150 protein-coding genes and 6 tRNA genes (1 of these 156 cut by a window edge) are annotated in these 168,729 nt (G+C 33.8%); 91 read left to right on the top strand and 65 right to left on the bottom strand.

The window, feature by feature from the left end; translation table 11 throughout:
* Positions 1-17 precede the first annotated feature (17 nt).
* The 9 genes from AC1EUU_RS15370 to AC1EUU_RS15330 all read left to right on the top strand — a co-directional run bounded on the left by AC1EUU_RS15370 (position 18) and on the right by AC1EUU_RS15330 (position 13,871).
* The gene (locus AC1EUU_RS15370; protein WP_480202330.1) at positions 18-1,679 is read left to right on the top strand and encodes an OmpA family protein; all 1,662 of its coding nucleotides are present in this window, start codon (positions 18-20) and stop codon (positions 1,677-1,679) included.
* Positions 1,680-1,781: 102 nt separating this feature from the next.
* A complete protein-coding gene (locus AC1EUU_RS15365) occupies positions 1,782-2,723 on the top strand; it encodes an OmpA family protein (protein ID WP_480202329.1) in 942 nt (313 codons plus the stop codon).
* Between the two features lie 101 nt (positions 2,724-2,824).
* Positions 2,825-4,390: an OmpA family protein gene (locus AC1EUU_RS15360; protein ID WP_480202328.1), complete on the top strand. Its 1,566-nt coding sequence runs from the start codon at positions 2,825-2,827 to the stop codon at positions 4,388-4,390.
* 120 nt (positions 4,391-4,510) lie between these two features.
* Positions 4,511-7,915: an isoleucine--tRNA ligase gene (gene ileS, locus AC1EUU_RS15355; RefSeq protein ID WP_480202327.1), complete on the top strand. Its 3,405-nt coding sequence runs from the start codon at positions 4,511-4,513 to the stop codon at positions 7,913-7,915.
* Positions 7,916-7,919: 4 nt separating this feature from the next.
* Positions 7,920-8,300, top strand: coding sequence for a TraR/DksA family transcriptional regulator (locus AC1EUU_RS15350; protein ID WP_480202326.1), 381 nt, complete (start codon positions 7,920-7,922; stop codon positions 8,298-8,300).
* 47 nt (positions 8,301-8,347) lie between these two features.
* Positions 8,348-9,016, top strand: a complete 669-nt coding sequence (locus tag AC1EUU_RS15345) for a hypothetical protein (RefSeq protein WP_480202325.1) — start codon at positions 8,348-8,350, stop codon at positions 9,014-9,016.
* Between the two features lie 36 nt (positions 9,017-9,052).
* Positions 9,053-9,784 carry a lipoprotein signal peptidase gene (locus AC1EUU_RS15340; protein ID WP_480202324.1) on the top strand — a complete coding sequence of 244 codons (732 nt, stop codon included), beginning with the start codon at positions 9,053-9,055 and terminating at the stop codon, positions 9,782-9,784.
* Between the two features lie 36 nt (positions 9,785-9,820).
* Positions 9,821-11,614, top strand: coding sequence for an excinuclease ABC subunit UvrC (gene uvrC, locus AC1EUU_RS15335; protein ID WP_480202323.1), 1,794 nt, complete (start codon positions 9,821-9,823; stop codon positions 11,612-11,614).
* 28 nt (positions 11,615-11,642) lie between these two features.
* Positions 11,643-13,871 carry a patatin-like phospholipase family protein gene (locus AC1EUU_RS15330; protein WP_480202322.1) on the top strand — a complete coding sequence of 743 codons (2,229 nt, stop codon included), beginning with the start codon at positions 11,643-11,645 and terminating at the stop codon, positions 13,869-13,871.
* A 42-nt stretch (positions 13,872-13,913) separates the two neighbouring features.
* Here the strand turns inward: AC1EUU_RS15330 and AC1EUU_RS15325 are convergent, their stop codons facing one another.
* Genes AC1EUU_RS15325 through AC1EUU_RS15310 form a run of 4 tightly spaced genes read right to left on the bottom strand, consistent with a single transcriptional unit; the run spans position 13,914 to position 20,550 of the window.
* Positions 13,914-17,426, bottom strand: a complete 3,513-nt coding sequence (locus AC1EUU_RS15325) for an efflux RND transporter permease subunit (RefSeq protein ID WP_480202321.1) — start codon at positions 17,424-17,426, stop codon at positions 13,914-13,916.
* A gap of 6 nt (positions 17,427-17,432) precedes the next feature.
* The gene (locus AC1EUU_RS15320) at positions 17,433-18,614 is read right to left on the bottom strand and encodes an efflux RND transporter periplasmic adaptor subunit (RefSeq protein ID WP_480202320.1); all 1,182 of its coding nucleotides are present in this window, start codon (positions 18,612-18,614) and stop codon (positions 17,433-17,435) included.
* 8 nt (positions 18,615-18,622) lie between these two features.
* Positions 18,623-19,942 carry a TolC family protein gene (locus tag AC1EUU_RS15315; protein ID WP_480202319.1) on the bottom strand — a complete coding sequence of 440 codons (1,320 nt, stop codon included), beginning with the start codon at positions 19,940-19,942 and terminating at the stop codon, positions 18,623-18,625.
* Positions 19,942-20,550, bottom strand: a complete 609-nt coding sequence (locus AC1EUU_RS15310) for a TetR/AcrR family transcriptional regulator (protein ID WP_480202318.1) — start codon at positions 20,548-20,550, stop codon at positions 19,942-19,944. The genes AC1EUU_RS15315 and AC1EUU_RS15310 overlap by 1 nt, the downstream gene beginning before the upstream one ends.
* A gap of 77 nt (positions 20,551-20,627) precedes the next feature.
* Between AC1EUU_RS15310 and AC1EUU_RS15305 the strand changes: the two genes are divergently transcribed.
* The 3 genes from AC1EUU_RS15305 to AC1EUU_RS15295 all read left to right on the top strand — a co-directional run bounded on the left by AC1EUU_RS15305 (position 20,628) and on the right by AC1EUU_RS15295 (position 22,241).
* The gene (locus AC1EUU_RS15305) at positions 20,628-21,644 is read left to right on the top strand and encodes a polyprenyl synthetase family protein (RefSeq protein ID WP_480202317.1); all 1,017 of its coding nucleotides are present in this window, start codon (positions 20,628-20,630) and stop codon (positions 21,642-21,644) included.
* Between the two features lie 61 nt (positions 21,645-21,705).
* Positions 21,706-21,779, top strand: a tRNA-Ile gene (locus tag AC1EUU_RS15300).
* Positions 21,780-21,992: 213 nt separating this feature from the next.
* Complete coding sequence (locus AC1EUU_RS15295) at positions 21,993-22,241, top strand: PID-CTERM protein-sorting domain-containing protein (RefSeq protein WP_480202316.1); 249 nt, start codon at positions 21,993-21,995, stop codon at positions 22,239-22,241.
* A gap of 5 nt (positions 22,242-22,246) precedes the next feature.
* Here AC1EUU_RS15295 and AC1EUU_RS15290 read toward each other — a convergent pair whose 3' ends face one another.
* Positions 22,247-22,831: a riboflavin synthase gene (locus AC1EUU_RS15290; RefSeq protein WP_480202315.1), complete on the bottom strand. Its 585-nt coding sequence runs from the start codon at positions 22,829-22,831 to the stop codon at positions 22,247-22,249.
* Between the two features lie 115 nt (positions 22,832-22,946).
* Here AC1EUU_RS15290 and pdxA point away from each other — a divergent pair, with 115 nt between their 5' ends.
* From pdxA to AC1EUU_RS15255, 7 genes are all read left to right on the top strand, one after another.
* Entirely contained in the window at positions 22,947-23,999 is a 1,053-nt protein-coding gene (gene pdxA / locus AC1EUU_RS15285) for a 4-hydroxythreonine-4-phosphate dehydrogenase PdxA (protein WP_480202314.1), read from the top strand.
* A gap of 64 nt (positions 24,000-24,063) precedes the next feature.
* Positions 24,064-24,585: a YceD family protein gene (locus tag AC1EUU_RS15280; protein ID WP_480202313.1), complete on the top strand. Its 522-nt coding sequence runs from the start codon at positions 24,064-24,066 to the stop codon at positions 24,583-24,585.
* 12 nt (positions 24,586-24,597) lie between these two features.
* Positions 24,598-24,792: a 50S ribosomal protein L32 gene (rpmF, locus tag AC1EUU_RS15275; RefSeq protein WP_480195236.1), complete on the top strand. Its 195-nt coding sequence runs from the start codon at positions 24,598-24,600 to the stop codon at positions 24,790-24,792.
* Positions 24,793-24,966: 174 nt separating this feature from the next.
* A complete protein-coding gene (locus tag AC1EUU_RS15270; RefSeq protein WP_480202312.1) occupies positions 24,967-25,968 on the top strand; it encodes a beta-ketoacyl-ACP synthase III in 1,002 nt (333 codons plus the stop codon).
* A 30-nt stretch (positions 25,969-25,998) separates the two neighbouring features.
* Positions 25,999-26,481 (top strand): acetyl-CoA carboxylase biotin carboxyl carrier protein, encoded by a 483-nt coding sequence (accB, locus tag AC1EUU_RS15265; protein ID WP_480202311.1) that lies wholly within the window; start codon positions 25,999-26,001, stop codon positions 26,479-26,481.
* A gap of 27 nt (positions 26,482-26,508) precedes the next feature.
* Complete coding sequence (accC, locus tag AC1EUU_RS15260; RefSeq protein ID WP_480202310.1) at positions 26,509-27,852, top strand: acetyl-CoA carboxylase biotin carboxylase subunit; 1,344 nt, start codon at positions 26,509-26,511, stop codon at positions 27,850-27,852.
* A gap of 79 nt (positions 27,853-27,931) precedes the next feature.
* On the top strand, positions 27,932-28,396 hold the full coding sequence (locus AC1EUU_RS15255) for an Lrp/AsnC ligand binding domain-containing protein (protein ID WP_480202309.1): 465 nt from the start codon (positions 27,932-27,934) through the stop codon (positions 28,394-28,396).
* Positions 28,397-28,448: 52 nt separating this feature from the next.
* Here the strand turns inward: AC1EUU_RS15255 and AC1EUU_RS15250 are convergent, their stop codons facing one another.
* Complete coding sequence (locus tag AC1EUU_RS15250; protein WP_480202308.1) at positions 28,449-29,144, bottom strand: zinc metallopeptidase; 696 nt, start codon at positions 29,142-29,144, stop codon at positions 28,449-28,451.
* A 178-nt stretch (positions 29,145-29,322) separates the two neighbouring features.
* Between AC1EUU_RS15250 and AC1EUU_RS15245 the strand changes: the two genes are divergently transcribed.
* The 7 genes from AC1EUU_RS15245 to AC1EUU_RS15215 all read left to right on the top strand — a co-directional run bounded on the left by AC1EUU_RS15245 (position 29,323) and on the right by AC1EUU_RS15215 (position 33,641).
* Complete coding sequence (locus AC1EUU_RS15245) at positions 29,323-30,354, top strand: asparaginase (RefSeq protein ID WP_480202336.1); 1,032 nt, start codon at positions 29,323-29,325, stop codon at positions 30,352-30,354.
* A gap of 76 nt (positions 30,355-30,430) precedes the next feature.
* A tRNA-Ser gene (locus tag AC1EUU_RS15240) sits at positions 30,431-30,517 on the top strand.
* Positions 30,518-30,592: 75 nt separating this feature from the next.
* The gene (locus tag AC1EUU_RS15235; protein ID WP_480202307.1) at positions 30,593-31,342 is read left to right on the top strand and encodes a MotA/TolQ/ExbB proton channel family protein; all 750 of its coding nucleotides are present in this window, start codon (positions 30,593-30,595) and stop codon (positions 31,340-31,342) included.
* Positions 31,343-31,348: 6 nt separating this feature from the next.
* The gene (locus AC1EUU_RS15230) at positions 31,349-31,813 is read left to right on the top strand and encodes a hypothetical protein (protein ID WP_480202306.1); all 465 of its coding nucleotides are present in this window, start codon (positions 31,349-31,351) and stop codon (positions 31,811-31,813) included.
* Positions 31,814-31,819: 6 nt separating this feature from the next.
* A complete protein-coding gene (locus AC1EUU_RS15225; protein ID WP_480202305.1) occupies positions 31,820-32,410 on the top strand; it encodes an ExbD/TolR family protein in 591 nt (196 codons plus the stop codon).
* Positions 32,411-32,418: 8 nt separating this feature from the next.
* Positions 32,419-32,892, top strand: a complete 474-nt coding sequence (locus tag AC1EUU_RS15220) for an ExbD/TolR family protein (protein ID WP_480202304.1) — start codon at positions 32,419-32,421, stop codon at positions 32,890-32,892.
* Positions 32,893-32,963: 71 nt separating this feature from the next.
* The gene (locus AC1EUU_RS15215; RefSeq protein WP_480202303.1) at positions 32,964-33,641 is read left to right on the top strand and encodes a porin family protein; all 678 of its coding nucleotides are present in this window, start codon (positions 32,964-32,966) and stop codon (positions 33,639-33,641) included.
* Here AC1EUU_RS15215 and AC1EUU_RS15210 read toward each other — a convergent pair.
* The 12 genes from AC1EUU_RS15210 to rplM all read right to left on the bottom strand — a co-directional run bounded on the left by AC1EUU_RS15210 (position 33,629) and on the right by rplM (position 47,362).
* Positions 33,629-34,150, bottom strand: coding sequence for a hypothetical protein (locus AC1EUU_RS15210; RefSeq protein ID WP_480202302.1), 522 nt, complete (start codon positions 34,148-34,150; stop codon positions 33,629-33,631). The genes AC1EUU_RS15215 and AC1EUU_RS15210 overlap by 13 nt on opposite strands.
* Positions 34,151-34,245: 95 nt before the next feature.
* Positions 34,246-35,697 carry an RNA polymerase factor sigma-54 gene (gene rpoN, locus AC1EUU_RS15205; protein WP_480202301.1) on the bottom strand — a complete coding sequence of 484 codons (1,452 nt, stop codon included), beginning with the start codon at positions 35,695-35,697 and terminating at the stop codon, positions 34,246-34,248.
* Positions 35,698-35,773: 76 nt separating this feature from the next.
* Positions 35,774-37,204, bottom strand: coding sequence for an asparagine--tRNA ligase (gene asnS, locus AC1EUU_RS15200; protein WP_480202300.1), 1,431 nt, complete (start codon positions 37,202-37,204; stop codon positions 35,774-35,776).
* 82 nt (positions 37,205-37,286) lie between these two features.
* Entirely contained in the window at positions 37,287-38,147 is an 861-nt protein-coding gene (gene rfbA / locus AC1EUU_RS15195) for a glucose-1-phosphate thymidylyltransferase RfbA (RefSeq protein WP_480202299.1), read from the bottom strand.
* A gap of 1 nt (position 38,148) precedes the next feature.
* Positions 38,149-40,569, bottom strand: a complete 2,421-nt coding sequence (locus AC1EUU_RS15190; RefSeq protein ID WP_480202298.1) for an efflux RND transporter permease subunit — start codon at positions 40,567-40,569, stop codon at positions 38,149-38,151.
* A 67-nt stretch (positions 40,570-40,636) separates the two neighbouring features.
* Positions 40,637-43,144, bottom strand: coding sequence for a DUF5686 and carboxypeptidase-like regulatory domain-containing protein (locus AC1EUU_RS15185; RefSeq protein ID WP_480202297.1), 2,508 nt, complete (start codon positions 43,142-43,144; stop codon positions 40,637-40,639).
* 102 nt (positions 43,145-43,246) lie between these two features.
* Positions 43,247-43,801, bottom strand: coding sequence for a ribosome recycling factor (gene frr, locus AC1EUU_RS15180; protein WP_480202296.1), 555 nt, complete (start codon positions 43,799-43,801; stop codon positions 43,247-43,249).
* Between the two features lie 50 nt (positions 43,802-43,851).
* Entirely contained in the window at positions 43,852-44,559 is a 708-nt protein-coding gene (pyrH, locus tag AC1EUU_RS15175) for a UMP kinase (protein ID WP_480202295.1), read from the bottom strand.
* Positions 44,560-44,722: 163 nt separating this feature from the next.
* Positions 44,723-45,544 carry a translation elongation factor Ts gene (tsf, locus tag AC1EUU_RS15170; RefSeq protein ID WP_480202294.1) on the bottom strand — a complete coding sequence of 274 codons (822 nt, stop codon included), beginning with the start codon at positions 45,542-45,544 and terminating at the stop codon, positions 44,723-44,725.
* A gap of 37 nt (positions 45,545-45,581) precedes the next feature.
* Positions 45,582-46,343, bottom strand: coding sequence for a 30S ribosomal protein S2 (gene rpsB / locus AC1EUU_RS15165; RefSeq protein ID WP_480202293.1), 762 nt, complete (start codon positions 46,341-46,343; stop codon positions 45,582-45,584).
* Between the two features lie 177 nt (positions 46,344-46,520).
* Entirely contained in the window at positions 46,521-46,907 is a 387-nt protein-coding gene (gene rpsI, locus AC1EUU_RS15160) for a 30S ribosomal protein S9 (RefSeq protein ID WP_480202292.1), read from the bottom strand.
* Positions 46,907-47,362, bottom strand: coding sequence for a 50S ribosomal protein L13 (gene rplM / locus AC1EUU_RS15155; protein WP_480202291.1), 456 nt, complete (start codon positions 47,360-47,362; stop codon positions 46,907-46,909). The genes rpsI and rplM overlap by 1 nt, the downstream gene beginning before the upstream one ends.
* A 247-nt stretch (positions 47,363-47,609) precedes the next feature.
* Here rplM and AC1EUU_RS15150 point away from each other — a divergent pair, with 247 nt between their 5' ends.
* Positions 47,610-50,276 carry a DUF5916 domain-containing protein gene (locus AC1EUU_RS15150; protein ID WP_480202290.1) on the top strand — a complete coding sequence of 889 codons (2,667 nt, stop codon included), beginning with the start codon at positions 47,610-47,612 and terminating at the stop codon, positions 50,274-50,276.
* Between the two features lie 106 nt (positions 50,277-50,382).
* A complete protein-coding gene (locus tag AC1EUU_RS15145) occupies positions 50,383-53,151 on the top strand; it encodes a DUF5916 domain-containing protein (RefSeq protein WP_480202289.1) in 2,769 nt (922 codons plus the stop codon).
* Between the two features lie 52 nt (positions 53,152-53,203).
* On the opposite strand, the gene AC1EUU_RS15140 is transcribed toward AC1EUU_RS15145, so the two are convergent.
* Both AC1EUU_RS15140 and polA read right to left on the bottom strand, forming a co-directional pair.
* Positions 53,204-53,527 carry a hypothetical protein gene (locus AC1EUU_RS15140; RefSeq protein ID WP_480202288.1) on the bottom strand — a complete coding sequence of 108 codons (324 nt, stop codon included), beginning with the start codon at positions 53,525-53,527 and terminating at the stop codon, positions 53,204-53,206.
* A gap of 31 nt (positions 53,528-53,558) precedes the next feature.
* On the bottom strand, positions 53,559-56,387 hold the full coding sequence (polA, locus tag AC1EUU_RS15135; protein WP_480202287.1) for a DNA polymerase I: 2,829 nt from the start codon (positions 56,385-56,387) through the stop codon (positions 53,559-53,561).
* 228 nt (positions 56,388-56,615) lie between these two features.
* On the opposite strand from polA, the gene AC1EUU_RS15130 reads away from it, so the two are divergent.
* Both AC1EUU_RS15130 and AC1EUU_RS15125 read left to right on the top strand, forming a co-directional pair.
* Positions 56,616-57,854: a metallophosphoesterase gene (locus AC1EUU_RS15130; protein ID WP_480202286.1), complete on the top strand. Its 1,239-nt coding sequence runs from the start codon at positions 56,616-56,618 to the stop codon at positions 57,852-57,854.
* Between the two features lie 138 nt (positions 57,855-57,992).
* Positions 57,993-58,289 carry a thioredoxin family protein gene (locus AC1EUU_RS15125; protein WP_480202285.1) on the top strand — a complete coding sequence of 99 codons (297 nt, stop codon included), beginning with the start codon at positions 57,993-57,995 and terminating at the stop codon, positions 58,287-58,289.
* Positions 58,290-58,311: 22 nt separating this feature from the next.
* On the opposite strand, the gene AC1EUU_RS15120 is transcribed toward AC1EUU_RS15125, so the two are convergent.
* Both AC1EUU_RS15120 and AC1EUU_RS15115 read right to left on the bottom strand, forming a co-directional pair.
* On the bottom strand, positions 58,312-58,953 hold the full coding sequence (locus AC1EUU_RS15120) for a polysaccharide deacetylase family protein (protein WP_480202284.1): 642 nt from the start codon (positions 58,951-58,953) through the stop codon (positions 58,312-58,314).
* Between the two features lie 9 nt (positions 58,954-58,962).
* Positions 58,963-62,160: a protein O-mannosyl-transferase family gene (locus AC1EUU_RS15115; protein ID WP_480202283.1), complete on the bottom strand. Its 3,198-nt coding sequence runs from the start codon at positions 62,158-62,160 to the stop codon at positions 58,963-58,965.
* A 122-nt stretch (positions 62,161-62,282) separates the two neighbouring features.
* Between AC1EUU_RS15115 and AC1EUU_RS15110 the strand changes: the two genes are divergently transcribed.
* From AC1EUU_RS15110 to AC1EUU_RS15040, 15 genes are all read left to right on the top strand, one after another.
* Positions 62,283-62,353 (top strand) — tRNA-Gln (locus tag AC1EUU_RS15110).
* Between the two features lie 375 nt (positions 62,354-62,728).
* Positions 62,729-63,694, top strand: coding sequence for a hypothetical protein (locus tag AC1EUU_RS15105; protein WP_480202282.1), 966 nt, complete (start codon positions 62,729-62,731; stop codon positions 63,692-63,694).
* A 147-nt stretch (positions 63,695-63,841) separates the two neighbouring features.
* The gene (locus tag AC1EUU_RS15100; protein WP_480202281.1) at positions 63,842-64,672 is read left to right on the top strand and encodes a hypothetical protein; all 831 of its coding nucleotides are present in this window, start codon (positions 63,842-63,844) and stop codon (positions 64,670-64,672) included.
* A 314-nt stretch (positions 64,673-64,986) separates the two neighbouring features.
* Positions 64,987-65,325 carry a YciI family protein gene (locus AC1EUU_RS15095; protein WP_480202280.1) on the top strand — a complete coding sequence of 113 codons (339 nt, stop codon included), beginning with the start codon at positions 64,987-64,989 and terminating at the stop codon, positions 65,323-65,325.
* A gap of 29 nt (positions 65,326-65,354) precedes the next feature.
* A complete protein-coding gene (locus AC1EUU_RS15090; RefSeq protein ID WP_480202279.1) occupies positions 65,355-66,575 on the top strand; it encodes an RNA polymerase sigma factor in 1,221 nt (406 codons plus the stop codon).
* Between the two features lie 146 nt (positions 66,576-66,721).
* A complete protein-coding gene (locus AC1EUU_RS15085) occupies positions 66,722-67,216 on the top strand; it encodes a VOC family protein (protein WP_480202278.1) in 495 nt (164 codons plus the stop codon).
* A 221-nt stretch (positions 67,217-67,437) separates the two neighbouring features.
* A complete protein-coding gene (locus tag AC1EUU_RS15080) occupies positions 67,438-68,013 on the top strand; it encodes a hypothetical protein (RefSeq protein WP_480202277.1) in 576 nt (191 codons plus the stop codon).
* 143 nt (positions 68,014-68,156) lie between these two features.
* Positions 68,157-68,732: a Crp/Fnr family transcriptional regulator gene (locus AC1EUU_RS15075; protein WP_480202276.1), complete on the top strand. Its 576-nt coding sequence runs from the start codon at positions 68,157-68,159 to the stop codon at positions 68,730-68,732.
* Between the two features lie 65 nt (positions 68,733-68,797).
* Positions 68,798-69,658, top strand: a complete 861-nt coding sequence (locus AC1EUU_RS15070) for a hypothetical protein (protein ID WP_480202275.1) — start codon at positions 68,798-68,800, stop codon at positions 69,656-69,658.
* Between the two features lie 177 nt (positions 69,659-69,835).
* The gene (locus tag AC1EUU_RS15065) at positions 69,836-70,456 is read left to right on the top strand and encodes a hypothetical protein (RefSeq protein WP_480202274.1); all 621 of its coding nucleotides are present in this window, start codon (positions 69,836-69,838) and stop codon (positions 70,454-70,456) included.
* Positions 70,457-70,594: 138 nt separating this feature from the next.
* Positions 70,595-71,446 (top strand): helix-turn-helix domain-containing protein, encoded by an 852-nt coding sequence (locus AC1EUU_RS15060; protein WP_480202273.1) that lies wholly within the window; start codon positions 70,595-70,597, stop codon positions 71,444-71,446.
* A gap of 91 nt (positions 71,447-71,537) precedes the next feature.
* Entirely contained in the window at positions 71,538-72,359 is an 822-nt protein-coding gene (locus AC1EUU_RS15055) for an SDR family oxidoreductase (RefSeq protein ID WP_480202272.1), read from the top strand.
* Between the two features lie 107 nt (positions 72,360-72,466).
* Positions 72,467-72,874: a VOC family protein gene (locus AC1EUU_RS15050; protein ID WP_480202271.1), complete on the top strand. Its 408-nt coding sequence runs from the start codon at positions 72,467-72,469 to the stop codon at positions 72,872-72,874.
* Between the two features lie 114 nt (positions 72,875-72,988).
* Positions 72,989-73,885, top strand: coding sequence for an AraC family transcriptional regulator (locus AC1EUU_RS15045; protein WP_480202270.1), 897 nt, complete (start codon positions 72,989-72,991; stop codon positions 73,883-73,885).
* Positions 73,886-73,968: 83 nt separating this feature from the next.
* Positions 73,969-74,724: an SDR family NAD(P)-dependent oxidoreductase gene (locus AC1EUU_RS15040; RefSeq protein ID WP_480202269.1), complete on the top strand. Its 756-nt coding sequence runs from the start codon at positions 73,969-73,971 to the stop codon at positions 74,722-74,724.
* Positions 74,725-75,076: 352 nt separating this feature from the next.
* Here AC1EUU_RS15040 and AC1EUU_RS15035 read toward each other — a convergent pair whose 3' ends face one another.
* Positions 75,077-76,129 carry a LacI family DNA-binding transcriptional regulator gene (locus AC1EUU_RS15035; RefSeq protein WP_480202268.1) on the bottom strand — a complete coding sequence of 351 codons (1,053 nt, stop codon included), beginning with the start codon at positions 76,127-76,129 and terminating at the stop codon, positions 75,077-75,079.
* Positions 76,130-76,135: 6 nt separating this feature from the next.
* Positions 76,136-76,966 (bottom strand): universal stress protein, encoded by an 831-nt coding sequence (locus AC1EUU_RS15030; RefSeq protein WP_480202267.1) that lies wholly within the window; start codon positions 76,964-76,966, stop codon positions 76,136-76,138.
* A gap of 153 nt (positions 76,967-77,119) precedes the next feature.
* Here AC1EUU_RS15030 and rimP point away from each other — a divergent pair, with 153 nt between their 5' ends.
* The 3 genes from rimP to infB are packed head-to-tail and all read left to right on the top strand — an operon-like array spanning position 77,120 to position 81,607.
* Positions 77,120-77,581: a ribosome assembly cofactor RimP gene (rimP, locus tag AC1EUU_RS15025; RefSeq protein ID WP_480202266.1), complete on the top strand. Its 462-nt coding sequence runs from the start codon at positions 77,120-77,122 to the stop codon at positions 77,579-77,581.
* A 12-nt stretch (positions 77,582-77,593) separates the two neighbouring features.
* Positions 77,594-78,841, top strand: a complete 1,248-nt coding sequence (gene nusA, locus AC1EUU_RS15020) for a transcription termination factor NusA (protein ID WP_480202265.1) — start codon at positions 77,594-77,596, stop codon at positions 78,839-78,841.
* A 54-nt stretch (positions 78,842-78,895) separates the two neighbouring features.
* Entirely contained in the window at positions 78,896-81,607 is a 2,712-nt protein-coding gene (gene infB, locus AC1EUU_RS15015; protein WP_480202264.1) for a translation initiation factor IF-2, read from the top strand.
* Positions 81,608-81,683: 76 nt separating this feature from the next.
* On the opposite strand, the gene AC1EUU_RS15010 is transcribed toward infB, so the two are convergent.
* Entirely contained in the window at positions 81,684-82,103 is a 420-nt protein-coding gene (locus AC1EUU_RS15010) for a VOC family protein (RefSeq protein ID WP_480202263.1), read from the bottom strand.
* 111 nt (positions 82,104-82,214) lie between these two features.
* On the bottom strand, positions 82,215-83,153 hold the full coding sequence (locus AC1EUU_RS15005) for a LuxR C-terminal-related transcriptional regulator (protein ID WP_480202262.1): 939 nt from the start codon (positions 83,151-83,153) through the stop codon (positions 82,215-82,217).
* A 174-nt stretch (positions 83,154-83,327) separates the two neighbouring features.
* Between AC1EUU_RS15005 and AC1EUU_RS15000 the strand changes: the two genes are divergently transcribed.
* Positions 83,328-84,005 (top strand): peroxiredoxin-like family protein, encoded by a 678-nt coding sequence (locus AC1EUU_RS15000; RefSeq protein WP_480202261.1) that lies wholly within the window; start codon positions 83,328-83,330, stop codon positions 84,003-84,005.
* A 90-nt stretch (positions 84,006-84,095) separates the two neighbouring features.
* On the opposite strand, the gene AC1EUU_RS14995 is transcribed toward AC1EUU_RS15000, so the two are convergent.
* From AC1EUU_RS14995 to folB, 5 genes are all read right to left on the bottom strand, one after another.
* A complete protein-coding gene (locus AC1EUU_RS14995) occupies positions 84,096-85,949 on the bottom strand; it encodes a M1 family metallopeptidase (protein WP_480202260.1) in 1,854 nt (617 codons plus the stop codon).
* Positions 85,950-86,057: 108 nt separating this feature from the next.
* The gene (locus tag AC1EUU_RS14990) at positions 86,058-87,779 is read right to left on the bottom strand and encodes a S8 family peptidase (protein ID WP_480202259.1); all 1,722 of its coding nucleotides are present in this window, start codon (positions 87,777-87,779) and stop codon (positions 86,058-86,060) included.
* Between the two features lie 10 nt (positions 87,780-87,789).
* The gene (locus AC1EUU_RS14985; protein ID WP_480202258.1) at positions 87,790-88,650 is read right to left on the bottom strand and encodes an MBL fold metallo-hydrolase; all 861 of its coding nucleotides are present in this window, start codon (positions 88,648-88,650) and stop codon (positions 87,790-87,792) included.
* A 93-nt stretch (positions 88,651-88,743) separates the two neighbouring features.
* Positions 88,744-88,814, bottom strand: a tRNA-Cys gene (locus AC1EUU_RS14980).
* A 60-nt stretch (positions 88,815-88,874) separates the two neighbouring features.
* On the bottom strand, positions 88,875-89,231 hold the full coding sequence (gene folB / locus AC1EUU_RS14975) for a dihydroneopterin aldolase (RefSeq protein ID WP_480202257.1): 357 nt from the start codon (positions 89,229-89,231) through the stop codon (positions 88,875-88,877).
* Positions 89,232-89,377: 146 nt separating this feature from the next.
* Between folB and AC1EUU_RS14970 the strand changes: the two genes are divergently transcribed.
* Positions 89,378-90,973: an FMN-binding glutamate synthase family protein gene (locus AC1EUU_RS14970; protein ID WP_480202256.1), complete on the top strand. Its 1,596-nt coding sequence runs from the start codon at positions 89,378-89,380 to the stop codon at positions 90,971-90,973.
* Here AC1EUU_RS14970 and fbp read toward each other — a convergent pair.
* Positions 90,970-91,989, bottom strand: a complete 1,020-nt coding sequence (gene fbp, locus AC1EUU_RS14965) for a class 1 fructose-bisphosphatase (RefSeq protein WP_480202255.1) — start codon at positions 91,987-91,989, stop codon at positions 90,970-90,972. The genes AC1EUU_RS14970 and fbp overlap by 4 nt on opposite strands.
* A gap of 118 nt (positions 91,990-92,107) precedes the next feature.
* Here fbp and AC1EUU_RS14960 point away from each other — a divergent pair, with 118 nt between their 5' ends.
* Genes AC1EUU_RS14960 through AC1EUU_RS14950 form a run of 3 tightly spaced genes read left to right on the top strand, consistent with a single transcriptional unit; the run spans position 92,108 to position 95,667 of the window.
* The gene (locus AC1EUU_RS14960; protein WP_480202254.1) at positions 92,108-92,581 is read left to right on the top strand and encodes an N-acetyltransferase family protein; all 474 of its coding nucleotides are present in this window, start codon (positions 92,108-92,110) and stop codon (positions 92,579-92,581) included.
* Position 92,582: 1 nt separating this feature from the next.
* On the top strand, positions 92,583-93,836 hold the full coding sequence (locus tag AC1EUU_RS14955; RefSeq protein WP_480202253.1) for an aspartate kinase: 1,254 nt from the start codon (positions 92,583-92,585) through the stop codon (positions 93,834-93,836).
* 34 nt (positions 93,837-93,870) lie between these two features.
* Complete coding sequence (locus AC1EUU_RS14950; RefSeq protein ID WP_480202252.1) at positions 93,871-95,667, top strand: GNAT family N-acyltransferase; 1,797 nt, start codon at positions 93,871-93,873, stop codon at positions 95,665-95,667.
* A 34-nt stretch (positions 95,668-95,701) separates the two neighbouring features.
* Here AC1EUU_RS14950 and AC1EUU_RS14945 read toward each other — a convergent pair whose 3' ends face one another.
* Together AC1EUU_RS14945 and AC1EUU_RS14940 are read right to left on the bottom strand one after the other, a co-directional pair.
* Positions 95,702-96,211: a YtxH domain-containing protein gene (locus AC1EUU_RS14945; protein WP_480202251.1), complete on the bottom strand. Its 510-nt coding sequence runs from the start codon at positions 96,209-96,211 to the stop codon at positions 95,702-95,704.
* Positions 96,212-96,356: 145 nt separating this feature from the next.
* Complete coding sequence (locus AC1EUU_RS14940; protein ID WP_480202250.1) at positions 96,357-97,691, bottom strand: aspartate kinase; 1,335 nt, start codon at positions 97,689-97,691, stop codon at positions 96,357-96,359.
* Between the two features lie 103 nt (positions 97,692-97,794).
* On the opposite strand from AC1EUU_RS14940, the gene AC1EUU_RS14935 reads away from it, so the two are divergent.
* The 3 genes from AC1EUU_RS14935 to AC1EUU_RS14925 all read left to right on the top strand — a co-directional run bounded on the left by AC1EUU_RS14935 (position 97,795) and on the right by AC1EUU_RS14925 (position 101,157).
* Positions 97,795-98,454, top strand: coding sequence for a hypothetical protein (locus tag AC1EUU_RS14935; RefSeq protein ID WP_480202249.1), 660 nt, complete (start codon positions 97,795-97,797; stop codon positions 98,452-98,454).
* A 12-nt stretch (positions 98,455-98,466) separates the two neighbouring features.
* Complete coding sequence (locus tag AC1EUU_RS14930; protein WP_480202248.1) at positions 98,467-99,735, top strand: MFS transporter; 1,269 nt, start codon at positions 98,467-98,469, stop codon at positions 99,733-99,735.
* Between the two features lie 75 nt (positions 99,736-99,810).
* Entirely contained in the window at positions 99,811-101,157 is a 1,347-nt protein-coding gene (locus AC1EUU_RS14925) for a Kelch repeat-containing protein (RefSeq protein WP_480202247.1), read from the top strand.
* A 3-nt stretch (positions 101,158-101,160) separates the two neighbouring features.
* Here the strand turns inward: AC1EUU_RS14925 and AC1EUU_RS14920 are convergent, their stop codons facing one another.
* The 5 genes from AC1EUU_RS14920 to fabD all read right to left on the bottom strand — a co-directional run bounded on the left by AC1EUU_RS14920 (position 101,161) and on the right by fabD (position 106,300).
* On the bottom strand, positions 101,161-102,807 hold the full coding sequence (locus tag AC1EUU_RS14920) for a glycerol-3-phosphate dehydrogenase/oxidase (RefSeq protein ID WP_480202246.1): 1,647 nt from the start codon (positions 102,805-102,807) through the stop codon (positions 101,161-101,163).
* A gap of 4 nt (positions 102,808-102,811) precedes the next feature.
* The gene (locus AC1EUU_RS14915; RefSeq protein ID WP_480202245.1) at positions 102,812-103,354 is read right to left on the bottom strand and encodes a pyridoxamine 5'-phosphate oxidase family protein; all 543 of its coding nucleotides are present in this window, start codon (positions 103,352-103,354) and stop codon (positions 102,812-102,814) included.
* A gap of 3 nt (positions 103,355-103,357) precedes the next feature.
* Entirely contained in the window at positions 103,358-103,753 is a 396-nt protein-coding gene (locus AC1EUU_RS14910) for a hypothetical protein (RefSeq protein ID WP_480202244.1), read from the bottom strand.
* Positions 103,750-105,234 carry a glycerol kinase GlpK gene (gene glpK, locus AC1EUU_RS14905; RefSeq protein ID WP_480202243.1) on the bottom strand — a complete coding sequence of 495 codons (1,485 nt, stop codon included), beginning with the start codon at positions 105,232-105,234 and terminating at the stop codon, positions 103,750-103,752. The genes AC1EUU_RS14910 and glpK overlap by 4 nt, the downstream gene beginning before the upstream one ends.
* A gap of 169 nt (positions 105,235-105,403) precedes the next feature.
* Positions 105,404-106,300 carry an ACP S-malonyltransferase gene (fabD, locus tag AC1EUU_RS14900; protein ID WP_480202242.1) on the bottom strand — a complete coding sequence of 299 codons (897 nt, stop codon included), beginning with the start codon at positions 106,298-106,300 and terminating at the stop codon, positions 105,404-105,406.
* 69 nt (positions 106,301-106,369) lie between these two features.
* Between fabD and AC1EUU_RS14895 the strand changes: the two genes are divergently transcribed.
* Positions 106,370-107,095 carry a queuosine precursor transporter gene (locus tag AC1EUU_RS14895; protein WP_480202241.1) on the top strand — a complete coding sequence of 242 codons (726 nt, stop codon included), beginning with the start codon at positions 106,370-106,372 and terminating at the stop codon, positions 107,093-107,095.
* Positions 107,096-107,110: 15 nt separating this feature from the next.
* Here AC1EUU_RS14895 and AC1EUU_RS14890 read toward each other — a convergent pair whose 3' ends face one another.
* The 7 genes from AC1EUU_RS14890 to AC1EUU_RS14860 all read right to left on the bottom strand — a co-directional run bounded on the left by AC1EUU_RS14890 (position 107,111) and on the right by AC1EUU_RS14860 (position 112,912).
* Positions 107,111-107,752 carry a response regulator gene (locus tag AC1EUU_RS14890; protein ID WP_480202240.1) on the bottom strand — a complete coding sequence of 214 codons (642 nt, stop codon included), beginning with the start codon at positions 107,750-107,752 and terminating at the stop codon, positions 107,111-107,113.
* Positions 107,739-108,425, bottom strand: a complete 687-nt coding sequence (locus tag AC1EUU_RS14885) for a sensor histidine kinase (RefSeq protein WP_480202239.1) — start codon at positions 108,423-108,425, stop codon at positions 107,739-107,741. The genes AC1EUU_RS14890 and AC1EUU_RS14885 overlap by 14 nt, the downstream gene beginning before the upstream one ends.
* 287 nt (positions 108,426-108,712) lie before the next feature.
* The gene (locus AC1EUU_RS14880; protein WP_480202238.1) at positions 108,713-109,390 is read right to left on the bottom strand and encodes a hypothetical protein; all 678 of its coding nucleotides are present in this window, start codon (positions 109,388-109,390) and stop codon (positions 108,713-108,715) included.
* Positions 109,391-109,398: 8 nt separating this feature from the next.
* A complete protein-coding gene (locus tag AC1EUU_RS14875; RefSeq protein ID WP_480202237.1) occupies positions 109,399-110,082 on the bottom strand; it encodes a hypothetical protein in 684 nt (227 codons plus the stop codon).
* A 310-nt stretch (positions 110,083-110,392) separates the two neighbouring features.
* A complete protein-coding gene (locus AC1EUU_RS14870) occupies positions 110,393-111,190 on the bottom strand; it encodes a DUF2797 domain-containing protein (protein WP_480202236.1) in 798 nt (265 codons plus the stop codon).
* A gap of 96 nt (positions 111,191-111,286) precedes the next feature.
* On the bottom strand, positions 111,287-112,447 hold the full coding sequence (locus AC1EUU_RS14865) for a 5-(carboxyamino)imidazole ribonucleotide synthase (protein ID WP_480202235.1): 1,161 nt from the start codon (positions 112,445-112,447) through the stop codon (positions 111,287-111,289).
* A gap of 48 nt (positions 112,448-112,495) precedes the next feature.
* Positions 112,496-112,912, bottom strand: a complete 417-nt coding sequence (locus tag AC1EUU_RS14860; RefSeq protein WP_480202234.1) for a Rieske (2Fe-2S) protein — start codon at positions 112,910-112,912, stop codon at positions 112,496-112,498.
* Between the two features lie 131 nt (positions 112,913-113,043).
* Between AC1EUU_RS14860 and greA the strand changes: the two genes are divergently transcribed.
* Both greA and AC1EUU_RS14850 read left to right on the top strand, forming a co-directional pair.
* Positions 113,044-113,520, top strand: a complete 477-nt coding sequence (gene greA, locus AC1EUU_RS14855) for a transcription elongation factor GreA (RefSeq protein ID WP_480202233.1) — start codon at positions 113,044-113,046, stop codon at positions 113,518-113,520.
* Entirely contained in the window at positions 113,520-113,909 is a 390-nt protein-coding gene (locus tag AC1EUU_RS14850) for an HIT family protein (RefSeq protein WP_480202232.1), read from the top strand. Before greA ends, AC1EUU_RS14850 begins: the two co-directional genes overlap by 1 nt.
* A gap of 43 nt (positions 113,910-113,952) precedes the next feature.
* Here AC1EUU_RS14850 and AC1EUU_RS14845 read toward each other — a convergent pair whose 3' ends face one another.
* A complete protein-coding gene (locus tag AC1EUU_RS14845) occupies positions 113,953-115,131 on the bottom strand; it encodes a sensor histidine kinase (protein WP_480202231.1) in 1,179 nt (392 codons plus the stop codon).
* A gap of 99 nt (positions 115,132-115,230) precedes the next feature.
* On the opposite strand from AC1EUU_RS14845, the gene AC1EUU_RS14840 reads away from it, so the two are divergent.
* From AC1EUU_RS14840 to AC1EUU_RS14810, 7 genes are all read left to right on the top strand, one after another.
* Positions 115,231-116,091, top strand: a complete 861-nt coding sequence (locus AC1EUU_RS14840; protein WP_480202230.1) for a flavin reductase family protein — start codon at positions 115,231-115,233, stop codon at positions 116,089-116,091.
* Between the two features lie 7 nt (positions 116,092-116,098).
* Positions 116,099-116,473 (top strand): DUF3127 domain-containing protein, encoded by a 375-nt coding sequence (locus AC1EUU_RS14835; protein ID WP_480202229.1) that lies wholly within the window; start codon positions 116,099-116,101, stop codon positions 116,471-116,473.
* Between the two features lie 109 nt (positions 116,474-116,582).
* Positions 116,583-117,959 carry a short-chain fatty acid transporter gene (locus tag AC1EUU_RS14830; protein WP_480202228.1) on the top strand — a complete coding sequence of 459 codons (1,377 nt, stop codon included), beginning with the start codon at positions 116,583-116,585 and terminating at the stop codon, positions 117,957-117,959.
* Positions 117,960-118,589: a leucyl/phenylalanyl-tRNA--protein transferase gene (gene aat / locus AC1EUU_RS14825; RefSeq protein ID WP_480202227.1), complete on the top strand. Its 630-nt coding sequence runs from the start codon at positions 117,960-117,962 to the stop codon at positions 118,587-118,589. It begins immediately after the preceding gene.
* Between the two features lie 20 nt (positions 118,590-118,609).
* A complete protein-coding gene (gene lspA / locus AC1EUU_RS14820; protein WP_480202226.1) occupies positions 118,610-119,128 on the top strand; it encodes a signal peptidase II in 519 nt (172 codons plus the stop codon).
* A gap of 1 nt (position 119,129) precedes the next feature.
* Complete coding sequence (locus AC1EUU_RS14815) at positions 119,130-119,456, top strand: nucleotide pyrophosphohydrolase (protein WP_480202225.1); 327 nt, start codon at positions 119,130-119,132, stop codon at positions 119,454-119,456.
* On the top strand, positions 119,457-119,705 hold the full coding sequence (locus tag AC1EUU_RS14810) for a hypothetical protein (RefSeq protein ID WP_480202224.1): 249 nt from the start codon (positions 119,457-119,459) through the stop codon (positions 119,703-119,705).
* Positions 119,706-119,926: 221 nt separating this feature from the next.
* Here AC1EUU_RS14810 and AC1EUU_RS14805 read toward each other — a convergent pair whose 3' ends face one another.
* A complete protein-coding gene (locus AC1EUU_RS14805; protein WP_480202223.1) occupies positions 119,927-123,055 on the bottom strand; it encodes a VPS10 domain-containing protein in 3,129 nt (1,042 codons plus the stop codon).
* Positions 123,056-123,116: 61 nt separating this feature from the next.
* Here AC1EUU_RS14805 and AC1EUU_RS14800 point away from each other — a divergent pair, with 61 nt between their 5' ends.
* Together AC1EUU_RS14800 and AC1EUU_RS14795 are read left to right on the top strand one after the other, a co-directional pair.
* The gene (locus AC1EUU_RS14800) at positions 123,117-124,349 is read left to right on the top strand and encodes a 3-phosphoshikimate 1-carboxyvinyltransferase (protein ID WP_480202222.1); all 1,233 of its coding nucleotides are present in this window, start codon (positions 123,117-123,119) and stop codon (positions 124,347-124,349) included.
* Between the two features lie 166 nt (positions 124,350-124,515).
* On the top strand, positions 124,516-125,010 hold the full coding sequence (locus AC1EUU_RS14795) for a hypothetical protein (protein WP_480202221.1): 495 nt from the start codon (positions 124,516-124,518) through the stop codon (positions 125,008-125,010).
* Positions 125,011-126,152: 1,142 nt separating this feature from the next.
* On the opposite strand, the gene AC1EUU_RS14790 is transcribed toward AC1EUU_RS14795, so the two are convergent.
* Positions 126,153-126,238: transfer RNA gene (locus AC1EUU_RS14790), tRNA-Leu, on the bottom strand.
* Between the two features lie 18 nt (positions 126,239-126,256).
* Positions 126,257-126,329 (bottom strand) — tRNA-Gly (locus AC1EUU_RS14785).
* A 161-nt stretch (positions 126,330-126,490) separates the two neighbouring features.
* Between AC1EUU_RS14785 and cyoE the strand changes: the two genes are divergently transcribed.
* The 10 genes from cyoE to tsaB all read left to right on the top strand — a co-directional run bounded on the left by cyoE (position 126,491) and on the right by tsaB (position 133,845).
* Positions 126,491-127,393 (top strand): heme o synthase, encoded by a 903-nt coding sequence (gene cyoE / locus AC1EUU_RS14780; RefSeq protein ID WP_480202220.1) that lies wholly within the window; start codon positions 126,491-126,493, stop codon positions 127,391-127,393.
* A 7-nt stretch (positions 127,394-127,400) separates the two neighbouring features.
* Positions 127,401-127,961 (top strand): cytochrome c oxidase subunit 3, encoded by a 561-nt coding sequence (locus AC1EUU_RS14775; protein ID WP_480202219.1) that lies wholly within the window; start codon positions 127,401-127,403, stop codon positions 127,959-127,961.
* A gap of 130 nt (positions 127,962-128,091) precedes the next feature.
* Positions 128,092-129,066 carry a cytochrome c oxidase subunit 3 gene (locus AC1EUU_RS14770; protein ID WP_480202218.1) on the top strand — a complete coding sequence of 325 codons (975 nt, stop codon included), beginning with the start codon at positions 128,092-128,094 and terminating at the stop codon, positions 129,064-129,066.
* 15 nt (positions 129,067-129,081) lie between these two features.
* A complete protein-coding gene (locus AC1EUU_RS14765; RefSeq protein ID WP_480202217.1) occupies positions 129,082-129,423 on the top strand; it encodes a cytochrome C oxidase subunit IV family protein in 342 nt (113 codons plus the stop codon).
* A gap of 183 nt (positions 129,424-129,606) precedes the next feature.
* Positions 129,607-130,158: a hypothetical protein gene (locus AC1EUU_RS14760; protein ID WP_480202216.1), complete on the top strand. Its 552-nt coding sequence runs from the start codon at positions 129,607-129,609 to the stop codon at positions 130,156-130,158.
* Positions 130,155-130,844 (top strand): SCO family protein, encoded by a 690-nt coding sequence (locus AC1EUU_RS14755; RefSeq protein ID WP_480202215.1) that lies wholly within the window; start codon positions 130,155-130,157, stop codon positions 130,842-130,844. The genes AC1EUU_RS14760 and AC1EUU_RS14755 overlap by 4 nt, the downstream gene beginning before the upstream one ends.
* Positions 130,844-131,374, top strand: coding sequence for a DUF420 domain-containing protein (locus AC1EUU_RS14750; protein WP_480202214.1), 531 nt, complete (start codon positions 130,844-130,846; stop codon positions 131,372-131,374). Before AC1EUU_RS14755 ends, AC1EUU_RS14750 begins: the two co-directional genes overlap by 1 nt.
* Positions 131,371-131,580, top strand: a complete 210-nt coding sequence (locus AC1EUU_RS14745) for a hypothetical protein (RefSeq protein ID WP_480202213.1) — start codon at positions 131,371-131,373, stop codon at positions 131,578-131,580. The genes AC1EUU_RS14750 and AC1EUU_RS14745 overlap by 4 nt, the downstream gene beginning before the upstream one ends.
* 134 nt (positions 131,581-131,714) lie before the next feature.
* Positions 131,715-133,085 carry a TolC family protein gene (locus AC1EUU_RS14740; protein ID WP_480202212.1) on the top strand — a complete coding sequence of 457 codons (1,371 nt, stop codon included), beginning with the start codon at positions 131,715-131,717 and terminating at the stop codon, positions 133,083-133,085.
* A gap of 82 nt (positions 133,086-133,167) precedes the next feature.
* Complete coding sequence (tsaB, locus tag AC1EUU_RS14735; protein ID WP_480202211.1) at positions 133,168-133,845, top strand: tRNA (adenosine(37)-N6)-threonylcarbamoyltransferase complex dimerization subunit type 1 TsaB; 678 nt, start codon at positions 133,168-133,170, stop codon at positions 133,843-133,845.
* On the opposite strand, the gene AC1EUU_RS14730 is transcribed toward tsaB, so the two are convergent.
* The 7 genes from AC1EUU_RS14730 to AC1EUU_RS14700 all read right to left on the bottom strand — a co-directional run bounded on the left by AC1EUU_RS14730 (position 133,838) and on the right by AC1EUU_RS14700 (position 140,304).
* Complete coding sequence (locus AC1EUU_RS14730) at positions 133,838-134,554, bottom strand: hypothetical protein (protein WP_480202210.1); 717 nt, start codon at positions 134,552-134,554, stop codon at positions 133,838-133,840. The two genes, tsaB and AC1EUU_RS14730, sit on opposite strands and share 8 nt — an antisense overlap.
* Positions 134,555-134,571: 17 nt before the next feature.
* Positions 134,572-135,387, bottom strand: a complete 816-nt coding sequence (locus AC1EUU_RS14725) for a mechanosensitive ion channel family protein (protein ID WP_480202209.1) — start codon at positions 135,385-135,387, stop codon at positions 134,572-134,574.
* Positions 135,388-135,392: 5 nt separating this feature from the next.
* On the bottom strand, positions 135,393-135,752 hold the full coding sequence (locus AC1EUU_RS14720; RefSeq protein ID WP_480202208.1) for a DUF1304 domain-containing protein: 360 nt from the start codon (positions 135,750-135,752) through the stop codon (positions 135,393-135,395).
* Complete coding sequence (locus AC1EUU_RS14715; RefSeq protein ID WP_480202207.1) at positions 135,752-137,800, bottom strand: thioredoxin domain-containing protein; 2,049 nt, start codon at positions 137,798-137,800, stop codon at positions 135,752-135,754. The genes AC1EUU_RS14720 and AC1EUU_RS14715 overlap by 1 nt, the downstream gene beginning before the upstream one ends.
* A 155-nt stretch (positions 137,801-137,955) precedes the next feature.
* Positions 137,956-138,156 (bottom strand): dodecin family protein, encoded by a 201-nt coding sequence (locus AC1EUU_RS14710; protein WP_480202206.1) that lies wholly within the window; start codon positions 138,154-138,156, stop codon positions 137,956-137,958.
* Positions 138,157-138,225: 69 nt separating this feature from the next.
* Complete coding sequence (locus tag AC1EUU_RS14705; protein ID WP_480202205.1) at positions 138,226-139,122, bottom strand: NifU family protein; 897 nt, start codon at positions 139,120-139,122, stop codon at positions 138,226-138,228.
* A 69-nt stretch (positions 139,123-139,191) separates the two neighbouring features.
* Positions 139,192-140,304 (bottom strand): vWA domain-containing protein, encoded by a 1,113-nt coding sequence (locus tag AC1EUU_RS14700; RefSeq protein WP_480202204.1) that lies wholly within the window; start codon positions 140,302-140,304, stop codon positions 139,192-139,194.
* Positions 140,305-140,511: 207 nt separating this feature from the next.
* On the opposite strand from AC1EUU_RS14700, the gene AC1EUU_RS14695 reads away from it, so the two are divergent.
* Entirely contained in the window at positions 140,512-142,728 is a 2,217-nt protein-coding gene (locus tag AC1EUU_RS14695; RefSeq protein ID WP_480202203.1) for a histidine kinase, read from the top strand.
* Entirely contained in the window at positions 142,728-143,462 is a 735-nt protein-coding gene (locus tag AC1EUU_RS14690) for a LytR/AlgR family response regulator transcription factor (protein ID WP_480202202.1), read from the top strand. The genes AC1EUU_RS14695 and AC1EUU_RS14690 overlap by 1 nt, the downstream gene beginning before the upstream one ends.
* Here the strand turns inward: AC1EUU_RS14690 and AC1EUU_RS14685 are convergent.
* The 3 genes from AC1EUU_RS14685 to AC1EUU_RS14675 are packed head-to-tail and all read right to left on the bottom strand — an operon-like array spanning position 143,445 to position 144,660.
* Positions 143,445-144,161 (bottom strand): aspartate/glutamate racemase family protein, encoded by a 717-nt coding sequence (locus tag AC1EUU_RS14685; RefSeq protein WP_480202201.1) that lies wholly within the window; start codon positions 144,159-144,161, stop codon positions 143,445-143,447. The genes AC1EUU_RS14690 and AC1EUU_RS14685 overlap by 18 nt on opposite strands.
* Before the next feature lie 6 nt (positions 144,162-144,167).
* Entirely contained in the window at positions 144,168-144,305 is a 138-nt protein-coding gene (locus AC1EUU_RS14680; RefSeq protein WP_480202200.1) for a hypothetical protein, read from the bottom strand.
* A 55-nt stretch (positions 144,306-144,360) separates the two neighbouring features.
* Positions 144,361-144,660 carry an ArsR/SmtB family transcription factor gene (locus AC1EUU_RS14675; protein WP_480202199.1) on the bottom strand — a complete coding sequence of 100 codons (300 nt, stop codon included), beginning with the start codon at positions 144,658-144,660 and terminating at the stop codon, positions 144,361-144,363.
* 63 nt (positions 144,661-144,723) lie between these two features.
* Between AC1EUU_RS14675 and AC1EUU_RS14670 the strand changes: the two genes are divergently transcribed.
* From AC1EUU_RS14670 to AC1EUU_RS14640, 7 genes are all read left to right on the top strand, one after another.
* Positions 144,724-145,239 carry a gamma carbonic anhydrase family protein gene (locus AC1EUU_RS14670; protein WP_480202198.1) on the top strand — a complete coding sequence of 172 codons (516 nt, stop codon included), beginning with the start codon at positions 144,724-144,726 and terminating at the stop codon, positions 145,237-145,239.
* 28 nt (positions 145,240-145,267) lie between these two features.
* Complete coding sequence (locus AC1EUU_RS14665; RefSeq protein WP_480202197.1) at positions 145,268-146,329, top strand: esterase-like activity of phytase family protein; 1,062 nt, start codon at positions 145,268-145,270, stop codon at positions 146,327-146,329.
* A gap of 57 nt (positions 146,330-146,386) precedes the next feature.
* Complete coding sequence (locus tag AC1EUU_RS14660; protein WP_480202196.1) at positions 146,387-148,231, top strand: sigma 54-interacting transcriptional regulator; 1,845 nt, start codon at positions 146,387-146,389, stop codon at positions 148,229-148,231.
* A gap of 175 nt (positions 148,232-148,406) precedes the next feature.
* Positions 148,407-148,958 (top strand): OsmC family protein, encoded by a 552-nt coding sequence (locus AC1EUU_RS14655; RefSeq protein ID WP_480202195.1) that lies wholly within the window; start codon positions 148,407-148,409, stop codon positions 148,956-148,958.
* A 96-nt stretch (positions 148,959-149,054) separates the two neighbouring features.
* The gene (locus AC1EUU_RS14650; protein WP_480202194.1) at positions 149,055-152,342 is read left to right on the top strand and encodes a 4Fe-4S binding protein; all 3,288 of its coding nucleotides are present in this window, start codon (positions 149,055-149,057) and stop codon (positions 152,340-152,342) included.
* A 106-nt stretch (positions 152,343-152,448) separates the two neighbouring features.
* Positions 152,449-155,703, top strand: a complete 3,255-nt coding sequence (locus AC1EUU_RS14645) for a WD40/YVTN/BNR-like repeat-containing protein (protein WP_480202193.1) — start codon at positions 152,449-152,451, stop codon at positions 155,701-155,703.
* Positions 155,704-155,716: 13 nt separating this feature from the next.
* Positions 155,717-159,019 (top strand): VPS10 domain-containing protein, encoded by a 3,303-nt coding sequence (locus tag AC1EUU_RS14640; protein ID WP_480202192.1) that lies wholly within the window; start codon positions 155,717-155,719, stop codon positions 159,017-159,019.
* A 44-nt stretch (positions 159,020-159,063) separates the two neighbouring features.
* Here the strand turns inward: AC1EUU_RS14640 and AC1EUU_RS14635 are convergent, their stop codons facing one another.
* Together AC1EUU_RS14635 and AC1EUU_RS14630 are read right to left on the bottom strand one after the other, a co-directional pair.
* Positions 159,064-162,477 carry a response regulator gene (locus AC1EUU_RS14635; RefSeq protein WP_480202191.1) on the bottom strand — a complete coding sequence of 1,138 codons (3,414 nt, stop codon included), beginning with the start codon at positions 162,475-162,477 and terminating at the stop codon, positions 159,064-159,066.
* Positions 162,478-162,755: 278 nt separating this feature from the next.
* Complete coding sequence (locus AC1EUU_RS14630) at positions 162,756-163,262, bottom strand: DUF456 domain-containing protein (protein WP_480202190.1); 507 nt, start codon at positions 163,260-163,262, stop codon at positions 162,756-162,758.
* Between the two features lie 154 nt (positions 163,263-163,416).
* Here AC1EUU_RS14630 and AC1EUU_RS14625 point away from each other — a divergent pair, with 154 nt between their 5' ends.
* Entirely contained in the window at positions 163,417-163,890 is a 474-nt protein-coding gene (locus AC1EUU_RS14625) for a hypothetical protein (RefSeq protein WP_480202189.1), read from the top strand.
* Here the strand turns inward: AC1EUU_RS14625 and AC1EUU_RS14620 are convergent, their stop codons facing one another.
* From AC1EUU_RS14620 to AC1EUU_RS14610, 3 genes are read right to left on the bottom strand one after another with little or no spacing between them, the layout of a single operon-like run.
* Entirely contained in the window at positions 163,891-164,631 is a 741-nt protein-coding gene (locus tag AC1EUU_RS14620) for a Bax inhibitor-1/YccA family protein (protein WP_480202188.1), read from the bottom strand.
* A 10-nt stretch (positions 164,632-164,641) separates the two neighbouring features.
* Positions 164,642-165,772: a glycosyltransferase family 2 protein gene (locus AC1EUU_RS14615; protein WP_480202187.1), complete on the bottom strand. Its 1,131-nt coding sequence runs from the start codon at positions 165,770-165,772 to the stop codon at positions 164,642-164,644.
* On the bottom strand, positions 165,769-166,656 hold the full coding sequence (locus AC1EUU_RS14610; protein WP_480202186.1) for a hypothetical protein: 888 nt from the start codon (positions 166,654-166,656) through the stop codon (positions 165,769-165,771). Before AC1EUU_RS14610 ends, AC1EUU_RS14615 begins: the two co-directional genes overlap by 4 nt.
* A gap of 220 nt (positions 166,657-166,876) precedes the next feature.
* On the opposite strand from AC1EUU_RS14610, the gene ruvC reads away from it, so the two are divergent.
* The 3 genes in view from ruvC to AC1EUU_RS14595 are tightly spaced (at most 12 nt apart) and all read left to right on the top strand, a layout consistent with a single transcriptional unit that may run on beyond the window.
* Positions 166,877-167,428, top strand: coding sequence for a crossover junction endodeoxyribonuclease RuvC (gene ruvC, locus AC1EUU_RS14605; RefSeq protein ID WP_480202185.1), 552 nt, complete (start codon positions 166,877-166,879; stop codon positions 167,426-167,428).
* Positions 167,429-168,553 carry a radical SAM family heme chaperone HemW gene (gene hemW / locus AC1EUU_RS14600; RefSeq protein WP_480202184.1) on the top strand — a complete coding sequence of 375 codons (1,125 nt, stop codon included), beginning with the start codon at positions 167,429-167,431 and terminating at the stop codon, positions 168,551-168,553.
* A gap of 12 nt (positions 168,554-168,565) precedes the next feature.
* Positions 168,566-168,729: the start of a cyclase family protein gene (locus AC1EUU_RS14595; RefSeq protein ID WP_480202183.1), read on the top strand. 586 nt of this gene lie beyond the right edge of the window; only the first 164 of its 750 coding nucleotides appear in the window; its start codon is at positions 168,566-168,568; its stop codon lies off the right edge, out of view.

The following is a 168,729-nucleotide window of genomic DNA, read 5'->3' as shown; positions in this document are numbered from 1 at the left end:
AAAGATAAACGCACATTATGAAAAGGTGTTTTTTAATAATAATATCTATACTTAGCGTACTAGCTCTAAGTGCTCAAGAAGGTTCAGGTAAGTACAACATTAAGAATCTAGAAGTGAATACCAAAAACTCAGATTTTGGAACATCTTTTCTAGGATCCGATAAACTCGTGTTTACAGCGCCAAGAACTGGTTTTACGGTTGTAAGAGATGTCTGGGAACCTAATGGCCAACGTTTCTTAGACTTATATACCGGTGATATTGGTGAAGGAGGAGAAATATCTAATAAACGAAAGCTACAAGGAGAGGTAAATAGTAGATATCATGAAGGAGACGCTGTTTTTACAAAAGATGGTAAAACAGTGTACTTTACAAGAAACAATTACTACAGAAAACAACTAGGGGTTGATAATACTGGTTGGACCAACTTAGCATTATTTAAAGCAACAGTAAATAGTGAAGGAGAATGGATTAATATTATTCCAATGCCATTCAATAATGTGGAATATTCAGTTGGGCACCCTGCACTTAGTGATGATGAAAAAACATTATACTTTGCTTCAGATATGCCCGGATCAATGGGGGAAATGGATATTTATAAGGTAGAAGTCAATCAAAGTGGATTTGGTAATCCGGTAAATATGGGGCCAAAAGTAAATTCTACAGCTAAAGATTGGTTTCCTTTTGTAGATGGAGAAGTACTTTATTTTGCTTCAGATAGAGCTGGCGGAAAAGGAGGTTCAGATGTTTATGCTAGTAAGCTAACAGGGTTTACACCCAACCCGGTATTATTAAATGCTCCAATCAATTCGGCTAATGATGATTATGCATTCATAATAAACAAAGAAACACGTAAAGGATACTTTTCTTCTAACAGAGAAGGAGGCAAAGGAGACGATGATATCTATGCCTTAGTAGAAGAAGAACCCGTTGAGTTTAAATGTAAACAAATGATTATTGGAGAGGTGCTTGATAAAGCAACAGGAGATTTTCTACCGGGCGCTGAAGTAAGTTTAAGAGATAAAGACGAAAACATACTTCAAACAGTTACATCCGACGATAATGGTGTATTTACATTAGAGATCAGTTGCGAAACAGAATATCAATTAGAGGGTAAAAAACAAGAATATGCTCCGCAAATAAAAAGCTTTACCACTTCAAATGAAGGGGATAAAGAATTGAAATTGAGAATTCTTTTAGGTAAGGGAGATATTGATTTAATAGCCGGACAAAATAGAAACACTCAAGATGATGAAGAAGATATAAAACCTGAAGGGCTGCCTGATGTACTACCCGATGAAATTGTTCGCTTAAGAGCAAGTACATATGCCGTAAATATTGAACCTATTTATTTTGATCTTAATTCATCGTATCTAAACAAAAAAGCAAAACAAGAATTACAAAAGGTTGTAGATTTAATGAATAAATATCCAGAAATGATCATTGAATCAGCTTCACATACAGACACACGAGGGCCAGATGGCTATAACATGTGGTTGTCTGATCGTAGAGCGAAATCTACTGTTAATTACATTATCGAGCGCGGAATTGATCCACGAAGAATTACAGGTAAAGGATATGGAGAAACTCAAATAATTAATCAATGTGAGGAAGGAGTACAATGTACAGAGGCAGAGCATGAAAAGAACCGTAGAACTGAGTTTGTAATTATTAAAATGTAAAAAATAAAATACCAATAAAAAAACCTCCGTTTTGCGGAGGTTTTTTTATTGAACAATACTTATAGTGATTTTTACGTTTCTATTATGCAAATAGTGATCATTATGAGACCGTTTTTTATACTTTTTATGCTATTGAGTTCGATGCTCAATGCTCAAGAACAACTGGTAAGCTCGCATGAAGCAGAAGATCAAAAGGAACCCTGTTTACAAACAATAACAGGGCAAGTAAGAGATCAGATGACAAGTGAGCTTATTCCTAACGCCATAGTCGCTTTAACAGATAAAGAAGGAAACCCCATTCAAACATTAATGGTAAATGAAGACGCAACATTTATTTTTAAAGTTGAGTGTCAGAGTACTTATAAACTAATGGCAAGTAAAGACACATACAACCCTCAATCAAAATTATTTACTACGAACACAGATTCTGGTTTAGAATTAATGACAAAGATATTTTTGGATCAGGGTAGAATTGATTTTATCTATGACCCTGCAAAAAAGACGAAAACAACAAGTTCGAGTGAAGTAGATGCAAACACAAAGATTGAATCATCTGAACTTCAAAAACCCGTTTTACTTAGTAATAATGAAGAAAAAGCAATTGGAGATCAGCCTGAAATAAAAGAAGAGAAACAAGTTGTTGCCAAAAAAACAGCAGTTTCAAAAAAGAAGAAATTGGCTAAAGAAGATGTTATGGTATTAAAACCAGTGATTTTTGATTACGAATCATCTTATTTAAACCAACAAGCAAAAAAAGACCTAATTAAAGTTGTAGATATATTGAAGAAGAATCCTAATCTTGTGATAGAGTGTGCTTCTTATACAGATGCTAAAGGTTCAGAAAAGTACAACCTATGGATGTCGAATCGCAGAGCAAAAAGAACAGTAGATTATATTGTCAATAGAGGAATTGATCGACAAAGAATAATAGGTAAAGGTTATGGTGAAGCTAAATTGATAAATGATTGCACTGATGGAGATGATTGTACAGATGAGCAAAGAGCAGTCAATCGCCGTACAGAATTTAAAATTATTAAAGAATAATTCACTTTTAATTGTGAACAAATAAAGCCCTATTGAAAGAGGGCTTTTGTTTTTTATAAATATCTTTGGTACAAGAATTGATTTCCCTTTATAAAGAAGCTATGAAGTTTTTATTAAAGTTTACTTTATTTTTCATATTAGCTAGTGTTCAGGCTCAAATAGAAAGAGCCGATTCTATAATGGCGGCAGAGTATAGCATAAAAAGTATTGATGCAAACACTAAGTATTCTGACTTTGGGGCCACCTTTATGGGAGATAAGCTAGTATTCTCGTCAACAAGACCTAAAGCAGGTATAGTAAAAAGAGTATGGAGAGGAAATAATCAACCTTATTTAGACTTATATGTTGGTGACCTTACTTCCAATGGAGAAATAGAAGATGTAAGACCATTTTCAAAAGAAGTAAATACAAAATATCATGATGCCTTTGTAAGTTTTACGGATGATTTAAAACATGTTTATTTCACATCAAATGATAAAGTAAACAGAAAAATAAAGTCTAAAAGCGTAAAATTATTTAAAGGAACAATTGGTCCTAAAGGAGCATGGCAGAATATTGAGAATTTACCTTTTAACAGTGATGGCCATGATGCTGGACATCCTTTTATTAGCAAAGATAGTAGGCGAATATACTTTGTTTCTGATATGGAAGGTACACTAGGCGATAAAGATATTTTTTATGTAGATACAAATCGAGGGTACTACGGCGCTCCAGTTAATTTAGGAGAGACCATTAATTCGCCTTATAAAGAATATACGCCGTTCATAGACGGGGATCTTATTTATTTCTCATCTAACCGTCCGGGAGGAAAAGGAGGATTTGATATTTATGTTACGAAGTTGGATGGTTCACTTCCAGAACCAATTAATCTTGGGTCTCCAATAAATAGTAAAGGAGACGATATTTCATTTATAATAAATAGCGAAAAATTACAAGGCTATTTTTCCTCAAACCGCTCAGGGGGTCAAGGCGACGATGATATTTATACTTTCGTTCAAAAAACACCAATAATTATTTGTGATCAATCGGTTAGTGGAATAATAAAAGACAAAGTCACACAATTACCATTGCAAAATGCTTTGGTAACATTAAAAGATGACAATGGTACTAAAGTTCGCACAGTTTCCACACTGGCTGATGGTGAATTTTATTTTGGTTTAGACTGTGCCGTTAATTACACCATTGAAGTAACAAAAAATGGCTTCTTTGAAACAAGTACTAGCCTTGAAACAACCAATGCTAATGGCTTCAAACATGATTTAGAATTATTTATAGAGGAGAAGGAATTTATAGTGAAAAATGGCATTGAAATGTTAAATGTTGCCAATATAGACTTTGAATTAAACCAATCCGAAATTAAAGAAACTTCGATTAATACGTTAGGAAAAGTAGTTCGTTTATTAAAAAAATATCCTAATATGGTTGTGCATTTTGGAGCACATACAGACTCAAGAGGGCCAGATGGGTTAAACTTATCACTATCACAAAGAAGAGCCGTTGAAACGATAACCTATATTATCAATCAAGGAGTCGATCCAGCACGAATTACGGGTAAAGGATATGGCGAAACACAGTTGCTAAATAATTGCTCAAATGGCATAAAGTGTAAAGAATCTGAACATAGAATTAATAAGCGAACAGAATTTGTTATTGTAAAAAAAGAATGAGGCAACTAGAATGTTAAAATAAGACTAAAGCGCTCGAAAAGAGCGCTTTTTTGTTTTCAGATTTCTATTAATAACAAGAAAATATGTAATTTCGCGCATCAAAAGAATTTTTAATCAATAATGAGCGCTAAGTTTAGAGAATATAAGGGTTTAGACCTTCCGAATGTGGCAGAAGAAACACTTCAATTTTGGGAAAAGAATAGCATTTTCCAAAAAAGTATTTCATTGCGTGATGAAAACAAGCCGTACGTATTTTATGAAGGTCCTCCTTCGGCAAATGGCTTACCAGGAATTCACCATGTAATGTCGCGCTCTATTAAAGATATTTTTTGTCGTTATAAAACACTAAAAGGATATCAAGTAAAACGTAAAGCTGGTTGGGATACACATGGCTTACCAATAGAATTAGGAGTTGAAAAAGAATTAGGGATCACTAAAGAAGATATTGGTAAAAAGATTTCAGTAGAAGAGTATAATGCCGCATGTAGAAAAGCAGTAATGCGATATACCGATGTTTGGTTAGAGCTAACCAAAAAGATGGGGTATTGGGTAGATATGGAAGATCCATATATCACTTATAAGTCTAAATATATAGAGTCAGTTTGGTGGTTGCTAAAGCAAATCTATGATAAAGGATTATTATACAAAGGGTATACAATTCAACCATATTCACCTAAAGCAGGTACAGGCCTAAGCTCGCATGAATTAAACCAGCCCGGAACATATCAAGATGTTACAGATACAACAGTGGTTGCTCAATTTAAGGCTTTAGAAGAAACATTACCCGATTTTTTACAAGACGAAGGAGATGTTTACTTTTTGGCTTGGACAACTACACCTTGGACATTGCCTAGTAATACTGCTTTAACAGTAGGGTCTAAGATTGATTATGTTCTGGTTGAAACATATAATCAATACACATTTAAACCTATGAATGTTGTATTGGCTAAGAATCTTGTTACGAAGCAGTTTGCAGGGAAGTATTATGAAGTCGAGTCGAAAACCGATTTGTTAGCATATGCTGATGGTGATAAAAAGATACCATATTATGTAACTAAAGAGTTTAAGGGAAAAGATTTAGTGGGTATTCGTTATGAGCAATTACTACCATATGCCTTACCATACGAAGGGGCGGAAAACGCATTTAGAGTAATATCTGGTGATTTTGTAACAACCGAAGACGGTACAGGAATCGTGCATACGGCACCAACTTTTGGTGCAGATGATGCTATGGTGGCCAAACAAGCGGTGCCAGAGGTGCCACCGATGTTAGTGTTAGACGAGAATGGCAATTCAGTTCCGTTAGTTGATTTACAAGGGCGGTTTAGACCAGAAATGGGTGAGCATGCAGGTAAATACGTTAAGAATGAATACTATGTTGACGAAGAAGCTCCTGAGAAATCAGTAGATGTTGAACTAGCCATTAAACTAAAAGAAGAAAACAAAGCCTTTAAGGTTGAAAAATATAAGCATAGCTATCCAAATTGTTGGAGAACCGATAAACCTATTTTATACTATCCATTAGATTCGTGGTTTATAAAAGTTACTGATATACGCGATAGAATGTATGAACTAAACCAAACGATTAATTGGAAGCCAAAATCTACTGGTGAGGGTCGTTTTGGTAATTGGTTACAAAATGCAAACGATTGGAACCTATCACGTTCGCGTTATTGGGGTATTCCGTTGCCAATCTGGAGAACAGAAGATGGAATAGAAGAGCTAATGATCGGCTCGGTAGAAGAATTAAAGCATGAGCTAAGAAAAGCTGTTGATACCGGGGTGATGAGCAGCGATATCTTTGCCGATTTTGAAGTAGGTAATATGGATGAAGGAAATTATGATAGAGTAGACCTTCACAAAAATATTGTTGACCAAATAGTGTTGGTTTCACCGTCAGGAAAACCAATGAAACGTGAATCAGATTTGATAGATGTTTGGTTTGATTCTGGCTCCATGCCCTATGCACAATGGCATTATCCTTTTGAAAATAAGGAGCTAATCGATAATAATAAATTTTATCCTGCAGATTTTATTGCTGAAGGTGTAGATCAAACTAGAGGATGGTTTTATACATTACATGCAATTGGTTCATTAGTTTTTGATTCTGTGGCATATAAAAATGTAGTTTCAAATGGCTTAGTCCTCGATAAAGAAGGTAAAAAGATGTCTAAGCGCTTAGGTAATGCGGCAGACCCATTTAAAACAATGGAGACATATGGCCCAGATGCCACGCGTTGGTATATGATTTCGAATGCCAATCCATGGGATAACCTAAAATTTGATATAGAAGGTATTGATGAGGTACGTAGAAAGTTTTTTGGCACTTTATATAATACCTATTCGTTCTTTTCACTATATGCTAATATTGATGGTTTTACCTATCAAGAGGAGGAGATTGCAATTGAAGAACGCCCAGAAATAGATCGTTGGATTCTTTCAGAATTGAATACACTTATTGAAAAGGTAGATGCATTTTATGCTGATTATGAACCCACTAGAGCTACAAGAGCTATTCAATATTTTGTAACAGAAAACCTAAGTAATTGGTTTGTGCGTTTAAGTAGAAGACGTTTTTGGAAGGGAGATTATGGTCAAGATAAAATTTCAGCATACCAAACTTTATATACCTGTATGTTAACGGTTGCACAATTAGGGTCTCCGGTGGCGCCATTCTTTATGGATCAATTGTATCGAGATTTAAGTAGTGTATGCGTTAAGCAATCTGCAGAATCGGTACATTTATCAGAATTTCCGGTATACGAAAAAGAAAAGGTTAACGTTTCATTAGAACGTAAAATGCAAAAAGCGCAGGCAATTTCTTCAATGGTCTTGTCGTTACGTAAGAAGGAAATGATTAAGGTGCGTCAACCATTACAGCGTATAATGATACCTGTATTAGACCCTCAAGATCAAGAAGATATTGAAGCTGTAGAAGATTTGATCAAGGCTGAAGTAAATGTAAAGGAAATAGAACTGATAGATGATGCCTCTGGTATTCTAGTGAAAAATATCAAACCAAATTTTAAAGTGTTAGGCCCAAAGTTTGGTAAAGATATGCGATTTGTGACTGGAGCAATCCAGAAGCTCGATCAAGATGATATTGCAACTGTTGAAAAAGAGGGAAAAATAGCCATTGAAATTAATGGTAAAAGTACTATATTAACACTCGCTGAACTTGAAATATCTTCGCAAGATATAGAAGGTTGGTTAGTGGCCAATCAGGGTAGCTTAACCGTGGCGTTAGACGTTACTATATCTGATGAATTGAAAAAAGAAGGGATAGCGAGAGAATTGGTTAACAGAATTCAGAATTTACGTAAAGAATCTGGGTTTGAAGTAACAGATAAGATTAAATTAAGTGTTAAAAAAGATGGTGTTGTAGATGACGCCATTTTGATAAACGAAAAATATATAAAAAATGAAACACTAACCAATGAGTTGGTGTTAGAAGATGAAGTAAAAAATGGTATAGAAATTGCTTTTGACGATGTACATACCAAATTATTAATTGAAAAAAATTAAAGCCATGACAGATAACAAAGTGAAATATTCTGACGCCGAGTTGCAAGAGTTTAGAGAGATTATTGAGGCTAAGATTGCAAAGGCACAAGAAGATTTAGAATTGATTCAAAGTACCTATAAGAACGATAGTAATAATGGAACTGATGATACGTCACCAACATTCAAAGCGTTTGAAGAAGGTTCTGAAACAATGTCGAAAGAAGCGAATGTACAATTAGCTATTCGTCAAGAGAAATTTATTCGTGATCTAAAAAATGCACTATTGCGCATAGAAAACAAAACCTATGGTATTTGCCGAGTTACCGGTAAATTGATACAAAAAGAACGTTTAAAACTGGTGCCACATGCAACCTTGAGCATTGAAGCAAAGAAACGTCAATCATAAGCTAAAGCTTCCGAACAGGAAGCTTTTTTTCTGCCTAATTTTTCAATATGAAAGTTCTTTGTAGCATTCTTTTTTTTATCATACTGATACCGTTATCTGCTCAAAACAATGAAGAATTAACCATAAGATCTAGCGCTAAGGTATTAGTAGTTGATTTGGCTTCTTTAAATAAACTAGAGCTTAAAAACACCTTTGCTAAAGACAAATTTGCTCTTGAATATAATAATCACGCCAGTTATACTAAACCACGACTTTATGAGGAAAATAAAGTGGTTTATATAAAAGTTGAAGACGATAAAAGTATGTTACCAGGCTCACAAAAGAATAAATATAGAGCAGGGCAACCGCAATTTCCTAATTATATAATAACAATTCCTAAAGAAATTGAAGTAAAGATAATTTATAGAAAAGGTAATTTTATTTGCAATGATTTTTCTGGAGATCTCGAGCTTTATATTGATTATGGTAAAATAGATCTTAAAAACATGAAAGGCTCAACTTTCATAAAGTCTTATGACGGTATTATTGATTGTCAACTTCAAAATTCTCTGATAGATATTAAAACAAATAAAGGCACAATTTCTTGTGAAATGGAAGGTGAAAAGCTTTTAAAAACAGCCACATCATTAAAAGGAGTATATGGAGCGCCAATAAATAAGCTTTTTATTAAAACGATACAGGCAAAAGTGAATGTACAATCGCTTAAAAGTCAATAATATTATTATTTTTGTGAACTTTTTATACTAAATACCTTGAAAAAAGCTGTAGCGCTTATAACTATTATTTTATTAATAGACCAAATAAGTAAAATTTGGATTAAAACTCATTTTAAACTTGGTGAAGAGATCAATGTTTTAGGGCTAGATTGGTTTCGAATTCACTTTCTTGAAAATAACGGAATGGCCTGGGGTAAAGAGTTCGGAGGAAAAAATGGGAAACTATTTTTAACTCTTTTTCGTTTAGTTGCGATTACTGGTATTGGATATTGGTTGCATAGTGCAGTTAAAAGTAAATCTCCAAAAATTTTAATCACTTCAATTGCTTTAATTTTTGCTGGTGCCTTAGGTAATATTATTGATTCGGTTTTTTATGGTGTCCTTTTTGAAGAAAGTACGAGGCAAACAGTAGCAACAATGCTTCCGGAATCTGGAGGTTATAGTACCTGGTTTTATGGTAAGGTTGTAGATATGCTGTACTTTCCTATAATTGATACCCAATTGCCAAGTTGGTTGCCACCAATAAGCTTTAGTTGGCCAGAGTGGCTACCATTTATTGGAGGTGATCATTTTAATCTTTTCGTAGATAGACGTTTTTCTTTTTTTGACCCTGTTTTTAATGTGGCAGATATGGCAATTTCAACAGGAGTAGGAATCTTATTAGTATTTAATAAGAGAGCGTTTCCTAAGAAAGAAAAAGAAGAAGAAAATACGCATAAAATAGTGCCGCCGGTGGTAGTTAGGCATTATGAAAAACCAAAACCGTAAATTTCTTCAAGAAGTTAAATTGTTTAACTTCGCTTTATGTCGAATTCGAAGTTAGAATTACAACTTAAAACCCTTCCTAACTCTCCTGGAGTTTATCAATATTTTGATAAAAATGATGCTATTTTATATGTAGGCAAGGCGAAAAATCTAAAAAAAAGAGTGGCCTCCTATTTTACCAAAAATCATGAGTATGGTAAAACTAGGGTCTTGGTCAAAAAAATTGCTTCTGTAAAGCATATCGTAGTTGATACTGAATCAGATGCTCTTTTGTTAGAGAATAGTCTAATAAAGAAGTATCAACCTAGATATAATGTGATGCTCAAAGATGACAAAACTTACCCTTGGATTTGCATCAAAAAAGAGGCGTTCCCTAAAATATTCATGACACGTAATTTTATAAAAGACGGCTCAGAATATTTTGGCCCTTATACCTCGGTGAGAACTGCAAAAGCACTATTATCTCTAATAAAAGAACTATACCCACTTAGAACCTGCGCTTATGATCTTTCTAAAAAGAACATAGAAAGTGGTAAATACAAAGTATGTTTAGAATATCATATTAAAAATTGTGCCGGGCCCTGCGAAGGATTACAAGAAGAGTCAGATTATCTTGAAGACGTAAAAGCTATTAGAAATATTATTAAAGGAAACTTTAAAGAATCACTACAGCGTTTCAATGATCTAATGCATAAGTTTGCTGCTAGTCTTGAGTTTGAAGAAGCTCAAAAGATCAAAGAAAAAATAGACTTACTTGCAAATTATCAAGCAAAATCTACAGTTGTAAATCCTACAATAAATAATGTAGATGTATTTTCGGTTATTTCAGACGAAAGCTATGCCTATATTAATTTTTTTAAGATAGCAAATGGAGCTATTATACAATCTCATACTACTGAAATTAAAAAGAAACTGGATGAATCCGATAAAGACCTATTAGAATTAGCTATCGTAGAAATTCGTCAACGATTTAATTCGCAATCAAAAGAAATTTATGTCCCTTTTGAAGTTGAAGTAGGAGATGAGATAAAAGTTACAATTCCGAAGTTGGGAGATAAGAAGCGCATCGTTGAGCTTTCCACTCGAAATGCGAAATATTATAGGCAAGAGCGTTTTAAGCAGATAAAAATTGTAGATCCAGATAGGCATGTAAAACGCATTATGGCACAGATGCAAAAAGATTTGCGACTTAAAGAAGAACCACGCCATATTGAATGTTTTGATAATTCAAATATTCAAGGAACCAACCCTGTTGCTTCTTGCGTAGTCTTTAAAAATGGGAAACCTAGTAAGAAAGAATATCGCCATTTTAATATAAAAACAGTTGAAGGTCCAGATGATTTTGGCTCCATGGAAGAAGTTGTACATAGACGTTATAAAAGACTGCTTGAAGAAGGACAAGATTTGCCACAATTAATTGTAATTGATGGAGGAAAGGGTCAATTGTCATCTGCTTTGAAAAGCTTAGATGTATTAGGGCTGAGAGGCAAAATTGCAATTATTGGAATTGCTAAACGTTTAGAAGAAATTTTTTATCCAGATGACCCAATTCCTTTGTACCTAGATAAGAAATCAGAATCATTGAAAATTATACAGCAATTGCGAAATGAGGCTCACCGATTTGCTATTACCTTTCATAGAAATAAGCGAAGTAAAAGTGCTATTCAGACAGAACTTGAGCTAATTCCAGGTATAGGTAAGCAAACGATTCTGGCTGTCTTGAAACATTTTAAATCTGCTAAACGTGTAAAAAGTGCCTCTTTAGAAGATTTGATTAAGGTAGTTGGTAATGATAGAGCTCAGAAAATATTTAACTTTTACAATACTAAATAATACTCTACTTTTATAGCAAAATTAGTTGATGAAAAACGCACTATTTTTCTTATTTCTGTGCTCTTTTTTAATAGCATTTTCGCAAGATGTCTCTTCTGAAAAGGAAGATCTAAAAGTGGGATTGGTATTAAGTGGAGGGGGTGCAAAAGGCTTTGCCCATGTTGGTGTGTTAAAAGTGCTTGAAGAAGCAGGTGTTCGCATTGATTATATTGGAGGAACTAGCATGGGAGCGATAATTGCAGCGCTGTATTCATCGGGTTATCGAGCAAGCGAATTAGATTCAATTTTACATTCTTACGATTTCACCGAATTAATGCAGGACAACCTTCCCAGAAGAGCCAAGTCTATTTATCAAAAAGAAAATACAGAAAAGTATGCCGTTACATTACCGATTAAAGAGGGTAGCATTGGCTTACCAAGAGCCCTGTCAAAAGGGCAAAACGTGTTTAATGAACTCTCAAAACTTACAGAACACATACACAGCATTGATGACTTCTCTAAATTACCAATCCCATTTTTTTGTGTTGCAACTAATTTAGAAACTGGTGATGAAGTAGTTTTAGAAACAGGTTTTTTACCAGAAGCGGTGAAAGCGAGTGGCGCTTTTCCTACCTTATTAGATCCGGTTGAAATAGACAATAAACTATTAGTTGATGGAGGTATAGTTAATAACTTCCCCTCAGATATTATGCGTCAAAAGGGAGTTGATATTGTTATTGGAGTTGATGTGCAAGATAAATTAAAAGTAAAAGGAAGCTTAGATTCGGCGCCAACTATAGTTATGCAGATTGTAAACTTTCAGATGTATGGTGATGATGATAAAAAGAAAGATTTAGTTGATTACTATATGCATCCTGATATTAGTGGATTTACTGTGGTTTCTTTTGATGATAAAGAAGCAATTATAAAATCTGGAGAAGATGAAGCTAACAAGCAGCTTGAAAAATTCAAAGAGATTGCCTCAAAACAAAAAAAAGCAGAAAAAATAGTTGAAGAAGAAGTTATCAGATTTAAGCGAAGTAATCTTAGAATTGATAATGTTATTATAAAAGGAACAAAGAATTATACTGATGAATATGTATTAGGGAAACTAGGAATTAAAGAGGGAGAGGTGCTTACATATGAGCAGTTTGCTAAAGGTATTGATCAATTGGCTAGTACAGAAGATTTTAAAAGTATACAGTATAAGTTTATTGATTCTAGAACGGTAGAATTTAAGCTTAAAGAAAATGACGTTTATTCATTCTTAAAAATAGGAGCACATTTTGACGATCTTTATAAAACAGCTGCTTTGGCAAATGTCACATCTAAGCACTTACTTTTTAAGAACGATGTTATTTCGGCTGACCTTATTTTAGGTGATAACATTCGTTATAATTTAGATTACTTCATAGATAATGGCTTTCACTGGAGTTATGGTATTAGATCTCGATTTAATCATTTTGATAAAGGAGTTTTTAAGAGCACATTTCAATCTTTAGCAGCTACGGAAGCCGATACTAAGATTAACACCAAATACAACGATTTTACCAATCAAATTTTCGTGCAATCAGCGATTTCAAATGCAGTAGCTATTCGTCTGGGAGCTGAAACTAAATATCTGCGTATATTCACGGAAAGCGTAACCAATAATCAAGAAATTAAGAATTTTTATGATAATAGTACGTATGGTAATGCTTTTGCAGAAATTAAAGTTGATACATATGATAAGCAATTATTTCCTAAAAAAGGGTTTTATCTTGATGTGAATTACAAGGGATATCTTGTTTTAATTAGCGATAATGGAATTCAGAATGATTTTACTCCGTTCACACAATTAAAAGGTAAATTAGGATTTGCTTATACTTTAAAAGACAAACTTACGGCTCATTTAATTTCTGAAGCAGGTGTTACCATTGGGGAAAATGAGAATAGAGTTCATAACTTCCATTTGGGTGGATATAATGAAAATTTTGTTAATAATTTCACTAGCTTTTATGGCTATGACGTTGGAGATCTCAGTGGGCAAGGTTTTTTAAAAACAGCACTTACTTTAAGATATGAATTGTTTAAGAAAAATCATCTTTCTTTTGCTGCCAATGCCGCTAGAGCGGAAGAAGATATTTTTAATCAAGGACGAATTTTTGAAAATACAAGACTCGGCTATGCCATTGGTTATAGTATAGAATCTTTCCTAGGCCCTATAGAAATAAAGTATACGTGGTCACCTGACACTTCTAATAACATCTGGTTTTTCAATGTAGGATTTTGGTTTTAACCAAAACCCTACATCTACTGTTGTTAACCAAACAAAAAGTTTTTATTTATTTAATACCAATTCTGGATTTGTAGTTTGAGCTTCTTCTTTAGAACTTTTACTACGAATCCACATCTTAAATTTAGTGGCCAAAAAGAATAAAATAGGCACCACTATTAAAGTTAAGAATGTAGCAATTATTAATCCATAGATTACGGTTTTTGCTAAAGGCCCCCAGAAAATTACATTATCACCACCAAAATAGATATTAGGATTAAACTCACTAAATAGGGTAAAGAAGTTAATATTAAAACCGGTGGCCAACGGAATTAATCCTAAGATAGTAGTAATTGCCGTTAATAGTACTGGTCTTAAACGCGCCTTACCACCTCTAATAATTGCCTCACCTAAAGTATCTGTATCTAAATAATCATTCTCATCTACGTTTTGCTCTACTTTTTTGCGATCTATTAATAGTTGCGTATAATCTAATAATACCACTCCGTTATTAACCACAATTCCTGCTAAAGAAATAATACCCATCATTGTCATCATAATTACAAATGGGGCTCCAGAGATAATCAATCCACCAAATACACCAATTAAACTTAAAAAGATCGCAAGCATAATAATAGCTGGTCTAGACACAGAGTTGAATTGGAATATTAGAATAAAAAAGATTAAACCTAAACCCGTAAAGAAAGCACCCATTAAAAAGGCCATTTGCTTATTCTGTTCTTCGATTTGCCCGGTATAATCAATTTTCACGGAAGATGGGAGCTTAGTATAATTCTTCATTTCATTCTGAATTTGAGCTACAATGGCGCCAGCATCTGTAAAACCAGGAGCTAATGCAGAATATACAGTAACAACACGCTTCACATCTCGATGTTTAATAGCGCTAAATCCAGAATTATTTTTTTGTTTGGCAATAGCCGATACAGGCACTTCTTTGGTTTGACCTGAGTTTTGATCTTTAAAAGTGATCTTTTGATTAAAAATAGCGCTGGTATTGTACTTATCTTTTTCATTGAAACGAACATAGATATCATAATCTTCGCCTCCTTCTTTATATACTCCTGCTTTGGCGCCAAAAATAGAATTACGTAATTGTTGTCCAACTTGCCCGGCACTAACACCCAATTCACCTGCTTTTTTACGATCTACCTGAACCAGCATAGCGGGCTTCGATTTGTTTACATCTATTTTAATTTCATCTACACCTGGAATGTTTTTAGCATTCAAGAAATTTCGCATTTCTTCGGCGGTTGCAATAAGTTCGTCATAGTCATTGCCCTCCAATTCAATATTGATTGGGTATCCAGCTGGCGGACCTACAGCTTCCTTCTCAACGGAAATTGTAACTCCAGGATATACATCCTTTAAGGCTTCCTGAACCTTCTTTTGAAGTTCTTTACTATCGGCACCTTTTCTATATTTGTATTCTCGCATTGAAGCGGTAATTTTACCTCTATGAGGCATTTCAGCAGCAGAACCTCCATCGGTTTGAGGATTTCCCGCACCTTCACCAACTTGAGAAACAGCACTTTCTACTAAGAAATTGTAGTCGTCATCCATGTAGGTGCCATCATTAAGGATGCCATAAACCTGCTCTTCAATTTCTTTAGTAATTGCATTGGTCTTTTCTATATCTGTACCTTGAGGATATTCTATATAAACAATAATCTGATTAGGAGTATTATCTGGGAAAAATTCAACTTTTGTACGTTGACTAGCGACTGAAGCTCCGAATCCTCCAAAAGCAATGAAGAGTAATAGAACCGTGCCTAATGAAACGGCATAAGGTTTCCATCCTGTTAAAGTTGCTCTTAAAATACGCTCGTAAAAGCGTTCCCAACGAGGTAGAATTTTATTTTGAAAAATAAGTGCCCAACGTCTTAAAAATAGACGGTACGCCCATAATAATACAGCAGTGGTTACCATTAATGATCCTAATGCTCGGTAGGCACCACCAAAGATCATTATAAGGGCTCCAATTCCAACTAAAATAATTGTAGTTCGTATCATTCTATTCATAGGCATTTCTTTATCCTCGGTTTTCATAAATTGTGAAACCATTACTGAGTTAAAGAAAATAGCAACAAATAATGAGGAGCCTAATACTACCGATAAGGTTACCGGGAAATAGATCATAAACTGCCCCATAACACCCGGCCATAATCCTAGCGGCACAAATGCAGCAACAGTGGTTAGCGTGGAAATAATAATAGGGAAAGCGATCTCGCCAATACCTTTTTTAGCAGCTTCAATACGAGGCATACCTTCATCCATTAGTCGATATACGTTTTCTACTACCACGATACCATTATCAACCAACATACCTAAGCCCATAATTAATCCGAACAAGATCATTGTGTTCATGGTATAGCCTAAGGTGCTGAGGATCATTAATGACATAAACATTGACATTGGTATCGCGAAACCAACAAATAAGGCGTTTCTAAATCCTAAAAAGAACATTAAAACTGTAACAACCAAGATAACTCCAAAAATGATGTTATTTACTAGGTCGTCTACTTGACCAATAGTCTTTGAAGATTGATCATTGGAAATAGTAATATTTAAATCTTGAGGAAAAACATTCTCTTCGGCATCTTTAACAATTTCTTGAATCTGCTCAGCGGCCTCTACCATATTTTTCCCTGCACGCTTTTTAACATCAAGCATTACTACCGGATGTCCGAATTCTCTCGCGTAGGTTGTTTTTTCTTTATCTTGAAAACTAACTTCGGCAACATCCTTTAAATAGATTGAATTGTTATCCTCGGTCTTTACAACAAAATTTTCTAATTGTGAAGGTGCATCGACTTCACCAACAATACGAATGGTACGACGTTGACCACTAGTAACTAAGTTACCGGCAGACATGGTCATATTTCCATTGCTTATAGCGCTGGTAATATCATTAAAGTTGACCTTTGCGGCCATCATTTTGTAAATGTCTACTGCAACTTGTACTTCTTTTTCTTGAGCCCCCCGAATATCTACTTGTTTTATTTCTTGAAGACTCTCAATTTCATCTTCTAAATATTCGCCAAATTCTTTTAATTTTTGAACAGTATAATCACCAGAAATATTAATGTTAAGAATTGGCATTTCTTCAGACATACTTAGATCAAATATGTTTGGTTCTACTTTTGCACCATTAAATGTGGGCCAATCTTCACTAGAAGTTTCTGTATCTACTTGATCTTTTACTTTTTGTTTTGCTGCGTCTACCGAAATACTTTCATCAAACTCAACAATTATCATTGAGTAATCTTCCTGAGAAGTTGAGGTAATTTCAACAACATTACTTACCGTCTTCAATTTATCTTCTAAAGGATCGGTTATTAACTTCTCAATGTCTTCGGCTGTATTTCCTGGGAATAATGAACTAATGTAAATTTTAGTCTCCTTAATCTCTGGAAAATTTTCCCGAGGCATACTAAAGAATGCTGAGATACCTAAATATAAAATGACAGCTATCAACACATACATTGTGGTTTTATTGTTGATAGCCCAAGATGATAATCCGAACTCTTTATCTACTTTCTTTTTTTGTTTGTTAGCCATAATATTCTAAGCTTTTAAAATCTTAACTTCTTGACCATCTTTTACACTACGCGCACCTTCTTGAATAATTTCGGCGCCATTTTCTAATCCTTTCAATACCTCAATTACATCACCTTGTGTTTTGCCTGTTTCAATAATAATTCTTTTGGCAATGCCTTGTTTCTTTCCTTCAACTTCTTCAATGCTATCTACAACATAAATGTACTGTTGACCTTCTGCATCTTCAGAAATGATACTTTGAGGAATTAATAATGCTGCGTTATTTGTATAATCGTTTATTTTAAGCTTAGCTGTTAGGTTAGGCTTAATGCTCTTGTCCTTATTTGGAACGCCAATTTCTACTTTAAAAGTTCTGTTTGCTGGATTTATAAAGTTTCCGGCCTGACGTATTTTTGCTTCGATTGATTTCCCTAAAACAGGAAACTCAACTTCTACTTTCTTGCCTTTAGTAACGTTAGTAACATAACTTTCTGGAACATCAGTTTCTATATACATATTACTAAGATTTACTATTCTAAAGACCTCTGAGCCTGGCCCAGGTGCAACTACAGTACCTTGTTCTTTTATCACATCATCAATAACACCAGAGAATGGAGCTCTGATAGTAGATTTAGCTAACTGACTTTTTAATTGCTTTAAGGCGTTTAATTGAGTTTCATATGTGGTCTGCGCTTGTAAATATTGAATCTCACTACCTATTTTCTGATCCCATAAGCGTTTTTGACGATCATAAGTAGTTTTTGCTAAAGCAGTTTGCGCTTCTACTTGAGCTACTTGACTACTCAATCCACCATCATCTATTGCAGCTAATAATTGTCCTTTACCTACTCGTTGCCCTTCTTTAACATAAACACGAAATAATGTCCCTGCCATTTCAGGATAGACTAGTACGTTTTGTTTTGTTTGTACGCTACCCTGCAATTCTAAAAAGTGATTAAACTCTTTTTCGGTTGCTTTAAATGTAGTAACAAGTGGAATCTTTTGAGTTGGATCTAACTCGGCAATCTTTTCATCTAATTGCTTTAACTGTTCTGCAATTTCTTGTTGCTCGGTTACCATTTCTGTTCTTTTAGCTCTAATTGCTTCTAAATTCCCTTCAGAAATAATAGATTCAACTGTTTTTTGTTGGTTTCCACCACAAGAAAAAAGAACGAATGTTGCTATTAAGATTAAATATATTTTTTTCATTGTTAATTTTATTTTAATGGAATGTTTAGTGCGTTTTCTAGTTTTGCCTTGTTGGCAATGATGTCTAAAATAGACTGCAGGTAACTATTCTGTTGTGCGTATAATTGATTTCTAGCTTGTAGGAGGTCGATACTTGTTGTAACACCTTCATCAAATTTTATTTTCTGTTTTCTTTCAATGCGCTCGGCTAAGTCAAGATTTTTTTTAGCTGTTTGATAATTTTCTATACTTAATTCATAATCACTGCGAGCCTGATTTTCTTGTAGATTTAGACGTTGAATAGTTTCTTCCAAACGAATATCAGCTGATTCCAAAGCAATCTTTGCCTGTTGCGTTTTGGCGCTTCTACCTAAACTACTAAAAATAGGAACGTTTAGGCCAACACCTAGCACAGAGGTAGAAATCCATTGCTGAGAAGAACTAAATAAATCAAATGAATTTGAATTGGCCAATTTTGAATAATTTACAAAAGCACTCAGTCTTGGTAAAGCTTTGCTTTTTTCTAATTTGAGTAAAAGCCTACTGCTCTCTCGGTCATTTTCGGCAATTTTGAAATCAATATGATCATTAATATCGAACTCCTTTGATAATAACTGTAGATCTGTATTGCTTAGAACTAAATTGTCTAATGTATCAGTTAAAATTAACTTCGCATCTATTGGGTTTCCTAATGAAAGATTTAGCATTTTATATGCAATCTCTTTATTTCGATCAGCATTGCGTTGTTGGGCGATAATGTTTCCTTGCGTAATTTCAAATTGCTCAACAGTTTCTAATTCAGTCAATCCATTTTTGAAACCTTCTCTGGCACCTTTTAATTGACGATCAACCGTTTTCTTGTTTCGTATTAAAATTTCGATCCGCTCTTCCGCAACTAATACATTTCCGTAAGCGTTTATAACAGCTTCACGCGTGGAAAGTTCTGTCTTTTCCTTTGCTTGTTCAGTAATCTTCAAAAAGGTTTTTGCTGATTGCAGACCTACTAAATAAGACCCATCGAATAATAGTTGCTCTAGTGTTACGGTACCTGTTATGTTATGTTTAGCAGCAAAATCAATAGTTCCGTCATTATCAAAATCAACGCCTGGAAATTGCTGTTTTAAATTATTTACATAATCAACTTTACCGTTTATCTGAGGCAAGCCTATGGTAGTAGTTTCCCATTTTCTTTTAATTGCTGCTTCAATATCGTTTTCGGCAACTTTTGTATTATAACTATTTTTAATTGCATAGTCAATAGCCTCCTGCAAGGATAAACTTAGTTCCTTTTCTTGAGAAGAGATATTAGAAACAGTCAATAAAAACACTATTATAATTAGTCTTTTCATTATGATGATTGATTTATGTTTATAAATTGATTTAAAATTTCTAATCCTTTTTCGGTAACAATTGCTCTAAGATGGTATTCTAAATAGCTTTCCATTAAGTATTCCATATCAAACAATGTTCTTGGAAAAATGGATTCATCTTTAATGCCCGTCATACCATTAAAATACATTCTTGAAATAAATCCAACATCTATTGAAGGCCGAAACAAGCCGGTGTCAACACCTTTTTGTAAGCTCTCTTGAACAGACTCATGCATTTTTTCAAACTGTTTGATACGTAATACATCATAAATTTCAGGATAGTATTTTCTTAATTGATGTTGAGGCGAGGCCTTTTCATTTTTTAGATGATTCATCACGTACATCTTAATATCGTACAGTTCTTCAATGGGATTGTTTGAAGCTTCGCATATATCATCTATACCATCACAAATGGTATCAAAAAGAGAAAAAGTAACCGCTTGTACAAGTTCGGTCTTATTCTTAAAATGAGTGTAAATAGTCTTTTTCGAGATACCTAGCTCGTTGGCAATATCATCCATGGTAACACTTTTGAAGCCTAACGTTAAGAACATCTCACTTGCCTTATGTAGAATTTTTTCTTTCATAAATTTCATGCAAAAGTATCACGGAAACTTTAAAAACAAAAAAAGTTTCCTAAGTTTTGCAAAATTTTAACATTTAGATGAAATCATTCTATTTGATTGCATTATTTTTACAAAAAATTAATGTATTGAGTATAGAAAATTTTCAAAAGGTCTTTTTAAAGTATCTCAATGAGAAAGAATTTGTTAAAGAACCAAAAGGTTTATATGAACCTATACAGTATATACTTAATCTAGGAGGTAAACGTTTAAGACCTGCACTTGTTCTAATGAGTTGTGAAGCCTTTGGTGGAGATATCAAAGATGCCTTGAATGCAGCCTTGGCCGTGGAAGTATTTCATAATTTTTCGCTAGTTCATGATGACATTATGGATGAAGCCCCGTTACGAAGGGGGGAAGTGACAGTTCATAAGAAATGGGATTTAAATACGGGGATATTATCAGGTGACGCCATGATGATATTGGCCTACCGATTATTTGAAGACTATGAACCTGAAAAGTTTAAAGCGCTAGCCAAGCTTTTTAGTAAAACAGCTTTAGAAGTTTGTGAAGGACAACAATATGATATTGATTTTGAGACAAGAAATGATGTTTCGATAGCTGAGTACTTACGAATGATAGAATATAAAACTGCGGTTTTGGTAGCGGCATCATTGAAGATGGGCGCAATTATAGCGGAAGCTTCCGATAAGGACATACAAAATATTTATGATTTCGGATTAAATTTAGGAATTGCCTTTCAGTTACAGGATGATTATTTAGATGTGTTTGGAACCCTAGACTTTGGAAAACAAAAGGCAGGTGATATTATCGAAAATAAAAAAACATGGTTGTATCTTAAAGCCTTAAGTTTAAGTAAGGCAGAAGATAGAGAGCGCTTGTCCTACTTATATAGAAGTAAAGAAAATGATACTGATGGTAAAATAAAAGAGGTGATAAGTATATTTAAGAAGTATAAAATTGATAGTTTAGTTAAAGAGGAAATTGAGACTTATACAGAAAGAGCACTTAATGCTTGTGAACTTAGTACACTTGATAAAATTTACGCGATAGAATTTAAAAATCTCTCAAAAAATTTAATGAATAGATCGATTTAGGTTATTTTCTTAATAAAGATTGTACAGAATCTAAATAATTGGTAATATTGCACCCCAATTTGGACCCATAGCTCAGTTGGTTAGAGCACCTGACTCATAATCAGGGGGTCGAAGGTTCGAGCCCTTCTGGGTCCACAAAAATAGAGGTGTTAACGTATTGAGTAGGAGATTTTCAATATGTTTGATAAATAATTCTTTAAAAAGAATTTAATTGTTTTTTGTTTTTAGAATTAAACTTAAGTTAATAGTAAAAGTCTTATCTTAGCTGAGCTTAGGTAAAAAAAAATTATATATTTGCAATTAATTAGCTAATTAGGCGTTAGTTGTAAAGTAAAAAGGGGAAGTTTTATGTTAAAAAAGTATATAGCACTCATTGTTTTTGTTATAGCATTTCTTTTTATTAGTGATGCTAATGCTCAATGTACTGGCGTTCCACCACCATGTGCAGAAGGTATGCAGCCGCTTTGTATTGGTCCAGATCAATGGATATGTATAATTACACCCCCGGACGCCCCAATTGATGGAGGTGTGATATGGTTGTTTGCCCTAGGTGCTGTTTATGGTGTTAAGCGATTGAGAGATAATAAAGCGAAATAAAGGACTTACTTTCTTATTAGTTTACTTACGTATTTCCCGATTACATCAAATTCAAGATTTACATTGTCCCCAGCCTTTAACGAGTGAAAATTAGTATGCTCGTATGTATAAGGTATAATAGCTACGCTAAAGCTATTTTCTTTAGAATTAACTACGGTTAAACTCACGCCATTAATTGTTATAGATCCTTTTTCGATAGTTATATTGTTTAAAGACCTGTCATAATTAAAAGTAAAGATCCAGCTTCCATCTGCTTCTTGAATATTTTGACATATACCAATTTGATCTACATGCCCTTGCACAATGTGTCCGTCAAGTCTGTCACCAAGTTTCATAGCCCTCTCCAGATTCACTTTTGTGCCTTTAGTAAGTTGGCCTAAGTTCGTTTTAGTAAGTGTTTCGTCAATGGCAGTTACTTTGTATATATCATCTTTAATATCAACCACCGTAAGACAAACCCCATTATGAGCGATACTCTGATCAATTTTAAGTTGATCTGTAATAGAGCTGCTTATTGAGATATGTAAATTGTTTGCTTCTTTAACTAAGTTGGTTACCGTTCCTATTTCTTCTATAATGCCTGTAAACATGTTATTTGTAAATAACTAAATTTTAATATTTATCCAGTAAGTTTTGTTACTTTCGTTGTGTAGAACTTATCTGCAAAATTAACATTTTCAAAAGTAAAAATTATAGTGTAGTTAAATGAAAAAAGTAGATAAAATTAAGGTTGGAATATCGGCAGGTGATATTAATGGAATTGGAATTGAGATTATTCTAAAAACATTTAAAGATAATCGTATGTTTGATTTTTGTACGCCAATATTATTTTGCCAAAATAAAGTGGCTTCTGTGCATAAAAAGAGCTTCGGGAAAGACGATGTTAAATTAAATGGAATTAATAATCTTGATAAAGCTGCTGCCAACAAGTTGAATTTATTGAATGTATGGAATGAAAATGTAAATATTGAATTTGGCAAGGAAACCCCGGAAGGAGGTAAATATGCTTTTTTGTCCTTACAGGCTGCAACAAAAGCTTTAAGTGAAGGAAAGATAGATGTTTTAGTTACTGCCCCTATTAATAAAAATAATATCCAGTCAGATAAATTTAGTTTTAAAGGGCATACAGAGTATTTGGAAGATAAACTTAAGGGGAAAAGTTTAATGATATTAATGACTGATGAGCTAAAAATTGGATTAATTACTGGGCACATACCAGTTAGTAAGGTCGCTGAAACAATTACTTCTGAACTGATAACTAGCAAGGTTGCTATAATGTATAAATCCTTACAACAAGACTTTGGTATATCTAGACCAAAAATAGCTGTTTTAGGTCTCAACCCACATTGTGGTGATCATGGCGTAATAGGAAAGGAAGACGATGAAGTTATTAGGCCTACAATCAAAATAATACAAGAATCGGGTAAGTTAGTGTACGGTCCTTATGCTGCAGATAGCTTTTTTGGCTCAGAATCCTATAAAAAATTTGATGGCGTTTTAGCGATGTATCATGATCAGGGGTTGGGCCCTTTTAAGACATTGTCATTTGGAACTGGAGTGAATTTTACCGCTGGATTAAATGCAATAAGAACTTCACCAGATCATGGAACGGCATACGAAATTGCCGGGAAGAATCTTGCGAATCATCATTCGTTTAAAGCGGCCCTTTTTGCTGCGATTAAAATTTACAAGAAAAGAGAAGAATATTTAAACTTACAAGAAAACAAGCTGGTGCTTTCCGATGAAACTAAAAATTAATATTTTCTAGTCTGTTTTGTAATAATTTTTTATCTTTGCGCGCTCAAATTGATGTTATTTGAAAATGAATAAAAAGTTTAGCATTCCTTTTATAGGATTAAAAGAAGGAAAACATCAGTTTGATTATAATATAGACAGTACGTTCTTTGAGTCAAATCCTTACGATGAAATTTTAGATGCGCAGATAATTGTTCACCTTGATTTTGTTAAAAAGAACACTTTATTAGAATTGGAATTTAGTGCTAAAGGATTTATAAATGTAGCTTGTGATGTTACTAACGAGCCTTATAATGAACCTGTTGATACTTCGTTAAAATTAGTCGTAAAGTTTGGCGATTTCTTTAATGATGAAAATGAGGAAATTTTAATTATTCCTCATTCTGAACATCAATTGGATGTTACGCAGTTTATTTATGAGATGTTAGTTTTAGCTGTTCCTATAAAAAAGGAACATCCGGGTTTAGCTGATGGCTCGTTACAATCTGATATTTTAGAAAAACTTGAAGAATTAAAACCAAAAGAAAATAATATAAGTCAAGATACAGACCCTCGATGGTCGAAATTAAAAGACTTGTTAGATAATTAAATACGAATAAAGATGGCACATCCTAAGAGAAAAATATCTAAAACAAGAAGAGATAAAAGAAGAACTCATTATAAAGCTTCTACACCTCAGATTGCGGTTGATCCTACAACTGGTGAAGCACACCTATATCATAGAGCTCACTGGCATGAAGGTAAATTATATTACCGTGGACAAGTAGTGATTGATAGTACTGAAGCTGAAGCTTAATAACTAGAGTTAAAATACAGCAAAAACCCTCATTTTTGAGGGTTTTTTTTATGTTTTGCATCAAAAAGAGGTAAAAAACAGTATTTTTTTGACGAAAAACCGAAATAATTTTTATTACTTTGAACCCACTTTTGCCGAAAAAAAGGTTTTAAGAATTTATATAAACCAACTAATATGAGTAAGACTACTGCAGCCATAACAGCCGTAGGAAAATACCTTCCGGAATATATACTTACCAATCAAATTCTGGAAACCATGGTAGAAACCAATGATGAGTGGATTACTACAAGAACAGGAATTAAGGAGCGTAGAATTTTAAAGGATGAAGGTAAAGGATCTTCTTTTATGGCTATCAAAGCCGCTGAAGATTTAATTGCTAAGTCAAAATTAGATCCTAAAGAAATTGATCTGGTTATTATTGCCTCGGCAACACCAGATATGCAAGCAGCATCAACAGCAGCATTTGTAGCTTACGGTATAGGAGCGACAAATGCTTTTTCATTTGATTTAGATTCTGCCTGTTCTAGTTTTTTATACGGTATGTCTGTAGCATCTAGCTTTATTGAATCAGGTAAGTATAAGAAAGTCCTTTTGATTGGAGCCGATAAGAACTCGTCAATGATCGATTACCAAGATAGAGCTACTTGCATTATTTTTGGTGATGGGGCTGGTGCGGTATTATTTGAAGCAAACAATGAAGGGTTTGGTGTGCAAGATGAATACTTGAGAACAAACGGTGAAGGGCGAGAATTTTTGCAGGTAAAAAGAGGTGGCTCGTCCTATCCATATAAAAAGGGCGATGTTATTGGTGAAGAAGGCGGTTCTTTTGTACATCAGGAAGGGCGAACTGTTTTTAAGAATGCTGTGTTTAATATGGCTGATGTAAGTGAAAAGATTATGACACGTAATAACCTTTCTAAACAAGATGTTGCTTGGTTGGCTGCACATCAGGCAAATAAGCGAATTATTGATGCCACAGCAGAGCGTATGAAATTGGATGATTCAAAGGTTATGATGAATATTCATAAATACGGTAATACTACTTCTGCAACATTGCCATTATTATTAAATGATTACGAAAATCAACTCCGTAAAGGAGATAATATAATTTTTGCCGCTTTTGGTGGAGGCTTTTCTTGGGGAGCTATTTACTTAAAATGGGCATATAATTCATAAGTAAGAACTAACTACTAACTCTAAAATAAAATGGATTTAAAAGATATTCAGAATCTAATTAAGTTCGTAGCTAAATCAGGAGCTAGCGAAGTAAAATTAGAAATGGAAGATGTTAAGATTACGGTTAAAACCGGATCTGGCAAAACAGAAACAACAATTGTTCAGCAAGCACCGGTTGCGCAAATTCCAGTGGCACCAGCAGCTGCACCGGCACCTGCGGCAACACCAGCAGCACCAGCAAAGACTGAAACACCTGCCGATGATGATTCTAAATATGTAGTAATTAAATCACCAATAATTGGTACAATGTATAGAAAGCCTTCACCAGACAAACCAATGTTTGTTGAAGTGGGTAGTAAGATAAACGTGGGTGATACAGTTTGTATTATTGAGGCGATGAAACTATTCAACGAAATTGAATCTGAGGTATCGGGTACTATAGTTAAAATATTGGTAGATGATGCTTCACCTGTTGAGTTTGATCAACCTTTATTTTTGGTTGATCCTTCATAATTTCTTGTCTAACTAAAATCAGAAATTATGTTTAAGAAGATTTTAATCGCTAATCGCGGTGAGATTGCGCTTCGAGTAATTCGTACTTGTAAAGAGATGGGTATAAAGACGGTTGCAGTTTATTCGGCAGCTGATGAAGAAAGTTTACATGTAAAATTTGCCGACGAAGCTGTTCGTATTGGTCCGGCACCAAGTAACCAATCATATCTTAAGATTTCAAATATTATCGCTGCTGCGGAAATTACCAATGCAGATGCAATACATCCTGGTTATGGTTTTCTATCAGAAAATGCAAAGTTCTCTAAAATATGTGAAGAGCATGGTATAAAATTTATCGGAGCTTCTGCAGAAATGATTTCTAAAATGGGAGATAAGGCAACTGCTAAAGCTACAATGAAGGCGGCTGGTGTTCCTTGTGTTCCAGGTAGTGATGGAATTATCGAAAACTATGAGAGTTGTGTGGAATTAGCAAAAGAAGTTGGTTATCCGGTTATGCTTAAAGCTACTGCCGGAGGTGGAGGAAAAGGAATGCGCGCTGTTTGGAAAGAAGAAGACTTGAAAGATGCCTGGGATTCTGCAAGACAAGAATCTAAAGCAGCTTTTGGTAATGACGATATGTATATGGAAAAGCTAATAGAAGAGCCACGCCATATAGAAATACAAGTTGTAGGTGATTCTACAGGGAGGGCATGTCATTTATCTGAACGTGATTGTTCGGTACAACGACGCCATCAAAAATTAACTGAAGAAGTACCTTCACCGTTTATGACAAATGCACTTCGCAAGAAGATGGGTGAAGCAGCGGTAAAAGCAGCAGAATACATTAAATATGAAGGAGCCGGTACGGTAGAATTTTTAGTTGATAAACATAAAAATTTCTACTTTATGGAAATGAATACGCGTATTCAAGTTGAGCACCCTATTACTGAGCAGGTTATTGATTTTGATCTTATTCGTGAGCAAATATTAGTGGCGGCAGGTGTGCCAATTTCTGGTAAAAATTATACACCAAATTTGCATTCAATCGAATGTAGAATTAATGCCGAAGATCCTTATAATGATTTTAGACCTTCACCTGGAAAAATTACAACTTTACATGCGCCAGGCGGACATGGAGTAAGATTGGATACACATGTGTATGCCGGCTATATGATTCCTCCTAATTATGATTCTATGATTGCAAAGTTGATCACAACTGCTCAAACAAGGGAAGAGGCAATTAACAAAATGAAGCGTGCTTTAGACGAATTTGTAATTGAAGGGATTAAAACTACAATACCATTTCATAGACAATTGATGGATCATCCAGATTATTTAGCGGGTAATTATACCACGAAGTTTATGGAAGATTTTGAAATGCAACCTGAATAATTTCAGATGATAATAAATAGTAAAGGGCATGATGATTTCGTGTCCTTTATTTTTTTACTTTTATTTCAAACTTTAAAAATTGAAGGAAAAAAGCTTACATATTGACGGTATAGACAAAATTATTCTTAAGAATTTAATGAATGATGCTCGAGCACCAATTTTAAGCATTGCTCGTGAAGTTGGAATCTCAGGAGCTGCTATTCATCAGCGTTTACGAAAGTTAGAAAAATCAGGATTATTAGCTGGTTCTAAATTTGTTGTTAACCCTAAAGTTCTAGGATATAAAACACTTGCCTTCGTTGGAATCTTTCTAGATGCAGCAAGTACTTATAAAGAAGCAGTGAAAAGACTTAAAGAAATTGATGAGGTAATAGAGAGTCATTATACAACAGGGAACTACGCAATATTTGTAAAGATTCTATGTAAAGATAATGAACACCTGATGCATGTATTGAATAAGCAAATTCAATCTATTAAAGGAGTATCAAGAACGGAAACTTTTATTTCATTAGAGCAGCAGATAGAGCGTCAGATTAAGATATAAAAAAGTCCCACTTTTTTGTGGGATTTTTTATATCTATGTTTTTTCAAAAAACTTAATCTCTACCTAAAACTTGCCAAGCCCAATATAATAATGTAGCTAAAGAACCTAAAGCAGCAACTAGATAGGTTCTGGCAGCCCATTTTAAAGCATCTTCAGATCCTTTATACTCCTCTTGACTTACCATATTTTTATTTTTTAACCAGGCTAGTGCTCTATTACTGGCATCATATTCTACTGGTAATGTCACAAAACTAAATACTGTCCCCAAAGCCATAGCAACTAATCCTGCAATTGCCACAAAGTAACCTATTCCGGTATTTCCTGAAGCAGCCCCTAATATCAATCCTCCAATTACTAAATATGTTGAAAATCTAGACGTAATACTTACAACAGGTACGAGCTTTGAGCGCATACCTAACCACTCATACGCTTTTGCATGTTGCACAGCATGACCAACTTCATGCGCAGCTACCGCAGCTGCAGCCGCATTACGCTGATTATATACACCTTCACTTAGATTTACTGTCTTATTCTTTGGATTATAATGATCGGTTAACATTCCCGGTGTTGAAATTACTTTCACATCGGAGATTCCATGATCAATCAACATTTTCTCAGCGATCTCAGCACCACTCATGCCATTACGCAATTGAACTCGAGAATAATATTTGAATTTACTTTTAAGCTTATTGCTTACCAGCCAACTTACCAGAGCTATTATTCCAATAAGCGCATAAAATCCTATCATAATTTTATAATGTTTTTAATTGTTAGTTTAATAATCTTGATAAATTTACAACATAAATTATTCCAAAAACGTAAAAGGATTCTTAATTTCCTTTTATGAAGTAGAATTTATTTATTATCGCTCTGGTAATCAGTTTTTTAATTTTATATTTCATCTATTTCGAATGAAAAAAACAGACATGACAAAAGTTCCTGAAATACTATTAATTTATACAGGAGGTACAATTGGAATGATCAAAGATTATGAAACAAATGCATTAAAAGCATTTGATTTTAGACATTTATATGAAAAGATTCCAGAATTAAATCAGTTAAATTGTAATATTGAGTCCGTTTCATTTGATGAACCCATTGATTCATCGAATATGAATACGAAGTATTGGGTTGCTATTGTAGAAATTATTGAAAAACACTATTCTTCTAAAGATGGATTTGTTGTACTTACAGGTTCTGACACCATGTCTTATACATCATCGGCGATAAGCTTCATGCTAGAAAATTTAAAAAAACCAGTTATTTTCACAGGTTCTCAATTACCTATTGGAGATCTTAGAACCGATGCAAAAGAAAATCTAATTACTGCGGTTCAAATTGCTGCTTCGAGAACTATAAACGGCGAACCAAATGTTAAAGAAGTAGGCTTATATTTTGAATATAAATTGTACCGAGCGAATCGAACAACCAAAGTTAACGCCGAACAATTTGAGGCTTTCGCTTCACCAAATTACCCTCCATTAGCGGAGAGTGGGGTTCATTTAAAGTTCGATGATAATTTATTAAAAGGAAACTCTGCCAATAAAAAACTGATTGTTCGAAAAAAACTTGAAGATAACATTGCAATTCTAAAACTGTTTCCTGGTATTACAGAAAAGGTTGTTAAAAGTATATTGAACATTCCTGGTTTGAAGGGGGTTGTTTTAGAGACATATGGGTCTGGAAATGCTCCTACAGAAACCTGGTTTATAAATTTACTTAAGGCGGCCTTATTAAAGGGAATTCATATCATTGACGTAACTCAGTGTTTGGCAGGGAGTGTAATACTTGGTCAGTATGAAACAAGTGTTCAATTACAAGAGATCGGATTAATTAATGGAAAAGACATCACTACCGAGTCTGCACTCGCAAAATTAATGTATCTTTTAGGTGAGCAAAATACCTTAAAGGATTTTAAAAAAATATATGAAACGCCTTTAAGAGGTGAAATGAGTTAGTTTTTTACCTAATTCTTTTTAATTACATAATATTTTTTGTTACTTGCTTGTCCAAAAAATTTGAAAAGCATTTTTTGGAGAGGTGGCCGAGTGGTTTAAGGCGCGCGCCTGGAAAGCGTGTTTACGAGAAATTGTATCGAGGGTTCGAATCCCTTCCTCTCCGCGGATCATATTTTTTATTTACAAAAAATTTATATCTTTAACCCGTTAACTAATTTAATTAATTAAGATTTACACAATGAAAAAAGTACTTACCATCCTAGCTATCACAGGATTATTATTTTTGAGCTCAGTTCAAAATAGTTATGCGTTAAATACCGCTGTTCAAACAGAGCAAGCTGCAGATGCCGATGAACCTAAAACATTCCACCAAGTTGTTAAACAACGTTTTATTGAAGGTGGCCCATTCTTTATGGGAATTGTATTATTAACCCTAATTTTAGGTTTAGCCATTGCTATCGAAAGAATTATTTACTTAAACATGGCAACAACTAACACGAACAAGTTAGTTAGCAACATTGAAGATGCATTATCTTCTGGTGGTGTTGAAGCTGCAAAAGAAGTTGCAAGAAATACTAAAGGCCCTGTTGCTTCAATTTTCTATCAAGGATTAGATAGAATGGATGAAGGTGTTGAGCAAGCTGAAAAGGCAGTAGTTAGCTATGGAGGTGTACAAATGGGATTATTAGAAAAAAATATCTCATGGTTATCATTATTTATTGCGTTAGCACCAATGCTTGGTTTCATGGGTACTGTAATTGGTATGATCGATGCATTTGATTCGATTGCAGCTGCTGGAGATATTTCTCCTGCCGTAGTAGCAGTAGGTATTAAAGTAGCATTATTAACTACAGTATTTGGTCTAATTGTGGCTATTATTCTTCAGATTTTTTACAACTACATTATTTCAAAAGTAGATGGTATTGTAAATAACATGGAAGACGCTTCAATTTCACTAGTTGACTTATTAGTGAGACACAAAAAATAATCAATTATGAGTAATAATAAATTATCTAAAATATTAACCATAGTTGCTGCAGTCATTGGATTATTAGGATTCTTTTTCCTAATTAGAATTATGATGGCTGGTAGTGATGAGGTTCAGAATTCAGCCGATCTGCAAAATAGCATTGTAAGCCCATTTATTGCTTTTACACAAGTGATATTGATTGTTGCAGCGGCGGCGGCGGTTTTATTTTCAATTCTAAATTTACTTAAGCATCCACAAGCTTTAAAGAAGACTTTAATGATGCTAGTAGTTTTAGGAGTTGTGCTTGCCATTGCATATTTCACTGCGTCGGATGCAGCAGTTACGGATATAACCGGAAATATAATTGAGAATGGTGAAGCAGGAAGCACTTCGAAATGGGTGAGTGCTCTAATTAACTTTACTGGACTTTTAGGTTTAGGCGGACTTGTATTAGTTGGCTTGGGCTTAGTTAGAGGAATGTTAAAATAATTTTTTATGGCTAGAAGAGACACCCCAGAAATCAACGCTGGATCAATGGCTGATATCGCCTTTTTGCTATTGATATTCTTCTTGGTAACAACAACTATGGATATTGATACTGGTATTTCTCGTAAATTACCAGAGAAACAACCTGAAGATGTTGAACCACCTGTACTAAAAATGAAAAACGTTTTTGAAGTTAACATTAACAGACGTAATGAAATTTTAGTAGAAGGAGATCAATACATGCAAATTGACGAACTTAGAGAAGCTGCTAAGAAATTTATTGACAATGGTGGAGGTTCGGCCGAAGCTATGGCAAAAGAAAACTTAAAAGTATGTTCGTGGTGTGAAGGAGCGAAAGATCCGGAGTCATCAGACCATCCTAAAAAAGCTATTATTTCTTTACAAAGTGATAGAGGTACAGCATATGCTACATATATATCAGTTCAAAATGAATTGGTAGGTGCATATAATGATCTTAGAAATCGCTATGCAAATAAGAAATATGGCAGGGATTTTGATAGACTTACTAACGAACAGCAAAAGGAAATTAAACTTGAGATTTACCCTCAAATTATCTCAGAGGCTGAACCTACTAAATAGAAAAGAGTATGTCTAAATTCAAAAAGAAGAAAAAAGGAATGCCTGGAATTTCTACGGCATCTTTACCGGATATTGTATTTATGTTATTATTCTTTTTTATGGTAACAACTGTAATGCGTGAAACGGAACTGAAGATTAAAAAGCCTCAGTTGCCAAAAGCTACAGAAGTTCAGAAATTAGAGAAGAAGAGTTTGGTAAATTATATTTACGTTGGTAAAGCTAAAGATGGAGCAGTTAAAGGTGACTTAATTCAGTTGAATGATAAGATTTCATCTGTAGATCAAGTTCCGGCTTTTATCTTTGGAGTTCGAGCAAAACATTCAGAGTCTGATATTCCGAAACTTACTACTTCCATTAAAGCTGATGTTGAAGCAAATGTTGGTACTATTACCGATATAAAGCAAAAGCTTAGAGACGTAAATGCATTAAAAATTAATTATTCTACGCTTAAAGGAAGTGCACTTGATAATATAAAAAACTAATTAAATTAGTATTTAATTTAAAAAGGCAATCATCCATATGGATTTGATTGCCTTTTTTTATATTTGTTCAGATGCAAACCAGAATACTTACTTTTCTATTATTCTTCTTCATTTCTTTAAGCTTCGCTCAAATTAAGGATAGTATTGGTTCGAAGTATTTAGAAGATCAAATTTATTTTGGACTAACTTACAATGTATTGAACAAACGTCCTGATAGTATTTCACCTAATGGATTCTCTAATGGATTCTTTATTGGATATATTAAGGATATACCTTTAAACAAACGACGAAATTTTGGAATAGGTCTTGGGTTAGGATATGGTAGAAACACCTATTTTCAAAACTTAGAAATATCTGAGGTTAACAATAACACCGTTTTTAAACCTGTAGATGGAACTTTTACAAGAAATAAGTTTTCGCTTCATAGTATTGAATTACCCATAGAAATAAGATGGAGGACTTCTACCGCAACCAAATATAAATTCTGGAGAATATATACGGGGGTGAAATTGGGCTACATTTTCACATCTAATGCCAAATTAATACAGAGTGAAACAACCGTTATTAGGAATATTTCTGAAGTTAATAAGTTTCAATACGGACTTACTTTAGCATTGGGGTATGGAACCTGGAATGCTACAGTTTATTATGGTTTAAATAATATCTTTTCAGATGCATTTATGAATAGTACTGGAAAATCAATTAATTCAAAAGAACTTAGAATAGGACTGATTTTCTACATATGGTAATGTAAAAAAATGCGATATGCCGCTAATTGTGATACAAATCCTATGAGCAGCCCTATATAGACTTCTAAGTTTTTATGAGCATCCAGCTTTAACCTAGAAACAGCTATAACTCCAAAAAGTACAAATAAAAAAATAATCAATATTAATAGATTTATTTCATATTGATAACTCATTATACAGACAAATGCAATTAGTCCCGAAATGCTTAAGGTATGCAGGCTGGTTTTAATTTTTAATGGAAAAAGAAGATAAACTAAGATTAACCCAATCCCACAACCAAAAAAGGAATAAGCTAATAAGTCAACAATTTTTGAGTCAAGTAGTAATTTTCCTAATAAAAAGAATAATAATATCATAAATAGTATTGGGAATTTACGTTCTCCTATGGTTTTCATATGATAATCATCTATAAGGCCAAAACGCTTTAGGAAAAAGACTAACAAAACAGGAATAATATATGTGGTTAAAAAAACAATAGCCAAAACAATACGCTCACTTTCATCAGGCATATGACTTGGTAGAATAATGAAATATAAAAAAGAAGCTATTGTTGAAAATAAAACTGGGTGAAAGATGTAAGATATAGTCCGATAGAAAAGCATACTTAAATTTCTTTACGTAACCTAGCAACCGGAATACCTAGTTGTTCTCGATATTTTGCTACGGTTCTTCGGGCAATGAGATAGCCTTTCTCCTTCAAGATAGCCGATAATTTATCATCTGTTAGAGGTTTCTTTTTATTTTCTTCTTCTATTACCGTTTGTAATATTTTTTTGATTTCACGTGTCGATACGTCCTCTCCTTGCTCATTTTTCATTGATTCAGAGAAAAACTCTTTAATCAATTTGGTACCATAGGGGGTATCTACATACTTGCTATTTGCAACCCTAGATATTGTTGATACATCCATGTTGATTTTATCGGCTATATCCTTTAAAATCATTGGCTTCAGCTTACGTTCGTCACCAGTCATAAAATATTCTTCCTGATGATACATGATAGCATTCATTGTTAGCAAAAGTGTTTGCTGACGTTGTTTTATAGCATCAATAAACCACTTGGCTGCATCTAATTTTTGTTTGATAAAAAGTACCGCATCTTTCTGCGATTTTGACTTATCCTTGGATTCTTTATATCCTTTAAGCATATTGTTATACTCTGAAGACACATGTAATTCTGGTGCATTTCTAGAATTTAAAGTTAATTCTAATTTACCCTCAATAATTCTAATTGAAAAATCAGGAACGATTTGCTCTACTATTTTACTTGAACTGGCATAAGAACCACCAGGCTTAGGGTTTAATTTTTCAACTTCTTGGATAGCCTTTTTAAGGGCTTCCTCATTAATATCAAACTTTTGTAAAAGTTTTTTATAATGCTTCTTTACAAAATGATCAAAGGCATTCGACAAGATATTTTTAGCAAGAGTCCGACTTTCGGTTTCACTCTTTCTATCTAGTTGTATGAGCAAACATTCTTCTAAACTTCGAGCACCTACTCCAGCGGGGTCTAATTGATGTACTACCTCGAGCATGCGCCCTACTTCAGACTCATCGGTATAAATATTGGTGGTAAATGCAAGATCATCAACAATATCTTCAATGCTACGACGTATATACCCACTTTCGTCAATACTACCAACCAAAAATTCGGCTATCTGACGCTCCTGTTCATTTAAACGAAATGTATTTAATTGATTTTTTAGGTGCTGATTAAAGGAAGTGCCAGCTGCATAAGGGATGTGCTTTTCATCATCATCACTGCTGTAATTATTAGTTTGTAACTTATAATTAGGCACTTCATCATCACTTAAATATTCATCAATATTGATATCAGCTTCAATAGTTTCATTACCCGAATCGTCGTAATCATCCTGCACTGTATCACTAAATGTGTCTTGTTCTTCTTTACCACTCTCTAGCGCCGGATTCTCTTCAATTTCTTGTTTGATCTTTTCTTCAAATGCTTGAGTTGGTAATTGTATAAGCTTCATCAGCTGTATTTGCTGTGGAGATAGCTTTTGTGATAACTTATATTGAAGATGTTGTTTAAGCATAAATGATAATTGCTAACCTAAAATTATGTATTTTTAAATAAATAAGGCTGCTAATTCTATAGTAATAATTAATTAATTAAAATTCTGCGTTCTGCGGTGTTCTGGGATAAGGTATTACGTCGCGGATATTACTCATCCCGGTAGTAAATTGCACTAAGCGTTCAAACCCTAGTCCGAAACCAGAATGTACTGCGGTACCAAATTTGCGAAGATCCAAATACCACCATAATTCCTTTTCATCGATACCCATACCTTTTACTTTTTCTAAAAGTACATCATACCGTTCCTCGCGCTGAGAACCCCCTACAATTTCACCAATGCCTGGAAAAAGAACATCCATGGCACGAACTGTTTTGCCATCATCATTTAAACGCATATAAAATGCTTTAATGTTAGCTGGATAATCAAATAATATCACCGGACATTTAAAGTGTTTTTCAACTAAATAACGTTCGTGCTCACTTTGCAAGTCAGCACCCCATTCATTGATTAAGAACTGGAATTTTTTCTTTTTGTTTGGTTTAGAATTACGTAAAATGTCAATAGCTTCGGTGTATGTAACACGTTTAAAGTTGTTTTCAACAACGAATTGCAACTTTTCCAATAGATTCATTTCGCTACGTTCATTTTGAGGTTTCATTTTCTCTTCTTGAGTTAAACGATTATCTAAGAACACTAAATCATCTTTACAATTATCAAGAACATAGCGTAGAACATTTTTAATAAAATCTTCAGCTAGGTCCATACTATCATCAAGATCATAAAAAGCCATTTCGGGTTCTATCATCCAGAATTCGGCTAAATGGCGTGTAGTATTTGAATTTTCAGCTCTAAAAGTAGGCCCAAAAGTATAAACCTTCCCTAAGCCCATTGCATAGGTCTCGGCTTCTAATTGACCAGAAACAGTTAAATTGGTTTCTTTACCAAAAAAGTCTTCCTTGAAATCTAGTTCACCGTTTTCATCTTTTGACGCTTTATCGACATCAAGTGTGGTTACACGAAACATTTCGCCAGCACCTTCAGCGTCAGAACCTGTGATTATTGGTGCATGAAAATTGTAAAAACCATTTTCTGTGAAATATTTATGCACAGCATAAGATAATGCTGCTCTAACCCGCATTACAGCACTAAAAGTGTTTGTTCGAACGCGAAGGTGTGCATTTTCACGTAAAAACTCAAAGCTATGTTTTTTAGGCTGAATAGGATATTCTTCCGGGTTTGAGTCTCCTAAAATCTCAATTTCTGAAACCTGAATTTCTACGGTTTGCCCTTTACCTTGACTTTCTACAAGTGTCCCAGTAACTGCTACAGAAGCTCCTGTAGTGATTCTTTTTAATACATCTTCATCCGTATTTTCAAAGTCAACAACACACTGTATATTTTTAATGGTTGATCCATCATTTAAAGCAATAAAACGATTCGCTCTAAAGGTTCTTACCCAGCCTTTTAAATGTACCTTTTGTAAATATTCTGTAGATTGTAATAGTTCTGCAACGTTCTTTTGCATCGTTCTAATTTTTATCGAAGTGCAAAGATAAGGATTGCAAGTATATTAACGATTGAACAAATCTAATTTTTGATAGAATCAATTAACTAACTAGATTCATTAAATACTGGCCATAGCCGCTCTTAAGTAATGGCTCAGCTATTTCAATAAGCTGTTGTTTGGTAATGAATTTTTTACGGAAGGCAATTTCTTCAATACATCCTATTTTTAAACCTTGTCGCTCTTCAATAACCTGTACATATTGCTGTGCTTGCATAAGTGATTTGAACGTACCTGTATCTAACCACGCAGTTCCTCTGCTAAGCATGCTTACTTTTAACTTACCCCTTTTTAGGTATTCTTTATTGACATCTGTTATCTCATATTCACCTCTGGCCGAAGGTTCTAGGTTTTTGGCAATTTCAACAACATCATTGTCGTAAAAATAAATACCCGGTACTGCATAATTAGATTTAGGTTCGAGGGGCTTTTCTTCAATAGAAATAACATTCTTGTTTTCATCAAATTCAACAACACCATAACGTTCGGGGTCATTTACGTGATAGGCGAAAACAGTACCACCATTGTTTTCATAAGCATTGATTAAGGCTCTGTGCATGCCAGTACCATAAAAAATATTATCACCTAATACCAAGGCTACTTTATCATCACCAATAAATTCTTCACCAATAACAAATGCCTGTGCCAATCCGTTAGGAATTTCTTGAACAGCATATTGAAAATTGCAACCTATTCTGCTACCGTCACCAAGCAATCTTTCGAACAATGGTAAGTCATGCGGAGTAGAAATAATTAATATATCGCGAATACCTGCTAACATTAAAGTTGAAAGCGGATAGTAAATCATTGGTTTGTCATAAATAGGCATTAACTGCTTACTTACTGCTAAGGTTAATGGATGTAGACGTGTACCACTTCCACCGGCTAGAATAATTCCTTTCATATTATGCTTTTTCTTTTTCTAATTTGGTTTCTTCATTTTGATCACCATTCATTTCTAATTCTTCCTCTTCCTTTGGAATAATTTTCATGGCAGGTTCTTTAAGAACCCTTTTGTTCGCAATACGTTGCTCCAACGATAATAATAACGACGGCAATAATAATAAATTGGACACCATTGCAAATAGTAAAGTGACTGAAACGAGTCCACCTAAGGCAATGGTACCTCCAAAACTAGAGACAATAAACACTAAAAATCCAAAAAATAGAACAATGGAAGTATAGAACATGCTTACACCAGTTTCACGCAATGCGGCATAAACAGATTTTTTTACGCGCCATTGATGTGCCTGTAATTCTTGTCTGTACTTGGCTAGGAAATGTATCGTGTCATCTACCGAAATACCAAAAGCAATACTAAATACTAAAATAGTAGAAGGCTTTATAGGAACTCCTAGATACCCCATTAATCCTGCGGTAACTAAGAGCGGTAGTATGTTGGGAAGTAATGAAATTAGGATCATTTCAAAAGAGCGGAACATCCAAGCCATGAAAATTGAAATAAGAAGGATGGCTAATGATAAAGAAACAACCAAATTTCTAATCAAATAATTAGTTCCTTTTAAGAATACCAATGCTTTACCCGTCATTTTTACTTCATAACGTTCTTCAGGAAATTCTTTTGCTATTCTGGCTTCTAAGCGTTCTTCAATACGCTCCATTTTTTCAGTGCCAATATCTTTCATAAATGTAGTTATACGGGCATATTGTCCGGTAGAGTCTACAAAATTATTGAGCAGATCAGAATTCGCATCGGAGTTTTTGGTGAATTCTAAAATAAAAGCACGTTCTTGACCATTGGGCAATTGATAGTATTTCGGATTTCCATTATAATAAGCTTGTTTGGAGTATTTTACTAAGTTTAAAACCGACACAGAAGGGGAAAGTTCTGGTATTTCATCAATGATTTCATTGAGTCTATCCATTCGTTTTAGAGTGGTTAATTTTAAAACTCCTTTAGGTCTTTTTGTGTCAATTATAATTTCTAGTGGCATAATACCACCAAATTCCTGCTCGAAGAAAACAATGTCTTTAAAGAAAGGTTTTCCTTTAGGCATATCTTCAATTAAACTACCAGAAATTCGAATCATATATACTCCGATAATACTTACTATAATAATGATTACTGTGGTAATGTATACGGCAATACGATTATGGCGCACAACATTTTCCATCCAATTAACAATACGGTCAATCCAACGTTTCTCTAGGTGCTTTAAGTGTTTACCTTTTGGTTTCGCCATAAAACTGTAGATTATTGGAATAATCAGCAGTGATAATATAAATATGGCTAATATGTTAATAGAAGCAATTATACCAAACTCATTAAGTAGTACACTCTTAGTAAAAATAAAAGTAGCAAAACCAGAGGCTGTAGTTACATTGGTCATTAATGTGGCATTACCAATTTTAGAAATAACACGTTGTAATGATTTTGCCTGATTACCATGACTCTTTACTTCATGTTGATATTTATTAATTAGAAAAATGCAGTTTGGAACTCCAATTACAATGATCAATGGAGGAATCAATGCCATTAAAACAGAGATTTCATACCTAAACAATCCTATAAAACCTAAGGCCCAGATTACACCAATACTTACCACTAGCATAGTTATAAATGTGGCTCTGAATGACCTAAAGAAAAAGAAGAATATTAACGAAGTAATAAGTAATGCCAAACCAACAAAAATGCCTATTTCGTCAATAATATTTTGGGCATTCATGGTACGGATATAGGGCATTCCAGATACACGCACGTCTAGATTGTTATCAGCCTCAAACTTTTCAATTAAAGGGTTTAAGTCCTTAAAAATAAAATCCTTACGCTTTATAGTGTTGACAATATCCTTTTTGATGTAAATAACAGAACGTATAGTGCCTGTCTTTTTGTTAAATAAAAAATTATCAAAAAAGGGTAGTTTATCAAAAAGTTCCTGTTTTATTTTTTGAACTTCTGCGTCTGTTTTAGGATTCTTTTGATAAAGTGATTCAACAACGAATTTTTTATTTGCATTATCCTTTTTTAATTTTTTAATATCTCCAACCGAAACACTAAAATCTACTTCGTCAAACGCATTAATATGACTTGATAGGGCATTCCAATTGTTGAATTTTTTTGCACTAAATATTGAAGAATCTTGTACGGCCAGAATAATAATATTACCTTCTTCTCCAAAAATTTCAAGGAACTTATTATATTCTAAATTTACAGGATGATCAGAAGGTAATAAATTAGCTTCTGTATGAGAAAACTTAATGTGCTGGGTTTGCGTATAAAGTAAATAGGTAATAATACCTAAAATAATAAGAATAGGAATTCTTCCTTTTAAAATAATACGAGAAACTAATGCCCAAAAATTCATTAAAAAAGAGTCTTTTTTTAAGAGTAACAAAGGTAGTAAAATAGTTTAGGTAAAAAGAGCTAAAGGCTTAAAAACCTAGGCTTAACACATAGGTTAGTTTTACGGCTAAATTATCTGAGAATTTCTCATTGCTATAAGCGCCATACCTGTAGAATGAACTAATACCAAAACCTTTAAACAAATGATTTAATACAAAACCAGACTCTAAATAACCTAGATTCATTTTTTTTATAGGGATGCTGTGATTTTGAGGCTCATCAATAGTTCCGATGGCGAATCTACTTATTAAGCTTAATCGTGGCCTAAATTTGTCGCTAATTTTAAAGCGATGAAAATTATGTCTTACTTGTAACGAAACATACCTATCTGAAATAAACTCGTTGAAAGTCATGGTCTCAAAAGCATTAGTTCCAGAGAAATTAATACGTTTTCTCCAAGGATTTCTTAGTGAATAATTAGGTGTTGCATTATACAAATGAGTTAGTGGGGCGTTACCACCAACATAACCTCCTTGTAATAGAAAAGAGGTAGAACTGTTGTGTAAAAGTTTAATTACATGTTCTACTTTTAAGTTAAATTGTGTAAAATCTATGTCACCTTTAAGAAGACCATCAAAACTTTTAGTGACTTGAGCAGTAATTTTTGGATACCCTTTTCTTACCGCAATTTTACCTACAGGAGAATTCATATACTTGCTAAAAGGAGTCCATTTAATTGCTAGGGTAGCAGTAGTTAATTTATAATCATCAAAAAGTTGTCCGTTGCTTATAAACTGATAGTCAAATTTTGTATTAAACTCACCATGGCTGAGTTTTACCTTTGATTCTACGTTTGGAAATACATCATGATCAAAATTAATACTGTAATTTCTATATCCATAAAACTGACTAATATTTAAGTTTCGCGGGTTGATCAATGAAAATGAAGTGTCGTCAAAGAGAAAATCAATCTTGGCAGCTTCTTGTAGGTCATCAGTATAACCTATTCCTAACCAGGTATTATTTTGCTTGCTTAATCGAATTGCTGATCCTAAATGATATTTAACTCTTTTATCTTTAAATCCATAGGCCATGTAGCCATCAAAACGAAGTTTTTTAGAGAAATTGGTGTTGGTAATACCTCCAAATCCTAACCTAAAACCTTCATAATTATTAAAATTAATAAGTTGACTTAAGTCAAAGTCAAAGTACTTGGTAGGATAATAACCTTTTAAGACTTTACGTGCAATATTTAATTTACGTTCAGCTCCTTCTTCTTGTGAAATACTATCAATGAATCTATACGTTTCTGTCCCCCTTTTAGTTATAGAATCTGTTCTGTAAGAATTCCAATAATCATTGCTTCGTTCTGAAGCGAAGTCGTCAATCTCTATACTTGAGGCTGAATTAATTAGTTTTAAAGGCTCGTTAATCTTTATATCAAAATTTGTAGTTTTCGATAGAAGATAAGTAATGTCACTAGGGTCTTTTTCTGTCTTCTGTCTTAAAGAATCATTTTCTTTACTTGCACTAAATGTAATCGATCCGAATAACTTAACGGGGGTTTTATTTTTTCCTTTTCTAATTGAAATTTCGGTAGTAACAGGAAACCAGAGTTTATGCGTTGGTTGATATTCAAATTTTTGTTCGGCTTTTACATTTACAATACCTTTTAGTTGAGCAATACCCTTTTCAAGCGCAAATTTTTTGGTGTTTATATAAAGTACTCCTTCCAGACCAATTGTTTCGCTAGTCTTTTTTGGCTTGTAATAAATCATGAAAGTAGAGTCATTTTTATGTATTACCGTATCTAATAACTTATAGTTGTAGTTTTTCAATGCACTTTTGGCTAACGGATTCACATATTTATTACCTAATAAAGTGTAGACTTCATCATAAAAGGTGAAGTTTTCTATATCTAATGCTAAGAACTCATAAACAGGCTGCTGAAAACCAGCCATTCGAGAAGCCAGAATGGTCTCTTTTTTATTTTTACCCCGCTTAAATTTATGTTCAGAAACTTTTTCGGTAAGATATAAATGGCTTTTTTCAATGCGTTTTTTAAATTCATAATTTGTTGAATCAAGCTTTTGAAAAATCTTCTTTCCTTTTTTAGTAATAAAAATTGAATCGATCTCACCCTTTATAGAATCGGGGTTGGCAGTTACAATAAACTTATTATAAGAATGATATTGAAAAGAGTTTAATGCCCTTTGTATATAATTTTTATCCTTATTAGCAATTGCTCTTTTTATAATTCTTAGTGCGGGATTTTCCTTGGCAACTACAACAACCTCATTAAGGTGTTCTTGTTTAGGGTCTAAGAATATTGCATAATATGAAACCTTATTGTCTATTGTGATTTTTTTCGATTTATATCCTACATAAGAAACCGATAGCGCTAAAATTGTACTTGTAGATCTTATAGTAAACTTCCCGTCGGCATCAGCAACAGTGCCGTATCCTGCATCAGTAATAATAGTTGCAAAAGGCAGTGCTTTATTTGTTTTTGCATCTTTAATGGTTCCAGAAAGAGAACTTTGAGCAATTACTAGAACAGGAAGTAGTAGTAAAAATAAGAAAGGTATTTTTTTCATTAAAAAAAATTGGCGCCTTAAAGAACTGTAAGATAAAATGAAAAAGCAACCCTCAAGGTTGCTTTTAACAAAAGTTTATCGAGTTCTCATGACAATGAAAGATTAAACCGTCATGATTTCAGCTTCTTTTTTAGCGTATAATTCGTCTATAATATTGATATATTTATCAGTAAGTTCTTGAATATCGGTTTCAGCATTTGATTTCATATCATCAGATACATCAAGTTTCTTAATGTCATTATTAGCATCTTTACGAGCATTTCTTACACTTACTTTATCATTTTCGGCTTCTGCCTTAGCTTGCTTAGCCAATTCGCGCCGACGCTCTTCTGTTAATGGAGGAACATTTATAATAACACTTTCACCGTTATTCATTGGATTAAAACCGAGGTTAGCGATCATTATTCCTCTTTCAATTTCTTGAAGCATGCTTTTTTCCCAAGGCTGAACAGAAATAGTTTGTGCATCGGGTGTGTTGATATTTGCTACCTGACTCAAAGGAGTTTGAGAACCATAATAATCAACAGTTACACTTTTAAGCATAGAAGGCGAAGCCTTACCAGCTCTAATCGCAACAAATTCTTTCTTTAAATGCAATACTGCATTGTCCATTTGCTCTTTTGCTGTATCTAAAATAAATTCAACTTCTTCGTTCATGTTAAATAATTTGAAATTCGAATTTAGCTAATCAAAAAGTAAGCCACAAATTATATGTTCACTTTTGTACCAATATTTTCTCCAGAAAGTACTTTCATTAAATTTCCTCTGGTATTCATATCAAAGACTACGATAGGTAATTCATTTTCTTGACTTAAAGTGAACGCGGTAGTGTCCATTACTTTTAGCCCTTTTTTCAAAACATCATCAAATGAGATGTCATCAAACTTAATGGCATTACTATTTTTCTCAGGATCATCTGTATAAATACCATCCACACGGGTACCTTTTAAAATAACGTCTGCATTGATTTCAATAGCTCTTAATACAGCGGCAGAATCGGTTGTGAAATATGGGTTTCCGGTACCACCACCAAATATTACAACACGCCCTTTTTCTAAATGTCTCATTGCTCTTCTTCGAATAAAAGGCTCAGCGACTTCGTTAATTTTTATAGCTGATTGCAAACGCGTTTGAACTCCAGAATTTTCAAGCGCACTTTGTAATGCTAATCCATTTATTACGGTAGCAAGCATCCCCATGTGATCACCTTGCACACGATCCATTCCTTGACTTGCACCGGCAAGACCTCTAAAAATATTGCCACCACCAATAACAATTGCTACCTCAACTCCTTTTTCAACTACACTTTTAATTTCTTCAGCGTATTCGGCCAAACGTTTAGGATCAATACCATATTGTCTTTCGCCCATTAAGGCTTCACCACTAAGTTTTAATAAAACTCTTTTGTATTGCATTTTTTTGAAAGTTTGACAAATATACAAAATAAGAAATCACAAAATCTAAATGTTTTTAGATTAGATATTTTGAGTAGAAGAGATTACATGTAGTTAATAGTTGATGAAAAATAAAAAACCCCGCCAATTGGCAGGGTTTTATTCCACGTAAGTGTGAATATTTTTAAACTAAAGCAACTCTTTTAAAGTCTACAATAGAAACATCACCTAATGTTTTAACATATTGAGCAACGCTTTGCTTATTGTCTTTAATAAATGCTTGATTCACTAAAGTGTTATCTTTAAAGAAACGCTTTAACTTCCCTTTAGCAATATTTTCTAACATAGCTTCAGGTTTTCCTTCTTGACGTAATTGATCTTTAGCAATTTCTATCTCTTTTTCGATCGTTTCTTGATCAACACCATCTTCATTCAAAGCGATAGGTGCCATTGCAGCAGCTTGCATAGCAACATCTTTTGCCACAACTTCAGCGCCTTCCGCAGTAGCAGAAAGACCTACTAAAGTAGCAATCTTATTACCTGCATGGATATAAGAACCTACAAATGGAGCTTCAATTTTATCGAAGGCACCAATTTCTATTTTTTCACCAATTACTCCAGTTTGCTCAATTAATTTATCAGCAACTGTCATTCCATTAAAATCAGAACCTAAAAAGTCTTCTTTAGAAGCAGCATTTAATGCTAATTCAGCTAGCTCGTTTGCTAAGTTTACAAAACCTTCATTTTTTGCAACAAAGTCGGTCTCACAATTCAATGAGATAACAGCGCCACTTGTAGCGCTTGTATTCACTTTTGCAATAACAGCACCTTCCGTAGACTCGCGGTCAGCTCTCTTAGCAGCTACTTTTTGTCCTTTTTTACGTAAAATCTCAATTGCTTTATCGAAATCACCTTCAGCTTCAACTAATGCCTTTTTACAGTCCATCATTCCAGCACCAGTTGCTTTTCTCAATTTATTTACCTCAGCAGCGGTTATTTTAACCATTTTTATTCAAAAATTTATTTATTAAATAATGAGTTTATTAATTATCAGCTACAGCTTTAGCTTTTACTTCTTCTGTATCAGCGGCCGCAACTTTAGCTTTTTCCTTGTCAGCTTTTCTTTCTGCTAAACCTTCTGCAATAGCATCAGTTACAAAAGATAAAATCTTATCTATAGATTTTGATGCATCATCATTAGAAGGGATTGCAAAATCTACTGGTCTAGGGTCAGAGTTTGTATCAACCATTGCAAAAATTGGAATATTCAATTTTTGGGCTTCGGCGATAGCAATATGCTCACGCTTTGTATCAACTACAAAAATAGCTCCAGGTAAACGTGTCATATCAGCGATAGAACCTAAGTTCTTTTCTAATTTAGCACGTTGGCGATCTATTTGTAATTTTTCTCTCTTTGAAAGTGCATTAAACGAACCATCAACTTTCATTCTGTCGATTTGTCCCATTTTTTTAACAGCTTTACGGATTGTTACAAAGTTTGTTAACATACCTCCTGGCCATCTTTCAGTAATGTAAGGCATATTTACACTGTTTGCTTTATCAGCAACAATATCCTTTGCCTGTTTTTTAGTAGCTACAAATAAAATCTTTCTTCCAGAAGCAGCAATTTTGTGTAATGCTTTAGAAGTATCTTCAATTTTAGCAGCTGTTTTGTATAGATCTAAAATGTGAACACCATTACGCTCGGTATAGATATACGGAGCCATGTTTGGGTTCCATTTTCTTGTCAGGTGACCAAAATGCACACCTGCGTCTAATAATTCTTTAATGTCAATATTTGCCATCTTTTTAATTTAGTTTACGTTCCGTTTTTGTTAGCAATAAATAAGTAGCCACATTGTGAGTCTTATTTATTTGGATGCTAAACTTTTACGATAACAGGTTTTTATTTAATTGTTTTTGTTCTTATTTGAACAGAAGTCAGAATTATAAATTCTGACAACTGCCAATAATAAATTAGATTAACGTTTAGAGAACTGGAATTTCTTACGTGCTTTCTTTTGACCAAATTTCTTACGCTCTACCATTCTTGGGTCACGAGTTAATAATCCTTCTGGTTTTAGAACAGCTCTGTTCTCTTCGTTAATGGCAACCAATGCTCTTGTTATTGCCAAGCGAATTGCTTCAGCTTGACCCGTAACACCACCACCATATACATTTACACTAATGTCAAAAGCTTTTTCATTATCTGTTAACATTAATGGTTGCTTTACTTTATATTGTAAAGTGCCAGTTGTAAAGTAATTGTTTAATTCTCTTTTGTTGATAGTAATGTTTCCTTTACCTTCAGAAACATATGCACGAGCAACAGCCGTTTTTCTTCTTCCTATTTTGTGTACTGTTTCCATTATCTAAGATCGTTAAGGTTAATTGCTTTAGGGTTTTGAGGCTCATGTTTGTGCTCATTACCAGCATATACATATAAATTTCTAAACAATGCGCTACCTAGTTTATTTTTAGGTAACATTCCTTTTACTGCTTTTTCAACCAATCTCGTAGGATCTTTTTGAAACATTTCTGTTGCAGTAAGCGATCTTTGACCACCTGGGTAACCTGTGTGGCGGATATAAGACTTAGCCTCCCACTTGTTACCGGTTAAATTAATTTTTTCAGCATTAATAATTACTACATTATCACCGCAATCTACATGAGGTGTGTAGTTAGGCTTGTATTTACCTCTAATTAGCATCGCTACTTTAGAAGCTAAACGACCCAATGTCTGCCCGTCCGCATCAACTAAAACCCACTCTTTATTTACAGTGGCTTTATTAGCAGATACTGTTTTGTAACTTAATGTGTTCACACTATTAGTTTTTTGTAATTAATAATTCATTTTACCCCTTCTTCAAAAGGGAGTGCAAATGTACAAACATTTATTTATATAACAAACAGTCAATTAGCTTATTTTTTTAAGCCTTTTTATCCTTTCAAAAAGTTAGAATTAACAGAATTTTAAGAAGTTTCACGATTTTTTTAACACTTGTCTATGTAACACCTTTTTTAACAGGCGGTCTTTACTAACACAAACTGAATAATTCAAATACTACCAAATGAAAAATCTACCTCTTCTACTTCTCTTTTTTCTGACCATTTCCTTATTTGCTCAAGAGGAAAAAAAGCAAGAAATAATACCCAAACGTATCTATACCACCAAATATGTTAGTCAAGAAAATGCGCCGGTCATTGATGGGATCTTGGACGATGCTGGCTGGAATGTTGTTGAGTGGGCTGGAGATTTTATAGAATGGAGACCTGATGAAAATACACCTCCACATCAACAAACCAAGTTTAAAATAGTTTACGATAAAAAGAACATTTATGTAGGGGTTAAATTATATGACAAACAACCTGATAGCATAGTAAAACGCTTATCTAGGAGAGACGGTTTTGCGGGAGATTGGATTGAAATAAATTTTGATAGTTATCACGATTTACGATCGGGATTCTCCTTTAATGTAACAGCTGCCGGCGTAAAAGGAGATGAATTTATTTCACAAAATGGTAATAATTGGGATGCCAGCTGGAACCCAGTTTGGTATGCAAAGACAAATATAGATGATGAAGGGTGGACTGCAGAAATGAAAATCCCTTTAAGCCAATTGCGTTTTGGAAAAGCAAAAGAACAGATCTGGGGATTACAGTTAAACAGGAGAATATTTAGAAAAGAAGAGCGATCGTTGTGGCAACGAGTGCCGCAAGATTCACCGGGATGGGTTAGTGAATTGGGAGAACTACATGGTTTAATAGATTTAGAATCACAAAAACAATTAGAAATTCAACCTTTTACGGTTGGAAAGGCCGATAGTTATCCTAGAGAAGATGGAAATCCTTTTCGAGACGGAAATGATTCTGAATTGAATGGAGGATTAGATGCAAAGATTGGAATTACCAATGACTTAACTTTAGACCTTACCGTGAATCCAGATTTTGGTCAGGTAGAGGCTGATCCGTCAGCGATCGCATTAGATGGATTTGAAATCTTCTTTAGAGAACAGCGTCCGTTCTTTGTTGAGAACAATAATATCTTTGATTATAGATTTTCGAGATCAAATGCAGGCGATACCTTTGGTTCGGATAATGTTTTCTTTTCGAGAAGAATTGGAAGAAACCCACAAGGCTTTCCAGAAATTGAAGATAATGAGTTTGTTGATCAGCCAATAAATACTACCATTCTCGGAGCCGCTAAATTTAGCGGTAAGACAAAAAATGGATGGTCTATCGGAGTTTTAGAGAGTGTTACAGGAAAGGAATATGCTGACATTGTTGAGGTGGTTGATGGTGAAGTAGTTGGGAGTAGAGAGGAGTTAGTAGAGCCTGCTACAAACTACTTTGTAGGACGTTTACAAAAAGATTTTAATGATAGAAATACCTTTGTTGGTGGAATCTTTACCGCCACAAATCGTAATCTTCCAGATCATTTAGAATTTTTACATAAATCAGCCTACTCAGGAGGCTTAGACTTTAGACATCAATGGAAAAATAGAGCCTGGTATGTTGGTGGAAATGTAGTATTCAGTCACGTTCAAGGAACCGAAGAAGCTATTGACAATACACAAAATTCATTTAGACATAGATTTCAAAGAGTTGGTGCCGATTATTTAGGTTATGATCCGAATAGAACTTCGTTGACAGGAACAGGAGGAAATATTCAAATTGGAAAACAAGCTCAGGGACATTGGCGTTTTGAAAGTGGCTTCACCTGGAGATCACCGCAATTAGAGTTAAATGATTTAGGTTTTCAGCGTTTGTCAGATGATTTAAGGCATTATACATGGGTTGGATATCGTACACTTAAGCCTTTTTCAATTTTTAGAACCTTGGGTTTGAACTATAACCATTGGTCAGCCTGGGATTTTGGAGGAAATCATAATCTCTTGCAATTTAATGTGAATAGCTGGGCAAACTTTAAAAATAACTGGTTTGGTAATCTAGGAATTACTTATGTTGGGGTAAACCAGTCTAACTTTGCATTGCGTGGAGGACCCCGATTAAGATTTTCACCAAGTATTTTCTTTTGGAATAATATAGGAACAGATAATAGAAAAAAGGTGAGATTAAATGTAGGTCACAATGGAAATCGATCTTTTGATAATTCTAGAAATAGGTATAGGTTTTACTTCGGTATTTCGTACCAGCCATTGAATGCGGTTAGGTTATCTATAAATCCTTCATATAATCACAATAGCGATAAAATTCAGTTTGTTGAAAATGTTGAAGTTGGAGATAATGTTAAATACATTAATGCTACAATAGATCAACGTACATTGAGTGCCTCTATGAGAATTAACTATACAATAAACCCTAATCTAACGGTTCAATATTGGGGGCAGCCTTTCGTATCTAGAGGAAGGTATACAAATTTTAAGTACATAACGAATGCACAAGCCAATAATTTTAATGATAGATTTGGATTATTTTCAGAAGATCAATTAACCTTAGATGAAGAAGAAGGACTTTATTTAGTTGATGAGGATGTAAATGGTACCACTGATTATTCTTTCGGTAAACCAGATTTTTCATTCGTTCAGTTTCGCTCAAATTTGGTTATTAGATGGGAGTATATTCCTGGTTCTGAAGTTTTCTTGGTTTGGTCTCAGGGAGTTACGGGAGATGGTAACCCTGCCAATGGATTATTCACGAATCTTGACAATCAAATTTTTGGACAAGAAAAAGACAATACATTTTTGATCAAAGCTACTTATCGCTTTAGATTATAAAATTTAACAGTGTAGATTTAAAATTAACAAAACCTTAAGAAGGCTTTGTAGTACCTTGCTCCTGCAAGAAGAATGGTGTACGATGAGGCAAAATTAATCATACACTATGCTTACAAACCTACGCTGCAAAAGCTGTTTATTTCTTGTTCTGCTCTTATGTTTTTTTCAAAGCATTATAGCTCAAAATGAGCAAAATAAAACGGTTCCAAAACGTATCTACACTACAAAATACGTGGCGCCAGATAAGGCTCCGGTTATTGATGGAAAGCTTAACGATTCTGGGTGGGAAACAGTAGACTGGGCGACCGATTTTATCGAAAACGAACCCGATGAAAACACACCACCAACCTTTCAAACACGCTTTAAGATAGTTTATGATGATAAAAATCTTTATGTAGGAATTCAATGTTTTGATAAGGCACCTGATAGTATAGTCAATAGGTTGTCAAGAAGAGATGGTTTTATTGGTGATCGGGTAAATGTGTTGATTGATAGTTATAATGATAAGCGAACAGGTTTTGTATTCACTACAACGGCTGCCGGAGTTAAAGGTGACGAAATAGCCACTGATAACGGTGATAATATTGATGATAGTTGGAACCCGGTTTGGTATACAAAAGCATCTATTGATGAAGAAGGGTGGAATGCCGAGATGAAAATACCCCTAAGTCAATTGCGATTTGGTAAGAATAAAGAGCAAGCTTGGGGACTGAATATTGTACGTCGCATATTTAGAAAAAATGAAACTTCTTTATGGCAGCGTATACCAGCAGATGCACCTGGCTTTGTGAGTGAGGCAGGAGAACTACATGGATTAATAGGCTTAATTCCTCAAAGGCAATTAGAAATTCAACCTTTTACAGTATTACAGTATGATACTTTTCCTAAAGATGGAAATAATCCTTTTAGAGACGGAGATGATTTTATATTAAACGGAGGTTTAGATGCTAAAATAGGAATCACTAATGACCTTACACTCGACCTCACGGTAAATCCTGATTTCGGACAGGTAGAAGCCGATCCCGCCGCAATCGCCCTAGATGGTTTTGAAGTTTTTTTCAGAGAACAAAGACCATTTTTTGTAGAGAATAAAAATATTTTTGATTTCCGTTTTGGTGGTAACCGGGATAATTTATTTTTCTCTAGACGTATTGGTAGAAACCCTCAAGGGTCGGTCACTACAAACGGAGACGATTATATTGATAGGGCATCTAATACTACAATTCTTGGGGCTGCAAAATTTAGCGGTAAGACCAAAAATGGTTGGTCCATTGGTTTATTAGAAAGTATAACTTCAAGAGAAGTGGCTGAAATAGCAAACAATGATGATGTATCAAAAAGAAGAGAAGCAATTATAGAGCCTTTGACGAATTATTTGGTTGCAAGAGCTCAAAAAGATTTTAATGATCGCAATACATTTGTAGGTGGAATCTTCACAGCTACCAATAGAAATTTAGGGAGTCAGTTTAGCTTTGATTATGATAGTGACGCAGAAATTTATACAAATTCTGAAACGGGCGAGGTGGTAGATCCGTTTTTGATTGGAAGAAAAGAAAATAACCTAATGAGTTTACGTGAATCAGCTTATTCAGGAGGTGTTGATTTTAGACATCAATGGAAAGATAGAAAATTCAATTTAGAAGGTAATTTAATTTTTAGCCATGTTAGAGGAAGTAAAGAATCGATAGAAAACACGCAAACATCTCTAACGCATTTGTTTAATAGAGTAGATGCTGGTCATGTTGAAGTTGATGCTGATAGAACATCATTAACAGGAACCGGAGGTAAATTAGAATTTAGCAAACAAAGTACTGGTAATTGGAGGTATGGAATAGGTGTTAACTTTAGATCTCCTGAATTAGAGTTAAACGATATAGGCTTCTTGCGTCAGGCAGATGAAATTCGTCAATACGGATGGTTGAATTGGCGTACGTTAAAACCTACTGGAAGATTTAGAAATATTTGGGCAGGGTTTAATATGTTTACTACCTATGATTTTGATGGTAATTATAACCGTGTTCAGTATCGTTTAGGAGCTTTTGCTCAGTTTAATAATAATTGGTGGATTGATGGTGCGGTTTTTCATAAGCCTAGAATTTATACTAACACTATTTTAAGAGGTGGGCCGCGTTGGCGTTTTTCAAGAGAGAATATTAGCTTTTTATTCTTTGGCTCTGATCGAACCAAAAAGTTTAGTTTTAGAGCAGGCTATGTATATTCTCAAGCTAAACAAAATAATTTCTCATTCTTAAATTTAGAAACGCGATTTATTTATCAACCAATAAATTCTTTTAGTATTTCTCTGAGTCCTGAGTATCAACGAAACCCAAATAAAACGCAATACGTAACTGAGGTAGATTTTAATGATGAGCCAAGATATATTTTGGCGAAGATCGATCAGCAAACCCTTAGCGCAGCAATACGATTAAATTATACCATAAATCCGAATTTAACAGTTCAATATTATGGCCAACCTTTCGTTTCACGTGGTAGATATACTAATTTCAAGTTTGTTACAAATCCGTTAATTGACAACAGAACAAATCCTATTGCAGATAATTTGAATGATCGATTTATTGCTTATACAGATAATCAAATTCAAAAAGTTGATGACACGTATTTAATTAATGAAAGTGGTATCACAACAGATTATGAGTTTAGTGATCCTGACTTTTCTTTTGTACAATTTCGCTCGAATTTGGTAGTTCGTTGGGAATATATACCGGGCTCAGAAATCTTTTTGGTTTGGTCGCAAGGTGTTACAGGCTCTGGCGATCCTGGGAATCACTTATTCAGAAACTTAGATAATCAGATTTTAGGTCAAGAAAAAGACAATACATTTTTAATCAAAGCCACATATCGATTTAGAAGATAGCTTTTTAGTATCATATCTAATAAATTAGTTAATGAATTTCTAGAAGACTAAATTAATGATTACCAATATCATCAATACTTACTTTTTCGAGTTGCTTTTTTTTATGCCAAGATTTTTTAAGATAAATATATAGTAAATAGCAACTTAAAATACCGAAAGGTAATGCTAATAATCCTAATGCGCGATCACTAACATCATCAATTGAAGTTGAACTCCACAACTCATAGGCGATACCAATAAATATTCCTGACATAAAGGTTCCGGCGTAATATATAACCACACCTAGAACGGCATAGCCCCATTTATTTTTATCATACTCTTCTGCTAACCTGTAAAAGTATTTTCCTATAAAATAAAGTAATATTAATCCTAACATAGTAAATTGAATTTCGGTTTTTTAACAACAATTAATGTGCTTCAAGCCAATTAGACCCAAGGCCTAGTTCAACATCTAACGGAACGGATAATTTATAGGCGTTTTCCATTTCAGATTTTATAATAGGCTTTATAATTTCTAATTCATCTTTATGCGCATCAAATACAAGCTCATCATGCACTTGTAAAAGCATTTTTGATCTGAACTGTTCTTTTTCAAATCGCTGGTAGATATTGATCATGGCCAGTTTAATGATATCGGCGGCACTTCCTTGAATAGGAGCATTTACGGCATTTCGTTCTGCAGCACCACGCACTACAGCGTTTCTTGAATTAATGTCTTTTAGATAACGACGGCGTCCAAGTACGGTTTCGACATAGCCATTTTCGCGAGCAAACCCCACTTGTTTTGAAATATAATCACGTAGCTTAGGATACGTGGCGTAATAGGTGTCTATTAATTCTTTGGCTTCACTTCTGTTTAATGAAGTTTGATTGCTTAAACCGAAGGCCGAAACGCCATAAATAATACCAAAATTTACGGTTTTTGCATTACCGCGTTGTTCTCGGGTAACTGCATCTAAGGATACATTAAACACCTTTGAAGCGGTGGAGGCATGAATATCTTGCCCTTCTTTAAATGCCTTTATCATCGTTTCTTCATCACTTAAAGCAGCAATGATGCGTAATTCAATTTGTGAATAGTCTGCGGCCAATAATATGTGATCTTTATCTCTTGGTATAAAAGCCTTTCGTACTTCACGACCTCTTTCGGTTCGAATGGGAATATTTTGAAGATTGGGATTATTAGAGCTTAAACGACCAGTAGCCGCAACGGCCTGCGCATAAACTGTATGAACCCGCCCTGTTTTAGGGTTAATCTCGTTGGGTAAGGCATCTACGTAGGTGCTTTGTAATTTTTTATATTGACGCCACTCTAAAATATTGGCAACAATTTTATGATCTTTAGCCAAATAGCTTAATACATCTTCTGCTGTTGAATATTGTCCGGTTTTTGTTTTTTTAGGCTTGTCGACAAGCTTTAATTTATCAAACAAAATAGGGCCAAGCTGTTTGGGTGAGGCTAAATTGAATGTTTCACCTGCTTGTTCATAAATGTTTTTTTCAAGACGATCTATATCTTCAGTTAAAACAGATGAGAAGTCTTTTAAGAAGTTAGTATCAAGATTAATTCCTTCAATCTCCATGGCTGTTAGTACAGATACTAAAGGAATTTCAACTTCATCAAATAGTTTGGTAACATTGCCAGAAGCTAACTCTTTTTCAAAATGTTCTTTTAACTGTAAGGTTATATCTGCATCTTCAACGGCATATTCGGTTTGATCTTTTAAAGGAACCACGCGCATTGACAACTGATTTTTCCCTTTTTTGCCAATCAATTCAGTAATAGAAACCGGTTGATAATTGAGGTAGGTTTCTGCCAATATATCCATATTATGACGCATATCTGGATTGATTAGATAATGCGCAATCATGGTATCAAATAATTTTCCTTTTACAGGAATGTTATAGTTTGATAAAACTTTAATGTCATATTTTAGATTATGGCCAATTTTTTCAATTGATTGATTCTCAAAAAATGGCCGAAATTCTTCTATGATAGTTTGAGTTTCTTCTTGGTCTTCAGGAAATGCTACGTAGTATCCTTTACCTTTTTCCCATGAAAAAGCAACACCAATTAATTCAACCTCTAACGCTTTTAAGCCAGTAGTTTCGGTATCAAAACATACCGAAGTTTGCTGTAATAATTTTTCAAGCAATAGTTTTCTTGAAAGCGATGTATTAATGAACTGATAAAAGTGAGCGGTGTTACTAATGGTTCTATAACCGCTTACTTCTACTTCATCTGTGTTTACGGTTCCGGACCCTGGAGTTGCAAAAAGATCAAATTGCTGACCACCGATAACGGGAGGTTTCGCCTGAGTTTTTAAAGTCGTTTTTAGAGGTATTTCTTCTGAAGGAGTAAAGGTTTTAATTAGGTTTTCGGTGAGTCGTCTAAATTCTAACTCTGTGAAGACGTCTTTTACTGCATTTAAATCGGGTGTATTCAACTCAAAATCTTTCTCATCAAAATCTACTGGGACATCTAATAAAATACGTGCTAATTTTTTCGATAAAAGACCTAGTTCAGCATTCGCCTCTACTTTTTCTTTCATTTTTCCTTTTAGCTGGTCGGTATTTGCTAATAAGCTCTCCATACTTCCAAATTGCCCAATAAATTTTTTAGCAGTTTTCTCTCCCACTCCTGGTAATCCAGGAATATTATCTACCGAATCTCCCATCATTCCTAAAAAATCAATTACTTGCTCAGGTCTTTCAACTTCAAATTTTTCTTGAACTTCTTTTACACCCCAAGTTTCATACCCGCCTCCAAAACGTGGGCGATACATGAAAATATTCTCTGAAACGAGTTGTGCAAAATCTTTATCGGGTGTTACCATAAAGGTTTGGTAACCTTCCTTTTCTGCTTTTTTAGCGAGTGTACCGATAATATCATCGGCTTCATAACCTTCTTTTACAATAATAGGAATATGCATCGCTTTTAAAATTTGTTCTATGTATGGAACTGCAATTTTAATAGCTTCTGGGGTTTCGTCACGATTCGCTTTATATTCGGCAAACATTTCTATTCTATCAACACTTCCTCCTTTGTCAAAACATACCGCTAAGTGGTCTGGCCGTTCACGTTTAATTACATCTAATAATGAATTGGTAAACCCCAAAATAGCTGAAGTGTCCATGCCCTTTGAGTTAATACGAGGATTTTTAATAAAAGCATAATAACCTCTAAAAATTAAGGCATAGGCATCAAGTAGAAACAGGCGTTTTTGTTGTGACATGTTAGTGATTTTGAAAGTATATCAAAACTACAAAGATTGTTTTAAATATACCTTGATTTGAAACTTTGATTTTGACGATATTTCTTTAAACCAGTTTTTATTCTTAGCTTGAAAGCAGTAATTATAAAGGTGCGGGTTTTGTAGAAAATAAGTCTGTCAAAATATCTTTAACACTTTAATAAGAAAATAGAATGGTTGAAATGGTATTTTTGCCAAAAAAATAAATAAATGTTACGCTGGATATTTTTTATTGCATTTTATCTAATTGTTGATCTCTATGCATTTCAAGCTTTTAAAACCACATTTAGAAACAAATGGTTGCACCTAATTTATTGGCTAGTTACCCTTTTAGTAATAGGTAATTTTATATATCAGTTTGTATCTTTTAATCGTAATGTAGGTTTAACTACCTCGATAAATAATGCTATTGGTTTTTTTCTAACGCTATTTGTACCTAAACTACTTATTTTACTTTTTGTATTTGGTGAAGATATTATTAGAGTACCGCAAGCCTTATATAGAATGGCAACAGAAGGAAAAGCCGCCGAAGGCAATTATTTCCCATCAAGAAGGAAGTTTGTAAGTCAGCTGGCTTTAGGTTTGGCGGCCATACCTTTTACTTCGCTTTTATACGGAATGTATCGTGGAAAATATAATTATAAGGTCTTAAAGTACTCGATAGAATTTGATGATCTTCCAGATGCTTTTGATGGGTTCCAAATCACACAAATATCTGATATTCATAGTGGGAGTTTTGATAATAAGAAGAAAATAGAATACGGTATTGATTTGATAAATCAACAAAACTCCGATGTTATTTTATTTACCGGAGATATGGTGAATAATCACGCTGATGAAATGTTGCCCTGGTTAGATTCTTTTAAAAAGCTTGAGGCAAAAGAAGGGATGTTTTCTGTATTAGGGAATCATGATTACGGTGATTATGTAGCGTGGGAGAGTGCTGAGGCAAAAATAAAAAATATGGATAACCTTAAAGAAATCCATAAAGAAATAGGGTTTGACCTTTTATTAAATGAGCATCGTTTTTTGGAAAAAGGTGGTGAAAAGATCGCTTTGATTGGTGTAGAGAATTGGGGTGCAGGAGGCTTTAAAAAAGCGGGAGATCTCAATTTAGCCGCTAATGCCACAAAAAAGGAAGATTTCAAAATTTTACTGAGTCATGACCCGAGTCACTGGGAACAGGAAGTTAGAAATAATGATAAACATTTTCATTTAACCCTTAGCGGACACACACACGGTATGCAGTTCGGAATTGAAATACCGGGATGGATAAAATGGAGCCCTGTGAAATGGCGTTATAAGCATTGGGCCGGTATCTATCAAGAGGCCGGTAGGTTTATTAATGTTAATAGAGGTTTTGGGTTTTTGGCATATCCTGGTCGAGTTGGTATTTGGCCAGAAATTAGTGTTATTACGTTGAAGAAAAAAGAGAAAGCACTTGCTTAATTAATACTTGATTAAAGTAGCTTGCAGTAAGCTGTTGAAAAAGAGCCTAGAAACGAGTTAAATTTTCAAAAAGTATACTATATTTGCTTTAGATAGTATTATTAGCCCAAATGTATTGTCTAAATTAAACTCATGCTTATGGCAAAATTTGGCGAATTAATTAGTTCTAATATTCCAACGCTTATTGATTTTTATGCTGATTGGAATGAGAATAACGCGAATTTACACAAAGTGTTGCGTGACGTTGCTGCAGCTTTAGGTGACAAAGCTAAGGTGATCAAGATTGATATTGACAAAAATGAAACCTTGGCAAATGCACTGCGCATAAAAGGAAATCCAACCTTTATCATTTATAAAAATGGTGAAATGAAATGGCGACAGTCTGGCGAGCAAGACGCTAATACACTTATTAGTCTAGTTCAGCAATATATCTAGTAGCTCGCCTATTTTTCGAATACTAGACACTAAGTGCTTCAAATGTATATCCCCTTACAGTAAAATATTCTAGAACTTTCGGTAGGGCATATAACATATTTATTGCGGCTTTATCGCTATCATGAAAAACAACGATACTTCCCGGATTTGTGTTTTTTAAAACGTTTTTTAAAACTTGCTCTTTGGTTATAGTTTTATCCCAATCATAAGACAAAACGTCCCAAGTAATAATTTTATATCCAAGTTTTTGCAGTTGCTTTGCCTGTTGAGGTTTTATTCTACCATAAGGAGGGCGAAATAATCTTTGCTGTTCTAAAAGCCGATGAATTTTCAAAATAGCTTTGTCAGCACGTATAGTGTTGTTAATATATTCTTGTGTATTGGTTTGCCAGCCTTTTAGATGATTAAAAGTATGATTACCTACGACATGTTCATTAGCTACGATTTTTTCTAGAATCTTAGGGTTTTCTTCTACGTTTTTACCAATACAGAAAAAAGTGGCTTTAGCCTTATAGTTATCTAAAATTCTAAGAACTTGATCGGTTACTTTAGGTGTAGGACCATCATCAAAAGTGAGGTAGATCACTTTTTTATTGGTTTTTATACTCCAAACATAACTTGGAAAAAGTAGTTTGAGAATAGAAGGCGTTTTAACAATTCTCAAAGCGCTTATTTAATCTAAAACACCTTCAAACATCTTAACAGACTCGATGTACCCTTTTTTCAGTTCGTCTGCAAAGGTTTCATCATATTCGTCTGCAGTTGCTACAACATTATTATACATGATGAGTGTAGTTTCAACATCATCATAGTTTTTAGTAAGACCGTATTTATCTAGATTACTGTAATAATCTATTCTGTCTCTAAAAATATCAACTAAAGTATTTGCTACTTTTTGCGCTTTTTCTTTAGTGCCAAGTTTATAGTAATTCTCAATATAACCCAATACCATTCCGTAGTGCCCATAACGCTTTATAGGCATCTTATCAATCGAAAGATCTAGTATTTCTTCAGCTTTATCTTTCTTGCCTTCTTTAATAAGAGCTTCTGCAAGTCGAACTAGATTATTTCTAAAAGAAATTCCGTTTTTGCGCGTTTCAACATCAACGTAAATAGCATCGCTATTAGAGTTTTTCCAATCCCACTTCTTTACATTGTTATACATTACATCTGTATTAATGCGACCAATGTCTAAAATACTTCTACTACGACCGTCTGCATACTTGCTTGAGGTTTTTATAGGCACAAATTTATAAGCCAATCCTTCTAGCTGTAAATAATCTTTTAACCATATATATTCTTCGGCCGCATGCGCACCTCCTGTAAAGTAAATTGGACGCTCCCAATTACTATTAGCTAAAACATCGAGCATTAAAATGCGATTTTTAGTTAATCCGTTTTCATCAATATCAAAATCTATGTATGGTAAAATTTTATCAGCATCTTCAGGAGCCACAATTCCGTTTTTCAATACTGCTTCTTTGTCAACATATAAACGTAATTTATTAGTTGGATAGATTTTTTCGGGAATACCATCTTCTTCAAAATCTATAAATGTTCTTGGGCTATCACTTTTTAGCCATTTCATGAAGAAATCTAAATCAACTCTATTCTCAGATGGTTTAGATTGAATTGAATCACCATCGAATAAGCTAATGGTATCTTTAACAGCTACATTTTTTAAATCAATAGGGATGTGATATGCTACATCTAATGTACCTGTTCGATATTCGTTATGTGTTAATTCTGAAGGAATAGGATCTGCGTCATAGGTTTTACGCTTTTGTTGATCGATATACCAATCGGTAGCAAATAAACTTGTATTGACTAATTTGATATCTGTGCGATAATTTTCTACTTCTTGCATATACCATAATGGGAATGTATCGTTATCTCCAATGGTAAACATAATAGCATTTGGTTGGCAAGAATCTAAATAGGCTTTTGCATTATTATGTGTTGCCCATCGACCTGAACGATCATGATCATCCCAATTCTGAAAACCCATTAATGCAGGAACTGCCAACAAACAAACTCCTGTAACGGTTAATGCCGCAATTCTTGGGTTGAGCTTGTCTTTAAGCATATCAAACAGTGCAAGTACTCCAAAACCTATCCAAATGGCAAAAATATAGAAGGAGCCAACTACTGCATAGTCACGTTCTCGAGGCTCAAACGGTTTGGGATTGGTATAGAAAATAATAGCCAATCCGGTAAATAGGAAAAAGAGCAATAAAATGTAAAAGTTCTGTTTGTCAAATTTTATGTGGAACAATAAACCTATTAATCCTAAGATTAGTGGAAGGAAGAAATAGGTATTTCTACTCTTATTGTTCTTCATTTCATCGGGTAGGCCATCCTGAGACCCCAAATGGAAATTATCGATAAAAGGAATTCCGCTTAGCCAATTACCATTATTATCTAGTTGTCCTTGAATATCATTTTGACGCCCAACAAAATTCCACATAAAGTAGCGCCCATACATATAACCGAATTGATAATCGATCATAAACCTAAGATTTTCTCCAAATGTTGGTCGGCGTTTGCTACGTTGAGGAATTCCTGCAATAGCTTTATAGTTAGCTATTACACTAGGCGAAGGGTCTACCATTCTCGGAATAAACCCTTTATGTTTATCGGTATAATTAGGTAGTGCGTTTTTATATTTATTTACAATAACGTATTTGCCCGTTTTTTTGTCTTTCTCGTATTTAGGCTTGTCATCTCTGTATGGATCTTTAGGATCTTGTTGACGTGTCTCTGAGTAATAGGAATCATAAAAAATGCTAGCATCACCATATTGTTCACGATTGTAATAAGCTAATAGTTCGCGGGCACTAGAAGGATTATTTTCATTAATTGTAGTATTAGCATTCGCACGAATTGGTAACATTAACCATGATGAGAATCCTATCATACAGAATAGTAAGCATAGCACTAAGAGATTAGCGCCATAAAGCTTCTTTTTTCGAGTATAACGAATTACAAAATAAAATACCGAAATCAATAAAATACCGGCAATAATACTTCCCGAATTAAATGGGAGGCCGATGGTATTAATAAAGAATAATTCCATAGCGCTGAAATAGGCGAGCGTGTATGGGAAAAGCATTTTAAATACAAAAACTAACACAAGTACAGCAACAATATTGGCTATGATGAATTTTTTTGCAGTAATGCTATTGTAACGTTTATAAAAATATATAAAAACAATAGATGGTATTACCAATAATGAGAGTATATGTACACCAAATGATAGGCCAACAATTAAACTGATAAGTAGAAGCCACTTATCACCACGAGATTCATCCATTTCGGCCTCCCAACGTAGGCCTAGCCAGAATAATAGTGCCATTAAGAATGATGACATAGCATATACTTCTGCCTCAACTGCACTAAACCAAAAGCTATCAGAAAAAGTATAGGCCAATGCACCAACGAGTCCGCTTCCTAAAACAGCAATTAGTTTTGCTCGGGTAACCTCTCCTGTTCTTACTACAACTTTTTTGGCCAATGCTGTTATGGTCCAAAATAAAAATAGAATGGTAAAAGCGCTGGCGAGACCAGACATGAAATTCACCATTTTGGCGATTTGCATTTCATCTCCTGTAAACATCGCGAAGAAGGCACCTAACATTTGAAAGAGTGGTGCTCCCGGTGGGTGACCAACTTCTAGTTTAACAGCGGTAGAGATGTATTCTCCACAATCCCAATAACTTACTGTAGGTTCTAAAGTCAAAGTATAGGTCACTAAAGCAATAGCAAAAGCGATCCATCCTAGTATAATGTTAAATTTCTTATAATTGAAATCGTTCATGTACGTTTCGTTAATTTCTGTTGAGGGCGAATTTACTAATAATAATCGATTCATGTTAAACGATTATTGTATCGATTGGTTTGTTGTATTATTAAAATACTGTTAAAGTTTATGAATGAATTTTTTGTAAAAAATGTTTGTTGAATTAAAAGTTTGAATTAAATTTGCACCCGCAATGGCCCATGGTGTAATGGTAACACTCCGGTTTTTGGTACCGTCATTCAAGGTTCGAGTCCTTGTGGGCCAACAAAAAAGCTCTCATTTTTGAGAGCTTTTTTATTTTGTATTTTTAAGAAATAATCCCAATTTTCACTTCCTCTTATTGATTCTTAAACTACTAAAGGTAAATCTGATCTATTCGTAAGGTATTATGTAAATATTGTAAGTTATTTTAAGAGTTGGTTCAAGGTCTAGAAAAATGCCGTATTGTTCTAAGAAGTTTTTTAAAAACCTTGCCAATCGCTATTTCTCATGTAGAGCTTCAAATTTTTATTTTTAGGATGAAAGTTTGTCAAACGACTAATTCTAGGTAACTATATTTCTTATATTTGGATATATCATATAATAGATATATACGTAATACGGATATACATGCGTTGGGCACAATATGAACAAACATCGAATGAAATACATAATTATCGGAATTTTATTTATCTCAACTTCTGTTTTTGGACAGGAGTTTAATTTTGATATTCATAATACTTCCCTCTCTGAATATTTGAAAATGGAGGAAAGTTTGGGAAGCGAACAAATTCCGACTACTTCAAATCACGTTTCTTTTAGTGGAGAAGCACAACCAATTAAATATTTAAGAAAAGAGAAAGTTATTCCTGACTTAACGGCTTTCTACTTTTTCAAAAAAGCGGATTCAACGATGTCTTACGTTCTTTACGAATGGGACGTTTCGAATTTTGAGAAACAAGACAATAATCAAAAATCGGAGAAATTTCAAAAAGCCTTAATTGAAAAATACAAAGGTCTTAAAAAAGAAATTTCAAATGAGTTCGGACAACCAGAAGTAAAAAAGAATTATTCAAACATTAGCCGATTGGATTCTATAAACTCTTTTGTAGAAAGTTCTACTTGGAAACCTAATGATAGCACCGAAATAGAAATGTATACAACCGTTTCTAACTATTACGAAAAGAAAGGTGCAATGACTATTAATCCAGTTCATAGAATAAGACTTTACATTAAGAACCAATCAAAGGAAAAGGAAAAAGAAATTCCAAAATTGGACGAGAAAAAACTGGCTGAATTAGAAAAAATAAGGTCTGACTTTTTTACGGCATTAAAAGCCAGAGATTTACCAAAATCAAAAGATTTTTTATCGGATTTAATTCTTGAAAAAGTAACTGACGAACAAATTAATATGCTGATTGACAATATTAATTTTAACAAACAAACGGAATTGATTTACAGCGGAGTTCAAATGGGATTTAACGGAAGTATATTCACACTACTTCAGTATAAATATTCAGATGACAATTCAAGTCCACCAAATGAAATGATAAAGTTGATTTTTGACGATAAAGACAAAGTTGTAGGAATACAACCAATTAAAATGCAAAGTAAAATAACTGATTAAAAAATACTGTGCCCAACAATGGCTATAAGTAATTGCTTGTTCTCGCCTACTTCTGAAAATCCTCGAGGATTTTTCAGCTTGGTGTGTACTTGCAAAGTTAACCGCTAAACCACGCAACTACTCATAGCCGAAGCCGTTGTAAGCCATATGAAAAAAACATTCGTCATATTAATTTCACTAACGATTTTCATTTCTTGTGTTGAGAATAAAAAACAACCAGTTGCAGAAATTGAAGATTCAAGCTTGGAAAATGAATATGTTGAATTTGACCCAATTAAATACGTTTCAAATCCAGAAAAGTCAGATACCCTTTGTATATCTGAAATTAATAGAGCTAAGGATGAAATAAAAATGAATGGAATTGCATTCACACAAGAAATTGGATTTTTATACGGACATAATCGATATGAAAAAGAACTTAAAGAACTTTGCAAACAAAATGGTTTAAATTATGAAATTGACTTAATTGGGTGTGTCGTTTTTGAAGGTCAAACTCAAGGATGTTATGGAGCTTATATGGATAAAGTTCTAGCAGATAAATATGGAATTGATTTTAAACAGCAAATACACAAGAAAGCTGACAGCTTATTTCTTCAAAATGTAATAAAAAACAATTTGACTGTTTACTATGGAGATTGTGATGAAAGACCAAAATTATCGTCTGAAAAAAGTAGAAGTTCAGACTATATTCCTAGCGTTAGAGTTAAAAATTTAGACATCAAAGAAGATAAATCAGAATATGGCGGATGGCCATTTTTTGATGTTGGTTTTACAGTAGAAAAGGACAGTACAATTAATAGTTTTTATATCAATCATTTTTTTGAAGGACTGGAATCCAACAAAAAATATAAGAATGAATTATTTGAGTTAGCAAAAAATCATTTAAAGAAAAATTATCCTACTTGGATTCCAGGAATTGTAAATGGAACTCAAGTAAGAACTGATAACAATGTGAGGATACATTTAATAAAAGAATAAAAATACGGCTTACAACAATGTATATAAAAAATAGGCGAAACAGCAGTAAAATTATGGCTTTTGGCTCGTATCAAGCTTTGTGCTTAGATAATAGTTTCGTGCTTCGAAATCGCCTACTTTTCATATACAAAACGTTGTGCGTCACTATAAAAAACAAACATTAATAAACTATCAAATATTTTAAAACTCCGTCAAGCTTTAGAAGTTTATGTGAAATTTTATTGAACACTTTTGTCCAATTTCTAAATTTTCAATCATTAAGAATATAAACGTTTATTAATAATTCATTAAAAGTAAAAGACATGAAAAATTTTATGATGTTGTTCCACAGTGAACCAAATCCTGATTTTAACCCTACTCCTGATCAAATACAAGATGAAATTAAAGCTTGGCAAGATTGGATGGAAGGTATCGGCGCACAAGGCAAACTCAAAAATCCGGGAGAAGCTTTGGGCTTTGAAGGAAAAACCATGCACTCTGATGGTTCTATTACAGATGGTCCCTATGCAGAAGTTAAAGAAATTGTAGGAGGTTTTATGATCGTCTCGGCTGATTCTATTGAAGAAGCTATCCAACTTAGCAAAGGTTGTCCTGCATTAACTAGCGGAGGCAAAGTAGAAGTTAGGGATATTATGGTTTTTGATGGGATGTAGTATCCTGTTTAACTAGGAAATGTAGTTACATGGATGACAAGCAACTTTCTGAGATATTCAAGTCAGAGTACAGTAATTTGATCGCTGTACTCTGCAAGTATTATGGGGTAACCGATCTACAATTAGCCGAAGACATTGTATCCGATACTTTTCTAAAAGCTATGAAAACATGGTCCCATAAAGGCATCCCTCAATTTCCAAAAGCTTGGCTCAGGAAAGTAGCCCAGAACCTATTGAACGAACATTATAGAAGAAAGAAAATCTATGAGGAAAAAATCACTCCCGAATTAAGTACAGGGAACCATCAAATTGACGTCACTGAAATTACCAATGAAATAATTGAAGACAGTCAACTTCAAATGATATTTGTGCTCTGTGACCCTGAGTTTAATAGGGAATCCCAGCTCTGTATTGCTTTAAGAATTTTATGTGGTTTTAATATCGAAGAGATTGCCAGAGCACTTTTATCAAACAAAGAAACAATTAATAAAAAATTATATAGAGCTAAAAAAGCAATTAAAGAACGTAAGCGGGTTGAAACGAATCTCACCCCAGACCAATTTATTTCAAGGCTCGACAATGTATTAAGAATCATTTATTTATTGTTTAATGAAGGGTATTACAGCAGTGTCAATGAGGAAAATATCCGTCATGAAATATGTTGGGAAGCCATACGGCTTAGTCTTTTCTTGTCTCGACAAAAAATCTTTCCAAAGCAAAAAATATATGCCCTAATAGCCCTCATGTGTTTCCATGCTTCTAGGTTAGATGCCAGGACATCAGGAGAAAATGGCGATCTTTTATACCATGAACAAGATAAAAGAGAATGGAACAAAGATTTGATTAAAAAAGGCAGGAAATACCTTAACCTTTCTGCTATGGGAACTGTTGTGAGTAAGTATCACCTTGAAGCTGCAATCGCTTTTTGGCATACAGAAGAAACCGAAGGAAAATGGGACAATATATTGCAGTTATATAATAAGTTGCTCACCATAGAATATTCACCCATCATAGCTATGAATCGAACCTATGCCCTTGCACAGGCCAATTCTATTGATGAAGCCATTCAAGAAGCACATAAATTAGAATTAAAAGATAACTGCCATTATTTCTGTTTGTTAGCTGAGCTTTACCGTATGCACAACAACATTAATAAAGAAATAGAATATTTAAATAAAGCACTTGAATTTGCGAATAAGAAAAATGAAAAAGAGTTAATCAAGGATAAATTAGAAAAAGCAAGGCGATAACATCTTAAAATTGGTAAAGCGCCATATATTCAGAAATGAGGAGTCGCTAATCAAGGAATTAATTTTACCGCCAAGAATTAAAAAATAAAGCTGAAGCAGAGTAAATAATACCCCGAACAAAGAATAAAATAAATTTAAACTATAAAATGAAACAGATTATTCTAAATGCTACTATTATACTCGTCCTTAATTTCACGGCTTGTAACAATCAAAATAAACCTGAACTAGAAGGACATAAAGTAGATTCTGGCAAAGAGCAAATGACTAATGAGATACAAAGTTATATCTCCATTTTTGAAATCCCAGCAACAGATATTTCACGAGCAGTTAATTTTTATCAAGCAATATTGGGCATTAACATTGAAAAAATGGAATTCTCAGGAATGGAAATGGGATTGTTTCCATACGAAGGACAAATGGTAACAGGAGTCATAATTAAAGGAGAAGGATACCAACCTTCAGCAGATGGAGTAACTATATACCTGAATGGTGGAGACAACCTTCAGGTAATTCTTGATAAAGTTGAGAAAAATGGTGGGAAAATCATCGTTCCAAAAACTGCCCACGCAGATGAAAGCGGATTTTTTGCTTTGTTTTTAGATACGGAAGGAAATAAACTAGGTCTAAATTCACCAAACTAAAAAGAATAAAAAGCGAACGCACAACAAGGTATAAAAGCAATAGCGGTTCGGGTGCAAACTCGATCCGTTTTTGTATTAATTCAGTATCTTACTATCCAAAAGGTAGTAGCTTTTAGTCCTCTACAGCTTTTATACTAAACGTTACCATACATTTGAAAAAATTAGTTTTAATATCATTTATTTTAGTTTTTCAACTAAATCTATATGCTCAAAAAAAGATCGTGGGTATTGTCCAATATTATAGGACAAGCCCAACTGAGGATCGGTTTTCTATGTCTACTTCTAAAGTTGCGATCCGATCATTGAATTCAAGAACACATAAAATTAAAATAATTCAGGACGGAATTGTAAATGAATATGAAACAAACAAAAATGGAATTTTCAATGTTGTCGTTTATAATTCTGAAAAGGTTGATATAATAGTGAATGACTTCGCTAAGCTTCTGAAAGGACATTTCAGTTACAAAACTGAGGAATTGAAAGATTCTGTATTTTTAAGAATCTCTGATCAAAAAATAGCAATTTATACAGATTCCATTTCATCTCCGAAATTTTATGCAAAATATAATGAAAAACAGGCCTTATTAGATTTCCAAAATGGTCGGAAACGGATTTTAGGTGCTGCTAGCGGATTTGCAACCAAAGAAATGAGCGATCGAAGATCAGAGCTTAGTAAAAAGTACGGATTTGAATACGATTATATTGTGGGTTGTATAACTTCAGAACCTAAAATGAGAATAATGTATCGATACAATGAAACCATGAAAAAATTAATCGGTATAAAGAACGTATGGTAACAACGTGTATAGTTCATTGCTTCGGATTTTCCCTTCGGAAAACCCCTCATAAAAGAACTATCACCAGTTTTATTTATTAAATTAGTCGTTAAACCAAACGCAATACACCATACACCGCCGTTGTGCCTAATGCAAAGTCCGAGATGGAAGAACTAAAACTTGAAATCGAGAAATATATACAAAATGAAATTGATACAGAATGGCAAGAGTTTTCATCACACCTTATGGTTAAGACAGCTTCAAAAAGGGAAATAATTTTCAATCAGACTGAAATTTGCAATGAAGTCATTTATATTTTGGAAGGTATCGCTGCATCTGAATATAATGAAGGAGAGAAATACATCATTACAAGGTTCTTTCAGTACGGTAATCTCTGTTCCAATATGGTAAGTGCGTCTACTAAAACTGTTCAATCTGATAATGTAATTGCAATTACGAATATGAAATACGTGTCTATACCATTGAACTATTTTATGAAAATGTATCTTCATTCAAGTAAAATTGGAATATTCTTTAGAAAGAAGATTTTAGAGCATCTCGTTGAAGCTAAGAATTTTATTAGTATAAAAACATCCACTGCTACGGAAATACAATACTCTTTTATGAAAGAAAATTACCCTAAGATTATTACAAAAACCCCCTCAAAATATGTAGCAGCCTTTATGGGTATTACGCCCGAAGCATTGAGTAGATTCTTAAAAAGACGCTACAGTTCTTAACCCTCATCAATGTTTTTGTAGTGCCTGCCAAACTACCTTTGCATGGAATTTTAAATGATATGATTATGCAAAAATTAAGCATGCCAAAAGAGCGAAAATTTGATTGGGAACTAAAACCTACTTCATCTGTACACTGGGGACAAGTAAAAAGTAAATCAGGGCAAATCTGTGTTGTTTTAGAACATTCCTTATTAAGAGGTATAACATCGGAAATGATCGCCTGGTGGTTTAAGAATTTTGCAAATCTGAGCGTAACTTTAGAGGATGTTGAAGGATACGAAGGAAGAAAAGTGCCTGCTTATCTGTTATGGCATCCTTCCGACCACATAGCTGTTCAATTTAAGGGAAAGCTTGGTAAAAACAATACAGCAATAGCCGGAGGAAAAATTCATATTCAAGAAGCGATGCAATACTTGAGATATGGCTTTAAATATCCAGTGGACAACAAACTAAAGATCTTCTACTGTGAAAATGATGGCTGGGGAATGGGTAGGCAAATCCCGTTACTTGGGAAATTGGTTTTTCTAAGAATATCTTATAAAGATGTATATGAAAATGGAAAAATAGCAGGTGTACATTATCACTATGAGGTAGTTGCCGGCACCAGTAAACGGAATTTCTTGGCAAAGGCCATTAACAATAAAATTGTTGGAGGTCTTACAGCCGATTTTTGGGAGGCATGGATAACTCATAACGCTATTGAAGTAGGAGTTTTTGAGAACTTTCTTCCAGCTCTTTACAGCCAACGAAATGATTTAAACAATTTACACTATTCGAAAAGTATGAATCCGATAACCAAAGACATGTCACCAAAAAACCAAAAAGGTTTTGACATTGAACTTCTTGAAAAGAGATTAAAAGGCTTTGAGCAAAGTGAAAATGCCTTTGATTATCAAAATGGAGCTGGAAAAAGTATATTGGGATAAACCACTAGGTACAACAACGTATATAATTTATTGCTAGTAATCATCTGCTTATGAAAATCCTATCTGGGCTTTCTATTCAGTTTGTATTTACTAAATTAGTTGCTATGCAACTAATCATACACAAACCGTTGGCAATCATAAAAAAGGGAATGAAATTTGATGCTATATTAATAGAATATGGGTTTAATCAAGTTACGAAATAACCGATCAAGAGTTGTAGCCACAAGAAAGTTTGCCGTAACACTTCCATTATTATCAATAATTTGTATTGGAATCTTAACTATTCTCTCATCTTTTTATGAAGAAAGTTGGACTTACAATTGGGATGGAATAAATGCTAGTTTAAAAGACTCAATAAAAGTTGCTGAGATTAGGGGAATTACAAGTGGTGCAGGCGGAATGGGAAGGTCGACGATGGATGAAGTTCAAAGAAGGCTGTGGATAATGAAGACAGCAACCGAATCTGAACTCCTAAGACTCATAGAATATCCAAGTGGTACGGTTAAAGCGATTGCCTATGAAGGATTAATTCGGAAGAAAAACTATAAGGAGAAAGCGGATTTGTTCATAAAAGCATTAAATGAGAAAGACTATCTTATTAGTTATCAAATGGGGTGTATTGGAACAAGAATGGAAATTGGAGAATATTTAATGACTTATGTATTGGAATTCAACGGAAAATTTTATCCCCCGCCCATCGAACATAATTTTGTAATCTCAGAACGGGAAAAACAAAAGATTCTCGCTGCCTATCAGAATAAAAAAAATACGGTTGCCAACAACGTCTATAATCCATAGCTACTTTCTTGCTTCAAAAAATATTTACTACTTTTAATTAGTGCTGGTTCCTTACTCCGAAATTCTCGTGTATTTCCCGTAACTAATCATACACAAACCTTTGGGAGTAATCAATCTCGATTGAGAAAATTTATAAGAATGAATCGTGAAATAATAGATATAAATGATTATACAATCTTGTTGGAAGAGGCTTCTACCGATTCTAATTTAATAGATTCATGCTTTTTTGACGAGCCTGTAATAGCTATCGCCTTTTATGGTGCAGGTAATGTTGGTCTTAACGTAAAATTTAATGGAAAAACCAAAGAATTCTATCACACCAAAGGTATGGTACTATCATTTTATGCAGACAATAAGGTAGAGTTTGAACATCGCGTTTCTCAGCTAAAATCGCTGCAATGTTTAGTAATCGCAACTGCCATTAGAAATATAGACAAATTACCTAATGATGAAGGTCATTTCTTAGAGCAATTTTTATATCAATTAATTCATCCAAAAGATCATTATGTTGAAGGTCCAGTATTTAATATGAGCCCAGAAATGTTTCAATTGGTTGAGCAGTTCTTTAGCAATACATACGAAGGCGAAATTAAAATGATGTTCTATAAAAGTCATATAACAGCTTTACTCTCTCATTATTTCGGACAATTAGCAAAACAACAAAACACAAAACTTAATACTTCGCAGTTGGAAAAAATTAATCTGGCTCAAGAAATTTTATTATCCAATTTAGAAAATCCACCTTCACTAACAGAATTAGCCCATAGAATTGGAACCAATACTAATAAACTTAAAATAGAATTCAAAGCACAGTTTGGTGTTCCTGTTTTCAAATACTTACAAAACGAACGGTTAAAGAAAGCTTACAGTTTAATAAAAAATGAGCGAAAATCTATTCAAGAAACCGCTTGGGCTGTAGGTTATGACAGTTTAGGTTCTTTTTCAAACGCTTTTGAAAAAAAGTTTGGCTATAGACCCAGCCAAGTATAAAATTCTTTTCGAATAAATCATAATTCTTTTTGAATAAGTAGCTGGTTTAAAGCTGCAATAGATTTGTATCATAATTAAAAAAACAAAAATTATGAAATCAAACATTTTAGTTATTGGCGGAACCGGTAAGACTGGTCGCCGAGTAGTTGAACAACTACAGAACAAAGGAATTGAACCCAGAGTTGGTTCAAGAAACGCATCTCCAAGCTTTGATTGGGACAATAAAGAGACTTGGGTAAATGCCCTAGATGGTATCGAAAAAATGTATGTTACTTATTATCCTGACCTTGCTGTTCCAGGAGCCAAAGAAGCCATACAGAGTTTAACTTATTTAGCGAAGGAATTAGGTGTTAGAAAAATGGTTTTGCTTTCTGGAAAGGGCGAAACTGAAGCAGAAGCATGTGAAAAAATTGTTATGGATTCTGGTATAGATTATACAATAGTGAGAGCTTCTTGGTTTAACCAAAATTGGAGCGAAAGTTTCTTTTTAGAACCTATTCTTTCTGGAGAAGTAGCATTACCAATGTCTGATGTTTTAATTCCATTTGTAGATGCTAATGATATTGCAGAAGTAGCGGCAAATGTTTTACTAGACGACGCCTATAATGGTGAAATTATTGAGGTAACAGGTCCAGAATTAATCACTTTTAAAGATATTGTCAATATCATTTCAAAAACTAGTAACAGAAAATTAAACTTCTATGACATTACATTAGAACAGTATGTTGATGATATGAAACGAATGCAAGTACCTCATAATGTTGTATGGTTAATTGAGTATTTATTTAGTCATGTTTTAACCAATCCAAAAAATCAACTGGTCGTTAATGATATAGAACGAGTTTTGGGTAGAAAAGCAAAAACATTTTCAGAATACGCTCAAGAAACCAATGAAGCTGGAATTTGGAACTAGGTAAACGCCGAATAACTATTGCCAAAAACATGTATAAGTAATAGCGATTTGAATTAAAACTCAAATCGCTATTACTTTTTATTTTGTAAATTACTTTCTGAAAAGTAGTGTTCAGAAATTCGCTACTAATTATATGCAAAGAAGTCAGCAATATTGAAAACTCAATAACTTGGTATGTAAATAATATTGGATTTGAAATATTAAATAAAAAAGAATATCCGCAAGCCGGATTTAAACAGGCTAATTTAAAGCGTGGAAATGTTTTAATTGAATTGATCGAATTAAAAACTGCTATTTCTGCTAAAGATGTTATCCCAAATTATAATAGCAAGACTAAGATGACCGGATTCTTTAAAATAGGCTTTTTAATTTCTGATTTTGATAAATGGATTCACTATTTGAAAATGCAGAAAGTTGAATTTCATGGAACAGTAGTAAATCAACCAGAATCAGATAAAAGAATGGTAATCATAAAAGACCCTGATGGTAATCGGATTCAATTTTTTGAAAAATAATCTATTGCTAACAGCATATTTATAATCAATATTTTTTAAGCGTTGTTCAAGGATTTCTATTGAAAACTTATCATATCACTTACTTTTTGCTAACTTAGTTTTCGAACAGTACAAATGACACATAAGTCGTTAGAAAAAGCACCCAAAATGGAACTAATAGCGCGTTACGACCTTCATAAAGCAGACTATTCAAAACTACATTTTGAAATGAATGATGCCAGAAGTTATTATGAAAAAAACCAGGTTCTTAGCTCCAAACCTCACAATCATAGCTTTTATCAGATTATTTGGTTCAAGAAAAAGGGAAGGCATTATATAGATTATGAAGTGATTAAACATAAAGAGAACACTCTTTTTTTTATAAATAAAAATCAGATCCATTACTTCTGTAGAGACTCCGCAAACGAAGGTGTACTCTTCCATTTCAATGAATTCTTTATAGAAAAATATAACGCAGAACTAATGAAACGCTTTTCTTATTCTATTTTCAATGAAATAGGCAATCCGTTTGTTATGCTTTCAAGTATTGATGTTGACAGACTTGAGGCTGTAAGTTCAGCTATTGAAATGGAGATAAAAGACAAAGATTACTTTTATAAAGAGCAAATTTTTTCATTTTTTCAAACCTTATTATTTCAAATTGAGCGTTTGAAGAAAAAGCAAAATGCTTTTGGTATCAACGTTGATAAAAATCATCATCTTGCATTTCTCTTTAAGAAATTAGTGTATGAAAATATGGATTCGTTTTTAAGTCTAGAAGATTATTGCTCTAAACTTAATATTAATATTAAAAATCTAACCACCATCTGCAAGCAGTACCTTTTTGAGACACCGGCAAATGTTATTAAAAGTCTAAAAATTCTTGAAGCCAAACGAATGCTTGCAAATCATAAAACAACTGCTAAAGAAGTAGCCTATGCTATTGGTTTTGATCAACCCACTTACTTTTCAAAATACTTTAAAAAAGAAACAGGACTTACACCAAAACAATTTCAGGCTTCTCTTCCCTAATTTACCATTCATTTACGCTAGTTTACCATTTCAAGAAAATGTTTGTCAAGACATTTGTATCAAATAACTAAAAAACAGATATTATGATAAAGCAAGCATTAATAATTGGTGGAACCACAGGAATGGGGAAAGCTACAGCAGAAAATTTACTAAGAGAAGGTATAGAGCTAATTATTGTTGGTAGACCAAACAAAAATTTAGATATATCAAGACAGGAACTATCGGCTTTTGGTAGTGTAAAAACTATCGGATTAGATTTACTGAATTTAACTGCCGTCCAAGACTTTACAAATTCTTTAAAAGAAGTGGTACCAAATTTAAAATACTTATTGAATGCAGCTGGATACTTTAGTCCAAAGCCTTTTTTAGAGCATACCGAACAAGACTACGACATATATCACAGCTTTAACAAAGCATTCTTTTTTATTACGCAAGTTGCTGCTAACATTATGAAAGAAAATGGGGGAGGTTCTATTGTAAACATTGGATCTATGTGGGCGAAGCAAGCTATAAAAGCAACACCTTCTTCGGCATACTCTATGGCAAAAGCGGGTTTACATAGCCTGACACAACATTTGGCAATGGAATTAGCAGACCACAATATTAGAGTAAATGCCGTTTCGCCTGCTGTAGTTGTTACACCAATTTATGGTGCTTTTATAGAGAAAGACAAAATAGAAGAAACCTTACAGGGATTTAACGGATTTCACCCAATAGGAAGAGTTGGTAAACCAGAAGACATTGCAAAAACCATTCATTTTTTACTGACAGACAATAGCTCTTGGGTTACTGGAGCCATTTGGGATATTGATGGTGGTGTAATGGCCGGAAGAAATTAAAAAAGTGTAAAATACCTCCTTGTTTCAATAGTGGCTATACAATTTCATTGAAGAAAATTGATTTGAAATAATTAACAGATAAAAAGAAGACCGACGATGGGATACTTGGTATGGCATAAGTGAAGGAACAAAATTAGAGTGGGCTGGTATACAAACGCTATCGGTTTTAAAAATATTGAAAAATTACGATAAAATTGAAAGATAAAACCGTACACAACAACGTGTATAGCCCATTACTTCAGGTTTTCCTGTAAGAAAATCACTTGTAAAGAACTATAGCCAGTTTTATTAAATTAGTCGCTAAACCAAAACCATTAAAGGTTAAAATAAACAACTGGTAATAGATAATTTTCTATTTCACAACGGTCGTTAGATGCTTTTTTGTAGATTCTCTTACGGTTAATTTGGTCTCTATTACCTCAGTTTTATAATCTTTATTAGAATCGTCATTATTTTTTAAACGCTCTAAAAGCAGGTTTACCGCAGCTTTTCCAATTTCTAAAGGGTGTTGACTTACTGTTGTTAAAGCTGGGGATGACAATCTGGAAATTTTATTATCTGAAAAACCAATTACACAAATATCTTCTGGTACTTTATATCCTTTTTGTTGCGCAACTCGTAAGGCGGTAATTGCCGATACATTATCGGTAGCCAAGATGCCATCTATATCTTTATGTTCTTCTAGAAGTTTTATAATAGTAGATTCAAATTCAGTTTTGTGATGAACACTGGCAAGTATTTCTTTATTAGTATAAAATTTATGTTCTTTGATGGCTTGGCTGTACCCTTTTACTCTTAATTTACCAATACCTATATCATCAAAAGTACTGACTAAAGCTACCTTTTTGCAATTTAGCCGTAACAAATACTGCGTCGCTTTATAAGCGGCTTCAGCATCATCAATTACTACTTTGTCACAGTTTTTAACTTCTGAGGCAACCCTGTCAAACATTGTTATTGGATATCCTTCGTCAATAATTTTTTGAAAGTGGTTGTGTTCACCCAACTTTTGAGTTTCTTTTGCTACAGATAATATATAGCCATCTACACTACCATCAGACAGTAAATTTAAGCTTTCAACTTCTTTTTGGTATTTGTTATTTGATAAACAAATAATAATTTGATACCCTTTGTTATTTGCCTCTTCTTCAATGCCTAACAGTACTTTGGCAAAGAAATAATTAAGAATATTAGGAATAATTACCCCAATAGTTTTTGTTTGTCTGTTTTTTAGATTTAAGGCAATCTTATTGGGTTTGTAGTTGTATTTTTTTGCAAGAGCTTTAACACGTTCTATGGTTTTTTCATTGATTTCATAGCTGTCTTTTAAAGCTTTTGAAACAGTTGAAATAGATAAGTTTAATTCTTGGGCTAGTTGTTTTAGAGTTATGTTGTTTTGGCTCACTTAAGGTTAAATTTTAAAAGTAATTACAGGTCTTAACGCATGATTTGCAAGATCTTTACTAATGCTTTCACTAAATAAATTATACAATCCACTTCTACCATGCGTATTAATGGCTATAACATCTGCTTCAATTTCTCTTGAAAAGTTTAAGATACCTTCTTCAATTGTTGAATCGTTGTATACATTCATTGTATAATTATTGAATTCGTATTCGTCAATAAAATTATAGAGACGCTGATTCGACTTTTTTGTCGATTCAAATTTATGAATTGTATTGATATATAGTAGATGTAATTTTGCACCAAATAAATCTCTGAATTCTAGTAATTTAGAGAATGTTTTTTTGCTTTCTTCACTAAAGTCTGATGCAAAAACAATGTCATTAATGTCAAAATCATTAATATCTTCTTTAATGACCAATACCGGAATGTGAGAAAGGCGCACTACCTTTTCTGTGTTCGAGCCAACCAACATTTCTTTTAAGCCGGTGGCACCCTGTGAACCCATTACGATTAAATCTACTTCTAGTTTCTTACTCTCTTCAATAACTCCTTCAAAAGCCTTGTGAAATCGCACATCTTCTTTTACATTTAATCCTTCGAAAAAAGAGAAAGACATAAATTCTTCAAATTTTCTATGTACCCCTTTCATATAATAAATTGCTTGAGCTCCTCCACTAGTGTTGCTGGAGTTTCCGGCATCTATAGTTTCAGATGGAATGTCAAACATATGTAGCAATACAATTTCGCTATTAGTTCTTTTAGCAATACTTGCTGCAACTTTACAGGCATATTTGGCTTGATCGGAGAAATCAACCGGTACTAAAATTCGATTCATAAAGCGATGATTTTAAGTTAGTTCTATAAAGATACTAATATTAGTAATAACGTGCCTATTTTGTTAGTAATAAATTAGTTTGTATATTTGCAGCGAAAATAAAAGATAAAGAATTTGGAGGGGACAAAAAAGTCCCCTCTTTTTATACAAAAAATGAACCAAGAAACGGTTAAAAATTTAGTTGAAGAGGCAATTTTAGAGAATGAGAGATTATTTTTAATCGAGCTTAAATTTTCTCCCGGGAATAAAATTACTGTAGTGGTTGATGGTGATGATGGAGTACCACTAAAAGAATGTGTTCGTATTAGTCGTCATGTTGAACATAATCTAGATCGTGAAGAAGAAGACTTTTCTTTAGAAGTTACTTCACCTGGAGCTACCGAACCTTTGGTAAAGAACAGACAATTTAAAAAGCATATTGGTCGAACGCTACAAGTAAAGACTGAAAATGAAAAACTTGAAGGTAAATTGACCGCTTTAAATGATCAATTTATAGAGCTTGAATGGAAGGTTCGTGAACCAAAACCCATTGGTAAAGGAAAAACCACCGTTGTAAAAAAGGCAATGGTTGATTATAAAGATATAAAAGAAGCTAAAGTGAAAATAATTTTTTAATTAGAAAATGAAATGGAAAACATTGCATTAATTGAATCTTTTTCAGAATTTAAAGAAGATAAAAGTATTGACAGAGTAACGCTTATGGCAATACTTGAAGATGTGTTTAGAGCTGCCCTTAAAAGAAAGTATGGTTCTGATGAGAACTTCGATATTATTATTAATCCTGACAAAGGTGATTTAGAGATTTGGAGAAACCGTGTGGTTGTTGAAGATGGTGAAGTTGAAGATCCAAATGAAGAAATTTCATTAGAAGAAGCGCGTAAAATTGAGCCGGATTTTGAAGTTGGTGAAGATGTTTCAGAGGAAGTGAAACTGGTTGATCTTGGAAGAAGAGCGATCTTGGCATTACGTCAAAATTTGATCTCTAAAATTCACGAGCATGATAATACGAATATCTTCAAACAATTTAAAGAATTAGAAGGTGAAATATATAGTGCAGAAGTTCATCATATTCGTCATAACGCAGTAATTCTATTAGATGACGAAGGTAATGAGATCATCTTACCTAAGAGTGAGCAGATAAAATCTGATTATTTCCGAAAAGGAGAATCTGTAAGAGGTATTATTAAATCGGTTGAATTACGTGGTAATAAACCGGCAATTATTATGTCAAGAACTTCACCTGAATTCTTAACTAAATTATTTGAACAAGAAATTCCTGAGGTATTTGATGGTTTAATTACTATAGAGCGCGTTGCGAGAATCCCAGGTGAGAAAGCGAAAGTAGCGGTAGATTCATATGATGATAGAATTGATCCTGTAGGTGCATGTGTGGGAATGAAAGGTTCTCGTATTCATGGGATTGTACGTGAATTAGGTAACGAAAACATTGATGTTATCAATTTCACCAAGAATGATAAGATTTTTATTGCTAGAGCTTTGAGCCCTGCCAAAGTAGTTTCGATGGAAATAAAAGAAGCTCTAGAGGGAGAAAAACCTAGAGTTGATGTATATTTAAAGCCTGAAGAGGTTTCTAAAGCCATTGGTAAAGGGGGAGTTAATATTCGCTTAGCAAGTCAATTAACAGGTTATGAGCTCGATGTTCAACGTGAAGGTATAGAAGATGAAGACGTAGAATTAACAGAGTTTTCAGATGAAATCGAAGCTTGGGTTATTGGTGAATTGAAAAATATCGGATTAGATACTGCTAAGAGCGTATTAGATCTAGATGTCTCTGATCTGGTTAAAAGAACAGATTTAGAAGAAGAGACTATTTTAGATGTTCAGCGTATTCTACGCGAAGAATTTGAAGATTAGCAATAAAAAATCTAAGAAAAAGAAGCTAAATAAAATAGAAAATTAAAATACTGTATGGCTACATTAAGGCTAAATAAAGTTTTAAGAGAGTTAAATATATCATTAGATAGAGCTGTCGAGCACCTTACAAAAAAAGGGTATGAGATAGAAGCACGTCCTACGACTAAAATATCTGATGAGATATATACTGTACTCTTAGACGAATTTCAAACCGATAAGAGTAAAAAAGTGGCTTCTCGTGAGGTAGGTGAAGAAAAGCGTAAAGAGAAAGAAGCCCTTCGTTTAGCTCAGGAAAAAGAACTAGAGAAAAAGCGGTTGGAAGAAGAAGCCAAAAAAGAGGTGTTTAAAGTAGAGACTGAAAAACTTTCTGGCTTAAAAACAGTAGGGAAAATAGACCTTGACTCGGCTAAAAAGCCTAATAAAGAAGAAGCTAAAGAGGAGGTGAAGGAAGAGGTGAAGGCAGCAGAGCTGGTTAAGAAACAAGGGCCCGTTAAAAAAGAAGTTGCTAAAAAAGAACCTGCTAAAAAAGAATCTGCTCCTAAGGTCGAAGCTAAATCAGAAGAAAAACCTGAGGAGAACCCGGCCGAGCCTAAAAAAATAGTTACACAGTATAAAAAATTAACTGGTCCGAAGCAGGTTGGTGAAAAAATTGACTTAAAGCAATTTGAGAAGCCAAAAAAGAAGACAGAAACCAAAAAAGAAAATGATTCTGATGCTAATAAGCGCAAGCGTAAACGTATTAGCAAGCCCGTAAATTTTGATAAAAACGGACAAAGAGGAAGAGGAAATAACTTTAAAGGTCGAAATGATAATAGAGGGAATTCAGGTAGAAGCAGAAAGCCGATAGTAAAAGAAGAGCCATCTGAAGAAGAAATCCAAAAACAAGTAAGAGAAACCTTAGAAAAACTTCAAGGGAAATCTAAAAAAGGTAAAGGAGCCAAGTATAGAAGAGATAAAAGAGATTTACACAGACAACAGACTGAAGCAGAACAAGAACAAGCAGCTGCAGAAAGTAAGGTGCTAAAAGTTACTGAATTTGTAACTGCAAGTGAAGTAGCAACCATGATGGATGTTTCTGTAACTCAAATTATCTCTGCATGTATGTCTTTAGGTATGATGGTTACCATGAACCAGCGATTAGATGCTGAAACCTTATCAATTGTTGCCGAAGAATTCGGTTATCAGGTTGAGTTTGTCGATGCCGAGGTTGAAGAGGCTATTGAAGAGGTAGAAGATAAAGAAGAAGATTTAAAGTCAAGAGCTCCGATTGTTACAGTAATGGGGCACGTAGACCATGGTAAAACATCATTACTTGACTATGTTCGTAATGCAAATGTTATTGCTGGTGAGTCAGGTGGAATTACTCAACACATTGGTGCCTATGCCGTTGAACTAAAAGACGGACAAAAAATAACGTTCTTAGATACACCTGGTCACGAGGCCTTTACGGCAATGCGTGCACGTGGAGCACAAGTAACTGATCTTGTGATTATAGTTATTGCGGCAGATGACTCTATAATGCCTCAAACAAAAGAAGCAATTAGTCATGCACAAGCAGCAGGAGTTCCTATAGTATTTGCTATTAATAAAGTTGATAAACCAGATGCTAATCCAGAAAAAGTAAAAGAAGAATTAGCTGCAATGAATTTACTTGTTGAAGATTGGGGTGGTAAAGTACAGTCGCATGATGTATCTGCCAAAACTGGTCAGGGCATAGATGAACTTTTAGAGAAAGTATTACTTGAAGCTGAGTTATTAGAACTTAAAGCAAATCCAGATAAAAATGCGAATGGTACTGTAGTTGAAGCGTTGCTTGATAAAGGAAAAGGTTATGTAACTACGGTATTAGTTGAAGCAGGTACATTAAAGATAGGAGACTATATGCTTGCCGGTAAGAACAGTGGTAAGATAAAAGCAATGCATGATGAGCGAGGAAATTCGCTAGAGATTGCAGGGCCATCAACGCCTGTTTCTATTTTAGGATTAGATGGAGCTCCTCAAGCGGGAGACAAATTCAATATAATGGATGATGAACGCGAAGCGAAGCAAATTGCTGCTAAACGTTCTCAGCTGTTACGTGAGCAGTCGGTGCGTACTCAACGTCATATTACTCTTGATGAGATTGGACGAAGAATAGCACTAGGAGACTTTAAAGAATTGAATATTATCTTAAAAGGTGATGTTGATGGTTCTGTTGAAGCCTTAACAGACTCATTGCAGAAATTATCTACTGAAGAGATTCAAGTAAACATTATTCATAAAGGAGTAGGTGCGATTACAGAATCAGATGTACTACTAGCCTCTGCCTCAGACGCGATTATTGTAGGCTTTAATGTTAGACCTTCAACAAATGCGAGATCTCTTGCTGAAAAAGAAGAGATAGATATTAGAAATTATTCTATCATCTATGATGTGATTAATGATGTGAAAGATGCAATGGAAGGAATGTTGTCTCCAGAAATGAAAGAGGAGATTACAGGTAATGCTGAAATTAGAGAAACTTATAAAATTTCTAAGATTGGTACTATTGCAGGATGTATGGTAACAGATGGTAAGATCTTTAGAAGCTCTAAAGTGCGTATCATTAGAGAGGGTGTTGTGGTATTTGATGGAGAATTAGCTTCGCTAAAACGATTTAAAGACGACGTAAAAGAAGTGTCTAAAGGATATGATTGTGGCATACAAATCAAAAACTATAATGATATTAAAGAATTAGACATTATTGAAGCCTACCAAGAAGTAGCTGTTAAGAAAACGCTGAAATAAATAAAGTCTTATAAACTTTAAAACCCAAACTTTTAAGTTTGGGTTTTTTGTTTTATTCAATACCTGGACTCCTGGGCTATTTATAGCTGTTTTTTTCTTTCGGAACTTCACTAAGGTATTGTACAAATTCATATTGATTCCCGTCGGCATCTGCAAAATAATCTCTAATTCTAAATTGTTCTACTTCTTTTGGAAAATCTCGTTTGTATCCATTCTTTAAAAGGTTATTGGCTATTTCTTCTACATCTTGAACCACAAAACCTAAATGATTTATTCCAATTTTATCATAGTTTTTATCTATTTTTAAATCACTTAATTGGGCTTGGTTAATAGCAATATAAGTATCATTATCACCAAAATGAACCCATTCTCTTGTTCCGTTGCCGCCACCTCTAATTTTAAAGTGAGGAAAAGCTGTTTGAAAAAATTTTATTGCTTCTTGTAAATCATTCACCGTAATGTTCGCATGTTCTAAGTAGATACCTTGTTTTCTCATAATGTTTTGTTTTGAATGAATACAAATATCTTAAGAGAAAATAGCCCGTAAAACGAACTTAAGTACAGAAAACCACCTGAACTATTGTACAGGTTAGTTGCATATCGAAGTTTAGATACTCAAAAAGCCCCTTTTTAAGCCAATATCTACAGCTTCAGTGCGATTATCAGCATTGAGTTTGGAAAGTATTGAGGTGATATGAAATTTAACTGTTCGTTCAGTTATAAATAATTGCTTTCCGATTTGTTCATTGGTAAGCCCTTTTTTTATGAACGTAAGTACCTCAAACTCACGTTTAGTTAGCGGCATTTTAGGGTAGTTAAGCCCACCTAAAATCGTGTTTGTTTCTTTAAATGTTTCTGTTTCTTCAAGTAAAGTGGTTAATTGTTTCTGAAGATCTAACGCTTTTTTAAGTGCTTGGTTTACTTTTTCTTTACTGCTATCTGAGTTTTCAAGTTGTGAAATCATAGCTTCCATTTTAGGGATAAAAACACGATCTAAAATATTTCTAATGGCAGCCTCTTTTTTTACATTTTCATTACTATAAGTTTGTTGTAATCGAGTACGTTGAATGGCAGTTCCAACCAACTCACTTATGGTATTAAGTATGGTTAGTTCTTTCTCTGTAAGTTTTCGGGTTTCCTTACTTAATAAGTTTAATAATCCTACCTTCTGATGATTGATTATTATAGGAATTGTTGCGTGAAATTTAAGTCCTTTTGTGCCAGAACTTATAGCTGTTAACCGTGAGCATGCAATCTCACTAATATTCATAGCTTGTTCAATATCATCAGATAAATATTGTCTAATACAATAACACTGCCCAGATAGTCGCTCAGGGTGATTACTCAAAGCGGGAGGTAGGTTGTAGGAAGCGGCTAAATACACTGATTTATTATCGGGCTCTGTAAGCCAAAACCAACCCGTTTCTAAATTTAGAATCTCTGCGGTTTTTTCTAATGACTTTCGAAGAGCTGAATGTAGCGAAAATTCCTTGTTCAGGTGACTTGCTATTTCATATAAGTGAGAAAAATAATCCTTATCGTCCATAATTAAACTAAGATATAAAAAGATGGCCAGAATTTTAGTACACTAAAGCGGTGTATTTAAGTTTGAAACGAGCATATCTGTTTTTGAAGTAAAATAATTTTGATTTAAATGAAAGTTTCTGAAGAAGTACGCGACTTACTCCACTAACAGTTAACTTAAATTAATTCACAAAAAATGAAAAAATTACTCTTATTGATGGCACTTATAAGTGTTATTGCGTGTAAAAAAAAGGAAGAAAAGCCCGTTGAAACCGAAAAAGAGGAGGTTGTAGAAATTGCTAAAGAAGAGCCGAAGGTAGATTATGCCAGTTATGGAATGAAAGATGCTGATGCACCTAAAGGTTTAGAAAAAGGGACAAAAACTCCAGATGTAAGCTTTACAATTGATGGTAAAGAAGTGGCTTTGTCAGACTTATATAAAGATCAAAATGTAGCCATCATTTTTTATAGAGGTTATTGGTGCCCATACTGTAGTAAACACTTAGCAGAGTTTGCTACAAGAGCTAAAGAATTAGAAGATAAAGGAGTTAAGTTAATCGCTGTAACTCCAGAAACTGAAGAAAGTATCGCTAAAGCAAAAGACAATTCAAAAGCGAATTTCGCTATTGTTTCAGATGTTGACGGAAGTATACAAAAAGCATTTGATGTAGATTTTGGAGTTACCGATGGTTATGCTGGTAAAGTTCAAGAAAAATTAGATGTTTCAATAAATGAAAATAACGCGAATGGTAAAACAGAATTACCTGTTCCTGCTACCTATGTTATAAATAAAGATGGCGAAATCGTATTTGTGCATTTTGATCCAGACTATTCAAAAAGAGCAAGTATTGAAGATATTTTAGGAGCAATTTAATTTGTTGAGACAAGAATAAAAGTAAAAACAATAACTAAAAAAGCCACTCTTCTGAGTGGCTTTTTTAGTTATTGTTTTTCACTAAATATGCTATCCTTTGATTTTCTCTAGATCAACGGTTTTGGTATTATTTTCCCTTTTTACATCTGCTACTTTATGATTAGGGTCGATTTCTACAGAACGAATCTCTTTTTTTGTGCTAAAATCAAATTCTGGTTGCACCCAAGACCAATCACCAATTTTAGTCGCATCTGTAGGTTTGCCACCATACATCATACGTAAAGGAATATAGAAATCTTCAGTCGTACCGTCAGTATAAGTAACCTTTAAATCCATCGGCATTGGCATCTCACCAATACGTTGCAACGTTACCTTATTTTTATCAATACTTTTTACGGCATAATCTATGGTTTTAGTACTTTGAGTCCAATAATTTAAGAACCAGTCAAGCTGTATACCAGAAACCTTCTCTGCAACACGTTTAACATCGTTAGGAGTTGGATGCTTGAACTTGAAATCTTCAAAATATTTTTTAATCGTCTTTTTAAGATTTTCTTCACCAATAATGTGTCCTAATTGAACTAAAAACAATTGTCCTTTATTATATGCTGAGGAGCCGTAAGCATAATTATAACTATATCTATCGGCATGCATCGTTTGAGGCTCTTCAATACCATAACTCACCAAGTTTGTATAGCTTTTAAAAGCTCCTTTATGAGGATTTTCTTCACCTCTATTCATCACTTCATTCATTGCTAGGTCAGAAATATACGAAGTAAAACCTTCATCCATCCATTCATGTTTTTGTTCGTTAGTGGCTAATAAAAATTGAAACCAGGTATGAGCTAATTCATGGGCTGTTACACCAACTAAGCTACCAAAGTTACGCTGACCTGTAATTAATGTACACATCGCATATTCCATGCCTCCATCGCCACCTTGAATTACAGAATATTGCTTATAAGGGTATTGCCCAATATTCTCATTAAAGTACGATAGTAACTTCGCAGTTTTAGGCTGTAAGTCTTTCCAATTTTTTAAATAATCTTGTTTAAGTGTCTTTTTGTATAAAAAATGTAGCGTAACATCATTATCACCTTTTATCTTATCGTGAATGTACTCAGGATCGGCCGCCCATGTAAAGTCATGTACTTTTGGTGCTTTAAAATGCCATGTTAATTTTTTAACCCTTCTAGGATGCTTTATTTCTTTACTAGAATAACCATGACCGATTTCATCAGGATTTTGAAGATAACCACTTCCACCAAGAACATAATTTTTATCAATGCTAATCTTTACATCAAAATTACCCCAAACACCATGGAACTCTCGCCCTATGTAAGAATTTGCATGCCATCCCTCAAAGTCATATTCTACCATTTTAGGATACCATTGTGTCATTGAAAGCGCAACTCCTTCTTTACTATTTCTACCTGAACGACGAATTTGTACCGGCACCTGACCTTTAAAAACCATATCAAAGGTTACTTTTTCGCCTGGCTTTATTGGTTTATCTAACCAAACTTTTAAAATAGTACCAATAGTCTCATGTTTTAAATCAACACCATTCTGTTTTAAGGATTGTACTTTTATAAAACCAATTTCTTCGGGCTTTAATTTTGAGATTCTACTTTCAAATTTTGGTTTTTCTTTTGTGCCAATATTATTCACCATTCTACCATCAGGATCTTTAATATTAAGTAAGCGAATGTCCATTTCACTTCCTGGTTGAAATGCATTAAAGAATAAATGATAAAAAACTTTGTCTAATGTATCGGGTGAATTGTTAGTATAAACAAGTTTCTGTACACCATCATATTGATAATTCTCTACGTTCATATCAATTTCCATAGTATAATCAACATGTTGTTGCCAATATGAAGTGTTTTGAGCATATAAGAACATACTCATTAATGTTGCGATTGCAAACAGTATTTGTTTCATTTGTAATTATGTTTAAAAATCTCTGCAAGATACCATAATCAAGGATGATACCAAAAAAAGCGCACTCAATCGAGTGCGCTTTTCTTAATTTATTTTATAGATATATGATTAAGATTTGTTCGCTAATTTCTCGGCCATTTTTAAAGCATTATAAGCATTTAAAATTTTACCTGAAACAGATAAATCTTTAAAAGGAACTTTTTCATCTTTACTACCTGGTAAAATTACATCTCCGTCGTATTCAATACCAGATTCCATAATTACCTTTTTTACTTGACTTGCGGTAAGTGTAGGATAGTATGAACGAATTAAGGCTGCAACACCAGCAACTTCTGGAGCCGCCATAGAAGTACCTTGAATAGATTCATAAGAATCTTTTGGGAACGTTGAATAAATCTCAAGTCCTGGCGCGAAAATATCAACATTCTTTTTACCATAATTAGAGAAAGAAGCCACTAATTTTTCATCATAATGGCGTGTCATCGCGCCTATTGTAAGCACATTGTCTGCGAATTCTGTTATTTTATCTTTAGAATCGTTCGGGAAGTTTTCGGCAGTATCGATATCGCTACCATCATTACCTGCAGCATGTACTAGTAATACATCTTTTTCGGCGGCATACTTAATCGCGTCATATACCCATTCTGCATTTGGTGAGTAACTTTTACCAAAGCTCATGTTTACTACTTTCGCTCCATTATCAACGGCATAGCGAATGGCCAATGCAATATCTTTATCATACTCATCACCATCTGGTACTGCTCTCAAAGACATAATTTTTACATTTTTAGCAACACCGTTCATGCCTTTACCATTATTACGTTGAGCGGCTATAATACCAGTAACATGCGTACCATGTATTTCTGAATCTTTTGAACCAATTACGAGTCCGTTACCATAGTTTTTATCATTGATGTCATATGGGTTATCACCAGCAACTCTACCATTAAAATCTACTTTATATTGTGCGTTTAGCTGATTTCCATAGTGATCTACTATTTCATCTAGTTGTCCAAAAGCGCTCTCAACAGTATCTCCTCCTCCTAAAATATTTGCAATGATCATTTTACCCTGTAGCAATTCTTGATCTACAAGAGTAACACTTTTTATATCATTAAGACTATAATCTTTTTTACCTAGTGATTTCACTAAGGTGTCGTTTGCCTTTTTAACAAACTCTTTAATAGCAGAATACTGCACTACTTGATTATATGCATTGGTGTTTTTATCATCTACTATTTTTTTAAGCTTTACATATTTTTTAAAATCGGTAGTGTCAGCTGCAGAAATAGTTTCAATTGTTTTTCCTTCAAAGCGAGGTGTCCACTTTTTTACAATACGTGTTAATTCAAGCTGCTCAGGGTTGTCATCACCTTTAGCTCCGCCCAGGAAATTCCATCCATAAATATCGTCAACATAGCCATTGTTATCATCATCTTTACCATTGTTAGCAACTTCTTTTTCATTAATCCAAAGAACTTCTCTTAGGTCTTCATGCTCTACATCAATACCAGAATCAATTACGCCTACAATAACTGTTTTACCAGCTTTTCCATCTAAGAATTGATAAGCCTTTTCTAAACTTATACCAGGAACAGAATCTTTATGAAGGTCCATATGAGGCCAAGCCTGTACTTCGGCTTCAGTCATTTCTCCTTTTTTGGCCACAAGTTTAGGAGCTTCGGTATTTTGACTAACGGTGGTTGGAGTTTCCGGTGCTTTGGGTTGTTCTGGCGTAGTAGTAGTTTGTGTAACATTTTGCGTTGTACCACAGCTCAATAAAATAAGTGCGGTAAAACTTGCTACAGTAATAGGTCTTAAAATCTTCATCTTTGTTGTTTTAATTAAATATCTCGTTAAATGTATGTGTGCTCTTTAATCGTACTCCCTTTTCCGTATGTTGTACAGTACATAGTTCACTATATGCATCATGTTCTAGCAATAGAAAATACTCTTTATCAGCAGCATTGTTTAAAAATTGTTTTTTTTCATCGAGCGTTAGTAAAGGTCTGGTGTCGTATCCCATTACATAAGGCAATGGAATATGCCCCGTAGTAGGTAATAAATCAGCAGTAAAAACAATGGTTTTACCTTTGTATTGAATATGTGGCAACATTTGTTTTTCTGTATGACCATCAACAAATAAAATGCCAAAACCCAGTTCAGAATTTTCTACATACCCCTTATCTGATAATGAGACAAAATTCAATTGACCACTTTCTTCTATAGGAAGAATATTTTCTGTTAGAAATGAGGCTTTTTCTCTTGCATTAGGCTTTGTAGCCCACTGCCAGTGATTTTCGTTACTCCAAAATTTAGCATTCTTAAAAGCAGGCTCATAGCCGGTTTTATTTTGATTCCATTGGATACTTCCTCCACAGTGATCAAAATGCAGATGTGTTAAAAAAACATCGGTAATATCATTTCTGTGAAACCCATGTTTTGCAAGGGAAGCATCTAATGAATAATCTCCAAAAAGATAATAGTAACCAAAGAATTTTTCAGATTGCTTGGTACCCATTCCGGTATCGATAAGAATTAAACGGTTGTCATTTTCGATGAGTAAACAACGCATGCTCATTTCTATCATATTATTACCATCAGCCGGATTTGTACGTTGCCATAATGATTTTGGAACTACACCAAACATAGCTCCTCCATCTAGCTTAAAATTCCCGGTTTCAATAGGGTAAATGGTCATTTTTCTGCAAAAATTTTACAAATATGCTGAAAATAAGCTAAATAATTGTTAAAGAAAAGAAAAAACCTCACCAGTTTGATGAGGCTTTATTAGAGGCGTCGAGCGGATTCGAACCGCTGTACAAGCTTTTGCAGAGCTCTGCCTAGCCACTCGGCCACGACGCCATTTCTAAGGGGCTACAAATTTAAGTAAATTAACTATTCGTGCAATAAAAAAGCAAATTATTATCGTTTCTTAGACATCTTAATTGTAACCATAGCAACATTACCACCTATAGGAGGATTCAATTTAGAAACTTCGACGGTAGCTTTTTTAACTAAAGAAATTTCTTTAAGAATTCTATTAAGAATTTTATCTGCCACGGTTTCCAATAACTTTGTCCGTATTGCCATTTCTTCTTTTACAATTTTATTAAGGTGCACGTAATCTACAGTGTCACTTAGCTTGTCTGATTTTGCTGAAGTTGATAGATCAGCCCTAACCGCCAAATCTACACGATACTCTGAGCCAATTTTACCCTCTTCGTCTAAACAACCATGATAAGCGTATAGACGTATATTTTTAACTTCTATTAATCCCATGTATATAATTGAAAATCTCTAGTGCAATAGCTAGAGAAGTACCTTAGTTCTTTTTTTAATTTTTGTAAGCGCCGCTGCAAAGATATAATTTTAAGTAGTTCGTTTGATTCAATCATTTTCTTAAATTTAGAGCCAAATAAATGATTATGAAAGTACGCGAACAATTTATTCTTTTGTCTTTAGTAACAGTTGCCTCTATAATAGCCATCTCATTTTTATGGAAGTCTGTTTTATGGAGTTTTATAGTTATTGGCCCATTGTTTTTTATGGGTTGGTATGATGTTTTTCAAACAAAACATACGATACGACGAAATTTCCCTTTACTAGGACGCTTCCGATATGCCTTAGAATCAATACGGCCAGAGATTATGCAATATTTTGTTGAAACAGACACCGAAGGAAGACCTCTAAATAGGATATTCAGGTCATTAATATATCAACGTTCAAAAAAAGTAAATGATACCGCTCCTTTCGGTACACAAATGAATGTTTATAGGTCTGGTTATGAGTGGATGGATCATTCTATGTACGCAAAGAATAGTCCTAAAGAAATTGGAGAGTTTCCAAGAGTAATCTTTGGAGGAAAAGATTGTAAGCAACCTTATTCTTGTAGTTTATTGAATATTTCGGCAATGAGCTTTGGTTCCTTAAGTAAAAACGCAGTTATGGCGCTTAATAAGGGAGCCAAAATAGGAAGCTTTGCACATAATACTGGTGAAGGAGGAATTAGCCCTTACCATTTAAAACATGGAGGAGATTTAATTTGGCAGGTTGGTACTGGGTATTTTGGTTGTAGAGATGAGCAAGGTAATTTTAGTGAAGAAGGGTATAGAGAAAATGCTACGCGACCAGAGGTTAAGATGATAGAACTAAAATTGTCTCAAGGGGCGAAACCCGGTCATGGAGGAATTTTACCGGCTAAGAAAAATACCGACGAAATCGCAAAAATACGACATGTAAAACCTGGAATTGCTGTGCACTCACCACCAGCACATACCGCTTTTTCTGATGCCCAAGGCTTATTAATGTTTATAAAGAAGTTACGTGATCTCTCTGGAGGTAAACCAGTTGGATTTAAATTGTGTGTTGGTAAAAAACAAGAATTTATCGATATCTGTAAAGCAATGCTCTCTACGGGGATTACGCCAGATTTTATTTCGGTAGATGGAGGTGAAGGAGGAACCGGAGCTGCCCCGGTAGAGTTTTCTAATTCTATAGGAATGCCATTACGTGAAGGGCTAGTTTTTGTACACGACACGTTGGTAGGTTTTGATCTAAAAAAGGAAATTAAAATTATAGCTGCAGGTAAGATTATAACTGGTTTTCATATGGCACGCGCAATTGCTCTTGGAGCAGATGTGTGTAACAGCGCAAGGGCCATGATGTTATCTATTGGCTGCATACAAGCATTACAATGTAATAACAATACATGTCCGGTTGGTGTTGCCACCCAAGATAAATCACTAATGAAAGGATTGGTTGTTGAAGATAAAGCTCCGCGTACAGCTAACTATCATGAAGAAACCATTCATAGTTTTTTAGAAATGGTTGCTGCATCTGGCTTAAATAGTCCTAAAGAAATTAAAAGAAAGCACATTAATAAGCGAATGGGAATTAGCAAAGTGGTGAAGTATGATGAAATGTATCCAGAAATGGAGCCTGGATGTTTACTTTCTGAAGCTAGTAGACCAGAAGAATATAAAGAATTTTTTACTGAAAAAAAGCTACAACCAGTTAGTTAATAATCAGCATCATCAGGATATTTTGCCATAAAATTTTCGGCATCTTTAACCATATTTTTGCTGCCACAAAAGAAAGGAACACGCTGATGTAATTCGTTAGGCTTAATATCCATAATACGACGGTATCCATCAGTTGCTAAACCTCCGGCTTGTTCGGCTAAGAACGCCATAGGATTACATTCATATAGTAATCGTAATTTTCCTTTTGGTGCCTTAGAACTTGTAGGATAAATATAAATACCTCCTTTGATCATATTCCTGTGAAAATCAGACACTAGTGATCCAATGTATCGAGCTTTATAAGGTCGGTTACCCTCTTCCATCTGGCAAAATTTTAAATAATCTTTCACACCTTGAGGAAAGTGCACATAGTAACCTTCATTAATAGAATAAATCGAACCGTCTTCTGGAAAACGCATGTTAGGGTGCGATAAATAAAAAGTACCAATAGCAGGGTTTAAGGTAAATCCGTTTACACCATGACCAGTAGTGTACACTAACATTGTAGAAGTACCATAAACAATATATCCGGCAGCTACCTGCTTGTCACCTTCTTGTAAGAAATCCTCTATTTGTACCGGGGTTCCAACTGGAGTAACTCTTCTATAAACAGAAAAAATGGTTCCAACAGAAACATTTACATCTATATTAGAAGATCCATCAAGAGGATCTATTAATACCACATATTTATTATCATTTTTTTTGTCGTTACCAGAAATTGTAACAAAATCATCTTCTTCTTCACTGGCAATTCCACAAACGATCTGTCGATTCGTTAATTTCTTCATGAAGATCTCATTTGCATATACATCTAATTTTTGTTGATCTTCACCTTGTACATTAGTGTCCCCGGCATCACCCAGAATATCAACGAGGCCAGCCTTATTAACTTCGTGGTTTACTACTTTAGCGGCAAGTCTTATTGAATTTATGAGTCGAGAAAGTTCTCCGGAGGTGTATTTGAATTGCTTTTGGTTACTAATGATAAATTCACCGAGCGTACTGTGTTTTTGCATAGCAAATAGATGGTTGTGTTTTTGCAAATATCGTTTTTCTTTTTAGAAATCTACAACGTTTTCGATATACTTTTAACAAAGTTTTTTACATTAGCAAGGCTAAACAAAGCACTAAAAAATGGACTTCAATATTCGTAAAGGAACTCGGGAAGATGCCCCTTCAATTTATGCACTAATTCGTGAGTTAGCTGTATTTGAAAAAGAACCTGATGCCGTTGAAATTTCGGCTGAAGATATTGGCCGCGACGGATTCGGTGAAGATCGGCAATTTGAGGTTTTTGTTGCCGAGATGAATGATGAAATTGTGGGAATGGCTCTATATTATCCGAGATATTCAACTTGGAAAGGGAAATCATTACATTTAGAAGATTTAATTGTTAGTCAGAATCACCGAGGAAAAGGTATAGGGAAGGCTTTATATACCGAAATAATAAAGACCGCCTACAGCAATGGGATTAACAGATTAGAATGGGAGGTACTAGATTGGAATAAAGGAGCTATTGAATTTTATTTAGATAGTGGTGCCGAAATGCTCGAAAACTGGAATCTTTGCCAAATGACCAGGGAGGATATGAAAACATATTTAAAATAAAATGCAAGTATTTAAGTTTGGGGGTGCATCTGTTAAAGATGCTTCTGGAGTAAAAAATGTAGCTGAGGTGTTGAAGCAGATAGGCTATGAAGATGTATTTCTAGTAGTTTCTGCTATGGGTAAAATGACGAATGCATTCGAAAAACTCGTTCATCATTACTGCAATAAATATTCGGAAGAATTAAATAATACCTTAAGCGAAATAAAAGACTACCATTATACAATAATTGAGGAGCTATTTGAACAAGACAATAAGCGAATTAATGATAAGGTAGGAGTGTATTTTGCACAAATAGAATCTTTTTTTGTAGAAAATCAATCAATGGACTATGATTATATTTACGATCAAGTAGTAAGCAAGGCCGAATTGATTTCAACTACGATTGTTAGTAAATACCTAGACAGTGCAGATGTTCAAAATACCTGGTTGGATGTTCGTAATTACATAAAAACCAATGATGACTATCGGGATGCTAAAGTTGATTGGCAATCTACAGAGCAAAATATTTCTTCAATTATTAAAAATGGCACCTTATACATTACGCAAGGTTTTTTAGCAAAAGCTGAGAATGGACACACAACAACTTTAGGTAGAGAAGGTTCTGATTATACCGCGGGTATCTTTGCCTATTGCCTAAATGCTGAAAGCGTGAGTATTTGGAAAGATGTAGATGGTGTTTTAAATGCAGACCCGCGTTATTTTAAAGAAACTCAATTACTAGAGAAAATATCATATACGGAAGCAATAGAATTAGCTTTTTATGGGGCATCAGTAATACACCCTAAAACATTACAACCACTTCAGAAAAAAGAGATTCCGTTGTATGTAAAATCATTCATACAACCAAAAAAAGAAGGAACTTCTGTAAGTCGAGGGGTACATATCTACCCAGAAACGCCTTGTTTTATTGTTAAAAAAGATCAGATTTTATTATCAATTTCCTCATTGGATTTTTCATTTATAGTTGAACGAAACATAAGTGAAATTTTCGGATTACTACATAACCATAAAATGAAGGTAAACCTAATTCAGAATTCAGCGATAAGCTTTTCGGTTTGCCTTGAAGACAAATACTATAATTTTGAGAAGCTTTTAGAAGAGTTAAAAAATAAATTCAAAATAGCCTATTATAAAAACGTTTCTTTATATACTATTCGCCATTTTACAAAAGAAGCGATTAAACAAATTGAAAAAGATAACAAGGTCTTATTGAAGCAGTTGAGTCAAGAAACCGTACAAGTAGTTATTGAGTAGATTTTTCTATCTTTGGAAGTCTCAAAAAAGCCATATGGGTTTAGTATCAGCCAAAGACATAGCTAAAGTTATCAATGCCGACAAATATGGATTTTTAGGAACCTTTGTAGGTTGGATACTACTCAAAGTACTGCGTATTTCTAAGTTGAATGTTATTTATAACAAGCATAAAGACAAAAAAAACGGAGATTTTTTAAATGCTATTCTTGATGAAATTCAAATACAATTTGAAATACCCGAAGAAGACTTAAAACGAATTCCAAAAGATGGCGCATTTATAAGTATTTCTAACCATCCATTGGGAGGGATCGATGGGATATTACTTTTAAAACTATTAGTAGAAAAACGGCCGGATTATAAGATCATTGCAAATTTTTTATTGCATAGAATTGCTCCTTTGAAGCCCTATGTAATGCCCGTTAATCCGTTTGAAGATAGAAAAGATGCTCAATCAAGCGTTGCTGGTATAAAAAATGCATTATTACACTTAAAAGAGGGCGCACCTTTAGGAATTTTTCCAGCTGGGGAGGTGTCTACTTTTAAAGATGATAAATTAATTGTTGATCGCCCTTGGGAAGAAAGTGCTATCAAGTTAATTCATCGAGCAAAAGTCCCTATTATTCCTATTTACTTTCATGCCAAGAATAGTCGTTTATTTTATCTCTTATCTAAAATAAGTGGAACACTACGAACGGCAAAATTACCTTCAGAGCTATTGACACAGGGGAGTAGAGTTATTAAGGTACGAATAGGAAAACCAATATTAGTTAAAGACCAAGAGGTTTATGAGAATATAGATGAATTCAGTGATTTTATTCGCAAGAAAACTTATATGTTGGCCAATCCATTTCAGCTTCAAGGTCCTTTGATTAAAACACCAAACCTTAAATTATCGAAACAGCCGAAAGAAATTATTAGACCAGTTTCAGTGGCCAAGATGAATGGTGAAATTGAAAAACTTCGTGAGCAAGATGCGAGGTTGTTAGAAAGCAAAAATTATGAAGTATTCTTAGCTTCGAGTGACCAAATACCTAATATCTTAACCGAAATAGGAAGATTACGCGAGGTTACTTTTAGAGAAGTAGGTGAAGGCACTAATAATGCAATTGATCTCGATGAATATGACACCTATTACCATCATATGTTCTTATGGGATAATAATCATAATAAAGTAACCGGAGCATATAGAATGGGCTTAGGGAAAGATATTTTTTCTAGATACGGACTCGATGGGTTTTATATTAATACGCTTTTTAGGCTTGAGCCTGAGTTGAATAAGATGATGTCACAAACTATAGAAATGGGCCGTGCATTTATCATCAAAGAGTATCAACAAAAACCAATGCCCTTATTCTTGCTTTGGAAAGGGATAGTTCATGTAACGCTTCGATATCCAGAACATAAATTTTTAATGGGGGGTGTAAGTATTAGTAATCAGTTTTCTAATTTCTCTAAATCATTAATGATAGAGTTTATGAAATCACATTACTATGATCCTTACTTAGCTCAATACATTCATCCTAAAAAAGAATATAAGGTAAAATTAAAAGATGCCGATAAAGATTTTGTTTTTGATGAGAGTAAAGCAGATATGATCAAGTTCGATAAGATTATAGAAGAAATTGAACCCGGGAGCTTGCGTATGCCTGTCTTATTAAAAAAATATGTTAAGCAAAATGCAAAACTTGTGGCATTTAATGTTGATCCTAAATTCAATAATGCCGTAGACGGGTTAATGTACATACGAATAGCCGATCTTCCGGAGAGTACTGTTAAACCTGTAATGGAGGAATTCCAGGCAGAACTCGAAAAAAAATTAGCGGAGAAATAAAGAGCTTTGAAATCTCTCAAAGCCCTTTTTTGAATTATATAGACTTAAACCATTCTTGAAACTGCTCTCCCAATAAGAAAACTGGTTTTTTATTTCCTCCGAGGGCGCCTACTAGACTCACAATCCATAGAATAAATACTAAAATACCCGCTATCCAACCTAAAAATGGGATCAGTGATACCAGACTTAATAAAAAGATACCTAAAGTTTGTCTTATATAAAAACTACCAAACTCAGTTTTGTTGTTGTTATTCATTAGAAGAGCTATAATCCATCCTATAATGGTGAGATGGGCAATAATAGCTAATGTTTTACCATCACTTAACGCGTCTTTGGCGTCTTCAACAAATTCTTTAGTAGCCTCTTTGGCATCGTCAGCGAATTCGCCAGCCTTTTCTTTGGCATCTTCAAAAGCTTCTTTTGCATCATCTGCAAATTCATCTGCTTTTTCTTTAGCACCTTCAAAGGCTTCTTTAGCTTCGTCTTTTAGTTCTGAGGCCTTTTCATTAGCCTTATCGCTAAAACTTTTGTTTTCTTCAGACATTTTTTAAATTTTAGTGGTTATTAAACAAATTTATAAAATAATAAGATACAGAAAGTTAGCTAATGTATTTTCTACAAAAAATACAAAAGGATAACAAATTATACGAAGAATGATTCAAAAATTATTGACCTTAGGAGTAATCAGTTTAGGCAAACTCCTTGAATTCTTCTACTTCATATTGATCTATAAATAGTTCTTTGTTAAGAACATTTAAGGCTTCGATTTTATATTTGGTATCTATGAGAAGTGACATATTATAATTACTACCTCCATAAGAAATCATTCGTAATGGAATGTTTTGCAAGGCATTTAATACCTTCGCACTAATACCTTTTTCGTTTTGAGAGAAATTACCAGCTAAACAAACTATGCTCATATTTCTGTCTATGGTAACCTGGCTAAATTGGCTTAATTCTTCAACAATAGTATTTAGGTGTAAGCCATTATCGATTGTTAATGAAATAGCCACTTCAGATGTGGTAATCATATCTATGGCGGTATGATATTTTTCAAAAATCTCAAATACTTTTTTAAGAAAACCGTAAGCCATTAGCATTCTATAAGATTTAATTTTCATTGCTATAATACCATCTTTCGCAGCGATCGCTCTAACACCGTTATTTGGAGAGCACGTTGTTATTAAAGTTCCATTTTCGTTAGGTTGAAACGTGTTCTTTAGCCAAACAGGAATATTATTTTCTTTAGCAGGAATAATACTTTGAGGATGTAAAATTTTAGCCCCGAAATAGGCTAGTTCAGCAGCTTCATCAAAGGAGATTTTGTTGATGGAAAATGTATTTTCAACATAACGAGGATCGTTATTATGCATGCCATTAATGTCTGTCCATATTTGAATTTCTTCGGCATTTATGGCTGCACCTATAAGAGAGGCCGAATAATCACTCCCTCCACGTTTTAAGTTATCAATCTCTTTTTTATTGTTATGGCAAATGTACCCTTGAGTGATGATGGTTTTACTAGCAATTGTAGAAAGAATTTCAGTTAATTTTTTCTTTATACTTTGAGTTTCCGGCTCCCCAAATTCATCAATTGACATAAATTGCAACGCATCTAAAAGAATAGCATCTGCTTTTTGTTCTTCAAGATAGTAGTGAAACAAATTCGTAGAGAGAATTTCACCTTGAGCCAAGAGTTCCTTTTCATCTTTGGATGTTAAATTTCTAATATGATCGAATTTACTTCTAATAAAAGTAAGTGCTTTTAATTGATAGTATTCTGAAGCATATAGCTGATCAATTAAATGATGATATTCCTGTTCTAAGTCATCACAAACCACTTTTACTGTATCATAATCATTTTTAATAAAAAGCTTAAAAATTTCAGTAAGTTTATTTGTGGTGCCGCCAACAGCTGATAATACTATTATTTTAGGCGCTTCAATTTTATGAATAATTTGTGCTACTTTTTTTATGTTTTGGGCATTTCCTACAGAGGTTCCGCCAAATTTTAGAACAATCATTTTGCTGCTTTTTTATACAAAAATCCCTTCAGATGGGGTTTTGTACAATTTTTTATTTTAATTTTACAAATTATAACAATAAGTTTTATTTTAAACAATAATCATGAAAACCATACAAGAAGCTGTTACACAAATCATTAATAAAACTCCTTTTGTTGAAGAAGCTTTGTATGATAAATTAATCAACGTATCAGCGTTGGCAAGATTAATTCAACCTCAAGTCGAAGAAATTTTAAAAAAAGAGGTGAAATCTGGTGCCATAATGATGGCAATTAATCGAATTTCACCTTCAGAAGTTTTACGCGTTCGAAAGAATATACGTAAAATGGCTTTATCTTCTGGTGATTTTATTGTGCGTTCAGATTTAAGCGATTACACGTTTAAGAATTCATCTTCTTTGCTCCCTAAGATAACGCAACTATTAAACGAAATTCAAAACGACAGCCAATTATTTTTTACTATTTCCCAGGGTATTTTTGAAACAAATATTGTGGCGAGTTCGGTTTTAAATGATAAGATCGAAACTATTTTTAAGGATGAGGAAAAATTATGGTCTTTATCTGACTTGGCCTCTGTAACGATTAAATTGCCAAAATCTAATATGGAGCAGTCAGGAATCTACTATTTTATTTTAAAACAATTAGCATGGGCGAATGTTTCAGTTCAAGAAGTAATATCTAGCACACATGAAATGACCATAGTGGTTAAAGAAACCGACATCAATAGGGTTTTTTCAATCTTAATGGATATGAAGCTAAGCTAAAGAGCTTAAATAATGAAAGAAAAAGATCCTTATGCTTCATTAAGAATAAAAGAGTTTAACATATTTCTTTTAGTTCGATTTGTTTTGGTTTTTGGCTGGTCTATGCAATTTATTATTGTAGAATGGCAGGTTTATAGTTTAACAAAAAACCCACTTTCTTTGGGTTTAATTGGTTTGATGGAGGTGATCCCGGCGGTTTCTATGGCACTTTTTGCCGGACATATTGTTGATCAACGTGAAAAACGCAATTTATTGGCAATTTGTATCGCCGCATTTTCATTGATAAGCTTAGGCCTATTTTTATTAACCTGGCCTAAGATTGTTGAAGGGTGGTCAAAGAATACTGTACTCTATGCCATTTATGCGCTTGTCTTTTTCGGGGGATTTTTACGCTCATTTTTTGGACCTACTATTTTTTCGCTAATAGCGTTAATAGTTCCGAAAAGGTTGTATCCAAATGCAGCAACATGGAGCAGTTCTACCTGGCAAATAGCTACGGTTCTAGGTCCTGCTTTCGCTGGTTATTCAATTTATTGGATAGGAGTTCATTGGTCTTTGGCAATTGTATTTGCATTGGTAATGCTATCACTTTTTTTGGTATTTTTTATTAAAAGAAAGCCAATTATGAATCCTAAGATTGGAGAGCCGATGATGCAAAGCTTAAAAGAAGGAGTGCGATTTGTATATAAAACAAAAGCCATTTTTGGAGCAATAACATTAGATATGATTTCGGTGCTTTTTGGTGGTGCAGTAGCACTACTGCCTATTTATGCCCAAGATATTTTAAAGGTAGGCCCCGAAGGATTTGGAGCACTAAGGGCAGCCCCATCAATTGGAGCATTTCTTACCATGTTAATCACAGCATATATCCCTATTAGTAGAAATGCCGGAATGAAATTACTTGGTGCAGTTTTTGGTTTTGGTATTTGCATTATTGTTTTTGGATTATCTACGATCTTTTGGATATCGATGGTTGCCTTATTTTTTAGTGGAGTAACTGATGGTGTTTCTATGGTTATTAGGCAAACAATATTACAATTAAAAACACCCGATAATATGCGAGGAAGAGTGGCGTCTGTAAATTCAATGTTTGTTGGATCTTCAAATGAGCTTGGAGCGTTTGAGAGCGGCTTAACAGCAAAATTAATGGGAACCGTTACCGCAGTGGTATTTGGAGGAACAATGACTCTAATTACAGTTTTAACAACAGCAATTGTTTCTCCAACCTTTAGGGCATTAGATTTAACAAAAGATTTACAAGAGCACGAAAGAGAATCGTAATATAGTTGAATATCCATACTGCCTTTTCTTGAATTTTTGGAACTATTTTTGATAGTATTTTGCAAACCATTTATCATGAAAAACTATCTATTCCTAGGCTTCCTTTTATTTTCAGTTTCTTCTTTTGCACAAATAATTGCTGGTAAAGTGTTTGACGCTAGAACCAATAAACCTATTAAGAGCGTTAGCGTTTATATAAATAATGGTGATGAAGGTACCATAACAAATGAACTAGGAAGATTTAGACTTAAAAATGTATCTAACTTAAGCGAAAATGATACTATTTACTTTTCACATATTGGATATGAGAAAAAGGCGGTTGTCTATTCAAAAAATAAATATTTGGTGTACTTAGATCCAATGGTGAACAATTTAGATGAGGTATTGGTGAGTAGAGAAAAAAAATTAAACTACAGATTAACTTACAATAAGCTAACCCCTATGAAAATGGGACTTTACTCTTTCGGATCTTTATTGATGAATGATAAAATATATGTTATTGCGGGTAATAAATCATATAACGTAGATGAAGCTAAACGAGCAATAGATTTACATTCTGGAATGGATTTATCTTTATTTGAGCTCATTGCTAGAGCATCTAAGAAAAATTTTAATAAAGATTTTTATAGTGAAAATATGCTGGTTTATGATCTGAATTTAGATAAATGGGAAACATCAGATATTAAATTTAGAAAAAGAGCTAATCATAATCTAAATTTTTATAAGAATAATATCTATGTTCTAGGTGGTAAAAATTTGTCAATGGGTAGAAGATACGAGTACTTAGATAATAAGATTGAAATTTATAATAAAAATAATAATAGTATAGTTATAGATAATGCAAACCCTCATCAGGCCGTTGATTTTGCCTCTTTTACTTTTGAAGATAAAATAATTGTATTGGGTGGTTCTGTTAAAAAAGAGAACAGCGGAGAGATAGAATATACCGATAAGGTTCATTTTTTAGACCTAAAGTCTGGATATTGGTACGAACTTTCAAAAATGTTATCTGCTAAAGAGGCTCATGGAATATTGGTAGAAGACAAGATTTATTTATTTGGTGGATATAATAAAAAACCATTAACAGAAATAGAAACTTTTGATTTAACAAATGGTAAATGGGAGAAAGAAGGCGAATTATTTTATGGATTGAATACCTCCGCTATAACTCGCAATAATAACATGATATATATATTTGAAAACGAGAAGATATTTACTTATGATATTAATACGAAAGAGCTAAAACAGTATTTAGTCGATTTGAACTTAAAATCTTCAAAAATGTATTATGCTAATGGCAAATTATATATTTTAGGAGGTCTAAGAAAGAATGAGTTTTCTCTTACCCCATCAAAATACCTTTATAGCGTCGATTTAAAAGAATTTGAAAGGGCAAAAGTGCACAAACAAAAAAGATTATAGTATTTACCTAAAATTAGTGGCTTTATCTATTTGCTTTTCTAGTGCTATAGTATGTTTTTTAGTGGTTGGTTCCTTCCAATCAAAAGTTGTTGCAAATTCATTGATAACAAAATCCTTAAATTTTATAACACTTGCTTTATTAAAATATAATCTGCCTGTTCTTCTTACTAAAAAGTCAAGTGGAGTATTTATCATTTCATATTGAAAGCAAAATGCTAGCTCTGCTTTTATAAGGTTTTTTTGAGCATCTTTTGAAGTGTGATCTTTTAGATTAGTTATAATGGTATCAGTCTGCTTTCCATAATTATGCACTAAGTAAGCGGCTTCAATTTCTGTAAGACCAAAAACAATCAATTGCTTGGTAACAGACATGATGTATTTTTTAACTTGTTTATAGTTTTTAAAAGATTCTTCTGTTAAAGAAATTTTATGTGTGCTAATCTCATCGAAGTTTCTTTCGAATCGTTTTTTAAGCTTTCTAGCTACCATATCTACAACACGTTCAGCCATTTTTCGATAACCAGTCAATTTCCCACCTGCTATTGAAATTAATTTACTGTCAGAGTAGAAAATTTCATCTTTTCTTGAAAGTTCGGAAGCAGATTTGCCCTCTTCATAGATTAAAGGGCGTAATCCGGCCCAGCTGGACTCTATATCTTCTAGGGTTAAATGAATATTCGGAAACATATTATTTACTGCACTAACTAGGTAGGTCGCATCCACAAGGCTTACTTCAATATTGTTTTTATCCTTTTCATAAAAAGTATCGGTTGTGCCAAAATAGGTTACTTTTCCTCTTGGAATTGCAAACATCATTCGTCCATCGGGTATATCAAAGTAAACGGATTGTTTTATAGGTAATTTTTCATGAGGTACTACCAGATGTACTCCTTTAGTGAGATGTAATTGTTTTCCTTTTTTCGACTTATTTACTGTACGTAATTCATCCACCCATGGGCCGCTGGCATTCACAACATACTTCGCAGAAATATTATATACCTCCTTAGACAGATGATCAAAAGCAGTAGCACCAACAACACGTTTCTTTTTATAAACAAATTCTCTTGCCTCTATATAGTTTAAGGTTTTAGCACCAAATCTCACGGCTGTTTTTATGGTCTCTATCGTTAAACGGGCGTCATCGGTACGATATTCAGCATAATAACCGGCACCCTTCAAAATTTCTTCTGGTAATAAGGGTTCCTTATTCAAGGCTTCCTTTTTATCAAGCATTTTACGCTTGTCATCACCTTCTACACTTGCTAGTATATCATATACTTTTAATCCAATAGAAGTAAGCCAAGTACCATATGTGCCTCCTTCTATTAAGGGCAAGATCATTTTTTCTGGCAATACCAAGTGTGGAGCCAATTCATGTACAATTGCTCGCTCAGTACCTACTTCTTTTACAAGCCAGAAATCAAATTGTTTTAAGTATCGTAATCCGCCATGGATAAGCTTTGTTGATTTACTACTAGTGCCCGAAGCGTAATCATTTTTTTCAATTAGTGCAACTTTCATTCCGCGCGAAGCGGCATCTAAAGCAATACCCGCTCCAGTTATTCCACCTCCAATTACTAAAATATCAAACTCGGTAGATTTTAAATCTTCGGTAATTTGTGGTCGATCAAAAAAAGAAAAACTATTCATTCACTTATTCCGAAAAATTAGTAGGTAAACCATCTATACTGATTGTATTTCGATCTATCCAATATTGTTCTATAGCTTCTTGCCCCCTTTTGATCATATTTTCATTTAACAGGTTGCGTTCACCTAAATATTCATAAAATGGAATTGACATACCGCAAGAAGTTTGAATACTATCTATAGTCACATCAAAAATTTGACGAGCGCCCGGTAATTCAGGAAAGTTAGAAATTAGATGCTTCCATTCATTATTTGTTGGTAAAATCTCCTTAGCAGACCCATATAAACGCAAGATATTAGGCGCTCCTTCAAAAGCGCAAAACATTATAGTAATTCTATTATCATTTAATAGATGTGCTGAAGTTTCATTGCCACTTCCTGTAACGCTTAGCCAAGCAACACGATTTTCATCAAGTACTCTAAAAGTGTCCATTCCTTTAGGTGAAAGATTAATGCGTCCATTTTTAGGTGCAGTTGCTACAAAAAACAGTTTTTGAGTTTCTATAAATTTTTGAATTCTTTTGGTAATAGAGGGATAAAATTTTGCCATTTTTTACTTTGCTATAATTCCACGTTTATTTAAGATACTGATATACCGTAAAGCACTTTCTTTGATTGTATTTTTTTTAAATAGATAGGTTTTTTCATAGAGCCTATTATTTAAGAAAAAGGTAAGTTTAAATTCATTGTTAAGCTTTAAAACTTCATCTTGCATTAGCTCAATTTTAGCACCTGATTTTGGAGGCAACTGCTCTAATTTATGTCGCATTGTGGAGGTTTTATTAGTGTCATCATAGCCATGTGAAACTATTAATATCATTTCTAAAGGCATTTCTTTTTCATTAATGATATATGCGTTCCAGTCATTAGTTTTAAAGATTTCATTATAATCATGAGTAATGGCTATAAAGACATCTTTTACCTCTGGTATTTTTATATCTTCTTTCATTCTTCTACCCAATTCATACTTCGTTCTACCGCTTTTTTCCAGCCATTATATTTCTTTGTCCTTGTATTTTCATCCATTGCTGGCGTAAAAATACGCTCTATTTTTTTGTTATTTAAGATGTTTTTTTGTTTCCAGATTCCCAATGAAATTCCTGCCAAATAAGCTGCGCCCAATGCCGTTGATTCTACATTATTGGGGCGTTCAATATTGGCATCTAATATGTCTGCTTGAAACTGCATTAGTAAATTATTAGCCGAGGCTCCACCATCTACTTTTAGTATAGATAACGTACTATCATTATCTTCTTGCATTGCAAGTATCAAGTCTTTGGTTTGATAGGCTAAAGATTCTAGCGTAGCTTTAATAAGGTGATTTTTACCACTATCTCTTGTCAACCCAAAAATAGCACCTCGAGCATACATGTCCCAATAGGGAGCACCCAACCCGGCAAAGGCAGGCACCACATACACTGAGTTTTCATCTTGTACTTTCTGCGCAAGTTTTTCAGTTTCTTCAGCCGAGTTTATTAGTTGCAAACCATCTCGTAACCATTGAATGGCAGCTCCGGCAATAAAAACACTACCTTCTAATGCATAATAAACTTTGTTATCAATACCCCAAGCGATAGTAGTTAATAAACCATTTTTTGAGTATTGTAATTCTTCACCGGTATTCATAAGCATAAAACAACCAGTGCCATACGTATTTTTAGCTTCTCCTTTATCAAAACAGGCCTGACCGAACAATGCGGCTTGTTGGTCACCGGCAATTCCTAAAATTGGAATTGTAGTATCATCTATTTTATAATCACCAAAATGATAGCTAGAGGGTTTTACCTCAGGCAGCATTGCTTTTGGAATGTTTAAGGCTTTTAGTAAAGTGTCATCCCATGAAAGTGATTTAATATTATAAATAAGCGTTCTTGACGCATTGCTATAATCGGTAAGATGTGCTTTGTTTTGGGTTAGATTCCAAACTAACCATGTATCAATGGTTCCAAAGATCAATTCTCCTTTTTTTGCTAATACTCGTTCAGTATCAACACGGTCTAAAATCCATTTAATTTTAGTGCCTGAGAAATAAGAATCAACAACCAACCCAGTGTTTTTTCTTACGTAATCTTCTAGTTTTTTATCTTTTAATTCTTCACATAAAGCAGCGGTACGTTTATCTTGCCAAACAATTGCATTATAAACAGGTTCTCCTGTTAACTTATTCCATACTATGGTAGTTTCTCGCTGGTTGGTGATACCAATAGCCGCAATGTCTGTATACTCGAGATGATTATTTTTTACGATATTGTGAAAGGTGCTGAGTTGTGATTCCAAAATTTCCTTTGGATTGTGTTCTACCCATCCTGGTTGCGGGAAAATTTGAGTAAACTCTTGCTGCTCTATCGCAATTTGTTTTCCATTTTTATCGAACAATACGGCACGAGAACTAGTGGTACCTTGATCTAACGCAATTATATATTTAGACATGAATCGTACGAATTATCGAGGTTTGATAATAAGCAGCAATTTACGGTTTAATTTTGTAGTGTCATAAAAAAGAAAACACTTTGAAGCACCTGTTAAAATGATTTTCAAAGTGTTTTTAGAATGTTCTAATATTCCTTTAAATTAGAGCTAAGGAATATGCTATTTTATATTACGACGCTGCTTCTTCGAAAGTTGCACCATTAGCGGTTACATTTCTATCTATTTTTCGCATTAATCCTTGTAAAACTTTTCCCGGACCTACTTCTGTGAACTGAGTAGCGCCATCTGCAATCATTTGTTGTATAGACTGTGTCCATTTCACCGGAGCGGTAAGTTGCGCAATTAGGTTGTTTTTAATCTCTGATGCCGAATGTACAGCACTGGCAGTTACGTTTTGATATATCGGACATGTTGGTTCATTAAAAGCGGTATTTTCGATGGCATCTGCTAATTCTTCTCTCGCAGGTTCCATTAACGGAGAGTGAAATGCTCCTCCAACTGGTAATACTAAAGCACGACGTGCTCCTTCAGCAGTTAAAGATTCACAAGCTTTGTTTATGGCATCAATTTCACCTGAAATTACTAATTGTCCAGGGCAATTATAGTTTGCGGCTACAACGGTTCCTTCGGTTGTTGCACAAATTTTCTCTACAATATCATCATCTAAACCAAGTACTGCGGCCATAGTTGATGGCTGTAATTCACAGGCTTTTTGCATGGCTATTGCACGTTGAGAAACTAATTTTAATGCCGATTCAAAATCTAATGTATTATTGGCTACTAAAGCAGAAAATTCTCCCAAAGAATGACCTGCAACCATATCGGGATTAAAAGTATCGCCTAAGGTCTTTGCTAAAACTACTGAATGTAAAAAAATGGCAGGTTGAGTAACTTTCGTTTGCTTAAGATCTTCATCACTACCTTCAAACATAATATCGGTAATTGAAAAACCAAGAATATCATTTGCTTGTTCAAATAATTCTTGGGCCAATGGAGATTTTTCATATAAATCTAAGCCCATCCCTGAAAATTGGGCGCCTTGACCCGGAAAAATATATGCGTGCATAAGGTTTATTTTTGTTTTACTGCAAAAGTAGGCATTTTACACTAATTTTATATTTTAGTGCCTTAAACTATGAACACTCAACAACGAAAGTCTGCCTACCGAATTTATTTAGTGCTTGTGGCACTATTTATAGCATCATTAGTAGCATCAAACTTAATTTTTCAGAAATTCTTTTATTGGAATCCCTTTGGGTTATTTCGATTTGAAATTTCGGTTGGAATTTTGCCTTACCCAATTACATTTTTAATTACTGATATTGTTTCTGAGGTATATGGAAAAAAAAGAGCGAATGAAGTTGTTGTGGCCGGAATATTTGCCTCTGTTTTTTCGATGTTGATTATTTATGTAGCCAATGAAGTTCCTGCGATTGATAGTTCTCCCGTCAACAATGAAATATTTACCAAGGTATTTGGATTGTCTCCATTGGCAGTGCTGGCATCGATGTTAGCTTATCTATTTGCACAGTTTATAGACATACGGATTTTTCATTATTGGAAAGCACTTACTAATGGTAAACATCTATGGTTGAGAAACAACTTTTCAACATTTACCTCTCAGTTTATTGATACCTTAACCGTTTTACTATTGCTTTGTTCTTTTGGCGTTTTACCATGGGATATTTTTTATACACTTCTGTTAAGTGGCTTTTTGTTTAAAGTAGTAGTAGCAGCTTTAGATACTCCATTGCTTTACTTTTTTGTATTTCAATTGCGCAAAAAGTTTAATCTGAAAGTAGGTGAGGAGATTGACCTATTTAAAGAAGATAAAATTACTGAAGAGATTAAAGGGCTCTAATTAGCCATTATGAATTTAAACTTGATAATAGCCTTTTTTAATAGCATATAACACCAAGCCAGTTCTGCTTTTTATCCCTACTTTTTTGAATAAAGTATCTCTATAGCCATCTATTGTTTTAGGGCTTAGATTCATAATTTCAGCAATTTCTTTATAGGTTCTTTCTGTACATGCCAGTTTAAGGAATTGCATTTCATTATCTGATAGCTGAGAGCTATCCTTAATTTCATGATTAAACGATTTTTGTAAGGTCTTTGAAACATGCTTTGTGTGATAAAAACCTTCTTCTATAACCTCCGATAAGGCCATTTTAAGTTCATCGGGGTGAATATCTTTTAAGAGATAGCCTCTTGCTCCATTTTTTATCATTTTTATGATTAAGTTCTCATCGTCTTCCATTGACAATGCTAATACCTTAATTGAAGGCCTATTTTTCTTCAACCAAGCTGTTGTTTCTACACCATTTAAAACAGGCATTTTCACATCCATTAAAATAACATCCGGGTTATTGGATATTGTATTTAATTTATCGATCAGATCTTGCCCGTTCACAGCATGATACAACACGTTAAACTCTTCAAAAGAATCTACGAGTCCTTTTAATGACTGAGCGAACAATAAATGATCATCTACAATTACTACATTATGCTTTTTCATACACTTGTTTATAAGGATAGTTTAAGGTTAAAGTTACACCTTTATTTTTTTTAGATGTTAGCAAAAATTCTGCACCGATCAGCTTTGCACGACTTTTCATATTAATAAGTCCAGAACCTTTATTTATTTCATCTTCTTCAAATCCTACGCCCGAATCTTTAGCGGTAATAGTTAAGTGATCGTCTCGATAATTAAGAGTTACATCTAAAGATTTAGCTCTGGCATGTTTCACAGAATTCGATAAGAATTCTTGTAAGATTCTAAACAGAATCGTTTCATTTTTTTCATTAAGACTCTTCTGAGCTCCTTCAATGGTTAAAGTAGCTTCTAAAAAGTTCATACGATTAAATCGTTGTAATTCTAATTCGAGAGCTTCTTCTAAACCCATATTTCTAACAGTTTCCGGATTTAACAATTTAGAAAGCGTACGAATTTCTTGTAAACTTTTTGATATAATATCGCCGGTTTCATCCAGAATATTTTTTTGACCACTCGCCACATTAGGCTGTAGCATGTTTAGCTGCATTTTGGCTACTGACAGGAGTTGCCCTACATTATCATGTAGCTCCCAGCTAATATTTTGAAGTATTTGTTCTTGAGTTTCTAATCGTGATTTAATGATCTCTTCTTCAAAACGTATTTCATCAGCGCGTTTTTCTAAAAGAAACTTCATTTTTCTGTTTTGAAAAACACTGAAGATTACAACAATAACGATAATAAAAAGTATCACCATTAATGTAGTGATTATAATGACTAATGTATTGTCTCCCGTATCCATATCGAAGACTAAGTTACTAAATGTATTGTCTTAAATATTAAAAGAAGGTAATTTACTTTTAATAATCTCACGTAGTGTTTTATTATCAATAAGCAATTTATTTTTTATTCGATGAAAAATGCCAAATAGCACTATCATAGCAATGGCAAATACCAATACTACAATAGTGCTAACTAGTATGATTATTGTTGTTCCTTCTTGCTCCATATAAAACCAAATGTGAATATTAAATACATAGCTATTGCTAGTATATAAACAATTAAGAAAAGATCATGTACCCCTGGAATTAATGCATAGCCATTTCTTTTGAGCGCAAAAGGAATGGTTCCCGCATAAAATAAAAGTAGCCCTACACTTATCCAAAAGAGTAACTGTCTGTGAAAGACAGTTATTTTTTCAGATCTTAAGAGTTCAATAAAATAAAAAATGATGCTACATATTAAGAAAATAGAACCAACAATTCTTGGAGTCTCAGAGCTTTGCTTTATAAAATTTTGAAAAATAATCCAGTTAAAACAATATATCACTATATAAATTACAGCAAAGATTTTAATCAATTTCTTAAACTTTATTGTTTCTAAATAACCATGATAGATATAAAACAATGTAGTAAAAGTAACAAAGCGCAATAGATTATAGAACCAAGTTGTATATCTAATTCCATTTTCGTCTGTATAAAAAATTAGGAACCCGGTCTTACTCGCATATAATGATAAAAAATCAGTTAGTACAATATACCATAGGAGGAATAAGAAATACTTTATTGATGTATTCTTGTACTTAAAAAAATATATTGTACCAACTACCGCAGCCAATACCTGGCAGAAGGAAATAATGTCTGTAAATTTATATATACTCAATTTTGTATTTAATTATCAGGATAAGGTGGGTTTTCTCTACCATCGTTAAACAAATACCCTTCTTCACCTGGTGGTAAGCTAAAAAAACTAGCTTTTTGAGGGTTCTTATCTGTTGAATAAGAAGGGTTTCCATTAGAAGAATATTTTGTATATAAAAATATTCTATTCCCTTTTTCATCAACAGTATAGCCGGATTGGACAGTTTGACCTTCTACTTCGTTAGATATAGTAGGTGCTATAAAAAAAGTCTCATGATTTTTCTTTTTATCATTTTTCTCTTTTTCAGCTTCATTTTTCAAACCTTTCTTTTCATTATTCACACCAAAGTAAAAGGCCAGGCCTTCGGCCTCATCAGCGTTATTTTCTAAATATTTTAAATAAGCACGCATCGCTTTGATATCTATCCATACCATACGGGTAATTTTAAACTTATCGTCTTTATATTTCTTTCGAAGCGTGTCTTTTAAAATTTTTGCTCGATCGTCTGTATATTTATTATACATTTTTACTGCTTCGTCAAGTGAAATAATATGTTCGTCTTTCATTTTTTTTATATCATCTTCGGTGATACCATCTTCATGTTGTTGCTGTTGGCTACACGATTGAAATAGCACAAAAGTGGTTAATGCCATTAAAGCCATAGCAATAATTTTGGTTTTTGGTCTAGGGAGAATTCTTTTTAAGGTTTTCATAATTATGATGATTTAGGATTACGTATCTGCAAAGTACCAATAATTACTCACACTAGAAAAGGGGAAAATCACCCTTTTTCTATGCGGAAAAAACCTGTGTAGATTTAGGAAATTACCTCTTGAATGACACTAGCCATTTGCGCAACTTTGTCCTGTAAATTTTTAAAAAGTTAATTATTTGGGTTAGTAAAAGGAATCTATATTTTGGCACTCACAAAAACTTCTATGAAAAAGAAAACGTTCGGTATTAAAACGATCTAAGGTGGGTAATTTGCTATGAAAAACTAAACGTTAAAATATAGGTTTCTTTTTAATTTACAGAAAGTCGTATCACCAATCCTTCATTTCCGCGAATATTAAAAACTGTTTGATCTTCAAAAACTAAGTACTGTCCTTTTATACCTTTTAAGATGCCAGTGTAACTCGAAGTTTTTTCTAAATTTAAACTCTTTACCTTTTCTGGATAAGCCTTTACCGGAAATTCAATAATTGTTTCTTTACCTTCATTTTGAAGGTAATATTCTTTCGCTTCTTCTGGGATAAAGGGATATAATCGTTCTTTTTCTTCTTTTAGATCTACATCTTCAACATTGTTTACCAACATTTTTCTCCAATTGGTTTTGTCAGAAACATGTTCTTTTAAGGCAACCTCGGTAATACCTGCTAAATAACGATTAGGTACTTCAACAATTTCTATGGCTTCATGCGCACCTTGATCGATCCATCGAGTGGGTACTTGTTGTTTGCGCGTAACCCCAACTTTTACATTGCTCGAATTCGCTAGGTAAACGATATGTGGTTGTAGTTGCATTTCCTTTTCATAGGCCAAATCGCGATCTTCTTTATCGAGATGCGCTGTACTAAGTTCAGGTCGCATTATCCAGTCACCGGCGCGAGGTGTTTCATAAAAACAACTTTTACAAAACCCTTGTCTGTAAATGGGTTTATCTAAACCACAATTAAGACATTGATGACCTATAAATTCTAATTGTATATTACGGTCTAAGAGCTGATTCATATTTATAAAATCTGAACCCATATTAAGGTAATATTGTATTGGGCTCAAAAACTCAGTTCTCATTTTTATTAAAACACCTTGATAGACCATAATTAAGAATTTCTAAGCACCAAATTACAAAATATAAATTGATAAAATGACACTTTTCATAATTTGAAATTTGAACTTTTTGGCGTAGTAAAAATACTAGTTTTTGGCAATAACTTTTACAGTTTCTTTAACTTGTTGGGCTACTTTTCTAGCCTCATTAATGTCTTTATGTATAATGGTAACATGCCCCATTTTTCTAAATGGTTTCGTTCGTTTTTTACCATAAATATGAGGAGTAACACCATCAATTTTTAAGAGCGCTTCGATGTTTTGATAAATAACATTTCCAGTATAACCTTCGGCTCCAACTAGATTAACCATAATACCACCAACTTTACTTGAAGTATCGCCTAATGGCAGATTTAAAATGGCTCTTAGGTGTTGTTCGAACTGATTTGTATAAGAAGCTTCAATACTATAGTGTCCACTATTATGAGGTCTTGGTGCAACCTCATTAACTAGGATAGCGTCCTCTTCGGTTTGAAACATCTCAACAGCTAATAAGCCAACATGTTGAAACGCTTCTGCGACTTGTAAGGCTACTTTTTCAGCTTTTTGAGCTACTTCTTGTGGAATTCTAGCAGGACAAATAACATATTCTACCTGATTAGCTTCTGGGTGAAATTCCATTTCAACAACAGGATGGGTTTTTACACTACCTTCAGAGTTTCTAGCCACGATAACAGCAAGTTCATTTTTAAAAGGAATCAATGTTTCAACAATACATTCAACATTAGGAAGCTCATTTAGATCGGCTTCAGAGCGTACAATTTTTACACCCGTACCGTCATACCCGAAGCGAGCACTCTTCCATACAAAAGGAAAATTGACTCCTCCGTTATTAACAGCATCATTGATTTCTTGTGCAAAAGCAAAACGAGAAAATTTAGCTGTAGGGATCGCATGATCTTTATAGAACAGCTTCTGTGTAGCTTTATTTTGAATGGTTTTGATCGTTTTGGAAGATGGAAACACTTTTAAACCCTCTTTTTCTAATTTCTCTAGTGCGGCTACATTTACATTTTCAATCTCGATGGTAAGGACATCTACTTTCTTTCCGAAGGTATAGACGGTATCAAAATCTAATAAGTCCCCTTGATAGAATTCATTGCAAATATCTTTACAAGGAGCCTGTGCTGATGCATCAAGTATTAATGTATAAATATCAAATTTTTGAGTTTCGGTTAAGAGCATTCGCCCTAATTGCCCACCGCCTAGGATTCCTAGTTTAAAGTCAGAAGAAAAATACGTATTCACCTCAATTGCTTTTTGGCAAAAATACGCATCCTAAATACAGTAAAAAAATTAAAAATTGGTAATAGTAATGGTATTGCCAACTTTAGTTGCATTGTATTGTCTGGCAGCAAAAGCAGTACCGCTCAAAGGAGAACCATCTAAAATAGAAAATTCACTATCATCACAATCACAAACCATTTTTACACCAACAATTTGCATCGTTGAGCATTGATTTGGTGAAATATGTGGGCAAGCTGCTTCCCAAGCCACAATATTGGTTTCAGAAAAGCGAAAAACAATTATACCTTTAATACCGTGCCCTGGTACAAAAACACTACCATTATTAATAAGTAGATCTTGATATGCAGGTAGATTTAAGTTTAAGGTTAAATTTACAGAAACATTAGGTAAAAGAGTATTGCCATCATCTGAGCTACTACAACCTAGAAGGCTTATAAATAAAACTATTAGAAGTATTTTTTTCATAAATGCTGGAAAAGGCTGCAAGTTACTAATTAAGAGTAGAATTTAAAATATTTTGTACATTTGCACCAAGAATCTCACCTCAAAATGCTATGCGAGCTGGGATTTTTGCTTTTTATTAAAACATAAGGATTATGAGTAAAGTTTCATACTATACGGCTGAAGGATTAAAAAAATTAAAAGAAGAACTAGAGCACTTAGAGCACGTAGAACGCCCACGTGTTTCTAACGCCATTGCTGAGGCAAGAGATAAAGGTGATTTGAGTGAAAATGCAGAATATCACGCTGCAAAGGAAGAACAATCGTTATTGGAGTTTAAGATAGCGAAATTAAAGAATGTAGTGGCTAGCGCACGTGTAATAGACGAAAGTCAATTAGACACATCAAAGGTATTGGCATTGTCTACCGTAAAAATTAAGAATACAGCGAATAATATGGAGTTTAAATATACGCTTGTTGCTGATTCTGAATCTGATTTTAAGGCTGGGAAAATTTCGGTAAATTCACCTATTGGTAAAGGATTATTAGGGAAATCGGTTGGAGATATTGCCGAGGTAAATGTGCCAAACGGAACAATGAAATTTGAAATATTAGATATTACAAGAGAATAATGGCTTCTATTTTCACAAAAATTATCAATGGTGAGATTCCATGTTATAAAGTAGCTGAAGATGAGCATTTCTTTGCTTTTTTAGATATTAATCCAAATGCGAAAGGACATACCTTGGTGGTGCCTAAAAAAGAGGTAAATAAAATTTTTGATTTAGATAAGGAAACGTATGCCGGACTGATGGAATTTTCTCGAGGGGTGGCTATCGCATTAGAAAAAACGGTTCCTTGTTTACGAGTAGGGATGTCTGTAATCGGGTTAGAAGTGCCACACGTACATGTGCATCTAATACCATTAAACACGATGGCTGATATCGACTTTAAGCATAAAGTGAGTTTAACGAAAGAAGAATTCCAAGCAACGGCGAGCGCAATTGCTGCCAACTTATAAAGGATTCATTAAAAGTTCTTGGTAAAGTATTTCAGTTATAATTTTATAACTCTTTTAAAAGCACCGTGAAGGTTGTGCCTTTACCCAATTCTGATTTTTCTACATAAACACGACCGTCGTGATAGTCTTCTATGATACGTTTGGTAAGAGAAAGGCCTAAACCCCAGCCACGTTTTTTTGTAGTATAGCCCGGGTCAAATATTTTTCTAAATAGATTTTTTGAAATACCCTTTCCAGAATCGGTCACATTAATTTTCACAAATTTGTCATCTTTAGAACCAATTTGAATATCAATATTACCTTTACCTTGCATGGCATCAATGGCATTTTTCACCAAATTCTCAATAACCCAACTGAAGAGTTGTGGGTTAATCATGGCATAGATTTTCTCTTTATTTACAACCTCAAAATCAAAATCGATTAACTTCGAGCTTCGAGATTCATAATAATCAAAGGCTTGCTTAGTTTCTTCAACTATATCGTAGCGTTCTAGTTTAGGGATAGAGCCAATTTTTGAGAATCGATCGGCAATCGTATTTAATCTTTCTACATCTTTTTCTATCTCTGACACGGTGGCCTCATCGGCATTTTCCATCCGCAGTATCTCCACCCATCCTAATAAAGAAGACAAAGGAGTTCCTATTTGATGAGCCGTTTCTTTAGCCATACCCGCCCAAAGTCTATTTTGCTCGGCAACCTTATTCGATTTAAATACCAGATAGATAATAGTTCCGAAAAGAAAAAGAATTAATAAAAGTGCTAATGGGTAATATTGTAATTTTTTTAAGATGTCTGAATCTCTATAATAAACATAATAAATAACCTCATTGTCATTTCTTACCACCAGCGGCTTATTCTGACTTTTCATAGTTGCTAATTGCTTCGTCAAATAAATTCGCCTATCGGTAGGTAAGTCATTAAAATTCTCTTGTCTTTCAAATTCTAGATTACCCCATCGATCAATTTTACCGTCTACATCGGTTAAAATCATAGGAATATTTTTATTACTCTCTATGATTTTACTTTCTAAGGTAATGTCTACGTCAAGATCGGCCTTACTCATGTTTTCAAGAGCAGTAGCTAAAACTTCCATTTTTGCCCGCTCTTCTTGCTTAAATTTCTGAAAGAAAATATTTGTATTCCACAAAATAAGTGCAACTACTAAAAATGCAGCAATAATGAGTGTCCATCGAAGTAAGGTCTTATTATGAGGGAGATTCATTTTAACAAATATAGAATTATCTCTCGATATAACTAAAAAAATAAAATGATATTATAATCAATGTTTATTAATTACTTTTATCATTCAAAATTTGAGAACATGCTTAGTATCGATCCGAAAGATATTTCAACAGCCCAATTGCACGGTTATTTATTGAGTTCTGTAGCTCCTAGACCTATTGCTTTTGCAAGTACAATTGATGAAGATGGTAACCCAAATCTATCGCCATTTAGCTTTTTTAATGTTTTTAGCGCAAACCCACCAATTATGATCTTTTCGCCTGCACGACGTGTTCGAGATAATACTGTAAAGCATACCTTAGAAAATGCTCTTAAGATTAAAGAGGTGGTCATTAATGTGGTAAATCACGCTATTGTTCAGCAAATGTCTTTATCTAGTACAGAATATCCTAAAGGAGTTAATGAGTTTGAAAAAGCAGGGTTTACGATGTTGCCATCAGATAAGGTGAAACCATTTCGTGTAGCAGAATCACCGGTGCAATTTGAATGCACAGTAAATGATATAATACAGTTGGGAGATGAAGGTGGCGCTGGAAATTTAATAATATGTGAAGTATTGAAACTGCACATTAGTTTAGATGTCTTAAATGAAAATAAGCGTATTGATCAGCATAAATTGGATTTAGTAGCAAGGGCAGGAGGCAGCTATTATTCTCGAGCCAATACGGGTTTTTTTGAAATCCCTAAACCATTAAGTACTTTAGGTATAGGTGTAGATCAGATTCCAAATGAAATAAAAAATAGTGATACCCTTACCGGAAATAATTTAGGAATGTTAGGTAATGTTGAGTCATTACCTAATCAACAAGATGTTGATAACTTTGCAATCGATAATCCGAAGTATAAAGGGTTAAACACCCAAGAAAAACATACATTTGCGAAAGAATTTTTAGATAATAACGATGTAGAAAGTGCGTGGAAAGTACTTTTGATAAATTAAATAATTTATGGAGATTACCGGAAAAATAAAAAAGATAGACGAAACTAAAACTTACGGAGCAAGCGGATTTAGAAAACGTGAAATGGTTATAACAACCGATGAGCAATATCCTCAAATGTTATTAGTAGAATTTGTTCAAGATAAATGTGATGTTTTGAATAATTTTCAACCAGGAGAGGATGTGAAAGTAAGTATTAATTTACGTGGAAGAGAATGGATTAATCCTGAAGGAGAAGCGAAGTACTTTAATTCAATTCAAGGATGGCGCATAGAAAAGTTACAAGCAAATGCTCCTACCGATATGCCGCCAATTGAAGCTGTAGATGCTTTTGAACCTGCTGATAATGTTAATGATAGTGAACCAGATGATTTACCATTCTAAAGAATAGTATATCTAGTTAATAATAAATCAAGAATAAATTAGGGCTTCGTTAAGAAGCCTTTTTTATTGCACAAAAAAGACTATTTTTCAGTTTTAATTACTCGTTAAGATGCATATTACTAAGACCATTGAAACTCTGTTTAAACGTTATTTGCCTTCTCCGTTTACTATTGCCATCTTATTAACGCTATTTACAATGCTAATAGCATTGCTGTTTACAGAAAGTGAAGGCAACGGTAATCACTTTTTGAATATTTTATCGCATTGGGAAAATGGTATTTGGAATAATAGCCTACTTGTATTTGCTTATCAAATGATGCTTATTCTAGTATTGGGTCATGTATTGGTATTAAGTAAACCTATGAGTTGGTTGATTTCTAAAATCACAAACCTTGTTACAAATACACAAAATGCCGTTGTTTTAGTAAGTGTAACTACTATGTTGGTTTCTTTTTTCAACTGGGGTTTGGGGTTGATATTTGGCGCTATTTTAGCACGTAAAGTTGGAGAGCATGCGCAAAAGAATGCAATAAAAATTAATTATCCTTTAATTGGTGCTTCTGGTTACGTGGGTTTAATGGTATGGCATGGCGGTATGAGCGGTTCTGCACCATTGAAAGTGGCAGAATCTGGGCACCTTAATGAATTGATGCAGGGCATTTCTGAAACTACCATAATAAATCAACTTCCAGATATTGTATCTACTTATAGCACTATTTTTAGCTGGTGGAACCTAGTGATCTTTGTTGTACTATTAGTTGTAATTCCTTTCTTTCTAAAGATTCTTGCAAAAAGAGCAGCGCCAACATCTTTAAATTTACCCGAATATCAATTTGAATCAGAGTATGCTGAAGCTCTGGAAGGTGCTGAAAAATTAGATTATTCTAAATGGTTTGCAGTGCTTTTTGGAGTTGTTATCTTGATTGGTTTTACCTATCAGTATTGGCAAAAATTACTCAATTTTATTATTACTCCCAATATGCTTAATTTTTTTATGATTGGGCTCGCAATAGTACTGCATGGAAGTTTTAAAAGTTTCTTAAATGCTGTAGAGGAAGCTATTAAAGGAACTTCGGGTATTTTAATTCAATTTCCATTGTATTTTGGTATAATGGGGATTATGAAAAGTACTGGCATGGTCAACCAAATCTCAGATTTTTTTGCATCGGTTGCCAATGAAACCACAATGCCAATTTTCACTTTTTTTAGTGCGGGGTTAGTAAATATTTTTGTGCCTAGCGGAGGTGGACAATGGGCAGTTCAAGGCCCAATTATTATTGAGTCAGCTTTAAAGCTCGGGGTGCCGCTACCCAAGGCAATTATGGCCTTAGCTTACGGCGATCAAATTACCAATATGCTACAACCATTTTGGGCTCTTCCGTTGCTAGGAATAACAAAACTAAAAGCCAAGGAAATTTTACCATATACGTTGTTATTAATGTTTATTGGAACGGCTATTTATATCTTAGGTTTATTACTTTTTTAAATGTATTTGTTTTCAGATAAATTATGGTTTCCACCTGTTGAAAATGCTTCGGTAGAAGGAATTTTGGCCATTGGGGGTGATCTTTCTGTACAACGACTACAGCTGGCCTATAAAAGTGGAATTTTCCCTTGGTATGCTGAAAATGATCCTATTATTTGGTATAGCCCAGATCCGAGAATGGTGTTATTTCCAAATGAGCTAAAAATTTCAAAAAGTATGCATCAAACCCTCCGTAAAGAAACATTTTCAATAACATATAATTCTTATTTTGAAAAAGTCATAGAGAATTGTAAAACGATCAATAGAAAAGGACAGTCTGGTACTTGGATTACCGATGAGATGAAACAAGCGTATATTAACTTACATAAAGCTGGTTGGGCAAAATCTGTAGAAGTATGGCAGGGCAAAGAACTGGTTGGGGGTTTATACGGAGTTGACTTAAAAACAATATTTTGTGGTGAAAGTATGTTTAGTAAAGTTTCAAATACTTCGAAGTTTGCCTTTATTTATTTGGTTGAACATTTAAAAAAGAATAATTATAAACTTGTTGATTGCCAGGTTTATAATGAGCATTTGGCAAGTTTAGGAGCCCGAGAAATACCAAGGAAAGAATTTTTAAAGTACCTTTGACACTCTTTTGATATAAGAAGATGACCCTTAAACCAATTACTAGAATTATCGTGATTTTAAGCCTCGTTTTTTTAAATGTAGGCTGTGACCAGATTTCAAAGCGAATTGTGCGAAAAAAGATTGATGAATTCGAACGTATTTCTGTAATTAAGCACAATTTGATACTTACAAAAGTAGAAAATAGAGGGGCGGCTTATAGTTTAGGTGCTGATTTGAGCCCGATTATGAAATTGATAATTCTGCAGGCAATTCCTGCCATAGTACTGCTTATTTTATTAGGAATGCTATTGACAAAAAAGGGATATTCTCGAGAAGTAATCTTTGGATTTTGCTTTATCATAGGCGGTGGTATCGGAAACGTTTTTGATAGAATAGCTTATGGCTCTGTTACCGATTTTATGTATGTAGATCTTGGATTTTTTAATACCGAGATCTTCAATATGGCAGATGTATCCATAGTGTTCGGTACTTTAATCGTATTGATTTATTCTCTTTTTGGAAAAAAGAATGACACACATTTAGAAGAAAATATTGCATAAAATGGATATAAAGAATGCACAGGCTGCTGTAGACGAATGGATTAAGAATCATGGCGTTCGATACTTTAATGAACTTACTAATATGGCTCAACTAACCGAAGAGGTTGGTGAAGTAGCAAGAATTATAGCTCGACGGTATGGAGAACAAAGTGAAAAAGAGTCAGATAAGAATAAAGATTTAGGAGAAGAGTTAGCTGATGTATTGTTTGTGGTACTTTGTTTAGCTAATCAAACGGGTGTAGACCTTCAAGAATCTTTTGATAAAAAATTAAACATCAAAGCAAAACGAGATCATGATCGACATCACAATAATGAAAAACTAAAATAAATGACCTTTTTAGAAAATATAAAGACTTCACAATTTTGGAAACATGTATTTCGCGTTTCAATATTATTTTTCATTTTGCTCATAATTATTTCATTATTAATCAATAGCTTTTCTGATATTTTAAAGTTTGATACGAATGCAATTTACGCCGAAAATTTTGCGGATGGTAATTGGGTGCGTTTCTTTGTTACCAAATTAATTATTAGTATTCTTTATGGCATTTGGGTCATAAATAGAAACATGAAATAAAAGTCATTTTAGAACATTTTTGATTGAACCTAATAAGTTAATTATGAATTTGTCAATCAAAACTTGTTTAAGCGCTCCTAAAAAATTCTTAGATTTCTTTTTATTGAGATTCCGAAATAAATTCAGAATGACGCCAAAAAATGATTGTCAATTCGATTGGAGTCACTAGTAATGATTAGAAATCTAGATTTCTCACATCCCTTCGAAATGACAACCTCCTGTTAATCGTTTAATTGAATTAAGTCTACCGCACTTTCCTTTACTCGTTTATTTAATTCTTTTATATCATTATCAAAGATTTTATACAAAGCCGCCAATTCTTTGTCAATTTCTTTTACAATTTCATTTTTAAATTCAATTGATTGGTTTGTAGGGCGATAATTACCTATGCTGGACAGAGAGTTTAAATGCCCTAACTTATTATTAAGCTTAATTGGGAAGTTTAGCGGATCTTGACGACTCTTACTCTTAGTTTGGTATAGATTATTTTCTATTTTAGTGACTTCTTTTGAAATATTAGTTGCGAAATCTAGCAGCTCTTTATGCTTTTCTTTGTCTAAAGATTTTTTTAAATCACTAATCTTGTTTCTCACCTTTTTTACATTTTTTAAGGCTTTGTGTATTTCGGTTAACTTATCTCTAACTTCAGTAATGAAATCAAATTGAGCCTTCATATCTTCATTTGTAGCTTTCGTTCTTGGATCTTTTAATATGGTAAACTCTTCTGATTTTTTATTGCCATTTTTTGAAAGCTCTACATAATAATTTCCTGGTAAGGCTTTTGGACCGCTTAAAGATGCCCACCATAATATCATACCTTTTACTTTTTCAGCATCTGGATAAAGCATATTCCAATAAAAAACATTACTTCCTTTTTTAACCTTTAATTGCTCCTCTTTTTTATCTTTATTGGCATGTGTAGAATATTTTTTAATAAGATTCTTGTCCTTGTCAAAAAAGGAAAGCGAAATAGTATCTGCTTTTGCGGTGTCTTTTAAATAAAAATTCACAGCAACACCTCCGTGATGATTTTGTCCACTGGTTTTAGAAGTGGCACCACCGCCACCATTAATTCGATAGCTATCTGTTGGTTTAAACAAAAAGAATTCTTGATTTGTTAAATCTCTACTTAACTGATGCAATGGGGTTAGATCATCTATCACCCAAAATGAACGCCCTTGCGTAGCGGCAATTAGGTTATTGTTTTTAATTGCTAAATCGGTAATGGGAACGATTGGTAAATTCAATTGAAATTTAGACCAGCTAATACCGTCATCAAAACTTACATACATGCCGCGCTCGGTTCCGGCATAGAGTAAACCTTTACGTTGCGGGTCCGCACGTAGTGCGCGCGTGAAATCTTCATTACCTATTCCATTAGTGATTAGTTTCCATGTATTTCCATAATTAGTAGTTTTATAAATGTATGGCTTATAATCTCCGGTTTTATACTTGGTGCCAATAATATAGGCGCCTCCTTTTGTAAAAGGATCAACTTCAACGCAATTGATCATCATCCATTCGGGCATGTTTTTAGGTGTAACATTTATCCAATCTTTACCTGCATTTTTTGAAATATAAACTAAACCATCATCAGACCCTGTCCAGATTAGGTCTTTTTCATATGGTGATTCTACTGCTGCGAAAATTGTTCCATAATACTCAACACCTGTATTATCTTTAGTAATTGGGCCACCCGAAGGACCTAATGTTTTAGGATCATTTCTTGTAAGATCCGGACTTATAACTTCCCATGATTGCCCTTCATTGGTTGTAAGGTGGAGATGATTAGAAGCAGCATATAATTTTTTAGGATTGTTTGGTGAAAAGAAAATAGGAAAGTTCCATTGAAAGCGATATTTAAAATCTTCAGCGCCATGACCCATTGGATCATCAGGCCAAACATTAATTGCACGAACTTCTTTAGTCTTGTGATTTACACGTGTTAAAAAACCACCATAACTACCACCATATACAATATCATTATTGGTTGGGTCTACCGCAATGTGCGCACTTTCTCCACCTGCCGTAGATTCCCAATCGCGTTCGGTGATAAAACGACCATTGGTTCTATGAGCAATACGAACAGTAGAATTGTCTTGTTGAGCTCCATAAATTCTATACGGAAAATGATTATCTGTAGCTACCCGATAAAACTGCGATGTGGGTTGATTATGGTAAGTGGTCCAATTTTCCCCGGCATCAAAACTTACCTGAGCACCGCCATCATCACCAATAACCATCCGCTTATTATCTTCTGGAGCGATCCATAGATCGTGATGATCTCCATGTGGGGCATTATAAGTTTTATATGTTTTTCCACCATCTGTTGACCTATGGTAACGAACATTTAATACATAGACTATGTTTTCATCTTGTGTATCAGCATAAATACGGGTATAGTACCATGCTCGTTGACGTAATTTACGTTCTTTATTGATTAATTTCCAGGTTTTACCAGCATCAAGAGATTTGTAAACACCACCATTTTTATTTTCAATAATGGCATATACAATATCAGAATTGACTGGAGATACAGACACGCCTGAAATTCCCCAAAGACCTTTTGGTAAGCCTTCGTTGGCCGAAATATTTGTCCACGTTTCTCCGGCGTCAGTACTTTTCCATAAAGCAGAACCTTCACCTCCACTTGATAAGCTATATGGTGTACGACGTATCTTCCAGGTACTTGCATATAAAATTCTTGGGTTGTTTGGATCAATAATTAGATCAACGGCTCCGGCATCTTTATTTGCAAATAAAACACGTTTCCAATTAGTGCCTCCATCAATAGATTTATAGACACCACGTTCACTAGACGATTTATAGAGGTCTCCCAGTACGGCAGCATAAACTATATCGGGGTTTTTAGGGTGAATGCGTATCCTTGGAATATGTCTAGAATTTTTTAGTCCCATATGTTTCCAGGTTTTACCCGCATCTACAGATTTCCAAATGCCATCTCCCGATGATACATTTCCTCGAACTGTTTTTTCACCATTACCTACATAGATTACGTTATTATCCCATTCACTTACGGCAACTGCTCCAACAGATCCGCCAAATGAACCATCAGAAATATTTTCCCAGGTATTTCCAGCATCAGTGGTGCGCCAAACACCACCGCCAGTTGCACCAAAGTAAAAAAGGTTTGCTTTATTGGGTACACCTGTTACCGCTGCAGACCGCCCTCCTCGAAACGGGCCAATGTTACGCCATTGCATTGCATCGTAAAAATTTTGTTCAAAATTTAGTGTGTTTTGTTGTTTTTTTCTTTTGTACTTTTGGGCTTCGCTTGAATATCCTGTTAAAAATAGGAGGCTAACAAACAGTAAGATTGTTTTGTTCATGATTTGAGTTAATTGAAAAAGGAAGTTAAATTTAGTAATAAAAAATAACAGCGCTATTCTTGTGGATTTGCATCTGGATTATACGAATAAACAAATAAAAGAACCAACGATTCAGGTATCAGGATCAAAAAGTGAGTCGAATAGGTTATTAATCTTACAACAGTGGTTTTCAAATCTAACACTAAATAACTTATCTGATTCTGATGACACACATCATTTGCAGCACGCTTTATCAACTAATGATGAACTCATCGATATTGGTCATGCGGGAACTGCGATGCGATTTTTAACTTCATACTTTGCTTGTAATGAAGGTAGAAAAGTAGTATTAACAGGTTCTCATCGCATGCAAAATAGACCAATTGAGATTTTAGTGGATGCGTTACGTATGCTAGATGCAGATATAACTTATGCAGAGAAAGAAGGGTATCCTCCATTGGAGATCAGGGGGAAAGCAATCACCAAAAAAAAAGTAGCTATTCAAGGTAACGTAAGTAGTCAATATATTTCTTCTCTTTTGCTTGTTGCGCCTAGCCTAAAAGAAGGGCTGGAAATAGAGCTAATAGGTGAAGTTACATCGAGGCCTTATTTAGAAATGACGTTAACATTACTTAATCAAATTGGTGTTAAAACAGAGTGGAATAAGAATATCATTAACGTATATCCATTACAAGCGATAGCAAATACAACAACTGTTGTTGAATCTGATTGGAGTTCTGCTTCTTACTATTACAGCCTTATAGCACTGGGGGAAGAAGGTAACAAGGTTACCTTATCCTCTTACAAAAAAAATAGTTTACAAGGTGATTCAAGCTTAGCTGAAATCTATAAGAATTTTGGTGTTGAAACAACTTTTTTGAATGATTCAATTACCTTGATAAAAGCGAGATCAATAGCTACTGATTCTAAATTTAGGGATAAACCTATTGAACTTAATCTAATCGATGCTCCAGATATCGCCCAGACAATTGCGGTTACCTGTTTTGGGTTGGGAATCGCCTGTGACTTAAGTGGACTACATACCTTAAAGATTAAAGAGACCGATCGGTTAATTGCACTTCAAAATGAACTACAAAAACTAGGAGCTGAAATTGAAGTAACCCACAATAGTTTACATTTAAAAGCTTCTTCGAACATTAATAAAAATGTAGCTATAGAAACATATAATGATCATCGTATGGCTATGGCCTTTGCGCCACTTGCATCAAAAGCACCTATAACGATTAGAGATGCTGAGGTGGTCACAAAATCATATGTGCGGTTTTGGGAAGATATCGAGCGTTTTTTCTCCTGAAAAAGTAAATTATTATCGGCATTGCCATTTTTTCCTTTTTGAGACCCTTTTTTTACCACTAAAATTAAGAACTGCTATTTTGCAAATGTTAAAATATGTAACACAGATTGCTTAGCAGCGTCTTTAATAGTATAAGGCATCATTTAAACTCAAAAATCAAAACCGAATGCTAGGATACCTTTCAACCAATAATCATAAAATCTCGAATGCAGATCTGCATAGAATTAACTATTTAGTTGGTGAATACTATGTGTTGGTATATATGTATCAATCTGATTTTTGGATGAAGATTGGTAGTGGTGTGTCGTCTATTACTTCTTCTGATAAGTTATTGACCGAAAAAGTAGAGATTATGAAGGGAAATGAGCTGGTTGCTATGAATAACACATTCGGTTATGAAACGTCTGATATTTACAAAATGTTAACTCTAGATCTTACTTCGGGTACTATGGATGTGTATAAAGGTAAATTTTTAGACGAGAAGCTTATTTTTTGTAATACTGATGCTTTTTCTAAGCCCGTAAATACCAAAGAAGATTATACTTTTAAGCTGATCTATAATCAGCATTCTCAAAATGAAAATCAAGTGGTTGTTGGTCGATCTAAAGACAGCGGTAAAACTTGGGTTCCCTACATTAAATCCGTTTATAAAAGAAAGTAGAATATTGTCGAATTTACTTTTGATAATGTTTCTTTTATAATTTGTATTTTTACGAAAAACATTTTTAGGAGTGCCATGGGGATATTTTAAAATCCCCTTCCGCAAGTTAGCGATTACTTAATTTTGGAAGGACATATCCGCCTCGGAAGAGGCGGTTTTTTACTTTTATAATCTATTTCTTTATTGCTAAGTTTAAAAGGTGCTTTTAAAAAACACTTCAATTTATAATTAAAGAGATTTTACATTGATTACACATTTCATGGAAATTATTTGTTCATAAAGCGCTCTTTTATTTTGCTTACAATGAAAAAGTATAAAAAGGGTATTTCAAACTTTTGGCTATGAGTATTATAAGTTATAATTTTACAACCCCCTTCTTACTACAGGCGGAAGGTTAACAACCGCCACCTCTTGATGATTTGGGAGTCAAAACAGAGGTGGTTTTTTCAATTTGATAACAATAAACAATATTGGTTGTTAGCAATATTTTTTTAATTGCTGCCTCTTTTTTCACCTTTTCAGCTCACAATTACCAATACACAAATCAAAATCAATTGTATCGGAAGCGATATATGCAAAATATCTTGCCAAAGTTTGATAGTGTTTTCATCCAGAGAATTTGTTTCGTTAATCCAATTGATTTTAAGTACTTGGTAAGTTACTTGCAGAATCAGAAAAGAAGTAGAAAATATCAATACTTTGTTGGTATTGCCGTTTTTCAGTTTTTCTAAAACTGCTTTCCCAAGAAAGATTATAAAAAAGGTTAACGACATGTAACTGAAAAATATGTAAAAGTTCGGTGTTTTCACATAATTCCCTAAGATTACTGTCCGAGTTGAATCCATAAGGCCACTATTCCTAAGTCCAACTGTTAATAAATAGCCGGATAATGATATAAGGAGAGGCAATAAAATCCAGAACCAACTTTATTTCCACATGATAATTTTAAAATTATTACGAAAGGTTTTTACGTTCAACTAACGAAATATACAAAGATTAATGAGAGTTGTTACTGGTGAAATTAAAAATCAATGTTGATTTAGAAAGCTTACCTTTTGAAGGTTAATTGACTAAACGCTGAGAAATCACAAAATAAAAAATCCTCAATCTATTATGAATTAAATAGTTGAGGATTTTTAAAGTACTCGGGGCGGGACTTGAACCCGCACGGACATTACTGTCCATTGGATTTTAAGTCCAACGTGTCTACCAATTCCACCACCCGAGCAGGACTTAGCTTTTTCAGAGCGAAAAACGGGATTCGAACCCGCGACCTCAACCTTGGCAAGGTTGCGCTCTACCAACTGAGCTATTTTCGCAATTTCTAAAAGAACGAGCATTCATTTCAAATGCGAGGGCAAATTTAAAACATTTCTGACAATCTCAAAGCCTTTTTTTAAGTTTTTATTTTCTTTATTTTATGTTGCATGGTTAATCTCTAATTATTGGGTATATTTGCAGCCTATTTTAGCAAAAACATATGCAAACCACGTATAGTTCAACTGCAAAAACTACTTCAATAGCTACTATTCTTGATGATTTAAAGCAACTTACAAAGTTTGGCTTATCAATTAGTGTTGTGTTTTCAGCTATTGCCGGCTACTTATTAGCAGCCGAAACTATTAAGATAGATATTCTTATCATGCTGGCCATTGGAGGGTATTGTATGGTAGGCGCTTCAAATGCTTTTAATCAAATTATTGAAAAAGACACCGATAAACTGATGAAGCGTACCAAAAATAGACCATTGCCTGCAGGTAGGATGTCTGTAAATACCGCTTTAATTATTGGTATATTATTAACGCTTTTAGGAATTACAATACTTTATAATATCAACCCTAAAACAGCAATGTTTGCGGCTATATCTATTTTTTTATATGCCTGCGCTTATACACCATTAAAATCTGTAACACCTTTATCTGTTTTTGTAGGAGCCATACCCGGAGCCATACCATTTATGCTAGGTTGGGTAGCCGCAACGGGTAAATTTGATATAGAGCCAGGTATGCTGTTCATGATACAATTCTTTTGGCAATTTCCACACTTTTGGGCTATTGGATGGCTAGGTTACGACGAATATAAAAAAGCCGGATTTAATATGCTCCCTACCGGCGAAAAGAATAAAAAAGCAACAATACAAATACTATTATATACCGTTTGGATGATTATTGTATCAATATTTCCTGCATTTGGAGTTACAGGTAGTTTGAATTTATCACCTATTGGAGCCGTTTTAGTACTCTTGTTAGGAGCATATATGTTATACTTTGGTATGCAACTCCATAAGAAGCAAACAGATAGTATTGCAAGAAAATTGATGCTGGCCAGTGTATTATATATTACTGCTGTTCAGGTAATTTATGTGATTGATAAATTTTTATAATTAATTTATGGACTTTAGCTTAAGAGAAAAGACATCAAAGCAAATGCTATATGTGTCTATGGTGAGTATGGTAATGATGTTTGCCGGACTAACGAGTGCCTATGTTATAAGCAGTAAGCGTGAAGATTGGGTATCTTTAGAAATGCCGCAAGCTTTATATATAAGTACTGTTTTAATTATTTTAAGTAGTATTACGTTTCTGCTGGCAAAAAAAAGTATAAAAAAAGAGAAGAGACAACAGACCACAATTTATCTTATTTTAACGCTATTACTAGGAGTTGGATTTGTGGCTTCTCAGGTACAAGGGTTTTACGAGTTACGTGAAGCAGGATTTTATGTTGCTGGAAAAGAGAGTGTTGTGTCTTCATCATTATTGATGGTTATTTCATTTGCACATTTATTGCATGTTGCAGCTGGGTTGATTGTATTGTTGGTTGTTATTTACAATCATTTTAGAAAACGATACAACGCTACCAATTATCTTGGATTAGATTTAGGCGCCATTTTCTGGCATTTTGTAGATATATTATGGATTTTTCTATTTGTATTCTTTTATTTTATTAGATAATAGTATTAAATAGAACCATAAAAAAACAAATTTAAACAGTTGGTTTATCGCGTAAGTTTTTTACTTTTGTTTTTTGAATAAAAGAGGTCTTTGTAAGACGAAATAAAACCAAATTAACTATTCGAATTATATGGAAGCAACAACAACCGTTGATACTTCAAAAGATGGATCTTGGTCAGGCGCGGCCAGACCCTTTGGTGCTAGTTATGGTAAAATGATGATGTGGTTCTTTATCATGTCTGATGCACTAACTTTTTCAGGATTTTTAGTAGCGTATGGTATGATACGTTATAAGTTTTTAGATAGTTGGCCAATTGCAGACGAGGTGTTTACACACATTCCGTTTTCACATGGAAGTTATCCAATGATCTATGTGGCCTTTATGACTTTCATCCTGATTTTCTCTTCAGTAACTATGGTACTAGCCGTTGATGCTGGCCACCATATGAAAAAAGGTAAAGTTATCATATATATGTTATTGACCATTATTGGTGGATTAATCTTCGTAGGCTCACAAGCTTGGGAGTGGAAAACATTTATTAATGGTTCGTACGGCGCAGTAGAGTTAACCGATGGTAAGATTGTTCAATTTGTAGACGAATCTGGCCATCAAATCGCGTTGAGTGAATTTGTAAAAGGACATAATTCTACACATCAATTAAAAAGAAATGAAGGTACTTGGTTTATGTCTAGTAGCTCTGTAGCACCTTATACCGTGAGTGAAGTGGTTGAGAGCTTTAATGCAAACCCTAATGTGAATCTAAGAACCGAACAAATAGACTTAGCAACAAAGAAAAAGACAATAGTTTCTAAAGAAGAAGCAAAAGCATTACTCGCTAAAGCCAATAGTGTGGTTGAGGGTGCAAATCTTAAAGTTAATGAGTATGGTAAAACATTATTTGCAGACTTCTTTTTCTTTATAACCGGTTTCCATGGCTTTCACGTATTCTCTGGTATTGTAATTAATGTTATTATTTTCTTTAATGTAATAATAGGTACTTATGAGAAGAGAAAACATTATGAAATGGTTGAAAAAGTAGGTTTATACTGGCACTTTGTAGACTTAGTTTGGGTATTTGTCTTTACATTCTTCTATTTAGTATAAAATAACAATCTTAAAATGGCACACGCAGAATCGCATACAGCATTAATCTGGAAAGTATTTGGATTTCTATCATTAGTAACTATCGTTGAAGTAGTTTTGGGTATATATAAGCCAGATTCGCTTCATTTAGTTCAGTTTTTAGGAACTAGTATATTAAACTGGATATTTATTATACTAACTTTAGTAAAAGCTTATGGTATCGCATGGTACTTTATGCATTTAAAACAAGAAAGAACTTGGTTTAGAAGAGCTATAGTATGGACTGTAGTTTTCTTAATCGTCTACCTAACAGCATTGGTGCTAATTGAGGGCGACTACGTTTTTGACGAATTAGCTCCATATGTTCGATGGAATTAAAAAATATATAGATTTTAAGAGCGGTTTTTAAACCGCTTTTTTTAGCTTTTTACTATGTTCAGTTTTATTAAAAATAAAAAATTTTGGGTATTATTTGGTCTGTTTATTATGCCCCTAGTATTTTACCTTTTTCTGATAACGGGCACTAATAATTTTGCAAAACTACCCGTCTTAACAAAAAAAGTGAGTGATGTTACGCACTTTATTGCCGACGACGGTTCAGATACAACATTAGACGGGAAAATATCCGTTTTATGTTTTTTAGGTGAAGATATCGAACATTCTAAAACCAATGCATTAAACCTTAACCAAAAAATATATAAACACTTTATTGGGTTTGATGATTTTCAATTTATAGTTATTCTCCCTAAAGGAAAAGAAGCCGAAGCGGAAGTACTAAAAAAGAAAATAGCCTTTGCTACAGATATGAGCAAGTTCCGATTATTATTTGGCTCTCCTGAAGAAATCAAAGAAGTGTTCAACAGCCTCAAGACAACTTACACATTAAATGATGCCAGTTACACACCTTATGCCTTTATTATAGATAAAGACATGCACCTACGTGGTAGAACAGATGATGAAGACAGTGTTAATGGAGTGTTATATGGTTATCCTGCAGAAACTGTTGCGCCTATACATAATAAAATGGTTGACGATGTAAAAGTTTTAATGGCAGAATACAGAATGGCGTTGAAAAAGAATAGAAGAAAACAAGGCTTGAAAAAAGTACAATGAAAAAAAATTCATACATAGCGGTTTCATTTATCATACTTGTGTTTGGTATTTATGCGGTTCCTAAAATAGTTGATAGAATCAATAAGAAATCAGTTGTAGAAGGAACACGAATGCATAAAGTTGTTGATGGTAAATTATCATATCTTGAAATTAATGACGAAAAACGAAAAATGCCAGATTTCGCCTTTATCAATCAGGATAGCTTACTGATTACCAACAATGATTATAAAGGAAAAGTATATGTAGTAGAGTTTTTCTTTACAACTTGTCCATCTATTTGCCCAATCATGAATAGAAATATGCTAAAACTTGAGAAAGAATTTGGCAAAAGAAGCGATTTTGGAATTGCTTCATTTTCTATTGATCCGGAGCACGATAGGCCAATGATTTTAAAACAATACGCCGAAAATTATGGAGTAACTTCATTGAATTGGCATATGCTTACTACGAACAATAAAGAGGAAGTGTTTGAACTTTCAAATAAAGGACTTAATATTTTTGCAGAAATTAATCCAGAAGTAGCAGGTGGCTTTGAACATCAAGGTTTTTTTGCATTAATTGATAAAAGAGGCTATATCCGAAGCCGAAGAGATGATCATGGAAATCCTATTGTATATTATCAAGGCACTGAAGCAAGTCAAGTAGCATTATTAAAAGATGATATTAAAAAGTTACTAGAAGAATAATGAGTCAAGAAGCTGTATCAACAAAGAAGTATAATAAATGGATAGTGCTAATATCTATAGTTATTCCATTAGTTGTGGCGGCCTTATTTAGGGTGAAAATTCCAAACGCTGAACCGTTAACTTTTCTACCACCTATTTATGCAACAATTAACGGAATTACGGCAATATTATTAATAGTTGCGGTTTGGGCCATTAAAAATAAGAATAGAGTTTTACATGAGCGGTTAATGAAAATAGCAATACTCTGTTCGGTGGCATTTTTGGTTATGTATGTAGCCTATCACATGACTTCAGACTCCACTTCCTATGGCGGAGAAGGAGCCATTAAGTATCTGTACTTTTTTGTACTTATAACGCACATTTTACTTTCTATAGTAATTATTCCTTTTGTGTTAATTACCTATGTGAGAGCAATTACAAACGATTTTGAACGTCATAAAAAGATTGCAAAAATTACTTTTCCGTTATGGTTATATGTAGCTGTTAGTGGTGTTATAGTATATTTAATGATCTCACCTTATTACGTATGAGAAAATTAGCATTCATAGTAATTTTATTTCTTTCACAAACGGTGTCGGCACAATGTGCCATGTGCAAAGCTGTGGTAGAATCTGGTGATGCCGAAATAGCAGAAGGCGTAAATTCTGGCATTGTGTATCTAATGGCTTTTCCATATTTATTAGTAGCCATTGCGGGATATCTCATCTATAAAAACCGAAAAAAAATAAAAATTTAACATTTTACTTTCTATAAAATGTAACAAGTCTTACTTTTAGACGTCATATAATAAAATCAAAAATGTATCAGAACCATTAAATACTTTTTAAACATAAGTATGTGGTTTTGTAGAGCCTATAAGAATACTAACTCATGAAAACAAAATTATCGCTGGTAATGGCAATTCTTGCTGTTACTTTTTCATTTGCACAAGATAAAAAATGGACCCTTAAAGAATGTGTTAATCACGCTTTAGAAAACAATCTTTCAGTACAACGTGCTAAGTATACAACCGATTTGCGTAATGAAGATATTGCAACCGCCAAAGGTGATTTTTTACCAGGTGTTTCTGCATCGGCTTCTCATAACTATAACTGGGGATCGGGAGTAAATCAAATTACAGGAACCAGGGTTGCTAATACACGTTCAAACAACTTTAGTGTTGGAACGCAAGTAACGGTTTTCAATGGCTTTAGAATAAAAAATGCCTATAAACAATCTAAGAATAGTTATGAGGCCAGTCTATTAGATCTAGAGAAGATGAAAAATGATATTTCATTAAATATTGTAAACTCATATCTAAACGTATTATTCAATAAGGAGAATTTAAAAATTGCCGAAGCGCAGCTAAAAATTAGTGAAGAGCAATATAAAAGAACAAAAGAATTAGTAGATGAAGGAGTACAGCCTAAAGGAAACTTATTAGAAGTTGAGGCTACGAAAATCAATGATGAAAATGCCATTGTAACGGCTGAGAATAATGTAGCACTTTCATTATTAGAATTGTCTCAATTATTGCAAATACCAAATCAAGGCTTTGATGTACAGGAAATACCTATTGGAATTAATTCGGTTTCATTAATGTATAACAATACAAATGAGATTTTCGAAAAAGCAGTGAGTAACCAACCAGAAATAAAAAGCGCAGAATTGGGCGTTATGAACGCTGAAACAGGTGTGGAAATTGCAAAATCTGCTTATCTGCCTACCTTATCAGCGAGTGCAGGACTTGGTACGGGTTACAATCATACACAAGGGATGTCTGATGTTTTTACAGTTGTTGACCCAGATACTGGTCAAATGATTGAAATTGATAATAGCTTTTCAAAACAAATAGATAATAATTTTGGGCAGAGTTTTGGTTTAAGCTTAAATATTCCAATCTTTAATAAAGGTCAGGTAAAAGCCAATGTGAATAGAGCCAAGATCAATCAAGAGATTGCTAAAGTGAATTTATCTGATCAAAAAAGAGCCTTACGTGAAGCGATTGAGCGCGCCTACATTAATGCGAAAGCAACATTAAAAGAATATGAAGCAGCTCAAAAGTCGGTAGAAGCACAGCAGTTATCTTTCAATTATGCGCAAGAGCGCTATAGTTTAGGAGCAACAAATTCTTTTGATTTCGAGCAAGTAAGAAACCGTTTGGTAAATGCACAAGCTACATTGACCAGAGCAAAATATAACTTTGTGTTTAGAACCAAAGTTTTAGAATTCTATTATGGTATTCCTATAATAGAGCAATAGTTTAAATTAGTTAACAAGAAGAAAGACCTGTTTGGCGATACGCTAGACAGGTCTTTTTTTATATTTGCACAAAATTATACAAGTGTCTTTAATTTTAAATATAGAAACCGCTACAAAAAATTGCTCGGTAAGCTTAGCGCAGGCGGGCAATGTGCTTACTATAAAAGAACTAAATGATGGCAATTATTCTCATGGAGAAAACCTACACATTTTTATCGAAGCCATTTTTAAAGAGGCAGGTAAAGATCTATCTGATCTTGATGCTATTGCAGTTAGTAAAGGGCCTGGATCTTATACCGGATTAAGAATTGGTGTTTCAACGGCTAAAGGATTGTGTTTTAGTTTGGATAAACCGCTAATTTCAATAGGCACCTTAGACGCTCTAGCAAATGCCATTAAAGTAGATCATGAAGCCTTAATTATTCCCTTATTAGACGCTAGACGCATGGAAGTATATTCAGCTGTGTTTGACAGTTCCTATAAACAAATTAGAGAAACTCAGGCTCAAATTATCGATGGCACTTCTTTCTCTAGTTACTTGGCAAAAGGAAAGGTTCACTTTTTAGGTGATGGTGCAGAAAAGTGTAAGGGAGTTATTAAACACGAAAATGCTGTTTTTCTTGACAGCTATTTTCCTTCTTCAAAAGAGATGGCCACGCTTTCCTTTGAAAAGTATAAAAAAAGCGACATCGAAGATGTCGCCTATTTTGAACCCTTTTATTTAAAAGATTTTATCGTTCATAAAAAGAATGCTAATTAGTTAAAGACTCATAATGCATAAGTAGTTTTACAAGATCTATTTCACTTCGTAAATCTATCTTTTCATCTTTCATAAATTTCTTCAACTCATTTTTTTTATCTGAAAACTGACTAAGAATACCCTTCTTCTTGATTGGTAGAAGAAATAAAACTCGATCTTTTTTATAATAAAATCGATTAATTTCCTTGAAAGATGGAGGTACGGCATCCCTAAACGAATCTTTAGCCGGTTGTCCGGCTTTGAACCGTTTTGTTTTCCTTAAATAAAGAGGGGTTTTTAAATTATCATTGATTAAAATAAAGTAACCTTCATTAATTTCATCACTATCTGCGTACGATAAATAATGATATTCTTTGTTATTAATAACGGCATAAATATTTAACGATTTAATGAGCCCAAAAATGTTTGTGTCTTCCAAGCTCGACTTCATCTGAATTTCATCGTTGTAGACATTATATCTTAAGTAATAATTCTTAACAAGATCAGAAACCTTGTTTCCCGCCTTGCCAAAAACAAATGATTTTTGTTCATAAGGGCTTCCTTTAGCTTCAGATAAATCAATTTTGTCCTTTTTACCGTTGGCCAGAATATGATACATATCGTATGGGTCAATCAATGAACTACCAAACCCAGAAAGTTCTGATTGTCCATAGACAAGAGTTGCAGGAATCAAAAACAGGGTTACTAATAAAATGAATTTTGATCTCATAAATTTAATATTAATTTTTATCCTTCTTTTTGAATTTCTACAGAGTGCGGATATGGTATTTCAATACCAGCAGCATCTAAAGCGTTTTTCACATTTTCTGTAGTTTCAAAATATACATCCCAGTAATTTTCTGGTGTAGACCATGGGCGTACGGCAAAATTCACAGAGCTATCAGCTAATTCTGATACTGTAACTGCTGGCGCTGGGTCTTTTAATACTTTATCATTAGAAGTTAATGTTTTCATTAAAACTTCTTTCGTTTGTTTTATATCAGAATCATATGAAACACCAAATGTCAAGTCTACTCTAAGTTTGCCTTCTTCAGTATAATTTACAATATTTCCGTTAGACAGAATTCCATTGGGAATAATGGCCAGTTTATTACCGGGAGTTAATAATTTAGTTACAAAAATTTGTATTTCTTTTACCGAACCCAACTCCCCCTGAGCTTCTATAAGGTCGCCCACTTTAAAAGGTTTAAATATCATTATTAATACACCACCCGCAAAATTTGCTAAAGACCCTTGAAGCGCTAAGCCAACTGCTAAACCGGCAGCACCTAAAATTGCTACAAAAGAAGAAGTGGCTACACCTAATTGAGAAATAACGGTTACAAAGAGTAAGGCTTTAAGTGTCCAGTTTAGTAGATCGCCTAAAAACTTTTGTAAAGTATCTTCCATATCTCTTTTCATCATTATTTTACGGGTATATTTGGTAATGATTTTTATAATCCATAACCCGATGAGTAAAATGATTAAAGCGGTAATCACTCTTGGTGAATATTCAATAATTAGATCTAAACCTCTGTCTAAATACGATTGTAGTTTTTCCATTTTTTCTATTTGATTAATATAATTAAAAGCGCAATAATAGCGGGAATTGATTGAATAATAAAGATCTTATTTTTCTTTGTTGAGTAAGACCCATAAATACCCGCAATAGTCACACAAACCAAGAAGAAAATTGCAATTTCTTTACTATAAACCTTATCAATAAGAGACCAAATGAGTCCCGCTGAGAGAAAGCCATTATATAAACCTTGATTTGCAGCTAGAACTTTAGATTGTTCTGCTAATTCTTTAGTGAGCCCAAATGCTTTCATACCTTTAGGTTTTGTCCAGTAAAACATCTCAAGGATCATAAAATAAAAATGCAATAAGGCAATCAGCGCGACAAGAATCTGTAATAATAGTTCCATTAGAAATTAATTTTGATTTGTGATAAAGCTTTTTGAGTTTCGGTAACAGGTAATTTACAAGCACCATCAATACATACATAAATTGTAGTTTGGCTATCTGAGTACTTATTTTCTAGTAAAGGTAATTCACTATCTTTTGTGCTACCTACAATTAGTTTATTAGGAATGAATTTTGAATTAACCTCTCTCAATTTATGGTGTGCATCTTTTCCAGAAATGGCAACTTCATAGAATTCACCCAAATAATTCAAGTATAAATTTAGCCAATTAGAACTTCCACTAGGATAACGAATTGCTTTGTTTTTTACATTTTGCAACATCTGCAGTGCATTATCTGAATATTTTTTATTGTAGAAATAATGACCTAGCAAAAACAAATTATTAGCCATGATAGAATTAGAAGATGAAATTACATTGTCATCTGTATCAATTTTTCTGGCAATAAGCGCTTCGTCTTCATCAGAAGTAAAAAAGAACATATTACTTTTTTCATCGTAAAAATGATCATAGGTATAGTCTGTTAATTGTTTTGCATTTTGAAGCCATTGTTCATCTAATGTAATTTGATAAAGTTGTAAGAAGGCATCGATTGTTGTTGCGTAGTCTTCTAAATAAGCGTTGATACTGCTTTGACCATTTTTATAATTTCTATTTAGTCCTCCATCATCTCGTAATTGATTATTAATGATGAAGTTTGCATTTTTTAAGGCCATATTAATAAAATGTTGATCATTAAAAGCGCGATAAGCATCTACATACCCTTTCAACATTAAAGCATTCCATGAAGTAAGTATTTTATCATCTAAGCGGGGGCGGTCACGTTGTTCTCTGCGTTTTAATAAAATGGCCTTCCAGCTTTTTACTTTTTCGCTAAGCTCTTCTTCATTTATTTGATGTTTTTTAGCAATTTCTTGATGAGATTTTGATCTGTAAAGATTGTAATTTTCATGCTCCCATTTCCAGTCATTACTAATATTATAATAGTCTTTAAAAATGCTAAAATCGCCTTCATCTATAAGCTCTTGTAATTCGGCTTCACTCCATACATAAAAGGCACCTTCTTCAAGTTCTCCTTTGTCATTTGTACTATCGGCGTCTAGAGAAGAATAAAAACCGTTTGAATTATCGAGCAGTTCACGTTCAATAAATTGCGTGGTTTCGTAAACGATATTTTTATAAAATGGGTTTTTGGTAGCTAGGTAAGCATCTGAATATAAACTTACCAATTGCCCATTATCATAAAGCATTTTTTCAAAATGTGGAATATGCCATTTTGAATCAACAGAGTAGCGTGCAAATCCTCCACCCACTTGATCATAAATACCACCCATAGCTATTTTATCAAGTGAATTTTGAACTTGTTTATCTATTTGCTTATCATTGGTTTGTTTTGCATATCGTAATAAAAAACTGAGGTTGTTTGGCAATGGGAATTTAGGAGCTCCAACATTACCGCCGAGATCAAAGTCGAGGTATTTTTTCCAATTGGCGATAATAGTATCAAGTTCAACTTTATTAAAATCTGCAGTAGTAGTGTTTAATACAATGAGATCTGATTGTTGTACGCCTTTAGTTAGTTTTGAGGCATAGTCTTCCATTTTCTGGGGCTCTTCTTTAAAAACACGATTAATTTGGTTTAAAGCATCTACCCAATTTTCTTTTGGAAAATAAGTGCCGCCCCAAACCGGACGTCCATCAGGCAGTGTAATACAATTTAATGGCCACCCTCCACGCCCTGTCATTAACTGTAAAGCGTTCATATAAATTTGATCAATATCGGGTCGCTCTTCACGATCAATTTTTATATTGATAAAATTTTGGTTCATAATTTTGGCAACAGCAGTATCCTCAAAGCTTTCACGCTCCATTACGTGGCACCAATGGCAAGCTGCATAACCAATAGAAATAAGAATTAATTTATTTTCTTTTTTGGCTTTTTCTAAGGCTTCTTTTCCCCAAGGATACCAGTCAACCGGATTATGAGCATGCTGTAATAGATACGGGCTTGTTTCATTAATAAGAGCATTAGTATGCAGATGTTCAGCCATATTTTTTGTTTTTTTAGTTGTGCAATTCAACAAGAGCAACAACAAAAGTAGAAGTGTAGAAAGCTTATAAGCCATTAACTTTTTTTGGTAAAGATACATAATAAAAAAAGCGTTTTGAATATTTCAAAACGCTCTCTATTTTCCAATGATTAGCGTTACTTTACTTCAAAGGTAATTTTAACATTTACACGGAATTCTTCAACATCGTCATCACTTACAACAACGCTTTGCGATTGAACAAATGCCGATCTGATATGTTTCACACTTTTCGAAGCATGTTTTATTGCTTTTCTTGTGGCATCTTCCCAGCTTTCACTAGAATTTGCCATTACTTCAATAACTTTCATTACTGCCATAACTATTTTGTTTTAAGATTAAAAAATTGTTTTCCTAAAGGTACAAAATAGTTGATAGTTTTTAAAGTGTTAGCCGTTAATAGCAACAACTTCTTCTATTTTATTGGGCAGTAGTTGCTTAAGGGTTGCCTCAATACCATTTTTTAAAGTAACAGTTGATGATGGACATCCACTACAAGCACCTTGTAGAACAACATTTACGGTTTTACTTTGGGTGTCGTAAGATTGAAACATAATATTACCTCCATCTGAAGTTACCGCCGGCTTTATATATTCATCAAGAATAGAAACGATTTCTTGAGAAACATCATCAAGCTCTTCGGTATTTATTGGCTCAAATTCAGGTTGTGCTATTTTTTTTGGTTGATAATTTTCTGTGATTATCAATTTACCTTCACGAAGGTATTCTTTAATGAAGTCACGTAACGATGTTGTTACTTCAAACCAATCAATGGTATCGTTTTTTGTAATAGATATATAATTTTCTGAGATAAAAACTTGACTCACAAAAGGGAAATCGAACAGAGCGTTCGCTAAAGGAACTTCTGCAGTATCTTCATTACTTAATGCTTCTATGTTTTGGGAAGTTAACAATCTGTTAGTAACAAATTTCATTGCTGCAGGATTCGGTGTGCTTTCGGCATAAACCTCTACTATAGATGCTGTTGTTGCCGTTTGAGCAAATAAACTATCATGTTTATTAAGGTAGTTTTCAATAACTGCTTTTAATTCTTCTTGCACGTCAACCCATTCAACAATATTGTAGCGTTCAATAGCTATAAAATTTGCGGTAACAAATACTTTTTTCACAAAGGGTAAGTGAAATAATTGTTGAACCAAAGTGGAATTTTCGGCTTCGTCAACATTATGATACTCGAAACTTCCATCGGTTAATATTTTATTAGCAACGAATTTTAAAATGGCATTGTTAGGTGTGTTTTCTATTGAAATAAGAGTCTGCTGCATGATTCAAAAATTATTTACGCAAAGATAGTGAAGATTAAAATATAAAAGCTCGCATTTGCGAGCTTTCATCTACCAAACATAGTTCTTGTTTTTGGCCTGTTTTTTTATGGCCTTAATCATAGCTTTATCTAAACTTCTGCTAGTTGTTTCTTTTTGTTTTTTAGCAACATAAGCAATACGTTTTTTGTTGAGTTCATTGATCTTTTTTTGAATCTCTTTACGCTTTAAACGTTGCTTAGAAACATACTCTTTGATTTCGGCAGTAGATTTGTTTTGTAAATCTTTTGGTAAGCTATTTTTATTAATCTTATCATAGTTAAAGTCTGCTTCATTTTCGGCATCGACCAAATCCCAAGTTGAATTTTTATATACTCTTGAACTTTTACTAACAGCTCTTTTCACTTCAACTACTTCATCAAGTTCAGCAGCGTTTTGATCTTGAATTGCCTGTAATCGTATTTTATTTGCTCCTTGACTTCCATAATAAATGTAGGTGTCATTTAATTTTTTGTTTAGGATGATAATTTCTCCGTCATATGGAGAGGCAATGTGTACGATAGTTTCATTTTGATCAATGGCCATATAATCACCATTGGTTAAACGAGCTCCATCTTGCCATTTACCATGAATTCCAGTTTGATAGTTACCACAGAAAATAGTATTAACTACTACGTCTTCTTCATTTGCTAAAGCGGCAGCATCTTTATAATGAACAGTTCCTTGGGTAAAAGGCTCATTACCCGCAATAAAAATTAATTTTAAGTCATTTTTATTATTGCCCCAATCCAGTTGTTTGAGCGAAGTTTGAATTACCTCTCCGCAAAATTCATTACCACCATTTGTACGAAGCGCGAATAGCTTTTCTGAAATCTCATCGAGATCTGAATTAAAGCCCATTACTTGACGAATGTAACCCTCATGTGATGATAAGTTATCATTTCCATATTCATACAACGCGATTTGCAGATCAGGATGTTCATTTTCACATCTGGCATACGATAATTCATTAACAATTTCCCATAATTGTGTTTTAGCCTGATTAATAAGCCCGTCCATAGAGTTGCTTGTGTCTAAAAGCAACGCAACTTTAATGGTGTTCTTTTTGGGGTTATCATTGACAGCAAATAGAAAGGTTGAGGTTAAAGTTAGAAGAACGATGATTATTTTTTTTAAATTCTTCATAGTGTTTTTGTTTAAATTTTGAGTAAAAGTATGGCCATAAACATTTTATAAAAACTCAAAATGAGTGAAATACACTTTTAATTGAGTAAATGAGAATACTGATTTAGTAAAGCGGCAAATTTAGTACTCAAAAAGCCCTTTATTAAAAAATATTGATTTTATGGTGTCGTTTAAAGTATGTAGTTTTACCTCTGTCTTAATCGATTAATGAAATATAGATTATACATATTATTACTGGTGCTAATTTCTGCGGCCGTGAATTTGAATGCCCAAATAAGAAATGATCAAACGAAAGAAAAGGGTGTTTATAGTGATCGAATTACCGATATTGACGGAAGGCCTCTTGCTGGTATAACGGTTAGAGTACGAGGTAAGGGTGTTTCTACAAAAACAAATGATAATGGAGAATTCACAATAAGAGCAGAAATTGGAGACCTAATTATACTAAGTAAAGATGGTAGAACAATTGATTCGTATCGTTATGACGGTAGTTTAAATTATGAAGTGAAAGATGGTTCGGGTGTGTTAGATGTTCCAGAGGGATCAAGCGTTTCTAAAGTGAAAAAATCAAAGATAAGTAGGGGCAGACAAAGTAGTTTTCAGATACAATTAGATTCTGCAATATTTTATAGTGCCAGCAATCCTTCCAAAAGTTTAGAAATGGTTGGGACAGCGCTAAATTTAGCAGGTATCAATAATCAGCAATTGGGTCAATCGTATGCAGTTTTAGGTGATGTATATATGAACTTGAAACAATATGATTTGGCCGCTGATAATTATAAAATTGCAAATGATAATGAACCTAAAATTATTACTGCAATAAAGCTGTCAAAAGCTTATTTGCTAAATGGTGATTATAATTTAGGTGAAAAGCAATTTAAAACACTGCTTGAGAATCGAGCCATTACAACTACGCAAAAGGTAGAAGTATATGAAGGCCTGGGAGATGTCTATTTTCAGCAAAAATTGTTTAATAGGGCTTTAGCAGAATATAGAACTGCCTTAAATCTAAATGAAAGAATTAATAATATTTCGAAACTAACAGTTTTAAATTCTAAAATAGCTTCCGTTTTAGATGAGTTAGGGAGAGATGGAGAAGCAGAAGGATATTTAAACCGTTCAATTCAGTCAGCGGAGGCAGAAAGCCCACAGAAAGCAGTGCTTCAAAATAGACGCGCAGCGGAGTTTTACAGTAAAAATAATAGCTTAAATAAAGAGGTTGAACTTCGTAAAAAGACATTGGAAGTATTAGAAGATGAAGAAATTAAAGAAATAGTAGGCCCGGAGACTGATGAAAAAATAACAAAATCGAGAGCAAAACTTGATCTTGGGAATGCCTATTTAAAACAAAACAAATTAAATGAAGCAATATCATTACTAGAAGAAAGCGCTGCTGATGCTGAAGAAGAAGAAGATATTGAAACTCAAAAAGATGCTGTTGAGAAATTATCTGAAGCTTATGTTTCCTTAGGAGATGAGGTAAATGCTTTAACAAACTATCAAAAGTATGTTTCGCTTGTAGATGTGCTTTATAAACAAAAGGAAAAGGAAATTGCAGATGCAATCAATTTAAACAGGTCACTGTCTGAAAAGCAAAACCGAATTACGAGTTTAGAAAAAGACAGAGAATTATCTGATAATAAGTTGAAATTATTTGAAACAGAAAATCAACTAACGGTTGAAAATGATCGTCGCCAAAAATTAACAATTTATGGTTTATTAGTTGGACTGATCTTACTTCTATTTTCATTGTTTTGGATGATACGCAGTAATCGCCAACGTAGATTAACCAATAATTTATTAGCCTTAAAGTCATTGCGTACCCAAATGAATCCACATTTTATTTTTAATGCTTTAAACTCTGTAAATAGTTTCATTGCCCAAAATGATGAACGCAGTGCGAACCGATATTTAACGGAATTTTCAACTTTAATGCGAAGTGTTTTGGTAAACTCCGAAGAAGATTTTATTCCTTTAGAAAAGGAAATAGAATTGTTAGAATTATACTTAAAGCTAGAACATTCTCGCTTTCAAGATAAATTTGATTACAAGTTAATTATTGATAAGAATATTGAGCATGAACAGTTTCAGATTCCACCGATGTTACTGCAACCATATGTTGAAAATGCTGTTTGGCATGGGTTGAGATATAAGGAAGATAAAGGATTTCTAAAAGTCGAACTTTCCAAAATAAATGAGGAAACTATTTCCATTGAAATTTCAGATAATGGTATAGGTAGAAAGAAGTCTAAAGAATTAAAGACTGAGCATCAGAAAAAACAGCAATCAAAGGGAATGCAAAACATCAAACAACGAATAGCAATTTTAAACGAAATGTATAAAGATAAAGTTGACGTTTGTATTGAAGATTTATATGATGATGAAACGGGCACCAAGGTACGATTAACACTTAAAAAGGATTGATGAATTTAAGAACGATAATAGTTGAAGATGAGCAAACCAGCCGTGAAATTCTAAAAAGCTACTTGGCAAAATATTGCCCTACGGTTGAAGTACTTGGAGAGGCTAAGAATATTGATGAGGCTTTGGTATTGATAAGGAATAATGAATTAGATCTTATATTCTTAGATGTTGAAATGCCTTATGGTTCTGGATTTGATCTGTTAGATAAATTGGGTAAAATAGATTTCGAAGTTGTGTTTGTTACCGCATATAACCAATATGCAATTGAAGCACTTAATAAACATGCATCTTATTATTTATTGAAACCTATTTCTATAGATGATCTTATTAAAGCGGTTGATTATGTGACCGAATTGAAAAAAAAGGAAACAGAATTGCAGAATAAAGTATTGATCCCTAAAACAAATCCTACAAATCAAAAAATTACAATTCCTACTCAAGATGGATTTGAAGTATTAGAAATGAAAGATATTATCTATTGCAAGGCCGATGATAATTATACCGAAATTTATCTTGAAAACGGATATAAGAAGTTGGTAAGTAAAACGTTAAAATATTTCGAGGCGGTTTTAAAAGAAAATGGTTTTGCACGCATTCATAAATCATATCTGGTGAATGTATCTTATATCACATCCTACCGAAAGGGCAAAGGAGGAACTGTATTCTTAAATAATGGTAAAGAATTAAGTGTATCTGCCTCTAAAAAAGCTGAGCTGCTATCCTATTTTAAGTGAATTAGATTCCATTGCCCATTCTAAAGCAGTTAATACATGAATTTTGGTGGTATCGAATGAGGGAATATTCAATTCATTTTCTGGGATTAATAATGGAAATTCTGTACAGCCCAGAATGATTCCTTCAATATTCTTCTCCTCCATTTTTTTTATGATCTCTTTGCATTTATTTTTTGAATCCTCCGTGAATATGCCTTTAAGAAGTTCTGAATAAATAATATCATTTAATTGCAGACGATCACTTTTATTGTCCGGTATTACCACTTCAACACCAAAATTTTCTGATATGTATTTTGTATAGAAATCCATCTCCATTGTGTACTTGGTTCCAATGAGTCCAACTTTTTTTAAATTTTTCTCTTTGATTTTTCTGCCGGTCGCTTCGGCTATGTGAAGAAATGGTACGTTGATGGCTTCTTTGGTATAATTGCTTACAACATGTATAAGATTCGATGCTATTAAGATGATATCTGCACCGGCCTTTTCTAAATTTATAGCTGCTCGTTTTACTATCTCGGCTATGGCATCCCAATTTTCTTCATGTGTTAATTGAGCAATTTCAGAGAATTCAACCGAATATAGAATAACTTTACTAGAATGTAAACCTCCTTTTATTCTGTTCGAATATTCATTTAATAGTTTATAATACTCCATAGAAGATTGCCAGCCCATTCCTCCAATTAATCCAATGGTTTTCATGTATAATTATTTAGTTTTAGACATTTCTTCGGCTCCTGTAATTTTTAGATTTTGAAAGAACCGTTGTGATTTGCATTTCATTAACTCTAAAACTGATTTTTTTACTTTTCTCGAGTTCACTTGATGTTCTAATGTGCAGTCCATATCTTCATTTTTAAATTATTATATATTCAGAATTATAGATATATTAAATAAAAAATTATATCTTGTTAATATTCTTTTTATAAAGATCAATTACCTCTTCATTCCGTCTATAGTAAGTCCATTTCCCATGTCTGGTAGGGATAATTAAACGCTCTTTTTGCATTGCAGTTAAATAAGTTGAAATAGTCGATTGTGATAAACCTGACTTATCTTGAATATACCCAACACAAACCCCGTCATCGAACCCTTCAATATCAACGTGAGGAGGGAAATGTTTTTCGGGCTCTCTAAGCCATTCTAAAATATTTAATCTTGTTTTATTTGATAATATTTTACTAATTTCTACTATATTCATGCTACAAATATATGAAATATTTTTATATATCTAAATATATAGATATGTTAGTTAAAGAACTCTATGAGTATTATCAAAAAATTAAACGGAAAAGAGCCTCAATTCGGTAATGATTGTTTTATCGCAGAAACCGCAGTGATTGTTGGTGATGTTGAAATGGGGAATCAATGCAGTATTTGGTACAGTGCTGTACTTCGTGGCGATGTACATTATATAAAAATGGGCAATAAAGTAAATGTACAAGATAATGCCACGGTGCATTGTACTTATAAGAAAAGTCCAACAAATATTGGTAATAATGTCTCGATAGGCCATAATGCCATTGTACATGGTTGCACAATTCATGACAATGTATTAATTGGTATGGGCGCTATCGTTATGGATGATTGTATCGTTGAGAGCAATTCTATTATTGCAGCTGGAGCGGTCTTAACTAAAGGTACCAAAGTTGAATCAGGAACAATTTATGCCGGTATGCCTGCTAAAAAAATAAAAGACATTTCACCAGAATTAGTTTCTGGAGAGATTAATAGAATTGCCGATAATTATGTAAAATATTCTGGTTGGTATAAGAAATAAATATCACCTTATACGACCTTTAGATCTCATGAAAAGATTATTAATTTTATTCTTGGTTTTGTTATTAATTTCCTGCAAAAAGCAAGTGCAAGAAAAAGTCTCTTTAAAATTTCTTGATGAATTTGTTCTGCCAGATAGCTTGATTGTTGACAGTACTTTGGTTGGCGGATTATCTGGAATAGATTATAAAAATAGAAGCTATTATTTGGTTTGCGATGATTCTAGAAACCCTAGGTTTTATAAAGCAAACATTGAAATTAAGAATAATGCGATCGATACTATCTTCTTTAAGAAAGTTGTCACCATAAAAGATACAACAAAATATTACGACCTCGAATCAATACTTTTAGCGGGAGATAAATTACTACTTACCTCTGAAGGGCTAATTAGAAAGGGTAAAGATCCTGCTTTCTTTTCAGTTAATCAAAGAGGCGAAGTTTTGAGTAGTTTTGAACTTCCAGAAAATTATAAAGCAGACAGTTATGGAAAACCTAGAAATAATGGTGTTTTTGAAGGCTTATCTCGTAGTTTTAATGAAGATGGATATTGGGTTATTGCAGAATTACCTTTAGAAATTGATGGTGATGAACCAACCATTACAAAGGCTGATTACCCTATTCGAATGACCTATTTTAATCAGATAACTGGCAAAGCGGAGAAGCAATATTCTTATTTATTAGATGAAATAGCTAAACCGCCATTAGACAATTTTGCCGTAAACGGAGCTACTGATTTATTGGAGTATGCCAATAATAAATTTTTAATTATTGAGCGTGGTTTTTCATCTGGCCATGGGGTTAATAGCAATGATATTAAAATTTTCGATGTAGATGTTAGTGGTGCTACGAATATTTTAAATGAAAGAAGCCTAAAAGAAATGGAGTACACACCAGTAGAAAAAACGTTGATTTTTGATTTTGATTCTATTAGAAGTCAACTTACAGATGAAAATATTGATAATATTGAAGGAATTTGTTTCGGCCCTAAGCTAACGAATGGTAATCAGTCGATTCTATTGGTTTCCGACAACAATTTTAATGAAAAAGAGCAACTTAATCAATTCATTTTAATGGAGTTAGTAATCGATTAACGATTTTTCGTGACTTTTTCTAATAAATGGTATCTTTAACAAAGATTTACCAAGCTTATGCCTCAAATAGAATCAGAAAATATTGTAGAATTTTTATCTAAAGTCTCTTTTTTTTCAGATGTAAGTCAAGACTCACTTCGTTACTTAGCTAAAGATGTTCAGCAAAAAACTTTTGTTAAAGATCAAACTGTCTTTGATAAAGGTGACATAGGAGACGCATTGTATGCAATTTATGAAGGCAGCGTTAAAGTGCATGATGATGAGCATTTATATGGTAATTTAAAAAAGTATGATTGCTTTGGTGAATATGCATTAATTGATGATCAGGCAAGATCAGCTTCAGTAACTACAAAAGAGAGAACGATTGTTTTAAAAATAGAGCGCGACCACTTCTTAAATCTTATGGCACGCGATAGTGGCTTTTCTCATGGGATTTTGGCTGTAATGATCAAAAGACATAGAGAATTAGATGTTATTCAAGAAAAATTGGCCTCTTCAAAGAAAGAACTTGAGTTGGCAAGTTCTAAGATGACCGGACTTATCAATGGGGCAATGGATGCCATAATCATGTTTGATCATAGTTTTAGAATCGTTTTAACGAACCCTTCTGCGAATAAACTACTAGAAAATAATGACGTACTACAGCGAAATGTACTTTTTTTCTTTGATGAGCAAAGTGCTAATACTATTGAATCAATAGTTAAAGAAGGCAAAGAAAATGAGTTAAATAATTACTTACCTACGATTATAAAAGTGATAGGCTCTGACGGAGTCGAAACTTTAAACGAAGGCACCATTAGTAAGTATGGTTCAAGTGATGTTATTTTTTACACTTTAATTTTGAGAAATATTCAAGATCGTTTAGTTGCGGAGGATACTATAAACCTTCTAACTAAACAAACAGAATATTTAGAAGAGGAGATTAAAGAGCTAACGAGTAGCTATGGCATTATTGCTGAAGATTTGGGCATGAAGAATGTTCTCAATTTGATTGAGCAAGTAGCTAAAACCGATGCAACAGTTTTAATTGCCGGAGAAACAGGAACCGGAAAAGAATTGGTAGCTAGAGCTATACATAGGTCAAGCAATAGAAATGATAAACCTTTAGTGCGTATAAATTGTGGTGCTATTCCGGGTAATCTTATAGAGAGCGAGTTGTTTGGGCATAAAAAAGGCGCATTTACAGGGGCAACAGTTGATAGAAAGGGGCGTTTTTTATTAGCCGATAAAGGAACTATTTTTTTAGATGAGATAGGGGAGCTGCCTCTAGACCTTCAACCAAAATTGTTACGTGTAATTCAAGAAGGGGAATTTGATCCGGTTGGGAGCTCAGAAACGATTAAAGTGAACGTTAGAATAATTGCGGCTACACATCGTGATCTACTAAAGCATTCGCAAGAAAATAAATTTAGAGAGGACTTATATTATAGATTGAATGTATTTCCGATAACAGTTCCACCTTTGAGAACTAGAGGAGAGGATGTGTGTTTAATAGCGCAAGAAATGATTCGCCAATTTGCTCTAAAGCTCAATAAACCAAAAATCAAACTAACAGATATAGATAGAAGTTTGTTTGCCAACTATCAATGGCCAGGCAATGTTCGTGAGCTACAAAACTTAGTTGAACGTGCTGTTATTGTTTCTCAAAAAGGAAAAATAGATTGGCATTCAATTATTCCTGCAAATTCTGGCGAACAAAAAGGTAGCGTTATCTCTGAGGCACCTCAAAAAATAATGACTTCAAAAGAATTAGTCGTTTTTGAAAAAGAAAATATTCTTCGCGCATTAAGACAAACACGTTGGAAAATCTCCGGCAAGGGTGGTGCAGCTGAGTTACTCGATATGCGCCCTACTACATTAGCTTCAAAACTAAAAGTCTTAGGTATAGAAAGACCTGTTTAGTTCTCCGAAATTTCGTAAATAAATAACGATAAATCGTTAATATACGAATTTTCAATAGTTTTTCATTTTTTCATTTAACACATAATTAGCTGTAAATCAGATTTTTAAATAATTTGGCACGGCAATGGCACTAAACAAGGCAAATAAAAATTGTTTAATCATAAAATTTAAAAAAATGACAACTACAGAAAACATTAAAAACGGAGTAAACGTAGATCAATTAGTAGAAACTATTCAACACATTCAAGCCGAACCTTCTTTAGCAAAATTCGAGTTTAGAGCTAAAAACAACTGGATCACTGGTGGCCATTGTGTAACAAGCGCAAAGAGTTTTTATGGTGCAGGTCAAGAGGATACTACACGTCAAGAAACTTTCACTATGGAGTGTGATCATCCAAATGTATTATTAGGAGAAGATAAAGCCGCTACACCTGCAGAAGTTGTATTACATGCCTTAGGTTCTTGTTTAACTGGCGCTATGGTTTACCATGCCGCTGCTAACGGAATTGACATTGAAGGTGCAGAATCTAGCTTAGTAGGATCTTGTGACTTACATGGTTTCTTAGGATTAGATCCTGAAGTACGTAAAGGTTTTGATGGTATCAAATTTAAGTTGAAAGTAAAATCTGATGCTACAGAAGAGCAATTAAGAAATTTAGCAATGTTCTCTCCTGTATTTGATATGATTTCAAATCCAACGCCTATTTCAATAGAAATTGAAAAATAAGCCAAACCAAGAAAATCGACCGCTTGTTCTCCCTTTTTCAAGTGGTCTTTTTTCTTCTTTATCCTGATTGTAATCAGAATCCATTCAACACCACCAATGAAAACTAACAACAAACATATCACTACAGGTTACCAAGCAGTTGCAGAGATTGCATATAAAACCAATGAGGTTTTTCCTATCTACCCATGTACGCCTACTTCAGAAATGTCTGCCTTAGCGGAAGAGTGGAGCGCAAAAGGCCAACAAAATATTTTTGGTAAGGTGCCTACTACTTTCGAAATGCAAAGTGAAGCCGGTGTTGCCGGAACAATGCATGGAGCCTTACAAACAGGTGCTTTATCAAGTACATTTACTGCTTCACAAGGATTACTTTTGATGATGCCTAACATGTATAAGATTGCAGGACAATTGATGCCAAATGTTATCAATGTAGCAACACGATCAATTGCAACTCATGCGCTATCTGTATATGGAGATCATAGCGATATTATGGCTGCACGCCAAACTGGTTATGCCTTTTTAGGAAGTGCATCTGTACAAGAAGCACAAGATTTTGCTTTAATAGCTCAAGCGGCTACATTAAAATCTAGAATCCCGTTTGTTCACTTTATGGACGGATTTAGAACGTCTCATGAAACAAATACAATAGAGCAAGTTTCTGATGCGATTATTAAAGAAATGGTTGACTCAGATTTTATTCAACAACATAGGGAAAGAGCCTTGAGTCCTGATAATCCTGTTTTAAGAGGAACGTCGCAAGGAGCAGATGTATTCTTTCAAAGTAGAGAAGCGCAAAATATATTTTATAATGCTTGTCCATCTATAGTTCAAAACGCTATGGATCAATTCAAAACCTTAACAGGAAGAGAATATAACTTATTTGATTATGTAGGCCATCCTCAAGCCGAACACATCATTATTTCTATGGCTTCTTCAACAGAAACTATAGAAGAAACCATTAATCAACTAAATCAACAAAGGTGTAAATATGGACTAATAAAAGTTAGGTTATTTAGGCCATTCAGTAAAAAGCATCTATTGGAAGCTCTACCAAAATCAGTTAGGTCAATAGCTGTTCTAGACAGAACAAAAGAACCTGGGTCTTCGGGAGAACCATTATTCTTAGATATAGTTCAGTCACTAACAGAAGCTTTTCAAAATAAAGAAATAGAAAACCTGCCAAGAGTTGTTGGTGGGCGTTATGGATTATCATCAAAAGAGTTTTCACCAGCTATGGTGGGTGCCATTTACACAAACCTTAAAGAAGAGCAGCCAAAGAATAATTTTACCGTTGGTATCACTGATGATGTAACACATCTAAGTTTAGAAATCAGAAAAGAAATACAACTTTTAAATAATACGTATCAAGCTGTTTTTTATCAAGATAAATCAAAAAGCAACTTAGAAAATTCAAGAAATATCCTACAGATTGCGGGTAGTGAAAGCTATGTGCAAGGTTATATAGAATGTGATTATAAAAAATCAAATTCAAGAAATGTTGCGCATTTAAGAATTGATACTAAATCAATCAAAGCACCATATAAAATAGAACAAGCCGATTTTGTGTCTTGCCAGCAAACTCACTTTATCACTAACGATAATGCAATACAAACACTTAAACCTAACGGAACACTTCTGGTTAATTCTCAACTGACTTCTAAAGCATTCTGGCAGACACTCTCGGCTAAAAAACAGGATGAAATCAGGGCAAAAAATATTCAAGTATTTGTAATAGATAATAAATGGTTAAAAGAAGAATATATAGTTAATGGTTATAAACTGAACAGCCTATATGCAGCTTTTTTAAGCCTTAGAAAAGACATTGCTTATACTGATGAAATAGCAGATTTAATAGATAGTATTTATAAGGTAGATACAGCTATTGCTAAAAAAGATTTAGTTGAAAACAACAATGAGATTTCAAATACTTTATTGGGGAAATTGCTAAGAAATAATGGAAATGACGTATTGGTTAGCGAGCTTCCAGTAGACGGAACCTATCCTACCAACACTTCAAAATATAATCATAATGTAATAACTAGTGAATTGCCAGTTTGGAACCCTGATGCTTGTACACAATGTGGGGCATGTTCAATGGCTTGTCCACAAAGTGCCATCAGAATGAAAGTGTATGGAGATTCTTATGTAGAAACAGCTCCAGAAAACTTTAAATCTACTAAATCGGTAGAAGCAGATTTTGATCTATTGAACTTTTCATTACAGGTAAATCCAGACCACTGTACTGGCTGTAATAATTGTGTAGATGCTTGCCCTGTAAAAGGAGCATTACAGATGGTAGAAAGCAAAAATAATGCAGAAATAGAGAAAAAAAACTGGAATCATTTTGAAACAATTCCAGAATTAGAAAGAGAAAAAATAAATACAGAAAAGGTGAGTCAGCAACAGCTACAAGAACCTTTATTTAACTATTCAATTGGTGTTGAAGGTTGTGGGGAAGCACCATACCTTAAATTATTATCGCAATTAATTGGAGGTAGGTTATTAGTTGCAAATGCAACAGGCGCTAGTTCAATTTTTGGAGGTGCTTTACCTACAACACCTTGGTCTAAAAATAAAGAAGGTAAAGGTCCGGCCTGGGCTAATTCACTTTTTGAGGATAATGCGGAGTTTGGCTTGGGATTCAAATTGGCTTTAGACTATCAACAGCAACTAGATAAATCTGTATGGATCGTTGGCGGCGATGGTTGGGCTTATGATATCGGTTATGGTGGGCTAGATCATGTGTTAGCGTCAGGGAAAAATGTAAATATCCTAGTAATGGATAATGAAGTGTATGATAATACCGGCGGACAAATGTCTAAGGCTACGCCTTATGGAGCACAGGCAAAATTTGCCTTTAATGGTAAGCAAAAGCAAAAAAAGGACTTAGGCTTATTAGCAATGAGCTATGAAAATATATATGTAGCATCTGTTGCAATTGGAGCAGATCAAGAGCAAACATTGAGAGCTTTTAATGAAGCTGAAAGCTACGATGGTCCTTCACTTATTATTGCTTACTGCCATAGTGCTTCGCATGGTATTGATATGAAGAATCCTAGTAAATATCATAAAGCTGCAGTAGACTCAGGTCAATGGTTATTATATAGAAATGATCCAAGAAGAGTTAAAAAAGGATTAAACCCGCTTCAATTAGATTCTAAAACTCCTTCGATTGAAATAGCTGAGTATTTAAAACTAGAAAATAGATTTTCAAAAATATTCCGGCAAGATGAAGTGTCTTTAAAGGCGGTCATTAAAAATATGCAACAACAAGTTAGTAAACGATTCAATAAATATTTAATGTTGGCTTCTTTAGATAATATAAATAGATCGAAAGTGATTCATGATCAGAAAATTAAGGCAATTTTAAATAGAAATCATTAGAATAGCAACAAGCGTAAATTTTAACAATTTGCTCTCACCAAATTTCCGTAAATTGCTTAGCAATTAACTAAACTTCCTTCGTGAAGCACTAACTCTTTTAATTCAAATGAAAACATTACTCAAAATGGTAATGCTATGCATGTTTTTGTGTAGTATTACTTTTACCCTTCAATCACAACAACTTAATGAAGATACGTTTAAGGGCTTAAAATTTAGAAGTCTCGGCCCAGCTTTAACGTCAGGTAGAATAGCAGATATCGCCATTCATCCTGAAAATGAAAATATCTGGTATGTAGCTGTTGGTTCAGGCGGTGTATGGAAAACCGTAAACTCGGGTACAACTTGGAAGCCTATTTTCGATAAGCAAAAAAGCTATTCTATTGGCTGTATAACTATAGATCCAAATAACTCACATACCTTATGGGTAGGAACTGGCGAAAATGTTGGTGGCCGTCATGTAGGCTATGGAGATGGAATTTATGTAAGTTATGATGATGGAAAGACCTGGAAAAATATGGGTTTAAAACAGTCGGAACACATCTCTAAAATTATTGTGCACCCAGAAAATTCAAATATTATTTGGGTAGCTGTTCAAGGTCCGCTATGGAGTAAAGGAGGAGAACGAGGCCTGTATAAATCTGTAGACGGAGGGAAGACCTGGAAGAAAACTTTAGGAGACAATGAATGGACAGGAGTTACAGATATGGTGATTGATTATACAAATCCCGATGTACTTTATGCGGCTACTTGGCAACGTCATAGAAACGTAGCTGCCTACATGGGTGGGGGTCCTGGATCTGGATTGCATAAAAGTACTGACGGCGGTGAAACCTGGACAAAACTAACAACTGGAATTCCTAAATCTAATCTTGGCAAAACTGGATTGGCAATTTCTCCATTTAATAATGAAGTACTCTATGCAGCAATTGAATTAGATAGAAGAAAAGGAGGACTTTTTATGTCAACCAATGGTGGTACATCTTGGACGAAGCAATCTAATGCTATTTCTGGAGGTACTGGTCCTCACTACTATCAAGAACTATATGCCTCACCTCATCATGAAGGAAAATTATTCTTAATGAGTAATACAGTACAAATTTCAGATAATCATGGAGAAAAATTTTACCCTATGAATGAAAAACGTAAGCATGTAGACAGTCATGCAATGGCGTTTAAAAAATCTGACCCAAATTATGTTTTATTTGGCACTGATGGTGGGTTATATGAATCTTTTGATTTAACGAATTCATGGAAATATATTCATAATCTTCCAATAACTCAATATTATAAAGTTGCAGTAGATGATTCAGCTCCTTTTTATAAAATTTATGGCGGAACACAAGATAATGGTTCGCATGGAGGTCCATCTAGAACTGCAAAAAGTGAAGGTATAGCAAATTCTGATTGGTGGGTTACGCTGGCGGCAGACGGCCATCAATCAGCTACAGAACCTGGTAATCCTGATATTACCTATGGAGAATTTCAACAAGGTGCTTTGTGGCGAATAGATCAAAAAACAAGAGAAACTGTTTTTATTCAACCTCAAGCCAAAGAAGGAGAGCCTTACGAGCGTTTTAACTGGGATGCACCCATTTTGGTTAGTCAACATGATCCAAAACGATTATACTTCGCCTCGCAACGTGTTTGGAGATCGGATAACAGAGGAGATTCTTGGACAGCAATTTCAACAGACCTTACTAGAAATCAAACAAGATTGGCATTACCAATTATGGGAAAACAGCAAAGTTTTGATAATGCATGGGATGTATTAGCAATGTCTAATTATAATTCAATAACATCATTGGCAGAATCGCCAAAGCAGGAAGGACTATTATATGCTGGTACCGATGATGGTATTATTCAGGTAACAGAAAATGGCGGACAGAATTGGCGTAAAATAGAAGTAGGTTCTATTAAAGGGATTCCAACTACTGCTTTTGTGAATGATATTAGAGCTGATCTTTTTGATGCGAATACTGTTTATGCAGCTTTAGATAATCATAAATATGGCGATTTTAAACCCTATTTAATAAAGAGTACAGACAAAGGGAGAACTTGGAGGTCTATTAACGGTAATCTGCCAAGTAATTTAATAACCTGGCGATTGGTTCAAGATCATATAAAGAAAGATTTACTTTTTGCTGCAACGGAGTTCGGTGTATACTTTACAAATAATGGAGGATCAAAATGGATTAAGTTAACGAGCGGAATTCCACCAATTGCAATCAGAGATATTACAATTCAACGAAGAGAAAATGACCTTGTCGCGGCATCATTTGGTAGAGGTTTCTTTGTTTTAGATGATATCACCCCTATTAGAAACTTCGATGCTAATGTAGCGAATGCAGAAGGCGCCTTGTTTGATGTAAAACCGGCCTACTGGTATGTCGAACAACGTGAGGTATATGCTCAAGGAAATGATAAGTACACGGCCCCTAACCCCCCATTTGGAGCAATATTTACCTATCATTTATCTGATAAAATAAAGTCGTTAGCAGATAAAAGAAAAGAAAGTGAAAAGGCGGCGATTAAAGGAAATAAAGCAGTTTCATTTCCTGGGTGGGACGCTTTAGATGAAGAAAATAGACAACAAAAACCAACGATTATTTTAACGATAAAAGATAGTAACGGAAATGTTGTTAATACTATAAAGGGCACAAACAAAAAAGGGTTTAATCGTGTCAATTGGAAACTTGATGTGGCCGATAGAAGTGGTGAAAAGTTAAGCCCACCAAAACCGGTGGAGCAATATTTTAATTTTAACATCATGGCCACTCCTGGTGATTATACAGTCACTTTGTCTAAGCTTGTTGATGGTCAGCTAACAGAATTATCACCAGCAAAATCATTTAAGGTTGTTCCATTAAGAGAAGGAGCATTAAAAGGAGCTTCTTATGATGAGATCAATGCTTTTAGAGAAAAATTTCAAACATTCGAACAAGATTTAAAAGCTACAAATTTGGTATTGAAAGAGGCTATGTTAACAGTGAATGCTATGCAGCGTGCATTACAAAAAGCAAAAAGCCCATCTGGTTCTTTGATAACTGAAATCCATCAACAGAGAGCGGCATTATCGAAATTAGATAAGCAATTAAATGGGAATAAAGCTAAAAATGAAATAGGAGAGAAAAATGACCCAAGCCCAAATGGTGTAAGCTTCTTTGCAAAAGCAGCCTTAGCCACATCAACTTATGGCCCTACAACTTTACATAAAGAAACCTTAGATACTGCTATCAATAGTTTAGCTAAAATTAAGAGTGGTTTAAAAGGGATTGTAAATAGTCAAATTCCTTCATTGGAACGTAAATTGAAGTCGGCTGGAGCACCATGGATTGAGGGGCAGGGACTTATAGAAGATTAAAATAATAAGTAGCATGAGTTTACTAAAATTATTTACGAAAAGAAGATTGTTATACGTCATTATCGCCATACTATTTATTAGTTTTAATTATTCTGATGCACAACGATCGAAAAAGAAGGAAAAAAAACAACCTTTAGACTCGCTAATAATAACTGGTCTAAAATGGCGGAGCGTTGGACCGGCATTCACTTCAGGCAGAATATCTGATATCGCCGTGAATCCTGATAATTCTTTTGAATATTATGTAGCAACCTCTTCAGGAGGTGTTTGGAAAACTATAAATTCAGGAGTTTCATATATTCCATTATTTGACAAGCAAGGTTCATATTCTATTGGTTGTGTTACAATAGACCCTAATAATTCTAATGTAATCTGGGTTGGAACCGGAGAGAATAATAACCAACGATCGGTAGCATATGGAGATGGAGTTTATAAATCTCAAGATGGAGGGAAGAGCTGGAAGAATATGGGATTAAAAACTTCTGAACACATAGGAAAAATAATTGTACATCCAGACAATTCTGATATTGTTTATGTTGCCGCTATTGGTCCACTTTGGAGTAAAGGAGGAGATAGAGGATTGTATAAGACAGAAGATGGTGGTAATACATGGAAAGCTGTTTTAACAGTCGATGAGCATACAGGCATGAATGATGTTGTAATGGATCCTCGCGACCCAAATGTACTATATGCATCTGCACATCAGCGTAGAAGACATGTTTTTACCTATGTTGGTGGTGGGCCTGGATCTGGTTTACATAAAAGTACTGATGGAGGTGAAACATGGATTAAAATAAATAAAGGATTGCCAAAAACGGAATTAGGTAGAATAGGTTTGGCAATTTCACCGGCAAATCCGGAAATTATCTATGCCATTGTTGAAGCAGCAAATGGTAAAGGAGGATTTTTCGCATCTACAAATAGAGGTGCTTCTTGGCAAAAACGAGGAACGCATAAAACCAGCGGAAATTACTATCAAGAAATTATAGCCGATCCTATAGATGAAAACACAATTTATTCTATGGATACTTGGATGTCTGCAAGTAAAGATGGCGGTAAAACCTTTAAAAAAGTTGGAGAAACCTATAAACATGTTGATAACCATAGCATGTGGATTAATCCAAAAAATAATAAACATTGGTTGGTAGGATGTGACGGAGGTATCTACGAAACTTTTGATGCGGCTAAGAATTGGGATTTTAAAGAAAACCTTCCGGTGACCCAATTTTATAAAGTGGCCGTTGATAATGATGCTCCGTTTTATAATATTTATGGAGGCACACAAGATAATTTTAGTATTGGTGGCCCATCAAGAGTATTAACCGATCATGGAATCACAAATAATGATTGGTTTATTACCAATGGGGGTGATGGTTTTGAGTCGCAGGTCGATCCTAATAATCCAAATATCGTTTATGCCCAATCGCAATATGGTTTCTTAGTTAGATATGATAAGTTAAGTGGTGAAATAGTTGGAATTCAACCTAGAGAGAAAGAAGGAGAAAATGCATATCGATTTAATTGGGACTCTCCATTGGTGGTTAGTAGACATGCTCCAGGGCGATTATATTTCGCGGCTAATAAGCTATTTAGAACAAATGACTATGGAAATAGTTGGGATGTTATTAGTGGTGATCTAACGCAACAAATCGATAGGAATAAACTAAAAGTTTATGATAGAATTGTGAGCGTAGATGCCGTTATGAAAAACGGATCAACATCTCTTTATGGAAGCATAGTTGCATTATCTGAATCTCCTATTAATGAAAATTTATTAGCAGTTGGTACTGATGACGGCTTAATACAAATTACAGAAGATAGTGGTGTTACTTGGAGGAAAATTGCTGCAATACCAGGTGCGCCTAAACAATCTTATGTGAATAGTATTTATCTTTCGAAACATGATGAAAATATAATCTATGCTGCATACAATCATCATAAATATGGCGATTTTAAACCGTATATCTTTAGATCAAATGACAAGGGAAGAACTTGGGCGAAAATTAGTAATAACCTGCCAGAACGTGGTAGTGTTTATGCTATTGAAGAAGATCATGTTGATCCAAACTTAATTTTTTGTGGAACAGAGTTCGGCGCATTCTTTTCGCCCAATGGAGGACAACGTTGGAAGCAATTGAAAAATGGATTACCAACGATTGCGGTAAGAGATATTGCCATTCAAGAACGCGAGAACGATCTAGTGCTTGGTACATTTGGTAGAGGTTTTTATGTACTTGATGATTATTCTTCATTGCGATCGGTTAAAAACACGTACCCAACAGAAACCGCATTCGTTTATCCAATTAGAGATGCATTGCTTTGGGAAAAAAGTAGACCATTAGGGCTTCCTGGAAAATCATTTCAAGGAGATAATTTCTATAGTGCTGATAACTTGGGTCCAGAGGTGATGATAACATATTATTACAACAATAATTATACTTCATTAAAAGATCAGCGATCAAAAAGAGAAAATGCATTAATTAAAAATGGTAATGATACACCGTATCCGAATTACGAAGCTTTAAAAAAGGAAGCAGAAGAACAAGCGACACAATTGGTTTTTACCATAAAGGATGCTACCGGTAAAGTGGTTAAAAAACAGTTTCAAAAACCCAAACTAGGTTTGCAACGTTTTCATTGGGATCTGAGATATACCCTTCCTGATCCAATAAACTTTAATAAACCTGCTTTTTACAATCCATTTTCTCCGAAAGATGAAGGGACTTTAATTGAACCTGGTAATTATACCGTTGAGATGAGTCTTTATAGTGAAGGAGATTTTAAACAATTAGTAGCTCCTGTTTCTTTTAAGGTAAAGGCACTGAAGAATACTTCAATGCCGGCAGAAGATAGAGTTGAAAAAGTAGCATTTCAAAAACAGGTTGCCAAATTAAGAGCTGATTTTGCCGCATGTCAAAATATTTTAAATGAAACTCGAAATAGATTAAAGTATATTAAATCTGCTATTAAGAGAGCTGAGCTTCCATTAGATTCTTATTCGATATCAGTAGGGAATATTGAGAATAAATTGAGGGATGCACGTATTGCTCTTACCGGTGATGGAATTAAAAGAAGATTAGATATTGGTCAACCTCCATCACCAGGATTTAGAATTGGTGTGATGAGTTTTGAACAAAAATATACTACATCAACACCAACAAAAACGCATAAAGATAACTATGCAATCGCTAGAAAAGATGTTGATAATATCAAGAAAAAAGTTGAAGATATTTTTAATATTGATTTAAAGAAATTAGAGGATGCATTGATTAAAGCAGGGGCTCCGTATACTCCTGGAAGAGGCCAAGAAAATTAGTATTAAATAGTTAAAATAAAAAATAGCAGAAGCTCGAGCTTCTGCTATTTTTTATTCATCATATTTACGCCCTCCCAATCTGATGGGGTTTTATCTAAATATTGTTTTGATTTTTTTGTAAAGTAGTTAATGACTCCATCTTGAGGGTTTTCTACTAAAATATCTTCAAAAATTTCAAGGGTTTTAGAGAATTCTTTTTTAAAAAAATGCGTTAGTCCTTTTTCAAAACCTTCTAGTGATTCTTTTTTAAGCCTTATTTGTTCGATGGCATCACCATCAAAACATTCATAAATATCAACAATTTTATCTTTTCCTTTCGCTTGTACTTTACCTAAATAGCGTAGGTTGTATTGTTCTTTATTTTCAATACCCTTCAAGCTATTACCACTAACAATAATATTTGCACCATAATGCTTTGTAAGTCCTTCCATTCTGGACGCTGTGTTAACTGTATCAGCAATAATAGCCGTATCATTTCTTTTAATATCGCCTATTATTCCCATAATCAAAGGGCCGGTATGTAACCCCATACCAACCGATAAAGGTTCATAACCTTCTGCAATGCGTTTCTTGTTATAAGTTGTTAGCTTTTTTTGCATATCGATTGCAGCCTGCAGGGCATGATAAGGCTGATGAGGAAAGAGCGCCATAATGCCATCACCTAAATATTGATTTACGAAACCGCGGTTTTGTTGAATCAACGGCCCCATCCGACTTACGTAGGCGTTAACAAATTTAAAATTTTGCTCTGGGGTCATACTTTCGGCTAAGTTGGTATATCCTCTAATGTCGGTAAATAAAACCGTTATTTTCTTTTCGGTATGATCACCTAACGAAACTTCTGTAATAGCATCTTTATCTATAGATTTTAAAAATTCTGTAGGTATGAATTTACTTGTAGCGTTATGGATATTTTTAAGGTTAATATGAGTTTTAATTCTACTTAACAATTCATTTTTGGAGAAAGGTTTGGTGAGATAATCATTTGCTCCTGCATTAAACCCGGTTACCAGATCGTTAACCCTATTTTTGGCAGTTAATAGTATAACTGGTAATTCACTTGCACTATGTTTCTTTCTTATGGTTTCACATACCTCATAACCAGACATTCCTGGCATCATTATATCTAATAGAACGAGATCATATCTATCACCTTGCTTAAAATAAGATAATGCCTCCTTGCCGTCTATTGCTTCTTTAACGATATACCCGGCTAGTGATAGATGATTTTGTAATACTCTCCTGTTAATTTGTTCATCATCAACGATTAAAATTTTAAGTGCATTTGCCTTGGGAGCAGATATTAAGGTTTTGTTGTTGTTTCCGATATGTGAAGTTTCCTGGATTTTTTGTAGTTGTTTTTCAAAAGAATCAGGTTTGATATTCTTTAATGCTACTTTTTTAGAAGTACTTTTTTTAAGTGAAAAAGTAAACGAGGTTCCTTTTCCAACCTCAGACTTAAAATCAATAGAGCCTCCATGTAATTCAACTAATTGTTTAGTAACTGTTAATCCTAAACCAGTTCCACCTTTATATCTAACTATTGAACCATCACCTTGTTCAAAAGGTTTAAAAATGTGATCATACTTTTCTTTTGGGATACCAATACCTGTATCTGAAATAGTAATTTCTATGAGATCATCTAGTTCTTCTGCTGAAATTTCAATAGAACCTTCCTCAGTAAATTTGATAGCATTTCCAATAAGGTTGTAAAGAATTTGTTGCAGTCTATTTTCGTCTGCGCTGGCTAATGAAATATCTTTTGAAATAGTATTTATTAAATCAACCTTTTTTGATGTAAGTAAAGGCCTTGAAAGTTTTACAACAATATTTGTTAGCGCATAAATATCAACAGGGTTTAAGTTGAGTACGAGGTCTTTGTTTTTGAGCTTTGAAAAGTCTAATATATCGTTTACTAAATGAGACAGTCTCTTTCCACTGCTAGAAATCATATCTAAATTTTCCACTGCGGCTTTAGGTAGCTTACCTGCAATTCCATCTTTCAACGATTCTGTTAAACCAATGATTCCGGTAAGTGGGGTTCTTAGTTCATGTGATGTGTTTGCTAAAAATTCATCTTTGAGTCTATCAATTTTCTGTAGTTCAATTACACGTTCTTTTTCAGCTTTAGCTTTAGCAATTAACTGTTTTTTGTCTAGTTCATCTTGTTTGAGTTGTTGTCTGTATTGATACCTTTTAAAAAGGAAAAACGAAAGTAAAATGGCGGCGAGCGTTACTCCAATGATAATATTTCTAAGGGTAGCTTGACGTTTTAATTTTAAGTCTTTTATCTCGGCATCTTTTTCGAGTGAAGTAATAGCGTCTTGTTTTTTTTCGAGATCGAACTTTGCTTGCAACTCTTCAATTTGTTTAGATTTAGCTTCGTTAAGTAAACTATCTTTAACAGCGATAAATTTATTATTAAAGGCTAGTGCTTTTTTGAAATCTCCCGTTTCTGTATAGAGGGCACTTAAAATTTCATAGGCATCTTTCATTTCTGATTTAACCCCAATGTTTTCTGAAATTTTGGTCGACTTATTTAAAAAAGCTTCGGCTTTAATGTAATCTTTCAACTTTAAATATGTCTTTCCAATCTCATTATAGCTTAAAGTTAACTCACGTTGTTGATTCAGTTTTTTTCGTAATTCAAGTGCCTTTAAATGATAGGTCAATGCTTGATTGTGATTGCCTTTAAAATTGGCGACTTTGCCAAGTGAAGTATAGTCATAGGCCATACCCCAGTCACTTTTTAATTCGGTGTCAAATGTCAAGGCTTTATTAAAAAAATCAAGCGCCTGGTCATAATCCTTGAGCTGCATATAGGTGTCTCCAAGATTATAATTAATGTTGGCGAGTTCAATTTTATCATCTAATTTTTCGAATATGCTTAACGCTCTATTATACGCATTCAGCGCTTCATCTATTTTTTGAGTTTTTTTTAAGATTTCTCCCATGGCATTAAGTGTAGTGCCGATGCTAAATAAATCTTCTTTGGCTTCATAAATTTTTAAAATATCATAATAGATTTTTAGAGCTTCTTCTTGACTACCTTTATCATCTAAAATAATTGCCTTTTGATATAAACCATTTGCTAAAGCATTTTCATCTTTTTTTGTTTGATGAAAATTTAAATACTTTTCTATATGATCTAAAGCTTTATTGTAGTTTCCTTTTTGCCGTTCATAAACGCAATATTGATAGTTGGCTAATGATATCCCCCAATCAAGATTTGCTTTTTCACTAGAAACATATAAACTATCAATATATGCTTTTGCTATATCTCCATCATTTCTATTATTTAGGTATTCCCAAGAGATATCCTTGAGAACCTTTACTCTTGCCGAGTCGGTCAATGATTCTTTAAGTACATTTTTTAAACTATCAAGTTTCGAAGTTTGCCCAAATGAAAAAGTGGTAAGCAAAAAATATATAGGTAGTACAAATGCTATTTTTTTCATTGATAGAAGGGGGTGAGTTCTTTGATATAAATTTAACATATAAAAATTAAAATTTAAATATCTGATTATCAAGCAGATAGAAAATAATTACATTTTTTTTATTAAAAAAGGTAGGAAAAAAAGAGTAGCTGTTGTTCTATAGATGTACGAACAGTACGAGCGACGTTAAACTAAAAAAATAATTTTTTGCCGAAAGGGAAAATTGCTAAAAAAGAATAATATTTATAATACTTTTTTTCATGATAAGAGAAAGCTTCAGATTTCTGAAGCTTTTTTCTTTATGTAATTATGGTATTCCAATTTTTTGAAACTATCCAGATAAAATAACCAAAGAAGATTGCACTAACTAGAAACTTTAAAGTTGCAGAAGCTAAGAAACCAAGAAAGGAACCAAAAGCTGCCTTTATAGCTCTATTTGTGTCTTTACTATCATGTAGCATTTCTCCTAGTAAAGCGCCCAAAAATGCTCCAATAATAAACCCTCCGGGTACAGGGATGAAGAATAACCCTATTATAAGACCTATTGTAGTACCAAAAACACCGTATCTACTGCCTCCAAATTTTTTGGTGCCCATGGCAGGGATAAAATAATCGAGTATCCAAATAAGAATTGCAATTCCTAAAGTGATGCCTAAAAAGACCCAATCTAATGGTACAGCTTTGGTTAAATGTAAAAATAATAAACCTACCCATCCAGATAAAGGCCCTGGTAAAACTGGCAGAAAAGAGCCTATTAAGCCAAGACATAGAAAAAAAAGTCCTAGAATTAATAATAGAATATCCATAGTTTTTTGATTGATGTTTTTTTATTAGTGGGTTAAAACTATACATTGTTACTTAAATATTGAAAATATTAAGAAAACATTGTTTATAAATGGTAAAGACGCGCCTTAGATAAAACTAAAAAAATTGTACTTTCACATTGTCAATTGATATACAATGATTCAACGCGTATTGGTAGTTATCTTGGTAGCTTTATTTATTTCGTGCGACCGATCGTCGTCTACTACCACTACTGTTCGTTTGCAATCTTTAGATACAATCATTGATTATACTTCTGTAGATACATACCCTTTATTTTCCAATTGTCACGAGATCAATAGTAAACCTGAACAAAAAGAATGCTTTGAATTGGCTTTGACCGAATTACTATCAACGAAGCTAAAAAGAGTTGACTATAAAGTTAAAGAGAAAGTTAATGATTCATCTTATGTAAATTTACTGATAAATACGAATGGTAAAACCAAGGTTGTTTCAATTTCTTCACCACCAAGCATTAAAAATAACTTACCTCAGCTTGATAGTATTATTAAGCAGAGTGTTAATGAGTTGCCTATAGTAAAACCTGCCATTAAGCGGGGTATTCCGGTGCGTTCGCAATATCAGCTGGCAGTAGTTATAAGAACAGATTAATCAAAAACGAATAGCTAACTTCTTCATTAATCGAAGCACTTCTATATATAGCCAAATTAGAGTTACTAGTAAGCCCCAAGTAGCAACCCATTCGTAATATTTGGGGGCACTACCTGTTTTTCTATCAATAAAATCAAAATCAAGCAATAAAGAAAAAGAAGCGACTATAGCTGCTATTATGTTGAATCCAATAGCAAACCATGAGGTTCCCCAAACGAAAGGTAAACTAAGTCCGAATATAGTTAGTATCCAATTAATAATGTAAATAAAAAAAATTGTAACCGCAGTAGAGATAATAACACTTCTAAATCTTTTGGTAACAATAATAATGCGCGCCCTATAAAGTATCAACATTACAAAAAAAGTTAGAACTGTAATGCTCACTGCTTTCATTGGCATTCCTGGAAACCTAATTTCGGCATAAGCAGAAATACCACCTAAAAATAATCCTTTAGCTAAGGCATATAGTGGTGTAGTATATGGAGCCCAAGTGCGTTTATAGGAGGTTAAAAGACTAAAAAAAATGGCAGCTAACATTCCGCCTGAAGTATACCACTTTACATCAACTCCTTTATATACTAAATCCCAAACATACCATGTTGTTGCTGCAACTAAAATTAAGCTAAAAAGGGATTTAATAAAAATACCTCCAAGACTCATCTTATTAACACTAGATCGCTGAGGTTTCCAGATATAGTTTGTAAATGCAGGATTTGAAGTACGATAGTTTGCTAAAGACATGTTGATCTGGTTATCGTTTAAATCTTCTTCCTTTCCACTGATAACCAGAGGTTAAAGAAGCTATTGCTACAAACATACTAAAAAAAGGATAGATAATGCTGCTTAAAAAATAGTGGGGAAGCTCCTTTTTTTGATTGAAGAAAGCGGCAGTTTTAAATATTAAAAGAGCATCAATAAATAATTTAATTAGGAAGATGATCAGTAAAATCAACCATGAAAATTTTCCTAAAATACTTAATGCTAATAAAATAATGAGCAACACATTTTTTATAAAAACCGAAAAAGCAACTAGTTTGCTAAATCGATTTTTATATCCTGTTGATTTCGCTGCCCAACGTATACGCTGTTGCACTAGTAATTTAAAACTTGATTGGGTATTAGAGGATACAATGGCATTACTTGATTTTAAATAAACAACTTCGTTTGGGTACTTATGCGAGACTTTTTCTAGTAAAAAAATATCATCGCCGCTGGCAATGGTTGTATTTCCTTCAAAACCATTTAGATCCTTAAAAACTTCTTTGCTGTAACAGAGGTTAGCGCCATTACACAAAAAAGGGTTTTTAATGCCAAACCCACCAATCGTCGCACCTTGCAAACTTAACATATCTAGTAGCTGAAACTTATCTAAAAAGCTATTTATTGGCGCATAAGTTACCGGTCCCACAATTAGTTTTGGTGATTTTTTAGTAATGATTGAGTTAAAAGCTCGGAGCCAATTTTTCGGAACTTTACAATCGGCATCCGTGGTGATGATCCAATCGAATTTTGCTTGTTGTATAGCAGTGTTTATTGCATCTTTTTTAGGTGAATTGGTTTTTCTAATATTGTCAATTATCGTAACGCTTGATTGAAAGGAATTATTTAGAGTGATTTTCTTAATAGTGTCGACAGAATTATCTTCAGAATCGTCATTCACAAAGATTATTTCATAGTTGTTTTTTAGGTAATCTAATGCTCGTAAGCTTCTCAATAGTTTTGGTAGGTTTTGTTCTTCATTGCGAAACGGAATTACTATTGAAAATGCATGAGAAGAGTTGTTATTTAGCTTTTTAATATTTTTTACATGACCAAACCCAATGATAAAAGAACCAATAATAAAGATATATACTAACGTAATAACAAGTGCTGCAAAAATCATTGTAAATTATCTTTAGTTTCAAATGCAGAAGGTAAATTGAAATTAAGCACAAAGTAGCTTCCAAAAATGGCTGGTAATGCAAAATTAAGCAACCACATTAATAAAGTAATGGTAACAATAATAAGTTCATTTACAGGATAAAAACTAAATACCCAAACGGCAACGGAACCTTTAATTAGCCAATCAAAAAAAGACAAACTGGGAACGATTGACGCAATAAGATACATTGAGCTTATTAAAGCCATCGCGGTTAAATAATCAATTTTTACATTAAAAATTGTTAATAAAAAATAGAACTGGAAAGAAAATATCAAGTATCTAATAATTGAAAAGAAAGTAGTTTTTACATGAGTTGAAAAAGGGAGTTCTTTTATAAAACGTATAATGCGATCAATGTAAAACCCCTGAATTTTTCTACCTCTAAATCTGCTGCCAATTAAAACAAATGCTACGATAAGTACCACGAAGTATATAACTTTACGCAATCTAAATATTTCTAAATTGACATCATAATTTGAAAAAAAATACATGAGTCCTACTGTGCCAAAAAATAGGGTTGTTATCATTTGAACGCCATTACCAACAAGATTTAAGAGCATGATCTTTCGTCGATTCCCTTTTGTATAGTAAATAGCCTTTGCTCCATATTCTCCAATTCGGTTAGGAGTAAAAAGTGAAGCCGTAAGTGCCCCTAAACTTTGTTTCGCAGCATCAGTTATCGTTATCTTCTTAATGGAAGAAGCTAGAGTTTTCCATTTTACAATTTCGAAAAGCCAATTTAAAAGAGTTAAACCCAAAAGAATACTAACAGTTTTACTACTATTTGAAATGCTTACTTCTAATTGCTTTATAAAATCAGTGAACTGAATATGTTCATTGTACATAATTTTATTATAGACAAAATAGAAAGCCCCAGTAATAATACTTAGCTTAACAAGAAGAAATAAGAATTGTTTAGTTTTGTATGGCAGCGATTTGTACATTGCTACAAAGAAAATCATTTAATTATTAAATGTCATTTCGAATCAAAAAAATTGGGATGGAATCTATTATGCAAGATTTCTTAAGGTTTATCCCTAGAAGTGACTGTGATCATTTAGAATATTGAATATCGAAAAAATCATATTAGGAATAGACCCTGGCACAACTGTTATGGGATTTGGACTGATAAAAGTAATTAATAAACAAATGCATTTTTTGCAGTTGAATGAATTACATTTAAGAAAGTACGACGATCACTACACGAAGTTAAAATTAATATTTGATCGTACCATTGAACTGATTGACACTTATCATCCGGATGAGATTGCTATAGAAGCCCCTTTTTACGGCAAAAATGTACAATCAATGCTTAAGTTGGGAAGAGCGCAGGGAGTAGCTATGGCCGCAGGACTATCTCGTCAAATACCTATCACAGAATATTCGCCTAAAAAAATTAAAATGGCAATTACGGGTAATGGAAATGCCAGTAAAGAACAAGTAGCTAAAATGCTTCAAAGCACCTTGCAACTTAAAGAACTGCCAAAGAATCTAGATTCAACAGATGGATTGGCCGCGGCGGTATGCCATTTTTATAATGAAGGCAAAGTTGAGGTTGGTAAAAGCTATTCAGGTTGGGCAAGTTTTATAAAGAATAATCCTAAAAAAATAGGATAATTGGCCGGAATTTATATTCATATCCCTTTTTGCAAACAAGCTTGTTATTATTGCGATTTTCACTTTTCTACTTCCCTTTCACGTAAAGATGAAATGATGAACTCCTTACTGAAAGAATTGCAAGTTCGAAAAGACGAACTTAAAGATGAACTTATTGAAACCATTTATTTTGGAGGTGGTACCCCAAGTTTATTGACAACTAATGAAGTTCAGTTATTGATTGATGTCGTTTCTAAAAATTACAAGGTAATTGATGAGCCAGAAATTACCTTAGAAGCGAACCCTGATGACTTATCTCAAAAGCAAATACAGGCATTGGCGCATACACCGATTAATAGATTGAGTCTTGGGATTCAATCTTTTTTTGAAGAAGATTTAACAGCAATGAATAGAGCGCATAATTCAAAAGAAGCTAAAGATTCATTAGCCATAGCTGCGCATCATTTTAATAATATTTCTATCGATTTGATCTATGGAATCCCAAATATGAGTAATGATCGATGGAAGCAAAATCTAAAAAAGGCGTTTGATTTTGGCGTTAATCATATTTCGAGCTATGCTTTAACGGTTGAACCAAAAACAGCATTAGAGTCATTTATTAAAAAAGGAAAATATCCTCAGGTTTCGGAAGAAGTAGCAGCGGAACATTTTAAAATTCTTGTCGAAGAAACAGAAAAAAAGGGTTTTGTGCAGTATGAGACTTCTAATTTCGGCAAAAAAGGATATTTCTCTAAACACAATACCTCTTATTGGTTTGGGAAACCATATTTAGGTATAGGTCCATCAGCACATTCTTTTAATGGAAACCAACGTAGTTGGAATGTTTCGAATAATGCAAGGTATATTAAAGCAATGCAACAAGGTATATTGCCTCAAGAACTTGAGGTACTATCTGATAATGACAGATTTAACGAATATATAATGACTGGCCTAAGAACTATTTGGGGCATTTCTTTAGAAAAAATTGAAAACGAATATGGATTTCAAATAAAAGAACAACTATTGCATAGTGTTCAAAAATTTATTGACGAAGAATTAATTATTAGCGTAAATAACAAATTAAAAACTTCACAAAAAGGCAAATTTTTAGTAGACGGAATCGCTTCAGACTTATTCTTGATTTAGTATATTTGAAGTGTGATTGCTACAGTAGAGTATAACTCTAGAAAACTTAAGATAGACTTATCTAAACCCATTGATATTTCAATGCCTTTGAGAGCATCGAAAGAGAATGTTAACGTTTGGTACATAGATAAACCAAAAATAAAACCTGTAAAGCTAGGTAATTGGATTGGTAGAGT

Source organism: Maritimimonas sp. 2205BS37-2 (assembly GCF_056591755.1).
This window is presented reverse-complemented; position numbering and strand designations above follow the sequence as displayed.

Bases quoted from the DNA above. Each gene is read 5' to 3' on its own strand.
- AC1EUU_RS15370 (WP_480202330.1), top strand. From the start codon at position 18: ATGAAAAGGTGTTTTTTAATAATAATATCTATACTTAGCGTACTAGCT.
- AC1EUU_RS15365 (WP_480202329.1), top strand. From the start codon at position 1,782: ATGAGACCGTTTTTTATACTTTTTATGCTATTGAGTTCGATGCTCAAT.
- AC1EUU_RS15360 (WP_480202328.1), top strand. From the start codon at position 2,825: ATGAAGTTTTTATTAAAGTTTACTTTATTTTTCATATTAGCTAGTGTT.
- ileS (WP_480202327.1), top strand. From the start codon at position 4,511: ATGAGCGCTAAGTTTAGAGAATATAAGGGTTTAGACCTTCCGAATGTG.
- AC1EUU_RS15350 (WP_480202326.1), top strand. From the start codon at position 7,920: ATGACAGATAACAAAGTGAAATATTCTGACGCCGAGTTGCAAGAGTTT.
- AC1EUU_RS15345 (WP_480202325.1), top strand. From the start codon at position 8,348: ATGAAAGTTCTTTGTAGCATTCTTTTTTTTATCATACTGATACCGTTA.
- uvrC (WP_480202323.1), top strand. From the start codon at position 9,821: ATGTCGAATTCGAAGTTAGAATTACAACTTAAAACCCTTCCTAACTCT.
- AC1EUU_RS15330 (WP_480202322.1), top strand. From the start codon at position 11,643: ATGAAAAACGCACTATTTTTCTTATTTCTGTGCTCTTTTTTAATAGCA.
- AC1EUU_RS15325 (WP_480202321.1), bottom strand. From the start codon at position 17,426: ATGGCTAACAAACAAAAAAAGAAAGTAGATAAAGAGTTCGGATTATCA.
- AC1EUU_RS15320 (WP_480202320.1), bottom strand. From the start codon at position 18,614: ATGAAAAAAATATATTTAATCTTAATAGCAACATTCGTTCTTTTTTCT.
- AC1EUU_RS15315 (WP_480202319.1), bottom strand. From the start codon at position 19,942: ATGAAAAGACTAATTATAATAGTGTTTTTATTGACTGTTTCTAATATC.
- AC1EUU_RS15310 (WP_480202318.1), bottom strand. From the start codon at position 20,550: ATGAAAGAAAAAATTCTACATAAGGCAAGTGAGATGTTCTTAACGTTA.
- AC1EUU_RS15305 (WP_480202317.1), top strand. From the start codon at position 20,628: ATGAAATCATTCTATTTGATTGCATTATTTTTACAAAAAATTAATGTA.
- AC1EUU_RS15295 (WP_480202316.1), top strand. From the start codon at position 21,993: ATGTTAAAAAAGTATATAGCACTCATTGTTTTTGTTATAGCATTTCTT.
- AC1EUU_RS15290 (WP_480202315.1), bottom strand. From the start codon at position 22,831: ATGTTTACAGGCATTATAGAAGAAATAGGAACGGTAACCAACTTAGTT.
- pdxA (WP_480202314.1), top strand. From the start codon at position 22,947: ATGAAAAAAGTAGATAAAATTAAGGTTGGAATATCGGCAGGTGATATT.
- AC1EUU_RS15280 (WP_480202313.1), top strand. From the start codon at position 24,064: ATGAATAAAAAGTTTAGCATTCCTTTTATAGGATTAAAAGAAGGAAAA.
- rpmF (WP_480195236.1), top strand. From the start codon at position 24,598: ATGGCACATCCTAAGAGAAAAATATCTAAAACAAGAAGAGATAAAAGA.
- AC1EUU_RS15270 (WP_480202312.1), top strand. From the start codon at position 24,967: ATGAGTAAGACTACTGCAGCCATAACAGCCGTAGGAAAATACCTTCCG.
- accB (WP_480202311.1), top strand. From the start codon at position 25,999: ATGGATTTAAAAGATATTCAGAATCTAATTAAGTTCGTAGCTAAATCA.
- accC (WP_480202310.1), top strand. From the start codon at position 26,509: ATGTTTAAGAAGATTTTAATCGCTAATCGCGGTGAGATTGCGCTTCGA.
- AC1EUU_RS15250 (WP_480202308.1), bottom strand. From the start codon at position 29,144: ATGATAGGATTTTATGCGCTTATTGGAATAATAGCTCTGGTAAGTTGG.
- AC1EUU_RS15245 (WP_480202336.1), top strand. From the start codon at position 29,323: ATGACAAAAGTTCCTGAAATACTATTAATTTATACAGGAGGTACAATT.
- AC1EUU_RS15235 (WP_480202307.1), top strand. From the start codon at position 30,593: ATGAAAAAAGTACTTACCATCCTAGCTATCACAGGATTATTATTTTTG.
- AC1EUU_RS15230 (WP_480202306.1), top strand. From the start codon at position 31,349: ATGAGTAATAATAAATTATCTAAAATATTAACCATAGTTGCTGCAGTC.
- AC1EUU_RS15225 (WP_480202305.1), top strand. From the start codon at position 31,820: ATGGCTAGAAGAGACACCCCAGAAATCAACGCTGGATCAATGGCTGAT.
- AC1EUU_RS15220 (WP_480202304.1), top strand. From the start codon at position 32,419: ATGTCTAAATTCAAAAAGAAGAAAAAAGGAATGCCTGGAATTTCTACG.
- AC1EUU_RS15215 (WP_480202303.1), top strand. From the start codon at position 32,964: ATGCAAACCAGAATACTTACTTTTCTATTATTCTTCTTCATTTCTTTA.
- AC1EUU_RS15210 (WP_480202302.1), bottom strand. From the start codon at position 34,150: ATGCCTGATGAAAGTGAGCGTATTGTTTTGGCTATTGTTTTTTTAACC.
- rpoN (WP_480202301.1), bottom strand. From the start codon at position 35,697: ATGCTTAAACAACATCTTCAATATAAGTTATCACAAAAGCTATCTCCA.
- asnS (WP_480202300.1), bottom strand. From the start codon at position 37,204: ATGCAAAAGAACGTTGCAGAACTATTACAATCTACAGAATATTTACAA.
- rfbA (WP_480202299.1), bottom strand. From the start codon at position 38,147: ATGAAAGGAATTATTCTAGCCGGTGGAAGTGGTACACGTCTACATCCA.
- AC1EUU_RS15190 (WP_480202298.1), bottom strand. From the start codon at position 40,569: ATGAATTTTTGGGCATTAGTTTCTCGTATTATTTTAAAAGGAAGAATT.
- AC1EUU_RS15185 (WP_480202297.1), bottom strand. From the start codon at position 43,144: ATGAAAAAAATACCTTTCTTATTTTTACTACTACTTCCTGTTCTAGTA.
- frr (WP_480202296.1), bottom strand. From the start codon at position 43,801: ATGAACGAAGAAGTTGAATTTATTTTAGATACAGCAAAAGAGCAAATG.
- pyrH (WP_480202295.1), bottom strand. From the start codon at position 44,559: ATGCAATACAAAAGAGTTTTATTAAAACTTAGTGGTGAAGCCTTAATG.
- tsf (WP_480202294.1), bottom strand. From the start codon at position 45,544: ATGGTTAAAATAACCGCTGCTGAGGTAAATAAATTGAGAAAAGCAACT.
- rpsB (WP_480202293.1), bottom strand. From the start codon at position 46,343: ATGGCAAATATTGACATTAAAGAATTATTAGACGCAGGTGTGCATTTT.
- rpsI (WP_480202292.1), bottom strand. From the start codon at position 46,907: ATGGAAACAGTACACAAAATAGGAAGAAGAAAAACGGCTGTTGCTCGT.
- AC1EUU_RS15150 (WP_480202290.1), top strand. From the start codon at position 47,610: ATGAAAAATCTACCTCTTCTACTTCTCTTTTTTCTGACCATTTCCTTA.
- AC1EUU_RS15145 (WP_480202289.1), top strand. From the start codon at position 50,383: ATGCTTACAAACCTACGCTGCAAAAGCTGTTTATTTCTTGTTCTGCTC.
- AC1EUU_RS15140 (WP_480202288.1), bottom strand. From the start codon at position 53,527: ATGTTAGGATTAATATTACTTTATTTTATAGGAAAATACTTTTACAGG.
- polA (WP_480202287.1), bottom strand. From the start codon at position 56,387: ATGTCACAACAAAAACGCCTGTTTCTACTTGATGCCTATGCCTTAATT.
- AC1EUU_RS15130 (WP_480202286.1), top strand. From the start codon at position 56,616: ATGTTACGCTGGATATTTTTTATTGCATTTTATCTAATTGTTGATCTC.
- AC1EUU_RS15125 (WP_480202285.1), top strand. From the start codon at position 57,993: ATGGCAAAATTTGGCGAATTAATTAGTTCTAATATTCCAACGCTTATT.
- AC1EUU_RS15115 (WP_480202283.1), bottom strand. From the start codon at position 62,160: ATGAATCGATTATTATTAGTAAATTCGCCCTCAACAGAAATTAACGAA.
- AC1EUU_RS15105 (WP_480202282.1), top strand. From the start codon at position 62,729: ATGAAATACATAATTATCGGAATTTTATTTATCTCAACTTCTGTTTTT.
- AC1EUU_RS15100 (WP_480202281.1), top strand. From the start codon at position 63,842: ATGAAAAAAACATTCGTCATATTAATTTCACTAACGATTTTCATTTCT.
- AC1EUU_RS15095 (WP_480202280.1), top strand. From the start codon at position 64,987: ATGATGTTGTTCCACAGTGAACCAAATCCTGATTTTAACCCTACTCCT.
- AC1EUU_RS15090 (WP_480202279.1), top strand. From the start codon at position 65,355: ATGGATGACAAGCAACTTTCTGAGATATTCAAGTCAGAGTACAGTAAT.
- AC1EUU_RS15085 (WP_480202278.1), top strand. From the start codon at position 66,722: ATGAAACAGATTATTCTAAATGCTACTATTATACTCGTCCTTAATTTC.
- AC1EUU_RS15075 (WP_480202276.1), top strand. From the start codon at position 68,157: ATGGAAGAACTAAAACTTGAAATCGAGAAATATATACAAAATGAAATT.
- AC1EUU_RS15070 (WP_480202275.1), top strand. From the start codon at position 68,798: ATGCAAAAATTAAGCATGCCAAAAGAGCGAAAATTTGATTGGGAACTA.
- AC1EUU_RS15065 (WP_480202274.1), top strand. From the start codon at position 69,836: ATGGGTTTAATCAAGTTACGAAATAACCGATCAAGAGTTGTAGCCACA.
- AC1EUU_RS15060 (WP_480202273.1), top strand. From the start codon at position 70,595: ATGAATCGTGAAATAATAGATATAAATGATTATACAATCTTGTTGGAA.
- AC1EUU_RS15055 (WP_480202272.1), top strand. From the start codon at position 71,538: ATGAAATCAAACATTTTAGTTATTGGCGGAACCGGTAAGACTGGTCGC.
- AC1EUU_RS15045 (WP_480202270.1), top strand. From the start codon at position 72,989: ATGACACATAAGTCGTTAGAAAAAGCACCCAAAATGGAACTAATAGCG.
- AC1EUU_RS15040 (WP_480202269.1), top strand. From the start codon at position 73,969: ATGATAAAGCAAGCATTAATAATTGGTGGAACCACAGGAATGGGGAAA.
- AC1EUU_RS15030 (WP_480202267.1), bottom strand. From the start codon at position 76,966: ATGAATCGAATTTTAGTACCGGTTGATTTCTCCGATCAAGCCAAATAT.
- rimP (WP_480202266.1), top strand. From the start codon at position 77,120: ATGAACCAAGAAACGGTTAAAAATTTAGTTGAAGAGGCAATTTTAGAG.
- nusA (WP_480202265.1), top strand. From the start codon at position 77,594: ATGGAAAACATTGCATTAATTGAATCTTTTTCAGAATTTAAAGAAGAT.
- infB (WP_480202264.1), top strand. From the start codon at position 78,896: ATGGCTACATTAAGGCTAAATAAAGTTTTAAGAGAGTTAAATATATCA.
- AC1EUU_RS15010 (WP_480202263.1), bottom strand. From the start codon at position 82,103: ATGAGAAAACAAGGTATCTACTTAGAACATGCGAACATTACGGTGAAT.
- AC1EUU_RS15005 (WP_480202262.1), bottom strand. From the start codon at position 83,153: ATGGACGATAAGGATTATTTTTCTCACTTATATGAAATAGCAAGTCAC.
- AC1EUU_RS15000 (WP_480202261.1), top strand. From the start codon at position 83,328: ATGAAAAAATTACTCTTATTGATGGCACTTATAAGTGTTATTGCGTGT.
- AC1EUU_RS14995 (WP_480202260.1), bottom strand. From the start codon at position 85,949: ATGAAACAAATACTGTTTGCAATCGCAACATTAATGAGTATGTTCTTA.
- AC1EUU_RS14990 (WP_480202259.1), bottom strand. From the start codon at position 87,779: ATGAAGATTTTAAGACCTATTACTGTAGCAAGTTTTACCGCACTTATT.
- AC1EUU_RS14985 (WP_480202258.1), bottom strand. From the start codon at position 88,650: ATGACCATTTACCCTATTGAAACCGGGAATTTTAAGCTAGATGGAGGA.
- folB (WP_480202257.1), bottom strand. From the start codon at position 89,231: ATGGGATTAATAGAAGTTAAAAATATACGTCTATACGCTTATCATGGT.
- AC1EUU_RS14970 (WP_480202256.1), top strand. From the start codon at position 89,378: ATGAAAGTACGCGAACAATTTATTCTTTTGTCTTTAGTAACAGTTGCC.
- fbp (WP_480202255.1), bottom strand. From the start codon at position 91,989: ATGCAAAAACACAGTACGCTCGGTGAATTTATCATTAGTAACCAAAAG.
- AC1EUU_RS14960 (WP_480202254.1), top strand. From the start codon at position 92,108: ATGGACTTCAATATTCGTAAAGGAACTCGGGAAGATGCCCCTTCAATT.
- AC1EUU_RS14955 (WP_480202253.1), top strand. From the start codon at position 92,583: ATGCAAGTATTTAAGTTTGGGGGTGCATCTGTTAAAGATGCTTCTGGA.
- AC1EUU_RS14950 (WP_480202252.1), top strand. From the start codon at position 93,871: ATGGGTTTAGTATCAGCCAAAGACATAGCTAAAGTTATCAATGCCGAC.
- AC1EUU_RS14945 (WP_480202251.1), bottom strand. From the start codon at position 96,211: ATGTCTGAAGAAAACAAAAGTTTTAGCGATAAGGCTAATGAAAAGGCC.
- AC1EUU_RS14940 (WP_480202250.1), bottom strand. From the start codon at position 97,691: ATGATTGTTCTAAAATTTGGCGGAACCTCTGTAGGAAATGCCCAAAAC.
- AC1EUU_RS14935 (WP_480202249.1), top strand. From the start codon at position 97,795: ATGAAAACCATACAAGAAGCTGTTACACAAATCATTAATAAAACTCCT.
- AC1EUU_RS14930 (WP_480202248.1), top strand. From the start codon at position 98,467: ATGAAAGAAAAAGATCCTTATGCTTCATTAAGAATAAAAGAGTTTAAC.
- AC1EUU_RS14925 (WP_480202247.1), top strand. From the start codon at position 99,811: ATGAAAAACTATCTATTCCTAGGCTTCCTTTTATTTTCAGTTTCTTCT.
- AC1EUU_RS14920 (WP_480202246.1), bottom strand. From the start codon at position 102,807: ATGAATAGTTTTTCTTTTTTTGATCGACCACAAATTACCGAAGATTTA.
- AC1EUU_RS14915 (WP_480202245.1), bottom strand. From the start codon at position 103,354: ATGGCAAAATTTTATCCCTCTATTACCAAAAGAATTCAAAAATTTATA.
- AC1EUU_RS14910 (WP_480202244.1), bottom strand. From the start codon at position 103,753: ATGAAAGAAGATATAAAAATACCAGAGGTAAAAGATGTCTTTATAGCC.
- glpK (WP_480202243.1), bottom strand. From the start codon at position 105,234: ATGTCTAAATATATAATTGCGTTAGATCAAGGTACCACTAGTTCTCGT.
- fabD (WP_480202242.1), bottom strand. From the start codon at position 106,300: ATGCACGCATATATTTTTCCGGGTCAAGGCGCCCAATTTTCAGGGATG.
- AC1EUU_RS14895 (WP_480202241.1), top strand. From the start codon at position 106,370: ATGAACACTCAACAACGAAAGTCTGCCTACCGAATTTATTTAGTGCTT.
- AC1EUU_RS14890 (WP_480202240.1), bottom strand. From the start codon at position 107,752: ATGAAAAAGCATAATGTAGTAATTGTAGATGATCATTTATTGTTCGCT.
- AC1EUU_RS14885 (WP_480202239.1), bottom strand. From the start codon at position 108,425: ATGAAGTTTCTTTTAGAAAAACGCGCTGATGAAATACGTTTTGAAGAA.
- AC1EUU_RS14875 (WP_480202237.1), bottom strand. From the start codon at position 110,082: ATGAAAACCTTAAAAAGAATTCTCCCTAGACCAAAAACCAAAATTATT.
- AC1EUU_RS14870 (WP_480202236.1), bottom strand. From the start codon at position 111,190: ATGGTCTATCAAGGTGTTTTAATAAAAATGAGAACTGAGTTTTTGAGC.
- AC1EUU_RS14860 (WP_480202234.1), bottom strand. From the start codon at position 112,912: ATGAAAAAAATACTTCTAATAGTTTTATTTATAAGCCTTCTAGGTTGT.
- greA (WP_480202233.1), top strand. From the start codon at position 113,044: ATGAGTAAAGTTTCATACTATACGGCTGAAGGATTAAAAAAATTAAAA.
- AC1EUU_RS14850 (WP_480202232.1), top strand. From the start codon at position 113,520: ATGGCTTCTATTTTCACAAAAATTATCAATGGTGAGATTCCATGTTAT.
- AC1EUU_RS14845 (WP_480202231.1), bottom strand. From the start codon at position 115,131: ATGAATCTCCCTCATAATAAGACCTTACTTCGATGGACACTCATTATT.
- AC1EUU_RS14840 (WP_480202230.1), top strand. From the start codon at position 115,231: ATGCTTAGTATCGATCCGAAAGATATTTCAACAGCCCAATTGCACGGT.
- AC1EUU_RS14835 (WP_480202229.1), top strand. From the start codon at position 116,099: ATGGAGATTACCGGAAAAATAAAAAAGATAGACGAAACTAAAACTTAC.
- AC1EUU_RS14830 (WP_480202228.1), top strand. From the start codon at position 116,583: ATGCATATTACTAAGACCATTGAAACTCTGTTTAAACGTTATTTGCCT.
- aat (WP_480202227.1), top strand. From the start codon at position 117,960: ATGTATTTGTTTTCAGATAAATTATGGTTTCCACCTGTTGAAAATGCT.
- lspA (WP_480202226.1), top strand. From the start codon at position 118,610: ATGACCCTTAAACCAATTACTAGAATTATCGTGATTTTAAGCCTCGTT.
- AC1EUU_RS14815 (WP_480202225.1), top strand. From the start codon at position 119,130: ATGGATATAAAGAATGCACAGGCTGCTGTAGACGAATGGATTAAGAAT.
- AC1EUU_RS14810 (WP_480202224.1), top strand. From the start codon at position 119,457: ATGACCTTTTTAGAAAATATAAAGACTTCACAATTTTGGAAACATGTA.
- AC1EUU_RS14805 (WP_480202223.1), bottom strand. From the start codon at position 123,055: ATGAACAAAACAATCTTACTGTTTGTTAGCCTCCTATTTTTAACAGGA.
- AC1EUU_RS14795 (WP_480202221.1), top strand. From the start codon at position 124,516: ATGCTAGGATACCTTTCAACCAATAATCATAAAATCTCGAATGCAGAT.
- cyoE (WP_480202220.1), top strand. From the start codon at position 126,491: ATGCAAACCACGTATAGTTCAACTGCAAAAACTACTTCAATAGCTACT.
- AC1EUU_RS14775 (WP_480202219.1), top strand. From the start codon at position 127,401: ATGGACTTTAGCTTAAGAGAAAAGACATCAAAGCAAATGCTATATGTG.
- AC1EUU_RS14770 (WP_480202218.1), top strand. From the start codon at position 128,092: ATGGAAGCAACAACAACCGTTGATACTTCAAAAGATGGATCTTGGTCA.
- AC1EUU_RS14765 (WP_480202217.1), top strand. From the start codon at position 129,082: ATGGCACACGCAGAATCGCATACAGCATTAATCTGGAAAGTATTTGGA.
- AC1EUU_RS14755 (WP_480202215.1), top strand. From the start codon at position 130,155: ATGAAAAAAAATTCATACATAGCGGTTTCATTTATCATACTTGTGTTT.
- AC1EUU_RS14750 (WP_480202214.1), top strand. From the start codon at position 130,844: ATGAGTCAAGAAGCTGTATCAACAAAGAAGTATAATAAATGGATAGTG.
- AC1EUU_RS14745 (WP_480202213.1), top strand. From the start codon at position 131,371: ATGAGAAAATTAGCATTCATAGTAATTTTATTTCTTTCACAAACGGTG.
- AC1EUU_RS14740 (WP_480202212.1), top strand. From the start codon at position 131,715: ATGAAAACAAAATTATCGCTGGTAATGGCAATTCTTGCTGTTACTTTT.
- AC1EUU_RS14730 (WP_480202210.1), bottom strand. From the start codon at position 134,554: ATGAGATCAAAATTCATTTTATTAGTAACCCTGTTTTTGATTCCTGCA.
- AC1EUU_RS14725 (WP_480202209.1), bottom strand. From the start codon at position 135,387: ATGGAAAAACTACAATCGTATTTAGACAGAGGTTTAGATCTAATTATT.
- AC1EUU_RS14720 (WP_480202208.1), bottom strand. From the start codon at position 135,752: ATGGAACTATTATTACAGATTCTTGTCGCGCTGATTGCCTTATTGCAT.
- AC1EUU_RS14715 (WP_480202207.1), bottom strand. From the start codon at position 137,800: ATGGCTGAACATCTGCATACTAATGCTCTTATTAATGAAACAAGCCCG.
- AC1EUU_RS14710 (WP_480202206.1), bottom strand. From the start codon at position 138,156: ATGGCAGTAATGAAAGTTATTGAAGTAATGGCAAATTCTAGTGAAAGC.
- AC1EUU_RS14705 (WP_480202205.1), bottom strand. From the start codon at position 139,122: ATGCAGCAGACTCTTATTTCAATAGAAAACACACCTAACAATGCCATT.
- AC1EUU_RS14700 (WP_480202204.1), bottom strand. From the start codon at position 140,304: ATGAAGAATTTAAAAAAAATAATCATCGTTCTTCTAACTTTAACCTCA.
- AC1EUU_RS14695 (WP_480202203.1), top strand. From the start codon at position 140,512: ATGAAATATAGATTATACATATTATTACTGGTGCTAATTTCTGCGGCC.
- AC1EUU_RS14690 (WP_480202202.1), top strand. From the start codon at position 142,728: ATGAATTTAAGAACGATAATAGTTGAAGATGAGCAAACCAGCCGTGAA.
- AC1EUU_RS14685 (WP_480202201.1), bottom strand. From the start codon at position 144,161: ATGAAAACCATTGGATTAATTGGAGGAATGGGCTGGCAATCTTCTATG.
- AC1EUU_RS14680 (WP_480202200.1), bottom strand. From the start codon at position 144,305: ATGGACTGCACATTAGAACATCAAGTGAACTCGAGAAAAGTAAAAAAA.
- AC1EUU_RS14675 (WP_480202199.1), bottom strand. From the start codon at position 144,660: ATGAATATAGTAGAAATTAGTAAAATATTATCAAATAAAACAAGATTA.
- AC1EUU_RS14670 (WP_480202198.1), top strand. From the start codon at position 144,724: ATGAGTATTATCAAAAAATTAAACGGAAAAGAGCCTCAATTCGGTAAT.
- AC1EUU_RS14665 (WP_480202197.1), top strand. From the start codon at position 145,268: ATGAAAAGATTATTAATTTTATTCTTGGTTTTGTTATTAATTTCCTGC.
- AC1EUU_RS14660 (WP_480202196.1), top strand. From the start codon at position 146,387: ATGCCTCAAATAGAATCAGAAAATATTGTAGAATTTTTATCTAAAGTC.
- AC1EUU_RS14655 (WP_480202195.1), top strand. From the start codon at position 148,407: ATGACAACTACAGAAAACATTAAAAACGGAGTAAACGTAGATCAATTA.
- AC1EUU_RS14650 (WP_480202194.1), top strand. From the start codon at position 149,055: ATGAAAACTAACAACAAACATATCACTACAGGTTACCAAGCAGTTGCA.
- AC1EUU_RS14645 (WP_480202193.1), top strand. From the start codon at position 152,449: ATGAAAACATTACTCAAAATGGTAATGCTATGCATGTTTTTGTGTAGT.
- AC1EUU_RS14640 (WP_480202192.1), top strand. From the start codon at position 155,717: ATGAGTTTACTAAAATTATTTACGAAAAGAAGATTGTTATACGTCATT.
- AC1EUU_RS14635 (WP_480202191.1), bottom strand. From the start codon at position 162,477: ATGAAAAAAATAGCATTTGTACTACCTATATATTTTTTGCTTACCACT.
- AC1EUU_RS14630 (WP_480202190.1), bottom strand. From the start codon at position 163,262: ATGGATATTCTATTATTAATTCTAGGACTTTTTTTTCTATGTCTTGGC.
- AC1EUU_RS14625 (WP_480202189.1), top strand. From the start codon at position 163,417: ATGATTCAACGCGTATTGGTAGTTATCTTGGTAGCTTTATTTATTTCG.
- AC1EUU_RS14620 (WP_480202188.1), bottom strand. From the start codon at position 164,631: ATGTCTTTAGCAAACTATCGTACTTCAAATCCTGCATTTACAAACTAT.
- AC1EUU_RS14615 (WP_480202187.1), bottom strand. From the start codon at position 165,772: ATGATTTTTGCAGCACTTGTTATTACGTTAGTATATATCTTTATTATT.
- AC1EUU_RS14610 (WP_480202186.1), bottom strand. From the start codon at position 166,656: ATGTACAATGAACATATTCAGTTCACTGATTTTATAAAGCAATTAGAA.